The following is a 230,686-nucleotide window of genomic DNA, read 5'->3' on the forward strand; positions in this document are numbered from 1 at the left end:
CAGCGCCGCGGAGCGAACCTGGTCGGCGACCTCGGCGCAGGTGACGTCGGTCCAGGCGCCGTCAACCTGGCGGCGGAAGATGACGAAGCCGGGGTCTGATCGCTCGTGCTCGAAGACCATGGCCGCGATGTTGTCGTACTCGCCGACGGTGAAACGAGCGGGGACACTGTACTCACGCACTCTTGCTGACCTCGTTTTGGCTTGGCTGATGGTCCCGAGGGACGGCTGGTTGTCGTCCAGCCTAATCCGCGCATTCGTGCAGGAATGGCGGCAGTCCACCCGCGGTGGCCCGCCCTCGGCGCGGCCGTCCGAGATTGCTGTGTGAAGCTGGGATGGTGAACAGCATCCAGATCGCGGACGAGACGTTCATCGCCGCCGACGGTGCGCGGGTCGGAGCCGCGGTCGCCGATCCGGCGTGCTGGCGTCGCTGGTGGCCGGACCTGCGACTGCAGGTGGTCGAGGACCGGGCCGACAAAGGCATCCGGTGGGCGGTCACCGGCGCGTTGACCGGCACCATGGAGATCTGGCTGGAGCCGTCGCTGGACGGGGTTGTGCTGCATTACTTCCTGCATGCGGAGCCGACCGGCGTCGCGGCTTGGCAGCTGGCCAAGCTCAATCTGGCGAAAATGACACACCGCCGTCGGGTGGCGGGCAAAAAAATGGCCTTCGAGGTCAAGACGACACTGGAACGGTCACGTCCGGTCGGAGTTTCTCCGGTAGTTTAGCCGGGTCAGGTTTGCAGGGAGAGTACCGTTTCGGACCGGAGGCCCGGGGGTTATACCCACACGGTAGTTTCCCCGCCGGCGGCGTCGACCGCTCGCGGGAGAGAGGGCAGCACCAGGTGGCGGAAAAAACGTCGCAGACCATCTACATCGAGGCCGACCCGGACACCGTGATGGACGTCATCGCGGATATCGATTCCTACCCGCAGTGGATCTCGGAATACCGCGAGGCCGAGGTCCAGGAGACCGACGACGACGGCAACCCCAAGGTCGCGCGGGTGGTGCTGGACGCCGCCGTGCTCAAGGACACCCTGGTCATGGCCTACCAGTGGCCCAAGGACCGGAAATCGGTCAGTTGGACACTTGTCTCCAGTTCGCTGCTGCGGTCCCTGGAGGGCACATATCGGTTGGCGCCCAAGGGATCTGGTACCGAGGTGACCTACGAGCTGTCGGTCGACCTCGCCGTCCCCATGATCGGTTTGCTCAAACGCAAGGCCGAGCGCCGGTTGACTGACACCGCGTTGAAGGATCTGAAGAAACGAGTTGAGGGCTGAGTGAGTCCAGCCAATCGCCGGCGCCCACCCCGGCCCGGATCAGCCTCTTCGTTGGTAAGGGCGGGGTAGGGAAATCCACGCTGGCTTGTGCCACGGCGGTCAGCGCCGCGAGCGCGGGTCAGCGCGTGCTGGTGGTGTCCACCGACCAGGCGCACTCACTCGGCGACGTGCTCGGCGTCCCCGTCCCGGCCAGTCAGGACGAACTGATTCGGGTGCTCGCCGATGACGCCCAGGCCGGCGGTGGGTTCCTGGACGCGCTCGCCTTGGACACGTTGGCCCTGCTCGAGGAGCGGTGGCGCGACGTGGTCGACACGCTGGATCGGCGGTTTCCCGTCTCGGAGCTGGGTACCATTGCGCCCGAGGAGCTTTCGGCGCTGCCCGGTGTTCAGGAGGTGCTCGGGCTGCACGCCGTCGGGGAGTTGGCCTGCTCCGGTGCCTGGGATCGCGTCGTCGTCGACTGCGCCTCGACCGCCGATGCACTGCGCATGCTGACCTTGCCCGCCACCTTCGGGCTCTACGTCGAGCGCGCGTGGCCGCGGCATCGCCGGCTGTCCGTCGGCGCCGACGACACCCCGTCGGCGGCGGCGGTGGAACTGCTGGAGCGTGTCAGCGCAAGCGTCGAGGGGCTCAGCGCCCTGCTGACCGACGGCGAATTGGTCAGCGCGCATCTGGTGTTGACGCCCGAGCGGGTGGTCGCCGCCGAAGCGGCCCGGACGCTCGGTTCGCTGGCCCTGATGGGGGTGCGCGTCGAGGAGCTCATCGTCAACCAGGTCCTGACCGAGGACGAGTCGTACGAATACCGCAACCTGCCGGAGCACCCCGCGTTCTACTGGTATGCCGAACGCATTTCCGAACAGCGCGGTGTTCTCGAGGAGCTCGACGCCACCATCGGTGAGGTGGCGCTGGTGATGACCCCGCATTTATCCGGCGAGCCGATCGGCCCCAAGGCGCTGGGGGCTTTGCTCGAGAACGCGCGCCGGCGCGGCGGAACGCCGCCGCCGGGACCGCTGCGGCCGACGGTGGACCTGGAATCCGGCACGGGACTTGGTTCGATATACCGGATGCGGCTAGCGTTGCCGCAACTCGATCCGTCGGGGCTGACGTTAGGGCGCGTCGATGACGACCTGATCATCAGCGCGGGCGGATTGCGGCGCAGGGTTCGCTTGGCCTCGGTACTTCGGCGTTGCACGGTAATGGACGCGCAACTGCGGGGGACGGAGCTCACGGTGCGATTTCGACCAGATCCGGAGGTGTGGCCTAAGTGAGTCAGGGTCATTCGGAGATCGGTCCGGAGTTGCGCAGGCTCGCCCAGGCGATCCTGGACGGTGTCGACCCGGCGATGCGGGCGGCGGCCGCCCTGACGGCGGGCCGGGGAGTCGGAACCGGCAAGTGTCAGCAGGTGTGGTGCCCGGTGTGCGCGCTGGCCGCGTTGGCGACCGGTGACCAGCATCCGCTGATCACCGTCATCGCCGACCACAGCATCGCGCTGCTCGAGGTCGTGCGCGCCATGCTCGACGACATCAATGGCGCGGCGAAACCGCCGCCCGAGGGTCCTCCCGGCGACGGTGGCGCTGACTCCGAGCCTCCCGGGGTCACGACCAGGACCCGGTATCAGCCCATCCCCGTCACCATCGAGGAGTGACCGGGCTGCGCCGAAGGTGGTCCCTCGTCCACGCGATGGGTACAGTTGGCGCAGAACGCGGCGGGCTGGCGAGAGGGAGGGCCATGTGGTACTGGCTATTCAAGTACATACTCCTCGGCCCGTTGCTGGCCTTGCTCGGCCGGCCAAAAGTTGAAGGCCTGGAACACATTCCGAGTTCCGGCCCGGCGATCCTGGCCAGCAACCACCTGGCGGTGATGGACAGTTTCTATCTGCCGTTGGTGGTACGCCGCCGGATCACCTTCCTGGCGAAAGCCGAATACTTCACCGGAACCGGCTTGAAGGGCTGGTTCCAGCGCTGGTTTTTCACCGCGGTCGGCCAGGTGCCGATCGACCGCACCGACGCCGACAGCGCGCAGGCCGCGCTGAACACCGCGGAGCGGCTGCTGTCGGCGGGCAAGTTGTTGGGCATGTACCCGGAGGGCACCCGTTCGCCTGATGGCCGGCTCTACAAGGGCAAGACCGGCCTGGCGCGGCTGGCCCTGCACACCGGGGTGCCGGTGATCCCGGTGGCCATGATCGGGACCAACGTCGTGAACCCGCCCGGCTCGAAAATGTTGCGCTTCGGGCGGGTCACCGTCCGCTTCGGCGAGCCGATGGACTTCTCCCGTTTCGAGGGGCTGGCCGGCAACCGCTTCATCGAGCGCGCCGTGATCGACGAGGTGATCTACGAGCTGATGGGTCTCTCCGGCCAGGAGTACGTCGACATCTACGCCGCCAGCGTCAAGGAGAACCGCAACGGCTCATCCGGTCAGGGATCAAACGGCGAGGCCGCCCGGATCCCGGAATCCGCCGCGGGCTGAACCGCGTCGGCGATCAGCCGACGGCTGTCACCGGCGTCAATTGCTGCGGCGCCGCTTCCCGTGCGGGCGTGCGGGCGGTGACCGTCAGGCCGGCGACGACGAGGACCGCCAACGCCCACCAGACGTAGGACATCCCCGCCAGTTGGCGCCACCACACGGCCGCCGCCTCGTGATGCTTGGGCAACAGGTCGATCGTCGACCATCGCATCAGCGCCACCCCCGCGGCGCCCACCACGGCCAGCGCCACGTTGCGGCGCCGCCAGGCCAGCACGGCCAGCACCACGACCGTCGGCAGACCCCAGACCCAGTGATGTGACCAGGAGACCGGCGAGACCACCAGCCCGAACAGCGCGACGCACATGACCGCCAGCACCGGCTCGTCGGCCCGCAGCACCCTGCGCATCGCCCACACCGTCAGCACCAGCACCGCCAGCGAGGCCGCCACCCACAGCAGGAAGCGCTGTTGCTCGCCCAGCCCGATCCGGGCCAGCGCCCCGGCGATGTTCTGATCGGTGTTCAACGCCGCCTCGCCGATTCGGTCCGTGTGGGCCAGCGTGTGCGTCCAGTACTCCCATGAATCGCTCCACGCCAGAACGAAGCCGAGCGCCGTCGCCCCCGCGAACGACATCAGCGCGGTCACCGCGGCGCGGTTGTCCCGACGCAGCAGGAAGTACAGCAGGAACACCGCCGGCGTGAGTTTGAGCGCGATGCCCAGGCCCAGCAGCAGGCCCCGCGGCCACGGGGTGCGGCGCGGCACGCAGTCGGCGATCACCAGCGTCATCAGCACGACGTTGATCTGCCCGAAGGCGAAGTTCGACGTGATCGGTTCCAGCCACTTCGTCGCCGCCGCGGTGATGACGACGGCCAGCCACCAGCGGCGCAGCCACGCCGGGCCGGGCAGCGCCGTCGAGGCGGCCCACACGTCCAGGCGCGTCAGCACGATCAGCGTCGAAACAACCAGCAACACCAGCGTCAGCGCCGTGATCGCGACGCTGGCGGCCGGCATGTGCAGCCAGGCGAACGGGCAGAACACGATCGCGGCCAGCGGGGGGTAGGTGAAGGGCAGGTTGAGCCCGATCGGTGTGTGGAACAACACATCGCCGCGGTACAGCGAATGCCCGTGCATCCAGGCCTGGGCGCCCATCTGATACACGTCGATGTCGATGCGGTAGGGGATGTGCCCGAACAGCTGCCAGGCCACATAGCCCAGCCCGGCCGCCGCCAGCAGCCACAGGCCGCACCACACCAGGACGCGCCCGGGGTGACTGCCCGCGCCGGGCGCCAGCGATCTACTCATGTCGCACAACAGCGTAATGGGTGCGTGAGCGCGCCACGTGTCCCCGCGCGGCGCACGCCGGGTGGGCGCCCACAGGCGTACGTTTCAAGAGTGCTCCACTGGTTCGTCCTGCGGGTGACACACTGGTTCGCCAACGACATCCTGCGCGGTGGCCGGTTGCCCCTGCTGTGCTGCCTGGTGGCGTTCATCCTGACCTTCTTCGTGACGCGGACGTTCGTGCGGCTCATCCGGCACCGCGCCGACACCGGCCGGCCGACCCGATGGTGGCACCCGCGCAACGTCCATGTGGGCGGCGTCCACATCCATCACGTGACGTTCGGCGTGGTGTTGGTATTGCTCTCCGGGCTGACGTTGGTCACCCTGTCAATCGACGGCCATGAGCCCGAATTCACCCTATCCGCAATATTTTTCGGAATCGGCGCGGCCCTGGTGCTCGACGAGTACGCGTTGATCCTGCATCTGTCGGACGTCTACTGGTCGGAGGACGGGCGCACATCGGTGGACGCCGTCTTCGCCGCGGTCGGGGTGGCCGGCCTGTTGATCATGGGGCTGCACCCGCTGATGTTCTTCCTGCCGATCTGGGAGGGCACCGATTCGTGGCCGCTGCGCGCCGCGGTGGCCGGCGGCCTGGCGTTGACGCTGCCCTTGGCCGTCGTGGTGGTGCTCAAGGGCAAGGTGTGGACCGGGTTGCTCGGCATGTTCATCGTGGTCCTGTTGGTGATCGGGGCGATCCGGCTGTCGCGCCCCCACGCGCCCTGGGCCCGCTGGCGATACACCGCCCAGCCGGAGAAGATGCGCCGCGCGCTGCAACGGGAGCGGACGCTGCGCCGGCCCGTGGTGCGGGCCAAGCTGTACCTGCAATGCGCGATCGCCGGCACCCCCCGACTGCCCGACGAACGGGTCATCGACGCCCACCTCGACCACGAGGTGCACCCGGCGCCGCCGCCGACGGGGCCCATCCTGATCAGCAGATAGGCTGCGCCGGTGCGGTACTTCTACGACACCGAATTCATCGAGGACGGCCGCACCATCGAGTTGATCTCGATCGGGGTGGTCGCCGAGGACGGGCGCGAGTATTACGCCGTGTCCACCGAATTCGATCCCGAGCGCGCCGGTGTTTGGGTGCGCGCCAACGTGCTGCCCAAGCTGCCGCCCCCCGCGTCGCAGCTGTGGCGCTCGCGCAGGCAGATCCGCGCGGACCTCGAGGACTTCTTCGACGTCAACGGCGCCGACCCGATCGAACTGTGGGCGTGGATCGGCGCCTACGACCACGTCGCCCTGTGCCAGCTGTGGGGCACGATGCCCGAGTTGCCACGGGCGCTGCCCCGCTTCACCCGGGACCTGCGGCAATTGTGGGAGGACCGTGGGCGCCCGCCGATGCCGCCGCGGTCGCGCGATGCCCACGACGCCCTGGTCGACGCCCGCGACCAGCTGCGGCGATACCGGCTGATCACCGCGGCGGACGCGGACGGTGCCGACTCGGGTGGCGGAGCGCCGGCCTGAGCCCGCCCGACCGGCGTTCGCCCTGATCAGTCAGCCTCGCGGCCCGGTTACCATGGACCGATGAACTGGACCGTCGACATCCCGATCGACCAGCTGCCGTCGCTGCCCCCGCTGCCGCACGACCTGCGGGCGCGGCTGGACGCCGCACTGGCCAAGCCGGCCGCCCAGCAACCCAGCTGGCCGACCGATCAGGCGACGGCCATGCGCACCGTCCTCGAGAGCGTGCCACCGGTGACGGTGCCCTCGGAGATCCTGCGGCTGCAGGAGCAGCTGGCCCAGGTCGCCAGGGGCGAGGCGTTCCTGCTGCAGGGCGGCGACTGCGCGGAGACCTTCACCGACAACACCGAACCCCACATCCGGGGCAACATCCGGGCGCTGCTGCAGATGGCAGTGGTGCTGACCTACGGCGCCAGCATGCCGGTGGTCAAGGTGGCCCGCATCGCGGGCCAGTACGCCAAGCCGCGATCGGCGGACATCGACGCGCTGGGGCTGCGGTCCTACCGCGGCGACATGATCAACGGCTTCGCCCCGGATGCGGCCGCGCGTGAGCACGACCCGTCGCGACTGGTGCGCGCCTACGCCAACGCCAGCGCGGCGATGAACCTGGTGCGGGCGCTGACGTCCTCGGGGCTGGCGTCGCTGCACCTGGTGCACGACTGGAACCGCGAATTCGTCCGGACCTCGCCGGCGGGCGCCCGGTATGAGGCGCTGGCCAACGAGATCGACCGGGGCCTGAAGTTCATGAGCGCCTGCGGGGTGGCCGACCGCAACCTGCAGACCGCCGAAATCTATGCCAGTCACGAGGCTTTGGTGCTCGACTACGAGCGGGCCATGCTGCGGCTCTCGGAGAGCGACGACGGCGAGCCGCAGCTGTTCGACCTGTCGGCGCACACCGTCTGGATCGGCGAGCGCACGCGCCAGCTCGACGGCGCGCACATCGCGTTCGCGGAGGTGATCGCCAACCCGATCGGCGTGAAGATCGGCCCCACCATGACCCCGGAGCTGGCCGTCGAATACGTGGAACGGCTCGACCCCAACAACAAGCCGGGCCGGTTGACGTTGGTGAGCCGGATGGGCAACAACAAGGTGCGCGATCTGCTGCCCCCGATCGTCGAGAAGGTTCAGGCCACCGGGCATCAGGTGATCTGGCAGTGCGACCCCATGCACGGCAACACCCACGAGTCGTCCAACGGCTACAAGACCCGGCACTTCGACCGCGTCGTCGACGAGGTGCAGGGCTTCTTCGAGGTGCACCGCGCGCTGGGCACCCACCCCGGTGGCATCCACGTCGAGATCACCGGCGAGGACGTCACCGAGTGCCTTGGTGGGGCGCAAGACATTTCGGACCTGGATCTGGCGGGGCGCTACGAGACGGCCTGCGACCCGCGGCTCAACACCCAGCAGTCGCTGGAGTTGGCGTTCCTGGTCGCCGAAATGCTGCGCGACTAGCCGCCCAGCAGTCCGTTCAGGTTGCTCCCGATCGTCCACGCCGCGGTGGCGACCGCCCCGGTGAGCGCCGTTACCAGGGCCACCCAGATCAGCACCATGCGCCGGCCGCGCTGGCGGGCGAACGCGAATTCGCTGATCGGAATGCCCGCGAATTCCCCTGTGACACGCGCATATTCGTAGTCGTCGGGCTCGTCGTCGGAGTGCGGCGCGCGCGGCGGCTCGGACCAGTCCTCGGGGCCGCGGGTCAGCTGCCGGGTGGGGTGGCGGACCGGAGCCGCCGCGGGCGGTGGCGCGGCGACCGGGCGTTGGCTCACGCGGCTGTGGTGCAGCGCCGCCGACCGGTGCTGCGCGGAGTTGCGCGGCGCGGGGACTCGAAAGCCCGGCAGCGCAAGCTCTTCGGCGATCGCCGCCAGCTCGGCGCCCATCTCGATCCCGTCGGCGTACCGATCGGCGGGGTTGCGCGCCGTCGCGCGCCGGACGAACTCGTCGAACTGCGGGGGCACGCCGTCGATCGCGGCGCTGGGTGGTGGCACATCGGTGTCCAGCCGCTGGTAGGCGATCGACAGCGGCGAGTCACCGGTGAACGGGGTGCGCCCCGTGAGCAGCTCGTAGGTGAGGATCCCGGCGGCGTACACGTCGCTGCGCGGGCTGGCGTCGCCGTCGCGCACCTGCTCGGGTGACAGGTACGCCGCGGTTCCCAAAATGACGCTCGTGGAAGTGATTCCGGCGGCCGCCACGGCGCGGACCAAGCCGAAATCCGCGATCTTGACCTCACCGTCGTCGGAGATCAGCACGTTCTCGGGCTTGACGTCGCGGTGTACCAGCCCGGACCGGTGCGCCGCGGCGAGCCCGCTCAGCACCGGGCGCAGCACCGCGGCCACGGCGTACGGCGGCATCGGCCCGCGCTCGGCCAGCAGCTCGCGCAGCGTGCCGCCTTCGATCAGCTCCATCACCAAGAACGGGTGCCGGGAGTCCAGGCCCTGGTCGTAGACCGCGACGAGGCCGGGGTCCTTCAGCCGAGCGACTGAGCGGGCCTCGCGCTGAAAGCGGGTCAGGAACTGTTCATCGCCCGCGTAGCGGGCATCCATCACCTTCACCGCCACCGGACGGTCGAGCCGCGTGTCGAGGCCGCGGTACACCGTCGACGTTCCGCCGCTGGCGATCTTGGACTGCACCAGGTAGCGGCCGTCCAGCAACGCGTTGTCCAAGGGGTCTGCCGCGCCGGCTTCGCCCGGGCGACGGTGTGGGCCGGGACGGCCCGACGACCCGGGCGATTCAGCTGCGGCCACGGGGCCATCGTAGGTGCGGCCAGGTGATTGGACGCCGAACGTGGGTTCAATCCGCGTGGCAAGGCCTACACTTGCGCCGTGAGCAGTGTTCCTGCCGGCGACGATGTTCTGGATCCCGACGAGCCCATCTACGACCTGCCGCGGGTCGCCGAATTGCTCCGGATATCGGTCAGCAAGGTTCAGCAGCAACTCCGTGAAGGCCACCTGGTCGCGGTGAAGCGGGACGGCGGCGTGGTGGTGCCCCAGGTGTTCTTCACCAAGTCCGGTGAGGTGGTCAAGAGCCTGCCGGGACTGTTGACGATCCTGCACGACGGCGGCTATCACGACACCGAGATCGTGCGGTGGTTGTTCACCCCGGATCCGTCGCTGACGATCACCCGCGACGGCAGCCGGGATGCCATCAGCAATGCTCGCCCCGTCGACGCCCTGCACGCGCATCAGGCGCGGGAGGTCGTGCGGCGGGCGCAGGCCATGGCCTACTGAGATGGCCTACTGAGCGGGCCTAAGAGCGGGCGCTAAGCCTTTTCCAGGGCCTCATCCGCCGTCTCGCCGCGCCGGTCGGGCGCGCGGTCGAGGCTGTACCAGGCGATCAGCGCGCAGACCGTAGCCAACGAGAAGTGCAGCCACGAGTACATCCCGTGCGAGCCATCGGGTTTGAAGATCACCATCACCCACGTCGAGAGGCCGGCGATGATCGCGATCGCGCGCCGCGATTGCGCCAGCGGCGCGACCACCGCCAGCGGCCAGGAGTAGTACCACGGCAGGGCCGCGGGCACGAAGAGCACCACGACCAGCATGGAGAGCGCGATGCCGGCCAGCGCGCCGCGGTCGTCGCGCCGGAAGCGCCACCAGAGCAGCGGCAGCGACACCGCGATGACCGCGATTCCGACGAGGCGGGTGATGCGCAGCATGGGGTAGAAGTGCACCGCGACGAACCCGCTGAACACGGCGTGGATGATGTTGGCGGCGGCGGTCGGCACCGTCAGCCAGTTGATGATCTTCACCGACCCGGCCAGTGCGGTGAGCCACCCCAGGCCCACCCCGGCCACGGCCGACAGGATGCCGAACACGACGGTGAAGATCAGCAGCGACATCGCCGTGGCCGCCGCGAACGCCCGGGCCGGCCGGTATCCGCGGTGGTCGCGCAGGTGCCGGCTCCACACCCACACCATGAACGGCAACGCGATTCCGGCGGTGGCCTTGACCGCGATGGCCACCGTGATCAGCGTCGTGCCCAGCACATGCCGGCCGGAGAAACTCAGCGCGATGCCGGCGGCCATCAGGCCCACCATCAGCATCTCGTTGTGCACCCCGCCCATCAGATGAATGAGCACGAGCGGGTTGAGGACGCAGATCCACAGGGCCGTCGATCCGTCGGTGCCCAGGTGGCCGGCCAGTCGCGGGGTGGCCCAGATCAGCAGGGCCAGGCCCGGCAGCATGCACAGCCGCAGCAGCGCCGTTCCGGCCACCACGTTATTGCCGACGGCCATGGTGACCAGCTTCGCCACCAAGATGAACGCCGGGCCGTAGGGCGCGGTGGTGATCGTCCAGATAGGACTTACGTTGTCCAGCAAGCTGTTCGGGTTGGCGACCGGTCCGACCGCGTAGGGGTCCAGGCCGTCGCGCAGCAGCGCGCCCTGGGCCAGGTACGAATAGGTGTCCCGGCTGAAGACGGGTACCGACAGCAGCAACGGCGCCAACCAGAAGCCGGTGGTCGCTTTCATCATGAACTCGGTGACTTCGCCGGCCAGCACGCGGCGGCCCAGGCCCAGCCACGCGATCAGCATGAGTGCCACGCCCACCCACAGCAGCACCGACGACAACACCAGGCCATGGCCAAAACGCAGCCAGGACATGTGGATCGACTCCAGCAGCGGGTCGTGTTGGCGGGTGCTGCCCGCGCCGAGGCCGCCCACGGCGATCAGCACAGAACCGAGCATGCCCAGTTTGGCCGGCCCGGACTCCGCGGCGCCGGCGAACGCGCGCAGCTGCGAAAACCGCCCGGCGCCAGCCGGTTTGGTTTCCGGCGAGTCGGACGGCGGGGTGTGCGTCGGTGTCGTCATCGGCTCAGGCGGACCGGTCGGTGGCCATTCTGGCCAGCTCGGAGAGCCCCGCTTTGGCCGCGGCGTTGACCGGCGCGGCCGCCAGCGCCGCCAAGGCCCGTTGGGTCAGCTCGGCGATGCGGCGCTCCGCCGCTGCCAGGGCGCCCACCGACTCGATGACCCCGCGCAGCCGGTCCACCTCCTCGTCGGTCAGCTGCGCCCCGATCGAGTCGCGTAACAGCTTGGCCGCCAATGGATCCGAGTCATCGGCCAGCTTCAGCGCCTCGGCCAGCAGCACGGTGCGCTTGCCTGAGCGCAGGTCGTCACCCGACGGCTTGCCGGTCACCGCCGGGTCCCCGAACACACCCAGCACGTCGTCACGGAGCTGGAAGGCCACGCCGACGTCCGTCCCGAACCGGCCGAACACATCCTGGACGTCGGGCCGGTCGGCGCCGGCGGCCGCCCCCAGCTGCAGCGGGCGCGACACGGTGTAACAGGCGGTCTTGTAGGTGTCGACGTTCATCGCCGAGGCGATCGACTCGGCGGCGCTGGCTTCGGCGACGATGTCCAGGTATTGGCCGCCCAACACTTCGGTGCGGATGTCGGCCCACACCCGCTGAACGCGCCGCGCGGCGTCGGGCGGCAGGTCCGCGCGGAACACGATGTCGTCGGCCCAGGACAGCGCGAGATCGCCGAGCAGGATCGCGGCCGAGCGTCCGAACTGCTCCGGCGAACCCCGCCAGCGCCGGCCGCGGTGCAGCTCGGCGAACTGGACGTGGGCGGTCGGGCGGCCACGGCGGGTGGAGGAGTCGTCGATGACGTCGTCGTGCACCAGCGCGCAGGCGTGCAGCAACTCCAGCGCGGAAAACAGCAGCAGCACTTCGGAATCCGGTTCGCCGCTCGCCACGGCGCGCCAGCCCCAATAGGCGAACGCGGGTCGCAGCCGCTTGCCGCCGTTGAGCACGAAGCTTTCCAGGGCGGCGACCAGCACCTCGTAGTCGCCGCCGATGTAGGCGGTGTCCGCGCGCCGGTCGTGCAGATACCGCCGAAGGCGATCGGTGATCGCGCCGGTCAACTCGACGGTTGCCGCTGCTTCGACGCTCAGCGCCGCGCCCCTTTCTGATCGACGTGCGTGGTGTGGCAGGCCCGACCAGTGTATTCGGCGCGGCACCGGGGACCTTCCCAACCTGGCACCGCGGTGGTTGCTTCGACGGGCTCACTATTCCCCCGCGTGTGGGCGGGACCCCCACGCCTATGCTGGCGGGGGTGTCGGGGCCGCCCGCCGTGCGGCCGGGAGACGCCGCAAGCATTCGTCGGATGGAGAGAAGCCGCGTGACCCTCAACACCATTGCGCTCGAGCTGGTGCCGCCCAACGCCGATGAAGGCCGGGAGCGGGCGCTCGAGGACGCGCGAAAGGTGGTGCAGTACTCGGCGGAAACCGGTCTGGCCGGCCGGCTGGGGCACGTGATGATCCCCGGCATCATCGCCGAGGACGACGACCGTCCCATCGTCATGAAACCCAAACTGGACGTGCTGGACTTCTGGTCGATCGTCAAGCCCGAGCTGCCGGGAATCCACGGCCTGTGCACCCAGGTCACCGCGTTCTCCGACGAGCCGACGCTGCGTCGGCGGCTGACCGATCTGCGCGGGGCCGGGATGGAGGGTGTGGTCTTCGTCGGGGTTCCGCGCACGATGAACGACGGCGAAGGCTCCGGCGTCGCGCCCACCGATGCCCTGTCGATCTACCGCGACCTGGTGCCCAACCGCGGCGTCATCCTGATTCCCACGCGGGAAGGGGAGCACGGCCGGTTCAACTTCAAGTGCGACCAGGGCGCCACCTACGGAATGACCCAGCTGTTGTACTCGGACGCGATCGTGGGCTTTTTGCGCGAGTTCGCCGAAAACACCGATCACCGGCCGGAGATCCTGCTGTCGTTCGGCTTCGTCCCCAAGATGGAAAGCCGGGTCGGCCTGATCAACTGGCTGATCCAGGATCCCGGCAACGCCGCGGTGGCCGACGAGCAGGAGTTCGTCAAGCGGTTGGCCGCCAGCGAACCGCCCCAGAAGCGCCGGCTCATGACCGACCTCTACAAACGCGTGATCGACGGGGCGGCCGAGCTCGGGTTCCCGCTGAGCATCCACCTCGAGGCCACCTACGGGGTGTCGGCGCCCGCCTTCCAGACGTTCGCCGAGATGCTGGCGTACTGGTCGCCCGCCCGGCAGGGCTAGCTCGGCGGCTGGTCGCGGGGCGCGGTGAACCGCGGGGAACGGTCGCGGTTCATCCAGGCCAGCAGGGCGACGACGCCGGCCGCGGCGAACGACGCGATGCCCAGCCACACGCCCGCACCGGTGAAGGACCGCGTGTTCGGGTCGGTGTAGCGGGCCTGGGCGGTCATGGTGCTCACGACGCCCGGCTTGAGCTTCCAGGACACCACCGTCGACTCGACCCGGTCGCCGTTGGTGGACGTCACCACACCGGGGAAGGCGACGGTCAGCTCGACGTCGGCCTCGGAGTCGGTCAGCGAGGTCAGGTCCGCGCGGCCCTCGAGGATGACCAGGTTGCCGTTGCGCCGCAGGGACAGATTCACGCCCTGCGCGTCGGAGTTCATGTTGGCCAGCTGCGGCAACTCGGCGAACGTCAGGTCCGAGAACACCGCCTGCGATCCCACGTAGCCGTCGCTGTCGTAGTTCGACACCGCGACCTTCTGGCTGAACGGCAGGTTGTTGCTGTCGAGCTGCGGGCCGGTGTCCTTGGGCGTCTTGGGTTTAGCGGCGGCGACGATCTCTCCAGAGACCAGGTCGTCGGGGGAGATGGTGAGCGACGCCCTGACTCGCAGGCACCCGGTGGCCAGCGGCACCAGCATGAGCAGCATCGCGATGGCCACCAGGCGGCGACGCCGAGGGGTGAATCCGCGGGTTCGGGGCGGGGAGAGGCTGGCGCGCACCAGGTCATCGTGCCAGATGCGACGTGCCACCAGATCGGGTCCGCCCTGGCGCGCCCGCGATTCGGCGATCAGAGCGGTAGCTTGCGGCCCAGGATCGCGAATGCGCGTGGGTCACCGGCGAAGTGGTAGCGGCGGATGACGTCGGTGAAGCCCAGCCGCCGGTACAACCGCCAGGCCCGGTTTGGTTCGCCGCCGGTCTCCGGCGTGGACAGCAGGACGTTCTCTTCGGCGCGATCGGCGAGCAGCCGCCGGGCCAGCGCCTCGCCGAGGCCGCGGCCCTGCGCGCGCGGGTGGATGTGCAGCTCGGTCAACTCGAAGTAACTGTTCATCAGGCCGGCGATCTCCTGCGCCGGGCGGCCGCCCCGCTGCAGGCCGAGGACCACCTGCTGCTGCCACCACTGGCCGGGTGCCCCCGGGTACCCGTAGGCGATGCCGAGCAGCGGGGCGTTGCTCAGTTGGGCCGCCGACGGCATCGACCCGTCCGCGCCTTCGGCGTCCACGACGCCCACTCCCTGCCACCCCGGCCGGCGGATGTGCTCGAGCCACATGGCGGCGCGCTGGTTCTCGGTGCCGCGCGGGTACCGCATCGCGTCGACGTACACCTTCAGGGCTTCGCCGAGCCGGCGCTCCATGTCGGTGGGCGGCAGATCGATGAGGAATATCGCCACTCGCGGTTTCCTCCTCATCCTGTGCTCGCGTGCTTGCATTCGTATTGCCGCTCGGCCCGCGCCGCCATCGCCATTATCGGACCCGGGAGAGGTTGTCCGGCGAGCGGTCGCGGCAACGAACCGGCCAACCACTCCCGCCAAAGGAAGCCGGTTGTAGCGCACGGCCGTTCCGGCTCCGACGGGTGCCCGGCCGGGGCCAGGATAGAATCGCGACCGAACCAGTGGTATGGCGCAGATTGACCTCGTATCATTTCAATTAGTTGCCCCCACAACGGGCATCCGCGTGCTATCGATAGTTACGCGTCAACTGTCGGCAAGGAGGGACGAATGCCACTCTCCGATCATGAGCAGCGGATGCTCGATCAGATCGAGAGCGCTCTCTACGCCGAAGATCCCAAGTTCGTGTCCAGCGTCCGCGGCGGAGGGTTGCGCGCACCCACCGCGCGCCGCCGCCTGCAGGGCGCGGCGCTGTTCGTCATCGGCCTCGCAATGCTGGTTTCCGGAGTGGCGTTCAAGGCCACCATGATCGGAAATTTCCCGATTCTCAGCGTCTTCGGGTTCATCGTGATGTTCGGCGGCGTGGTGTTCGCCATCACCGGTCCGCGGTTGTCAGGCCGCCCCGACCACCCCGGCTCGGCGCCGGGCTCGCTGCGCCAGCGCCGCAACAAGGGCGGTGGAGGTTCGTTCACCAGCCGGATGGAAGACCGGTTCCGCCGCCGCTTCGACGACTAGCGCATCGCCGACGAATCTGGGGAAGCCATTCGGCTCCCCCTTTTTCTTGCCTTTCTTGCCCGCAGTAGCGGGCGCGACGTCATCGTCACGGATTCAACCCGGCTCGGCCGAGGATGGCCGGGCCGGCGTAGGCGAACTCGGGGCCGTTTTGACGCCGAATCGAGCCGCAATCGTGCTTCGGCGGGGAAGTTAAGCCCCACGGCGCCCCACTCTGTCCCCCCACTTCGCCCCACATCCCGCGTATTGACGTTCTGAGCTGCGCTTTCCTGCCGTCCGCTGCGATGGCCACCGAGACTCGGGGAACTACCGTCCAACGGTGTATGCGTCCAAAGGTGGCGGATAACCCGGGAAAGTCCGCCACGACACCCTCGGAATGGGGCGAAGTGGGGGATTGTGGGGTATGGTGACTGCAGTGTTTGGGTGACCCCGAGCGGGAGGTGAGCTGGTGTTTCTCGGCACCTACACGCCCAAACTCGACGACAAGGGGCGACTCACGTTGCCCGCCAAGTTTCGCGACGCGCTGGCAGGGGGGTTGATGGTCACCAAGAGCCAAGACCACAGCCTCGCCGTCTACCCGCGGGGCGAATTCGAGCAACTCGCGCGCCGGGCGAGCAAGGCCTCGCGGAGCAACCCCGACGCCCGGGCGTTCCTGCGCAACCTCGCCGCCGGCACCGACGAGCAGCATCCCGACGCGCAGGGGCGCATCACACTGTCGGCCGACCACCGTCGCTACGCGAACCTCTCCAAGGACTGCGTGGTGATCGGGGCGGTCGACTACCTCGAAATCTGGGATGCGCAAGCCTGGCAGGACTACCAGCAGACCCACGAAGAGAACTTCTCCGCGGCCAGCGATGAAGCACTCGGCGACATCATCTGAGGCGCACGCCCGTGCAACGTGGCCTCTGCCCGAACCGGCCCTGGCGTACTTCCCCAACGCCAGGTTCGCGCCTTCGGACAGGGACCTCGATGCAGGGGCGTCTCGCCCGACCCGGGGAGGCGTTGCGGTGGCTGACGATTCGGGCGACTTCGGGCACGTGCCCGTCCTGCTGCATCGCTGCGTCGAACTCCTGACCCCCGCGCTGACCCGTCACCACGCCGACGGTTCGGGTGCGGTCCTGCTCGACGCCACCCTGGGTGCGGGCGGGCACGCCGAGCGCTTCCTGGACGACCTGCCGGGGCTGCGGCTGATCGGGCTCGACCGCGACCCCAGCGCGCTGGACATCGCCCGCGACCGGTTGGCGCGATTCGCCGACCGCGTGACGCTGGTGCACAGCCGCTACGACGGCCTCGCCACGGCGTTGGCCGAATCCGGTTACGACACAGTCGGATCGGTCGACGGGATGCTGTTCGACCTCGGCGTGTCCTCCATGCAGCTCGACCGCGCCGAGCGGGGATTCGCCTACGCACAGGACGCGCCGCTGGACATGCGGATGGATCCGCAGTCGCCGTTGACGGCGGCCGACATCCTCAACACCTACGACGAAGCCGCGCTCTCGGACATCCTGCACCGCTACGGCGAGGAGCGGTTCGCGCGCCGCATCGCCGCGCAGATCGTGCGCCAGCGCGCCCGCGCACCCTTCGCGTCGACCGCGGAGTTGGTGGCCCTGCTCTACCAGGCGATTCCGGCACCGGCCCGCAGGACCGGGGGCCATCCGGCCAAGCGCACCTTCCAGGCCCTGCGGATCGCGGTCAACGACGAGCTGGGCTCGTTGCGCGGCGCGATCCCGGCCGGCCTGGACGCGCTCGCCGTCGGCGGACGCATCGTGGTGCTGGCCTACCAATCCCTGGAGGACCGCATCGTCAAGCGGTTGTTCGCCGACGCGGTCGCCTCCCGCACACCGGTGGATCTACCGGTCGAGCTTCCCGGCCACGAGCCGCGATTCCGGTCGCTCACCCACGGCGCCGAGCGCGCGGACGCCGCCGAAATCGAACGCAATCCGCGCAGCGCCGCGGTGCGACTCCGCGCCGTACAACGGGTCCAGCAGGCAACCGGAAAGGGCGACGCATGAAAGCAAAGCGGGAAACGCCGAATCGCCGTGGCGGGCGCGACGGCTCCGCCCGGCGCGGCAGGCGTTCGGCCGCCGAGCCCGACTCGGCGCGCACCCGGCCTGGGCGGAGCGCGGCGCCGGCCCGGGAGAGCCGCGCGCCCAAATCCGGGCCCCACACCAGCCCGATAGCCAGACCGGTCGAGCGCCCGGCGCGGGCCAAGAGCACGAGTCAGGCCAAGGCCCGGGCCAAGGCCCGGAAAGCCAAGGCGCCAAAGGTTGTTCGTCCTCGTCTGAGCGAGCGCCTGGCGGCGCGGCTGGCCTCGATCGACCTGCGGCCGCGCACCCTGGCGGCCAAGGTGCCGTTTGTGGTGTTGGTCATCGGCGCGCTGGGCGTCGGGCTGGGTCTCACGCTGTGGTTGTCCACGGACTCCGCGGAGCGGTCCTACAAATTGAGCCACGCCCGCGAGAAGACCCGGCTGCTGCAACAGCAGAAGGAGGCGCTGGAACGCGATGTACGCGAGGCGGAGTCCGCGCCGGCGCTGGCGGAGGCGGCCCGCAAACAGGGCATGATCCCGACGCGGGACACCGCGCATCTGGTCCAGGACCCCTCCGGGAACTGGGTGGTCGTCGGCACGCCCAAGCCGGCTGACGGGGTGCCGCCACCGCCGTTGAACAGCAAGCTCCCCGACCAGGGCCCGCCGGCCCCGCCGGCGCCACCCGCGCCGCCCGCCGAGGTCCCGGTCCGGCTGCAGCCCGATCCCGCGGCGCCCGTCCCGGCGCGGTCTGGGCCGGAGGCGTTGCTGCGTGCACCGGACGGATCGTCGACGCTGGGCGGCCAGCACCTGGCGCAGACCGGGCCGCCACTGCCCGGCATGCCGGGTTCACCGGGGGCGCCGGTAGCCGGGCAGAGCCCCGGTGCGCTGCCCGTGCCGGGCGGGCCGGTCCCGGGGTTGCCGGCGCCGGCGGTGATCGCTCCCGCTCCCGGTCCCCTGGAAGTGGCGGTGCCGTTGGGCGGCTTGCCGGTTCCGCCGCCCGGGCAGGTGCCCGCACCGCTGCCCGCTGAGGTGCCGGTGCCGGTGCAACGGGCCCCCGCGGTGCCCCAGCCGGTGGCCCCCGTCGTGCCCGCCGCCCCGGTGCTCGGGCCGCAGCCCGCGGCGCCGGGCCCCGTTGCGACGCCGGGTGCGCCCCGGTGAGCCGCGGCGACGCCAGGGGCAACCGCCGGGCGCAGCCGACCCGTGGCCCCCGTAAAGCGCAGGAAGCCAAGGGTGTTCGCCAGCCGAAGCTCCGCGGGAAGCAACAGACCCAGGACGTCCGGGAACCGAAGCGATTCCGGAAAGCCAAGGAAGCCACGAAGGGCCGCGCGGCCGACGGCCCGGACGCCGTAGCGACCGGGCACTCGGCGCGCGAGCGGCGCACCCGGAAGCTCGTGCAGGCGGGCAACCGCGGCGCGTCGTTCGTGTTCCGGCATCGGGCCGGGAACGCGGCCATCGGGCTCCTGATCGTGGTGGCGGCGGTCCAGCTGTTCGTCCTGCAGGTGACCAACGCGCCGACGCTGCGCGCCCAGGCGGCGGGCCAACTCAAGGTCACCGACGTCGAGAAGGCCGTGCGTGGCAGCATCGTCGACCGCAATAAGGATCAGCTGGCGTTCACCACCGAGTCACGCGCCTTGACGTTCCAGCCCAAGAGGATTCGCAAGCAGCTCGACGAGGCCAAGAACAAGAACTCGGCGGCCCCCGATCCGCAGCAGCGGCTGCGCGACATCGCCAAGGAGGTCGCCACCCGGCTGGGCAACAAGCCGGACTCCGCGACGGTGTTGAAGAAGCTGCAAAGCGACGAGAACTTCGTCTATCTGGCACGCGCCGTCGACCCCGCCGTCGCCAGCGCGATCTCCGAGAAGTACCCCGAAGTCGGTTCGGAGCGCCAGGATCTGCGGCAGTACCCCGGCGGGTCGTTGGCGGCCAACATCGTCGGCGGCATCGACTGGGACGGTCACGGGCTGCTCGGGTTGGAGGAGTCGCTGGACTCGGTGCTGTCGGGAACCGACGGCTCGGTCACCTACGACCGCGGGTCCGACGGCGTCGTCATCCCCGGCAGCTATCGCAATCGGCACCGGGCGGTCAACGGCTCGATGGTCCAGCTGACCCTCGACGACGACATCCAGTTCTACGTGCAGCAGCAGGTTCAGCAGGCCAAGGATCTGTCCGGCGCACATGATGTTTCGGCCGTCGTGCTGGACTCGAAGACGGGCGAGGTGCTGGCCATGGCCAACGACAACACCTTTGACCCGTCCCAGGACATCGGGCGCCAGGGCGACAAGCAGCTGGGCAACCTGGCGGTGTCCTCGCCGTTCGAGCCGGGTTCGGTGAACAAGGTCATCACCGCGTCCTCGGTCATCGAGTACGGCCTGTCCAACCCCGACGAGGTGCTGCAGGTGCCCGGCTCGATCAACATGGGCGGCGTCAACGTGCACGACGCGTGGGAGCACGGCGTGATGCCCTACACCACCACCGGCGTCTTCGGAAAGTCCTCCAACGTCGGGACTTTGATGCTCGCCCAGCGCGTCGGGCCGGAACGCTTCTACGACATGGTCCGCAAATTCGGGCTCGGGCAGCGCACCAACGTGGGCCTGCCCGGTGAGAGCGCCGGGCTGGTGCCGCCGATCGACCAATGGTCGGGCAGCACCTTCTCCAACCTGCCGATCGGGCAGGGCCTTTCGATGACGCTGCTGCAGATGGCGGGCATGTATCAGACGATCGCCAACGACGGGGTGCGCATCCCGCCGCGGATCGTCAAGGCCACCATCGCGCCCGACGGCACCCGCACCGAGGAGGCGCGTCCCGAGGGCGTGCGGGTGGTGTCGGCGCAGACGGCCCAGACCGTGCGCAATATGCTGCGCGCCGTCGTGCAGCGCGACCCGATGGGCTACCAGCAGGGCACCGGGCCCGCCGCGGCGGTGACCGGCTACCAGATGGCCGGCAAGACGGGCACCGCACAGCAGATCAACCCGGCCTGCGGCTGCTACTTCGACAACGTCTACTGGATCACCTTCGCCGGCATGGCCACCGTCGACAACCCGCGCTACGTCATCGGCATCATGATGAACAACCCCGATCGCAACGCCGACGGTACGCCGGGCCACTCGGCGGCCCCGCTGTTCCACAACATCGCCGGCTGGCTCATGCAGCGCGAGAACGTGCCGCTTTCGCCAGACCCCGGTCCGCCGCTGATCCTGCAGGCCACCTGAAACTCGGCTCACGCGGCCACGATTCGCGAGCGTGCTAGCGTGGGGCCCGATAGCGTCTAGGGTTCCGGCGCGCGAGCGTGACTGGTCCGAGCGGCGCCACCGCATCTTTGGGACAGTTGCGGTCATCTGAACGGACAAAAGCCTGGAGGATCTCCGGCGGCGCGCGGCGCGTCGCCGAGAAGGTCCGCGCATGTTCGCTCTCATCGTGTTGTTTCTCGTTGCTTTGGCTGCTGGCGCTCTCGGCGGCCTGGTCGGCACCGGATCGTCATTGGTGCTGTTGCCGATCCTGGTGACGATGTACGGTCCACGAATTGCGGTGCCCGTCATGGGTATTGCGGCGGTGATGGCCAATGTGGGCCGGGTCGCGGCGTGGTGGCGACAGATTCGCTGGCGGCCGGTGCTCGCCTACGCGCTGCCGGGCACGCCCGCGGCGGTGGTCGGCGCGCACACGCTACTGACGATCTCGCCCGCGGTTGTCGACGGCGTGCTGGGCGTGTTCTTTCTCGCAATGGTGCCGGTGCGCCGGCTCGTAGCGGCACGGCAGTGGCGGGTGCGCCTGTGGCAGCTCACGATCGCGGGTGTCGTCGTCGGATTCCTCACCGGCCTGATCCTGTCGACCGGACCTCTCAGCGTTCCGGTGTTCACGGGTTATGGCCTCAGCGGCGGTGCCTTTCTCGGGTCCGAGGCGGCTAGCTCCCTGGTGCTCTACACGGGCAAGATGGCCACCTTCGGTGAGTTCGGCGCACTCACCGACACCGTGGTGATCCGTGGGCTCGCGATCGGGGCGGCCCTGATGATCGGGCCCTTTCTTGCGCGCGGCGTCGTGCGCCGCGTTCGTCCGCGCACCTATGCGCTGCTGATCGACGTGGTGTTGGCAGCCGCGGGTGCGGGAATGTTCGCGGCCGTGTGGACGCAGTAGGCCCGGTCGCCGCCAGGGCAGCAGCCTGGTCGGCGCGGGTAAACGTCACCGCCGGGCGCGTCTGGGTAGGGTGTCATGGCTGATCATGGGGATCATCTAGCAGGAGGTGTGAGCAGAGTGCCGGTACCCGCCGCGTTGCGCCCGACCGCCGATGCGGGGGTGCGGCTGCCTGCGCTGGCGGCGCAGGTGAGCGCGGTATCGGCCAACGGCGACGCGACAATTCCCGACCTGGCCGTCACGGGCGTGACGCTGCGTGCCCAGGATGTGCGGCCCGGCGACCTGTTCGCCGCGCTGACGGGGGCCTCGACGCACGGGGCCCGGTACGCGGCGGAGGCGATCGACCGCGGCGCCGTCGCGGTCCTCACCGACGCCGCCGGCGTCGCGGAGCTGGGTGCGTTGGCCTCGAGCGTCCCGACGCTGGTACATCCGGCGCCCCGCAGCGTCCTCGGCGCCCTGGCGGCCACGGTGTACGGCAACCCGTCGGAGCGCACGACGGTCATCGGGATCACCGGGACCTCGGGGAAGACAACCACGACGTATCTCGTCGAGTCCGGGCTGCGAGCCGCGGGCCGAAAGGCCGGACTGATTGGCACGATCGGCATCCGAATCGATGGCGCCGACGTGCCAAGCGCGCTGACCACGCCGGAGGCGCCCGCGCTGCAGGCGATGTTCGCCGCGATGGCCGAGCGCGGGGTGGACACCGTCGTCATGGAGGTCTCGAGCCACGCGCTGGCGCTGGGCCGGGTGGACGGCACCGGATTCGCGGTGGGCGGCTTCACCAACCTGTCCCGCGACCACCTCGACTTTCACCCCACCATGGCCGACTACTTCGAGGCCAAGGCGAAGCTGTTCGATCCCGCATCGCCCCTGCGGGCCCGGCGGGTGGTGGTCTGCGTCGACGACGACGCCGGGCGCGCCATGGCCGCGCGGGCCGGTGACGCCATCACGGTCAGCGCCGCCGGCGAGCCCGCGCACTGGCGCGCGATGGACGTGATGCCGCTGGGGGCCGGGGGACAGCAGTTCACCGCGATCGACGCCGCCGGGGTGCGCCATCGGGTCGGCTTCCGGCTGCCGGGCCACTACAACGTCGCCAATTGTCTTGTCGCCCTGGCGATCCTGGATGCGGTGGGGGTGTCGCCCGAGCAGGCGGCCCCGGGACTCTTGGAGACCCGGGTGCCGGGCCGCATGGAGGACATCGACTGCGGCCAGGATTTCCTCGCGCTGGTCGACTACGCCCACAAGCCGGGCGCGCTGCGGGCGGTGCTGACCACGCTGGCGCGACCGGGTCGCCGGCTGGCGGTGGTGTTCGGCGCAGGCGGCGAACGCGACCCGGGCAAGCGGGCGCCAATGGGGGCGACCGCGGCCGAGCTGGCCGACCTGGTTGTCGTCACCGACGACAACCCCCGTGGCGAGGACCCCGCGGCCATCCGCCGCGAGATCCTGGCCGGTGCGGCCGAAAGCGGCGGTGCGGCCGAGGTCGTCGAGATCGGCGACCGGCGCGCGGCCATCCGGTACGCCGCCGCCTGGGCCCAACCGGGCGACGTGGTGCTGGTCGCCGGCAAGGGGCATGAGACGGGGCAGCGCACGGGCGGGGAGACCCGGCCGTTCGACGACCGCGTCGAGCTGACCGAGGCATTGCGGGACCTGCGGCCCCCCGGGGCGCCGTCATGATCGACCTCACCGTCGCGCAGATCGCCGAGCTGGTGGGCGGCACCTTGGCCGACATCTCGCCGCGGGCCGCCGCCGAGCTCCGCGTCACCGGAACGGTCGAATTCGATTCGCGCGCAGTCGGTCCCGGCGGGCTGTTCCTCGCGCTGCCGGGGGCCCACGCCGACGGGCACGACTATGCGAAGTCGGCGGCGGCGTCCGGCGCGGTGGCCGTGCTGGCCGCCCGTCCGGTGGGGGTGCCGGCCATCGTGGTACCACCGCAGCCGCGGGCGGGCCGGGCCGGCGGCCTGGCCGGGGTGCTCGAACACGACACCGACGGCTCCGGTGCGGCGGTGCTGGCCGCGCTGGCCAAGCTGGCCAAGGCGGTGGCCGTCGAGCTGGTGGCCGGCGGCCTGACCATCGTCGGCATCACGGGTTCGTCGGGCAAGACGTCGACCAAGGACCTCGTCAAGGCCGTGCTCGAGCCGCTGGGCGCGGTGATCGCCCCGCCCGGGTCGTTCAACAACGAGCTGGGCCATCCCTGGACGGTGTTGCGCGCGACGCGGGACACCGACTACCTGGTTCTCGAGATGTCGGCCCGCCACCCCGGCAACATCGCCGCGCTGGCCGAAATCGCCCCGCCCGCGATCGGGGTGGTGCTCAACGTGGGCACCGCCCACTTGGGCGAGTTCGGCTCGCGGGAAACCATCGCGCGCACCAAATCCGAACTGCCGCAAGCTGTTCCGTCGTCCGGTGTGGTCATCCTGAACGCCGACGACCCGGTCGTGGCGGCGATGGCCCGCGTCACCGCGGCGAGGGTGGTGCGGGTCAGCCGTTCCAGCCGCACCGATTCGGGCCCCAGCGACGTCTGGGCGGACGGAGTGTCGCTGGACGAACTGGCCAGGCCGCGCTTTACCCTGCACGCGATGGACGGCGCGGTCGAGGTCGAGCTCGGCGTGTTCGGCGACCATCAGGTCACCAACGCGCTGTGTGCCGCCGCGGTCGCGCTGCAGTGCGGCGCCACGGTCGGCCAGGTCGCCGCGGCACTGGCGCAATCGGGGCCGGTGTCGCGGCACCGGATGCACGTGACCACCCGGGCGGACGGGGTCACGGTGATCGATGACGCCTACAACGCCAATCCCGACTCGATGCGGGCCGGCCTGCAGGCGCTCGCCTGGATCGCTCACGGCCCCAGCAAAAAGCGCAGGAGCTGGGCGGTGCTGGGCGAAATGGCCGAGCTCGGCGACGACGCGGTCGCCGAACACGATCGCATCGGCCGGCTGGCGGTGCGCTTAGATGTGTCTCGACTGGTCGTCGTGGGAAGTGGGAGGTCGATGAGCGCCATGCACCACGGAGCCGTCATGGAGGGCTCGTGGGGAGCTTCCGGCGATAGGGGGGCCGTCAACGTGGCCGACGCCGACGCCGCCCTGGCGCTCTTGCGGGCCGAGTTGCAGCCCGGCGACGTGGTCCTGGTCAAGGCCTCCAACGCGGCGGGGCTGGGAGCGCTGGCCGACGCGCTGGCCCGTGACGATCGCGAAGCCGGGCGAAGCGGGTCGTCACGAATTACCGACGGGGGGACGGGCTCGTGAGGCAGATCCTGATCGCCGTCGCGGTCGCGCTAGCGGTGTCAATCCTCTTGACGCCGGCGCTGATTCGGTTGTTCACCAGGCAGGGCTTCGGCCATCACACCCGCGAGGACGGGCCGCCCAGCCATCACGCCAAGCGGGGCACGCCGTCGATGGGCGGCGTGGCGATCCTCGCCGGGATCTGGGCGGGTTATCTCGGGACGCACCTGGCCGGCCTGGCGTTCGACGGCGAGGGCGTCTCTGCGTCGGGCCTGCTGGTACTGGGCCTGGCGACCGTGCTGGGCGGCGTCGGATTCCTCGACGACCTGATCAAGGTCCGCCGGTCGCGCAACCTCGGGTTGAACAAGACCGCCAAGACCATCGGCCAGGTGGCCGCCGCCGTGCTATTCGGCGTGCTCGTTTTGCAGTTCCGCAACGGCAGCGGATTGACCCCGGCCAGCTCCGACCTGTCTTATGTGCGCGAGATCGCTACGGTCACTTTGACTCCCGCGCTGTTCGTGTTGTTCTGCGTGGTTGTGGTCAGCGCCTGGTCCAACGCGGTCAATTTCACCGACGGCCTGGACGGCCTGGCCGCCGGATGCATGGCGATGGTCACCGCCGCGTACGTGTTGATCACCTTCTGGCAGTACCGCAACGCGTGCGTGACGGCTCCGGGCCTGGGCTGCTACAACGTGCGCGACCCGCTGGACCTGGCGCTCGTCGCGGCCGCCACCGCGGGCGCGTGCATCGGCTTTTTGTGGTGGAACGCCGCGCCCGCAAAGATTTTCATGGGCGACACCGGGTCGCTGGCGCTCGGTGGCATCATCGCGGGCCTGTCGGTCACCAGCCGCACCGAGATCCTCGCCGTCGTGCTGGGGTCGCTCTTCGTCGCCGAGGTCACCTCGGTGGTGCTGCAGATTCTGGCGTTTCGCACCACCGGCCGCCGGGTGTTCCGGATGGCGCCGTTTCACCACCATTTCGAGTTGGCGGGCTGGGCCGAAACGACGGTGATCATTCGCTTCTGGCTACTCACGGCGATCACGTGTGGTCTGGGCGTGGCCCTCTTCTACGGTGAATGGCTGGGCGCGATCGGTGCCTGACGTGCCCGGGCTCGAGCCTCTGGCGCCGGGCGCACCCGTGCTGGTGGCCGGCGGCGGCGTCACCGGCAAGGCGGTGCTGGCGGCGCTGACCCGGTTCGGCGCGGTGCCGACCCTGTGCGACGACGACGCGGCCACGTTGCGCCGTTACGCCGAGACCGGCGTGGCGACGCTGACGGCATCGGCGGCGATGCAGCGCGTCGCGCAGTACGCGCTGGTCGTCACCAGCCCGGGATTCGCCCCGGACACGCCGTTGCTGGTCGCCGCCTCGGCGGCGGGCGTGCCGGTCTGGGGCGACGTGGAATTGGCCTGGCGCCTCGACGCCGCAGGCCAGTACGGGCCACCGCGCCGCTGGCTGGCGGTGACCGGCACGAACGGCAAGACCACCACGACCTCCATGCTGCACGCCATGCTGACCGCCGCCGGGCGGCGCAGCATCCTGTGCGGCAATATCGGCGACCCGGTCCTCGATGTGCTCGAGCAGCCGGCCGAGTTGCTGGCCGTCGAGCTGTCCAGCTTCCAGCTGCACTGGGCGCCCTCGGTGCGCCCGGAGGCGGGCGTGGTGCTCAACATCGCCGAAGACCATCTGGATTGGCACTCCACCATGGCCGACTACACGGCGGCCAAGGCGCGGGTGCTGGGCGGCCGGGTGGCGGTGGTGGGGCTCGACGATGCCCGGGCGGCCGCGTTGCTGGACACCGCCGCGGCGCCGGTACGCGTCGGCTTCCGGCTCGACGAGCCGGCGGCGGGCGAGCTCGGGGTGCGCGACGGCCGATTGATCGACCGCGCCTTCGCCGACGGCCTCGTGCTCCTGCCGGTCGACGCGATCCCGGTGCCGGGGCCCGTCGGCGTCCTCGACGCCTTGGCCGCGGCGGCGCTGGCCCGCAGCGTCGATGTACCCGCCGAGGCGATCGCGGAGGCGATCGCGACCTTCCGCGTGGGCCGGCACCGGGCGGAGGTGGTCGCGGTCGCCGACGGCATCACCTACGTCGACGACTCCAAGGCGACCAACCCGCATGCCGCCGAGGCGTCCGTGCTGGCCTACCCCCGCGTGGTGTGGGTGGCCGGCGGTTTGCTCAAGGGCGCATCGGTGGACGCCGAGGTCGCCCGGATGGCGTCCCGCCTGGTCGGGGCGGTACTCATCGGCCGTGATCGCCAAGAGGTTGCAGAGGCGTTATCGCGACACGCGCCGGATGTCCCCGTCGTCCAGGTTGTGACAGGCGAGGATGCTGATATGAATGCGACGGCTGTGGTTATTGGTGCAGATGTGACAGAAGTGAAACATTCCCGTGGCGATCTCGGTACTTCCGTCATGACCGCGGCGGTGGCCGCGGCCCGCGACCTGGCCCGGCCCGGAGACACGGTGCTGCTGGCACCGGCGGGCGCCTCGTTCGACCAGTTCACCGGGTACGCCGACCGCGGTGACGCCTTCGCTGCCGCCGTTCGCGCGGCGACCCGGTAGGCGGGCATGGGTAACCCGCTGGCCCGGCTCAGACGCCGGGGCAAGGACATTGCAGAGGCCGGCGCCACGGAGACGACCGCCACGGAGACGACCGCCACGGAGACCACCGACGCGGCGGAGCAGCCGGACGCCGATGCCGACGCGGCGACCGGTCCCGTCAGCGCCGCGGGCAGCTCGGAGGCCCGGCCGCCCACGAAGCCGCAGGCGGGAGGCGACGGGCGTAACCGGTTCGGCGCCTGGCTGAGCCGGCCCATGACCTCGTTCCACCTGATCATCGCCGTGGCGGGGCTGCTCACGACGCTCGGTCTGATCATGGTGCTATCGGCCTCGGGCGTGCGGTCCTACGACGCCGACGGGTCGGCCTGGGTGATCTTCGGCAAGCAGGTGTTGTGGACGGTGATCGGCCTGATCGCCTGCTACGCCTCGCTGCGGATGTCGGTGCGGTTCATCCGCCGCGTCGCCTTCACCGGCTACGTCGTCACGGTCATCCTGCTGGTGCTCGTGCTGGTGCCCGGCATCGGCAACCTGGCCAACGGCTCCCGGAAGTGGTTCGTCATCGCCGGCTTCTCCATGCAGCCCTCCGAGCTGGCGAAAATCGCCTTCGCCATCTGGGGCGCGCATCTGCTGGCCGCTCGGCGCCTCGAGCGTGCCTCGCTGCGCGAAATGCTGATCCCGCTGGTGCCGGCCGCGGTCATCGCGCTGGCGCTGATCGTCGCCCAGCCCGACCTGGGGCAGACGGTGTCGCTGGGCATCATCCTGCTCGCGCTGTTGTGGTATGCGGGGTTGCCGCTGCGCGTCTTCGCCACCTCGTTGCTGGCCGTCCTCATGGCCGGTGCCGTCCTGGCCATGTCCGCGGGTTACCGATCCGACCGGGTGAAATCGTGGATGAACCCCGAGAACGATCCCATGGACACCGGCTACCAGGCCCGCCAGGCGAAGTTCGCCCTGGCCCACGGGGGCATTTTCGGCGACGGCCTGGGCCAGGGCGTCGCCAAGTGGAACTACCTGCCCAACGCCCACAACGACTTCATCTTCGCGATCATCGGCGAGGAGCTGGGGTTCGTCGGCGCGTTCGGGCTGCTGGTGCTCTTTGGGTTGTTCGCCTACACCGGGATGCGCATCGCCCGCCGGTCGGCCGACCCCTTCCTGCGGCTACTGACCGCCACCACGACGATGTGGGTGCTGGGTCAGGCCTTCATCAACATCGGTTACGTGATCGGGATCCTGCCGGTCACCGGCATCCAATTGCCGCTGATTTCCGCGGGTGGAACGTCTACGGCCGCAACGCTTTTCATGATCGGCATCATGGCCAACGCGGCCCGCCACGAACCGGGGGCGGTGGCCGCGCTGCGCGCCGGCCGCGACGACAAGGTGAACCGGTTCCTGCGGCTGCCGCTGCCGCAGCCCTACGTCCCGACGCGGCTCGAGTCGTTCCGCGACCGCAAGCGCGGCGGCAAGCAACCGGGCAACGGGACACCGCCGCGCAACGGAGCGCGCAAGCCCGCCCGCAAGGCCCAAGAACCGCTGCGGCCGGCGTTCTCCCGCACAGCCGCACGGCCGGCCCGCAGGGCGGTGCATCATGGATCTGGCCAGCGCTCCGCCACTCGCGGCGCCGGTCAGCGCCAGGCACGGCGCGCACGCGCACTGGAAGGTCAGCGTTACGGGTGAACGACACGGTCAGCAAGCCGACCGGCGGGCGGGGGACAAGTCCCCAGCCCGCCGGTGCCGCGTTGTCGGCTTTTAAGCCCCTGTCGGTCGTGCTGGCCGGCGGGGGCACCGCCGGCCACGTCGAGCCCGCGATGGCGGTGGCCGACGCGCTCAGCGCCCTCGATCCGCAGGTGCGCATCACCGCGCTGGGCACCCAGCGCGGGCTGGAGACGAGGCTGGTGCCCCAGCGCGGCTACCACCTCGAGCTGATTACGCCGGTGCCGCTGCCGCGCAAGCCCAGCGGCGATCTGGCGCGGCTGCCCCCGCGGGTGTGGCGCGCGGTTCGGGAGGCCCGCGCGGTGCTCGACGCGGTGGACGCCGACGTCATCATCGGTTTCGGCGGGTACGTGGCGCTGCCGGCCTACCTCGCCGCCCGCGGGATCCCCCGCGGCCTCAGCCGTCGGCGCCGCGTCCCGGTGCTGATCCACGAGGCCAACGCCAGCGCCGGCCTGGCCAACCGGGTCGGCGCGCGTCGAGCCGACCGGGTGCTCTCCGCCGTACCCGATTGCGGCTTGCCGGGCGCGGAGGTGGTCGGGGTGCCGGTGCGGGCGGCGATCACGTCGCTGGACCGCGCGGCGTTGCGCGCCGAGGCGCGCAGGCACTTCGGCTTCGCCGACGACGCCCGGGTGTTGCTGGTGTTCGGCGGTTCGCAGGGGGCCGTGTCGCTGAACCGGGCCGTGTCCGGGGCCGCCGCCGACCTGGCGGCCGCCGGTGTCTCGGTGCTGCACGCGCACGGGCCGAAGAACACCCTCGAGCTGCGGGAGAGCCAACCCGGCGATCCGCCCTACGTGGCGGTGCCCTACCTCGACCGGATGGACCTGGCCTACGCCGCCGCCGACCTGGCGATCTGCCGGTCCGGCGCCATGACCGTCGCCGAGGTCTCGGCGGTCGGGCTGCCGGCGATCTACGTGCCCCTGCCGATCGGCAACGGCGAGCAGCGGCTCAACGCGCTGCCGGTGGTCAACGGCGGGGGCGGCATGGTGGTCGCCGACGCCGCCCTGACGCCGGAGCTGGTGGCCCGCGAGGTGTCCGCCCTGCTCAACGACCCGCCCCGGTTGGCGGCGATGACGGCGGCCGCCGCGCGGGTGGGGCACCCCGATGCGGCGCGCCAGGTGGCACAGGCCGCGCTGGACATCGCCAGGAAGGCAGCGGCGGGAGGGCGACGGTGAACGCCGAACAGCTGCCCCCCGAATTGCAGCGGGTGCACATGGTGGGCATCGGCGGGGCCGGGATGTCGGGCATCGCGCGCATCCTGCTGGACCGCGGCGCGCTGGTCTCGGGCTCCGACGCCAAGGAATCGCGCGGCGTGCACGCGTTGCGGGCCCGGGGCGCCTCGATCCGCATCGGCCACGACGCGTCGTCGCTCGACCTGTTGCCGGGCGGCCCGACAGCGGTCATCACCACCCACGCCGCCATCCCTAAGACCAACCCCGAACTCGTCGAGGCGCGGCGGCGCGGCATCCCGGTGATCCTGCGCCCGGTGGTGCTGGCCAAGTTGATGGACGGACGCACCACGCTGATGGTCACAGGCACGCACGGCAAGACGACGACGACGTCGATGTTGATCGTGGCGCTGCAGCACTGCGGGCGCGACCCGTCGTTCGCGGTCGGCGGCGAGATGGGGGAGGCCGGCACCAACGCGCACCACGGCAGCGGGGACTGCTTCGTGGCCGAGGCCGACGAAAGCGACGGCTCGCTGCTGGAATACACGCCGAACGTCGCCGTGGTCACCAACATCGAGACCGACCACCTGGACTTCTACGGCAGCGCCGACGCCTATGTCCGGGTGTTCGACGCCTTCGTGGAGCGGCTGGCACCCGGCGGGGCATTGGTGGTGTGCACCGACGACCCGGGCGCGGCCGCGCTGGCGGACCGGACCGCCGAGCTGGGAATCCGGGTGCTGCGCTATGGATCCGACCCGGGCGAGGACCGGGCCGCCACCCTGCTGTCGTGGGAGCAGCAGGGCACCGAGGCGGTAGCGCACATCCGGCTGGCGGGCGAAGAGTATCCGCGCGTGATGCGGCTGTCGGTGCCCGGGCGGCACATGGCGCTCAACGCACTGGGCGCCCTGCTCGCCGCGCTCGAGATCGGCGCCCCGGCGGACGCGGTGCTCGACGGGCTGGCCGGGTTCGAGGGGGTGCGCCGGCGGTTCGAACTGGTCGGCAACTCCGGGTCGGTGCGGGTTTTCGACGACTACGCTCACCACCCCACCGAGATCGGCGCGACGCTGGCCGCGGTCCGTACGGTCCTCGAGCAGAGCGGCGGCGGACGCAGCCTCGTGGTGTTCCAGCCTCACTTATATTCGCGCACAAAGGAATTCGCGGCGGAATTCGGTCACGCGCTGGACGCCGCCGACGAGGTGTTCGTCCTCGACGTGTACGGCGCGCGCGAGCAACCCCTCGCCGGCGTCAGCGGGGCCAGCGTCGCCGAGCACGTCAGCGTGCCGGTGCGCTACCTGCCGAACTTCTCCGCGGTCGCCGAGCAGGTGGCCGCGGCGGCCGGCCCCGGCGACGTCATCGTCACGATGGGCGCCGGCGACGTGACCCTGCTGGGGCCGGAGATCGTCACGGAGCTGCGGATCCGGGACAACCGCAGCGCGCCCGGCCGGCCGGGGGTGCCGCGATGACCCAGCCGGACGACCCCGTGGGTGTCGCCGGCGAACCGGCCTCCGATTCGGCGGACGGCGCGCTCACCGAACCCATTTTCGCCGCCGGCCCCGACGTGCGGACGCCGACGGAGAGCGAGGACTTCGAGGGCCCGCGCCGGCGGGCGCGCCGCGAACGCGCCGAACGGCGCGCCGCCCAGGCGCGCGCCACCGCCATCGAGCAGGCCCGCCGGGAGGCCAAACGCCGGGCCACCGGCCGCGCGGCCGACGCGCCCAAACCCGTCGCCCGGGGCGTGGTCCGCGGCCTGAAGATGCTGCTGGTGACGGTGCTGTTGGTCGCCCTGGGGATCGGGCTCGCGTTGATCCTCTACTTCACGCCCGCGATGTCGGCCCGCAACATCGTCGTCGTCGGCACCGGGGTGGTGACCCGGGAAGAGGTGCTGGATGCCGCCCGAGTGCGGCCGGGCACGCCGCTGCTGCAGATCAACACCAGCCAGGTGGCCGACCGGGTGGCGGCCATCCGGCGGGTGGCCAGCGCGCGAGTGCAGCGCCAGTACCCGTCCGCCCTGCGCATCACCATCGTCGAGCGAATCCCGGTGGCAGTAAAGGACTTTCCCGACGGCCCGCACCTGTTCGACCGCGACGGCGTCGACTTCGCGACAGGTCCGCCGCCCCCGGCGCTGCCGTATCTCGACGTCGCCAACCCGGGGCCCAACGACCCGGCGACCAAGGCCGCGCTGCAGGTGTTGACCGCGCTGCGGCCCGAGGTCGCGGGTCAGGTCGGCCGGGTCGCGGCCCCTTCGGTGGCCTCGATCACGCTCACGCTGGGCGATGGCCGTGTCGTCATCTGGGGGACGACCGATCGCACCGACGAGAAGGCCGAGAAGCTGGCGGCGCTGCTGACCCAGCCCGGGCGGACATACGACGTCTCGAGCCCGGATCTGCCGACGGTGAAGTAGCGCGGCGTGTGACGGCCGTAACAGAAAAAATTTGCGAGCCGCGCGTCGGCGCGCCTGCGGGGTTAGGGCGCGCCATGCCCATACCGTTCTGGTTGCGCGGAACTACTTGACATAACTCTAACTCTATGGTTGAGGTTGAGGGTTTGCCAGGGAAGCCGTCAGTGACCGGAGAAACCGAATCCCCACCAGGGAGGAAGACGAGATGATGACCCCCCCGCATAACTACCTGGCCGTCATCAAGGTTGTGGGTATCGGTGGTGGCGGCGTCAACGCCGTCAACCGGATGATCGAACAGGGCCTCAAAGGCGTGGAGTTCATCGCGATCAACACCGATGCGCAGGCGCTGTTGATGAGTGATGCCGACGTCAAGCTCGACGTGGGCCGCGACTCCACCCGCGGTCTGGGTGCCGGCGCGGACCCGGAGGTCGGCCGCAAGGCCGCCGAGGACGCCAAGGACGAGATCGAGGAGCTGCTGCGCGGCGCGGACATGGTGTTCGTGACCGCCGGCGAGGGCGGCGGCACCGGCACCGGTGGCGCCCCCGTCGTCGCCAGCATCGCCCGCAAGCTGGGTGCGCTGACCGTCGGCGTGGTCACCCGGCCGTTCTCCTTCGAGGGCAAGCGGCGCGGTTCGCAGGCCGAAGGCGGCATCAACACGCTGCGGGAAAGCTGCGACACCCTGATCGTCATCCCCAACGACCGGTTGCTGCAGATGGGCGACGCCGCGGTGTCCCTGATGGACGCGTTCCGCAGCGCCGACGAGGTGCTGCTCAACGGCGTACAGGGCATCACCGACCTGATCACCACGCCCGGCCTGATCAACGTTGATTTCGCCGACGTCAAGGGCATCATGTCCGGGGCGGGCACCGCCCTGATGGGCATCGGCTCGGCCCGCGGGGAGGGCCGCTCGCTTAAGGCCGCCGAGATCGCCATCAATTCGCCGCTGCTGGAGCAATCGATGGAGGGCGCACAGGGCGTGCTGATGTCGATCGCCGGCGGCAGCGACCTGGGCCTGTTCGAGATCAACGAGGCGGCCTCGCTGGTGCAGGACGCCGCCCACCAGGACGCCAACATCATCTTCGGTACCGTCATCGACGACTCGCTGGGCGACGAGGTGCGCGTCACCGTCATCGCCGCGGGCTTCAGCGCGGCCGGTCCCGGCCGCAGACCCGTCACCGGGGACAACGCCGCCGAAAAGGGCGGCGCGCACCGCATCGAATCGGCGAAGGCGGGCAAACTCACCTCGACACTGTTCGAACCGGTCGACGCGGTCAGCGTGCCGGTTCACACCAACGGCGCCACGCTGAATATCGGTGGCGACGACGACGACGTCGACGTGCCGCCGTTCATGCGCCGCTGAGGGTCTCGAGTTGCTTGCCAGTGCGCGACAAACCGGCCACGAAAACTAGGGACCGGATGGCGCTGCCCGCTGGCGGCCCGTCGGCTCCGGATACTGAAGAAGTGACTGTGCGCATCCGGCGGGTGACCACCACCCGCGCCGGCGGTGTCTCGGGTCCACCGTTCGACACCTTCAACCTGGGCGACCACGTCGGTGACGATCCGGCGGCCGTGGCAACCAACCGAAGGCGGCTGGCCGCCGCCATCGGGCTCAAGCCCGAGCGCGTCGTGTGGATGAACCAGGTCCACGGTGACCGGGTGGAGGTGGTCGACGGGCCCCGCGGCGGCCCGGTCGAGCACACCGACGCACTGGTGACCGGCACCGCCCGGCTGGCGCTGGCGGTGGTGACCGCCGACTGTGTGCCGGTGTTGCTCGCCGACGCGCGGGCGGGAGTGGCCGCGGCCGTGCACGCCGGCCGCGTGGGCGCCCAGCGCGGGGTGGTGGCCCGCACCGTCGAGGCGATGGTGGGGCTGGGCGCGCGCCCCGGGGACATCTCGGCCCTGCTGGGCCCGGCCGTCAGTGGCCGCAACTACGAGGTGCCCGCGCCCATGGCCGACGAGGTGGAGGCCGCGCTGCCCGGCAGCCGCACCACCACCGCGGCGGGCACCCCGGGCCTCGATCTTCGGGCCGGAATCGCCTGCCAGCTGACGGATTTGGGTGTCACGGCGATCGACATCGATCCGCGGTGCACGGTCGACGACCCGACGTTGTTCAGTCACCGCCGGGACGCGCCCACCGGGCGGCTGGCCTCGCTGGTATGGATGGAATGACCGCGATGATGCTGGACATGCCGGCGGGGGGTGACCGCGGAACGGAATTGACCCACGCATTAGCGGCGGTGCGTTCGCGCCTTGCGGCGGCCGCCGAAGCGGCGGGCCGCAATGTCGGTGAAATCGAACTTCTGCCGATTACCAAATTCTTCCCAGCAACCGATGTGGTGACTTTGTCGCGATTGGGTTGCCGGGCCGTTGGCGAATCGCGGGACCAGGAAGCGTCGGCAAAAGTGAGCGAAGTCACCAAACTTTTATCGCGGGCGGATGTCCCGGGCGTGCGCTGGCACATGGTGGGCCACATCCAGCGGAACAAGGCCCGCTCCGTCGCCCGCTGGGCGCACACCGCCCACTCGGTGGACAGCTCGCAGCTGGTCAGCGCCCTCGATCGGGGCGTCTCGGCCGCCCTCGCGGAGGGCCGCCGCGCTCACCCGATGCGCATTTACGTCCAGATCAGCCTCGACGGTGACGAGTCGCGCGGCGGCGTCGACATCTCGTCGCCCGGTGCGGTCGACCGGGTGTGCGCGCAGGCCGAGGAGTCGAAACACCTCGAACTGGCCGGACTGATGGCCATCCCGCCGCTGGGCTCGGATCCCGACGCGGCCTTCGGGCGTCTGCGAACGGAGCATCTGCGCGTCCTGGAGTCCCATCCCAACGCGGTCGGCCTGTCCGCGGGCATGTCCGACGATTTCGAAATCGCCGTCAAACACGGTTCGACATGTGTGCGTGTCGGTACCGCGCTATTGGGCCCGCGGCCGCTACCGTCACCGTATTAAGTCACTGTAGTCACATCTTCATCACTGACACCAAGCATCAGGGCTAGAAGGGGTCAACGCAATGAGCACACTGCACAAAGTCAAGGCCTATTTCGGTATGGCCCCGATGGACGACTACGACGACGAGTACTACGACGACCACGCGCCCTCCCGCGGGTTTCCGCGCCCCCGTTTCGACGACGGATACGGCCGCTACGAGGGTCGCGACTTCGACGACCCGCGCGAGCCCGCCGACTACCCGCCGCCGGGCGGCTACCGCGGCGGTTACGCGGAGGAGTCGCGCTACGGGGCCGTCCACCCCCGCGAGTTCGACCGGCCCGAGATGGGCAGGCCACGCTTCGGGTCCTGGCTGCGCAACTCGACCCGCGGCGCGCTGGCGATGGACCCGCGCCGGATGGCGATGATGTTCGAGGAGGGCCACCCGCTCTCCAAGATCACGACGCTGCGGCCCAAGGACTACAGCGAGGCACGCACCATCGGCGAGCGGTTCCGCGACGGCACCCCGGTCATCATGGACCTGGTGTCGATGGACAACGCCGACGCCAAGCGGCTCGTCGACTTTGCGGCCGGCTTGGCCTTCGCGTTGCGCGGTTCCTTCGACAAGGTGGCCACCAAGGTGTTCCTGCTGTCGCCCGCCGACGTCGACGTGTCCCCGGAGGAGCGCCGCCGGATCGCCGAAACCGGCTTTTACGCTTACCAATAAACCCGGCTCGGTGGCGGCGGTCGGCCACCGCCTTCGCTGGCCGGGCCCGGCTGAGATGTGGCCGAGGGCCCGGAGTCGGTACGCTGGCAGGCGCCGCGCACGCCTGCGGCGCATGACATCTCATCGGTAAGGTCGGGGCTCTTCAGTTGGTGCTGTTCTTTCAGATCCTTGGGTTTGCGCTGTTCATCTTCTGGCTGCTGCTCATCGCCCGGGTCGTCGTCGAGTTCATCCGCTCGTTCAGCCGTGACTGGCATCCGACCGGCATCACCGTGGTGATCCTCGAGATCATCATGTCGATCACCGATCCGCCGGTGAAGTTGCTGCGCCGGCTAATCCCTCAGCTCACCATCGGGGCGGTCCGCTTCGACCTGTCGATCATGGTGCTCCTGCTGGTCGCGTTCATCGGCATGCAGCTCGCCTTCGGCGCCGCCGCCTAGCCTCGCTTCCGGCGCCTCGCTTCGGGCGCCTTGCTTCCGGCCCGGAGACGGTTCGGCCACGTTTTAGCCTCGGTTTGGTGGCTGCGATTTAAAAATTCTAAGGTTTCGTATTTTATTGCCCCTGAGCGTTTGAATTGGTTCTTATTTATTGGCCGAAACGGCAACGGTCGCGCCTCGTGTGACAGGATGGACGGCAGTTGCACGACGGCTACCACTGCGTTCTACACTTTCCAGAACGTTAGACAGGAACTTGAGGGGACGAAACAATGCCGCTTACACCAGCCGACGTCCACAATGTGGCGTTCAGTAAGCCACCGATCGGCAAGCGGGGGTACAACGAAGACGAGGTCGACGCCTTCCTCGATCTGGTGGAAGCCGAGCTGACGCGGCTGATCGAAGAGAACAGCGATCTGCGTCAGCGCATCGAGGAACTCGACCAGGAACTGGCCTCCGGCGGTGGCGCGAGCGCCGCCCCGGCCGCCGCGGCTGCCCCCACTCAGGCGATCCCCGTCCCCGAGCCGGAGCCCAAGGCGGCGCCCGTCGCCGCGCCCGCCGCGTCGCCGTCGAGCAACGAGGAGCAGGCCATGAAGGCCGCTCGGGTGCTCAGCCTGGCCCAGGACACCGCCGACCGGCTGACCAGCACGGCCAAGGCGGAGTCGGACAAGATGCTGGCCGACGCCCGCGCCAACGCGGACCAAATCCTCACCGAGGCCCGGCAGACCGCCGAGACCACGGTGACAGAGGCGCGGCAGCGCGCCGACGCGATGCTCGCGGACGCCCAAAGCCGTTCCGAGACCCAGCTGCGCCAGGCCCAGGAGAAGGCCGACGCCCTGCAGGCCGACGCCGAACGCAAGCACTCCGAGATCATGGGAACGATCAACCAGCAGCGCACCGTCCTGGAAGGCCGCCTCGAGCAGCTGCGCACCTTCGAACGCGAATACCGGACCCGGCTCAAGACCTACCTGGAATCGCAGCTGGAGGAGCTCGGCCAGCGTGGATCGGCCGCGCCCGTGGACTCCAGCGCCGACGCCGGCGGGTTCGACCAATTCAACCGGGGTAACAACTAGCCTCACAGGCGTGCCGGACACTCGCCCAGTCGCGCGGTTGGCACGCTAGACCTGCACACGAACTGGCTGTCCCGCTCGCTGCTTGGAGGATGACCGATGCTGATCATTGCGCTGGTACTGGCCCTGGTCGGGCTCGTCGCGTTGGTGTTCGCCGTCGTCACCAGCAACGAGTTGGTGGCCTGGGTGTGCATCGGCGCCAGCGTGCTCGGCGTGGTCCTGCTGATCATCGACGCGCTGCAGGAGCGGCAGCGCCGCGACGCGGGCACCGCGGACGAGCACGAGGAGCAGGCCGAGGAAGAGGCCGTCGACTACCCCGAGGAGGCGCCCGACGAGGGCGCCTACGAAACCCCGGCGGAAGCCGGCACGCCGCCATCGGCGGAGGCGACCGAACAGTCGACGGTGTCGGCCGAGGGTCGCGGCGACGAGGCGGCCAAGTAACACTCAGCCGGTGGGCGTGGCGAGCGTCTCGCGCACCTCGTCGTCGCTCACCTGATGAAAATCGGCGTACACCTGGCCGACCGCTTCGAACCCGGGCGGCATTGTCACGCAGACCACCTCGTCCGCCGCGAGGCTTAGCTCACCGCACGTCGACCGCGGACCCACCGGCACCGCGACGACGACCGACTTCGGGCCCGCGGCCCGCACCGCCCGCACGGCGGCCAGCATGCTGGCCCCGGTCGCGATGCCGTCGTCGACCAGGATCACCACCTTGCCGCGGGGATCGGCCATCGCGCGAGAGCCCCGGTACGCCCGCTCGCGGCGGGCGAGTTCGGTTGTCTCGCTTTGGATTACCTCGCGGACCTGCTCGTCGCTGATCTGCAGGCTGGATACCACGTCGTCGTTCATCACGACGCCACCGCCGCTGGCCAACGCGCCCATTGCGAGCTCCGACCAGTGGGGCACACCGAGCTTGCGGACCAGGAATACATCCAGCGGGGCGTGTAGCGCCGCGGCGATCTCCCACGCCACCGGCACCCCGCCGCGGGCCAGCCCGAAAACCAGAACGTCGTCCCTGTCGCGGTAGGACGTCAGCTGCTCGGCCAGCGCGCGACCGGCCTCGCGACGGTCGCGGAAGGTGCGCGTCGCAGAGTGCCGGAGAAATCCGTCGGGTGCCATCGGTCGCGTTCCAGCCTACGGGCTCGGCCCGGGCCGCGGGTCAGCGAACCCGGGTTTCTCCCGGGAAGTTCTGGCCTCCCGCCTCCGAGACCGACGCGGTGACCAGGTGCTCGAACGTACCGGTGACGTCCAGGATGCGGTCGAGGAATTGCGGTCGGTGGTCGAGGTGCAACCGCACGCCCGCCCGAGCGCATCGGCGGTGGACCAGCAGCAGGCCGGACAGGCCGGCGGAATCACAGAAGGCGAGTTCGGCCAGGTCGAGATGCAGGTGCGGGGCGGGCTGCTGGCCAAGGAGCTGGACGGCGGCGTCGACCATCGCGTCCACGGTCTCGTAGACCAGGTCACCGGAGAGTCGCACGCAGGCCGACCGCCCGGACGTGGTGGTGTTTAGGAACAGGTTCATGCGGTCGCTCCCGGGGCGGCGATGGTGGTGAGGGCATCGTTTGCTGCGGTCAGCAGGCGCCGGCTGCGGGGGAACTCGTTGAGCTGGATCGTCAGCAAATCCAGAGCCGGGTGTAGCGACGCCGTTGGAACGCCGCGCGCGGTGAGGATGTCGGCGGTCCATTTGATGAAGTCAGTGAACAACGCGTCGTCGTCGGTGTAGAGGCTCACGGTGAGGAACTCGACGATGTGGGCGATGTCCTCGACGGTGCGCTGGTGCTGCAGCGGTGAGTAGGCGCGCATGGCGGGAAAGCGGTCCTCCAGGTCGGCGACGGTGGACTTGACCAGCTGCGCCGCGGTCCGGCTCACCATCGTGTATTCCTGGTCGACCAGATGCGGCAGGTCGTCGACGGGCTGGCGGTTGGACGCCCTCCGAACGGGGCGGAACCCGCGGCCCAGCCGCTCGTCGGCGGTGCGCGCGTCCGGCGCCCACGCGTCGGCGCCGAGCTGGCGGGCGAAGCGGCCGTCGCGGCCGAACGCGGCGCCGCCGGCCAGCACGGGGAAACCAGCGGACTGGCACGCGACGATCGCGGCGTGCGCGTTGGGCAACCGGGTGGGGATCGAGCAGGAGAGCGCCACGACGTCCGGGCCGTACCGGTGCAGGTGGGCAACCAGGTGCGGGGTGGGCACTTGCGCGCCCAGGAAGTCGACCTGCCAGCCGCGCAAGCGCAGCACCTCCGCCAGCAGCCGGGCGGGCAACGCGTGCCACTCGCCGTCCACGCAGGCCAAGGTGACGTGACCGCCGTGACTGCTGACTTTGCCGGCGGCGTGATGGGCGAGCGCGGCGATGACGCGATCATTGATCGCGGTGGCGGCGTGCTCCTGCGTGACGCTGATCCGGTTGGCGGCCCATTCCGTGCCGACCTTGTGCTGGACGGGGGCGATCACGTCCAGCAGCACGTCCTCGGGCGTCATGCCCGCTTCCATCGCTGCGAACACGGTGGCGGCGGCCGCGTACTCGTCACGGTCGGTCAGGGCGCCCCAAAGCCGTTCGCGGACAAGCAGATCGCCGGTGGCACCGGTTGTGCGGGTCATCTCGGTGTCGTAGGACGTCATGCCACGTACCTGCCCCGGGTGTGGCCGTCGACGGCGCTGAGGTGGGTGCGCTGCGGGGCGGTGATGGCGACGACGGCGATGTCGTCGTGCACGCGCTGCCCCACCCACTCCGAGGCCAGCATCAGGACGCGTTCGACGACCGCCTCGGCCGGCATGCCGGCGCATCCGGTCAGCGCGGCCGCCAGGCGCTGCTCGCCGAAGAAGTCGTCGCCCAGCGGGCCGCCGCGTGCCTCGGTGATGCCGTCGGTGTACAGCACGCATGTCTCGCCCGGCGCCAGTGAGGTCTCGAACGACTGCACCGTGATGTGCTCCAGGGCGCCGACCAGCGTGCCCTTGGTGTTGGCCTCTTCCACCTGCCCGTTGTCGCGCACGATCAGCGGAGGGGGATGCCCGGCGCAGGTCAGCCGCAGCACCACCTGACCGTCGCGGTACGCGACCGAAGCCAGCACCAACGTGGCGAATCGCGTGTGGTCTGAGGACAACATGGCGCGGTTGAGCAGCGTGAGCACACCCTCGTGGTCCTGCGCCAGCGGCGTCAGGGCCTGCAGCGTGTTGCGGATCTTGCCGGTCATCACGGCGGCCTCCAGGCCCTTCCCGCAGACGTCGCCCAGCACCACCAGCGTCTCGTCCTCGGGACGCTGCGCGGGATGGAAGTCGTAGAAGTCGCCGCCGACCACCTCGTAATCCTTGGAAGCGCGGTAGCCCCCGGCGAATTCGATGCCGTGCAGCCCGTGCAGCGGCGGGGGCAGCAGGTCGCGCATCAGGGTGCGGGTGATGGCGGCCTGCTCGGCGTAGAGCCGGGCCGCCGACAGTGCCGCCCCGGCCCGGGCGGCGAACAAGCCGGCGAAGATTTCCTCGTCCGCGCTGTACACCGGCCGACCGGAGCGACGCAGCAGCACCAACGCGCCCGCCGAAACGCCGTGGCCCGGCAGCGTCAGGATCATCACGGAGCCGATCGGACCTGAGAAGTGTTGCGGGACAAGCCAATCCGGTACCGACACGGGGTCGATCCAGCCCGAGGAGACCGGCGGGAACCCATGCAGCGCCTCGCTCAACCCCGCCACGACGGCGGGGTCGGCGTCGACACTGCACTGCTCCACCGCCCCGGCCGCGGCGCTGTAGAAGACCGGAAGTCGACGGCCGCGGCCCGCGGGAGCCACCAGGACCGCCGCGTCCGCGAGGTGTTGGGCGGCCATCTGCACGGTCGCTTCCCTGCAGCGGTCCACGTTCAGCGAGGCCGTCAATACCGACGACGCCTCGAGCAGGATCGCCGCGCGCTCCTGTTCGCGCGCCAGCGCTTCTTGCGCCTCCCGCAACAGCTGACCGGTGTCCTCGACCAGCGACCATGCCACCTCGCCGCTGGGCAGCACCGCCGCGTGCGCGGCGAACTTGCGGCCGCCCACATTTCCCGACGCCTCGTTTCCCGACGCCGTATTTCCCGACGCATCCGAGGCGTCCCGGCCGAGCGAGTCGGGATGCAGTTGGACGAGGCGATGGTGCGCCCGCGAAAGCCATTCGACCGTTTCGTCGATTCGCCCACCTTGGACCGCGCCGGGCAAGAGCGAGGCGGCGGAGCCGCTCAGGGCCTGCACGGTTCCCGCCCGGTCGACGACCAGGGTCGGGCAGGACACAGCCGCCCACAAGGCATCGAGGTCGATCTCGACACCTACGTGGGCGTCATCATGCATGCGGTTGACCTGTCAACGCGGGGAATCGGATTTGGCTAGAGCTACATCCGACTCTACGTGTCCGGGATTGCCGGACGGATTCGCTCGTGCGGGCGGTGCGTCGAAGTTGCCGGGCAGGAGCCATTTCTCGACCCCGATTGCGGGACTGGGGCAGGCCCCGATTCGAAGACCTGCGCCTCGCGTGTCCGAGGGGGGACTTGAACCCCCACGCCCATTAGTAGGGCACTAGCACCTCAAGCTAGCGCGTCTGCCATTCCGCCACTCGGACAAGACCAACGAGAGTTGGCAGCTAAGGCTAACGGATTGTCGCACGCGCACCCAAGCCAGCCGGGCCGGTCAGCATGAGCCGAGCGGGCCCCCACAATGGTAGGAAAGGTGGTTGTGACCGACCACACCGAGTTTCCGACCAACCCGAGCGACGACGTCGTCGAGGTCGTCAGCAGGTTGATCCGGTTCGATACCACCAACACCGGCGAACCGGAGACGACGCGCGGCGAGGCCGAGTGCGCGCAGTGGGTCGCCGAACAGCTCGCGCAGGCCGGCTACTCGCCCCAATACGTGGAGTCCGGCGCGCCCGGCCGCGGGAATGTGATCGCCCGACTCGCGGGTGCGGACAGTTCGCGCGGTGCGTTGCTGATCCACGGGCATCTCGACGTGGTGCCCGCCGAGCCGGCCGAGTGGAGCGTGCACCCGTTCTCCGGCGCGGTCAAGGACGGCTTCGTCTGGGGCCGCGGCGCGGTCGACATGAAGGACATGGTCGGCATGATGATCGTGGTGGCCCGGCGGCTGAAGCAGGCCGGGATCGTGCCGCCACGCGATCTGGTGTTCGCGTTCCTGGCCGACGAGGAACACGGTGGCAGCTACGGGGCTCAGTGGCTGGTCGACAATCAGCCCGACCTGTTCGCGGGCGTGACCGAGGCGATCGGCGAAGTGGGTGGGTTCTCGCTGACGGTGCCGCTCCGCGACGGTGGCGAACGTCGGCTCTATCTGATCGAGACGGCCGAGAAGGGCCTGTCGTGGATGCGCCTGACCGCCCGCGGTCCGGCCGGGCACGGATCCATGGTGCATGACCAGAACGCCGTCACCGCCGTCGCCGCGGCGGTCGCCCGGCTGGGCCGGCACCAATTTCCGGTCGTGCTCACGGACGCCGTCGCGCAGTTCCTGGCCGCCGTCGAAGAGGAGAGCGGCCTGGCTTTCGACGTCGAGTCGGGCGACCTGGCCGGGGTGGTCGACAAACTCGGCCCCATGGCCCGCATGCTCAAAGCGGTGCTGCAGGACACCGCCAACCCGACGATGCTCAAGGCCGGGTACAAGGCCAACGTCGTCCCGGCGGTGGCGGAAGCGGTGATCGACTGCCGGATCCTTCCCGGCCGCAAGGCCGCGTTCGAGGCCGAGGTCGACGAGCTGCTGGGCCCAGACGTGACGCGCGAGTGGATCAAAGACTTCTCGTCGTACGAGACCAGTTTCGACGGTGACCTGGTGGACGCCATGAACGCCGCCGTGCTGGCGCTGGACCCCGATGCCAGGACGGTGCCGTACATGCTTTCCGGCGGCACCGACGCGAAAGCCTTCGCGCGCTTGGGTATTCGCTGTTTCGGTTTCAGTCCGCTGCGGTTGCCGCCGGACCTCGACTTCACCGCGTTGTTCCATGGTGTCGACGAGCGGGTACCCGTGGATGCGCTGAGGTTCGGCACCGAGGTGCTGACTCACTTCCTGACACACTGCTGATCGACACTCAAAACGAAAGGATTCTCCATGAGCAACGCGCCCGACCCGTACGCCGCGCTGCCGAAGCTGCCGACGTTCACCCTGACGTCGGAGTCTGTGACTGACGGCCAGCCGCTGGCGCAGCCGCAAGTCAGCGGAATCATGGGCGCGGGCGGAGAAGACGTCAGCCCGCAGCTGAGTTGGTCCGGATTTCCGGGGGAGACCCGCAGCTTCGCGGTCACCGTCTACGACCCCGATGCGCCGACTGCCTCCGGGTTCTGGCATTGGGCGGTGGCGAACCTGCCTGCGGACGTCACCGAACTGCCCGCGGGCGCGGGCGACGGCAGCGACCTGCCCGGGGACGCGCTGACGCTGGTCAACGACGCCGGAATGCGCCGCTACATCGGCGCCGCGCCGCCGCCGGGGCACGGGCCACACCGCTACTACATCGCAGTGCACGCCGTGGACGTCGACAAGCTGGACCTCGGCGAGGACGCCAGCCCCGCCTACCTCGGCTTCAACCTGTTCCAGCACGCGATCGCGCGCGCCGTCATCCACGGCATTTACGAACAGAAGTAGGGCGGGCGCCAGGTCGGAAATCACTTAGGCCACTTCCGTCCCTGGGGTTTCAAGCGCGGGGATTTTGTCGGAGGCCAGGAATATCATTCGAACATGAGTTCGAGTGCTTGGCAGTTGATTCAATCCGACATCGACGCGTTGAGCGCTGTCGTCTCGCGCTTCCAGCGGCATTCATATGAGGCGTTGACGCCCTCGAGGCTGGTTGAAGTCCTGGAAGAGCGCGCGTTCCTCCTTGGCCAGCTGGATGCACTCACGTACGAGTTATCTAGCCCGTTCGGACTGCCGAATGGACGGCGCACATGGCTTTGACGGATCGTGAGCAGATTCAGGCCGACGTTGACGCGTTGTGTGCCGTGGCTACTCGGTTTCAGGGTCATACGTATGAGGCGCTGACCAACCCGGAACGCTTGGGGATCTTGGAGAAACTCGAAGGCGTAACACGCAAACTCCAGACGCCAAGTCACCAGCTCATCAATCAGCTTGCGGAGCAGGCTGATTCGGCGGAGCTGGGTGGCAAGCTGAGCTGGGCGCTGGCCGACCGGTTGCACATCACGCGGGGAGAGGCCAGCCGGCGCGTCGCTGAGGCCGCGGAGCTGGGCCCGCGCCGGGCGCTTTCCGGTGAGCCGTTGGAGCCGGTGTTGCCCGCCACCGCGGCGGCCCAGCGCGACGGGGCAATCGGCTCCGACCACGTGGCGGTGATCCGGCGACTTTTCCACCAGCTGCCGGAATCGGTCGACGTCGAAACGCGTGAGCACGCCGAGAAACACCTGGCTTCGGAGGCCGCTCACTATCGTCCCGACCAACTCGCCAAGCTCGCCCGCCACCTGATGGACTGCCTCAACCCCTATGGCAACTACACCGACGCGGACCGGGCGCGGGCTCGCGGCCTGGTGCTGGGCGCTCAGCAGGCCGACGGCATGTCGAAGCTGAGCGGGTGGTTGACGCCCGAGGCGCGCGCGACCTGGGAGGCGGTGCTGGCCAAATTGGCGGCCCCCGGGATGTGCAACCCCGACGACGAGGCGCCGGTCGTGGACGGCGGCCCGACGGAGGAGGCGGTGCAGCGGGACACCCGCACGGCCGCACAGCGCAGCCACGACGGCCTCAACGCCGCCCTGCGCGCGATGCTCGCCAGCGGCGAGCTCGGCCGGCACAACGGGTTGCCGGCGTCCATTGTCGTGACGACCACGCTGACCGAGCTGGAAGCGGCCGCCGGCAAGGGCTTGACCGGCGGGGGCACCATCTTGCCGATGTCCGACGTCATCCGCCTGGCCCGGCACGCCCATCACTATCTGGCCGTCTTCGACAAGGGGGAAGCGGTGGCGCTGTATCACGGCAAGCGCCTGGCCTCACCCGGCCAGCGAATTGTCCTGTACGCCAAGGATCGCGGCTGTTCCCATCCCGGTTGTGATGTGCAGGGCTACTACTGCGAAGTCCACCACGTCGAAGACTGGGCCAGCACCTACCGCACCGATATCAACCAGCTCACCCTGGCCTGCGGACCCCACCACCGGCTCCTCGAGAAGGGCTGGACCACCCGAAGACGCGCCAACGGCGACACCGAATGGATCCCGCCGCCACACCACGATCGCGGCCAGCCCCGCGTCAACAACTTCCATCATCCGGAGAAGATCTTGGCCGAAGACGACGACCAAGAAGGGGCGGCTTAACCCGCGGCGCCGCCGGCCTTGGGCGCCGCAGAGCCGACGGCAGCGCTGAGCGAGGCGAACCCGCCGTCGCGCAGCCGGCGCGCGATGCCGTCATGAATGCGCTTGGGCCACAAGCCTCCTCCGTAGATGAAGCCGGTGTAGCCCTGCAACAGCGACGCGCCCGCGGTAATCCGCTCCCACGCGTCGTCGGCCGTCTCGATGCCGCCGACGCTGATCAGCGCCAGGCGGTCGCCGACCCGCCCGTAGAGCCGGCTCAGCACTTCGACGGCCCGGGCCGCCACCGGTGGCCCGGAAATGCCGCCGGGCCCCAACGCGTCGACCCCCGGCGTCTGCAGGCCGTCGCGGGACACGGTGGTGTTGGTGGCGACGATGCCCGCCAGGCCCAAGTCCACGGCCAGGTCGGCGACGTCGTCCAGATCGGCGTCGGACAGGTCCGGGGCGATCTTGACCAGCACCGGCTTCGACGTTTCGGCGAGGACGGCCGACAGGATGGGCCGCAACGCCTCGACGGCCTGCAGGTCACGCAGGCCGGGGGTGTTCGGCGAGCTTACGTTCACCACCAGATACGACGCCAGCGGCCCGACCAGACGCGCGCTGGCCCGGTAATCGTCGACGGCGTCGGCGGCCGGGGTGGTTTTCGTCTTACCGATGTTGACCCCGATCGGGACGTCGGGTTGGTGCCGCGCGAGCTGGACCGCCAGCGCCCCGGCGCCCAGGTTGTTGAATCCCATCCGGTTCAGCAGCGCGCGGTCGGCGGGCAGCCTGAACATGCGCGGGAGCGGGTTGCCGGGCTGCGGGTTCGCGGTGACGGTTCCAACCTCGGCGAAGCCGAAGCCGAGCGCGCCCCAGGTCAGCAGTCCCTTGCCGTCTTTGTCGAAGCCGGCGGCCAGCCCCAGCGGCGCCGGAAAACGCACCCCGAACACCGTGCTCGCCAGCGCCGGATCTTTCGGGCCGAGCAGCCGCCGCAGCAGCTGCCGCGCCGGGGCCAGGGCGGTGGCGCCGCGCAGCACCGCGAAAACCAGCGTGTGGATGCGCTCGGGCGGGACCAGGAACAACAGCCGCCGCACCAGGCCGTAGAAAGCGCCGTCGCCGGTTTGCGGCCCCGTCACAGTTCCGGCTGGTCCGGGCGCCGGGTGTCCAGACGAGATTTCTTGCGCCGCAACAACACTCGCCTGCTACCGTCGGTGTAGAGCCGCACCCGGGTCAGCTCCCACCCGCGATATTCGGCCTCAATGGACAGCCGGGTGGAGGCGCTGAGTCGGGTGACCTCCGGCGGCAGGCGCAGCGGCACCCACTCGTATTCGTCGGACAGCTCGGTGTCCCAGCCCGCGGGCAGCCGACTGCTGCGCTGCGCGGTCAACGTGTGCCCGCTGCGTGCTCGATCACCTGCACCCCGGCACCGGACCCCGACACCACGTACAAGGTGTTCGACGCTTCGTCGAACGCCAGTGAGTTCGGTTGCTGCACGGTTGGGTAACGCACCTTCTCGACGGGAATTCCGGTGGACAGATCGTAACCAACCACAATATTAGAAGCGGTCTGCGTCACCCAGCTCAACGCGCGGGAACCGGCCAGGCCGTACGGCGCCTCAGGCACCGGATAGGCCTGCCGCAAGATCAGCGGATCCACGCCGTACACCAGCAGCTGGCCGCCACGGGTGTCCGCGACCAGGACCCGACCCAGCGGATCCGCGGTCATGGTGGTCGCGCCTTCACCGGCACGCAGCGCCTGCTGGGCCTTGCCGTCGGCGCCGATCGTCGTCACCGAGGTCTGTCCCCGGTCCAGGACCGCCGTCGTATTCCCTTGCGTGGCAAGCGCATCGACCCGTACGAAGATCTTGCTGCGGGTGCCGACAGGGGCGGCGGCAACGGCGCCGGGCGTCGGCGAGCCGGGTGTCGGAGAAGCGAGGATGTAGACGGTCCCGTCGGCACTCCCCAGCACCAGCTTGCCGTCGGCGCGCAGGGCGACCGCGGTGAAATCGGCCTGTTGGGCGTCGGCGACGTCCACCCGGGTCGCGCGGCCGGTCGCCAGGTCGACCACGAAATAGCCGCCGCGGGCGGCCAGGAAGAGCGTTCCGTGGCCGTCATCGGTCAACGCGGTCGACGGTCCCGGCAGGGCGATGACGCGCGGCGCGGCGGTCGAATCGCCGAAGACGGTGACGGTCCCCGCTCCCGCCGGGGCGCCGGGCGCCAGCACCGCCAGCTGGTGCGTGCCGCCGTCGAAGGTCGCCGCGATGGCGGCGGCGGCCAGCGGGCGCACCTCGCCGGCCGGGCGCTGGAACGCCGGCGGAGACACGGCCGGTTCGGCCGCTGCGATGGTGGGCGGCGCGGATTTGAATGTATTGGACGAACAACCCGCGATCGCCGCCAGCAAAAGCGCGACGGCAAGCAGGCGGCGCTGAGCTGCCAATTGATGACGCATGTGCCGTGACAGCAATTATTTTCCCTCGCGTAACGACGGTGGACTTCCGAGTCTAAGGAACGCTTTCGCATCCAATATGGCCATGTCGTGCACATCAAGTCCGGTGGGCGAGGTATCGTCGCCTCATGGCCGTCATCGTTGACCGGCAGATCGCGGAGAAAGAGTTTGCTGTCGAAGATATGTCGACAGGAATCTTCGCCAGCGGGTATGGACAAGTCGGTGATGGACGTAGTTTTTCGTTCCACATCGAGCACCGCTCGCTCGTCGTCGAAATTTACCGACCGCGCCTCGCCGGGCCAGTTCCGCAGGCCGAAGAGGTGGTCGCCACGGCGGTCCGCAGCCTGGTCGATATCGACCTCACCGACGAACGCAGCCTGGTCGCCGCCGTGCGCGACTCGGTGGCGCATGCGGTGCCGGTATCGCACTAGTCGATAGCGCCTTCCCACCGGGTACCGTCGTGGTCGTGGTTGCCCCAGCTCGTCGGATGTTGGACACCGCTGCATGACGGTCATCCTGCTGCGGCACGGTCGATCCAGCTCGAACACCGCGGGGATCCTGGCCGGCCGCTCCGAGGGCGTCGACCTCGACGACAAGGGCCGCGACCAGGCCGCCGGGCTGATCGACCGGATCGGTGACCTGCCCATCCGGGCCCTGATCAGTTCGCCGCTGCTGCGCTGCCGGCGCACGCTCGAGCCGCTCGCCGAAGCGCTGTGCCTCGAGCCGTTGATCGACGACCGGCTGGCCGAGGTCGATTACGGGGACTGGACCGGCCGCAAGATCGCCGAACTGGCCGGCGAGCCGCTGTGGCGGGTCGTGCAGGCTCACCCGAGCGCGGCGGTGTTCCCGGGCGGAGAGGGGCTGGCACAGGTGCAGGCGCGGGCCGTGTCCGCCGTCCGCGAACACGATCGGCGGCTAGCCCAGGAGCACGGGGGAGAGAACGGCGGCGACGCCCTGTGGGTGGCCTGCACTCACGGTGATGTCATCAAGGCGGTCGTCGCCGACGCCTACGGCATGCACCTTGACGCGTTCCAGCGGGTCACCGCCGACCCGGCGTCGGTGAATGTGATCCGGTACACCGAATTGCGCCCGTTTGTGTTGCACGTCAACCACACCGGTGCGAAATTGGCTGCGGCGCTGCGGGCCGGACCCCCGCCCAAGGAACAGGCACAGGACAAGGCGCAAGATAAGGCCCACGACAAGGCGCACGACAAGACCGACGGCGAGTCCCCGGCGGCGCTGCCGGCCAGCGACGCGGTGGTCGGTGGCTCATCCGATTAATTCCGCTTAAAACAAGCGCGGCGGGGCAATCGAATCGCACGGCGAAGCCAACAGCCGGTATTTTGGAGGTGCCATGGCCCGCGCAATCCACGTCTTCCGCACACCCGACCGCTTCGTGGCCGGGACCGTTGGTCAGCCCGGAAACCGAACCTTCTACATCCAGGCGGTACACGATTCCCGGGTGGTGTCGGTGGTTTTGGAGAAGCAGCAGGTTGCGGTCCTGGCCGAGCGCATCGGCGCGCTGCTGCTCGAGGTGAACCGCCGATTCGGGACACCGGTCCCTCCGGAGCCGGCGGAGGTGGAGGACCTGAACCCGTTGATCACTCCCGTGGATGCCGAGTTCCGGGTTGGGACCATGGGCCTGGGCTGGGATTCCGAAGCCCAGACCGTGGTGGTCGAGTTGCTGGCCGTCACCGACGCCGAGTTCGACGCGTCGGTGGTGCTCGACGACACAGAGGAAGGGCCCGACGCGGTGCGGGTGTTCTTGACGCCGGAGTCGGCGCGGCAGTTCGCCACCCGCTCCAACCGCGTCATCTCAGCGGGACGGCCACCATGCCCGCTGTGCGACGAACCGTTGGATCCCGAAGGCCATATCTGCGCGCGCGCCAACGGCTATAGGCGCAGCGCGCTGCTCGGGCCTGACGATGAACTTGAGGCCTGACGACCGTGAGGTGTTGCGCCACGGTGAGCTGACGGTCCTCGGACGCATCCGCTCGGCCAGCAACGCCACCTTTCTGTGCGAGTCCACGCTCGACGAAACGACGGTCCACTGCGTCTACAAACCGATCTCCGGTGAGGCCCCGCTGTGGGATTTTCCCGACGGGACGCTGGCGGGCCGCGAACTGGCCGCCTACCTGGTGTCGACACAGCTGGGGTGGAACATCGTGCCGTACACGGTGATTCGTCACGGCCCGGCCGGGCCGGGCATGCTGCAGCTGTGGGTGGACCAGCCCGGCGACTCCGCCGACTCCGAGCCCAGGCCCGGACCGGACCTGGTCGACCTGTTTCCCGCCAACAAGCCGGAACCGGGTTACCTGCCGGTGCTGCGGGCCTACGACTACGCCGGTGACGAGGTCGTCCTGATGCACGCCGACGACATCCGGCTGCGGCGCATGGCTGTCTTCGACGTGCTGATCAACAACGCCGACCGCAAGGGCGGCCACGTGCTGCGCGACGTCGAGGGCCACGTCTACGGCGTCGACCACGGCGTGTCCCTGCATGTCGAGAACAAGCTGCGCACGGTGCTGTGGGGCTGGGCCCACAAGCCGGTCGACAAGAAGATGCTGGAGGCGGTCGCCGGGCTCACCGAGGCCCTGGGCGGCTCGCTGTGCGACGAACTTGCCGAACACATCACGCGTGCGGAGATCGCGGCGTTGCGCAGGCGCGCGCACGCGCTGCTCGACGACCCGGTGATGCCCGGACCCAACCGGCACCGCCCCATTCCGTGGCCGGCCTTCTAGGACCGGCGTTCTGAGCCGCGCATGGCCGTCGGCGATACTGAACCGGTGAGCCAGGGCCCGGATGAGTTGACCGATGCCGCTCTGGCCGCCGAACTCGCCGCGGACGCCGGCGAACTGCTGCTGAAGGTGCGCGACGAGATCGGCTTCCGACATCCGTGGGCGTTGGGCGACGCCGGCGACAGCCTGGCCAACGAGCTGATCCTGCGGCGGCTGCGCACCGAGCGGCCCGACGACGCGGTGCTCAGCGAGGAGGCCTACGACGATCTCGTCCGGCTCAAGCACGACCGGGTCTGGATCATCGACCCGCTGGACGGCACCCGTGAATTCTCCACGCCGGGCCGCGACGATTGGGCGGTGCACATCGCGCTGTGGCAGCGCCCCACGAACGGGCGGCGGGAGATCACCGACGCCGCGGTGTCGTTGCCGGCCCGCGGGAACACGGTCTACCGCACCGACACCGTCACCGCCGAGGCCGCGCGCGTCGGCATACCGCACACGTTTCGCATCGCGGTCAGCGCCACCCGCCCGCCCTTCGTGTTGCACCGGATGCGCCAGTCGTTGGCCATCCAGCCGGTGGCGATCGGCTCGGCGGGCGCCAAGGCGATGGCCATCATCGACGGTGACGTCGACGCCTACCTGCATGCCGGCGGCCAATGGGAATGGGATAACGCGGCGCCCGCCGGGGTGGTGATGGCCGCCGGCATGCACGCGTCGCGGCTGGACGGCTCGCCGATGCGCTACAACCAGCTCGATCCCTACCTGCCCGACTTCGTGATGTGTCGCGCGGAGGTGGCGCCGATCCTGCTCGCCGCCATCCGCGACGCGTGGCGCTAACTTCCCGCGTTTAGACTCGTTGGCATGCAGTCGTGGGAGTCTCCACCGGTTCCGGTATTGCCGGGACGTGGGCCCGAGCTCCGGCTGTTCGACACCTCCGACCGGCAAGTGCGCCCGGTGGCGCCCGGATCGACGGCGACGATGTATGTCTGCGGCATCACCCCGTATGACTCCACCCATCTGGGTCACGCGGCCACCTATCTGAGCTTCGACCTGGTCTACCGGCAGTGGCTGGATCTGGGCCACGCCGTGCACTACGTGCAGAACGTCACCGACGTCGACGATCCGCTGTTCGAACGCGCCCAGCGCGACGGTGTGGACTGGCGCGAGCTGGGCGATCGTGAGGTCACGCGCTTTCGCGAGGACATGGCGGCGCTGCGGGTCCTGCCGCCGCGCGACTACGTCGCGGCCACGCAGGCGATCCCCGAGGTGGTCGAGCTCGTCGAGAAGATGCTGGCGTCGGGCGCGGCGTACGTCGTCGACGGCGACTACCCGGACGTCTACTACCGCGCGGACGCCACGCCGCAGTTCGGCTACGAGTCCGGCTACGACCGCGAAACCATGCTGCGGCTGTTCGGGGAGCGCGGCGGCGACCCGGACCGGCCCGGCAAGACCGACGAGCTGGACGCGCTGCTCTGGCGGGCCGCCCGGCCGGGGGAGCCGAGTTGGCCGTCGCCGTTCGGCGCCGGCCGGCCCGGCTGGCATGTCGAATGCGCGGCGATCGCGCTCAGCCGAATCGGCAGTGGCCTGGACATCCAGGGCGGCGGCAGCGACCTGATCTTCCCGCATCACGAGTTCACCGCCGCACACGCCGAATGCGTAAGGGGCGAGCGGAGATTCGCCCGCCACTACGTGCACGCCGGCATGATCGGCTGGGACGGGCACAAGATGTCCAAGAGCCGGGGCAACCTGGTGCTGGTGTCGACCTTGCGCGCGCAAGGCATCGAGCCGGCGGCCATCCGGCTGGGCCTGCTGTCCGGCCATTACCGCGCGGATCGATTCTGGAGCCAGCAGGTGCTCGACGAGGCCACGGCCCGCCTGGAGCGCTGGCGCGCCGCGACGCGGCTGCCCGCCGGGCCCGACGCCGCCGACGTGATCGCGCGGGTGCGCCAATACCTGGCCGACGACCTGAACAGCCCCAAAGCCCTTGCCGCGCTTGATGGTTGGGCAACCGATGCGCTCGAATACGGCGGTCATGACGCCGAGGCCCCGCGCCTGGTGGCGACCGCGGTCGATGCGCTGCTCGGCGTTGAGTTGTGAAAGCGGTACGTTGTCGGCCATGACGTCGTTGCAGGACAAGGTTGTTTTGATCACGGGCGGGGCCCGCGGAATCGGGGCCGAGGTCGCCCGCAGGCTGGGCGACAAGGGCGCCAAACTCGTGCTCACCGACCTCAACGACGCCGAGCTGACCGCGCTGGCGGCCGAAATCGGCCGCGAGCGCGTGCTGACCGCGGTCGCCGACGTGCGCGACCTGCCGGCCATGCAGGCCGTCGCCGCCCGGGCCGTCGAGCGCTTCGGCGGCATCGACGTCGTGGTCGCCAACGCCGGCATCGCCAGCTACGGGTCGGTGCTGCAGGTCGATCCCGAGGCGTTCAAGCGGGTCATGGACATCAACGTGCTCGGCGTGTTCAACACCGTGCGCGCCACGCTGCCCACGGTGATCGAGCGCCGCGGCTACGTGCTCATCGTCTCGTCGCTGGCGGCCTACGCCGCGTGTCCGGGCCTGGCCCCCTACAACGCGTCGAAGGCCGCCGTCGAGATCTTCGCCAACGCGCTGCGGCTCGAGGTCGCCCACCGCGGTGTCAGCGTCGGTTCGTCACACATGTCGTGGATCGACACCGCCCTGGTCCGCGACACCGAGGCCGACCTGCCCGCTTTCGGCAAGCTGCTATCCAGCTTCCCGTGGCCGTTGAACAAGACCACCACCGTCGACAAATGCGCGGACGCCTTCGTCAAAGGCATCGAGGCTCGCCGGAATCGGATCTACTGCCCGCGCTGGGTGGCCTTGTTCCGCTGGATCAAGCCGGTGCTGTCCACCCCAGCCGGTGAGCTGCCCCTGCACAAGCCCACCGCGGAGCTGCTGCCCCAGCTGGACGCCCAGGTCGTCGCGCTCGGGCGCTCGACCAGCGCCTACAACCAGGGATTGGGCAAGTCCTCGCCGGCGGCGGATTAGTCAGTCGGGGCGAGTGGCCGGTTCGGCGGTCGCGGCCGATCCGGCCTGGGCCGCCCGCTGCGACGCGACGGCCGCCACCCGACCGCGGACCAGGAACCATCCGGCGCTCAGCGCCGGCGGAACGACCACCACCGTCCCAATGGTCCAGGCGCCGGTCTCCTTGTCGCAGGCCATCATCACCAAGACGGCGGCCAAGAACGCCAGGGTGAGATAGCCCGAATACGGCGCCCATGGCATGCGAAACCGCGGCCGCTGGACAACTCCGGCCCTGGCCAGCCGATGGAAGCGCAACTGACACAGCACGATCGTGGACCAGCACGCGATGATGCCCGGCGCCACCATGTTGAGCACGATCTCGAACGCTTCGCCGGGATTGAAGGCGTTCAGGACGATGCCGAACAGGCAGATCGCGCCGGCCATCGTGATACCGACGTAAGGCACCCCGTTCTTGGACATCCGGGCCGCGAACCGGGGCCCGCTGCCGCTGGACGCCATCGAGTGCATGATGCGGCCGGTCGAATAGAGCCCCGCGTTAAGGCTCGACAGCGCCGCGGTGAGCACCACCGCGTTCATCACGTCGCCGGCGCCGTGGAAACCGATCTTGGAAAAGAAAGTGACGAACGGGCTTTCGGTGGCCTGGTACGAGGTGTAAGGCAGCAGCAACGCGAGCAGCGCGATGGACCCGACGTAGAAGACGGCGATCCGCGCGATCACCGAGTTGATCGCGCGGGGCATGACCTTTTCCGGTTCGGGGGTTTCACCGGCGGCTGTGCCGACCAATTCGATGGCCGCATAAGCGAACACCACACCCGAGGTGGTCAGCAGCGCCGCTGTCACGCCGGCGGGAAAGAGGCCGCCGTGGTCGGCCCACAGATTGAGTCCGGTGCTGTGGCCGTCGATCCGGTAGCGCCCTGCGAGAAAGACGATCCCGACGACCAGGAAGGCGACCAGCGCGAAAACCTTCACCAGCGCCGCCCAAAATTCCAGCTCCCCAAACCATTCCACCGAGATCAGGTTCATCGACAACACGGCGACGAGCGCGATCAGCGCCAGCACCCACTGCGGGATCGATCCGAACGCCGTCCACCGCCGCAGATAGGTGGCGATGGCGGTGGTGTCGACGATGGCCGTCATCGACCAGCCCAGGAAATACATCCAGCCGATGGCGAATGCGGCCTTCTCGCCGAAGAACTCGCGCGCGTAAGACACGAACGAGCCCGACGACGGACGGTGCAGGACCAACTCGCCCAGCGCCCGCAGGATGAGAAAGACGAAGACACCGCACAGGGCGTAGACCAGGAACATGCCGGGGCCCGCCTTGGCCAGCCGCCCGCCCGCACCCAAAAACAGCCCGGAGCCGATCGCACCCCCGATGCCGATCATCTGCACCTGCCTGGCCTTGAGTCCCTTGCGGTACCCGGCGTCCTCGCCCGAGTCGCCCGGGCCGGCCGCCGCCGGGATCAGGCTGCCGTCACCAGGCAACGCCGCCATGCAGCTATCCAATCGTGGTCGTCCGCCGACCCAGGGCCGCGGATGTTGCGTGGATCAGAGGGCAAGGAGCTCTACCGGCCGAAGCCGGGCCGCCGTCGACGCAGGTAGCGCTCGAACTCCGCGGCCAGCGCGTCGCCGTCGATCTTGCCCAGGGCCTCGTTCATGTCGACCTCGGCGTCGCCGCGCTGTTCGAGCGACTGCACGTACTCGGCCAGGTCCTCGTCCTCGGCGGCCATCTCGGTGATGGCCTGCTCCCACTCCTCGGCGTCGGTCGGCAGGTCGGCCAGCGGCACCTCGATGTCGAGCACGTCCTCGACGCGTCGCAGCAACGCCACGGTCGCCTTCGGGTTGGGTGGCTGCGAGACGTAGTGCGGCACCGCCGCCCAGAACGTCACGGCGGGGATCCCGGCGGCGACGCAGGCGTCCTGGAACACCCCGGCGATGCCGGTGGGCCCCTCGTAGCGGCTCTCTTCCAGGCCAAAGCGTTTGGCCGATTCGGGGGAGTAGGCAGCGCCGGAGACCGGGACCGGCCGGGTATGCGGAGTATCGGCCAGCAGGGCGCCCAGGATGACGACGGTGTCCACGTTGAGCTTGTCGGCGATGGCGACCAGTTCGGCGCAGAAAGTGCGCCAGCGCATGTTGGGCTCGACGCCGTGCATCAGCACGACGTCGCGGTCGCTGCCCGGCGGCCGACAGTGCGAAATCCGCATGGCCGGCCAGACCAGCTCCCGGGTAACCCCGTCGACCTGCCGAATGACGGGCCGATTCACCTGGTAGTCGTAGTACGCCTCGTCGTCGATCTCGAGGATGGGGTCGGCTTCCCAGATGGCCTCGAGGTGCTCGAGGGCGTCACTGGCCGCGTCGCCGGCGTCGTTCCAGCCCTCGAATGCCGCCACGACGATGGTGTCGTGCAGTTCGGGCAATGTCGCTTTCCCAAACGGTGGGCCATCGGATGGGGTCACAGAATCAGCGTACGGCCTTTGCGGCCGATCTTCGGCCTTGCCTGGCAAGGACCTGTCAACCATCGGAGGTATTCCATAGGGCGACTATCCTTATGGGGTGCGTGCCGACCTGACCCTCGACGAGATCAACAGCAGGCGTCGACGCGGTCGGAGCGAAATACGCTCGGCTTCGCACTGGTTAATTTTGGTAACTATTGCGTCGCAGGCAGGATCCACGAGCTGTCGGCGATGAGTTAGGCGTCCAGACGTCGATAGGGGGACGACGTAGACTCTTGACCGTCGAGAGGCGTTGCAACGGGTATTGGGGGACCGGGTCCCCGCCGGTATCCGCCACGCTCGGCAGAGTCAAGGACGCCTTCCGCTATGGAAGGAATGCACGTGAACGTCGTTGAGTCAGAGACCTTCGTGCCTGACATTCGTCCCGACTGCACCGAAGAACTTACGGCCGCTCTCCGTGAGCGGATCGTGGTGATCGACGGCGCGATGGGCACGGCGATCCAGCGCGACCGGCCGGACGAGGCCGGCTACCGAGGCGACCGCTTCACCGAGTGGCCGACCGCTCTGCAGGGCAACAACGACCTGCTCAACCTGACGCAGCCGCAGATCATCGAGGGGATCCATCGCGAGTACCTCGAGGCCGGTGCCGACATCCTGGAAACCAACACGTTCAACGCCAACGCGATCTCGCTATCCGACTACGGCATGGCAGACCTGGCCTACGAGCTGAACTACGCCGGCGCAGCCCTGGCCCGCAAGGCCGCCGATGAGTACAGCACCCCGGAGAAGCCCCGCTACGTCGCCGGCGCGATCGGTCCGACCACGCGCACCGCGTCGATCTCGCCGGACGTCAACGACCCCGGAGCCCGCAACGTCTCCTACGACCAGCTGGTCGCCGCCTACCTGGAAGCTGCCAACGGCCTGGTCGACGGCGGTGCCGACCTCCTCATCGTCGAAACGATCTTCGACTCACTGAACGCCAAGGCGGCGGTCTTCGCCGTCGAAACGCTGTTCGAGGAGCGCGGACGCCGCTGGCCGGTGATCATCTCGGGCACCATCACCGACGCGTCCGGGCGGACGCTGTCGGGTCAGGTCACCGAGGCGTTCTGGAACTCGATCCGGCACGCCAAGCCGCTCGCCGTCGGCCTCAACTGCGCCCTTGGCGCGCCGGAGATGCGGCCCTACATCGCCGAGATGTCGCGGATCGCGGATACCTTCGTCTCCTGTTACCCGAACGCCGGCCTGCCCAACGCCTTCGGCGAGTACGACGAAACCCCGGAGCGTCAGGCCGGGTACATCGCCGACTTCGCCGACGCCGGCCTGGTCAACCTGGTCGGCGGTTGCTGCGGAACCGCGCCGCCGCACATCGCCGAGATCGCCAAGGTCGTCGAGGGCAAGCCGCCGCGCGAGGTGCCGGAGATCCCGGTGGCCACCCGGCTGTCCGGCCTGGAACCGCTCAACATCACCGACGACTCGCTGTTCGTGAACATCGGTGAGCGCACCAACATCACCGGATCGGCCCGGTTCCGCAACCTGATCAAGGCCGAGGATTACGACACCGCGCTCTCGGTCGCCCTGCAGCAGGTCGAGGTCGGTGCGCAGGTCATCGACATCAACATGGACGAGGGCATGATTGACGGCGTCGCCGCGATGGACCGGTTCACCAAGCTGATCGCGGCCGAGCCGGACATCAGCCGCGTCCCGGTGATGATCGACTCCTCCAAGTGGGAGGTCATCGAGGCGGGCCTGAAGAACGTGCAAGGCAAGCCGATCGTCAACTCGATCTCCATGAAGGAGGGCGAGGAGAAGTTCATCCGCGAGGCACGGCTGTGCCGCAAGTACGGCGCCGCCGTCGTCGTGATGGCCTTCGACGAGCAGGGGCAGGCCGACAACCTGGAGCGGCGCAAAGAGATCTGCGGGCGCGCCTATCGGATCCTGACCGAAGAGGTCGGTTTCCCGCCCGAGGACATCATCTTCGACCCGAACTGCTTCGCGCTGGCGACCGGTATCGAGGAGCACGCGACCTACGGCATCGACTTCATCGAGGCCTGCGCCTGGATCAAGGAAAACCTTCCGGGAGTGCACATCTCCGGCGGCATCTCGAATGTGTCGTTCTCGTTCCGGGGCAACAACCCCGTCCGCGAGGCGATCCACTCGGTGTTCCTGTTCCACGCCATCAAGGCCGGGCTGGACATGGGCATCGTCAACGCCGGTGCGCTAGTGCCCTACGACTCGATCGACCCCGAACTGCGCGAGCGCATCGAGGACGTCGTGCTGAACCGCCGCGACGATGCGGCCGAACGACTCCTGGAGATCGCCGAGCGGTTCAACAAGTCGGAGGATAGGGCCGGCGACTCTGCCGTCCAAGAGTGGCGCAACCTTCCTGTGCGCGAGCGGATCACGCACGCGTTGGTCAAGGGCATCGACGCCCACGTCGACGACGACACCGAGGAATTGCGGGCCGAAATCGCCGCCGCGGGTGGCCGCCCGATCGAGGTGATCGAGGGCCCGCTGATGGATGGCATGAACGTCGTCGGCGACCTCTTCGGCTCGGGCAAGATGTTCCTGCCCCAAGTCGTGAAGTCGGCCCGCGTGATGAAGAAGGCCGTCGCCTACCTGCTGCCGTTCATCGAGGCGGAGAAGGAGCAGAACGGCACTGCCGCAGCGAAGGACACCAACGGCACGATCGTGATGGCGACCGTGAAGGGCGACGTGCACGACATCGGCAAGAACATCGTCGGAGTTGTCCTGCAGTGCAACAACTTCGAAGTGATCGACCTCGGCGTGATGGTGCCCGCCCAGAAGATCCTGGACGCGGCCAAGGAGCACGACGCCGACATCATCGGGCTGTCCGGGCTGATCACCCCGTCGCTGGACGAGATGTCCAACTTCGCCGTCGAGATGGAACGGGAGGGGCTGCAGATCCCGCTGCTGATCGGCGGTGCGACCACGTCGCGCGCCCACACGGCCGTGAAGATATCGCCCCGTCGCAGCGGTCCGGTGGTCTGGGTCAAGGACGCGTCCCGTTCGGTGCCGGTCGCGGCGGCCCTGCTCGACGACAAGCAGCGTCCGGCCCTGCTGGAGGCCACCGAGAAGGACTACGCGTCGCTGCGGGAACGGCACGCGCAAAAGAACGAGCGGCCGATGCTGACCCTGGAGAAGGCCCGCGCGAACCGGACGCCGATCGAGTGGGACGGCTACACGCCGCCGGTGCCCGCGATAGGTGCGGCAATACGGGAATTTCAGGATTACGACCTCGCCGAGCTGCGGGAGTACATCGACTGGCAGCCGTTCTTCAACGCCTGGGAGATGAAGGGCAGATTCCCCGACATCCTCAACAACCCGGCCTCGGGCGAGGCCGCCCGCAAGCTCTACGACGACGCCCAGCAGATGCTGGACACCCTGATCAAGGAGAAGTGGCTGACCGCCAACGGGGTGATCGGGTTCTTCCCGGCGAACGCGGTCGGCCCGGGTTTCGAAGACATCGAGGTCTACACCGACGACACCCGCACCGAGGTGCTGACCACGCTGCACAATCTGCGCCAGCAGGGCGAGCACCGCGACGGCATCCCCAATCGGAGCCTCGGCGACTTTATCGCGCCCAAGGACACCGGGCTGGCCGACTACATCGGCGCCTTCGCGGTCACCGCGGGGCTGGGCAGCCAGGAGAAGATCGCGGAGTTCAAGGCGGCACTCGATGACTACAGCGCAATCCTGCTGGAGTCGGTCGCCGACCGGCTGGCGGAGGCGTTCGCCGAACGGATGCACCAACGGGTCCGCAAGGAGTTCTGGGGATTCCAGCCCGACGAGCAGCTGGACAACGAGGCGCTCATCGAGGAGAAGTACCGGGGAATTCGCCCGGCGCCCGGTTATCCGGCCTGCCCGGAGCACACCGAGAAGGTGACGCTCTGGAAGTTGATGGACGTCAAGGAGCGGACCGGCATCGAGCTCACCGAGTCGATGGCGATGTGGCCCGGCGCGGCCGTCAGCGGCTGGTATTTCTCGCACCCGCAGTCGCAGTACTTCGTGGTCGGCCGGTTGGGTCAGGACCAGGTCGCCGATTACGCGAAGCGCAAGGGCTGGACTCTCGCCGAAGCGGAGCGCTGGCTCGCCCCCAACCTCGGCTACAACCCGGAGGACTGAGCCACAGGCTCAAAGGGACGTTCAGGGGAAGGGATGTTGATGCTGGAGCGAGAGTTGAACCGCATTGCCGACATCGCCGTGGAAGCCGTTAATGTCACGGTCTTGCACGTCCGGCGCATCGTCGGAGCCCTATGCACCGCCCTCGACCGCACAAGACACGAAGTCGGCGACTTAGCTTGGGACTACGGTGATCTGGCGACAAGCGTCCGTTTCTCGGCCCGCCGTAATCGCGCGTCCGCCGGGGACGACGGTCGGGTGACGCTCAGCGAGCACGCTGACAATGTGATATCGATGGAGCTGCGCCGCCGAAAGGCCAACTGAGGCAACGCCAGAGGCGCTGTCGCTAGCTGTCGCTAGATGCGCAGCACGGAACTCAACGCCGACAGCGGAATATGAGCCTGCACAGTCCCGCCGTCCATATACCACTGCATCAGGCCCGGCGCGAAGTTGAGGGGCTCGTCGTGTCCCACCGGGTAGTCGGGCATGTACAAGATCAACTCGTCGGGTGTCACCGCCCACGCCTTGTATGCCCCGGAGTAGACCTTGTCCGGCGTCCAGCGGTCGATCACGAACGGGTACGTGCCCGGGTCATGGGGCGGCGGCGCCTGATCGAGCGCGGTCTCGATAAACGGTTGGGCCAGTGGCGGAATCGCGGTCAGCGGGTTCGACGTCGTCAGGTCCGCCAGCTGCACCCGCCGGCCGCTGGCCATGTCGAAGGTGAATGTCCGGTAGGCGTTGTTGAACTTCGGCCCGTCGGCGTGGTAGTCCTCGTGGAACACGGCGCTGAGCAAGTTTTGATGTCGGAACACTTCGAAGTTCTCCTCGCCGTAGCTGTCGGCGGCCATCTGGGAGTTGGCGGTCTTCCAATTGTTGACCAGGGTGTGCAGGTAGTCGCGGATGACCGGGCCCGTTGTCGGGTTGTCGACCAGGTCGTCGGGCAAGGCGACCTTGATGTCCCGCACGGCCTTGCGTTCCGACGTCACCGACGTGTGGCAGTACTGGCCGTCCCAGTCACCGCCCAGCTCGCCGCAGAACGACGGCGCGGACGCGTGGGTGGTGGCGGTGGTGGGAACCGTTGTCGCCACCGCGAATACGACCGCGGCCCAGAATCTCTTGCGCATAAGCTGCCTCCGCCCGGCTCAGAGCAGTTGGACCTCGCTGGCCCGCCAGCGACCGTCGACCTTATCCATGGTCATCTTGATCCGGCTGCGGTCGATGCGCGGGTCGGGCGCGGCCGTGTTGGTGACGGTCTGGTCGATAAAGACCAGCACGACAACCTTGTTCGTCGACTCGGACTGAATCGCCGAATCCACCACCACGCCGTGGGCGGTCGCCTTGTTGTCGATCAGCAGTTGCCGAAGCTTCACGCTGGACTGGGTGTACATGTCCTTGAACTCGCCCGTAGCGCCATCGAGGACCTGCCTGAAGTTGTCGTCGACCTTGTTCGAATCGATGCTCGTCAGCACCTGTGCGTAGGCGATGGCGGCCTGTTGGGCCTGAGCGCCGGCGAGCTTGATCTGGTGCTCCTGCCACTGCCGCCAGCCGAGGAATCCCGATACGGCAAGTGAGGCGACGAGTAGCGCCGGCAGCGCGCTGCGACGCAGGTAGTGCTTCCAGCGCCGCCCGCCGCGCCCGGGGTCGCGACGCTTGCCTTTGAGCAGCACGCCGTCTTCTTCGTCGGCCCGTTCGTCGTCGGCCCGTTCGTCGTCGACGGGCACATCCTCCGCGTCTTCGGTTGCGGCCGGGGGAATTTCGTCGTCCGGCTCCGCCTCGGCGCGCGCCTCGGCCTTCGGGTTCTTCTTGGTGGTCACGATCACGATCAGCTCCTCGAGATGTGGGTTGATGGCCTAGTGGGGCGGTTCGATCGGCAGGCCTGGGCCGCCGTAGGGAGTGGGAATGGTGTAGCGACCACGCGGGGTCGGATCGGTTCGACGGCCCAGGTCTGCACCCGGCGGGGGACCGGCGGTGTCGTCGCCGCCCGGCCGCGGCGCGTTCTTGGCGCCCCGGATCGAGACCGCGGGGTCGTCGTCGCGGCAGTAGGTGTACATGAATGGCTCGTAGTAGTCGGCGGCGGAGGAGGCGTGCGACGGCGTCCCGTAGTCGCACACATAGCGCGGATAGAGGTCGGCCGTCGCCCAGACGCCGTGATCGTGAAATGCGCTCGTCACCGCGTCCAGCACGGACCCACGGTAGTCGGGGAACAGCGCGTTGAGCGCCGGAACGCGTAGATAGAGCAACTGCGACATGGTCGCCATGCTGCCCAGCAGCTGCACCATCGTGTCGGAATTGTCGGCGAACAGGTTGTCGACCGCCGAAAGCGTGCGCGGGGTTTGCCCGGTCAGGCGGCGATAGCCGGCCTGCATCCTGGCCACGCCGGTCAGGGTTCGGTCGAGTTCCGTTGCGGCAGAGCCCAGTCCTGCGTTCTTGTCGCTTGCCAGGGTGAGCACCACCCGGCTCGTCTTGATGATGCTGGTGGTTTGGGGCAGCACCGAATCGAGCGTGGAAAGCAGAAACGTACCGCCGTCGACGATGGCGGTCAGCTTCGCCGGGCCCTCCTTGCTCAGGCTCAGTTCCTTCTTGATCAACTCGACCTTGTGGGGGTCGACCTGGGCCAGCAGTCCGTCGGCGTCACCGAGCAGCTGCGCCAGGCTGACCGGAACAGTGGTGCGGTCGGAGGTGATCAGGCTGCCGTCGTGCAAGTACGGCCCGGCGTCGGAGGCGGCCTCGAAGTTGATGTATTGCTCGCCGGCCGGCGACAGTGCCGAGACGTGCACCACGCTGTTCGCCGGTATCCGTACGTTGGACGTGATGCTGGCGATGGCGTTCACGCCGTTGTCGGTGATCCGCAGCGACTCGACCCGGCCGACGCGCACTCCGCGCAGCGCGACATCTTGATTCGGCAGCAAGCCGCCGGATTCCGCCAGCTGTACGGTGACGCGGTAGGTCGAGGCGAAGGGTTTCACCCGCAGCGCGCCGATAAGCAGGTAGGCGGTGGCGATGACCAGAATGAGCGCCAATCCGGCCACCGACAGCCAGACCTGTTGTCGGTGACCAGTGCGCACGGCCCGCACGATGACGTTCGCGACGTTGTCGACGGCGCGGGTCATGGTTGCGGTCCAGGCGGTGGCGGTTTCGGTGGTGATGGTGGTAGTGGTGGTGGTGGTGGTGGTCCCGCCGGGGGTCCGGGAGCGACGTCGATTTGACCGGGGATGTTCGGGTCCGGAATGACTGGAACCTGCGGCGAATTCGGCCCGCGGCCGACCACGCGTTCCTGCAGACGCCACAGGGTGTACTTGAGGGTGCCGACGAGCAGGTTCACGTTGTAGTGGTGCGGGCCGTGCAGTCCGATGTCACCGGGGAATCCGATATCGGGAAGCGATCCGAGCATGATCTTGTCCACGCTCACGTGCACCGAAATTGAGTTCCCGGCGGTCGATTTGACCAACGGGGGAATCAGCCGGTTGAGCGCCAGCCAGCTGGTATCCGGGCTCACGGCAACGTCATTGGCCGCGCCGGCGACCGTGTTCAGGTCGCGGATGATGCTGCGGCCGCTGGTGTCGGTCCCGCCGATCGACGGGAACCGGGCCAGCAGTCGGGACGTGTCGCCCACCTGGATGGCCACGTCGGAGAGCTGGGCGGTGTTGTCGGCAAGCGCCGAAGTGGCGGGACCGGCGGCCGCCATCAGGTCGCTGATGGTTTGGTTCTTGGCGTCGAGTTCGTCGGCCAGGTGCGACAATTGGGTCAACGCGGTCGAGATCTGACCGGACCGCGAGTCCAGCGTCCCGAGCAGCTCGTTGGATTTGCGGATCATGTTCCCGAACGCCTGGCCCTGGTCGCCGGTCGCCTTGCCGAAACCGTTGATGATGTTGGTGAAATTGCGCACCGCCCCGCCGTTCACCAGGATCGCCGCCGAGCTCAACACCGACTCGACTGTCGCGGCGGCCGCGGTCGAGTCCAGGCCGATGGTGTCGCCGTCTTTCAACAGGGGCGCGTCCGGATCACCGGCGGCCGGCGGCTTCAGGGCGACGAACACGTCGCCCAGCGGTGTCGCGGTCCGCAACTCGGCGGTGCTGCCCCGGGGCAGTTGCACGCCATCCCTGATGCGCAGCCGGGTGACCGCGGTGTAGTTGCGCGCGACCATCGACTCGAGCTGTCCCACGTCGGCACCGGCAAGTTTCACCTTGGCATTCATCGGCAGGTTGAGCGCGTTGGAGAACACGGCGTTCAGCGAGTAACCTCCCGAACCCAGGCCCGGGGCCGGAAGCGGCAGGCTGGCAAGGCCGTTCGTGGCGCATCCGGCGGTCACCATCGCGGCGGCCACCGCCGCCAGCACGCCCCGCGGGCCCGCGGTGATCATTTCTGCCCCATCGCGGCCATGCCGTCCAGCACGTAGGTTAACCCGAAATCAGGGCCGAAATCTTGGATCGTCCCGGTGCTGCAGCCCAATTGTCGAAGGCCCATCAGGTTGCAGATCTCTTTGGTGTACTGGCTGTCGAAGAGCAACCGATCCGTCAGGAATCGTGCGCGGACGCTGCCGTTGGCCCGGTCGATCATGTTGTAGGCGTTGTCGGCCACCAGCGGAGCCAGATCCAGCAGTTCGGCCAGGTCGCGCCGCTGGTCGGTCACCGTCTGCAGCGTGGCGTTGCCATTGGAGGCGGTCTGCTTGATGTTGTCGCGGTTGGCGTCGAGCAGGTCGCCCGCCCGTTGGATCAGTTCGTCGAGTTTGCGTCCCGTGGTGCCGCTGCCGAGGTCTTCGTCGGCCATGATCTGGCTGACTTCGTGGATGGTGGAGGCGAATTCGCGCAACTTGGTGTCGTTGGCGGCCACGGCGTCGAACAGGGAGCTGATGTTCTTGACGATCGTGGTGATCTGCTCGCGGGTCGCCGCGCCGCCGTCGCTGGAGAGGCGCAGTGCCTTGGACAGTTCACCGAGCGCCGCTTTGATCCGTTCCCCGTTGCCGTTGACGACCTGGGTTCCGCCGTTCAGTACGTCGGCGACCGGCCCGCCGCCGCGGCCGTCGCCCTCGAGCGACTTGGTCACCTTGTCCAAAACGTTTAAGACGCTGCTGAATTCGACGGGCGTCTTGGTCCGGGGTAGTCCGATGGTGTCGTGGTCTTCCAGGGTCGGTCCGCCGTGATACGGGGGTGTGAGCTCGATCTGCCGGTCGGTGAGGATGGAGGTTGACACCGTGACGGCCTGCGCGGTGGCGGGAACTTTGACGTGGCGGTCGACGGTGAATTCGACTTCGACGTAACCGCCCCTGGCGGTGATCTTGGTGATCTTGCCGACCGGCATGCCCAGAACCGCCACCTCGTTGCCCTCGTAAAGTCCTGAGGCGCTGTCGAATTGCGCGGTCACGGTGATCGTGTCGTCCTCGGGGCCGAGGCACCACCAGCCGATGCCGGCGACTGCGGCGATCACCGTGAGGGCGGCGACGATGGCCACCGATTTCGACGCGAGCCCCTTCACTTGCAGTCCTTGAAGTACTGGATCATGCCGAACTGCTTGGCGCGGCCGCTGATTGCGCACATCCACGAGTCGATCAGCGGGACGTTGGGGGCATTGAAGTTGATCGCGTTCCCGTCACCCGTGAGGTTGGCCGCCTCGCGGAAGAAGATCGGGCTGGTTTGCAGCATGCTGTGCAGCAGGTCGTCGTGCGCGGACATCAGGTTGGTGAAGTCCCGCATGTCCTTGATCAGCGCGTCCAGCGCCGGCCGGTCGGTGACCACGACCTGGCTCATGGTGTCGACGAGGCTCGACAGGGATTGCATCATCTCGTGGAAGACGGCTCGCCGCGCGACGAACTGGCCCAGCAGGTCTTGGCCCTGGTTGACCAGGGTGCCGATGTCGGCCTGCTGGCGCCGAAGGGTGTTGGTCACCTGCTCGGTGCTGCGCAGCAGCTGGCCCAATTGGTCGCGTCGCACCGCGATGATCGACGACAGCGTGTGGATGTTTGAGATCGCTTGCGGCACAACTGCCGGCATGCCGTCGAGCTGCTTGCCGAGCACCGCGAGCGATTGTGCGAACCGGTCGGAGTCGACCTGCTCGAACGTGGTGGTGGCGTCCTGCAGCGCGGCTTGCAGGTCGTAGGGCACCTCGGTGTGGGCCAGGTCGAAGGTGTTGTTGGGCAGGTGCGCCGGTCCGGCGGGTTCCAGCGAGAGGTACCGCGAACCCAGGATGGTGGTGACCTTGATCTGCGCGCGGGAATCCTTGCCCAGCGCGATGTTGTCCCGAACCTTCAGCCCCGCCTCGACGTGGTCGCCGACGAGTTTCATGCTGGTGACGTTGCCCACCGGAATGCCGGCGACGACGATCGGGTTGCCGGCCCGCAGCGAAGCGGCCTGCAGGAACTCGGCGGTGTAGTGCCGGTATCCGGCACCGAGCGCGTGCACGAGCAGCATGACTCCGATGACCACCGCGACCACCGCGACGGCGATGAACCCGAGCCAGGTCTTGTTGTAGCTTTCCAGCGGCCGCTTCCTCATCCGCTGCCATACGGACGGGTCAGCCATCGGCGGTGCTCCTGCATCTCGGGCTGTGCCACGCCTTGTTGCCCGGCGTCGCGGCATTGACGATGATCGGCACCACGTCGTTGAGGCCCGGGAAGAACCCCATGAAGTTCACGTCGCACACGTAGGCATTGCCGTAGGCGCCCTGGTTGCCGACCCGGGCCAGCCCCTTGAGTAGCAGCGGGATGTTGTCGCCGAAGAACGCCACCTGCGGTTCAACCTCCATGATGTGTTTGGTGGCACCGGGTTGGCGGTCGATGAATTCGCGCAATGCCGGGTACACGTCCGTCGCCGATGCCGACAGCCGGCCCGTCACCCGGGCCAACGAACCCACCGAGGCCACCAGGTCGGGGCGCCGGACGTCGAGCTCGCCTACGACGCTGCGGGTCTGAGTGATGACCCCGTCGAGGTTGTCGTTCTGCTGGGCGAGGTTGGCCATCACCTTGTTGAGATTGGTGATCACGCTGCCGAGGGCCTGGTCGCGTCCCGCGAATGTCTCGGTGAGCGTAGAGGTCTGGCCGACCAGCGTGGTCAGCGATGACGTGTCGCCTTGCAGCGAGGCGATGATGCCCTTGGTGAGGTTGTCCGCGTCGTGGGGGTTCAGCAGGCTGAACAACGGTTCGTAGCCGTTGAGCAGCGTGGTGACGTCGAAGGAGGGTTCGGTGCGTTCCAGCGGAATCGTGCTGCCGGGTGGGAGCGGCCGCGGGCTGCCTTCCTTGCCCAACGACAGCCCGAGGTAACGCTGCCCGACGATGTTCTGGTAGGTGACCGATGCGAGGGTGTTCCCGAACAACCGTTGCTCCTGCTGCACCACGAACGAGACCCTCGCGAGATTCCCGTCGAGCTCGATCTTTTCGACCCGGCCGACGCGCACCCCGGCCATCCGGACGTCGTCGCCTTCACGCAGCCCGTACACGTCGGTGAACACCGCCGAATACTTGGCGGTATTGCCGGCCACGTCGCGCCGCAGGCTCACATACACCAGCCACGTCAACGTCAACGAGACGACCATGAACAGGGTCAGTGCGATGAGCGGGCCGCGAAACCTCATTTGGCCTCCCCGGGTGGATGCGCCGGCGCATGGGCGATGGACACCGTGGTGCCCCGCGCGACCGGGCCCAACAGCAGCTCGGTGGCCGCGGTCGCAGGCGCGCCGGTGATCACGCCCAAGATGTTCCGTTCATACTGGCTCCCAACGGGTCCCACGTTCCCGCCGAACGAGGCCTGCGGGATCCAGGGCGCCTTGGGCGCCACCGGGGCGACCCACGGTTCGTGGGGCTGCGGCGTGGCGGGCGCCCCCGGCGACGGGTTGTCGGGGTTCGCGCTCCCCGGCACCGGCGGGGACGGCGTGATCCCTGCTGGCAGCGGGGGATTGGGATCGGACAGGTTGGGGTTCGGGTTGATCAGCGGCGGACCGACGGCGACGAGATTTCCGTCCGGGCCGATCACCGTGCCCGGGGGTGGGGCCAGATCCTTGGGCGGCTGATAGTTCTGCGGCAGCAGGACGTCGGGCAGATCGGGCCGCACCGGGATCAGCGGCGCGGTGAAACAGCTGGGTCCCTTCAGCTCACCGTAATGGGGGCAGTCAGCGCGGGTGTAGGTGGAACTGGGCGTGAACGTCAACATCGCGCGCATGTTGCCCAGGTTGGTCTCCGGGTTCCAGACCTGCTCCATGAACTGGTTGGCCAGGTTGTCCAGCTTGGCGACCGCGGGCACGAAGTTGTTGGACTTCTGCGCCAGCACGCCGAGCACGGGCGTGAAGTCGGTTGTGATGGCGATGAGTTGGTCGATGTGGTTGCCCAACGATTGGTGCGTGGTGCCGACCGTATCGTCGGCGCCCGACAGCAGCGTAGCCAGCTGGCCGCGAGTCTCGGCGAAGGTGCGCATCGGTTCGACGGCCCGGTGCAGTGCGTCGAGCAGATCGGGGGCGGTCTGCGCCAGCCCCCGGGTCGCATCCAGCAGCGCGGACACCGTCGAGGGGCCGGTGTCGGTGCTGACGATCGAATTGAGCTGATCCAGAAGGCGATTCAATTGCGCGCCGGCGTTCAGCAGGCTGACGCGGCGGTGGTCGGTGGCGGCGCCCAGTGCGGCCAGAATTCCCACCGACCGGTCGTCCCGGTCGCGGCCCGCCGCCGCGAGCAGGTCGCGCAACTTGGTCACGGTCGTCTGGAACAGCACGGTCGGAAGCCGCTTGTCCTCCGGAATGTGTGCGCCGCCGTGGATCGGCGCGCCGGGGCCGTTCCCCACCAACTGAACCGACGACACGGCGAAGACATTGCTGGGCACCACGCGGGCGGTCACGTTGGCCGGGATCGACCCGGCGAACTCTTCCTTGAGATCGATGTGGACATAGTTGGGATTGCCGTGTGCCGCGGGCACGACGCCGTTGACCATGCCGACCAGGACGCCGTGGTATTTGACGTCCGACCTCTGCGGCAGTCCGTCGCCCACGTTCACCAGATCGGCGACCACGCGGACGTAATCGTTCAGTCTGCCAGTGGATTTGACCAACATCGCGGTGGTGAACAGCGCGCTGACCACCACGACGGCGATGCCGATGCCGAACAGCTGCCGGTCGGAGGGGCCGCGCCCGTCCAGCTCAAAGGAGTTGGGCATTTTCCACCGACCTACCCGCCGAACCTTGCGCCGGAGTCGACGCCCCACAGCGCCATGGTGAGCAGCATGTTCACGATGATCACGACGGTGATGCTGGCCCGCATGCCGTGGCCCGCGGCGACCCCGACGCCTTCCGGTCCGCCGCCCGCGTAGTAGCCGTAGTAGCACTGGATCGTGGAGGCGATCCAGACGAAGATGACGGCCTTGATCAGGGAGTAGACGATGTCCTGCCCGGCCAGCATCAGCGTGAAGTAGTGCAGGTACGAACCGGTCGAGCCGCCGCTGCCCAAACCCACTACCACTTGCGTGCTCAGGTAGCCGATCGCCAGGCACGCGGCGTACAGCGGGACGATCGCGACCACCGAGGCGATCAGCCGGGTGGTGACCAAATACGGAATCGGCCGGATCGCAATCGATTCCATGGCATCGATCTCCTCGGCGATGCGCATGGACCCCAGCTGGGCGGTGAAGCGGCAGCCACCCTGCATGGCGAAGGCCAGCGACGCCATCAGGGGAGCCAGCTCGCGGGTGTTGACCAACGACGAGACGAAACCGGTTGCCGGCCCCAGGCCGAGCAGATCGAGGAAGTTGTAGCCCTCTATTCCGACCAGAGCCCCGACCGTCGTGCCGAGCACGACCGCAACGCCGGCGGTGCCGCCGCCCACCACGATCGACCCGTTGCCCCAGGTGATGTTGGACAGCAGCCGCAAGAACTCGCCCCTGTACTGGCGCAGGGCGAGGGGCACCGCGACGAGCGCCCGAACGAAGAAGACCAACAGGTGCCCGAGCCGAATGACCGGGACTTGACCCCGGCGGTAGAGGCGGACGAGGGGAACCGAAATCGGTGCGAAAGGTTGATAAGCGGACGCCGTCACGTCATAGCCCCGTCCTGGGCGACAACATGATGTAAAGCTGGCTGATGGCGACGTTGACGATCATCAGCAGCAGGATGGCCTCCACCACCGCCGCGTTCACCGAGTTCGCCACGCCCGTCGGTCCGCCCTTAGTGGACAAGCCTTTCTGGCTCGACACGATAGCCACGATGGCGCCGAATACGACCGCCTTCACCAGCGCCAGGATCATGTCGTCGGTCGTCGCGAACGAGGCGAACGTCGACACGAAGCTGCCCGGGGCACCGTTCTGGAAGTAGACGTTGAACATGTAGCTGGCGAAGAATCCGGCGAAGCACACGACGCCGGTGAGGGCCACACCGATCATCACCGCGGCGGCGAAGCGGGGGACGACCAGGCGGCGGATCACCGAGACGCCCATCACCTCCATCGCGTCGGTCTCTTCGCGCATCGTCCGCGAGCCCAGGTCGGCGGTGATGGCCGACCCGACGGCCGACGCCATCAGGACCGCGGCCACCAGGGATGCCCCCTGCCGGATGACGGCGAGCCCGCTGGCCGCGCCGGCGAGCGAGGTGGCACCGACCTGGCCGGCGAGCAAGGCGAACTGGATGGACAGTGTCACGCTGATTGGCAGCGACACCAGGATCGTCGGCAACACGGCGGTGCCGGCCATGAACGCGCCCTGGCGGACGAACTCCTGCCATTGGAATCGCCCTGTCGCCAGGTCGAAGAAGAAATATTGGGCGGTGCGCACGCCGAGGACGAATTGTTCGCCGACAGTGGTCAGTGACGCGACGGGGTGACGCTTGACGTATCCGATGGACCACTCCTGAATGGCCGTGACGCCGTCGTGTCCGTCCGTCATCGCGCGGCTATTTGTCGTATGTGTAGCAAACTTACGGCACCCGTCATTGCGAACCAGTACGTCCTGACCGCCGAGCAGAGGGAATCGAAGCCCGTGGAGCCTAACGTCACTAAAATAGTGTTATCAGGTTCCATAATTTTGCAGCTCATAGGCGTGTGCTGAGTCACACTAGCCTACTTGATAGGGACTTTCAATAGTGTAGAGTCACTCATCTGGATCGCCGCGGAGCGGCACCAGGGGGCTGAAATGTCGGATAGACGAAGGTGAAGGCATGCCCTCAGCAAACACCGGCTCGTTGCGAGACCGCCGCCGTGCCGAGCTAGTTTCGCAGATCCAGCAGACCGCCCAACGGCTTTTCGCCGAACGCGGCTTCGACGCGGTGACGACCGAGGAGATCGCCGCGGCGGCCGGCGTATCGATCAGCACCTATTTCCGGTACGCGCCCACCAAGGAGAGCCTGCTGGTCGGTCCCGTCCGGGAGGCCAGCGCCCAGGTCGTCGAGTCCTACAGCGCGCGACCACCCGACGAGTCACCGGTCGAGGCGTTGATCCGGCTGTTCGTCGCCCGCGCCCAAGAGGTCATCGAAGTCCAGACGCTGGACACCTGGCGCCAGGCCGTCGCCACCGCCCCGCGGCTGTTGAGTCAATCGGTGCTGGTCACCGAGACCGAACACCGTGAATTCGTCGAGCAAGTCGCGTCCCGCATGGGCGTCGACGCAGCGGCAGACGTTCGGCCCGCGCTGTTGGTGCACACCAGCTTGGCCACGGCCAAATTCGTCATCGATCGCTGGCTCACCCAGCCTGCCGACGGCCCGGAGTTTCACGTTCAGCTCGAAGAGGCGCTGCGGATGACGCTCGCGGGGTTCGACTGACACGCGGATCCGGAACGTCACCGGCGGAAACCGCCGTGACTTTGCTCGCCGCCGCGTGAAACAATCGCTGGCCGTGAAGACGTTTGAGGATCTGTTCGCCGAATTGGGTGAGCGCGCCCGTACCCGGCCGTCCGGCAGCGCGACGGTCGCCGCGCTGGACGGGGGCATCCACGGGTTGGGCAAGAAGATCCTCGAGGAGGCCGGCGAGGTGTGGCTGGCCGCCGAGCACGAACCCGACGAGGCGCTGGCCGAGGAGATCAGCCAGTTGCTCTACTGGACGCAGGTGTTGATGATCGCGCGTGGGCTGTCGCTCGACGACGTCTACCGGAAGCTGTGACGATGCTGCGGGTAGCGGTTCCCAACAAGGGCACGCTGAGCGAACCGGCCAGCGAAATTCTCGCGGAGGCGGGCTACCGCCGTCGCACCGATTCCAAAGACCTCACCGTCATCGACCCGGTCAACCAGGTCGAGTTCTTCTTCCTGCGGCCCAAAGACATTGCGATCTATGTGGGTTCGGGGCAGCTCGATTTCGGCATCACCGGACGCGATCTGGTCCGCGACTCGGACGCGCCGGTGCGCGAGAGGCTGGCATTGGGTTTCGGTTCGTCGAGCTTTCGCTATGCGGGCCCGGCCGGGCGGGAGTGGACGACGGCGGATCTGGCTGGGAAGCGGATCGCGACGGCCTACCCCAATCTCGTTCGAAAAGATCTGGCGCAGCGCGGCATTGAAGCGACCGTCATCCGACTCGACGGGGCGGTGGAGATTTCGGTGCAGCTCGGCGTGGCGGACGCCATCGCCGACGTGGTCGGGTCCGGGCGCACCCTGAGCCTGCACGACCTGGTGGCCTTCGGCGATCCGCTGTGCGATTCGGAGGCGGTGCTGATCGAGCGCGCCGGCCCGGAGCGCCCGAACGGGACACAGGCGGCGCACGACCAGCTGGTGGCGCGGATCCAGGGGGTGGTGTTCGGGCAGCAATATCTGATGCTCGACTATGACTGCCCGCGTTCCGTCCTGGACCGGGCCACGGCGATCACGCCGGGTTTGGAATCGCCGACCATCGCGCCACTCGCCGATCCGGACTGGGTCGCGATCCGCGCGCTGGTGCCGCGCCGCGGCGTGAACGAGATCATGGACGAGCTGGCCACCATCGGCGCCAAAGCAATTCTGGCTTCAGACATCCGGTTCTGCCGGTTCTGACCGGCCGCTCGGGCGTCACGCTGGCTTAGCTTCACGCTCGACGCCCGCGGTCGCGCTGGCGTGACGCTGGAGGCCGGTGGTGGCGCTGGCGTGACGCTGGAGGCGGGTGTCGCGACCGCGGCTGTGTTAGCGTCCGCTAGGGCCGCTTGCCCGTGTCATCCCCATGGGCCGTCATCCCTAACCGTTGCCGGGCTGTTCGATCCCCAGGAGGGTCTTCGTGACACACGCGCTCATTCTGCTGCTGGCTTTACTGATTGGTGTCGTCGCCGGGCTGCGTTCGCTGACGGCCCCCGCCGTCGTCGCCTGGGCGGCCTACCTTGGCTGGCTCGACCTGCATGGCACGTGGGCGTCGTGGCTGGCCAACATCATCACGGTCATCGTCTTCACCGCTCTCGCGATCGGTGAACTGGTCACCGACAAGCTGCCCAAGACGCCGGCCCGCACAACGCCGCCGGTCTTCGCCGCCCGGATCGTCATGGGTGGACTGGCGGGCGCGGCGCTCGGCGCCTGGCCGCACTGGACCTTCACCGCGCTCGGCGCCGGCGTCATCGGCGCGGTGCTCGGCACGCTCGGCGGTTATCAGGCGCGCAAGCGGCTGGCCGCCGTGGCCGGCAGGGACCTGCCCATCGCGCTGCTGGAGGACGCGGTCGCGATCGTGGGCGGGTTCGCCATCGCCGCGGCGACGGGCCACGTGTTGACGGAATACCTGCTGACGGCGGTTAAGTGACACAGCATTTCGACGCGATCGTCGTCGGGGCCGGGCAGGCCGGCCCACCGCTGGCGGGGCGGCTGACGGCGGCCGGCCAGCGGGTGGCGCTGGTGGAACGCAAACTGATCGGCGGCACCTGCGTGAACACCGGGTGCATCCCGACCAAGACCCTGGTGGCCAGCGCGTACGCCGCTCACCTCGCGCGCCGCGCCGCGGATTACGGGGTGGCGACCGGACCCGTCAGCGTGGACATGGCGAAAGTCAAGGCGCGCAAGGACGAAATCATGTTGGACGACCGTAAGGGCGTCGAGGACTGGTTGGCGGGGATGGACGGTTGCACCGTCTTTCGCGGGCACGCCCGGTTCGAGGATCCGCACACGGTGCGTGTCGACTACGAAGCTGGGCACGACGTCCTGCATGCCGACCGGATCTTTCTCAACGTCGGTGGTCGCGCGGTGGTGCCGGATATCCCGGGTCTATCCGACGTCGAGTTCCTGACCAATGTCTCGATCCTCGAACTCGACACGTTGCCAAGCCATCTCGTCATCCTCGGCGGCAGTTACATCGCGCTGGAGTTCGCCCAGATGTACCGGCGCTTCGGGGCCCGGGTGACCGTCGTCGAGCGGGGCTCGCGGTTGGCGTCCCGCGAGGACGAGGACGTCTCGGCCACCGTCCGCGACATCCTGGAGGACGAGGGCATCGACGTCGTCGTCGGTGCCGATAGCGTGCGAATCTCCAAGAAGGACAATGGCTTTGAATTAACCCCGAGCGCCGGCGCCGCCCCGATCGGCGGGAGCCACCTGCTGCTGGCCGTGGGCCGACGGCCCAACACCGACGACCTGGGCCTCGAGGCGGCCGGTGTGCGGACCGACGCCCACGGCTACATCGTCGTCGACGACCAGCTCAAAACCAACGTCGACCACATCTGGGCGATGGGAGACTGCAACGGCAAAGGCGCCTTCACCCACACCTCTTACAACGATTTCGAGATCGTCGCCGCCAACCTGCTCGACGACGACCCGCGTCGGGTCAGCGACCGCATCACCACCTACGCGCTCTACATCGACCCGCCGTTGGGGCGGGCCGGGATGACCGTCGACCAGGTTCGTGCGTCGGGACGCAAGGCGCTGATCGGCAAGCGTCCGATGTCGCGGGTCGGCCGGGCGGTGGAAAAGGGTGAGACGCAAGGCTTCATGAAGGTGGTGGTGGATGCCGACACCCAGGAGATCCTGGGGGCGGCCATCTTCGGCGTCGGCGGCGACGAGGCCGTTCACGAGATCCTGGACATCATGTCGGCCAAAGCGCCCTACACGACGCTAGCCCGCACCATGCACATCCACCCCACCGTCAGCGAGCTCATCCCCACAATGCTGCAGGAGATGACCCCGCTGCAGTAGTGGCGATCGCGAGCGCGGCGTTGGCCGGGCGTGGCGGGTCGCCACCGTGGGACTCGTGGCGATCGCGAGCGCGGCGTTGGCCGGGCGTGGCGGGTCGCCACCGTGGGACTCGTGGCGATCGCGAGCGCGGCGTGGCGGGTCGACCACCATCGGCTAATAAGCGTTAGTGCGACGCGGTGGCGGGGCGACGGGACCGCCGCCGCCTGGGACGCGTGGCCGATGCGCCGCGCGGGGCAGCGGGGGTGGCCGATGGCCGACGGACCTGCGCCGGAGCGGGCGCGACGGACTCGCGGGGCGCGGGCTCACCGGCCAAGGCGTGGATGACGGGGGACGCCGCGGTGACCTGCTGGGGAACGGCGCGGATGGCCGCCTTGCGCATCATCGATTCGGTGTCCCGGCGTTGCTCGGGCAGCGCGATGGTGACCACGTCACCGGAGGCGCCGGCTCGGGCCGTGCGGCCGGATCGATGCAGATAGGCCTTGTGCTCGGCGGGCGGGTCCACGTGGACCACGAGCTCGACGTTGTCCACGTGTACGCCGCGTGCGGCGATGTCGGTCGCGACGAGCACTCGCGCCTGGCCGGTCGCGAACGCCGCCAGGTTCCGGTCGCGCACGTTCTGGGAGAGGTTGCCGTGCAGCTCGACCGACGCGATGCCCGACTGCGTGAGCTGGCGGGCCAGCTTCCGGGCCTGATGCTTGGTCCGCATGAACAGGATCCGCCGGGACTCTCCCGCAGCCAACCGGTGCACGAGCTCCCGCTTGGCCTGCGGCCCGTCGACACAGAACAGGTGATGTGTCATCGCGGGAGTCACGGACACCGGTTCGGCGATCGATCGCGTCACCGGGTCGGTGAGGAATCGCTTCACCAGGGTGTCGACCGCGGCGTCGAGCGTGGCCGAGAACAGCATCCGCTGACCGGTCGCGGGCGTGGCCGCCAAGATGCGGGTGACCGTGGGCAAAAAGCCCAGATCGGAGAGGTGGTCGGCCTCGTCGATGATGGTTACCTGTACTGCGCTCAGCTTGACGATGCCCTGCTTCATCAGGTCGTCCAGCCGGCCCGGGCAGGCGACGACGATGTCGACGCCGGACTTCAGCGCCGCGGCTTGCCTGTGCTGCGGTACCCCGCCGAAGACGGTGGTCACGCGCAGGCCCCGAACCGCGGCCAACGGAGCGATGGTCGCGGCGATCTGTGTCGCGAGTTCGCGGGTGGGCGCCAGCACCAGCCCGGTGGGCTTGCCGGGCTGACGATTACCGGCGTCGAGCCGGCTCACCAGCGGGATCGAGAAGGCGAGCGTCTTGCCGCTGCCGGTCTTGCCGCGGCCCAACACATCACGGCCGGCAAGCGTGTCCGGCAGGGTCTCGATCTGGATCGGGAATGGCCGGTGAACGCCGCCCTTGGCGAGCGCGTCAACCAGCGGTGGGCTCACACCGAGGTGAGCAAAAGTTGTGTCTTCAAGCATGTTTCACTGTCCCTAACGCGTCGGTGGTAGCGAGATTGCCCTTCTGGCAACATCGATCGCCGCGACTCGAGGCTGTGCGGAGCGCACCTGGTCATCTCGGACTCGGCGCCCCGCGGGGATCTGAGAGGAAATAACGAATCGATCACGACGTGCTGGCAAGCCATTCGGCGCCAACGTTGACAACAGCCTACCGCACTCGTCGGTGAACTAGTGCGTCACGGCGGTCAGCGCAGCAATGACCCTTGTCACATCGGCGGACGGTCGGGCGGTCAAGCCGCCGGTTCGGTTGGTTGTGAAACGCCCTGTGCCAGAACGTGATCCGGCCATCCCGGGTAGGCCGGCGGGGTTCCGCCGAACAGGGGGCAATGTTGCTGGTGGGGACACCAGTCACACAACCGCGACTGGCTGGGGCGGAAATCGCCGGTTTTACCGGCGGATTGGATCGCACGCCAGATCGCCATCAGGGTTTTCTCGAAGCGCAGCAACTCGTCGTGGTCGGGCGAATAGTCCAACACCTGCCCGTCGGCAAGGTAGATGAGCCGCAGCCGGGTGGGTGGGACGCCGCGCGTGCGCAGCAGGGCCACCGCGTAGAACTTCATCTGGAACATCGCCTTGAACTCGGCCAAAGCCCGCGCCGCCGGCGGGGCCTTGCCGGTTTTGTAATCGACCACCCGCATCTCCCCGGTGGCGGCGATGTCGATCCGGTCGATGAATCCGCGCAGCAGGGTGCCGTCGGCGAGCTCGACCTCCACGCGCTCCTCGCAGCACTGTGGATCGAAGCGCGTCGGGTCCTCGAGGCAGTAGTAGCCCGAAAGCAGCGCCCGGGCCTCGGCGATCAGCTGGCCGCGCCGCTCGGGGTCGAAGCCGCTGGCAAGGTCGGGCGCCGCGGCGATCACCTGGTCCCAGGCCGGCTCGACCAATGACAGCGCGGTGTCCGGACCGCGCTGCGGGGCGGGCAGGCCGTAGAGCTGCTGCAGGGCGGCGTGCACCACCGAGCCGCGCAGCTGCGCGGCCGACGGCGCCTCGGGCAACCGGTCGATCGCCCGGAACCGGTACAGCAGCGGGCACTGCTTGAAGTCCGCCGCCCGCGAGGGGGACAGGGCCGGTTTCGAAGCCGGTCGGGCAGCCGGCCGCGCGAGTGTCTGCGGCTGGTTGGTCATGTCCGCAGCGTAGAACCGGGTGCCGACAACCCCGAGCACCGGCCGCGGCGAGTCGGCTGGCACGCTAGACGCCGTGTCCGCAACCGGCCCATTCACCGTCGGGGAACGCGTCCAACTCACCGACGCCAAAGGCCGGCACTACACGATGGCGCTCACGCCCGGCGCGGAGTTCCACACCCATCGCGGCTCGATCGCCCACGACGCGTTGATCGGGCTGGAACAGGGCAGTGTGGTCAAGTCCAGCAACGGCGCGCCCTTCTTGGTGCTCCGGCCGCTGCTCGTCGACTACATCATGTCGATGCCCCGCGGGCCGCAGGTCATCTATCCCAAGGACGCCGCGCAGATCGTGCACGAGGGCGACATCTTCCCGGGTGCGCGCGTGCTGGAGGCCGGGGCCGGGTCGGGGGCGCTGACCTGCTCGCTGCTGCGCGCGGTCGGGCCCGACGGGCGGGTGGTCTCCTACGAGCAGCGCGCCGACCATGCCGAGCATGCTCGCCGCAATGTCTCGGTGTTCTATGGGCGGCTCCCGGACAACTGGGAGCTGATCGTCAGCGATGTCGCCGAGTCCGATCGGCCCGACGGCTCGTTCGACCGGGCGGTGCTTGACATGCTCGCGCCGTGGGAGGTGCTCGACGCGGTCGCCCGTCTGCTGATCCCCGGCGGCGTCCTGATGGTCTACGTCGCCACCGTGACCCAGTTGTCGCGCGTCGTCGAGGCCCTGCGGGCCCAGCAGTGCTGGACGGAGCCCCGGTCCTGGGAGACGCTGCAACGCGGCTGGAACGTGGTCGGCCTGGCCGTTCGGCCGCAGCACTCCATGCGCGGGCACACCGCGTTCCTGGTCTTCACGCGGCGGCTCGCGCCCGGCGTCGTCGCGCCGGCGCCGCTGGGACGGAAACGCGAGGGCCGCGACGGCTAGTGGCGGGTCGCCAAGCACGACGGGGCGTCAATCGTCGCTGCGCTGCAGGCCCCGTCGCACCGACAACAGCTCGAACTCGGGGTGCGCGGCCACCAGCCGTTCGGCCGCATCCAGGACGTCGACCGCATGGCTGCGGTCGCCGGACACCGTGGCAACGCCGATGCCGGCGCGTCGATACAGGTCGTGCGAACCCGTCTCGGCCGCCGACACGCTGAACTTGCGTTGCAGCTCGGCGACGACGGGGCGGACCACCGAGCGCTTCTCTTTGAGCGATCGGACATCGCCGAGCAGCACGTCGAACTCGAGCCAGCCGATCCACATGCCGCGGGTCAACCGGGTGGAGTCGGAGTCGGGCCGGGCTCGGGGGGCGGCGCGGGAGCCGGGGCCGGGCCGGGTTGCGGTGCAGGGGCAGGCGCGGGAAGCGGTGCGGGGGCGGCGGGCGGTGTCTCCGCGGGTGACTTGCCCAGCGCCAAGAGCATCTCGCCGGTTCGCCGCGACAACTGCCAACCGCCTTGGAACGGCGTGAATTCCATGGGGAAGTGGAAGGTGGCGTTGGCTGGCTGCGCGGTATTGACGTCGATGTTCGCCACCACGTTGGCGGGGGTCTTGTCCGACCAAGCGATGTCGTGCGCGACGAAGGTCATGGGCAGGTAGCCGTTGTCGCGCAATGCGTTGGTGAATTTGTCCAAGGCGTCCGCGCTCTCGGGGGTGGCGCCTTCGACCAAACTCACCTTGTTGATGCCGGGTACGTTCGGGTCGGCGAGCCGGGTCAAGATGTCGGTAAGGGCTTCAGGCGTCGGCAGCGGGGTAGTTGGAGGTACGACAACCGTGCTCGACGTGGCAGGGGCCGCCGCGGGCGCGGAGGAGGCGATGCGGGTTTGCTGATGCGACGAACATCCCGAGATCCCGACCGCCGCCAAGACGGTGGCGGCGCTCAAGGCTGCGGACAGGTTTCGGCGCATCCAGTGGGTCAGGCCGGCGTGGGGGGTCGGACGCTTCCCGAAGCGGGCGCCCGCCGCGCGGTCGGGCCAACGGGTGCAACTGAACTCACACTCGCGGTCGCCACGCCGACGCCGGGCGTGCCGAGAAAGCCTGTGGCGAGGCTTTTTGCGGTCACGGCGGCCCTTTCGATCAGCGAGATTAGTGGCCGAGATTACCAGCGAGACGAAAATCTTAACTTTTCGTGGGTATTTGACTCCGTACATCATTGGTCAATCGCCGGTAGCTTTGAAGTATCCACCGCGCCAATTCGGTGTGGGAAAGGAGCGCAACATGGGTGGCTCAGAGCGTTCTGAATCATTCGGTACCCCCCGAGAGTCAGGCATGTCCAGCGGCGATGCTGCCGAATTGGAAGAATTACGCCGCGAGGCAGCGTTGCTGCGCGAGCAACTCGAGCATGCAGTCGGGGCGCAAGGCGGCGCCCGCTCTGCGCGCGATGTGCATCAGCTCGAAGCTCGGATCGACTCGCTTGCGGCCCGCAACTCGAAGTTGATGGAGACGCTCAAAGAGGCGCGCCAGCAACTACTCGCGCTGCGTGAGGAAGTCGACCGGCTCGGGCAGCCGCCGAGTGGCTACGGCGTGTTGCTGGGCGCGCATGACGACGAGACGGTCGACGTCTTCACCTCGGGTCGCAAGATGCGGCTGACGTGTTCACCCAACATCGACGTCGGGTCGCTGCGGAAGGGCCAGACGGTCCGCCTCAACGAGGCGCTGACGGTCGTCGAGGCCGGCACGTTCGAATCCGTCGGCGAGATCTCGACATTGCGGGAACTGCTGGCCGACGGACACCGGGCGTTGGTCGTCGGTCATGCCGACGAAGAACGCATCGTGTGGCTCGCCGAGCCGTTGGTGGCCGAGGACCTGCCGGAGGGTCATCCCGACGCGCTCAACGACGACACCAGGCCGCGCAAGCTGCGGCCGGGCGACTCGCTGCTGGTGGACACCAAGGCCGGTTACGCGTTCGAGCGCATCCCCAAGGCCGAGGTCGAAGACCTGGTGCTGGAAGAGGTGCCCGACGTCAGCTACTCCGACATCGGTGGTCTGACGCGCCAGATCGAGCAGATCCGCGACGCCGTGGAGTTGCCGTTCCTGCACAAGGAGCTGTACCGGGAGTACGCGTTGCGCCCGCCCAAGGGTGTGCTGCTGTACGGCCCGCCCGGCTGCGGAAAGACGCTGATCGCCAAGGCGGTGGCGAATTCGTTGGCCAAGAAGATGGCCGAGGTCCGGGGTGACGACGCCCGCGAGGCGAAGTCCTACTTCCTCAACATCAAGGGCCCCGAGCTGCTGAACAAGTTCGTCGGTGAGACCGAGCGGCACATCCGGCTCATCTTCCAGCGGGCCCGGGAGAAGGCGTCCGAGGGAACGCCGGTGATCGTGTTCTTCGACGAGATGGACTCGATCTTCCGCACCCGCGGCACCGGCGTCTCGTCAGACGTCGAGACCACCGTCGTCCCGCAGCTGCTGAGCGAGATCGACGGCGTCGAAGGCCTGGAGAACGTCATCGTGATCGGCGCCTCCAACCGTGAGGACATGATCGACCCCGCGATCCTGCGGCCCGGCCGCCTGGACGTGAAGATCAAGATCGAACGTCCGGATGCCGAAGCGGCGCAAGACATCTTCTCGAAGTACCTGGTCGATACGCTGCCGGTGCACGCCGACGACCTCGCGGAGTTCGGGGGCGACCGGTCGGCCTGCATCCACGCGATGATCGAAAAGGTCGTCGAGCGGATGTACGCCGAGATCGACGACAACCGGTTCCTGGAGGTCACCTACGCCAATGGTGACAAGGAAGTCATGTACTTCAAGGACTTCAACTCCGGGGCGATGATCCAGAACGTCGTCGACCGCGCGAAGAAGAACGCGATCAAGTCGGTGCTCGAGACCGGGCAGCCGGGTCTGCGCATCCAGCACCTGCTGGACTCGATCGTCGACGAGTTCGCCGAGAACGAGGACCTGCCCAACACCACCAACCCAGATGACTGGGCGCGGATTTCGGGCAAGAAGGGCGAGCGGATCGTCTACATCCGCACCCTGGTCACCGGCAAGAGCTCGAGCGCATCGCGGGCGATCGACACCGAATCCAACCTGGGCCAGTACCTGTAGGGGTTCTAAGCCGCGCCGCGCCTCAGGCCACGCACACGTCGTGGTTTGAGCGCGGCGCGGTTCCGCTTCGGGTCAGTCGGTCACCAGCGAATAGCTGTTGGTCAGGTTGTCCTGCAACACTTGGGCCGCGCGGGTCCTGGTATCGACGCGCAACTCGTCGGTGAGGACGCGCGGTTGATAGGTCCACCCCGCCGGGAGGTCGAGCCGCTCGGCGAGCCGCGGCAGATCCGCTTGCGACAGGTTGGGGTCGGCGACCTGGCTCAGCGTCTGCATCACCCAGTGCTGCCCCTGCGGGTCGATCAGTTCGTAGACCTGTTCGCCGGCGTTGAAGACGAAGACAGTGCGGCGATGGACCCTATTGGGGACGTACGGCGCGGGATTCATCGAAGAAAGCAGCACCGTGGCCTGCTGGATCATCTCGATCCCGCCGAAGGTCTTCGTGATGCGGGGTCCCTGGACTTCCTTTTCGATAGCGTTCATCAGCCAGTACCGCGGACCGTTGAGCAGGGCTGCGGCCACGCCGTTTTCGCTGGCGATGGCGTGCGGATCGAGCGCGGACCACAGGTCGGCGGGACAGTCGTTGAGCGGGAAGCTGTTGTAAACCGTCGCCTGCGGGCCGGCCTCGCCGGCGGTTACCAGCAGCACTTCGCCGTAGCGTTTTCCTGCCAGGTCGAGTGCGTGTTTGCCGAGGGCGCGGTCGGACTCAGGGGCGGGCACACGGTGAAGTGTTAGTCACCACCGTCGGTGCCGTCAACAGCACGGGCGGTCGGCGTGACGGCGCCGCGGTAGCGGTTGCGGGCGATCAACGTGGCGTGCAGGTCGTCAATCAGCGGGTCCAGGAAGGTGGACCGATACTCGGCGTCGCCGGCTGCTCGGGCGCTGATGTACATGAAGGTCAGCGCGCCCAGGAAAAGACTCATGTGCACCAGCGAATCCGGGACCGGCAGCGTGAACCCCAACACCGTGGCGGTGCTGTTGTAGGTGTGGGTCCATTCGTTCAGCAGTTCCGGGCTGAGCACGATCAACCCCAGAATCAGGTAAATGGTGGCGGTGACCACCGCCACGACCAGGATTTGTGCCAGCTGGGATGCGGCCAGCACGAACACCACGTTGAGGCGTTCGGTCTTCTTCAACGGCGCGCTGCCCGGGGTGTCCGGCATGGTCGCGAACGGCGTGCCGGCGAGGTGCTCGGTGTGTTCGGGCAGGGCCGCGGCCGACTTGAGCATCGGCCGCACCCGCTCCACCGTCGCGGAGATGACGAAGGCCGCCGCTATCGAGACCAGGAACGCCATCGCCAACCCCAGCCGGTTCCCGCTGATCGTCGCGGCCATCAGCCAGACGTAGGTGTTGAAGAAGACCAACGCGGTCAGCAGCACCACGGGCAACGCCCGGACCGCCAGCGCGCCGACCATGGTGAAGTGCGACAACATCATGCGCACCGCCCAGCCGACCACCGAACCCACCCCGAAGCCGGTGAGGATCAGCACGATGGCGATGACGGCGGCCTGCTGCGGCAGCTGAGCGGCGTCTCCGGTCGCCACCCCCACCGACGCCACCACCACGACCGACGCCGTCGCTATCGTCGCCCGCACCCGCCCGTTGCGTGATCGCGACACCAGCCAGCCCACGCCTGCCATCAGCGGAAGGCTGAGGCCGACGATGGCGAGCACGACCACCTCAGAAGTCGTTGGCGTGCCGGTGATTTCGACTTCATGGCCGCCGGTGATCAAATACACCGGCAGGATGCAGGCCTGCAGCGCGGCGTACGCCGCCAGCACCGGTGCCGCACGCGGCCAGAGCCGCCGCCACCGGGCGCGCCTCGTCAGTACGGACGGCAAACCCCGCGCCAGGAACCAGCTTTCAGCCGCGCCGTTCACCTGACCGCGGCGGTGCGGTGCACGGCGCAGAGTGAGGTCCATGGCGGCTCACCCTACGACGGCCGCCTCGCTTCCGCTGGTCGTTGAGCGGCTCGGACACCCACCGATTGCGTGCCCGCGCGCGGGCGCATCGTCGGCGGGTGAGCTCGATTGCCCGCCTCGCCCCCTCGCCGCTGCGCGGCTGGGGGCACCCCCACCGCGCCCCGCCGGGCGGGGCGCATCGTCGGCGGGCCTACGCTTAGGTCATGCAACGGATTATCGGGACGGAGGTCGAGTACGGCATTTCATCACCGTCGGACCCGACGGCCAACCCGATCCTCACCTCGACCCAGGCAGTGCTGGCCTATGCCGCCGCCGCCGGCATCCAGCGCGCGAAGCGCACCCGCTGGGACTACGAGGTGGAATCACCGTTACGGGACGCCCGCGGTTTTGATCTGAGCCGTTCGGCCGGCCCGCCGCCGGTGGTCGACGCCGACGAGGTTGGCGCGGCCAACATGATCCTGACCAACGGCGCGCGGCTCTACGTCGACCACGCCCACCCGGAGTACTCGGCGCCCGAATGCACCGACCCTCTGGACGCGGTGATCTGGGACAAGGCCGGCGAACGCGTCATGGAGGCCGCCGCCCGGCACGTCGCCAGCGTGCCCGGGGCCGCCAAACTGCAGCTCTACAAGAACAACGTCGACGGCAAGGGCGCCTCATACGGGTCACACGAGAACTACCTGATGTCGCGGCAGACGCCGTTTTCGTCGATCATTGCGGGGCTCACCCCTTTTCTGGTGTCCCGCCAGGTGGTGACCGGCTCCGGCCGCGTCGGAATCGGGCCCTCGGGTGACGAGCCCGGCTTCCAGCTGTCTCAGCGCTCGGATTACATCGAGGTCGAGGTCGGCCTCGAGACCACCCTCAAGCGCGGCATCATCAACACCCGCGACGAACCGCACGCCGACGCCGACCGGTACCGCCGACTGCACGTCATCATCGGCGACGCCAACCTCGCCGAGACGTCGACCTACCTGAAGCTGGGCACGACGGCGCTGGTGCTGGACTTGATCGAGGTCGGCCCGGAGCACGGGATCGACCTGAGCGATCTGGTGCTGGCCCGGCCGGTGCACGCGGTCCACGCGATCAGCCGCGATCCGTCGTTGCGAGTCGCCGTGGCGCTGGCCGACGGAAGGGAATTGACGGGCCTTGCGTTGCAACGGATTTACCTGGATCGGGTGGCGAAGCTCGTCGACAGCCGCGACCCCGATCCGCGCGCGGCCGACATCGTGGAGACTTGGGCGCAGGTGCTCGACCAGCTTGAGCGCGACCCCATGGAATGCGCCGAGGTGCTCGACTGGCCCGCCAAGCTGCGCCTGCTGGAGGGTTTCCGCCAGCGGGAGAACCTGAGCTGGTCGGCGCCGCGGCTGCACCTGGTCGACCTGCAGTATTCCGACGTCCGGCTGGACAAGGGCCTGTACAACCGGCTCGTCGCCCGCGGCTCGATGAAGAGGTTGGTCAGCGAGCACCAGGTGCTGGAGGCGGTGGACAACCCGCCGACCGACACGCGCGCGTACTTCCGCGGTGAGTGCCTGCGCAGGTTCGGCGCCGACATCGCCGCGGCCAGCTGGGACTCGGTGATTTTCGATCTCGGCGGTGATTCGCTGGTGCGCATTCCGACGCTGGAGCCGCTGCGGGGCAGCAAGGCGCACGTCGGGGCGCTGCTGGACTCGGTGGATAGCGCGGCCGAACTGGTTGAACAACTCACGAGCTGAGCCGGTTAAACCGGGGAACATCGGGGTTGACCGGTAGGGTAGAGATACCAGCGAGCAGTGTGGCTTATTTGGCAAGCAAGCCGCTGAACAAGTTCAGATGAAGCAGGAGGCCGGCGATGGCTCAAGAGCAGACCAAGCGTGGCGGTGGTGGTGGCGACGACGACGATCTCGGCGACAGCACGGCCGCGGGCCAGGAGCGTCGCGAGAAGCTAGCCGAGGACACCGACGATCTGCTCGACGAGATCGATGACGTGCTCGAAGAGAACGCCGAAGATTTCGTCCGGGCATACGTCCAAAAGGGCGGACAGTGACCTGGCCCTTCTCCGATCGCCTGTCCACTAACTCCGCATTCCCGGCAAACCCCGCCGTAGACCTGTCGTCGTTTGCTGACTTCCTGCGCCGCCAAGCGCCGGAGCTGCTGCCGGCGAGCCTCGGTGGCAGCCCCCGCTCTGAAGGGGTCGGGTCGCAGCTGCCGCACGGCACCACGATCGTCGCCCTGAAATATCCCGGTGGCGTCGTCATCGCCGGGGACCGCCGCTCCACCCAGGGCAACATGATCGCCGGGCGCGACGTGAAAAAGGTGTACGTGACCGACGACTACACGGCGACGGGCATCGCGGGCACCGCGGCCATCGCCGTCGAGTTCGCCCGCCTGTACGCCGTGGAACTCGAGCACTACGAGAAGCTCGAAGGCGTGCCGCTGACGTTTGCCGGCAAGGTGAACCGGCTGGCGATCATGGTGCGCGGAAACCTGGCCGCCGCGATGCAGGGGCTGGTAGCTCTGCCGCTGCTGGCGGGCTACGACATCGACGCGCCCGACCCTGAAGGCGCCGGCCGGATCGTCTCGTTCGACGCCGCCGGCGGCTGGAACTTGGAGGAAGAGGGCTATCAGTCGGTGGGGTCGGGCTCGATCTTCGCCAAGTCCTCGATCAAGAAGTTGTACTCGCGGGTCGTCGACGCCGATTCCGCGGTGCGGGTGGCCGTCGAGGCGCTCTACGACGCGGCCGATGACGACTCCGCTACCGGTGGGCCCGACTTGGTCCGCGGCATCTACCCGACCGCGGTCACGATCGGCGCCGAAGGGGCGGCCGAGGTGCCCGAGAGCCGGATCGCCGAGCTGGCGCGCGAGGTGATCGAAAGCCGCTCACGCGCAGACACTTTCGGCCCCGACGGCGGTGAGAAGTGAGCTTTCCGTATTTCATTTCGCCCGAGCAGGCGATGCGCGAGCGCAGCGAGCTCGCGCGCAAAGGCATCGCGCGTGGCAAGAGCGTGGTCGCGTTGGTCTACGCCGGCGGTGTGCTGTTCGTGGCGGAGAACCCGTCGCGGTCCCTGCAGAAGATCAGTGAGCTCTACGACCGCGTGGGGTTCGCGGCCGCGGGCAAGTTCAACGAATTCGACAACCTGCGCCGCGGTGGAATTCAGTTCGCCGACACCCGGGGCTACGCCTATGACCGCCGCGACGTCACCGGACGCCAGCTGGCCAACGTCTACGCGCAAACCCTGGGCACCATCTTCACCGAGCAGGCCAAGCCGTACGAGGTGGAGTTGTGCGTCGCCGAGGTCGCCCACTACGGCGAGACGAAACCACCTGAGCTGTATCGCATCACCTACGACGGGTCGATCGCCGACGAGCCGCATTTCGTGGTGATGGGCGGCACCACCGAGCCGATCGCTAACGCGCTCAAGGAGTCCTACGCCGAGAACGCCGACCTGCGCGACGCGACCAGGATCGCCGTCAAGGCGCTGCGGGCCGGCAGCGCCGACGGTTCCGGCGGGGACCAGCCCTCCCCGGACGTGGGCAGCCTGGAGGTCGCCATCCTGGACGTCAACCGGCCGCGACGGGCGTTCCGGCGGATCAACCGGGCCACGTTGGAAGGTCTGCTGCAGGAGGGCGATTCGAATCAGCCGGAAACCAACGGCGAAGCGCCGGAATCCAACGGCGACTCCGCGGGCTGACTGGGCCCAACCGGGCCGGCTGTTCGCTGCGGGCTGAACACTGGGGCCGCTGGTGTCCAAGCTGGCGACGTCGGCGTTACGGTCGCCGAGGGACGTGCTGGCGGGCCACGCGAAACTCGTCAGGACCCGTAGGCGCGGCTTCCGCAACGTGGCGGTCGGACAACCAGTACCCTCGATTACGTGCAGCGACGAATTATGGGCATCGAGACCGAGTTCGGTGTCACCTGCACCTTCCACGGTCATCGGCGGCTGTCCCCGGACGAGGTTGCCCGCTATCTCTTCCGGCGCGTCGTGTCGTGGGGGCGCAGCTCCAACGTCTTCCTTCGCAACGGCGCCCGCCTGTACCTCGACGTGGGCAGCCACCCCGAGTATGCGACGGCCGAGTGCGACAGCCTGGTCCAGCTGGTCACCCATGACCGGGCCGGCGAATGGGTGCTGGAAGACCTGCTGATCGACGCCGAGCAGCGGCTCGCCGACGAGGGCATTGGTGGCGACATCTACCTGTTCAAGAACAACACCGACTCGGCGGGCAACTCCTACGGGTGTCACGAGAACTACCTGATCGTGCGGGCCGGTGAATTCTCCCGGATCTCCGACGTGCTGCTGCCATTTTTGGTCACGCGCCAGCTGATCTGCGGAGCCGGCAAGGTGTTGCAGACGCCCAAGGCGGCGACGTTCTGCCTGTCCCAGCGCGCCGAGCACATCTGGGAGGGCGTCTCCTCGGCCACCACCCGCAGCCGGCCCATCATCAACACCCGCGACGAGCCGCACGCCGACGCCGAGAAGTACCGGCGGCTGCACGTGATCGTCGGCGACTCCAACATGTGCGAGACCACCACCATGCTCAAGGTGGGCACCGCCGCGCTGGTGCTGGAGATGATCGAGGCGGGCGTTCCCTTCCGCGACTTCTCGTTGGACAACCCGATCCGCGCCATCCGCGAGGTCAGCCACGACGTCACCGGCCGGCGGCCCGTGCGGCTGGCCGGCGGGCGTCAGGCCAGCGCCCTGGACATCCAGCGTGAGTACTACAGCCGCGCCGTCGAGCACCTGCAGACCCGCGAGCCCAACGCCCAGATCGAGCAGGTCGTCGACCTGTGGGGCCGCCAGCTCGACGCCGTCGAGAGCCAGGACTTCGCCAAGGTGGACACCGAGATCGACTGGGTGATCAAGCGCAAGCTGTTCCAGCGCTACCAGGACCGCTACAGCATGGAGCTGTCCGACCCCAAGATCGCCCAGCTGGACCTCGCCTACCACGACATCAAGCGTGGGCGCGGCGTGTTCGACCTGCTGCAGCGCAAAGGGCTGGCGGCGCGCGTCACCACCGACGAGGAAATCGCGGAGGCCGTCGACCACCCGCCGCAGACCACCCGGGCCCGGCTGCGCGGCGAATTCATCAGCGCCGCCCAGGCCGCCGGCCGCGACTTCACCGTCGACTGGGTGCACCTGAAGCTCAACGACCAGGCCCAGCGGACCGTGCTGTGCAAGGATCCCTTCCGGGCGGTCGACGAGCGGGTCAAGCGGCTGATCGCCAGCATGTAGCTCGACCGCTTGCGGTCACAGCGGTCACACCGGTAACGCGTCGGTACCGATGCTCGAGCCACAAATTTGATATCGCGGGCGCTATCACATTCGGCGAGCCGGTGATCCCCGCGAACCCGTGACTTATGTGCCGATTGTGAAAATTGCGACTCGCCAGCCGGTGCAGGCGCCCGATGGGCGCCGGTTATAACCTGGTGCGAATGGCGACCTCGAAAGTCGAGCGGCTGGTCAATCTCGTCATCGCCCTGCTGTCCACCCGCGGCTACATCAGCGCGGAGAAGATCAGGTCCAGCGTGGCCGGTTACGCGGACAGCCCGAGCGCCGAGGCCTTCTCGCGCATGTTCGAACGGGACAAGAACGAGCTGCGCGACCTCGGCATCCCGCTCGAGGTCGGCCGGGCGTCGGCGATGGATCCCACCGAGGGGTACCGGATCAACCGGGACGCCTACGCGCTGCCTGCGGTCGAGCTGACTCCCGACGAGGCGGCCGCGGTAGCCGTCGCGACCCAACTGTGGGAGTCGCCCGAATTGATCACCGCCACCCAGGGGGCGCTGCTCAAGCTGCGCGCCGCCGGCGTTGACGTCGACCCAGACGCGCCGGTGGCCATCGCCTCACCGGCCGGCGTCCCCGGGCTGCGCGGTTCGGAAGAGGTTCTCGGAATCCTGCTGTCGGCAATCGATGCCCGGCAGGCGGTGCAGTTCCCGCACCGGCCGTCGCGCGCCGAGCCGTACAGCGTGCGCACCGTGGAGCCGTGGGGCGTCGTCACCCAGAAGGGCCGCTGGTATTTGGTGGGGCACGATCGCGACCGCGACGCCACCCGCACCTTCCGGCTGTCGCGGATCGGCGCCGAGGTCCGGCCGATCGGGCCGCCCGGGGCGGTGATGGTGCCCGCGGGTGTGGACCTGCGCCAGATCGTGGCCAGGACGGTCGCCGAGACGCCGACCGGTGGGCAGGCGCGGGTCTGGGTCGCCGACGGACGGGCCACCGCGCTGCGGCGCGCCGGGAGGTCCACCGGCGCGCGACAATTGGGCGACCGAGACGGCGAGGTGATCGAACTGGACATCGGGTCCAGCGATCGGTTGGCGAGTGATATCGCCGGTTATGGGGCCGACGCGGTCGTGCTCGAACCGCAGCAGCTGCGCGAGGACGTGCTGGCGCGGCTGCGCTCTCACCTGGACGGGGGAGGGGTGGCATGACCGCCATATCCAGGCGCCTGATCCGGCTGCTCAACATGGTGCCGTATTTCCAGGCCAACCCGCGGGTCACCCGGGCCAAGGCCGCCGCCGACCTCGGGGTGTCCGCCAAGCAGCTGGAAGAAGACCTCAACCAGCTGTGGATGTGCGGGCTGCCCGGCTACTACCCGGGCGATTTGATCGACTTCCAGTTCGCCGGCGACACCATCGAGGTCACCTTCTCGGCGGGCATCGACCGGCCGCTCAAGCTCACCTCGCCGGAGGCCACCGGCCTGCTCGTGGCCCTGCGCGCGCTCGCCGACGTTCCCGGCGTGGTGGACCCGGAGGCGGCGCGCAGCGCGATCGCCAAGATCGAAGCCGCGGCCGGCTCCGTCGGGCAGGACGCCACCGGGTCGGCGGCGGCCGTCGACGAGCAGGCGCCCGCGGAAAGCCGCGCCGCGGCCGCGGTGCGCGCGGCGGTGCAGTCCAAACACGCGCTGGCCATCGACTATTACTCCGCGTCGCACGACACCCTGACCAGCCGGATCGTCGACCCCATCCGCGTGCTGCTGATCGGCGGCCACAGCTACCTGGAGGCCTGGTCGCGCGAGGCCGAAGGGGTGCGGCTGTTCCGCTTCGACCGGATCGTTGACGCCACCGAGTTGGACGATCCGGCGGCGCCGCCCGAGTTGGCGCTGCAGGCGCCACCGGACACATCCCTGTTCGACGGCGACCCGTCGCTGCCGTCGGCGAAGCTGCGGATCGCGCCGTCGGCGTCCTGGATGTTCGAGTACTACCCGATGCGCGACGTGCGTGAGCTGCCGGACGGATCCTGCGAGGCGGTGATGACCTACGCGTCCGAGGACTGGATGACCCGGCTGGTGCTGGGCTTCGGGTCGGCCGTGCGGGTGCTTGAACCGGAATCCCTGGCCGTACGTGTCCGGGATGCGGCGGCGGCGGCCCTCGAGTCCTACCGCGCGCTCACCCCCTGAGGCCACGGCGCGGTCGGTCCGGTGTATCGCCGCACTGCGGTAGCATCGGGTAGACGTCTGGAGGTAATCAAAGTGGGCAGTCTTAGTCCGTGGCACTGGGCGATCCTCGCTGTGGTGGTGATCCTGCTCTTCGGTGCCAAGAAGCTCCCCGATGCAGCACGTTCGTTGGGCAAGTCGATGCGCATCTTCAAGTCTGAGCTGCGCGAAATGCAGACCGAGAACAAAGCGGAGTCGTCGGCTTTGGAGACCAACGGCGCGACCAACAGCGCTCCCTCCGCGGCGAATCCCACCCCCGTGCAATCGCAGCGTGTAGACGCTCCGGCGGCCGAGCAGGGGCACTCCGAAGCACGCCCGGCGTAGCCGCCGTCATCGTCGCGGTGCCCGAGCGCTACTGAACGAGCGTCGTGAAAGTTTTCAAGGTTTCAGCGCGCACTGGCGGCGTGCTGAAGCGCCTCAATCCGCGTAACAGGCGCAGCCGAACCAACCCCGACGCGACGATGTCGCTCGTCGATCATCTAACCGAGCTGCGCACCCGATTGCTGCTCTCGCTGGCCGCCATCCTGATCACCACGATCTTCGGGTTCTTCTGGTATTCGCACTCGATCTTCGGGCTGGAAAGTCTCGGCGAATGGCTGCGCCACCCGTACTGTTCCCTGCCCCAGTCGGCGCGCGCCAGCATCAGCGCCGACGGTCAATGCCGGCTGCTGGCGACGGCGCCGTTCGACCAGTTCATGTTGCGGCTCAAGGTCGGGCTGACCGCCGGGGTGGTGCTGGCCTGCCCGGTGTGGTTCTACGAGCTGTGGGCGTTCATCACGCCGGGTCTGTACCAAAAGGAGCGTCGCTTCGCGGTCGGGTTCGTGATCCCCGCGGCGGTGCTGTTCGTCACGGGGGCGATCCTGGCCTACTTCGTGCTGTCGAAGGCGCTGGGCTTCTTGCTGACGGTCGGCAGCGACGTGCAGGTGACCGCGCTGTCCGGGGATCGGTACTTCGGTTTTCTGATCAACCTGTTGGTGGTGTTCGGCGTCAGCTTCGAATTCCCGTTGCTCATCGTCATGCTCAACATGACGGGCGTGCTGACCTACGAGCGGCTCAAGTCCTGGCGGCGCGGCCTGATCTTCGGGATGTTCGTGTTCGCCGCGGTTTTCACGCCCGGGTCCGACCCGTTCTCGATGACCGCGTTGGGCGTGGCGTTGTCGGTGCTCCTCGAGTTCGCCATCCAAATCGCCCGCCTGCACGACAGGCGCAAGGCCAAGCGGGAAGCGCAGGCCGCGATCCCAGACGACGAGGCCTCGGTGATTGAGGCGCCTGCACCGATACACGAGCCGGCGCGGGAGCCGTCGTTCACCGCGGGTCAGCATGACGATGTCACCTAAACCGTCGGTGCCGCAGGATGCGACGGAGCTCGTCGAGCTGACCCGATTCACCGCTGAATTGCCCTTCGCGCTCGACGGTTTCCAGCAGCACGCATGCGCGGCGCTGGAACGAGGCCATGGCGTGCTGGTCTGCGCGCCGACCGGCGCCGGCAAGACCGTGGTGGGCGAGTTCGCCGTCCACCTGGCCCTGGCCGCCGGCGGCAAGTGTTTCTACACCACGCCGCTCAAGGCGCTGAGCAACCAGAAGCACACCGATCTGACCGCGCGCTACGGCCGCGACCGGATCGGCCTGCTGACCGGTGACATGTCGGTGAACGCCGACGCCCCCGTGGTGGTGATGACCACCGAGGTGCTGCGCAACATGCTCTACGCTAATTCGACTGCGCTGCAGGGACTTTCCTACGTCGTGATGGACGAGGTGCATTTCTTAGCCGACCGGATGCGCGGCCCGGTGTGGGAGGAAGTGATCCTGCACCTGCCCGACGAGGTGCGGGTGGTCAGCCTGTCGGCCACGGTGAGCAACGCCGAGGAATTCGGCGGCTGGATCCAGACGGTGCGGGGCGATACCACCGTGGTGGTCGACGAGCACCGGCCGGTGCCGTTGTGGCAGCACGTCTTGGTGGGCAAGCGGCTCTTCGACCTGTTCGATTACCGCGGCTCGGAAGCCGGCCGCCAGCCCGTCGCCGGCCAGGAGTCGCGCGTCAGCCCGGACTTGGTGCGCCACATCGCGCATCGCCGGGAGGCGGACCGGATGTCCGACTGGCAGCCGCGCAGAGGGCGCAGCGGGCGCGGTGCGCCCGATCGGCCGCGGTTCTACCGACCGCCCGGGCGCGCGGATGTCATTGCGACGCTGGACGCCGAGGGGCTGCTGCCGGCGATCACGTTCGTGTTCTCCCGCGCCGGCTGCGACGCCGCCGTCCAGCAGTGCCTGCGCTCGCCGCTCCGGTTGACCACCGAGGAGGAACGGGCGCAGATCGCCGAGGTGATCGACCACCGCTGCGGCGATCTCGCCGACACCGACCTGGCGGTGCTCGGTTACTACGAGTGGCGGGAGGGGCTGCTGCGCGGCCTGGCCGCCCACCACGCCGGGATGTTGCCGGTGTTCCGGCACACCGTCGAGGAGTTGTTCACCGCCGGTCTGGTCAAGGCGGTGTTCGCCACCGAGACGCTGGCGTTGGGCATCAACATGCCCGCCCGCACGGTGGTGCTCGAGCGGCTGGTCAAGTTCAACGGCGAGCAGCACATGCCACTGACACCGGGGGAGTACACCCAGCTGACCGGCCGCGCCGGGCGGCGCGGCATCGACATCGAGGGCCACGCGGTGGTGCTGTGGAATCCCACCGACGAGAACACCGAGCCGGCGGCGGTGGCGGGTCTGGCCTCCACCCGCACCTTCCCGCTGCGTAGCTCGTTCGCCCCGTCGTACAACATGACGATCAACCTGGTGCAGCAGATGGGTCCCGAGCAGGCCCACCGGCTGCTGGAGCAGTCGTTCGCCCAATACCAGGCCGACCGCTCCGTGGTCGGCCTGGTCCGCGGAATCGAGCGCGGCAACGCGATGCTCGCCGAGATCGCCGCCGAGCTGGGCGGCCCGCAGGCCTCGATACTCGAGTACGCGCGGCTGCGCGCCCGCATCTCCGAGATGGAGCGCGCGCAATCCCGCGCGTCGCGGCTGCAACGCCGCCAGGCGGCCAGCGACGCGCTGGCCGCGCTGCGCCGCGGCGACATCATCAACATCACCCACGGCCGGCGCGGCGGGCTGGCCGTGGTGCTGGAATCCGCCCGCGACGGCGACGACCCCCGCCCGTTGGTGCTCACCGAAAACCGGTGGGCGGGGCGTATTTCCACCGCCGACTACTCGGGCGCGTCGGCGCCGGTGGGATCGATGCCGTTGCCCAAGCGGGTCGAGCACCGCCAGCCGCGGGTAAGGCGTGACCTCGCGTCCGCGCTGCGGTCGGCCGCGGCCGGGCTGGCCGTTCCGGCCAGGCGCCGCGGCGGCCGCGGGGACCACGACGGTGCCTACGGTGATTATCAGGACCCGGAGCTGGCGTCGTTGCGACAGGAGCTGCGTCGGCACCCGTCGCACAACAGCGCCGGGCTCGAGGCGAAGGTCCGGCAGGCCGAGCGCTACCTGCGCATCGAGCGGGACAATGCGCAACTGGAGAAAAAGGTTGCCGCGGCGACCAATTCGCTGGCGCGGACGTTCGACCGGATCGTCGGCCTGCTCACCGAGCGCGGCTTCGTCGAGGGTCCGGACACCGATCCCCACGTCACCGACGACGGCCGGCTGCTGGCCCGCATCTACAGCGAGAGCGACCTCTTGGTCGCCGAGTGCCTACGCACCGGCGCGTGGGCCGATCTGAAGCCGCCCGAGTTGGCGGCGGTGGTTTCGGCGGTCCTCTACGAGAGCCGGGGTGGTGAAGGCCCGCGGGCGGCGTTCGCCGCCGAGGCGCCCACCCAGCGGGTCCGACAGGCGCTGCAGCAAACGTCGCGGCTGTCGTATGCGTTGCGCGCCGACGAGCAGACCCACCGGATCGCGCCGAGCCGGGAGCCCGACGACGGCTTCGTCAACGTCATCTATCGCTGGGCCAAGACCGGAGACCTCGCCGCCGCCCTGGCGGCCGCCGACCCGGCCGGCACCGGCTCGCCGCTGCTGGCGGGGGACTTCGTGCGCTGGTGCCGCCAGGTGCTGGATCTGTTGGACCAGGTCCGCAACGCCGCCCCGGATCCTGAGTTGCGCGCTACTGCCAAGCGCGCGATCAATGACGTTCGGCGCGGCGTCGTCGCTGTTGACGCCGGGTAGGCTGTGCCGAAGCTACCGTAGATCCATCAATCACAACGCCGAGAGTGCGTGCCAAGAACTAAGGGGCTGAGGAGAGACGATGAGCGGACCGCAGGGACCGGAGCAGCAGTGGCAACCGCCCGGCCAAGGTAGCGATCAGTCCTCCGAGCCGACCCAGGTCGGTTCGCCGTGGCAGCAGCAGCCGGGCCAGGAAGCGACGTGGCAGGCTCCGGCTTACACGCCGCCCGCCGAGTACCCGCAGTACCAGCAGCCGGCCGAACAGGCGTATCCGCAGCAATACCCGCAGCAGCCCGGTTACGGGCAGCCGGGGTACGCGCAGCCCGGCCAGTACGGGCAGCCGGGGCAGTACGGGCAGCCTGGCCAGTACGGCCAGCCCGGCCAGTACGGTCAGCCGGGGCAGTACGGCCAGCCCGGCCAGTACGGTCAGCCGGGCCAGTACCCGCAGCAGTACCCGCCGTACGAGCAGCAGCCGGCCAAGAAGCGGTCGGTCGCCCTGATCGCCGGCGTGGGCGGGGTGATCGCCTTTTTGCTCATCGCCGTCGTGCTGGTGCTCGGCTTTTGGCAGCCCGGGTTCTTCGTCACCACCAAGCTGGACGTCAACAAGGCGCAGGCCGGTGTGCAGCAAGTCCTTTCCGACGAGACCAACGGCTACGGCGCCAAGAATGTCCAAAACGTGAAGTGCAACCACGGCCAGAACCCGACCGTCAAGAAGGGCGCCACGTTCGACTGCGACGTCAGCATCGACGGCGCCCCCAAGCACGTCACGGTGACCTTCCAGGACAACAAGGGCACCTACGAGGTGGGCCGGCCGCAGTAGCCGGTCACTGCGGCAGCGCGTCGAGCGCTTTCTGCAACCGCGCTATCGACGACCCGACGCCCAGTTCGGTCGCCAGTTTGGCCGTGCGGTGCGGGTCGTCGGCCGCCAGCGGCAGGGCGTCGGTCGGGGTCGACAGGCTGACCGGTGCGTCGGTGGCCACCCGCACCACTTGTTCCGCGGCGTCGATGTAGTCCGTCGCGCCCAGCAGTTTCGCGCGCAAACCCTTGGCCATCTTCGATTTCGGATCGTGGGCGGCCGCCAGGATCTGTTCCAGCGAGCCGTGCTGGGCCAGCAGGGTCGCGGCCGTCTTCTCCCCGACACCCGGAACGCCCGGCAGGCCGTCGGACGGATCGCCGCGCATCAGCGCGAACTCGGCGTAGGCCGGGCCCGCCCGATGCTTCGGCACGCCGTAGTGCTCGGCGACCTCCGCGGGCCCGAACAGGGTGGCTTTAGTCAGCCCGCGGCCCAGGTAGAGCACTCGGACCGGCACGGGATCGTCGGACACCACCTGCAGCAGGTCGCGGTCTCCGCTGACCACCACGACGGGGTCACGCCGTTCGCGCGCGGCCAGCGTGCCGAGCACATCGTCGGCCTCGAAACCTTCGGCGCCCGCCGTCGGGATGCCGAAAGCGTCCAGCAGCTCCATGATCATGTCGATCTGCGGCGTCAGGTCGTCGGGGACCTCCTCGACGTCGGGTTCGCCCTCGGGCTCGGCCTCCGCGACGCGATGCGCCTTATAGGACGGGACGAGGTCCACCCGGAACTGCGGTCGCCAATCCAGGTCCAGGCAGACCACCAGCCGGCTGGGGCGCTGCTGGCTGATCACGACCGCCATCGAGTCGATGAATCCGCGGACGGCGTTGACGGGCCTGCCGTCGGGGGAGGTGATCGACGAGGGCACCCCGAAATACGACCGGAACCACATGCTGGCCCCGTCCAACAGCAATAGCGGCGAAGCCGCGCGTGCCGGGTCGCCGCTGGTACCTGGGGCCGATCGCATCCCGGTATCGTCTCACGGCGCCGAACGTCGACTTGTTCTCGACGCAGCGCGGGAATCGCCGCAACGACTCGACGCTCGGCCCAGCGGTTAGCCTGGCTGCCATGGAATCTCATCGGTTCGACACCGGGGTGTATGCGCGGCGGTTGGCGGCGGCGGCCGCCGCGACCGCCGAAGCGGGGTTGTCCGGCCTGGTGATCACCCCCGGGTATGACCTGCGCTACCTCGTGGGGTCGCGCGCCCAGACGCTCGAGCGGTTCACGGCGCTGGTGTTGCCGGCATCCGGCGACCCGACGGTGGTGGTGCCGCGGCTGGAGCTGGCCTCGCTCAAGGGGTCGGCGATTGCGGGACTGGGACTGGCGGTGCGGGATTGGGTCGACGGGGACGACCCCTACCAATTGGTGAGCGCCGCGTTGGGCGGTCCCGCCGCGACCGCCGTCACCGACTCCATGCCGGCCCTGCACCTGCTGCCGCTGGCCGGTGTCCTCGGCGTCCTGCCGATCCTGGCCACCGGCGTGATGCGGGGGCTGCGGATGGTCAAGGAGGAATGCGAGATCGACGCGCTGCGCAAAGCCGGCGCCGCCATCGATCGCGTGCACGCCCGGGTGCCGGAGTTTCTGGTCCCCGGCCGCACCGAGGCCGACGTGGCCGCCGATATCGCGGAAGCGATTGTGGCCGAAGGGCATTCGGAGGTGGCATTCATCATTGTCGGCTCCGGCCCGCACAGCGCCGACCCGCACCACGGCTATTCGGACCGCGAGCTGCAGACAGGTGACATCGTCGTCGTCGACATCGGCGGCGCCTACGAGCCCGGATACCATTCCGACTCGACACGCACCTACAGCATTGGTGAGCCCAAACCCGAAGTGGCACAGCAATATTCGGTGCTGCAGCGGGCGCAACAGGCGGCCGTGGATGCGGTGCGCCCGGGTGTGACGGCCGAACAGGTCGACGCGGCGGCACGCGATGTGCTGGCCGCCGCCGGACTCGCGGAGGTTTTCGTGCACCGCACCGGCCACGGCATCGGGCTATCCGTACACGAGGAGCCCTACATCGTGGCGGGCAGCGACCTGCCGCTGGCCGCGGGCATGGCCTTCTCGATCGAGCCGGGAATCTATTTTCCGGGCCGCTGGGGCGCCCGCATCGAGGACATCGTCGTCGTGACGAAAGACGGCGCGCTGCCCGTCAACAACCGGCCCCACGAGCTCATCGTGGTGCCCGCGCCGTAGCAGCCGGGGCCCACCGGCGCGTACGTTGGGCCTTGATGTCACTCCTGGATTTGACCCTCCTTCCGATCCGCATCGCAGGCCACATCGTCGACACGCTGCTGCACCCCGCCGCGACTGCGCCCGCACCGCCAGCCGAACTCGTCGTGGTGGACGGCATGCCCGAAGGGGTGCCGCCGGCGGCGCTGCGCCCGGAGCCGCAGTTACCGGTGCCGTCGGGTTGGCCGTTCGGGGAGGACTTTCCACGCACCTGCGGCGCGGGCCGCCTGGCCGGCGGCGCCCTGTTCTGGACGGACTTCCTGTACGACGACCACGGCGCCACCGGCCTGCCGATCGGCGACCTGAAAGTGCAGGCGCCGCCGCGCGGCACCTACATCTATCCCGACGGCCCCGCCGCCCGCAACGGCGCCGACATCTTCCGCGTCGCGATCGGGCTCACCGCGACTCACACATGGTGGCGGATTGACTGGAACACCTTGTTGGACGCGTCGGTGCCGATTGCGCTGTTCGCCCTGGACACCGGTCCCGCCCGGACCGCGCCGGAGCAGTGGCCCGCCGGCGCCGGGGTGCGCTCGGCCGGGATCGATATGGCCCTGCTGGTTTCGGGCAACGGCGCCACGCTGATCGACTTGACCACCCAGTCGACGACGCCGGTGCAGCACAGCGTCGACATGGGTTCCCGATCGTTTCTCGCGCAGGTGCCGCGGACGGTGCTGGAGCCGCGCGGCAGCTGGACGGTCCGGCTGGCAGCGGGTTTGGCCAACGCGGCGGGTGACGGGTTCGCCGACGTGCCCGCCGAGCGTGGCGCGCTGCCGGGGCAACCCAACGTCTACAACGTCGCGTTCCGCACCACCGAGCAGGAGGCCCCGCACCTCAATTTCTGGTCGGACGCCGCCCAGGCCGACGCCTTGACTCATGGCGACGTGTCGAAGTTCGCCCTGACCGTGGACTGGGACCGGTTGGCGGCCGGCAAGACCGAGGAAGAGCCGGTGATAACCGGTCCGTCGACGCGGTGGTACGTGTCCTCGGTCGAGCTGGGCCAGGGAGTGACCTCCGATGACATCTTGAGCACCAAGCCGCAGTTCCTCGGTCGGGTGCAGCCGTATTCGGTATGCCTGCCGTCGACTTTCAAGCCGGGCCGGATGCTGCCGTTGACCCTGCTGCTGCATTCGCTGGCGCTCGGGCAGAGCCAGTTCGCCGCGATCGACCCCCGGCTGCTGCACCAGGTGTGCGAGGGGCGCGACTCGGTGGTGGTCACGCCGCTGGCCCGGGGCCCGTCGACGTGGTACTTCGACACCGGAGAACTCGATGTCTGGGAGGTGTGGGCTCGCGTCGCCGAACAACTGGGCACTGATCCCAATCGCACCGTGATCTCCGGTTACTCGATGGGTGGCTATGCCGCTTACAAGCTGGGATTGACCTATCCGCAAGTGTTTTCGCAGGCGGTCGTGCTCGCGGGGCCGCCCACCTGCGGGGTGCGTCTGCTGCCCGACATCGACATCCCGGCCGACCTCGACCCGGATTCACCCTGCGCACGCGAGGGCGATACCTGGAAGCTGCTGGTGAACGCCCGCTGGCTGCCCTATGTCATCGCACACGGGCTGGTCGACGAGCTAGTGCCGTTCGCGTCGGCCGCCGAGCAGGTCCTCGAACTCGACCGGCTGGGCTACCGGCATCGCTTCACGGTGTATCCGCTCGAGGATCACATCGCCTGGGTGCTGCAAGACAAGTTCGAAGACCCGATCGCCCACATGGAAACCGGCCTGCGGCAAGCTGATCCGGGCCACATCACGTTCGCGTGGCATCCGCAACTGGTGCGCGACGATCTCGGCATCGGGCCGCACCGGGTCTGGTGGCTGTCGGACCTGACCGCGGACCCCGCGGTGACGGCGCGGCGCGGCGCGATCGCCGAAGTCGACGCGCGTTCGTATGCGCGCCCGGACCCGACACACACCGTTCGGCATCATCGCGGGTTCGTCCTGAACTTCGACCCGACCCCGGGCGTCTACAGCGAGTTGGATTGGCGGGTAGGGCCGCCCGTGGGTCCGTTGCCGTATCTCACGCTGCGGCTCACCGGCGTCGCCGCGATCACGGTAGATGTCCAGCGCGCCGGACTTGCCGCGTTACCGGCGTCGACGATCACGGTGGCCACCGACGCCGCCGCGCAAATCGCGCTGAGCGGCCTGCCCGCCGGGGTCAGTGTCCAACTCGACGGTGAGCCGGCCGAACCGACCATGGCAGTGACGGTGGGACGGCACCGCATCACGCTGGCCGCGGGGGCTGTTAATGAATGAGTTGTGGCTGCTAAGCGGCCGCGGCTAGCTTGGCAAAAGCCAGCATTGGGTGAATAGCGTCTGCGTGCGGTCTCGACGAGAATTCGCGCGTGGCTCCGTTAACGGTCGACCCGGAGGCGTTGTACGCCGCGGGTAGCGCGGTGGCGGCCACCGGCGAGGGGTTGGCGGCAAACCTGACCGTGCTGACCGCCGGCTTTTCGGCGCACACCGGTGTTGACCGGGCCGGCGAGGTGTTCGGCTTGGCGTATCAAGAGAAGGCCGAATCGATACTGAAGGCGGCCGCTGCCGCCGTCAACGCTTGCCGGAAAAGCGGGGCCGTCATCCAGCAGGGCGCGTCGAATTACTCCATCGCCGACGCGGCTTCGACGCTGGGCGGCGGACGCGGAGCCTTGGAGCCACCGTGCCCGCCGGCCGAGCTTGCCGAACCGGCACCGCCCGGGACGTGGGGACCCGGCCAGCCGCCTCCGCCGCTGTGGTCGCTCGTGCAGTCGTTTCTCCTCGAGGCATGGCCCGATGGCGACGTAGCGGGTCTGCGTGCGGTCGCGTGTCGTTGGCGCGCCTTCGGTGCGGCGGCCAAAGGTGTGCGGGGAACTCTGAACGCATCGAAGACGCTGTTCGACAGCCAACACATTCCTGAGGGCGACCATATCGACAGGGCCTTGACCGAAATTGGTCACAGCACAGCGGCTATCGGTCAGCTTTGTGACGCACTGGCCCGTACCATCGACACGTTCGCCAGCGGCGTCGACCACGCTCAACGCGCGATACGGGATCTGCTGCATCGCATCGAGTCGCTGGGCGACCTCGGTCACGACGTCATGCTCATCATCGACGGTGACGCTTGGGATGAGATCAAGCAGATCGTCAAGGACATCAACGCGGTGCTGCAGCATCTCGGGCAGGAAGCCAGGGCCTGCGAGGAGGCGATCAGGTTCCTCATGCAAGCGGCCGATCGCGCGGTCGTCACATGCGAAAAGTACGCGCGCCGTGGCCTCGTCAAATTTCTCGGTCAGGACGTCGGTAACGCGGTCGCCACCGTAGCCGACACCTGGATCAACGCCCATGAGGGTGTCCTCAAAGGTGCCGTCGGCATGGGGCTGGGTCTCGTCGACCTGAGCCCGCACTGGATCGTCGCCGACCCACACGGTGCGGCCGCCACCTGGACCGGCTTGGTGAAAAACAGCTGGAAAGAAAGTCTCATCAATGCCGCGGTCAATCCCGAAGAATTCTCGCAAGCGCGGCTGCAGGAGCTGAAAGGCCTTGTGCATGCCGAGGATTGGAGTCGGGCTCGGCCGGGATTGGGCGCCGGTGAAGTTGCGTTCGACGCCGTCACACTGATCGCTCCGGGATTCGGTGAGGCAGGCGCGGCGGCCGATGGCGTGGGAGCCGCTGCGCGTGGCGCAGAGGAAGAGGCGGAAGCCGCGGGTGGGGCTGCTGGGCGCGCCGGCGGGGAAGGCGCGGCGGGAGCGCGCGGCGCGCTGACCGACATCACCAAGGCCGGCGGCGACGTGACCAAGAACCTCGAAGGTGCTACGGCTGATCTGCCGGAGATCAAAGCACCTGGCGCTCCCAGGGGTTTGCCCGCCGGCGAGCCGCTCGAGGCGGCGCCGCACGCGCCCGAGGGGGTGCCGGGCCCGGTCGAAGGGCGGGCCGGCGGGCTGGGGCCGAACCCCCCGGATGCTCCGCCGCCCGCGGCCGATGGTGGTCCGCACGATGCAGTCTCACAGCCTTCGACGGCTCCGAGGGCCCCAACGGATAGCGGTGGTTCTCATGATCCGCCTCTCGTGGCACCAGCGGAGACTCCGGCTGCTTCAGCTCCGCATGAAAGTGGGGTTGCACCTGAAGAGCCATCACAACCACCTCTTCCAGTGAGCGGTCCGCGCGATCCAGTGTCAGCGGAGCCCCCGCAGGATCTGGTCCCGCATCAGCCCGTCTCGGCGCCGGCAGAGGCAACCCATCAGCCAACCTCTGGGAGCGGTCCGCATGAGCCAGCGTCCATGCCGCCGGCCGCTGCAGATGCCGCCCAGCGCTTGCCGGTGGAGCGTCCGCCTGGGCCTACGTCGGCGCCGTCAGCGGGTCCACATGGGCCAACACCTGAATTTGGTCCGCGGGAGTTGCCTCGGTTACCGATGGAAGGTTCCCACGAACCCGTTTCTGCTCCCGCAACCGGGACACCTGTGGCTCCTGGCGCTGCGTTGGGTGACAGAACGCCGTCGACGCTTCCCCTACCGGCTGAAGATGCTCCCCCGCGTGGGCCGGAACCGATCGGCCGCCCTCCGACTGAACCCGTGCCCATCGTCACGAACTCACCGCAATCTGCCTTTGCTGTTAAGTCCGCGCCGCGGGCGCCTGCGTCAGCAGGTCGCGAGACCGACTTGCCAGGATCAGCGTCCGGTCCAAAAGGGCCAGGGGAAAGTGGTCCTACGGACGGTCGGTCAAGCGCCCCGCTCGATGCCAACGCTCAAACGACTGGCAAAGGGAGTTCGCCGGACGGCGATCGTTCCGAGCTGGGCGCCGAAGCCGATCCTGGGAACCCCGGTGGCCATTTGGGCCCACATGATCTTGGGGCACTCGCCGACTACACTGGGCCGGGCTACCAAGACCTGAATAACGCGTTAAGGAGCCGTTTAATGGACGCGTCTCAACAGGCTCGCGTGCAGGCACTAAAGAATGCGTTAGCTAAGCTGCCACCTTATCAGGGTCCAGTAATTCGAGGGACAAATTTGCCGCCGGAGGTGCTTGCTCGGTATCGGCCGGGCGAAGTTATTACAGAAGACGCTTTCCTGAGCACGTCGACGGATTTAGGAGTGGCGCGGTCGCCAACGTTCGCAGGGAATGTCGAGTTCCGAATCCTTTCCAAGACTGGACGAGAAGTCTCGTCATTCTCGGTGTTCCCGGCTGAACGGGAAGTTCTGTTTTCGGCCGGAACCAAATTCTTCATCGTCAGTAAGGTGATTGACCCCTTGACTGGCCGAACGGTCATTCGCATGGTAGAACGCTAGATCCGGACGTGTGAAACTAAAGCAACAAGGTAGGAGGTACGAAGTGAGCGAGAGGATTGCTGGCAAGACGTTCTCTACCCCCGAAGAGGCGGGCGTGACTCCGCCGACAGAAGAGGAGCTGGCAGAGGCAGAAAGAATCTTTGACGAATTCGAAGAGAAGATTAACGCTGTTGCTCCGGAAAATCGAGTGGCAGATGTGTCTCCCAAGTTCTGGGATGACATTTCAGGTACTGAATTTGACCCACGTCGGAAAAGCCACTAAAAGCACGATTCTGACGCTTGTGGCCGCGGATGGTCGAGTCCGACCGGCCGCGATTTCTGCCGAATACGCCTGGCCCTACGTCTCGCCCCGGTCCAGTAAGCCCGACGACCCGAGCACCCGCTCCACGTGCACCTCGATGACCACCCGCCGCGGGTTGGGTCGCGGGGTGCGGTAGCGCTGGGCGTAGCGCAGTTCGGCGTCACGCACGGCGTCGACGTCACTGTTGACCTTGGAGCGGCCCTCCAGCGAAAGCCACCGCGCACCGTCGACCTGACTGAGCACCGCCACCCCGCCGCGGTCGGCGTTTACCGCCTTCTGCGAGCCGCCGGTGGTGATGACCCGGGCGATGTGCGTCTTGGGGTCGAAGGTGAACCCGACCGCCACGACGTGCGGCGAATTGTCGGCTCGCAGCGTGGTCAGCATGGCCAGATGCCGTTCGGACAGAAACGCCAACGCATCGTCGGTGAGCCGGGTAGTGGTATTCGCCATCACCACCCACGCTAGCGCAGGACATAATCGCAGCCGTGGATGACACGGGCGCGGGACCAGTGCTAGTCCTGGGCGGGCGCAGCGAGATCGGCATAGAGCTGGCCCGCCTCCTGGCGCCCGGGGCGACGGTGGTGCTGGCGGCGCGCAGGGCCGACCAACTCGACCAGCAGGTGGCCGCACTCAAAGCCGCCGGGGCCGAATCGGTGCATACCCTGGAGTTCGACGCCGACGACCTGGAGTCCCACGGCCCACTGGTCGCCGCGGTCGTCGCCGACCACGGACCCATCGCCACGGCGGTGCTGGCCTTCGGAATCCTCGGCGACCAGGCCCGCGCCGAGACCGACGCCGCCCACGCGGTCGCCGTCGTGCACACCGACTACGTCGCCCAGGTCAGCATGCTCACCCACCTGGCGACCGCGATGCGCGAAGCCGGCAGCGGACAACTGGTGGTGTTCTCCTCGATCGCCGGCGCGCGCGTGCGCCGCGCGAATTACGTCTACGGCTCGGCCAAGGCCGGCCTGGACGGCTTCGCCAGCGGGCTGGCCGACGCCCTGCACGGCACCGGCGTGAAACTGCTGATCGCCCGACCGGGTTTCGTGATCGGACGCATGACGCAAGGCATGGATCCCGCGCCGCTGTCCAGCACGCCCGCGCAGGTGGCCAAAGCGACTGCGCAGGCGTTGGCCAAGGGCCGACGCACCGTGTGGATCCCGTGGGCGCTGGGACCGGCGGCTGCCGTGATGCGGCTGGTGCCGCAGCCCGTGTGGCGCAGGATGCCGCGATGATCCGCGCCGGTGATGATGCGGTGGAGGCTGGCGGGGGAGAACGGCGTTCATGATTATCGTGGTGGGCATCGGCGCCGACGGCGTGGCCGGGCTTGCTGAAGCGTCCCGCAACGAATTACAAAAGGCGACAATAATTTACGGCTCGAAGCGGCAACTCGACCTGCTCGACGACACCGTGCCCGCGCCCCGCCAGCAATGGCCCACGCCGATGTTGCCCGCACTGCAGACGTTGCTCAACGACCACGCCGATGACGTGCACGTGGTGGCCAGCGGCGACCCGCTCCTTCACGGCATCGGGGGCACGCTGATCCGACTCTACGGCCCCGATCGCGTCCGGGTGCTGCCGCACGTGTCCTCGGTGACGCTCGCGTGCGCTCGAATGGGCTGGAACCTTCACGACACGGAGGTGATCAGTCTCGTCACCGCGCCACCGCACACCGCGGTACGCCGCGGCGGCCAAGCCATTGTGCTGTCGAAGAACGCCGCCACACCGAAGGAACTCGCCGCACTCCTCGACGCGCACGGCCGCGGCGACTCGGAGTTCACCGTGTTGGAAAATCTCGGCGGCTCAACCGAACGCCGCCGGGACGGCAGCGCACGCAACTGGGCGGACAGCGCGCCGACGGATGTCGACGACCTCAACGTCATCGCCATCCGATACCTGCCTGACGAACGGTTGTCGTCGCCGCCCGACGAGGCGTTCGTCCACGACGGGCAGATCACCAAGCACGGGATCCGCGCGGTAACTCTCGCGGCGCTGGCGCCGCGCCCGGGCGAACGCCTCTGGGATGTCGGCGCGGGTTCGGGTAGCATCAGCGTCGGATGGTGTCTAAACGGAAAAGGCTGCACCGCAGTCGCTTTCGAGCGTGACGAACGACGCCGCCACAACATCGCATCCAACGCCGCGGCTTTCGGCGCCCCCATCGACATACGCGGCGACGCCCCCGACGCGTTCGGCGGGCTCCAACCGCCGTCGGCGATCTTCATCGGCGGCGGTCTCACCCAACCGGGCCTGCTCGACGCCTGTCTGGACGCGCTGCAGGCCGGTGGACGCCTCGTGGCAAATGCGGTTACCGCGGAATCCGAAGCCGCCCTGACGGAGTCGTATTCGCGCTTCGCCGGCCAACTGCGCCGGTTCCAGCACTATCACGGCGAGCCGCTCGGCGGCTTCACCGGCTGGCGGCCGCAGATGCCGGTCACCCAGTGGGCGATGACGAAATGACGGTCTATTTCATCGGCGCGGGTCCGGGCGCCGCCGACCTGATCACCGTCCGCGGCCAGCGGCTGCTCGAGACCTGCGCGGTGTGCCTGTACGCGGGGTCGATCATGCCCGACGACTTGCTGGCGCTATGCCCCCCCGGCGCAAAAGTCGTTGACACCGGACCGCTGACGCTGGAGCAGATCATCACCGAGCTGGCCGACGCCCACGCTGCCGGCCACGACGTGGCGCGGCTGCATTCGGGTGATCCGTCGCTCTACAGTGCGCTCGCCGAACAATGCCGCCGGCTCGACGCGCTTGGCATCGACTACGAAATCGTGCCCGGGGTGCCGGCTTTCGCCGCGGCGGCGGCCGCGCTCAAGCGTGAGCTCACCGTCCCCGGCGTCGCGCAGACGGTGACGCTGAGCCGGGTCGCCACGCTGTCGACCGCCATGCCGCCCGGTGAAGACCTCGCCAGCCTCGCTCGTTCCGGCGCGACGCTGGTTCTGCACCTGGCGGCGGCCCAGATCGACGCCATTGTTCCGCAACTCCTTGAGGGCGGCTATCGATCCGAAACACCCGCTGCGGTCGTCGCTTTCGCGAGTTGGCCGCAAGAGGTGCTGCTGCGGGGCACGCTCGGCGACCTCGCCGGCCAGATGCACCGGGCCGGCATCACCAAGACCGCGGTGATCGTCGTCGGCGACGTGCTGGCCGCCGAGGGTTTCACCGACAGCTACCTGTATTCGTCCGCGCGGGCGCGGGGGAGCAGGCACTGATGCGAGTGCTGCTCCTCGGCGGCACGGCCGAAGGTCGCGCGCTGGCGAAGGCGCTACACCCGGACATCGACATCGTCAGCTCACTGGCGGGGCGCGTGCCCGACCCCGCGCTACCGGTCGGTCCCGTCCGCATCGGCGGCTTCGGCGGCGTTGACGGGCTGCGGCGCTGGCTGGTCGACGAACGCATCGACGCGGTGATCGATGCGACCCACCCCTTCGCGGCGACCATGACATCGCACGCGGCCCAGGCCTGCGGCGAACTGCGGATGCCGCATCTCCTGCTGGCCCGCCCGGCCTGGGATCCCGGCTCCGCGATCGTCGTGGAATCCGACATGCGGGCGGCAGAAACCGTTGCGCAACAGGAGTTTTCGCGGGTGTTTCTCACCACCGGGCGCTCGGGGACCAAGGCCTTCGCGGACAGCGACGCGTGGTTTCTGATCCGCGCGGTCACCGAACCGGAGCCGGCCTCGCTGCCGCGCCGCCGCCAGCTCGTGCTGTCGCGCGGCCCGTATCGCTACGACGGCGAAGTCGCGCTGATGCGAGAACACCGGATCGACGTCCTGGTGACCAAGAACAGCGGAGGGGAGATGACGCGGGCGAAGCTGGATGCGGCTGCGGCGTTGGGCATCCCGGTGGTGATGGTCGCCCGGCCGCCGCTACCACCCGGGGTGACGGCGGTGGGCAGCCTCGAAGAGGCCGTCGAATGGGTGACCCGGCTCGACTAGCCCGTCAGGTCGTCACGCTCGACGTCTGCGGCCAGCAGCGCGTCACGGGCCCGCGCGACGCGGGATCGGATGGTGCCCACCGGGCAGCCGCACACCGCCGCGGCGTCGGCGTAGGGCAGGCCCAACAACTGGGTGAGCAACAAGGCTTCCCGCTGCTCGGGGGTGAGCCCCGCGATCATCGTCGTGACCTCGACCAAGTCTTCGAACCCGCGGGCGTGGCGATCGCCGCGCATCACGTGTTCGGGGTCGGCGCTCAGGGCGGCGCGGGGCCGCGACTGGACATGGCGGATGTGATCGGCCACCACGCGGCGCGCGATGGAAAGCAGCCAGGTGCGGGCACTCGAGCGCCCGGAGAACCGTCCGATGGCGCCGATCGCGCGCAGGAAAGTCTCCTGAGTCAGGTCGTCGGCGCTGCCGGCGTCCGACAGGTAGGTGACGAACCGCCACACGTCCTGCTGGGTGGCCTTGATGAATGCCTCGAGGGCCCGGTCATTTCCACGCGCGGCGGCCAATGCGAGCTCGGTAACGGCCTCGTCATCGCTGGACGCGATCATGGCGAACCACCTTTGTTTCGCGGGCTCAGTGAGTCTACGACGGCCTGTCGTAGCGGCTGCGGCGGGGTCGACGGCGGACCTGTTGATGGGCCATAGGTGGGCGCGGCGCCGCGCGGTGGGGTTTTCGGCTGGCCAAGCCGCGTCGTCCGCGGCATCGGAGGTGCCCATCCGATCCGACCTCACTCGTTGCCGCGCCACCAAGAACGCGAACGCCAGGCCCAACAGCAAGGGCATGTGGCTGGCGACACGTGTTGCCGTGACCTCGCCGGCGAACGCGTCGAGGATCACGTAACCGAGCAGCGCGACCGAATAGACGCCCGTGATCGCAGCCACTCCAATGGCGGTGACCGGCCAGACGCCGGCGGCCACCATCGCCAGGCCCAATGCCAGCAGCCAGGCGGTGGACTCGTGCATCAGATGCTCCCCGGACATCGCACCGTGCATGTGGCTGGACACCATGCCGAAATCGATGCCGCTGATCTGCGCGGCGGCGATTGCCACCTGGAATAGCCCGACCGCGATCAGGCCCCAGCGCCGGTAATGCGAACGCAGCCAACGCATCCTGCGCTGGTACCCGGAGGACTCCTCGCCGATGTTCGCCATGATTCGGGAGACCAGGTCGGGCCCGTCAACCGGCTCGACCGAGGCGAGCCGACGGGTCTGCGCGGCGGCGCCGATCAGCCAGGTGCGGCACCGCCGGCACGATTCGAGATGGGCATCCACCTGCTGCGCGAGCGCTTGGGGGCGCTCGCCGTCCAGTCGAGCCGAAAGCGCCTCACGCGCCGCGTCACACCGCATCCCTGCATCGTTGCGCATGCCCGGTCCGGGCGCAAAGAGCACTCGAAAGTCAAACGGCGGGAACTAATCCGTCCGGCGAACCGACCACTGGACGTCAACAGCCCGACATTCACCGAAGAGGTATTCGTGTTTCTGCCCGGAAACCCCCGACGATGACCGCCCCGATCTGGATCGCCTTCCCACCCGAGGTGCACTCGACCCTGCTGAGCGCCGGCCCCGGACCCGGGCCACTGCTCGCCGCCGCCGCGACGTGGTCATCGATGAGCAGCCAATACGCCGAGGCCGCCGAGGAACTCACCGGGCTCCTGGGCGCCGTCCAGGGTGGCGCATGGGAGGGGCCCAGCGCCGAGCAGTACGTCGCGGCGCACGCCCCGTATCTGGCCTGGCTGATGGAGGGCTCCGCCAAGAGCGCAACGTCCGCGGCGCTGCACGAGACGGCGGCCGGGGCTTACACCGCGGCGCTGGCCGCCATGCCGACGATGCCGGAACTCGCGGCCAACCACGCGACGCATGCGGCGCTGGTGGCGACGAACTTCTTCGGCATCAACACCATTCCGATCGCTGTGAACGAGGCGGACTATGCGCGCATGTGGGTGCAAGCCGCCACGACGATGACCACCTACCAGGTGACCGCCGAATCCGCGCTTGCCGCGGTGCCCACCACCACGCCCGCGCCCGCGATCGTCACCCCTGGCGCGGAGGCGAGCGTCGCGACGGTGCAAGCCGCCGACACCCAACAGCAGGCCGCACGGACCTATCCGTCCTGGCAGGACCAGCTGACCGCGTGGCTGCAGCAGTACACCAAGAACTTCGCGTGGCCGGTTTCCAAAGACCTCAACCCCGGTGGCTGGCCGTTTCCGCCGGTGCCGTTCGTCAACGGCCTCGCCTCGTTCTTCGGCCAGTTGGGCTTCTCGCCCGCGCTTTCCAGCGCCCTGGGCTGGGCGATTTTCCACACCCTGATGATCTTCTGGCCGTTCATGCAGGCCGCCATCCAGATGGCGGTGGTGCTGGCGCCGATGGTGGTGTCCGTCTTGGGCGCCGCCGCGGCCGGCGGAGCGGCGGCCGCCGTAACCGCGATCAGCGTCGCAGCCCCGCTGTCGGCCGCCGCGCCGCTGCCGGCGCCCGCGGCCGCTCCGGCACCGATGGTGACCGCGCCGGCGCCGGCGATCGGCACCGCGCCAGCCAGCGTGAGCAACGCCCCGACGATGTCCAGCGCCCCGGCGTCGACGGTGGCCAGCCCGGCCGGTGGCGGACCGGTCGGCGGCGGGCCGGGCGCCGGCTTCAGTCCCACGGCCACGGACGGCATCGGCGCGGGCATGTCCGACGCCCTGTATGCCGTGGGACTGTCCGGGCTGGCGGCCCGCGGCAGCGCCAACGGCCGGGCGCGCCGCAAGTCGGAGGAGCCGGCGCCCGACGACGTCGACGCACCCGCCGCGGCCGACGCGGCGGCCGCAGCGAAGAGGAAGGCGCGGGCCCGGCGGCGCCGCGCCGGAACGGCCACCGACCGCGCGTACCGCTACGAGTTCATGGACCTCGATCAGGATTCGAGCGCGGACGACGAAGATTTGGACGCCGTGCGCGCCTCCGATCAGGGCGGGGGGCCGCTCGGATTCGCCGGTGCGGCAGCGAGATCCGGTCTCGCGCAGCCCACCGGTTTGGCGACGCTGACCCGCGAAGGCTTCGGTGACGGCCCCACCGTGCCGATGATGCCCAGCAGCTGGGCCAGCGACGACTAACCGAGCGGGTAGCGTCGGGGTGTGAACACCCGGTCGCCGAAATCGCTTGCATGCCACTGCGTTTGGGAAGATCCGACGATCAGCAGGCACCGCATGTCGACCTCGGCTGGGTCGAGATCGGCCAGCCGCACCACCCGGACGTCCTCGTCGGGTCTGGAGACGTTCCGGCCGATCACCACCGGCGTCCCGGGTTCGCGGTGTTCCAGCAGCAGGTCGCGCATCGCGCCGACTTGCCACGTTCGGGTTTTGGACGCCGGGTTGTAGATCGCCAGCACCAGGTCGGCCGCGGCCGCCGCGGCCAGCCGCTCGGCGATGATGTCCCACGGCTTGAGCCGGTCGGACAGCGAGATCACCGCATAGTCGTGGCCCAGCGGAGCACCGACCCGACTGGCGACGGCCTGGGCGGCCGTCATCGCCGGAATCACCCGGATCGCCACCCCCGGCCATTCCTTGGCCTCTTCCAGCACCGCGGTGGCCATCGCGAACACGCCGGGGTCCCCCGAGGACACCACCGCGACGGCCCGCCCTTCTTCGGCCAGCGCGCAGGCCAGTCGGGCGCGCGCGGGTTCGTCGGTGTTGTCGCTGGGGTGCCGCCGTTGCCCGTCGCGCACCGGGACGCGGGCCAGGTAGCCGGCGTAGCCGATCAGGTCGGTAGCGCCGGCCAGCTCGCGCCGGCTCTGTGGGGTCATCCAGTCGCGGTCACCGGGCCCGAGGCCGACCACCGCGACGGTGCCCGTCGCCGGTGACTGCCGTCCGCGGCGCCCACCCGGCAGCATCGCCAGCGAGAAGTAGGGCACGCCGGCCTCGTCGACGTCCGCTGCGGGCAGGATCCGCTGCCCGGCGGTGCTGGCCCGCTCGACATAGTACGCGTCGTCGAGCTGCCCCGAAGCCGAAAGTGCTTCGCGCACAGCGTGGTAGGAGCGACCCAACTTCAGTACCACCGCGGCATCGGTGTCGGCCAGGCGGCGGGTGAGCTCGGCGACCGGCAGGGTGCCCGGCAGCACCGAGAGCACCTCGTCGCCGGCTACCAACGGGGTCGCGATGGCCGCCGAGGCGGCGCTCACCGACGTCACCCCCGGCACGATGACGGCGTCGAACCGCTGCGTCAGCCGGGTGTGCAAATGCATGTACGAGCTGTAGAACAGCGGGTCGCCCTCGGCGAGCAGCGCCACGTTGCGGCCCGCGTCAAGATGAGCGGCGATGCGCGCGCTCGCTTCCACGTAGAAGTCCTCGAGCGCGCCGGCGTAGCCGCCGGGATGGTCGGTCACCTCGGTGGTCACCGGATAGATCAGGTGCTCCTCGATCTGCCCGGGCCGCAGGTACGGTTCCGCGATACCCCGCGCGATGCTGCGGCCGTGCCGGGCGCTGTGGTAGGCCACCACGTCGGCCTCGCCGATCAGCCGGGCGGCCTTGACGGTGACCAGTTCCGGGTCGCCGGGCCCCAGCCCGACGCCCCAGAGCGTGCCCCGCTCGGTCATTCGCGGTCGCTCGCGATCGCATTCACGGCGGCGGCGGCCATGGCGCTGCCACCGCGGCGGCCCCGGACCACCAGATAGGACATCCCGCGCGGACGGTCGATGAGCTCCTGCTTGGACTGGGCCGACCCGACGAATCCGACCGGCCCGCCCAGGACCCCAGCCGGCGGCGGAACCCCTTCGTCGATCAGCTCAAGCAGCCGGAACAGGGCGGTGGGCGCGTTGCCGATGGCGAGCACGGCGCCGGGCAGCCGGTCTGCCCATAGCTCAACCCCCGCGGCCGATCGGGTGGTGTGCCGGCGCGCGGCCAGCTCCGCGGCGCGGGGATCTGCCACCAGCGACACCACGTCGTTGCCGGCCGGCAGCCGCGCGCCGGTGATCCCGGCGGCCACCATCGACGAGTCGCACAGCACCGGCGCACCGCCACGCAGGGCGGCCCCGACGCGCGTGGCGACGTCGTCGGTGTAGGCGACATGCTCGGCGACATCGACCTGCCCGCAGGTGTGGATCAACCGCACGACCACCCGCGCGATGTCGTCCGGGAAGCGGGTCAGATCGGCCTCGGCCCGAATGGCCGCGAACGACTGCCGATAGATCTCAGCTGCGTCGCGGATGTAGTCGAGCACCCGATTACCCTAAGGTGCTGGCGGCGACCCGCCGCGCCCGGCTTCGCCGCGCTTGCGGTCACCGCGAGGTCCGGGCGGCGACCCGCCGCGCCCGGCTTCGCCGCGCTTGCGGTCACCGCGAAGCTGGCGGTATCCGTCGCCAGTCGCCAGCAGCACCTCACCGGTCAGCGGGCTGCCGCACGCGCGGTCGCAGCCGACGAAGTGGCGATGCACTCCCGCATCCGCGCCCAGCGCCGCGGCCGCGTCGGCCCGGACATCGGCGAGCGAATGCGCGCATCCGGGGCTGCCAGTGCAGGCGCTGACGTTCAGCCAGGGGGAGTGCTCGTCGAAGACGAGGCCCAACGGGGCCAGCACCCGCAGCGCGACGTCGGCGACGCCCTCGTCGAGATCACATACCAGTACCGAGCGCCAGGGGGTGATCACCAGCGGCGCCTCGATCGCCGCCAGGTATTCGGCGACGCTCGCGGACAGCACTCCCAGGGGCGCCGCGGCACCGAGCGCCACCCTGCCGTCTTCCTGGTCGATCCAGCCCACGGGTGGCCTGGTGACCGCGGGAAGGAATTCGTCGGCGAGTTCGACGCCCGGCAGCAGGCTTTCGATATTGTCCAATTCCTTGACGCGCCAAGCGCTTCCGCGCGTCGTCGCAAATCGTGTGGCGATGACAACCAGCGTCTCGACCACCTCGCCGACGGCCAGCCGGACGCCGGTGTCACGGCCGGCGAGCAGCAGCGCCCAGCCGTCGGGCATCGCGTGCACGCCGACGTCGGCGCGCAGGCCCGAGACGTCGGCGCGCCCGTCGTCGAAGCCGAACCAGAACCGGCCGCCCAGCTCGACGAGGCGCGGCTCGGCACAAATCGCCGCGTCCAGCTCGGTAACCCACGGTCGCACGTCGACACTCCCGCCGGCCCGACCGGACAGGGGCGACGCGACGATGTTGCGTACCCGCTCGTGGGTCGCCGACGGCAACAGCCCGGCACCGGCGATCGCCTCGGCCGCCGCGGTGACATCGCTGATTCCGCGCAGCTGCACGTTGCCGCGCGCGGTGAGCTCCAGCGTCCCCGAGCCATGTTCGGTCGACACCCGCGCCAGCGCCGCCAGCTGGGCGGCGGTCAGCATGCCGCCGGGCAGCCGGACCCGCGCCAAGGCCCCATCGGCGGCCCGGTGCACCTGCAGCGCACCCGGGCATGCGTCGGCGTCGCGCATCCTGGCCACTGGTCCACGGTACGGCCACCGGCTCGCCGTGGTGGTCGAGGTTGTCGTCAGGCAGATGAAAACCCTTACCCGACCGGCTCGACCGGCCTTAGCGTCGACATAGTGAGCATCGCCACCACGCTCGCTGCTTCGTCGACCGACACGGGTAGCGCTCCGACACCCGGTCAGGCCGGCTTGTGGGCCCGCCGCAAATGGGAATTCGTGCGCATCGCGTCGCCGCTGGCGTTGCTCGCGCTGTGGCAGCTGGGCAGCGCTCTCGGCGTGATCCCGCAGGACGTTCTCCCGGCTCCTTCCCTGATTGTCGACGCGGGCCTGGAGCTGGTCCGCAATGGCCAGCTCGCCGCCGCGCTGCACATATCCGGCATCCGGGTTCTGGAGGGACTCGCGCTGGGCGGGGCGATCGGCGTCGCGGCGGGCGCGGCCGTCGGCCTGTCCCGCTGGCTGGAGTCGACGGTCGACCCCCCGATGCAGATGATCCGCGCCTTGCCGCACTTGGGCCTGATTCCGCTGTTCATCCTGTGGTTCGGAATCGGTGAACTGCCAAAGGTCTTGCTGGTCGCGCTGGGCGTGGTTTTCCCGCTGTATCTCAACACCTTCTCGGCGATCCGGCAGGTTGACCCGAAGTTGTTCGAAACGGCTGATGTACTGGGCTTTTCGTTCCGTCAGCGGTTGACCCGCATCATCGTGCCCAGCGCCGCACCACAGGTGCTCGTGGGTTTGCGGCAGTCGTTGGCGATCGCGTGGCTGACGCTGATCGTCGCCGAACAGATCAACGCGGACAAGGGGATCGGCTTCCTGATCAACAACGCTCGCGATTTTCTGCGGATCGACGTGATCATCTTCGGGCTGACGGTCTACGCGCTGCTTGGCATCGCCACCGACGCGGTCGTCCGCCTCATCGAACGCCGCGCATCGCGCTACCAGAACTGAAAGGGCAAGTTTGACACTCATCGCGGAACCCGGGGAGACGGCGCACGCGCGACCTCGGATCGCCGGCGAGCTGAGCCACGTCGACAAGTGGTACGGCAGCACGCACGTGCTCAAAGACGTTTCGCTGCGCGTGGCCGCCGGTGAGATCGTCGCGCTCCTCGGCCGGAGCGGCTCGGGCAAGTCGACCGTGCTGCGGGTGCTGGCCGGGCTCTCGCGCGACCACACCGGCGACCGGGTGGTGGCCGGCGCGCCGGCGCTGGCTTTCCAGGAGCCACGGCTGTTTCCCTGGCGCGACGTGCGGACCAACGTCGGCTACGGCCTCACCCGCGGCGGGCTACCGAAGGACCAGGTGCGGCGCCGCGCCGAGCGGGCGCTGGCCGACGTCGGGCTCGCCGACCGCGCCGACGCGTGGCCGCTGACATTGTCGGGCGGTCAGGCGCAACGGGTTTCACTCGCGCGCGCCCTCGTCGCCGAACCGCAGTTACTGCTGCTCGACGAGCCCTTCGGGGCGTTGGACGCGCTGACCCGACTGACCATGCACGCGCTGTTGCTCAATCTGTGGCGTCAACACGGGTTCGGTGTGCTGCTGATCACCCACGACGTCGACGAAGCGGTCGCGCTGGCCGATCGCGTGCTCGTGCTCGAGGAAGGCCGCGTCGTCCACACCGTGGCCATCGACGAGCCCCGCCGCGCTCCCGGGGATCCCGGTCGACACACCGAGCACCACCGCGCCGAGCTGCTGCACCGGCTGGGGGTGCGGCTTTGACCCGGTGGCGGGCCGTCGTCGCGCTGGCCGCGGCCGTGTGTCTCCTGCTGGCCGGATGTGTTGCGCGCAAGGCGAATTCGGGGCCATCGACGGCGCCGGCGGCCGTGCCGTTGTCGGAGCTGTCGGATCTCACGCTGCAGGTGGGCGACCAGAAGGGCGGTACGGAATCGCTGCTGCGCGCCGCAGGCCAGCTGGACAATCTGCCGTACCGGGTGGCGTTCTCGACCTTTACCTCCGGGCCGCCGCAGGTGGAGGCGGCCACGGCCGGCAAGATCGACTTCGCGATCACCGGAAACACGCCACCGATCTTCGGGGCGGCCAGCAACGCCAAGATCAAGGTGGTCTCCGCCTACGGTGGCGGCGGCGCGGGCAATCGCATTCTTGTCCATGCTGATTCACCCATCAAGACGGTGGCCGACTTGCGCGGCAAGGCCGTCGCGGTGGGCAAAGGCAGCTCGTCGCACGCGAACCTGCTGGCGCAGCTGGACAAGGCCGGTCTTAAGGCGTCGGACATCAAATTCGTTTACCTGCAACCCGCCGACGCGCTCTCGGCGTTCAGCCAACGGCAGGCCGACGCGTGGGCCATCTGGGATCCCTACACGGCACAGGCCGAGCAACAGATCCCGGTGCGCAGCATCGCCGAGGCGCAGGGCGTCACCAACGGCGACTGGCTCGGGGTCGCGTCAGATCAGGCGCTGGCCGACCCGAAGCGCAACACCGCGTTATCGGATCTGCTGGTGCGTTTCGAGAAGGCGGTGCAGTGGGCAAAGGGCCACCCGCAGCAATGGGCCCAAAACTATGCCGCCGCAGTCGGGTTGGATCCGCAGGTCGCGGCGGTGGCGCAGGGCCGCAGCCTGCGCCTGCCGACAGACCTCGGCGATGACGTGATCGCCTCGGAGCAGCGGCTGGCCGATCTGTTTGCGGCGGCCGGTCAGCTGCAATCGTCACCCAAGTTCGCCGACTGGGTCGACCGTCGATTCAATGAGGCGCTGCGGCCTAGCCTCACCAGCTGATTGAAGGAGATGCATGTCGGCGAAGTTCTTCTGGTTCCTGCCCACCACCGGCGACAGCCGGTCCATCGTCGGGGGTTCGCACGCGTCTTCGCACCACGTCGTCCCGGCAAGCCATCGCGAGCCCAGCCGGCGATACCTGGCAGAGGTGGCCCGTGCCGCCGACCGGCTCGGCTACGAAGGTGTGCTCACGCCCACCGGAACATGGTGTGAGGACGCGTGGTTGACCGCGGCGGCGCTGCTCGCCGAAACGGAGCGGTTGAAGTTCTTGGTGGCCTTCCGCCCCGGGCTGGTGCCCCCGACCCTTGCTGCGCAGCAGGCCGCGACCCTGCAACGGTTCTCGGACGGCCGCGTGCTGCTGAACGTCGTCAGCGGCAGCGACGATCGTGAGCAGCGCCGCTTCGGCGACTGGCTCGACCACGACGAGCGCTACGCCCGCACCGGTGAGTTCCTTCAGATCGTCAATTCGGTGTGGCGCCAGGACGCCGTCGACTTCGCCGGCAAGTACTTCCACGTCGAAGATGCGCGCGTGTCGGCACCCCCTGACCCGTTGCCGCAGATCTACTTCGGCGGCTCATCACCGCCCGCCCTGGCGATCGCCGCCGAGTTCGTCGATGTGTACCTCACCTGGGGGGAGCCACCGCAGGCCGCGGCGGAGAAGATCCAGAAGGTGCGAGCGTTGGCCCACGAGTATGGCCGCGACCTGCGGTTCGGCATCAGGTTGCACACGATCAGCCGCGACACCTCGGCCGCCGCGTGGGCCGTCGCCGAGGAACTGGTCAACGAGCTCAGCCCCGAACAGATCGCGAATGCGACTGAGCTACACGCGCGTTCGGAGTCGGAGGGTCAGCGGCGGATGACGGCGCTGCATGGCGGTCGCCTCGACCAGCTGGAGATCTACCCCAATCTGTGGGCCGGGGTAGGACTGGTGCGCGGCGGCGCGGGCACGGCGCTGGTAGGCAGCCACGAGGAGGTCGCCAATCTGATCGCCGAATACCACTCGCTGGGCTTCGATGAATTCATCCTGTCCGGCTACCCCCACCTGGAAGAGGCGTACTGGTTCGCCGAGGGCGTGCTGCCCGTCCTGCGGCGTAAAGGCGTGGCCTGATCGGCCGTTTGTGGCCGCGCCACTCGGGGCATCCTCGTGCCCGTGGAGACGGTGGAATACGCCCCGGGCCGATTGGCCGACGTCTACGGTGATCCGGCCCAGCCGGCGGTCCTGTTGTGGCACGGCATGCAGACCGATGCGCGTGCGGCCTTCGGCCCGCTCGCCGGCATGCTCGCCGAGCGTGGCGCGGCCGTGGTGGCGCCGGACTGGAACTCCCACGCCGACGACGGCGGCCGCGCGGATCTGTCGCGGTCGCTCGACTTCACCCGGGAACGCGCCGGCGACCCCGACGCCATTGTGCTGGTCGGGTGGTCCATGGGTGGGTGCGCCGCGGCGGGCCTGACCCTGCGCGGCGACGTTCCCTTGGCACACACCGTCTGCCTCGCCGGGGCATTCATGGTGCCCGACCCGGTGACCGGGCGGGTGCCGACCGAGGCGTTGACGGCCGAGCGCGCCGGCACACCCTTCACGTTGCTGCACGGCCTGGCCGACGATGTCGTCCCGGTGACCGCCAGCAGGGACTTCGCTGCCGCCCTGCACCGGGCCGGCTGGCCGGTGGAGTTGGTGGAGCTGGCGGCCGACCACGGGTCCATCGCGGGCGCCGACTACGACGCCGTCGCGGACCGCTACGAGCCGGGCAAGAGCGAGGAGGCGCTGCGGGTCGCCGGAGAGGTCGCCGCCCGGATCGCGGCGGCCCTACGGTACGAATGAGGGGTGGCTGAGCCGACCATCCTTTTGCTGTCGACGTCCGACACGGACCTGATCAGCGCCCGCGCCAGCGGGAAGAACTATCGGTGGGCCAACCCTTCGCGCCTGGATGAGAGCGAGCTGGCGGACTTGCTGACCGGCGCCTCGATCGTGGTGGTCCGCATCCTCGGGGGATACCGCGCCTGGCAGAGCGGCGTCGATACGGTGATCGCCAGCGGTGTGCCGACGGTGTTGGTCAGCGGTGAGCAGGCCGCCGACGCCGAGTTGACCGGGCTGTCCACGCTCGCCGCGGGCATCGCGGTGCAGGCGCACGTCTACCTGGCGTATGGCGGAGTCGAAAATCTCCGCCAGCTGCACGCCTTCCTGTCCGACACCGTGCTGATGACGGGATTCGGGTTCAGCCCGCCCGTCGTGACACCGACCTGGGGCGAGCTGGAGCGGCCGAACGCCGCCGCAACCGACGGCCCCACCATCGCCGTCCTCTACTACCGCGCCCAGCAGCTGGCCGGCAACACCGGCTACGTCGAGGCGCTCTGCCGCGCCATCGAGGACACCGGCGCGCGAGCGCTGCCGGTCTACTGTGCTTCGCTGCGGACCGCCGAACCCGAACTGCTGCACCGGCTTGGCGACGCCGACGCCATGGTGGTCACCGTCCTGGCCGCCGGGGGACTGAAGCCGGCCACGGCGTCCGCCGGGGGTGACGACGACAGCTGGAACGTCGAACACCTTGCGGCCCTGGATATTCCGATCCTGCAGGGATTGTGCCTGACCAGTTCCCGGGCTCAGTGGAGCGAAAACGACGACGGGCTCAGCCCGCTCGACGTGGCCACCCAGGTGGCGGTGCCCGAGTTCGACGGCCGCATCATCACGGTCCCGTTCTCCTTCAAAGAGATCGACGACGACGGGCTGATCTCCTATGTCGCCGACCCGGAACGGTGCGCGCGGGTCGCGGGCCTGGCGGTCCGGCACGCGCGGCTGCGCCACGTCGCCCCGCCCGACAAGCGGGTGGTCCTGGTGTTTTCGGCGTATCCGACCAAGCACGCCCGGATCGGGAACGCGGTGGGCCTGGACACGCCGGCCAGCGCGGTCGCGCTGCTGCGCGCGATGCGCGAGCGCGGCTACCGGGTGGGCGAGGTGCCCGGGCTGGACGCCGACGACGGTGACGCCCTGATTCACGCCTTGATCGAACGCGGCGGCCAGGACCCGGACTGGCTCACCGACGGGCAATTGGCCGGCAACCCGATCCGGCTGTCCGCCAGAGACTACCGCTCCTGGTTCGCCACGCTGCCCGCCGAACTGACCGACGCGGTCACGCAGCATTGGGGTCCGCCGCCCGGCGACCTCTTCGTGGATCGCACGAACGACCCAGACGGTGAAATCGTCATCGCCGCAATGCAAGCCGGCAACGTGGTGCTGATGGTGCAGCCGCCCCGCGGCTTCGGTGAGAACCCGGTGGCGATCTACCACGATCCCGACCTGCCGCCCAGCCACCACTACCTGGCCGCCTACCACTGGATGGACACCGGATTCGGTTCGCACGCGGTGGTGCACCTGGGCAAGCACGGCAACCTGGAATGGCTGCCCGGCAAGACGCTGGGCATGTCGGCCGCCTGCGGATCCGACGCGGCCCTCGGGAACCTGCCCCTGATCTACCCCTTCCTGGTCAACGACCCCGGCGAGGGCACGCAGGCCAAGCGGCGGGCGCACGCGGTGCTGGTCGACCACCTCATTCCGCCGATGGCGCGCGCGGAAACCTACGGCGACATCGCCCGGCTGGAGCAATTGCTCGACGAGCACGCCAACGTTGCCGCGCTGGATCCCGGCAAGCTGCCCGCCATCCGCCAACAGATCTGGACTCTGATCCGGGCCGCCAAGATGGACCACGATCTCGGGCTGACCGAGCGGCCCCCGGAGGACTCGTTCGACGACATGCTGCTGCACGTCGACGGTTGGCTCTGCGAGATCAAGGACGTGCAGATCCGCGACGGCCTGCACGTACTGGGCCAACAGCCCTCGGGCGAAACCCAACTCGACCTCGTGCTGGCGATCCTGCGCGCCCGTCAGCTGTTCGGGGGAGAGCAGGCCATCCCGGGTCTGCGGCAGGCGTTGGGTCTCGCGGAGGACGGGACCGATGAACGCGCCTCGGTCGATTCGGCCGAGGCCGCGGCGCGCGGACTCGTGGCTGCGCTGCAGGCCAGCGGCTGGGACCCCGATGCCGCCGAACGCATCACCGACAACCCCGAGGTGGCCGCGGTGCTGCGGTTCGCGGCCACCGAGGTGGTGCCGCGGCTGGCCGGCACCGCGGCCGAGATCGACCAGGTGCTCAACGCGTTGGACGGCCGGTTCGTCGCGGCCGGCCCGTCGGGCTCACCGCTGCGCGGCCTGGTCAACGTGCTGCCCACCGGCCGCAACTTCTACTCGGTCGACCCGAAAGCGGTGCCGTCCCGGCTGGCGTGGGATGCCGGTGTGGCGCTGGCGGATTCGCTGCTGGCCCGGTACCGGACCGACCACGGGCGATGGCCGCAATCGGTCGGGCTGTCGGTGTGGGGCACGTCGGCGATGCGCACCGCCGGCGACGACATCGCCGAAGTCCTTGCGCTGCTTGGCGTCCGGCCGGTCTGGGACGATGCGTCGCGGCGCGTCACCGGCCTGATCCCCATTCCGCTGGCCGAACTGGGCCGCCCCCGCATCGACGTGACCGTGCGGATTTCGGGCTTCTTCCGAGACGCCTTCCCGCACGTCGTGACCATGCTCGACGACGCGGTGCAATTGGTCGCCGAGCTCGACGAGCCCGCCGAGGACAACTACGTGCGCGCCCACGCCCAAGCAGACCTCGCTCAGCACGGTAACCAACGCCGTTCCACCACACGGATTTTCGGCTCCAAGCCGGGAACCTACGGCGCGGGGCTGCTCCAGCTGATCGACAGCCGCAACTGGCGCGATGACGGCGACCTGGCGCAGGTGTACACCGCGTGGGGCGGCTTCGCTTACGGCCGCGGCCTGGACGGCCGCGAGGCGGTCGACGACATGAACCGCCAGTACCGGCGCATCGCGGTGGCCGCCAAGAACACCGACACCCGCGAACACGACATCGCCGACTCCGACGACTATTTCCAGTACCACGGCGGCATGGTGGCCACGGTCCGGGCGCTGACCGGGCAGGCGCCCGCAGCCTATATCGGCGACAACACCAGGCCGGATGCGATCCGGACGCGGACGCTGTCCGAGGAGACCACGCGCGTGTTCCGCGCCCGCGTTGTCAATCCGCGCTGGATGGCGGCGATGCGCCGGCACGGCTACAAGGGCGCGTTCGAGATGGCGGCGACGGTGGACTACCTGTTCGGCTACGACGCGACCGCCGGGGTGATGGCCGACTGGATGTACGAGCAGCTCACCCACAGTTACGTGCTGGACCCCGAAAACCGGAAATTCATGGCGGAGTCCAATCCCTGGGCGCTGCACGGCATGGCCGAACGACTGCTGGAGGCCGCCGGCCGCGGCATGTGGGAACGGCCCCAACCGGACACCCTCGATGGCCTGCGCCAGGCGTTGTTGGAAACGGAGGGCGACCTGGAGGGCTGACTCCTGACGCGAGTGTGCGGCTGGCCGCACACTCGGCAGCGAACGTGCGGCTGGCCGCACACTCGGCAGCGAACGTGCGGCTGGCCGCACACTGGGCACGGGCGGGCTAGCGGGCGTAGGTTGACACCGTGACGCCCACCTTCGCCGATCTCGCCAAGGCGCAATACATCCTGCTGACCACGTTCACCAAGGACGGCAAGCCCAAGCCGACGCCGATCTGGGCCGCCGCCGACCAGGATCGGCTGCTGGTCATCACCGGGGCAAAGTCGTGGAAGGTCAAGCGGATCCGCAACACCCCGCGGGTCACGCTGGCCACCTGCACCATGCAGGGCAAGCCGACCAGCGAGGCCGTCGAAGGCACCGCCGCCATCCTCGACAAGTCGCAGACCGCCGCGGTGTACGACGCGATCGGGCGGCGTTACGGCGTGGTGGGCAAGGTCTTCAACTTCTTCAGCAAGCTGCGCGGCGGCATGGACAACAACGTCGGCCTCGAGCTCAAGGTGTCCCCGACGTAAAAGCCATGGGCACCGTTCTCGTCCCGATCCCGGACCGCGACTTCGACCCAACCGAGGTCGCCGTCAGCTGGCGCGTCCTGACCGACAACGGGCATCGGGTGGTGTTCGCTACCGAGAGTGGAGCGCCCGGCGCGGCGGACGACATCATGGTGAGCGGCCGCGGCCTGGACGTGTGGTCCGCCCTGCCGGTGCTGGGCGCGCTTCCGGTCGTCGGGCTGATGTTGCGCGCGAACAAAGACGGGCGCAGCGCCTATCGGGACATGTTGACGGCAAACGAGTTCCAGCACCCTGTCGCATGGGCCGAGGCCACCCTCGACGGCATCGACGCGCTGCTGCTGCCCGGCGGGCATCGGGCCCGCGGAATGCGCAGCTACATCGACAGCGACATCCTGCATCGGCTCGTGGTGGACGCCTTCAAACGCGGCGTGGTCGTCGCCGCCATCTGTCACGGCGTGCTGCTCGCGGCGCGCAGCGTCGACCCCGAAACGGGCCGATCGGTGCTCTACGGGCACCAGACCACGGCCCTGACGTGGGCGATGGAGCGCCTGGCGTGGCGGTTGACGCGTGTCACCCGGTTCTGGGACCGGAACTACTATCGCACCTACACCGAGCAACCCGGGCAGGCGCCGGGTTACATGTCGGTGGAGGCGGAAGTGACTCGCGCGCTTAAAGATCCGACGGATTTCCGCGACGTGGTGCGCGGTTCACCCGGCTGGCGGCGCAAATCCTCCGGCATGGCGCGCGACACGGCCACCGACCCGCGGCCCGCGTTCGTCGTCGACGACGGTGACTACGTGTCGGCGCGCTGGCCCGGAGATACCCACACGTTCGCGACGGTCTTGTCGCGGAAGCTCAACTGACGCAACTACGTCGTCGCGCCCGCCGTCAAATGTTCGCCGAAGAACGCGAAGACGCGGCGCCAGGCGTCCTCGGTGGCGTCCCGGTCGTAACCGAAACCGGTGATCCGTGCCAGTGATTGGGCGGGCAGCTCGTTGGCAAAGCTGTGCCCCACACCGGGGTAGACCTTCACGTCGGCGGCGATGTTCTTCTTGGCGATGGTCTCGCGCAGTTTCTCGGGCGCGCCCCGTCCCAGCGGGTCCTTCGCGCCGAAGCTGGCCACGATCGGGCACGCCCCGTCCAGCGTCCTCTCGAGGTTGCGGGGCAGGGGAGTGCCATAGAACGGGGCGGAGGCGCCGAAACCTTTTCCAGACATGACCAATGCGAACTGGCCGCCCATGCAGAACCCCGCGACGCCGACCTGGCCGGAACATTCCGGCAGGGCTTTCAGGTGATCGCGCGCCGCGAGGATGTCGGATAGGGCGCGGCCACGCTGCGTCTGCAGCTCCTTCATCACCCGGGTGACGCAGCGGATACGGCCACCGCGCGCGTACATGTTGGGGGTGATCGCCACATAGCCGGCCTGGGCGATGCGCTTGTTCGTCGACTCCTTGTCGCGGGTGTAGCCGATCAAGTCATGAATGACGACGACGCCCGGCCACGGGCCCTGACCCGGGGGAAGGTCCAGCAGCGCGTCGATCGGTCCGTCGGGCGTGTCGATCTCAATCGTGGTCATAGCGTCATCTAACTGCAATCGCCCCGGACACCACCATGGGAACTTCTACGCGGTCGACGGACGTTGCCCTGACATGCTGTCACGGCTGTTTCTCGGCTACGCCCTCGTCGAACTGGCGGCGACCATCGCCCTGGCTTCGGCGATCGGGTGGGGTTGGACGCTGCTGGCGCTGATGGGCACCCTCCTGCTGGGATGGGGCCTGCTGGTGCCGGTGATGGGCTCGCAGCTGCTGCGCCAGGTCGGCGACCTCCGCTCCGGTCTCGCCGAATCGCGCACCGCGGTGCGGGACGCGGCGCTGGTCTCGCTGGCCGCCCTGCTGGTCCTGGTACCCGGACTGGTGACCACCGCGCTCGGGCTGCTGCTGATGGTTCGACCCGTACGGTCGGTCGTCGGACCCGGTTTGGCCGCGATCGCGGTGCGCGGCGTGCGTCGGCGGATGCCGCTGCTTGCCGACAGCGCGCTGTTCGGCGTCGGCGCGCGCCAGGCCGGCGGCCCCGCGCCCGACGGCTACATCGACGGCGAGGTCGTCGACGTCCGTGATTACCGGCCGCCCGCCCTCGAGAACGAGCCGGTGCGCGGCGGATTTCCGGGCCGGCCCGCCTGGGACTGATCGCCCGCCCCGACGCCCACGTAGTTTTGCCCTGTGAGCCACACGCCCACCACGCTGCTGGTCAACGGCCGGGTGCACAGCCCGACCCATCCGGACGCCACCGCCATGGCGGTGCGCGGCGACGTCGTCGCATGGCTCGGTAGCGACGAGGTCGGCCGCAGCCTCTTTCTCGAAGCCGCAATCGAAGACCTGGACGGCGGCTTCGTGGCGCCGGGATTCGTGGACAGCCATATCCACCTGACCGCCACCGGCCTCACGCTCAGCGGCCTCGACCTGCGCACGGCCGGCTCACGATCGCAGTGCCTTCAGTTGCTCGCCGACTACGCGGCGGCCCAACCCGGCCGGCCCGTCTGGGGGCACGGGTGGGACGAGTCGTCGTGGCCGGAGAACAGCGCGCCGAGCACCGCCGATCTCGACGCCGTCATGGGAGACCTGCCCGCCTACCTGTCCAGGGTCGACGTTCACTCCGCGCTGGCCTCGACGGCCCTGCGCCGCCGGGTGGCGGACCTGCCGGCGGCGGCCGGCTTCGACCCCGACCGGCCGCTCACCGCCGACGCGCACCACCTGGTCCGCGCCGTCGCCCGTGACCTGCTCACGCCCGAGCAGCTGGCCGAAGCCCGCACCGCCGCCTTGCGGGCCGCCGCGGCGGCGGGCATCGTCGCGGTGCACGAATGCGCCGGACCCGAGATCGGCGGCCTCGACGACTGGCTGCAGCTGCGGTCGCTCGATCAGGGCGTCGAGGTGATCGGCTACTGGGGTGAGGCCGTGAGCACCCCGGCGCGGGCGCGGGCGCTCCTCGAGGAAACCGGGGCCCGCGGGCTGGCCGGCGATCTGTTCGTCGACGGCGCGCTCGGGTCGCGCACCGCCTGGCTGCACGAGCCGTACGCCGACGCGGCCGGCCGGTGCGGTACCTGCTACCTGGAACCCGATGCCGTCGAGGCGCACGTGCGCGCGTGCACCGAGGCTCAGGTGACCGCCGGCTTCCATGTCATCGGCGATGCGGCGGTGTCGGCGGTGGTGGCCGCCCTCGACCGGGTCGTCGCCGAGCTCGGCGCGGTGGCCGTCGCCCGGTGCGGGCACCGTCTGGAACACCTCGAAATGGTCACCGCCGAGCAGGCCGCCCAACTCGGCCAGTGGGGCGTCATCGCCAGCGTGCAGCCCAACTTCGACGCGCTGTGGGGCGGCGCCGACGGCATGTACGCGCGGCGCCTCGGCGCCGATCGGGGCAGTCGGCTCAATCCGTTTGCGCTGTTAGCATCCCAAGGCGTGCCCCTCGCGCTAGGTTCCGATGCGCCGGTCACGGGTCTCGACCCGTGGGCGAGCGTGCGCGCAGCGGTCAACCACCAGACCCCCGGCAGCGCGGTCTCCGCGCGGGCCGCGTTCGCCGCCGCAACCCGCGGCGGTTGGCGCGCCGCCGGCATCCACGACGGCAGGACGGGAACTCTGGTGCCCGGCGCGCCGGCCTCCTACGCCGTCTGGGACGCCGGGTCCCTGGACGTCCGCGCACCCAGCGACGCCGTCCAGCGCTGGTCGACCGACCCGCGGGCCCGCGTCCCGGCCCTACCGCGCGTGGGCCCGACCGACCCCCTGCCGCGGTGCCGGCGAACGGTACATCGGGGCGCTGTCATCCATGGGTAGGGAGTGGTTCGGGCGAAAAGACCTTCCCGGCCAACCCGACGAACCCGACCCGGCGCCCGACGACCTGGGGGCACACTCGGACACCGACCCGATCAGCGACGAAGCTGAATCCGATCACGACGAGGAGCCCTCCGACATCGCCCCGGAATCTGGAGGCGGTGACGGCTCCGGCGAACCCGGCGGCCCTCCTCTGACGCACCGTCTGGGTGGGGTGGCCCGCCGGGCGGTCGCGGGGCTCGGGGCGGGGGCGCTCGCGCGGCTGCCGGTCGTCCGGGCCGCCATGTTGCCGCGGCTGACGCGCTTGGCATGCGCCATCGCGGCCGGCGTACTGCTGTTCACCAGCTTCCCGTCGCTGAACTGGTGGTGGGCCGCGGTCGTCGCGGCCGCGCTGTTGGCCTGGGTGCTCCAGCACCCGTCGACGTCCGCGGCCGGTGGCCTGGGCTACGGGTTCCTGTTCGGGCTGGCGTTCTATCTGCCGCTGCTGCCCTGGGTCAGCACGCTCGTCGGCGCCGTGCCCTGGATGGTGCTGGCGATGACGTGTGCGCTGTTTCCCGCGCTTTTCGGCCTGTGCGCCGTGCTCGTGCGTGGACTGCCGGGCTGGCCGGTCTGGTTCGCGCTGGTGTGGGCGGCCCAGGAGTGGCTGAAATCGATCGTCCCGTTCGGCGGCTTCCCGTGGGGAGTGGTGGCGTTCGGGCAAGCGCAGGGCCCCTTCTTGCCGTTAGCGAAATTGGGGGGCCCCGCGCTGCTGTCGACGGCAATCGTCCTGATCGGGTTCAGCGCGACGGCCATCGAGCTGGAGATCGTCAAGTGGTGGCGCACCGGCCAGCGGGCGTGGCGCGGCGCCGGCGGGAACGAAGCGGCGAAGGCCGATGCGACACCGCCGGCGGTGGTGCTCCCGGGCGTCTGCATCTGCCTGGTGCTGTTGGCGTCCGTCGTCGTCTGGCCGCAGGTTCGGCACGCCGGCACCGGGTCCGGCGGCGAGCCCTCGGTCACCGTCGCCCTGGTGCAGGGCAACGTGCCGCGCCTCGGGCTCGACTTCAACGCGCAACGCCGGGCGGTACTCGACAACCACGTCCGTCAGACGCTGCGGCTGGCCGAGGACGTGCGCGCGGGACAGGCGCCACAACCTCAGTTCGTCATCTGGCCCGAGGATTCCTCTGACATCGACCCGCTGGCCAACGTCGACGCCGCGCTGGAAATCTCTCAGGCCGCCACCGCGATCGGCGCGCCGATCCTGATCGGCACGGTCGCGGAACTGCCCGGCAGCCCCCCGCAGAACCCCCAATACACCAACACGATGATCGTGTGGAATCCGTCCACCGGGCCGGCCGAGCGGCACGACAAAGAGATCGTGCAGCCGTTCGGCGAATACCTGCCGATGCCGTGGCTGTTCAAGCACCTCTCCGGCTACGCCAACCGCGCCGGGAACATGGTGCCCCGACCGGGCAGGGCCGTCGTGCACATCGCGGGGGTGCCGATCGGGGTGGCCACCTGCTGGGAAGTGATCTTCGACCGCGTCCCGCGCAAAGCGGTGCTCAATGGCGCCCAATTGCTGGCCGTGCCGAGCAACAACGCCACCTTCAACAAAACGATGAGCGAACAACAGCTCGGCTTCGCCAAGGTGCGGGCCGTCGAGCATGATCGCTACGTGCTGGTCGCCGGCACCACCGGGATCAGCGCCGTGATCGCCCCCGACGGCGCCGAGCTGGTGCGCACCGACTTCTTCCAGCCGGATTACTTGGACATTCAGGTGCGCCTGAAGACGAAACTGACGCCGGCGACGCGGTGGGGACCGATGCTGCAGTGGCTCCTGGTCGCGGCGGCCGCGGCGGCGATCCTGGCCGGGATACGGCACAATGGTTGGTTCGCGCGTCCGGTTCGTCGGAGGTCCGAGGCCCCGAACGAATCCTCAGACGCGGCTGCGCCCTCGGGCGAAACCCCGCAAGACGAGGACAGTGCGCCCGCCGAGGGCGGGGACCAGGCGCCGCCGGGAGACGGCGGTGACTACACTTCGCCCGACGAGGGCGGCCGACGAGCGTCGCGCAATTTCGGGCGACACAGAGGAGCTACATGACCACCGGCCAGCCGGCGCCCCGCGGCCCGGGGAATCGTCCCAGCGAGCGCGTCCTGGTGATCATCCCCACCTACAACGAGCGGGAGAACCTGCCGGTGATCCACCGGCGGCTGAAGGACGCGTGCCCCCACGTGCACCTGCTGATCGTCGACGACGGCAGCCCCGACGGCACCGGCGAGCTCGCCGAGGAGCTGGCGGCCGCCGACGCGGGCCGCACCCACGTGATGCACCGCACCGCCAAGGACGGCCTGGGCGCGGCGTATCTGGCCGGCTTCGGGTGGGGCCTGAGCCGCGACTACTCGGTGCTGGTGGAAATGGACGCCGACGGCAGCCACGCGCCCGAGCAGCTGTACCGGCTGCTGGACGCGGTCGACGCCGGTGCTGATCTGGCGATCGGGTCCCGCTACGTCGAGGGCGGGTCGGTGCGGAACTGGCCGTGGCGGCGCTGGGCGCTGTCTTGGACGGCGAACACGTACGCGCGGGTTGCGCTGGGGATCGGTGTCCATGACATCACCGCGGGCTACCGCGCCTACCGCCGGGAAGTCCTCGAGACGATCGGTCTCGAGGCGGTGGACTCCAAGGGCTACTGCTTCCAGATCGATCTGACCTGGCGCACCGTGTGCAACGGGTTCTCCATCGCGGAAGTGCCGATCACCTTCACCGAGCGTGAACTCGGCGTCTCCAAGATGAGTGGATCGAACATCCGCGAGGCCCTGGTCAAGGTCACCCGCTGGGGGATCGAGGGCCGCAAGAGCGGCGCCGGCAGCCAGCGCGCCAAAAACCGCAGCTAAACCGCCGCTCAGCCGCGGCGGCGTGTCCGGATGATCTCCAGCCGCTCCTTGAGGAGCTCTTCGAGTTCTTCGACGCTGCGCCGTTCCAGCAACATGTCCCAGTGCGTGCGCGGCGGCTTCACCTTCTTCGGCTCGGGCAGGTCTCCCTCGATCAGGGTGCCCTCCATGCCGTTGCGGCACAGCCAGGTGCCGGGGATCTCGGCGTCGTCGGCGAACGGAACCTCGAACTCCTCGCCGTTCTCGGTGCGGTACCGCGCGATCTGACGTGGCGCGAGGTCGTGGTTGCGGTCGGTCTCGTAGCTCACGGCTCCGAGGCGACTGCCCCTAAGGACGCGATCAGCCATGTTGCTACTCCTCTAGGTCCTCTGAGCTGTCGGGCTGCTGTCGTGCATTTCTGTCCGTCTGCCAAACGTTGCGGCGCTCTGCCTAGTTCCCGTTTTCGGTAGCCGGCGAACGCGACGCGACCTTCAATGATACCGGGATCGCCGCGGAATCCCGATTAAAGTCGGCAGGCGTGAGCCGTCGCACCCATCCGCAGCCCTGCCGCTGGTGCGGTCGAGACGTGTCCGATGCCGGGATGGGACGTCGCCGCCAGTACTGCAGGCAGTCGTGCCGGCAGCGGGCGTACGAACAACGCGCCTCACTGACGCGCGGCGCTGCGCTGGCTTTGCCCCCGGACGCGGTGGTCCTGTCCGCCGATGACGCGGCCGACCTGTCCGACCGGGTCTACCAGGTGCGGTGCGCGGCCGAAGACGTCGTCACCGCCCTCGACGAAGGAGCGCGGGCGAGCGAACTGCGTGAGCTGTGCGACGTGTTGATCCGGGCCGCCCGCGCGGCCGACGGCTGGCGGCGGGTGGGTGTCTGACCGTCCCTGACCACTACCGATGCACAGCCGGGTACAGTCGCGCCATGGACGGCGCGTCAGTTGTCTTCCCGGGGATGAGAGGCCCCGATACCCAAGGGCGCGACGACGCGTTCCGGACCCCCAGGACAAGGCGTTCCTCGCGCCGAAGCCGATCCTCCTGTAGCAGCCGGGAGCATCGGACGTTTTGAAATCCCGTCGGAGTTGGCGATACTCACCAGCGACATTCTTGGGCCGGAGAGCAGCACGACATCGCATCGTGCAGCAAATTCCGTGACTCGGCGAGAGTCGCATCGGGGCAGCTGACGGCCAAGTTAGGCGAGAGGTATTGATGGTGGATCAACTCCAGCATGCGACCGAAGCGCTCCGAAAAGCGCTGGTCCAGGTCGAACGCCTGAAACGCACCAACCGTGCGCTGCTGGAGCGGTCGAGCGAGCCGATCGCGATCGTCGGTATGTCGTGCCGCTTCCCGGGCGGAATCGAGACCCCCGAAGACCTGTGGCAGATGGTGGCCGACGGCCGCGACGTGATCACGGAGTTCCCCACCGACCGTGGATGGGACCTGGCGAGCCTCTTCGACCCCGATCCGGACGCGCGCCACAAGACCTACGCGCGGACTGGTGGCTTCGTGGACGGTGTCGCCGACTTCGACCCGGCCTTCTTCGGCATCGCCCCGAGCGAAGCGCTCGCGATGGACCCGCAACATCGGATGCTGCTGGAACTGTCGTGGGAGGCGCTGGAGCGCGGCGGCATCGACCCGAGCGGCCTGCGGGGCAGCGCGACCGGTGTGTTCGCGGGCCTCATCGTCCAGGGCTACGGCATGCTCGCCGAGGAGATCGAGGGCTACCGCCTCACCGGCATGACTTCCAGCGTCGCCTCCGGGCGAGTGTCCTACGTGCTGGGGCTGGAGGGCCCGGCGGTGTCGGTGGACACGGCGTGCTCGTCGTCGTTGGTGGCGCTGCACATGGCGGTGCAGTCGCTGCGCTCCGGTGAGTGCGATCTGGCGCTGGCGGGCGGCGCGACCGTCAACGCCACCCCGACGGTCTTCGTCGAATTCAGCCGGCATCGGGGACTGGCGCCGGACGGCCGGTGCAAGGCGTACGCCGGAGCGGCCGACGGCGTCGGTTGGTCGGAGGGCGGCGCGATGCTGGTCGTCGAGCGGCTCTCGGACGCGCGGCGGCTGGGCCATCCGGTGCTGGCGGTGGTCCGCGGCTCGGCGGTCAATCAGGACGGCGCGTCCAACGGGTTGACCGCGCCCAACGGCCCGTCGCAGCAGCGGGTGGTGCGCGCGGCGCTGGCCAACGCGGGTCTGTCGACGGCCGACGTCGACGTGGTGGAGGGCCACGGGACCGGCACCACGCTGGGCGACCCGATCGAGGCCCAGGCTTTGTTGGCGACGTACGGCCAGGACCGTTCCGAGCCCCTGTGGTTGGGCTCGATCAAGTCGAACATGGGTCACACCCAGGCAGCCGCGGGCGTGGCGGGCGTCATCAAGATGGTCCAGGCCATGCGCCACGAAACCCTGCCCGCGACACTGCATGTGGACGCGCCCAGCCCGCACGTCGATTGGTCGGCGGGGTCGGTGTCGTTGCTGACCGAGCCGCAGCCGTGGCCGGCGAGCCGCCCGCGCCGAGCAGGCGTCTCGTCGTTCGGTATCAGCGGCACCAACGCCCACGTGATCGTCGAGGCGGCGCCCGCGGCCGAACCGTCGGAGGACCGCCCGAAGCCCGTGACGGTGCCGTGGGTGTTTTCGGCAAAATCACTGTCTGCGTTGAGGTCTCAGGCCACCCGGCTTGCCGGGTACCTGCGCGGCCATGACGAGCTCGACGGCGCCGACGTGGCCTGGTCGCTGGCGGGCCGCGCCACCTTCGAGCACCGGGCCGTCGTCGTCGGCGGCGATCGGGACCGGCTGCTGGCCGGACTGGATGAGTTGGCCGCCTCCGATATTGACGACCCGACCGGTTTGGTCATCCGGGGCAGCGCGCCGCCCGCGGGCAAGAACGTCTTCGTCTTCCCCGGCCAGGGATCGCAATGGCTGGGCATGGGGATCGACTTGCTCGACGCCGCACCGGTATTCGCCCAGCAGATCGATGCGTGCGCGGAAGCTTTCGCGGAGTTCGTCGACTGGTCGTTGACTGACGTGCTGCGTGGCAATCCGGACGCCCCGGGTCTGGACCGGGTCGACGTGGTGCAGCCGGTGCTGTTCGCCCTGATGGTTTCGCTGGCCGAATTGTGGAAGTCGGTCGGTGTCAACCCCGATGCGGTGATCGGCCATTCGCAGGGCGAGATCGCCGCCGCGTACGTCGCCGGCGCGCTGTCGCTGCGCGACGCCGCTCGGGTGGTCACGTTGCGCAGCAAGCTATTGCGGTCGCTGGCCCACTCCGGAGGCATGCTGTCCATCGCCTGCAGCACCGAACGCGCGCGGGAGTTGTTGGCGCCGTACGGCAACCGCGTCAGTATCGCCGCCGTCAACGGCCCGTCGGCGGTGGTCGTTTCGGGTGAAGTGGCCGCGCTCGACGAACTCGCCGGCTTCTGCACCGACCTGGAGCTGCGCGCCCGCCGGATCGACGTGGACTACGCGTCGCACTCGGTCGAGGTCGAAGCCATTCGTGACGAGCTGGCCGAGGCCCTGGCCGGTATCGAGCCGCGTTCCTCGCGTGTCGCCTTCTTCTCCACGGTGACCGGAGGCCGTTTGGTCACGGGCGGTCTTGACGCGGCGTATTGGTACCGCAACATCCGGCAGACCGTGCAGTTCGACCAGGCGGTGCGCGCCGCGTGTGAGCACGGGTACCGCACGTTCATCGAATCGAGTCCGCATCCCGCGCTGATCGCCGGGATAGAGGGGACGGCCAGCGACTGCCTGAAAAGCTCTGCGGGCGACTCCGAGGCCATCGTGGTACCCACCCTGGGGCGCGACGACGGCGGCTTGGAGCGGTTCCTGACATCGGCCGCCGCCGCATTCGTGGCGGGAGTGAGCGTCGACTGGCGTGGTGTGTTGGCCGGGGCGCGTTTCGTGGAGCTGCCGACGTACGCCTTTGACCGGCGCCGGTTTTGGCTCTCCGGCGAGGGCGTGGGAGCAGACGCCGCCGGCCTGGGTTTGGGCACCAGCGAGCACGCGTTGCTCAGCGCGGTGGTCGAGCTGCCGGCATCGGATGGGGTGCTACTCACGGGCCGGCTGTCGCCCAACCTGCAGGGCTGGCTGGCCGACCACGCCGTCTCCGGTGCCGCGGTGTTCCCGGGTGCGGGGTTCATCGAGTTGGCGATCCGGGCCGGCGACGAAGTCGGCTGCTCGGTGGTCGACGAACTCACATTGCAGGCGCCACTCATGCTGCCCGCCGACGGTTCCGTTGCCGTGCAAGTGGTCGTCGGTCCCAGCGAAGAATCGGGCCGCCGCTCCGTGTCGGTGTTCTCCCGCGCCGACGCCGGTTCGGGCTGGGTGTGCCACGCGGAGGGAGTGCTGAGCTCGCGGTCGATTGAGCCCGGCGCCGATCTGTCGGTGTGGCCGCCTGCGGGCGCGGTCGCCGTGGACGTGGCCGACGGCTACGACCACCTGGCGGCGCACGGGTACGGGTACGGCCCGGCGTTTCGGGGTTTGACCGCGACGTGGGTGCGGGGCGACGAGGTGTTCGCCGAGGTGCGGCTGCCGGACGCGGCCGGTGGCGTCAGCGGGTTCGGGGTGCACCCTGCGCTGCTCGACGCGGCGATGCACGGCGTCATCATGGCGCACCAGGCGGCGGGCCGGCCCGTCGAACTGCTGCTGCCCTTTTCTTGGCAGGACGTGTCGTTGCATGCCGCGGGCGCGACCGCGGTCCGCGCACGGATCGCGCCGACCGACCCTGGCCAACAGGGGGGTGCGGGCCCGACCTCGGTCTCGATCGAGCTCGCCGACGGGCTGGGCTTGCCGGTGCTGTCGGTCGGGGCGATGGTCGCCCGGCCGGTGAGCGAGCGGCAACTGCGCGCGGCGGTGTCCAGCTCCGGCCCGGAGCGGATGTTCGAGGTCGCCTGGTCGCCGGCGTCCACGGCGACGGCCGCGGACCAGGCACCCCCCCACAAAATTCTGGAATCCGTTGCCAGCGGGCAGGATCCGGTCACCGCAACCTATGAGCGCACCCGCCAGGTGCTGCCGGCCGTGCAGGCATGGCTGACGGAGCATGACTCGGGCGTGCTCATCGTGGCCACCCGGGGCGCGGTCGGGTTGCCGGGGGAGGACATCAGCGATCTGGCCGGCGCGGCCGTATGGGGGTTGGTCCGCTCGGCGCAAACGGAGCATCCCGGCCGCATCGTCCTGGTGGATTCCGATGTGCCACTTGATGATCGGGCGGCCGCATCGGCGCTCGCCAGCGGCGAGCCGCAGGTGTTGCTGCGCGCCGGCCAGGTCTACACGCCGCGGGTGCGGCCCAGCCGCGCGGTCGACGATCTGTTGGTGCCTCCGGGCGAGGGGCCCTGGCGACTGGGCATCGGCAGCGCCGGCACCTTCGAAAACCTTCGGCTCGAGCCGGTTCCCAGCGCCGACGCGCCGCTGGGGCCGGGTCAGGTGCGGGTGGCGCTGCGTGCCATCGCGGCCAACTTCCGCGACATCATGATCACCCTGGGCATGTTCACCCATGACGCGTTGCTCGGCGGTGAGGGCGCGGGCGTGGTGGTCGAAGTCGGCCCCGGTGTCACCGAGTTCGCCGTCGGGGACTCCGTTTACGGGTTCTTCCCCGACGGCAGCGGCACGCTGGTCGCCGGCGACGTCCGCCTGCTGCAGCCGATGCCGACGGACTGGTCCTACGCCGAGGCCGCCGCGATCTCGGCGGTCTTCACCACCGCCTACATGGCGTTCGTGCACCTGGCGGAGGTCAAGCCGGGGCAGCGCGTGCTGGTGCACGCGGCGGCCGGCGGCGTCGGCATGGCGGCGGTCCAGCTCGGCCGGTACTTGGGTCTCGAAATCTTCGCGACGGCCAGTCGCGGTAAATGGGACACGTTGCGGGCCATGGGATTCGACGAGGATCACATCGCGGATTCCCGCAGCCTCGAGTTCGAGGACAAGTTCAAGAGCGTGACCGCCGGCCGCGGGATGGACGTGGTGCTGGATTCGCTGGCGGGCGACTTCGTGGACGCCTCCCTGCGCCTGGTGGCCCCCGGCGGCGTGTTCCTGGAGATGGGCAAGACCGACATCCGCGACCCGGGCGTGATCGCCCAGCAATACCCCGGCGTGCGCTACCGCGCCTTCGATCTCTTCGAGCCCGGCCGTCCCCGGATGCACCAGTGGATGATCGAGTTGGCCGGGCTCTTCGAAGCCGGTGTGCTGCGGCCGTTGCCGGTGACCACCTTCGATATTCGGCGCGGCCGTGCAGCGCTGCGGTACCTGAGCCAGGCCCGCCACATCGGCAAGGTCGTGATGACCATTCCGGGTGCGCTGGCGACGGGCACGGTGCTCATCACCGGTGGAACCGGGATGGCGGGTTCGACGCTGGCCCGCCACCTGGTGACGCACCACGGAGTGCGAAACATGGTGTTGCTCAGCCGCAGCGGTCCCGACGCTCCCGGATCAGCCGAGCTGATCGCGGAGTTGGCGGAGGCCGGCGCCCGGGTGCGCGCCGTCGCGTGCGACGCGGCCGACCGCGAGGCGTTGGCCTCGGTGATCGCCGACATTGCGGCGGAGCACCCGCTGAGCGGGGTGATCCATGCCGCGGGCGTGCTCGACGACGCGGTGGTCACGTCGCTGACTCCGCAGCGAGTGGACGCGGTGTTGCGTGCCAAAGTCGATGCCGCCTGGAACCTGCACGAGCTCACCCGCGACCTCGATCTCTCTGCGTTCGTGATGTTTTCGTCGATGGCCGGGTTGGTGGGGTCGTCGGGCCAGGCCAACTACGCCGCGGCCAACTCCTTCCTCGACGCGCTGGCCGCACACCGGCGGGCCCTGGGATTGCCCGCGATCTCGCTGGGCTGGGGGCTGTGGGACCAAGCCAGCGCGATGACCGGTGGGCTGGACGCCGCGGACCGCGCGCGGCTCGGTCGCGACGGGATCCAGGCCTTGTCGTCGCACGAGGCGATGGAATTGTTCGACACCGCACTGATTATCGACGAGCCGTTCCTGGCGCCCGCCCGCATCGACCTGAACGCGCTGCGCGCCCACGCCGCCGTCGTGCCGCCCATGTTCGCCGACCTGGTCAACGCGCCCACACGGCGCCAGGTCGACGACTCGCTGGCGGCCGCCAAGTCGAAATCGGCGCTGGCGCACCGGCTGCACGGCCTGCCCGAACCCGAACAGCACGCCGTGTTGCTGGACCTGGTCCGCTCGCACATCGCGACCGTGTTGGGCAACACCACGCCGGAGGCGATCGACCCCGACAAGGCGTTCCAGGACCTGGGCTTCGACTCGCTCACGGCGGTCGAAATGCGTAACCGGCTGAAAACCGCGACCGGACTTGCGCTTTCACCCACACTCATCTTCGACTACCCGACCCCGAACGGCCTGGCGGGCTACATCCGCGGCGAGCTTGCGGGAGCGCCGCAGGAAGTCGCGCCCGCCCCGGTCGTTCCCGCCGTCGGCGACGACCCGATCGTGATCGTCGGCATGGCCTGCCGGTATCCGGGCGGGATCAATTCCCCCGACGAGCTGTGGCAGATGCTCGTCGACCAGCGCGACGTGCTTTCGGGTTTCCCCACCGACCGCGGCTGGGACCTGGCCGGCATCTACCACCCGGACCCCGACGTCCCGGGAACCTGCTACACCCGCACCGGCGGCTTCGTGGAGGGTGTGGCGGACTTCGACCCCGCCTTCTTCGGTATCGCACCCAGCGAGGCGCTGGCGATGGACCCGCAGCAGCGGATGTTCCTCGAGCTGTCCTGGGAAGCCTTGGAGCGCGCCGGAATCGAGCCCGGCGCGTTGCGCGGCAGCGCGACCGGCGTCTTCGCCGGTGTGTACACGCAGGGTTATGGCATGGGCGCCGCCCCGGCAGCCGAGGGCTTCCGGCTGACCGGGCAGTCGTCGAGTGTGGCGTCGGGCCGGGTGTCGTATGCGCTGGGCCTGGAGGGCCCCGCCGTGTCCGTGGACACGGCGTGCTCGTCGTCGCTGGTGGCCCTGCACATGGCCGCGCAGTCGCTGCGCTCGGGCGAATGCGACCTGGCGCTGGCCGGCGGCGTCACCGTCAACGCCACACCCGACATCTTCGTCGAGTTCAGTCGCATGCGCGGGCTGTCCGCCGATGGCCGGTGCAAGGCGTACGCCGGGGCCGCCGACGGCACTGGATTCTCCGAAGGCGGCGGGATGCTCGTCGTCGAGCGGTTATCGGATGCGCAACGCCTCGGGCACCGGGTGCTGGCGGTGGTGCGCGGTTCGGCGATCAACCAGGACGGGGCATCCAACGGTCTCACCGCGCCCAACGGGCCGTCCCAGCAGCGGGTGGTGCGCGCCGCGCTGGCCAATGCGGGCCTGTCCGCGGCCGAGGTCGACGTGGTCGAAGGCCATGGCACGGGAACGACATTGGGCGATCCCATCGAGGCTCAGGCGTTGTTGGCCACGTACGGGCAGGGCCGCGACGAGCCGCTCCTGCTGGGATCGATCAAGTCGAACATGGGCCACACGCAGGCCGCCGCCGGGGTGGCCGGGGTGATCAAGATGGTGCTGGCGATGCGGCACGACCTGTTGCCTGCGACACTGCACGTCGACCAGCCCAGCCCGCACGTCGATTGGTCGGTGGGGTCAGTGTCGCTGCTGACCGAACCGCGGCCCTGGAAGGCGGATCATCCGCGCCGGGCCGGTGTGTCGTCGTTCGGGATCAGTGGCACCAACGCGCACGTGATCATCGAGGCCGCGCCCGCCGAGCCCCCGCGCGCCGTGGAACGCGCCAAGCCGCCGGTGTTGCCGTGGGCGGTGTCGGCGAAGTCGTTGCCCGCGTTGGGCTCCCAGGCTGCGCGGCTCGCCGAGCACCTGCGCGGGCGCAGCGAGCTCGACGCCGGCGACGTGGCGTGGTCGCTGGCCGGCCGGTCGAACTTCGAGCATCGGGCCGTGGTGGTCGGCGCTGACCGCGATCAGCTGCTGGCCGGCCTCGACGAGTTGGCCACCGGTCAAATTGGATCGGTGATCCAGGGCACCGCCATGCCCGGGGGCAAGACCGTCTTCGTCTTCCCCGGCCAGGGCGCACAGACGCTCGGCATGGGAATGGGCCTGCACGCCGCCTACCCGGTGTTCGCCGAAGCTTTCGACGCCGTGGTGGCCGAGCTGGACCGCCACCTGCTGCGCCCGCTGCGCGACGTCATGTGGGGACACGACGAGACCCTGTTGAACACCACCGAATTCGCCCAGCCGGCGTTGTTCGCGGTAGAAGTCGCCTTATTCCGGTTGCTCCAATCCTGGGGTGTCCGACCCGACTTCGTGCTGGGCCACTCGATCGGCGAGTTGTCCGCCGCGCACGTCGCCGGCGTCCTGTCGCTGGAGAACGCGGCGGTACTGGTTGCCGCCCGCGGCCGCTTCATGCAAGCCCTGCCGGAGGGTGGGGCGATGATCGCGGTGCAAGCCGGCGAATCCGAAGTACGGCCGCTGCTGGAGCCCAACGGCGTGGACATCGCCGCCGTCAACGGGCCAACCTCCGTGGTCATTTCGGGCGCCGAGGACGAGGTGGCCGCCATCGCGGCCCGACTCCGCGCCGATGGCCGCCGCGTCCACCAATTGGCGGTGTCTCACGCGTTCCACTCGCCGTTGATGGCTCCGATGCTCGACGAATTCGGCACGGTCGCAGCGGGTCTGGCCATCGGCAAACCCACGATCCCGATCGTGTCGAACGTGACAGGGCAACTGGCAGGCGATGACTTCGCTTCACCCGCCTACTGGAAGCGGCACATTCGCGAAACGGTGCGATTCGCCGACAGTGTGCGCTTCGCGCACTCGGCCGGCGGAAACCGATTCCTCGAAGTCGGCCCCGGCAGCGGGCTGACGGCATCGATCGAAGAATCGCTGCCGGACGTTCCGGTGATCGCCATGTCGGCGCTGCGCAAGGATCGCCCGGAACCGCTGACGCTGACCAACGCGGTCGCGCAGGGGTATGTCGCCGGGATGGACGTGGACTGGCGCGGCGCGATCGGCAGTGCGGGTTTCGAAGCCGATTGCGTCGAGCTGCCCACCTACGCGTTCGAGCGACGGAGGTTCTGGCTGTCCGGTGACGGCGCCGCCGTCGACGCCGCCGGCTTGGGTTTGGCGCCCGGCGAGCATGCGCTGCTCGGTGCGGTGGTGGAGCTGCCGGCCTCCGGCGGGGTGGTGCTGACGGGCCGGTTGTCGCCCGGTGCGCAGAGCTGGCTGGCCGACCACGCCGTCGGCGGCGTGGTGTTGTTCCCCGGTGCCGGATTCGTGGAGCTGGCCATCCGGGCCGGCGACGAAGTCGGTTGCGGCTTGGTCGACGAGCTGAATCTGGCCGCGCCGCTGGTGCTTCCGGCGTCGGGGTCCGTTGCGGTCCAGGTCGTGGTCGGCGGCGCCGACGACACGGGGGCCCGGGCGGTCTCGGTGTTTTCGCGCGCCGACTCCGGTGCGGGCTGGTCGCTGCATGCCGAGGGTGTCCTACGTGCGGGCGAGGTGCAGCCGGGCGCGGACCTGTCGGCGTGGCCGCCGATCGGCGCGACGCCGGTCGATGTCGCCGACGGCTATGAGCGGCTGGCCGAGCGCGGGTATGGCTACGGGCCCGCGTTCCGCGGTCTGACGTCGATGTGGCGTCGCGGCGACGAAGTCTTCGCCGAAGTGAACCTGCCCGCGGACGCGGGTGTCTCGGCGTCCGGGTTCGGGGTCCACCCGGTGATGCTGGATGCGGCACTGCACGCGGTGATCTTGACCTCCGGCGGTGACGAGCTTCCGGAAGGTTCGATGCTGGTGCCGTTCTCGTGGCAGCAGGTGTCCCTGCACGCCGCGGGCGCGACGGCGGTGCGGGCAAGGATCGTGCCGGTGAGCGATTCGGCTGTGTCGATCGAACTCGCGGACGGATTGGGCCTGCCGGTGCTCTCGGTGGCCTCGATGGTGGCCCGGCCGGTGACCGACCAGCAGCTGTTGGCCGCGGTGTCGAATTCGGGGCCCGACCGCCTCTTCGAGGTCATCTGGTCCGCTCAGCGTTCGACCTCGGTGCAGCCCGTCTCGGTATCCGCCTGGGGCGCATCAGAAGTGGACGACGCGGGCGCGCAGCAGTCGGCAGTGGTCTTCGAGTCGGCGCCCGTCGTCGACGACGTCGTTGCGGATGTCTACGCCGCCACCCGCGCGGTGCTGCCGGTCCTGCAGTCGTGGCTGGCCCGCGACGGGGCGGGCACGCTGGTCGTCGCGACCCGCGGCGCAATGGCGTTGCCGGGGGAGGACGTCACCGACCTGGCGGGCGCGGCGGTGTGGGGACTGGTGCGGTCGGCGCAGACCGAGCACCCGGGTCGCATCGTGCTCGTCGACACCGACGGTCCGCTGGACGACGAGTCCGTGGCCGCGCTCCTTGCGGTCGGTGAACCGCAGGTACTGCTGCGCGCCGGCGCGGTGTACACCGCCCGGGTCCATGGCAGCCGCGCCGTCGGCGGCCTGTTGGTGCCCCCGAGCGACGGACCGTGGCGGCTCGGCATGAGCAGTCACGGGACCTTCGAGAATCTGCGGTTGGAGCGCATCCCGGACGCCGACGCCCCGCTGGAGGCCGGTCAGGTTCGGGTTGCGCTGTCGGCCCTGGCCGCCAACTTCCGCGACGTGATGATCGCGCTGGGCCTGTACCCGGATCCGGACGCCGTGATGGGCATCGAGGCCTCGGGCGTGGTCATCGAAACGGGCCCGGCCACTGCGCGTTTCGCGGTCGGCGACCGCGTCATGGGCTTGTTCCCCGACGGCACCGGCACGGTCGCGAGAACGGACCAGCGCCTGCTCGCCAAGGTGCCGGTCGGATGGTCGCACACCGCGGCGGCCACCACCACCGTGGTGTTCGCCACCGCCTTCTACGCGTTGGTGGATCTGGCCGCCGCCAAGCGAGGTCAGCGGGTGTTGGTGCACGCCGCCGCCGGCGGCGTCGGAATGGCCGCCGTGCAGCTGGCCCGACACCTGGGTCTGGAGGTGTTCGCCACCGCCAGCCGAGGCAAGTGGGACACGCTGCGGGCCATGGGCTTTGACTCCGAACACATCTCGGACTCGCGCAGCCTGGAGTTCGAGGACAAGTTCCGGTCCGTCACCGGTGGGCGGGGCATGGACCTGGTGCTGGACTCGCTGTCCGGCGACTTCGTCGACGCCTCGCTGCGATTGGTTGCCCCCGGCGGTGCGTTCCTGGAAATGGGCAAGACCGACATGCGCGAGCCCGACGCGGTCGCCCGGGAGCACCCCGGCGTGCGCTACCGCGCCTTCGACCTCTTCGAGGCCGGGCCGGACCGCATCGCGCAGATACTCGACGAGCTGGCCGCGATGTTCGCCGACGACGTGCTGCGGCCGTTGCCGGTGACCAGGTTTGACGTGCGGCGCGCGCCCGCCGCGTTGCGGTATCTGAGCCAGGCCCGGCACGTCGGCAAGGTCGTCATGACCATGCCGGACGCCTGGGCTGCCGGCACGGTGTTGATCACCGGCGCCACCGGCATGGCGGGTTCGGCGCTGGCCCGCCATGTGGTGACGCGCCACGACGCGCGGAATCTGGTCTTGGTGAGCCGGCGTGGTCTGGACGCGCCGGGTGCCGCTGAATTGGTGACGGAGCTCAGCGGCGCGGGCGCTCAGGTGCAGGTGGTGGCCTGTGACGCCGCCGACCGCGAGGCGCTGGCGAAGGTGATCGCCGACATCCCGGTGCAGCGGCCGCTGTCGGGGGTGATCCACGCGGCCGGCGTGCTCGACGACGCGGTGATCTCGTCGCTGACTCCGGAGCGGGTGGCGTCGGTGTTGCGGGCCAAGGTCGATGCGGCCTGGAACCTGCACGAGCTGACCCGGGACCTGGATGTGTCTGCGTTCGTGATGTTTTCGTCGATGGCGGGCTTGGCGGGCGCCTCGGGTCAGGCCAACTACGCGGCGGCCAACTCGTTCCTGGACGGATTGGCCGTGCACCGGCGCACGCACGGCTTGCCGGCCATGTCGCTGGCATGGGGTCTGTGGGATCAGGCCAGCGCCATGACCGGCGCGCTCGGTGCGGCCGACCGTGCCCGGTTCGGCCGCGACGGAATCGTCGCGATGTCCTCCGACGAGGCACTGGAATTGATGGACACCGCGCTCATCGTCGACGAGCCGTTCCTGTTGCCCGCCCACATCGACCTCGCCGCGTTGCGGGTCAAGTTCGATAGCGGGACGCTGCCGCCGATGTTCGTCGATCTGATCAACGCGCCGACCCGGCGTCAGGTCGACGATTCGCTGGCCGCGGCGAAGTCGAAATCCGCTCTGCTGCAGCGCCTCGAAGGGCTTCCGGAGGACGAGCAGCAGGCGGTTCTGCTGGACTTGGTGCGGGCCAACATCGCCACGGTGCTCGGCAATTCCAGCCCGGAGTCGATCGACCCCGACCGCGCCTTCCAGGAACTGGGTTTCGACTCGCTGACCGCCGTCGAGATGCGCAACCGGCTGAAATCCGCTACCGGCCTGGCGTTGTCACCCACGCTGATCTTCGACTACCCGAACTCCGCCGCGCTGGCCGGTTACATGCACCGCGAACTCGTCGGCGCAGCCGAACAGCAGCCCCCCGCCGCCGCACCAGGGGAGGCGGAGATCCAGCGCGCCGTGGGATCGATTCCGGTCAAGCGCCTGCGGCAGGCCGGGGTGCTGGAACTGTTGCTCGCCTTGGCGAACGAAGCCGACGGCGGCCGAAGCGACGGGCAGTCGCCGGCCGCCGCGGCGAGCCCGGAGAAGAACATCGCGGACATGGATCTCGAGGATCTGGTCAACGCGGCGCTGATGGACGACGACGAGTAGTCATGGGCTCGCGCAAGGGCAATCAGTGAGAATCGCGGTCACCGGGGCCAGCGGTGTGCTCGGCCGGGGGCTCACCGCGCGCTTGCTCAGCCAGGGCCACGATGTCATCGGATTCGCCCGGCGCCGGCCCGAAAGCTGGCCGAGCGCGGCCGAATTCGTGGCGGCCGACATCCGGGACACCGCCGCGGTAAGCCGCGCCTTGGCCGGCGCGCACGTTGTCGCCCACTGCGCGTGGGCGGCGACGCCGGGAGACGACGACCGCCTCGCCCGGCAGGTCAACATCGACGGCACCCGCAATGTGCTGGCCGCAATGGCCGAGACCGGCGGCAGAAGGATCGTCTTCGCGTCGTCGGCACATGTTTACGGCGGCGGGGACGCACCGAGGACCGAGCACGACGCGAGAGCGCCGGTCAGCGCCGACGGTCGATACCAGGCAATGGTCGAGCAGATGCTCGAGGATTCTGGCCTGGAATGGGTCGCGATCCGCTCTGCGCTGATCATCGGCCGGAGTGTCGACAACTGGGTGCGCCGGCTGCTGGCGCTGCCCGTATTCCCAGACGGATCGGCCGACCGTCTCATGCAGGTCGTCCACTCCGACGACGCCCTTCGGCTATTCAACCGGGCGGTCCTGGATACCGAAATCGGCAGCGGCCCCGTCAATCTCGCCGCCCCGGGCGAGCTGACGTTCCGTCGGATCGCCGCGGCACTGGGACGTCCCGTCGTGCGCTTGGGCTTCGAACTGGCCGAGCTGCAACTGGTGCACGGCGCCGCCTTCATGGATACCGCGCGGTTGCGTGAGCAGTGGGGATTCCGGCCGGCCTGGAACTCCAGTGAATGTGCCGAAGATTTCGCGCTTGCGGTGCGCGGCCGCGTCACCGTGGGCAAGCGGGTGGTGTCGTTACCGTGGCGGATGGCCACCATCGGTGACCTTCCGTCCGTCGATGCGCCGACTGAGGACGGGGTGAAGCCGGATTTGGCCGGCCCGGCCGGCGACAACGGCGAATTCGATACCCCGATCGATCCACGCTTTCCGACTTTCCTGGCCACCAACCTGTCGGAAGCGCTGCCCGGCCCGTTCTCGCCCGCGTCGGCCTCGGCGACTGTGCGCGGGTTGCGCGCCGGCGGCGTGGCCATCGCCGAGCGACTGCGTCCCGGCGGCATCGTCCAGCGCGAAATCGCCACGCGGACCGTTGCCGTCTTCGCCCACCGGCTGTACGGGGCCATCACCTCGGCGCATTACATGGCCGAGACGGTGCCGTTTGCCAAGCCCACGACCATCGTCAGCAACAGTGGATTCTTCGGTCCCAGCATGGCGTCGTTGCCGATCTTCGGTGCGGAGCGTCCGCGCTCAGAAACCGGCCGGATCCGCAAGCAACTGAGGACCATTCGCAACATCGGGGTGTTCGGTGTCAACCTCATCGGCCTGTCCGCGGGCTCGTCGAAGGACACCCACGAGTTCGTCGCCGATGTCGATCGCCTCGAACGCCTGGCCGACGACGTCACCCGGCTGGACGATCGTCGGCTGCTTAGCCTCATCACGTTGGCGCGCGACGACGTGGTGCACGGCTGGGTGCTGGCGTCGGCGTCGTTCATGCTGTGTGCTGCATTCAACGTGCTGCTGCGCGGCTTGTGTGGGCGCGACACCGCCGCGCCGGCGGGACCGGAGTTGGTCAGTGCGCGTTCGGTCGAGGCCATGCAGCGGCTGGTGGTCGCCGCTCAGCGCGACCCGAAAGTGACAGCGCTGCTGGCCGAGCCGGGGGAGCGGTTGGGCAAGCTGGCCGTCGAGGCGCCCGAGTTTCACGCCGCCGTGTTGGCCGAGCTGGCGCTGATCGGGCATCGCGGGCCCGCCGAACTCGAGATGCTGTCGATCAGCTACTCCGATGATCCCGAGTTGCTCGTCCGGATGGTGACCAAAGCGATGAGCGCCGCCGGCGCGCCTCAGCCGCAGCGGCCACGTATTCCGCTGCACGCCAAGCCCGTGGCGCAGTTGGCCGCTCACCAGCTCCGCGACCGCGAAGTCCGTCGCGACAAGGTGGTGCGCGCCAACTGGGTGCTGCGCAAGCTGATGCGCGAGTACGGGCGGCGGTTGGTTGACGCCGGAGTCTTCGCCACCGCCGACGACGTGTTCTACCTGCTCGTCGACGAGCTCGACGCGCTGCCAACAGATGTCAGGGAGCTGGTGGCCCGGCGCCGTGCCGAACAGCGCCGGCTGGCCGCGGTGGTTCCGCCGACGGTGTTCAGCGGGAGCTGGCAACCGACCACGACAACGCCGGCGGCGCTCACCAGCGGGGAGACTCTGCGCGGTGTCGGCGTGTGCGGGGCCAAGGTGCGCGGGCGGGTGCGTATCGTGCGGCCGGAAACGATCGACGAGCTGCAGCCCGGCGAGGTGCTCGTCGCGGAGGTCACCGATGTCGGGTATACCGCGGCTTTCTGCTACGCCGCCGCGGTGGTGACCGAACTCGGCGGTCCGATGTCGCACGCGGCGGTGGTGGCCCGCGAGTTCGGATTCCCGTGTGTGGTGGACGTTGCGGGCGCGACCAAGACTTTGCCGCCCGGCGCGCTTGTCGAGGTCGACGGCACGACCGGGGAAATCCACGTGCTGGAAGTGGCCACTTAAGCGCGCCAACCCCAGTGCCGTAGTGGGCACCGCCCCCGAAAGTCCAGGTGGCCGCGGATCTTTGCGGGTGAATCGAAGCGCGTGTGGTCGCCTCCCGCAACCCCTACTCAGGCGGGGGTGAGGCGGATCGGCAAGCGGGTGGGTCCGCGTAGCGAGCTGTGGCTCGACCATTGCGTCGGACCCGCTGCAGTGATCCGTGCGACGCGGGTGACGAGTTGCCGCAGTACGGCTTGGGCTTCCATGCGGGCCAGCGGTGCGCCCAGGCACATGTGCGCGCCGTAGCCGAAGGCGACGTGCGTGCGCGGATCGCGGTCGGCGCGGTACTCATCGGGGTCCTCGAACGCGGTGGGGTCACGGTTGGCCGCGCCGAAGGACAGCAGCACACGTGAGCCGGTGGGGATGGTGACGTCGGCGATGCGGTAGTTGGCCCGGGTGTAGCGGTAGAGGTTCTGGATGGGCGTCGTGAAGCGGAGCTGTTCCTCCACGGCGAGGGGGATGAGGTCGGGGTTGGCGCGGATCAGGTCGTATTGGTCGGGCCGGCGGGCCAGGGTGTCGAACATTCCGCCCAGCAGGTTGGTCGTGGTCTCGTTGCCGGCGATCAGCAGGTGGACGGCGATCAGCAGAAGCTGACGGTCGGTGAGGCCGCCGTCGGTGTTGTGCTCGAGAAGGCGCCCGAGCACGGTGTTGGACCCCTTGAGTCCACCAGCTGCGAATTGGCTTGTGAAATAACGTTGTAACGACACCATCGCCGACATCGACTTGGCCGCGTCGACGACCCCGGACAGCGTGGACCTCAGTTCCATGACTCCCACGGCGCGTTCGGACCAACGACGAAAGTCGCCGACGTCGGTCTCGGGCACGCCCAGGATCTGGGCGATCAAGCGTATCGGCATCGGAATGGCCAAGCGCTGCACTACATCGCAGCCGGGGTCGTTCAACACGTCGGTGACGAGGTCGATGGCTAGCTTCTCAATCATCTCCTGCCAGGACTTCATGGCGCCCTTGCTGAATCCCGGCTGGACTTGCTTGCGTAGCCGGGCGTGTTCTTCGCCGTCGGTGACCACTGCCAGCGGGGCCGAGATCCTCAGTCGGGTCACCCCTTGGGTGCTGGTGACCTGGTCGGTGTCGCGCAACGCGGCCCGCACGTCGTCAAGCCGGCTGACGATGAAGGTCGCGCGCCTGGGGTTGTAGTGCACACGGCCGGTTCGGTGCAGGGCGCGGTACGCGTCATACGGGTCCGCGGCGGTGACCGGGTTCTGCGGGTCGTAGTCGCTGTTGATCGCGCCGGTCCAACCGTCGTAGCCGCGTCGGCGGGTCCGGATGGCGGCCGCGACGTTCATCCGCGCGAAGCTAGCGACTGGCCCGAGGTTTTTGGCTGCTCTCTGGGCGGTCTGTGTGATTGACACCGTGGTTCCTAACCGGCGCCCTGAACAGGGTGACTGTCGCCGCGGCGCGTGCGGAGTTGGGTGCGAAGGAGGCTGATCGTCAAGTAGCTGATGTAGCAAGCGGACAAGAGGGCCGTTGGTCTACGCGTGTCTGCGCGCAGCATGAGGACGCCGAGCGCCGTTTCGATCGCGCCGTTGACGTAGGTGAAAGTGCGAGCGTGGTTGGGGAAACCGAGGCGATTGAAGGGATCGAAGATCCGCGGAACGAGGAAGTGCGCAACGCCGATCAGGCCGGCCAGTAGGCCGAGCGCCCGACGTGTACGTGCGCCGCGGGCGTCGATGTCCGCCATGGCGATATCGTCCTTCTTTCCGGGGCTATGTGTTGCTGGCAGCTAGCGGAATCATGTTCTTGAGCGTGAACGCCGCCAGAACGCCGCCGTCGCAGGCGATGTCCACACCGGTGAGGTAGCCGGGTTTGGTCGAAGCGCAGAAAGCCAAGACTTCGGCGACTTCCTCGGGCTTTCCAAAGCGCTTCAGGGCAGCGATTTTCACCATCGCTCCCGATCCGGCTCGCTCCTCCAACCTGCCCATCTCGGTGTCGATGCTGCCCGGAGACACCGAGACGATGCGGGCACCGCGGCTGCCGAATCGGGCCGCCTGGGATGCGCTGTACCACATCACGAAGTTCTTGCTGATGGAGTACGCCAAACCGGGGCGAATTCCGGTGGGCACTCTTTTGCAGGCGGCGGTCATCCTGGCCATGAATCGGTCCTCGTTGCTTAGCGCGTCCTTGAACCGTCGCTTGGGGATGAACAACCGAGGGAACAGATGCGCGGCCATGGATGCGACGTTGACAATCGCGAACCCCTCAGACGCCAAGGGAAGAAAGGCCTCGTTGACGTGGACCGTGCCGAGCGCGTTGATCCGTAGAATGTATTCGGCATCGCCCATGCTCGGACTGACGCCGGCCGTGTGGATCACCGAGGTCACCGAGCCCGATGTCGCTGCGGCGGCGAACAGCTCGGTGACCGACGAGCGGTCGGTCACGTCGCAGTCGACCGCCACGCAGTCGATGCCGAGGGTCTGCAATTCGGCTGACGCCGCCTCCAGCCGCCTCGGGTTGACATCGCTGACGACGACCAGTCGGTCTTGCCCGACGATCTTGGCCGCGGCCAGTCCCATGCCGCCGGCGGCTCCGGTGATGACGCACACCTCGCGCATGTATCCACCTTCACGGCCGGACGCCGTACCCCGCGTCCGGTCACCATTAACGAGAAATAATTTCTCGTTAATGGTGACACATTTGGTCGCTGTTGCCTAGGCGGGACATCGAGCCATTGCTCTAGGTTTTGCATGTGAGCGAATCACGGCGGGGACGACCGCGGAGCGCGGCCGCGCACGAGGCGATCCTCAGCGCCACTCGGTCGCTCCTCGTGGAAGCGGGCTACGGCGGCGTCTCGATGGATAAGGTCGCCGCGATCGCCGGCGTGGGTACGCAAACGGTGTACCGACGGTGGCCGTCGAAAGGTCCCTTGGTCGCCGAGGCGGTCATGCGGGCCTACGACCAAACCGACTTCCCGCTTCCGAATACCGGAGACACGGTCGAAGACTTGAGAACGTGGATGCGCGCGTACGCCGAAATCGGTTCGTCTGCCGAGAATGTCGCCCTCATCCGCGCTCTCGCCGCCGCCGCTGCCGAAGACCTGAGCGACCGCGACACCCTGTATCAGCAACTCACCGGCCGTTTCCACGATGCGGTGTCGGATCGGTTGCGCGTCGGAATCTCGATGGGCCAGGTTCGCGGGGATGCCGACGTCGAAGCTGCCGCCGACGCACTGATTGGAGCCCCGCTCTACCGGATGCTCAGCGTGACGACGTCGGCGGAGGAAACGGCCGAACGCTACTACGGTCTGATAGACACGGTCATGTGCGGCATCTCGACGCCGAAGTAGGCCGGGCAGAAAGCGATTTTCCAGTGCCGGTACGGCGCGGCGCACCGTACCCGCTACAGCGATGGCGGTTGGCGCAGGTTCGACCGAGCGTTGATCTTCATGCGTCAAGCTCCCTGAGCGCGGTCGGTGCGGTCTCGTCGGGGCAATGACGGCGTCACGATGGTCCACCGAGATCGAGGCGAAGCTGAGTGGGTCCGCTCATGCCGAGAAGCGGCCGCCACGGCGGGGTTTCGACGCATCGCGGATGCGGCAGGCGGCGCGCGAGGATCTTGAGTGCTTCGGAAAGTTCGCGCCTGGCGAGGTTCGCGCCGAGGCAGTAGTGGGCGCCGCCGCCGAAAGTCAGGATGGGCGGCGGATCGTTACGGGTGATGTCGAAACGCGCGGGGCCGTCGTAGATGCACGGATCCCGATTGGCGGCGTAGGTGTTCACGATGATGAACGTGCCGGCTGGGAACATGTAGTCGCCGATCGTGACGTCGTCGGTGGCACTGCGAAGGGTGCTGCACATCGAGGGTGAGTGGCGCATGGTTTCCTCGACGGTTCTCATTCCGAGTTCGGGACGGTTCCGAAGTAGCGCCCACTGATCCGGATGTTCGCATAGGACTTGCATCGAGGCTGCTAATTGCGTACGCGTGGTGTCGGTTCCGGCTACCAGAATGCTGAATGCCAGCATCCGGACTTCGCCGGCATCGAGTCGGTCGCCTGGAAAAGCCGGGTCCTCGGCGCGGATGAGTTCGGAGAGTAGGTCCTCCGTCAGGGTGTTGCGCCGATCGGCGATCATCCCGTCGATGTAGTCGTCGAACGCGTCCCAGGCCTTGAGGACCTTGGGCTCTTCCTCGGCGAGATTGCAGTCGAAGCTGACAATTTTAAAGATGTCCTCGGCCCATTTCGAGAACAGCTGCCAGTCCTGCCGCGGCGCACCCAGCAAGGCGCAGATCACCGGGATCGGATAGGGCCGTGCGACCGCCTCGACGAACTCGCAACTCCCTTCCGCGACAACGGCATCAACGAGCTCGTTGATTACGGCGTGGATCGTTGCATCCATGCGAGCGGTTGCTCGCGGTGTGAAAGCCTTCGACACCAGGCCGCGTAGTCGGCGATGTTCGGCTCCTTCCATGCACAGGATGCTGCGCACGACCCGGTCCCAGAGCTCACCCGACGTCACGCCGTGTGCGGTGAGGTGGATGCCGGGGGGAATGCCGAACCGCGGGTCGCCGAGCACGGTGCGAGCAAGCTCATAGGAGATCACCTCGGGCCCAACCGGACCCAGAGCGATCGGGGCCAACTCTTGCGCCGCGCGAAACTGCGGGTAGATCTCCTGCGGTGTGTCGGTGACGTCATAGTCGAGCACCGGCAAACCGGCGTCAAAGACACTGGGCTTTATCGCGCCGACGGTCACGATGTCTCCTAGGGGTGCAGCTTGTCATTTGGTTAAATCGGTTGATAGGGCTTCAGAACGGCGCCCAGTTGAACCGCACCCGTGGGCCCGGCGGGGACCTCCCCAGGGTCGGGGATCATCGTCGCCGTGCGTTGGTCCGTGATGGTCGAGAGGTTGTCCCGCACCTTCTCGACCGTGAGATTGGTATCGGTGTATCCGGCGGTTTGGCCGAACACGCGTAGGCCGACGTTGCCGGCGGCCGCTTCGAGGTTGGCGCCAGACAGCGCGCAGCTCTCATGAGCGAGGTATGCGACAACGGGCGACACCAGGCTGGTGGGAAAGTGCTCTTGCATCAGCGAGGTGAAGGGCGACGCCTCATTGAAGTGGTGGATGGCGGTGGTGTTGGCGGCCGGTCCCAAGGCGTTGACCTTGATGCCGAATGCCTTGCCCTCGACCGCCAGTCCGCGCGTCAATCCGAAGATGCCGCTCTTGGCAGCACCGTAGATGGACAGGTGCTCGATTCCGAACATCGCCCCCGACGTGGTGTTCACAATCCGCCCGTATCCCGCCTCACGCATGTGCGGCCACGCCGCTCGGCACATCCATACCGTTCCCATCAAGTGGACGTCGACGATGCTGCGGATGTCGGCGCTGGAGATCTCATCGAAGTGCGCCATGAAGCAAACCCCGGCATTGTTCACCACGATGTCGACTCGGCCCCAGGTGTCTAGCGCCGTCGCTACGACACCGTGGGCGCCGTCTTCCTCGGCGACGCTGTGCCGATCGGCGACCGCCTCTCCGCCGGCCGCGCGGATCTCATCGACGACCTGCTCCGCGTTGGCCCGCGTGATTCCCCGCCCGTCCGGGCCCACGCCGAGGTCATTGACCACCACCTTGGCACCTCGCTCGGCGAGCAGGGTGGCGTGGGACCGGCCCAGGCTCGGGTGCTGGCCGCCCGCCCCGGTGACGACGGCGACGCGGCCATCGAACCGAAGTTCGCTCATGGCATCCCCTCTTCGTGACCGCTCAGGGCAGGTTGGTCGAGAGGAAGGTAAGGGGCAAGCCGAACACCGATAAGTCGATCTCCTCGAGGTAATTGCCCTCACCTTCGAAGCCTTGCCGGAACCGGGTGGTCGAACCGTAGCGCTTGGCGATGTCTTCTGCCGCTGACGCCCCGGGGACTTGCACCACCACCGTGAACACACCGTCGCCATGACTGGCCAGGAATTCCGCCACCGATACGGCAACCTCGCCGGTGGATCCGGGGTTGGGACTGATCAGCTCGATGCCGCGGTTCCAGTCCAACAGCACCCGGATCCCGAGCTCGTCGAGATTGATCTCGTCGAAGCTGAAGCCCAGTTCCGAAAAGAGCTGCCCCACAGCGTCATGTCGCTCACGTGTCACCGCGAAGACGACGTGATGCAACCGGGATGGGAAGTCGTTCATGGCTGAGCTCCGGTCGAGATCGGCGGACGAGGGGTGGCGCGGTAGGTCCGGTAGCTGGGTCATTGGCTGCCGAATTCTACGGGGAGGCTTGTCGGCCCACTCATGCCGAGCATCGGCTTCCATGGAGCCGGCCCGACGCGGCGTGCGTCGGGCATTCGGCGCGCCAGTATCTTGAGTCCTTCGGCCAGCTCGAGCCTGGCGAGGTTTGCGCCGAGGCAGTAGTGCACGCCGCCGCCGAAGGTCAATACCGCCGGCGCCCCTTTGCGCGTGATGTCGAGGCGGTCGGGATCGGAGTAGGTGGCGGGATCACGATTCGCGGCAAAGGAATTCACGAAAATATACGTGTCCTTCGGGAAGGTGTATCCACCTAACTCGACGTCCTCGTTCACGGTACGAACGGTATTGCACACAGCGGGCGAGTGGCGCATGCTCTCCTCGACCGCGGACATCGCCAGTTCTGGATGATCGCGCAATAACGCCCACTGGTCGGGGTGATCCAACAGCACCTGCATGGAGGCGGCCACCTGATTGCGGGTGGTATCTGTTCCCGCGAGCAACAAACCGGCCACGGTCATGCGCAGTTCGTCAGGGCTGAGACGGTCGCCTGCAAAAGCAGGGTCCTCGGCGCGAATGAGATTGGAAAGCAGATCGTCAGTCAAATGGTCTCGTCGTTCGGCTACCATCTCGTCGACATATGCGTCGAGCTCGGCCCAGCCGCGAAGGACGGAGGGCATCTCTTCAATAAGGTTGACCGAGAAGTTGACCATCTTGAAGATGGCTTCCGCCCACCTCTCGAAGTGTGTCCAGTCCGCGCGGGGCGCGCCGAGGAGAGCGCAGATGATGGGAATCGGATAGTGCCTGGCGACATCAGTGACGATGTCACAGCGGCGCGCCGGGGCAACGCCGTCGATCAGGTCGTTCATCACTTCGCCGATCGTTTCGTCCAGACGCGCGATTGCCCGCGGCGTGAACGCCCTCGATACCAGGCTGCGCAGCCGATGGTGTTCGGCGCCTTCCGCGCAGATGATGCTCCCGACGACCCTGTCCCAGAGCGGTCCCGAGGTCACCCCTTGTGCGCTCAGATGAAGACCGGGGGGGATCACGAATCGGGTGTCGCGCAGGATGTTTCGGGCGAGTTCATAGGAGAGCACTTCGGGGCCGAGTGGACCGATCGCGATGGGCGCCTGCCCCTGTGCGGCCCGAATCCGCTCGCAGACCGCGTGCGGTGGTTCGGTGACGTGATACTCGAGGGACGGAAGTCCCGCCTCGAAGACGCTGGGCGCGTGGGTGGTGGTGGTCACTTGCGTCCTCTCAGTTCCGCGCCAGCACTCCGCGCGGAAGAAGCAGGGGCAGGTCGTTGTAAGTGGCGATGCCGGGCGGCGCCGAGACGACAGCGGGTATTGCCGTGATCGCGGGCATGGCGGTGATGGTCAACCCGAGCATGACGTAGTCATCGATCGATTCGCCGTGAAAATCCGCTGGGGGCTCGAAACTCAATGTGCTCTTGATAGTCGGTCGGCCGTCCACGGTGATGGTGTAACCGAAGCTCGTCGACCAAGCCGGGACCAGAGATTGGCCTTTCGTCCATACACCGCGAACCTCGACCACTTCGCGCGCACCAGAAATTCCCTTCCACCGGACGTCGATGCCGGCGACGCAACCCTGCTTGATCGTCCAGTCACCGGGCAGCGGCAAATCTTTTGTGGCTACCGCATATTCGGCAACGCAGCGCACCTCGTCGAGCTGGACTCCGAGGGCGTCGGCCACCAGGAGCACCGCCTCGCGGAAAATGCCGGATCCTTTCTCGGTGATCGTGTGCAGGTCGGGCTGGTCGATCGGATAGCCGAAACCCATCGGGATCTCCGTTGCGGGCGAGTTGTAGATCGTGGTGTCGAAGGATTCGACGATGGAGATTCGGTCAACTCGATCCGAGATTCCGGCCGTGACAATCGCGAAGAGCTGGATGAATCCCGGGTTGATGCCGCTACCGAAAATCGTCGAGCCGCCGCGCGCACACGCGTCGCTGATCCGCTCACGGTCGCGGCCCAGTTGGTGCCCGGTGATGAACTCCGAAGTGGTGACGATGTTGATCCCGGCTTCGAGAATGCGGGTCACCTCGTCGACATTTGCGAACATCGGATTGTAGACAGCGCAATCGGGCTTCAAGTTCAGGAGTGCGTCGACGTCGTCGGTCGCACGTACGCCAAGTGGTTCGATGCCGCACAGCTCACCGACATCCCGGCCAACCTTGTCGGGAGACCACGCGTAGCAGCCGACGAGTTCCAATAACGAATTCGCGGCGATCGCGTGGACCGACTTCTTGCCGACGTTGCCGGTCGTCCACTGAACCACCCGAAAGGTCACGGGTGCGACGCCGCATGTTGTTGGGCCGCTTGGCGAGCCAGCCGTTCCTCGTGGATCCGGACCAGTTCACGGAACCCGAGCCGGTGGTACTTCGGGATAGGCTGGATGCCCCACACGTCCTGAGCGGTGGCCTTGCCTTCGGCGCCCTCCGGTGGACCGAACGGCGGGTATGGGTACTTGCACTCCAGGGTGTCGTTCGAGTACCGAATCTTCAAGAGTTCGCTGCAGATTTCGGTGAGACTCAGCGTTGGGTACCCGTAGTAGACCGCCATGAACGGCAGCGTGAAGGCGCCCTCGATCACCAGCGCCACCAAGCAAACCAGCACGGCGCGTTTGATCCATTTGTGCATTCGTGCGTAGTACGGCGTCGTTCCGGGCTCGAGATCGGTTGCCGGGTCTTTGTCTTCGGTGGTCGACGGTGCAGTCACTGCTTCGCTCCTTTAGTCGGCGAAGATTTCGCGGTTGACGGTGTGCAGGTAGGGGATGGCGAGGAAGGGGGTGATGTAGAAGATGTCGTAGAGCCACCAGCCGATGACGGGGAACACGACGCCGGCGTAGCGGACGTCGGCGAACATGGTCATGTTGAACACGTAGGCGGTCCAGATCACCACGCCCATCCAGCAGGTGACGACCATCCACTGATGACCCCAGCGCTTCATCTGTAGGAAGCCGATGGCGGCGGCCACCCGCATGGAGAAGACCGTCATGATCAAGCCTGCCACGTAGGCTTTTTCGCCCGGCCCCGCGGCGCCCCCGACCCAGAGCTCGTTGTAGTGCCAGAAGTAGCCGGCGTCGAACATGTTGCCCCAGCCCACCATCAGCACCCGGTTGATCAGGGTGTGGTTGGCGACCAGGTCCAGGGCCCAGCCCAGGCTGTTGAGCATGCCGTCGATCAGGGTCAGATAGCCGATCAGGGTTACGATCATCGGCCGTACCGACAGGCCGGAACGCAGGGCCTGGCGCTGCAGCCACACGCCCCGCATGAAGATGGGGAAGCCGATCAGGCCGGGCGCCCACATGCCCATCAACGCGGCGCCGACGATCATCCACTTGTCGGCGCGGCGCTGCGCCTCGCGCGACTCGTCGTGGTGTTCCTCCAGGCCCAGCGAATGCGCGTGCGCGGCGGACAGGGTCACAGGTCCCACCACCCTCGGGCGAACGACATGTAGAGCTGAACCCCGAACATGGCCAGCAGGTAGCCGTAGATGAAGATCTGGAAGATGATCAGCGCCCGTTTGCGCTTCTCCTCTTGTCGGTCCATGCCGTTGCTCCTCTCGTTAGGGCTAACTACTTGACGAGGACAGGCTGGCCGCCGCGACTTCACGAAGCCCGTCGGTGACCGCGCCGTCCGTGCTCAGCGGCGCGAGGATGCACGCGTCGGCCGCGTCCAATTCCGTCGCGCCCGCGGCGATCAACTGTGCGGCGGTGACCAGGACCCGAGTCGACGGCGGCTCGAAGTGGAACGCCTCGTCTGCCGTGCGGATCGCGACCGCGCAGCCGACCAGCCGCCGCGCGGTGGCCAACGGGATGCCTGATTCGGCGACGATCACCTCCGCCTCGCGGTCGGGCGGCAGGTAGCGCATCGCCAGCGTGACGAACCGTTGCCGGAACGAGGGTTTGAGCTCCTTGAGCGAGCTGCGGTACGCCGGGTTGTACGAGCACACCAGCATGAAGTCCTCGGGCGCCGTCACGACCTCACCCGCGCGGTCGAGGTACAGCGCGCGCCGGTGATCGGTGAGCGAATGCAGGATCGCCAGTGAGTCGTGGCGCGCTTCGACGACCTCGTCGAGGTAACAGATCGCGCCGGCCTTGACAGCACGGGTCAGCGGGCCGTCGGTCCAGACCACGTCGCCGCCGGTCACCATGAAGCGACCGACGAGGTCGGAGCTGGTGAGATCGTCGTGGCAGCTGATCGTGACCACGGGGCGCTGCAACAGCGAGCCCATGTGCTCGACGAACCGGGTCTTGCCGCACCCGGTCGGTCCCGTGAGCATGACCGGGATGCGCCGGTGGAAGGCCTGCTCGAACAGCTGGACTTCGTTGCCGTTGGCGAAATAGGTTTCGGTGGTCATGCGGCGACCAGTTCACGATGGACGTGGGCCAACACTCGTGGCAGCTCCTCTACGCGTCGGATGCGTTGTGATCGGCGGGGCCCGAAGACCTCCGGTAGCGGATCGACCCGGGTGGGTCCGACGCCGACGTAGTAAATCGACACGCCGGCCTCGTTGGCTTCCTCGACGGCGTGCGCGGCGTCGGCCCAGGCGTAACGGCCCTCGTAGCCCTCGTCGGAGATCAGTCCGTCACCGATGACGATCAGCAGGCGACGTTCCGACGGTTGAGCCAGTAGCCGGCTTGTCAAATGACGCAGCGGCGCACCGAGTCTGGTGTATCCGCGGGTGGACAGGCCCAGCCCGCTCGGCGGCACGAAGCGACGATCTTCGAAGTCCTTCAAACACCGCACCTCGACGCGATGACGCGTGTTGCCGGTGAACACGAAGACACCGTGTCGCTCGCGCGCCAGCGTCATGGCGCGCGAAAGCGCATCGGCACAAGCCAATTCCAGCTGGAAGACTCGACCGCCGTGCGCGCCCAACGACGAGCTGCCGTCGAGCAGTAAGGCGGTGGTCACATCGCGGCTGCTGGGCAGGAGGTCGCGAAACACCCTCGGTTCCTTGGCCTCGCCGGTAGACAGGTCGATGTAGTGGCTGACGTACTGGTCAACATCGAGATCCGATCCATCTTCGAGACGGTTGGTCATCGCCCGATGGGTGTGTTCTTCGAACCACTTGCGCACGTCGACGGCCACCGGAACCGGGCGGCGCGTGCCCGTGCCGTCGGCATGTTCGACCAGCTCTATCAAGGCGACGTGGTCGCGCATGAACCGCTGGGTCCACATGTTCCATTCGGGATAGGGGATCCCAGGCCGGTGTTGCGGGGTCACGTCGAGATCGTTGTCCTGCGGCCGGCTCGGCGGTGGCAGGTTGGGATTGCGCACGCCGCCGTCGCCGCCGACGGGAACCGAGTACGGTCGCGGAATACGTTTTTGCTTTGTCGTCCATGGCATCCGGCCAAAGCCGCGGCGCAACTTGTCGGTCAATCCGTGCGGCGCCGTGTACGCCAGCGGCAAGGCGCCGAGCAGCGGATGAATCGTCAGTTCTTGACCGGTGTTGGCCAACGCGATCGCCCGGTCGAGCATCTCCGCGGCGCTCATGTCGCCGGCTTCGATCCGTATGTCGGGGAGAAGCCGCCGGGCATCATGGAGCAGGCCGGGCCAGCGCGAGGCGATCCAGCCCAGCGCGACGCCGGCCTCGACCAGCGTGAGCGCTCGGAGTTCCCGGGCGGCGAGTTCGTTCAGGCGGTAGGAGGTGATGCGTTCTTTCGACGGTGCACATTGAAGGGCCACACCGCAGGTGAGGGTGCGGCGGGTCCACTCGGCCGGCGCTGGGTAGGGGAGGTGAACGAACGTCAGCGCCGCGTTCAGCCCGAAGCATCGCCGTTCACCCGTGACGAGTCGGACGCCTTCGCGGCGTTGCTCGCTCAGCGCGACTGCCGTGACGGCGCAACTGCGTTCCAGCGCCATCGCATGCGCATCGGAATACTCAGTCATCGGCCGAATCTCGCGTCGCCCACCTGTCCGATCCGCGGTTCAGAACGTGCCGATGTTGGAGAACAGCCAGTACCAGAACCAGATGATCAGTCCGGTGCCGCCCCACGCGGCGACGTAGCGAAGGATCTCCCATAGATAACCCACGATGTGACCTCCTCAGTGACGTAAGGACTTTCGGCGCGCGCATCTTCAGTCGGTGAAGAGCTCGCGGTTGACGGTGTGCAGGTAGGGGATGGCGAGGAACGGGGTGATGTAGAAGATGTCGTAGAGCCACCAGCCCACGACCGGTAGCACGACGCCGGCGAAGCGCACGTCGGCGAACATCGTCATGTTGAAGACATAGCCGATCCAGATCACCACGCCCATCCAACAGGTGACGACCATCCACTGATGGCCCCAGCGTTTCATCTGCAGGAAGCCGATGGCGGCAGCGATGCGCATCGTGAAGACGGTCAGAATGAGGCCGACCTCCCAGGCCTTTTCACCCGGACCGGCCGCCCCACCGACCCACAGCTCGTTGTAGTGCCAGAAATAGCCGGCGTCGAACATGTTGCCCCAGCCGTTGAGCAACACGCGGGCCAGCAGCGTGTGGTTGGCGACCAGGTCAAGTGCCCACCCGACGGTGTTGATCGCGGCGTCGATGATGACGAGATAGCCGAGCAACGTGACCAGCATCGGCCGGACGGACAGCCCGTCGCGCTGCGCCCCGCGCAGCAACTGGACACCCCGGAGGAACAACGGCAGCCCGAAAACGCCCAGGGCCGTGGTCCCGATCAGCAGGCTGCCGGAGATCAACCACTTGTCGGCCCGACGCTGCGCGAGCTGAGATCGTTTCATGTGCTCGTCGATGGTCAGTTCCGTGGCGATGCCGCGGTCATCGTGCAGCTTCGGCAGGCTCACGAACCCCTCCCGTCGTCGAGGCTGATTCGAGTATGCTTGTGCACTATAACACTGACTTGAGTCAGCGGGTACTTCACCACCGATAAGTCGCAAGTACCGCGGCGGCCATTAACACGATCCACGCATCGGTGAAGACGCGGAGCCACCGTGGGCCCGAGCGCACCTCCATGAAGTGCCGAATTATCAAGTACACCTTGCCGAACGCGATCGCCAGCACCACCAGAGCCACCGCCGTGGTCGCGTTGTGCCCGTACCCTTGTTCGGCGTGGCCCAATAGCCAAGTCACGATGGTGATCGCCGACAAGGCAATCCACACATAGGTGATTCTTCGGATGTTCGTCATTGGTTACCTCATCACGTAGAGCAGCGCAAAGATGATCACCCACAGGAGGTCTACCATGTGCCAGAACGTGGTGGCCTGCTCGACCACCTGCGCCTTCGGACTAGCCTTCGTGCGGGTGTAGACGATGACGACCGCCAGAATGCTCAGCCCCATGACGACGTGCAGCATGTGCACACCGGTCAAGACATAGTAGAACGACATGAATACGCTACTCGGAAACGTGTGGCCCCCTTGTATTTCCAGCCACCACTCAGTGAGTTTCAATACGATGAAGCCGACGCCGCACGCTCCGGCAGCGGTAAGTAACCGGGTGGTACGTCTACCGTCGCCGCCGCGCGCCGCCCAAACTGCCCGTGCGGCGAGCCACGAACTGAACAACAGCAGCAACGTATTGACCACGCCCAAGTCGAGGTAGAGATTCCGCTGCGCGGCGGTGAAAGCGGCGACGTCGCGAGCTCGGAAGATCGTGAAGGCGACGAAGTACAGACCGAAGATGATCATGTCGCCCAGCACGAAGAACCACATCGCCCCGTCACCGGGAAGATACGGAACTCGGCCAGTCTCCGCCGACTTCGAATCGGTTTTGGGTGACGTCAATTCGATTTGCTGCGCATCACTCATGGCACGGCTCCTGATGCACGCTCTCGATCGGTTGCCGTTGGATCGCCCGGTACAAGACGTAGAATTGGCACACCTGCCAGAAGACGTACACTGCGGTGTCAATGTAGAACGCCACCAAGCCGTTCCACGCGAAGGCGCCGGAGTGGAAATTGAACACCACCGCGGCCATGAACTCGGTGACGATCTGCCAGATCGTGGCGTAGGCGAACCACTTCGGGTAGACCTTGTTTCTGTCGAGCAGGATCGCCGCTCCCAGCACTGCCCACGCCGCGGCGAAGCAACCGAGGGATCCGATGTACGACAGAAATGCCATGTCGTATAGCAACATCAGTGTTTCCGGCGACCGTCCGGGCCGCAATACCGCCGTGAGAAACGCGAAGGCACCCCAGAGGAATCCCGGCGTAGCACCGACTGACAGGGTCGCGATGAACGCGTAAGAGAAGACGGGGTGCACCGACATGCGTCGGATCTGGTAGGCGATGAGCCCGTTCGCCGGCCCGACAAAGCCCGCGATCACCATCAGCGACCCAAACCCGATCTTGATGCCGAGCGACTGGTGATCGAAGAACGCGGCGACCTGCTCCGGGGTGAGGTCGGGCCGTCGCGGCGGCATCAACCGCGTCAACGGGACATAGATAACGCCTTGCAGCGCATAGAAGATCGGGATAGTCCACCACACCACCCAGAGGTCGATCTTCGGGCTGGCAAGCCACCCGCGCCGGCGCGAATCCGTGGCGATCGATGGGGCGAGCGGGGGAGCAGTGCGGGTCACGCGACATACCCCGCATCATCTTGCTGATCGGTGGAGGAATCGCGCGCTTGTTGCAGGACCGCGGCACGCAAGACGAAGAACATCACTGCGACGTACAGGGTCAATGCCGCCAACCGAAGCCAAAACGACACCGCACCGTTCCAGGCAAACGGACCGGTCGTCACCGTCGCGGCGGCCGCCGACGGTGCGATGCTGGCGGCGATCACCACGCTGAAAGGTGCTACCCAACGCGGCAGGATCGGCTGTTGCTTGGAGTCCAGGAAAACCGCGAACGCCAGGCAGAGGTTTTGCACAAAGATCATTCCGACGGGTGCGATGAAGATCATCCATGCCATGTCGTTGAGCAACTGGATCAATTCGGGACTGCGATCCGTCCGGAAAGCCGCCAGCAGCCACATGATATCGGCCATGGCGAATACCGTCGCGCCGCTGGTGGCCGCCGTCAGGTAGCAGTACCCGAGTACCTTGCTGGGCGTAGCCATCCGGTGCATTTGTACGACGATCACCGAGTAGAACGGCAGCAGCATGATGCCGAAGATGTTGAAGGTCACCATGCTGAAGCGGACTTCGGCCGCGTGGTTTCGATAGAACTCAGCGACATGTTGCGCCGACATCGTCGGTGACATCGGTGGAAAAAAGCCCGGGAACATCAGGAACGCAATCACTAGGAACAGGCCCATGACGGGCACGGTCCACAAACAAAGAAGCTGGGTCTTGACGATGAACCTGGCAGATACCCTCGGTTGATCGATCGTCACCATCTCCACTTCTCCTTCCGTGCGCGTGGTGCACCGATTGTCCGAAGCCACGAAAGGCCGGTCGGGGATTGGGCCGCACCAACTAGTTATCGGCCGCGAGCATTGCACCAGCATCGCGGCTAGCCCGCACCAGTGCTCCGCGGGACGACCCCAGCCCCACAGACACATCTAACGGCGATAATTGACTAAAGTCAATGACCGCGGGCTGGTACGGTACAGTCGATCCCAACATCGGCCGTAGTCACTGATCACGGGATGGAACAAGAATGGCGAGAACCGATTCCGAACCGCAACCGCTGTCGACAATCGTCTTCGACCCGTACTCGCCACAGTTCTTCAGTGACCCTTACCCCGTCTACCAGAGGCTGCGCGCCGAGGCGCCGGTCTACTACAGCGCAGCGCACGAGGTCTATGTACTGAGCCGCTACGAACATGTGGCTTCGGCGATCAAAGATTTCGAGACTTTCTCCTCGTCACGAGGGATCACGTTAGACCTCGTCAAGGCCGGCGCAGTCGTCCCCGGACATATTCTGCAGATGATGGATCCGCCGGAACATCGGCGCATGCGCGGTCTGATCAACAAGGTGTTCACCCCTCGCGCCATCGGCGCCCAGGAAGCCATGGTGCGTTCGACGATCAGCCGATACGTTGGTGCGCTCGATGCGGACGGGTTCGACGTCGTCACGGATTTCTCCGCATTGTTTCCAGTGGAAATAATCGCGACGATGCTCGGTGTGCCGCAAGAGGATCGGCAACAAATACGACATTGGCAAGACGCGATACTCGACCGTGCGGCCGGCCAGGGCGACATGAGTGACAGTGGCAGGCGTGCCATGCAAGACAACCAAAAGTATTACCGCGACCTGGTGGCCCGACGGCGCGCCGACCCACAGGAAGACATGATATCCGCGCTGATCGCCGTAGAAGTCGACCGTGGCGACGGCATCAGCACTCGCCTCGAGGACGACGAAATCGCGGGCTTTTGTATGCAACTGGGCGCTGCGGGTTCCGAGACGGTGACAAAGCTGATCGGCAGCGCGGTGGTGCTTTTTTCACAGCACCCCGATCAGTGGCGAGAGCTTGGCGACCACCGAAACAAGATCCCGGCGGCTGTCGAGGAGGTCCTGCGCTACGACGGTCCAGTGCAGTACAACTGCCGCTACAGCCTGGCGGAAACGTGTGTACATGGCGTTACCATCCCGGCCCGCGGTGCGGTGATGCTCCTCGTCGCATCGGCGAATCGCGACGAACGCGTATTTCCTGATGCCGATGTCTTCGACATCGACCGTGGCCGCGACCGGGTACCGTCTCTGGGATTTGGCTACGGCATCCACAGCTGCCTGGGCGCGGCATTGGCCCGGATGGAAAGTGCTGTTGCTCTCGAACACCTGCTGGATGTGCTACCTGAGTTCGCCGTCACCACCGACAAATTGCTGCGCGTTTCGATGACGAATGTCAACGGATACTCACACGTGCCCGTCAGGCGAGCGGCACGGACTACGTCATCAACGCACTAGGTGCGGCAGCATATGCGCGGGCGGGATGTCTTCCAGGGCAATCAAACCCGCAGGCGCGTCGCATACCCAGTTGATTGCGTTCAGCACGCGCGCCGCGGTTGACATGCATGCGGCGTCGGTGGAGTCGAGCAACGGATGAGAGACGTGCGTGTTGATTTCGATCCGAGGGTCGCCCTCGACCACCACGCGATGCACCCCGGTAAGCCCTTCCGGAGGGTAGACCCAATCGGGCCCTGCGGCGTTTGTCAACCGTGTGACGTGCTCAATGGTGATGACCGGTTCGCCGTCGATGACCCCCTCGACCGCGAACCGAACAGCCGCGCGTCCTCCCGGTTCGACCGTCATCATGGTGCATTCGATTTTTTCTGGGGTATACCAGCTTTCAGTCCGCTGACGCGTCTCATCCAGTTTCAGCCCCATCAAGTCGGCCAGCCGTCGTACTTGCCCTCCCCACATGAAATCGACGATGCCCGGTTGGAACAGCAGCGGCGGGTCGTCGTCCGGCCTTTTGTTGAAGCCCATTCCCTCCCCGGTGAACTCGGCATCGTCGTAGCTTCCGTAGTCGAATATCTCCTGGACGGTTATCGACCGCGCCAGGGTGGCCAGACTCAGCGCCGTGTGGGTCAGGGTATCGGCCGAGAAGCCCGGATCCACCCCATTGACGTAGAGCGACGAGTTGCCCTTCTCGCAGGCCTGGGCCAACGGGTCTCGTATCCAATCTTGCGCATGACTGGGTGCGACCAGCCAGACCAAGGAAGTGCTCACCACATTGGTCCCCGCAGCAAGAAATTTCGCCATCTGATCGATTACCTCGACTGGGCGGGTCTCTGCCTGCGCGGCGAAGACCACGCAGTCCGCGCCGAGGTCGACGAGCGCGTCGACGTCATCCGTGGCGATGACACCCGTCGCCTTGTCGATCCCACAGAGTTCGGCGGCGTCGCGGCCGACTTTGCCAGGGCTGGCGGCATGTACGCCGACCAACTCGAGGTCCGGCCTTTCGATTATCGTCTTCAGGGAATGCCGGCCGACATTGCCTGTCGAGAACTGAATCACCTTACGCACTGCCAAGCCTCCGTTTCACCACTCCTGGTTAGCAATCGTTTTCCCGTGCGCGGCTGAGAGATGGAGCCGCTAACCGGCGTCGATCAGACCGAGCTTGGAGAAGGTGTCGCGAACGCCGTCTTTCCAGTGCTGAGAGCACTTGCCGATCAGCTGCTCGCGGCGGGTGTTATCGGACCAGAAGCTGTCGAAACTGACGGGCGACTCTATGAAGCTGGCAGTGACGCCCGTAAGTCCGGCGACGTATTCGCCCATCTCCTGGTCGGTCACCGGATCGTCGCCTCCCCAGTTGACGACAGTCGCAGGGACAGTGGCAACTTCGAGCAGCGTGTGTGCTTGTTCGGCGATATCAACGCCGCCGATAGGTGATCCGATGTTGTGGTAGCCCACCGGCTTGAGCCAAGGTTGCCCACCCTTGAAGGTGTGGTATTGCATGACGGGCAGCCCGCCATGTCCCGTCCAGCTGTACCCGACATTCATCCGGGCGATGGTGGTCGGAAGATTCAGCATGCGGGCGGCGGCGCGAACACTGCCCTCCGACGTCAGCTTTGCGACCGGATAGACCTCGGCATAGCTGGCCAGACCACCGAGTGGGTCGGTCTCGGCGTAGGCGTGGTTGGGATGATCGGCATGCGGCTTGTAAACACATGTGCTCGACACATGAAGGAAAGCTTTTGCCTTGCGGCAGTGCTGCATCAGCAGTGCCGAGCCCTCGGCGTTGTTGGTAATGGCCTGGTCATAGTCGGGGCTGAGGTTCAACGCCGAATGAACCACATGGGTAAAGTCATCCGGTAGCGCCGAATTGTCGCCGGTGTCCATATCCCACACGCACGTCTTGATTCCAAGAGCCTCTAGTTCTGCTCGACGGTCGGGGTTGCTGAAGCGCGCCGCAACCCACACTTCGTTGTCTTTGGCGAAGTCCTCGGCAATCGGGCCCGCAATCTGGCCCGTACCACCCGTCACCAGGACCTTTCGGTCTTGAAGCATGCCCGGAACCCTCTCATTCGCCGACGATCGGTCGAAGATAGTTACTGACTGTACTCAGTGAAAGTACTGCTTCGTCAAGCGAAGGTCGAGCAAAATCTCCCGGAGTGTTCCGCCGGAGGTTTCGGACGGTGCCACGCAAGTCTCGAGGTTACTTGGCTGATGCAACAGCAAGGTCAGCTGTCCAGGCACGTCTCGCGCCCGGCGCAGAATGACGACCGATATCGCTCGACCGCCCGCCACTGGCGCAGTGCGTAGCGCCGACCCTGCTACTGACAGGAGTCAGGTAAAAGTCGTTGACACGATGCTGACGGGGTGCCTACGCTCAGCGAGCGGGTCAGCCGCTCGGGATTGGCGAACTGGCCACGCCCGTCAGCCCGATGTGCTGGTGGGACGAACGCCCGTTCGTCATTACTTGTCGGGCACGCAAGGGAGTAGCAATGACGCTCACCGAAGAGAAGGCCGAGACGCCAAAGTCGCCGGCGGAGCGGAAGTATCGTGTTATTCAATGGGGTGTCGGCAATGTCGGAACGGTAGCGCTGCGCCACTTCGCCCACAACCCGGCCTACGAGCTGGTCGGAGTGCTCTGCAATCGTCCCGAAAAGGTCGGCAAGGACGCTGGCGAGTTGTGCGGCAAGCCACCGACCGGAGTGCTTGCGACCGACGACAAGGCCGCCATCGAGGCTCTGGATGCCGATTGCGTGTTTTATGCGCCGCTATGGTCCGATCCGGACGAGGTGTGCCGCTTGCTGCGCGGCGGAAAGAACGTCGTCGCGTCGGGCGGCGCGTGGTGGTATCGGACCGAGCACAGTCAGGCGGATATCGACAAGATCCACGCCGCCTGCCTCGAAGGCGGCACATCATTTCACGCAGGTGGGGTCAACCCTGGTTTCGCGGGCGATCTCCTTGTCCTCACGCTCGCCCGGATCGTCAGCCAAATCGACACCATTCACATCTACGAGGTCGTGAACTTTGGCCGGGACACCTTGAAGTACTTGTTCGAGATGGGGATGGGCAGCGACCCAGCAGGCTTCGAGGACGGCCCCAACCTGCTGGGCCAAGCCTGGCCGTTGTTCGCCCAGTCGATGGCAATGATCGTCGAGAACATGGGCGAAACGGTCGAAAGGTACACGACCGAGGTGAAACTCGGGGTCGCCACGCGGGACATCCCCTTCGAGGGCGGGGAAAGCAGTGACATGCCGGGCTTCAAGGGAGTGATCAAGGCGGGCACCGTGGCGCGCCAGCATCACAAATGGACGGCGTGGGTCCATGGCCGCCCGCTCATCGTCTTTCACGAGATCTATACAATGGACACCTATGATGCCATTGAGCCACAGGAAGATTGGCCTCAGCACTATCACTACCGCATCGTCATCGAGGGCGATTCGTCCACGGAGCTGATCATGCAAGGAGCGCAGGACCCCGACGGTGGTTACGCATTGCCCGGCTACACCTGGACCGCCATGGGTCCGGCGAATGCCATCCCGGCCGTCTGCGACGCCGCGCCCGGCTTCATGTCCCACAACGAGCTTGGGCTCATGCCGCTGCGCGGCGTGATACGCCCCTGACGCGCTGGGTCAGGGCTTCAAACTCCGCAACGTCCGCGTGACGTAGTCTTCCAGCAGGCTGTGGCCGGTCGGCCAGTGATTCGTCGTGATCAACAGGGCATAGAGGCCCAGTAGGAAGAACACCGCACTGTTCATGGCATTGACATCGGGGTCGATGTCGCCGTGCTCCTGGGCTTGGGCGATTTCCTGGGCAACCAGGACGATAAGCGGGTGATCCGTGCCGTCTTCGGTCTGCGGACGGGTCTGGGAAAAGTGCAGTGCCAGAAAGTCATTGAAAAGCAGATCGCCGAGTCGACGTTCCAGGCCGACGACCAGGCGGACCGCCTCGTTCAGAGCGGAAGCCAGGTCGTGCTTCGACTTCAGGAATTGAGCGAATTGTTTGGCGATGCGGTCTTCTTCCCGGCGCTCCAGCTCCAGCAGCACATGCTCCTTGGTGGGGAAGTGGAAAAAGAAGGTGCCGTGTGCGACTCCGGCGGCGGCCACGATGGCACTCACATCGGCCTCGGCCATTCCGGCGCGGGCGAACTCCGCAATCGCGGCGCCCATCAAACGCTCCCTGGTCTGTAGGCGCTTGGCTTCGCGCGCTGACAGGCGGTCTGTCACAGGCATTTCGTTCCTCACGGTTGACCTGACTTGAGCCAGAACTTCGAGGCTGACCCAACCATTATGCCGTCTGTGAGCCAGAAAGGCTTGTACAACCTTGAGATTCTCGGATTGCATCCGCGAGGGCAGTCTTCAAAAGCGATGAAGTCATTGACTTTAGTCAATGATGTTCATAGATTGAACGGCGCACGCCACGGTGATCAAAGGAGCTTGGCATGGCACTGGAGCAATTCCGGCTCGATGGACAGGTCGCGATCGTCACGGGTGCCGGCAAGGGCGTCGGGGCGGGTATCGCGCGGGTCTTGGCGGAGGCAGGGGCTACGGTGGTCGGAACCGCGCGCACCGAGGCGGATATCGTTGGCACGATCAAGGGTATCGAGGCGGCGGGCGGCAAGGGGCTGGCGCTCGTCGCCGACGCGATGAGTCGTCCAGACGGAGAGCGGGTCGTCAGCACGGCCATGGAAAGCTTTGGGCGCATTGACATTCTGGTGAACAACGTCGGCGGTTCGACCTATGCGCGGTTCCTCGACATCACCGACGAGGACTTCCGGCACACCTTCGACTGGTGCGTGACCTCAGCATTCATCATGAGCCAGCTCGTAGCCCCCCATATGATCGACGCGGGACACGGCTCCATCATCAACATCTCGTCGGGCTCGGCGCGATTCGGCATCCGGGCGCTGACCGCCTACTGCGTGGCGAAGGGCGGCCTCGAAGCGCTCACCCGCGCCATGGCACAGGAACTCGCTCCCAAGATTCGGGTCAACGCGATCGCCTTGGGGTCGTTCGCCACTGATGGGCTGAAGGGCAGCTTGGACCTGATGCCCGGGTCGCTGGAGAAGATGCAAGAGGCCACACCGTTGCATCGGTTGGGCGACGTCGAGGATCTCGGGCGCCTTGCGGTGTACCTGTCAACGCGTGATTGTTACGCGACCAACGCGACCTTCCACGTCGACGGCGGTATCGATTCGAGCAATTCGCCGCTGCCAATACCCGATTACTGAACATGCGCGGCGCGCAAACGCGTCATGATGGTGCAGCTAACGGCCGCTGGGAGGACGAGATAGTCGTGCGCAGAGTCATACAATTCTCTACCGGCAACGTCGGCAAGCATTCGTTGCGGGCGATCATCGGCAGGCCGGATCTGGAACTCGTCGGCGTGCATGCGGCCAGCCCCGAGAAGATCGGGCGGGATGCCGCGCAGTTGTGCGGGCTGGACACGCCGACCGGCATCGTCGCCACCGACGACATCGACGCACTGGTGGCCCTCGGGGCCGACTGCGCGGTGTACACGTCGCAGGGCGAGACGCGGCCGATGGAAGCGATCGAACAGATGGCCAAGTTCCTCGCGGCCGGCACGAATGTCGTCGGCACGTCGATGGTCTGGCTGGTCACACCGCACCACGCCGACGACTGGCTGCGGGAGCCGCTGGAGCGCGCGTGCGCGGCCGGCAACTCCTCGCTCTACGTCAACGGCATCGACCCCGGGTTCTCCGGCGACACGCTGGTGCACGCGGCGGCCAGCCTGACCACCCGGATAGGGTCGATCACCGTGCAGGAGATCTTCGACTACGGAAACTTTGACGACGCCGAGTTCACCGGCGCGGCAATGGGATTCGGGACGACACCCGATGACGATTCGCCGATGATGTTCCTGCCCGGGGTGGTCGTGTCGATGTGGGGCGGTCAGATCCGCAGCCTGGCGGACAATCTGGACATCAAACTCGACGACGTGCGCCAGCGCGTCGAACCCTGGTACACACCGGAGCGTATCGAGTGCACCATGATGACGGTGGAACCCGGACGGATGGCCGCCGTGCGGTTTGCCACCGAGGGCGTCCGCGACGGCAATCCGGTCATCACCCTCGAGCACGTCACCAGGCTCACCCAGGCCGCCGCACCCGACTGGGAATTCCCACCCGACGGTCACACGGGTGTGCACCGCGTCGTCGTGCAAGGCGAGCCGCGGGTGGAAATCAACACCCACGTTTCGCATCCCCTGTTCGATTCCACTGACGCGGGCTGCATCTCGACGGCCGGCCGGGTCGTCAATGCGATCGATTGGGTATGCCGCGCCCCGCAAGGACTGATCGGCGTCGAGGACATTCCGCTCTCCGCGACGATGCGCGGCCTGATGTGGAGCGAGCAGTAAACGGGCGCGTCGCCGGTAAGCGCATTCTGGTTACCGGCGCCGCGCGCGGGTTGGGTCGCAGCCACGCGTTGCGCCTCGCCGAAGAGGGAGCGGACCTCATCCTGGTCGACATCTGCCAATCCCTGCCCCAGATCGAGTATCCCCTGGCCACCGAAGACGACCTGGCCGAAACGGGAAGGCTGGTAAAAGATTTCGGGGCGCGCTGCGTCAGCCGCATCGTCGACGTCCGCGACGAGGAAAAACTGCGGTCCGCGGTCGACGCGGGCGTCGTCGAGCTGGGCGGTCTCGACGGCGCGGTCGCCAACGCCGGCGTACTCACGGTGGCGTCCTGGGATGAGACGACCGCCGAGCAGTGGCGCACGGTCGTCGACATCAATCTCATCGGGGTGTGGAACACCTGCGCGGCCGCGATACCCCACTTGCTCGACCAGGGCGGCGGCAGCCTGGTCAACGTGAGCTCCGCCGGCGCCATCAAAGGCTTCCCGCTGCAGACGCCCTACACGGCGGCCAAATACGGCGTGGTCGGCGTGACACTGGCGCTGGCCAACGAATTGGCGGCACAGAACGTGCGCGTCAACGCTGTGCTGCCGACCGGTGTTCCGACAGGAATGATCCCGCCGTCGTTCGGCCCTCTCCTGGGCGAACGGCGGTCCGACCTGATTCCCATCTTCGTCAACGCGATGCCCACACCGGCCATCGAACCCGCGGAAGTCAGTCACGCGGTTTTGTTCCTGCTCTCCGACGAGTCACGTTATGTGACGGGGCTGCAGTTCAAGGTCGACGCCGGGGTGACCATCAACTGAGGCGCTACAGCGGCCAGCTGTTCGGGTCGACCTCGTAACGCAGCGCCGCCGCCGGTGGCAATGGCAGCCGCTCGTTGACCGCTATCGCGTCAATCATCAGCGCAACATAGCGCCGCCAGCCGTCGCTGCCGGCATCCATCGTGGACAGCACGCCGAAAAGCATCGCGATCAGGCGGGGTAGGTCGTCGGGGACGAGGTCGGAGCGGACCCGGCCGGCGCGCTGACCTTTTCGCGTCAGCTCGCCGAGCGCCTCGTTGAGCGAGGCTGAGATGTCCGAAGACAAGGAACCGGCACGGCGTGCGGCGGTCAGTAGGTTGTGCTCGCGCGCCCCCAGCGCGATCGCAGCTTCGACCAGCTGGGTGAGCCCGCGCAGCGGGTCGTCGGCGCGGCGGGCCCTGTCGATCGCCGGGGTGAGATCCTCGGCGATGCTTTGGTCGAGGGCGGCCGCAACCAGGTCGGCCTTCGTCGGAAACCTGCGGTACAGGGTTCGCTCACCGACGCCCGCGCGGCGGGCGACGGCCTCGACCGGCGCGTCCGGCCCGAGCTCGCCATAGACGTCTCGCGCCGCGCGCAGGATGCGCTCGACGTTGCGCGCCGCATCCGCCCGCAACGGCCGGTCCTCGACCGAGGCCATATTCGACAGCCTAACTGACGGTTGACTGCCAACTAGGGCGGCCTTACGCTCATGTAAGTGACAGGAATCTGTCACTTACTCGGAAATAGGGGCCATGTCAACAACTTCCGAAGTCGACGCCGATCTCCCCGTGCTGCCCATCGCGCGCCCCGCCCGCTGCCCGCTCGCACCCCCGCCCGAGTTCAAGGACTGGCGGGACCAACCCGGACTGCGGCGGGCGATGTTCCAGGGCAACCCGGTTTGGGTGGTCAGCCGCTACCAGGACATCAGGACGGCGCTCGTCGATCCGCGCCTGTCCGCGAAGACCATTCCGGATTCGATGATGCCCAAGGACCATGACAACAGGGTCCCGGTGATGTTCGCCCGCACCGACGATCCCGATCACCATCGAATCAGGCGCATGATGACCAGCAACTTCACTTTTCGGCGTTGCGAAGCGATGCGGCCGCACATCCAGGAATGGGTCGACCACTATCTCGGCCAGATGATCGACCACGGCGCACCCGCCGATCTGGTGCGCGAATTCGCCTTGCCGGTGCCGTCGATGGTGATCGCGCTCCTGCTGGGCGTGCCGCCCGAAGATCTCGAACTTTTCCAGCGCAACACCACCGCCGGGCTCGACCAGAGATCCACCGACGCGGAAAGGGGCGAGGCATTCGGGGCGATGTACGCCTACATCGAGGAGTTGGTGGAGCGCAAGGCGCGCGAGCCGGGCGACGACTTGATCAGCCGCCTGCTCACCGAATACGTCGCGACGGGCCAACTTGACCATGCCACCACTGCGATGAACAGCGTGATCATGATGCAGGCCGGGCACGAGACCACCGCCAACATGATCTCGTTGGGAACGGTTGCGCTGCTGGATCATCCCGACGTGTTCGAGCGGCTCGGCCAAACCGACGACGCCGCCGTCGTCGCGAACACCGTTGAAGAGCTGATGCGCTACCTGACCATCGTGCACAGCCAGGTCGATCGCGTGGCGACCGAAGATCTGATGATCGGTGGTCAGCTGATTCGCGCGGGGGAGTACGTCATGATGAGCCTGCTCGCCGGGAACTGGGACGCCGAGTTCGTCGACCGTCCCGAATCTTTCGATGTCGACCGAAACACCCGCGGGCACTTGGGCTTCGGCTATGGGGTGCATCAGTGCATCGGAGCCAACCTGGCCCGTGTCGAGATGCAGGTGGCGTTCGCCACGCTGGCGCGCCGCTTACCCGGGCTCAAACTTGCGGTATCGCCGGCGGAACTTAGGTTCAAAGACGCCAACATCTATGGCATGAAAGAACTTCCGGTGAGCTGGTGACGAACCGGCTCCGATTCGACGGACAGGTCGCCGTTATCACCGGTGCGGGCGGCGGCCTGGGCCGGCAGTACGCGTTGCTGCTCGCCTCGCGTGGCGCGCGCGTCGTGGTCAACGACGTCGGCGGCTCGGTGACGGGCGACAGTTCCGACGCCGCGGTGGCGGACTCGGTCGCCGACGAGATCCACCGGCTGGGTGGTGAGGCCGTCGCCGACACGCACAGCGTCGCGAGTCCCGAAGGCGCGGGGGCGATCATCGACACCGCCCTGGTCGCCTGGGGCCGCGTGGACATCCTGATCAACAACGCGGGCATCGTCGGCGACACGCCGTTCGAGGAGATGACCGCCGATCGGCTCGAACCCCTGATCGACGTGCACCTGAAGGGCGCGTTCTACGTCACCCGCCCCGCTTGGCGGGTGATGCGGGAGCGGCGGTATGGCCGGGTGCTCAACACCTGCTCGGCCGCCGGAATCCTTGGCGCCGAACGGATGAGCAACTACGGCGCGGCGAAGACCGGGCTGATCGGCTTGACCCGCGTGCTGGCCGCCGAGGGGGCCGATTACGGCATCAAGGTCAATGCCATCGCGCCGATCGCCTACACCCGGATGCTGACGCACTCACTCGACGGAGCAGGCCCGCAAGACGACCCGGCGGCGCGGGAGGTGCTCAATGACCTTGTGGGCCAATATCTTCAGAAGTTGGACCCGGCTCAGGTCGCGCCGGTGGCCGCCTTCCTCACGCACCGCGATTGCCCGGTATCCGGGGAGATCTACACGGCGGGCGCCGGACATGTCGCGCGCTTCTTCATCGGCAGGACAACGGGTTTCTACGATCCGGGGCTGTCGATCGAGGGTGTGCGCGACCATCTCGACGAGATCCGCGACGAAGCCGGCTACACGGTTCCGCGCGGGCCCGCAGACGAGATGGCCGAGCTGTTCGCCACCATCGCCTCGCAGGGGGTCAGCAGCTGAACGCCGTGCCGACGCCGTCCGGCGCCGGCGCCGGCTTGAGGCAGCCGAACGGCTCGACGCCCGCGGGACCCAGCCGTGCGGCGGATTGGTGGGCATAGTTGACGCAGTACACCGCGGTTGGGTCGGCCCGGCAGCGATCGTCGCCGAATGACAGCGAGTCACCGTTCGCCAGCTCCGCACCGTTGCCGTTGATGAATGGACCTGGATCGGCGCGCGACGCACCCACCTGCAGGTTCACCCCGTCGAAGGTCACCCAACCGCCCTGCCAATCGCCGTAGGAGGTCGTGGGTTCGGGCGGTGGGTTCGTCAGGCTCACCAGGCATAGCAGGGCGGGCCCCGTGTGCTTGGAATCGGTCGTGCATGATGCCTTGCCGGCGGCGGCGGTGAAGGCGATGTCGTTGCCGAGGGGCGTGGCCGCGCCGTCGCGAATCGCATTGCGATAGCGACCGGGGTCCGCGGGATGGCCGGCCTCGATCCACGCGATGACGTCGGAAATCGAGGCCCCGCCCGGCGGGGCGGCCGAGGGCGCCACAGGTTTGCTGCCGGACGGGGTGGAGGCGGCGCTTCCCGATGCCTGCGTTTGCTGGGACTGGCCGCCGACCGTGTGAGAGCAGCCGGCGATCAGCAACGACGCTGCAAGCAGCGCGACGATCCGCATGCAGTCAGGCTAAACCGCCATGCCCGCAAAATAAGGCGCTGCGCGCGCGTTACGCGCGTCATGTCGGCTAACGTCGGGTTATGCATCAGCGCACCGTCCGCGCACGCACGACGATCGGCACCGTGGAAGGTTTCACCCGCGACGGTGTCCACCGCTGGCGATCCGTCCCGTATGCCCGGCCGCCGGTGGGGGCGCTGCGCCTGCGGGCGCCCCGGCCGGCCCAACCGTGGTCGGGTGTGCGGCACTGCCATGGCTTCGCCAACTGCGCGCCCCAGCAGCGCCGATACACCATGCTCGGTGTCGGCCGCTATCAGCCGATGGGGGAGGACTGCCTGACCCTCAACGTCGTCACCCCCGAGGGCCAGGTCGAAGAGCCGCTGCCCGTCATGGTCTTCATCCATGGCGGTGGCTACATCCTGGGCAGCTCGGCCACGCCGCTCTACGACGGCGCCGCATTGGCTCGCCGCGGTTGCGTGTACGTATCGGTGAACTACCGGCTGGGCGCGTTGGGATGCCTTGACCTGTCTTCCCTTTCGACCCCCGACATCACCATCGACAGCAACTTGTTCCTGCGCGACCTGGTGATGGCGTTGCGCTGGGTGAAGGACAACATCTCCGCGTTCGGCGGCGACCCGGACAACGTCACCATCTTCGGGGAGAGCGCCGGAGCGCACATCACCGCCACCCTACTGGCGGTGCCCGCCGCCGAAGGGTTGTTCGCCCGGGCCATTTCGGAAAGCCCGGCCGCCGGCATGGTCCGATCGCGAGAGACCGCGGCGGAATTCGCGACCCGCTTCGCCGCGCTGCTGGGTGCGCGCCCGGAGAACGCCGCCGAGGTGCTGATGCAGGCATCTCCGGCGCAACTGGTGGACGCCCAGCACCGGCTGATCGATCAGGGCATGGAGGACAGGCTGGGTGCCTTTCCGATCGGCCCGGTCGCCGGCGACGACGTCGTGCCCATCGATCCGGTCGAGGCGATGCGGGGTGGGCACGCGCACCGGGTGCCGCTGATTGTGGGCACCAACGCGGAAGAGGGTCGCCTGTTCACCCGCTTCCTGAAGATGTTGCCGACCAATGAAGCCATGATCGAGGAGTTGCTGGCCGACGCGGAACCGGCTGCGCGCGAACGCATTACGTCCGCGTATCCGGATTACCCCGCGCCGTCGGCGTGCATCCAGCTCGGCGGCGACTTCGCCTTCGGTTCGGCGGCCTGGCAGATCGCCGAGGCGCACAGCACGCACGCGCCCACCTACCTCTACCGGTACGACTACGCCCCCCGCACCCTGCGCTGGTCGGGGCTGGGCGCCACCCATGCCACCGAGCTGCTGGCCGTCTTCGACGTGTATCGCACCCGATTCGGGGCCCTCTTGACCGCCGCCGCCGACCGGCGCGCCGCCCTGCGGGTCAGTAACCAGGTGCAACGGCGGTGGCGAGACTTCAGCCGCACGGGTTCCCCGGGTGACGACTGGCCCACCTACAACACCGCCGACCGCGCCGTCATGGTGTTCGACCGCAAGAGCCGCGTCGAGTTCGATCCTCATCCGCACCGCCGGATTGCCTGGGATGGCTTCTCTCTGTCGCGCTGACCTGGCACGCTGACCCTCATGCAGGCCGACACCGCGCAAGTCATCGAACGACCCGGGGACCTCACTGCCGCATGGCTGGAATCGGCGATCGGCGCCGGGCCCATCGCCGATTTCGCCGTGGAACGCATCGGCACCGGGCAGATGAGCGAGTGCTATCGCATCCGGCTCAGCTACGCCGACGCCCCGGCGGCACCCGGCAGGCCGGAGTCGGTGGTGCTCAAGGTGGCGGCCACCGACCCGGTGAGTCGGCAAACCGGGCTGGCGCTGGGCCTCTACGAGCGCGAGGTGCGTTTCTACGCCGACATAGCGCCGCGCCTGGGCGGTCCGATAGCGCCGTGCTTCCACGCCGCCGTCGATACCTCGACGGGTGCCTTCGATCTCTTGCTCGGCGATGCCGGGCCCGCAGTCGTCGGGGACGAAATCGCCGGCGCGACAGTCGAACAGGCCCACCTCGGCGTGGCCGAGCTCGGTCGGCTGCACGGACCGTTGCTCGGCGACACCGCGCTGGCCGAAGCGCCGTGGCTCAACCGTGAATCGCCGCTCAACCAGGCGATGATCGCCCCCCTCTACGCGGGCTTCGTCGACCGCTACGGCGAGCAGATCGCGCCGGAACACCGCACAGTGTGTGAACGCCTCGTCGCCTCCTTCGACGGATACCTGACCCAGGAAGGGGCGCCGGACCGCATCCAGGGCCTGATGCACGGCGATTACCGGCTGGACAACCTGCTGTTCGGCACCGCAGGCGCGGACCGCCCGTTGACGGTTGTTGACTGGCAGACGGTTTCGTGGGGCCCGGCGTTGACCGATCTCTCCTACTTCCTCGGCTGTGCCCTGCCGACGCGGGATCGCCGCGAGCACTACGCAGCGTTGCTGCGTGCCTACCACCAGGCGCTGGGGCCCGCGGCGCCCCTGACGCTCGCCGACGTCACCGAAGGGGTACGCAGGCAAAGCTTTTTCGGCGTGATGATGGCGATCGTCTCGTCGATGCTGGTGGAACGCACCGAGCGCGGCGACCGGATGTTCATGACCATGCTGCAACGGCACTGCGACCACGTGCGGGACACCGATGCTTTGGCGACCCTGCCGGCCGCCCAGACGCCCGAACCCCTGCGCCCCTCGGAGGAGGACGAACTCGCACACGCGGCGACCGCAGAACCGCTGTGGAGTGAGAGCTGGTATGCCGACTTTGCCGACGTCGCACAGGGATTGGGCGGCTGGTTCCGCCTCGGCCTGATCGCCAACGAGCGGAAGGCGTGGGTGCACGCGCTGCTGTGCGGCCCCGACATGGCGACCGTCGCCGTCGACGCGCAAGTACCACTGCCGGCGGACCCGTGGGAATTGCACACCGACGCCTTCGAACTCGGCCACTCCGCGACCACGCCGCTGCAGGCTTACCGCGTCGACCTGCGCGCGCGGGCCGAGGCTTATCCCGATCCGTCGGCGCTGTTGCGCGGGGAACCGGGTGCTCCCGTCGACGTGACGATGAGCCTGGTGTGGGCCACCGACGGCGTCCCGTACAAGTACCGCCTGACGACGCGGTACGAAATCCCCTGCACGGTCTCGGGCACAGTCACCGTCGGCGACGCCAGCTACCGCCTCGAATCGGTCCCCGGCCAGCGCGATCACTCCTGGGGCGTGCGCGACTGGTGGAGCATGGACTGGCTGTGGAGCGCCCTGCACCTCGACGACGGCACGCATCTGCACGGGGTGAACATCCGGATCCCCGGGGCGCCGGCCTTCAGCATCGGGTACGCCCAGGATGCCGACGGAACGGTCACCGATCTGGAAACCGTGGAATCGCGAGAGTCCTTCGGCGCCAATGGGTTACCCCACGACGTCACGCTGAGCCTCAATCCCGGCGGGATCGCCGCGGACGTCGAGGTCCACGGCCACGCGCCGGTGCTCCTGACCGCCGCGGACGGGCGCGTGAGCCAATTCCCACGGGCCTGGGTCACCGTCGAGACGGCCGACGGCCGACGGGGGGCCGGCTGGATGGAGTGGAACCGCAATCTCGGCGAACGGTCCGAATGAGCGGACCGGCGCCCGTCGTGGTGATGGGCGTCTCAGGATCGGGCAAGTCGACCGTGGGAGTGGCGCTCGCGCAACGCTTGGGGGTCCCGTTCGTGGACGCCGACGCCCTGCACCCGCCGGCCAACATCGCCAAGATGGCCGCGGGCGAACCGCTCGACGACGACGATCGCCGCCCATGGCTGGACAAGGTCGGCGAATGGCTGGCCGGCCACCGCGACGGCGGTGTGGTCAGCTGCTCGGCGTTGAAGCGCAAGTACCGCGACCAGTTGCGCACGCACTGCCCGGAGGTCGAATTCCTGCACCTCGCCGGCTCACCCGCACTCATCAGCGGTCGGCTGGCCGCCCGCACGGGTCACTTCATGCCGCCCGCGCTGCTGCGCTCGCAGTTCGACGCGCTGGAGCCGCTCGGCGCCGACGAGGCCGGCGCGACCGTCGACATCGGTCAGGGCGTCGACGCGATCATCGACGCCTTCCTCAACAAGGGCGGTTGACGGTCAGGACAGCTTGCGACGCCCGGCCTGGACCTGCTCACCGAGTCGGTCGCGGGCGGTGTCGGCCAGGTAGCCGCCCCGTGCGCGGGCCGTCTCGGCCAGGTAGGTCCCACGCGCCCGGGCGGTGTCGGCGAGGTCCTCGCCGCGATCCAACGCCGTGCTGGCCAGGTCTTCGCCGCGCTTACGCGCCTTCTTGGCCAGCTTCTCGCTGCGCTTACGCGCCTTCTTCGCCAGGGGCGCGGCCCAGTCGGCGGCTTCGTCGGCGAGCTCTTCGCCGCGCTTGCGCGCCTTCTTGGCCAGCGGCGCCGCGCGTTCGGCCGCCTCTTCGGCGAGCTCTTCGCCGCGCTTGCGGGCCTTCTTGGCCAGCGGCTTGCTGCGATCGGCGGCGGTGCTGGCGAATTCGCGGCCGCGTTCGAGCGCGGCCTCGGCGTACGGCGCCCCTCGTTCCGCGGCGGTGCTCGCCAATTCGCGGCCCCGCTCGGCACCGATTTGCAGGCCATGCACGATCTTCTCGCCCAATTCCGAGAAGTCCGTGTCGAAGCCGTCATCGGAGCCCGGCAGCGCCGACGACACGCGCTCGGAGAGCCGCTCGGCCGCGCGGCGGCCGCGCCATCCGAGTGACGGCTTGCCCGCGGTGTCGGCCGACGCGATCAGCAACCCGCCCACCAGGCTTAGGTCGGTGAGGAACTGCTGGCGCTTCTGCGCTTTGGCTTGGGGGTCGCTCTCGTTCCAGAACGAGTGCGCGCCGAGATTGGCCGGCAGCACCGTCAAGGCGAGCGCCGCCGATGCGACGCGCGGCAGCTTGCCGGTGGCCAGCAGCAGGCCCCCGCCGATCTGGACGGCGGCGTTGATTTGCGCGAACGTCTCGGGGTCGCTCGGGATGCTGCCGCTCACCGAATTCGGCAGTGCCTGCAAACCATCCACCGCCGGCGCGGCGGCCGCCGCCGCCGACTTCGGGTTGAGCAGCGAGTTGACTCCTTGGCCGATGAAGGCAACTGAAAGCAATGGGCGCGCGATTCTCCGGATCACCATGGCCGGGGGATTACCCGACTGATTGGCTGACAAACCGTCCGGTCCATATGCCCAGCTGAAGCGCCGTGCCGACCGGGCCCCGTAGGGTAAAAAGTGTGAGGGCGTTGATCATCGTCGACGTGCAAAACGACTTCTGCGAGGGCGGCTCGCTACCGGTGCCCGGCGGCGCCGCCCTGGCAGCCGCCATCAATGACTATCTGACCGGCGAGCCGGGCTATCAGCATGTCGTAGCAACCCAGGATTCCCACGTTCGGCCGGGTGACCACTTCTCCGACCGGCCGGATTACTCATCGACGTGGCCGCCGCACTGCATCGCCGGCAGCCCGGGCGCGGAGTTTCGGCCCGACCTCGACACCAGCCGGATCGAGGCGGTTTTCCGTAAGGGCGCCTACGGCGCGGCGTACAGCGGGTTCGAGGGCGTCGACCGGACCGGGACCCCGCTGCTGGACTGGTTGCGGCGGCGCGGGGTGGACGAGGTCGACGTGGTCGGCATCGCCACGGACCAGTGCGTGCGGGCGACGGCCGAGGACGCCGCGCGGGCGGGCCTGTCCACCAGGGTGCTGGTGGACCTGACCGCGGCCGTCGCCGCGGATTCGGCCGCGCAAGCGCTGGCGGAGCTGCGGTCCGCGGGCATCGAGCTGGTCGGGGGACCGTGATGGGCGTGGCAGCGGGCCGCGAACGCCTCCTCGCAGCCGTCGAACGCTCGCCGCGGGCGGCCGGCGCGCACGACCGCGCCGGCTGGGTGGGGGTGTTCACCGATGATGGCCGCGTCGAGGACCCGGTCGGCTCGCGGCCGCACGTCGGGCGCGAACAGATCGGCCGGTTTTATGACACCTTCATCGCTCCGCGCGACATCAAATTTCACCGCGATCTCGACATCGTTTTCGGCACCGCGGTTCTGCGCGACCTTGAGCTCGAGGTCGCCATGGGCGCCGGCGTAACGATGTACATCCCCGCGTTCTTGCGCTACGACCTGCGGGAGGCGAACGGCGACTTGCGCATTGCCGAATTGCGGGCGTACTGGGAGCTGTCGGCCATGATTCAGCAATTCGTTCGAGCCGGACCACGCGCGGTGTCGCCCGGCCTGCAACTGTCGCGAGCCTTATTGAGCAATCAGCGGCTGCGCGGCACGGTGGGCTTCATGACGGGATTCCGGCGGGTCGGCGCGCGGCAGCAGAAGTTGGCGCGGGCGTTCCTCGACGCCGCCGCGCGCGCGGATCGGGCGGCCGCCGCGCGGGCGTTAACCCCAGGCGCCACAATAACTCTCGGCGACCGCGACACGCTCGACCTCGCTGAGCTCGCCGAACGAGTCGGCGGCGCCAGTTCGACCAAGACGATCAGCGCGGGACCCAGCGTCACGATGTCGCTCACTTCCGGCCACGGGCGCGCAATCATGTTCGCGGACATGCGGGGGGACGCCATCGGCCGGATCCGCTACTTCCCCGCCTGACGCCGCCCGTCAACGCAACACCATGAACGCCAGCGATGCCGCCGACAGGCACAGGTATGCCCCGGGGAACGCGATGTTGTACAGCACGTGGGCCCGCAGGTGTGTCACGACCGCGCCGACGAAGAACAGCACCAGGCCGATCGCGGCCGCGATTCCCAAGGCGCGCAGGCCCAGCACTCCCACGACCAGTCCGGCCGCCCCGGCCAGCTTGGCCAACCCCAGCGCTGGCAGCCACGACCGCGGCACCCCGACTTCGGCCGAGTTCGCGAGGACAAACCTCGCGGGGACGAGGTCGGCCACGGCGATCCCGGCGGTGATCGCGGCGGTGAACAGGGTGATCACAACGGATGGGATGGTCATGGGAGCCAAACCCTTGCCGGGCAGCCGGTTTTGCGACGGCGAGCCGAACGGCCGCCGCGCGTTCCGCGGCGCACAATCGATAAGGTCATGGTGCTGGCCTCCTTCGCAACAGAGGGCTCGATGGACGCGGTCATTCTCTTGACGGTTCCTCTGCGGAAAAGGTGACCCATGAGCGCGCATGAAAATCTGGCCGAGCTCGCGCAGCGTTTCGACGCGGACCGGCGGCATCTGAGGTCGGTCGCGTTCGGACTGCTGGGCTCCGCGGCCGACGCCGAGGACGCGGTGCAGTCGGCGTGGCTCAGGGCCAGCCGTGCGGACTACGGCGCGGTCGACAACCTCACCGGATGGTTCACCACGATCACCGCTCGCGAAGCCTACGACCAGCTCCGCGCCCGCAAAAGGCGCGCCGAGCAGCCGCTCGCCACGACCGAGGAGTTGGACCAGATCACCGCGGCCGCCTCGGCTCCGGCGGACGAGGAGACGCTCCTGACCGAGTCGGTGAGCAACGCACTGCTCGTGGTGCTCGACCGGCTTTCGCCGGCGCAGCGCGCCGCGTTCGTGCTGCACGACGTGTTCGCGGTGCCGTTCGAGAGGATCGCCGACCTGCTGGACCGCTCGCCGGAAGCGGCGAAGAAGTTGGCGAGCCGGGCGCGCGGGCGGCTGCAGGCCGACCCGGGCGGCGAACCGGAGCCCGCGGCAAAGCACCTGGAGATCGTGGAAGCGTTTCTCGCCGCGTCCCGCGGCGGTGACATCGCGGGATTGCTTGAGCTGCTCGCCCCGGACGTGGTGCGCACCGTCGATCGCGCGCTGGTGCCCGACGACGTGCCGATCGAGCTGCGCGGGGCCCGGCAGGTCGCCGAGGAGACGCGCCGGTTTGCGCAACGGGCCCGCGCCGGCGTGGTCATGCTCGTCGAAGGGGCGCCGGGCATCGTGATCGCGCCGAAGGGGCATGCCGAGGTGCTGCTGCTGATCACCCTTGGAACCGATGACCGCATCCGCGCGATCGACATCATTGGGGATCCCGCCCGGATACGGGCGGCCACGCTGGCACTCCCGCGCGGTCCAATCCAGCAACACCACAGCCGCGTCGGGTACCAAGGACAACAGCCGCCGCCGGCTTGGTGGCCGGCAACTGGGCGAGAACGGAAGGACCATGCTCGATAAGCCGTTCGCGCGGCGCGGCCTGCTGCGTGGCGCCGGCGCGCTCACGGCGGCATCGATGGCGCCATGGGCCGCCGGCTGCGCTCCGGAAGAAGACGCGTTGACGTTCTTCTTCGCCGCCAATCCCGACGAACGCGATGCCCGGATTCGCATCGTCGACGAGTTCATGCGGCGCCACCCTGACATCAAGGTCCGCCCGGTGCTCTCCGCGCCGGGCGTGATGCAACAGCTGTCGACGTTCTGCGCGGGCGGCAAGTGCCCGGACGTGTTGATGGCGTGGGATCTGAGCTACGCCGAGTTGGCCGCCCGCGGCGTGCTGCTCGACCTGAACACGATGCTGTCCCGCGACCAGGCCTTCGCGGCCGAGTTGAAGTCCGATTGCATCGGGCCGCTGTACGACACCTTCACGTACAACGGGGGCCAGTACGCGCTTCCGGAGCAATGGTCCGGCAACTACCTGTTCTACAACAAGCGGCTGTTCGCCGAGGCGGGCGTTCCCGCGCCGCCCACCTCGTGGCAACGGCCGTGGAGTTTCGCCGAATTCCTGAACACCGCCACCGCGCTCACCAAGCGAAACGGAACGGGGCGAGCCACCCAATGGGGGTTCGTGAACATGTTCGTCTCGTACTACTCGGCCGGGCTGTTCGCCATGAACAATGGCGTGCCGTGGTCCACCCCGCTGAAGAACCCGACCCACTTCAATTTCGGTGAAGACGCCTTCACGGAGGCGGTGCAGTTCTACGCCGACCTGGCCAACAAGCATAAGGTCGCGCCCAACGCCTCTGAGGTGCAGTCGATGTCGACGCCGGACCTGTTCGCGACGAACAAGGCGGCGATGGCGATGGGCGGCCACTGGCGATACCAGACCTTCATCCGGGCCGAGGGCCTGGACTTCGATGTCACCGCGTTGCCGGTGGGGCCGCGACGGCAGGGACAGGCCGCGCACTCCAACATCGGCTCCACGGGACTGGCCATCTCCGCGAGCAGTCAACGCAAGGAACAGGCATGGGAATTCGTGAAATTCGCGGCCGGCCCCGTGGGGCAGGCGTTGATCGGTGAATCCAGCCTCTTCGTTCCGGTACTGCGATCCGCGCTCGACTCGCCGGGATTCGCCGCGGCACACCGCAACGTCGGAAACCTTGCCGTGCTGACGCAGGGCCCGGCCTGTTCCGAAGGGTTGCCGGTCACCCCGGCGTGGGAGAAGATCGTCGCGTTGATGGACCGCAGCTTCGGGCCGGTGCTGCGCGGATCGCGACCCGCGTCATCGCTGACCGGTCTGTCGCCCGCCATCGACGAGGTGTTGCGCACCCCATGACATCGGTCGACGTCAGCTCCGCCACCCGCCAACCCGCCAAGGGTGCGGGCCCTTGGCGACGGCGCGCCCGGGCCGGCCGCCTCTTTGTGGCGCCGAACCTGGCGGCCGTCGCGGTGTTCATGCTTTTCCCCCTGGGATTCTCGTTGTACATGAGCTTTCAGCGGTGGGACGTCTTCAGGCCCCCGAAGTTCGTGGGTCTGAAGAACTTTCAGGAGCTCTTCACCTCCGACCCGCTCTTCCTCATCGCCATTCGCAACACCGTCATCTTCACGCTCGGCACGGTCGTTCCGACGATCGTCGTCAGCCTCGTGGTGGCCGGGGTGCTGAACCGCAAGGTCAAGGGCATCGGGATTTTCCGTACCATCGTGTTTCTGCCGCTGGCCATCTCATCGGTGGTGATGGCGGTCGTCTGGCAGTTCGTCTTCAACACGGACAACGGGCTGCTCAACATCATGCTGGGCTGGGTCGGGATCGGTCCGGTGCCGTGGCTTGTCGAACCCCGGTGGGCCATGGCCTCACTGTGCATCGTCAGCGTGTGGCGCAGCGTGCCGTTCGCCACCGTCATCCTGCTCGCGGCGATGCAGGGAGTTCCTGAGACCGTCTACGAGGCGGCCAGAATCGACGGGGCGGGGGAGATACGGCAGTTCACGTCCATCACGGTGCCGCTGATCCGTGGGTCGATAACATTTGTCGGCGTCATCTCGATCATCCACGCGTTCCAGGCTTTTGACATGGTGTACGTCCTCAACGGCGCGAACGGCGGGCCCGAAACCGCCACGTATGTCCTGGGCATCATGCTGTTCCAGCACGCCTTCTCCTTCCTGGAGTTCGGGTATGCGTCCGCGCTGGCGTGGGTGATGTTCGCCATCTTGCTGGTGCTGACCGTGGTGCAACTTCGGATCACTCGGCAGCGGTCCTGGGAGACTTCTCGTGGTCTCAGCTGAGCGATTGTTCACGCGCAACGTCGTGCGGGGAGTGCTGGTCTATACCGCGCTGATCGCGATCGCCTGGTGCTGGTTGTTCCCGATCGCCTGGGCGGTGTCCGGCTCGTTGAAGAGGGAAGGCGAGATCACCGAGCCGAAGCTGCTGCCGGCGCACCCGCGGTGGTCGAACTACACTGAGGTGTTCACCCTGATGCCCTTCGCGCGGATGTTCTTCAACACCGTGCTGTACGCCGGGTGTGTGACCGCGGGTCAGGTCTTCTTCTGCTCGTTGGCCGGATACGCGTTCGCGCGATTGGACTTCCGCGGACGCGACACGCTGTTCGTGCTGTATCTGGGCACGCTGATGGTGCCGCTGACCGTGACTGTGATCCCGCAGTTCATCCTGATGCGGACGGTCGGGTGGGTCGACACACCCTGGTCCATGATCGTGCCGGGCCTGTTCGGCAGCGCTTTCGGTACCTACCTGATGCGTCAGTTCTTTCGGACGCTCCCGACCGACCTGGAGGAGGCGGCGATACTCGACGGTTGTTCGCCGTGGCAGATCTACTGGCGAATCCTATTGCCCCACGCCCGTCCCGCGGTCATGGTGCTCGCGGTGCTCACCTGGGTCAACGTCTGGAACGATTTCCTGTGGCCGCTGCTGATGCTGCAGCGCAACAGCCTGGCCACGCTGACCCTCGGCCTGGTACGACTGCGGGGCGAATACGTCGCGCGCTGGCCGATCATCATGGCGACGTCGATGCTGATCATGCTGCCGTTGGTGCTCATCTACGCCATCGCGCAGCGGTCCTTCGTCAGGGGCATCGCCGTCACTGGACTCAACGGATAAGGCATGGCCTCAGTAACTTTCGAGCAAGCGACGCGGCGCTACGCCGGGACGGATCGCCCGGCCTTGGACAGCCTCGATCTGGAAGTCGGTAACGGAGAATTCGTCGTCCTGGTCGGCCCGTCCGGATGCGGCAAGACGACTTCCCTGCGGATGGTGGCGGGGCTGGAAACGCTGGACTCCGGGCGCATCAGGATCGGTGACCGCGACGTCACCACCGTCGATCCCAAGGATCGTGACGTGGCGATGGTCTTCCAGAACTATGCGCTCTACCCGCACATGACCGTCGCGCAGAACATGGGCTTCGCCCTGAAGATCGCCAAGACACCGAAGGCCGAAATCCGCGACCGCGTCCTGGACGCGGCCAAACTGCTTGACCTGCAGCCGTATCTGGACCGCAAGCCCAAGGACCTGTCCGGAGGGCAGCGTCAACGGGTGGCGATGGGGCGGGCGATCGTGCGTCGGCCGCAGGTCTTCTTGATGGACGAGCCGCTGTCCAACCTCGACGCCAAGTTGCGCGTGCAGACCCGCAACCAGATCGCGGCGCTGCAGCGGCGGCTGGGCACCACCACCGTCTACGTCACCCACGACCAGGTCGAGGCGATGACCATGGGGGACCGCGTCGCGGTTCTGCGCGATGGCGTGCTGCAACAGTTCGCCGCCCCACGCGAGCTGTACCGCAACCCGGTCAACGTCTTCGTCGCCGGGTTCATCGGGTCGCCGGCGATGAACCTGTTCACCTTGCCGATCGTCGATTCCGCTGTGCCGCTGGGGGATTGGCACATCCCGATACCGCGCGAGCTCACCGATACGGCGAGTGAGGTGGTCGTGGGGGTGCGCCCGGAGCATTTCGAGCTGGGCGGTCAGGGCGTCGAGATGGAGGTCGACGTGGTCGAGGAGCTCGGAGCGGACGCCTACCTGTACGGCCGAATCACCGGCTCCGGCAAGGTCATCGATCAGCCTGTAGTGGCGCGTGCCGACGGGCGCCGGCCTCCGGAAAAGGGCAGCCGGGTGCGCCTGCACCCGGAACCGGGGCACCTACACTTCTTCGGGGTCGACGGTCGACGAATCTGCTGAGGGGACACGGCAATGGCCGACGTGAGCACATCCCGCGCCGATCTGGTTTGCGAAGGCGGGGGCGTCCGCGGCATCGGGCTGGTCGGCGCGGTCGACGCGCTGGCCCAGGCAGGTTACCGGTTCCCGCGCGTCGCGGGCAGCAGCGCGGGCTCGATCGTCGCGTCGCTGGTGGCCGCGCTGCAGGTCGCGGGCGAACCGCTGAGCCGACTTGTGGAAGTCATGCGGTCGATCGACTACCGGAAGTTTCTGGATACCAGCATGATCGGGCGCGTGCCGCTGATCGGCGGAGCGCTGTCGCTGCTGGTGTCGGACGGTGCCTACCGCGGGGCCTATTTGGAGCGGTTGCTGGAGGGGTTGCTTGCCGACTTGGGGGTGCGGACCTTCGGCGACTTGCGCACCGGTGAAGAGCCGGAGCAGTTCGCATGGGCCCTCGTCGTGACGGCCAGTGACCTGTCCCGCCGCAGGCTGGTGCGCATTCCGTGGGACCTCGATTCCTACGGCATCGACCCCGACGACTTCCCGGTGGCCCGTGCCGTGCACGCCTCGTCGGCGATTCCCTATGTTTTCCAACCCGTCCGGGTGGGCGGAGCTACCTGGGTCGACGGCGGGTTGCTGTCCGATTTCCCGGTGGAGCTGTTCGACCGCCCGGGGGCCGATCCGCGCTGGCCGACATTCGGGATCCGGCTGTCCGCGCGTCCGGGAATCCCGCCCACGCATCCGGTTCACGGTCCAGTCTCGTTGGGAATCGCCGCGATCGAGACGCTGGTGAGCAATCAGGACAACGCCTACATCGACGATCCGTGCACCGTTCGCCGTACCATCTTCGTTCCCGCCGACGAGGTCAGCCCGATCGACTTCGATATCACCGCCGAGCAACGCGACGCCCTGTACCAACGCGGGGTGCAGGCGGGTCAGCAATTTCTGCGGACTTGGAGCTACCCGAATTACCTGGCGGCGTGCGGCGGCCCGGCGAAAGGCGCGAATGCGCAGGGGCAAATCCCGCGGTGACGGCTATCCGCGCGCGCAGCGGATCTCGTGGAGGCGGTGCTCGACCCGCTCGACGTCAGTCGGCGACGGCAATTGGTTGGTGACCCGGGTGATTTCTACCCCGATATCAACGGGGTTGATCGGCCAGAATTGGCGCCTCATGAGTTTGGTTGCGATGGCGCGGATCTCGTCATCGGTAAGTCGTCGGCGAGCCAGGGCAGCCAAGGGCGAATATCCGGTCGTCGGCATGCCGGCGGGGTATCCGGCCCGCACGAAAGCCACGATGCTCGACACCCACAGGGCCAGGTCCATAATCCCACCTCGCTCACCGCCGCTTGAGAATTAGCGGCAGTTCTTACGACTAGCAACGTACCATCGGCAACGTCATCAGCTCTGTAACGCCACACAGTTAAAACGCACTTTTTACACGCCCACGGACGTCCGGAAGTGACGAGCGATCTTCGCCACGATGTGCCCACGCGGGCGCGCCGTAACGACGTTTGACCGCAAAGGCTTTCTACTATGGCCGCGTGGCTGATCGCTATGGAACCGATGTCCTTGCCGCGGGCCGGCGCAAGCCCCGCTCGACCGAGCACCCAGCCGAGCTCGGCCTGGTGGTCGAGGACGCGCAGACGGGGTACGTCGGTGCGGTGGTGCGAGTCGAGTACGGGCGGGTCGACCTGGAAGACCGCCGCGGGCACGTGCGCGGTTTCCCTTTGGGCCCCGGCTATTTGCTCGAGGGCCGTCCGGTGATCCTCACGGCGCCACGCCGTGCGGCGCACTCCGGCCCCACCCGAACGGCGTCGGGCTCAGTGGCCGTGCGGGGCGCCCGCGCCCGGGTCGCCCGCGCCAGCCGGATCTATGTCGAGGGCCGCCACGACGCCGAACTCATCGCGCAGGTGTGGGGAGAGGACCTGCGGATCGAAGGGGTTGTCGTCGAGCAGCTCGGCGGCGTCGACGATTTAGTGGAAATTGTGGCGGAATTCGCGCCCGGCCCGGGGTGCCGGCTCGGTGTCCTCGTCGATCACCTCGTCGCCGGTTCCAAGGAGGCGCGAATCGCCGACGCCGTGCGGCGGGGGCCGGGTGGCGGCCACACCCTGGTGGTCGGTCACCCCTACGTCGACATCTGGCAGGCAGTCAAGCCCGAGCGGCTCGGCCTGGCGCGCTGGCCGGACGTGCCGCGCCACATCGAGTGGAAACGTGGCGCGTGTCAAGCGCTCGGCTTGCCGCACGCGAACCAGGCGGACATCGCGAGCGCCTGGCGTCAAATCCGTTCCCGGGTGCGCGATTGGAACGACCTCGAACCGGCGTTGATCGGCCGGGTCGAGGAGCTGATCGACTTCGTGACGCAGCCGGTCCCGTGACCGGCCGGCGCCCGGCCGGGAGACGACGCTGTCGCGGATTACCGCTTGCCGCAGCGGCCTTGGTCGTCGCGGCGACCGCCTGTGGTTCGACCGGTCGCGAGCTGAGCCGCGGGAAACCCGGGGGCCCGAACGCAGTGAGGGTGACCCTGGCGAACCACGGTGGCAAAGACGCCTGCGCGCTGGACACCACGAACGTCGCCGCCGGCCCGGTGACGTTTACGCTCGCCAACAGAAACGCGCCGGGCATCAGTGAAGTCGAGCTACTCAAGGGCGAGCGGATCGTCGGCGAGAAGGAGGACCTCGCCCCCGGGCTGGACCCGGTGTCGTTCACTGTGACTCTCGACGGCGGCTCGTATCAGCTGTATTGCCCCGGCGCGAGCAACGAATACCAGACGGTGACGGTCGCGGGCCGGGCCGCGGTGGGGCCGACCGGCGGCGTCGCGGACTCCCTCAACCGGGGCACCAAGGACTACGCGGCGTACGTCGTCGCGCAGATCGGTCAGCTCGGCGACGGGGTCAAGGCACTCGACGCGGCCGTGCGGGCGGGCAACATCGACGCCGCGAAAGCCGCTTACGCCAAAGCGCGCTCCTTCTGGGAGCGTTCGGAGTCCGCCGTCGAGGGCTTCATCTTGCTGGGATTCGCCGTCGGCGACAACGCGGGCCGCCTCGACTACCTGATCGACATGCGCCAATCCACTCCCGTCGATGTGAAGGTCGGCTGGAAGGGGTTTCACGCCATCGAACGCGACCTGTGGCAGGGCGCAGCGATCACGTCCGGCACGAAGGCCCTCAGCTCCGAATTGGTCGGCAACGTTGGCAAGTTGACCGGCATCGCCGCCCTCTTGCAGTACAAGCCCGAGGATTTGGCCAACGGCGCCAGCGACCTCGTCGAAGAGATCCAGAACACCAAGATCACTGGCGAAGAGGAGGCCTTCAGCCACATCGATCTCGTCGACTTCTCCGCCAACGTGGAAGGCGCTCGGCAGGCCTACGCATCGCTGCGGCCGGGCCTGGAGAAAATCGACGGCAATCTCGTCGGCCAGATCGACCACCAATTCCGCGCGGTGCTGGCCACGTTGGATGGATACCGCGACCCGTCCGCGTTGGGTGGCTTCCGGACTTACACACCTGCGCTGCAAGCCACCGACGCGGCCAAGCTGACGGCGGTGATTCAACCCCTGCACCAGAGCCTGTCGGCGGTCGCCCCAAAAGTGGTGTCGGCGGGCTGACCGTGAGCGAGCGTACCGCCAAACCCGATGGAGGCGAGCCGGTTTCGCGTCGGAGCATGATCGCTGGCGCCGTGTTGGCCGGATTCACCGGCGCCGTCGGGGGCGGGATGGCCGGTCATGCGCTGGCCGCCGGACGCGAGGGCAGCGGCGCGGTCGGCGGCGATGACGACGTCGACTTGCGGCGTAGCTACCCCTTCTACGGCCAGCCGCATCAGGGTGGAATCGCCACACCGCCACAGCGTTACGCCGAGTTCATGTCCTTTTCGCTGGCCGCCGGAGCTCAGCGCAGGGAGTTGCAAACGCTGCTGGCGCGCTGGTCGGCCGCGGCCGCGATCTTGCAGCAGGGAAAGCCCGTCGGCACCGTGCAGCCCCGGGTCGATGTGCAGCCACCCGCCGATACCGGCGAGGCATTCGGCCTGAGTCCGGCCGGCCTGACCGTCACCATCGGCTTGGGGCCGCCCCTGTTCGGCGATCGGTTCGGGCTCGCCCCGCGGCGGCCTGCCGCGTTCACCGACCTGCCGCCGCTCAACGGGGACAACCTCGACCCCCGCCTGCGCGGCGGCGATCTGTCCGTCCAAGCGTGCGCCGACGACCCGCAGGTCTGCTACCACGCCGTACGCAACCTGGCCCGCCTGGGCCGCGACATCGTCTCGCCGTCCTGGGCGGTGCTGGGATTCGGACGGGCCTCCGCCGGCCCCGGCCAGCACACCCCGCGAAACCTGCTGGGATTCAAGGACGGAACGCGCAACGTCGCCACGGAGGCAGACTACGACCGATTCGTCTGGGTCCGGGACAGCGACCAGCCGTGGATGAACGGCGGAACGTATCAGGTGGTGCGCAAGATCCGGATGCTCCTCGAGACCTGGGACGTCGACCGCATCGGCAATCAGCAGAGGATCTTCGGCCGCACCAAAGAAGAGGGCGCACCCCTGAGCGGCGGGGGCGAGTTCGATGCTCCCGACTTCGCCGCCAAGGGCGCCGACGGCAACCCGCTCATCGATCCGATGTCTCACGTCGCCCTGGCCGCCCGCGAGAACAACGACGGCATCATGATTCGGCGCAGATCCTACAACTACACCGATGGCCTCGACCCCAACGGCCAACTCAACGCCGGGCTGCTGTTCGTCTCGTACCAAAAAGATCCGCAAGATTTTATTCGCCTGCAGAACCGGTTGGGCGCCCACGACCTCCTCAACGAATACGTCCGCCACATCGGCTCAGCAATCTTCGCGGTGCCGCCCGCGCCCGCCGAAGGCCACTACATCGGGCAAAGCCTTTTCGGTTAAGCAAATCTCGCCGAGCGCCGGCCGCCGTTCGGTGGGGCGCGTTTCGGCTGTGTGAGGAATCGTGTCGGTCAGGTAAATCAATGCCGTCCGCCGTCACGCATCGGGCGCCGCCGAGCACTAACTCCGTGAAGCCGCAAGATCAGCAGAAACGGAGGGATCACATGACCGACGCGCTAGTCATCGACGCCGAAGGCCTCGACAAGCTGTCGTGTAACGCCAGGGCCAACCCGGAGACGGGCAAGAAGACCCTGAAAGCCAAGACGGTCTGCGAGACCGGGTTCCGCAACATGACCTACGTGCGCGACCTGGCGCCGATGCTGGTGGGCGAGCCGCCCGCCTTGCTCGGTGACGACTCCGCCCCCAATCCCTCCGAGACCGCCCTGGCCGCGCTGGGATCGTGCGTCTCGGTCGGCTTGCTGGCGAATGCGACGCATCGCGGGGTGACCCTGACCAAGATCGAGGTCGAGATGGAAGGCGACATCGACATCTCCGCCGTGTGGGGTGTGGGGGACACCCCCGACGGAAAACGCCTCGGCTTCAGCGCAGTCCGCTGCAAGGTGACGCTGGCCGGAGACGCCGACGAGGCGACACTCAAGGAAATCCACGACAACGCCATCGCCTGGTCGCCCGTGGTGAACACGTTCCGCAACCCGGTCACCGTCGACTCGACGCTGTTCGCCGAATAAGCATGGGGAGGGGAAGGGTGCTGTGGCAACTTCATTGACGAAGACCGATCTCGCCGAGGTCGTCAGGCGGGCCCGCGCCGAGCGGGGGCTGAGCTGGGCGAAAATCGCCGCGGCCATCGGCAAGGACCCGGTATGGACCGTGGCGGCGCTGCTCGGGCAGCACCCGCTGACGGCCGGCGACGCGTCAACGGTCGCATCGCTCCTGGGCCTCGACGACGAGGCGGTCGCGGTCCTGCAACTGATGCCCTATCGGGGCGCCGATGCGAAAATTGCGGCAGACCCGACGATCTACCGATTCCATGAGGCGCTGGCCGTCTACGGCCCCGCGATCAAGGAACTCATCCACGAGGAATTCGGTGACGGCATCATGAGCGCGATCAACTTTCAGCTGAGCGTGCGGCGGCGCCCACACCCCGAAGGCGACAGAGTGGTCGTCACTTTCGACGGCAAGTTCCTCGACTACGCATGGCAGCACTCGGCTCAGGAGGTCTCATGACGGCGACGATGAATCCGGCGGCCGGCCAGTTGGATGTCGGACTGTTGGAGGACATCCGGGCTCACGCCGGGGCGCTGGACCGCGGCGAGCATCAGTCCCGCCGCAGCTTCGCCGCGCTGGGTGCGGCCGGCCTGCTCGGGGTGGGCGCACCAGCCAACGCCGACGGCAGGCTCCCCGAGATGGCCGAGGTGATCCGGCTGATCTCCGGGGAATGCATGAGCACCGGATTCTCGTTGTGGGCCCACCGGATGGCGGTGGAATACTTGCTCACGGCCGCAACGCCTTTCAGCGCCGGTGCCGCCGAGCCACTGCTCGCCGGCACCACGCTGGGGGTCACCGGAATGGCGTCGGCGTTCAAGGAGGCGGCGGGGTGCGGCCGCATCGAGCTGACGGCCACGCCGATCGACGGCGGCTACCGGGTGTCCGGTCCGATCAGGTGGGCGAGCAACCTTTACCCCGATTCGACCATGGTGACCGCAGTGCGCACCGACGCGGGTGAGCGACTGATCGTGGCCCTGCCGCTGAACACACCGGGCGTGGCCGTGGGGGATCACTTCGACCTGCTGGCCATGGGCAGCACCGCCTCGTCCTACCTCAACCTGACCGACGCCTACGTCCCCTCGGCCCAAGTGTTGTCGGGCGATTTCGGTGGTTTCCTGCAAGCGGTCCGCCCGACGTTCCTGGTCCTGCAGTCCGCCATGTGTCTCGGTCTGACGCGGACCGCGGTGGAACAGGCCAAAGACGGCCTCAGCGGCGTCAACTCGGTGTTCAGTGCCCAAGTCGAGGCCGTCGCCGAGAAACTGGCCACCGCGGAGGCCACACTGGCGGATCTGGCCGCTGCGGTGGGCGGGGATGAGTCGCCCACCAAGAGGGAGCTGTTGTCCCTGCGTCTTGCCGCAGCCGAACTGTCCAGCGCCAGTGCCGATCTCGAAATCCGCACCGCCGGCGGCAAGGGTTATGCGAGCAGGACGTCGGCGAGCCGCCGCTACCGGGAGGCGGCGTTCATCCCCGTCCAGTCCCCGTCCGAAGGGCAGTTGCGTTGGGAATTGGCCGCATGCGGCTGAGTGCGAGACGATGGTGACCCCGGTGGCGGTGCCGCCGGGGGGCACCGATTCCGGATTGGTGGTCGGCGGCATTCCGCTGGCCAATCTGGTGCGCGACTTTCACCGGCCGATGGTCAATTTCGCCCGCACCATGGTGGATTCGGCGACGGTGGCCGAAGAGGCCGTGCAAGAGGCGTGGGTGCAGGTACTCCAGTCCGCCGAGTCCTTCGAGGGCCGCTCGTCGGTGGGGACGTGGCTGTTCGGGATCGTCAAGAACACCGCCTCGCGGCACCGTCGCCGGGAATCCCGCATCCGCGACCACGAGGTGCTGTCCGCGCACGATGGCGACCCATTGGCGGGCCGCATGCATCCCGCCGGCCACCCCGACGCCGGACACTGGAGTCTTCCGCCCTCCCGGCGCTTCCTGCCGGAGGACCGTACCGTGGAAAACGAGCTCGTCGGCTACGTCCGTGCGGCACTGGACGCGCTGCCGGAGCGGCAACGGCAATTGGTCATCCTGCGCGATCTGGTCGGCACCTCGGCCGAAGAGGCGGCCGAACTTCTCGAGCTGACCGCCGAAGGACAGCGCGCGCTGCTCTACCGCGCCCGGGGAAATCTTCGCAACGAATTGGAAAAGCGGTACCGCCGATGACCGTCCACGACAACACAGTTCCCGCTATCGACTGCGTCGACTTCGTCCGACTCGTCGATGAACTCGTCGACTCAGACCCCCGACAGTGGGGCCCCATCGTCGCCAAGCACCTCGACGAGTGCCCCCCATGCCTGGTCTACCTGCAACAGATGCTCGATCTCAAGATTCTGCTCAGCCACGTCTTCGAGGGGGAGAGGCTCAGCGAGGAGCACATCTCGGGGGTCATCAACGCGATCAACGGTTTACGGAAAGGCGAACACCGATGACGATCAACGCGCAAGCGCCGCAACTCGATGGCCAGGCGCCGCCACTCGATGGACAGGCGCCGCAACCAAAGCTTGTCGCGGGCTTGCCCTCTGGCGCCACGGCGAAGGTCCCCGACGATCCGTTCGAGCCGCTCAGCGTCGGCGCCATGGTGGACCGGGTGGCCGCCATGGCGGTCGAAAAGGCGACGCACCCATGGGCGTTCCTGATGCGTTCCCTGGTCGGTGGCGTGATGGTCGCGTTCGGAGCGCTGCTGGCGCTGATGGTGAGCACCGGGGTCAAGACCCCGGGCATCGCGAGTTTGTTGATGGGTCTGGCGTTCGGCATGTCCTTCGTCCTGATCCTGGTGTCGGGCATGTCATTGATCACCGCCGACATGGCCGCGGGATTTCTCGCCGTCCTCAACCGCACCATGAGCGTCGGTAGCTATGTCTTTCTGGTTGTCGTGGGCCTCGTCGGCAACGTGCTGGGCGCCCTGCTGTTCGTCACCGTCTGCGGCGCCGCAGGAGGCCCGTATCTGGGCGCCTTCGCCGAGCGGGCGGCCACCGTGGGCACGCAGAAGGCGGGCCAGCCGTTCTGGACCGCACTGCTCCTCGCGGTGGTGTGCACCTGGTTCCTGCAGACCTCGATGTGCATGTTCTTCAAGGCGCGCAGCGACGTCGCCCGAATGACATTCGCGTTCTATGGGCCGTTCGCGTTCGTCATCGGCGGCACCCAGCACGTGATCGCCAACGTCGGCTTCCTCGGTCTTCCCTTGCTGATCAACCTGTTTCACCCGACCGCTCCCCGCGGAACGATCGGTTGGGGATTCGGCGACCACGGCCTGCTCACCAACCTCGGCGTCACCACCGTGGGCAATCTGATCGGGGGCACATTGTTTGTGGCGTTGCCGTTTTGGGTCATCGCGCAGTTGCAGCGCCACCGCATCTAGCCGGCGAGTGACCATAGCGTTACGGGCGCCTTAACGCGCGCCCGTAACAGCCCTCCGTCCCGTTGGTTAGGGACTTAAGCCTCACGACCGATGCCGCCGCGTGTTTATAGCGTCGTTCGTGATGGAGGGAGAACGAAATGTCAGCATCTGATCAACAGCGCGGCATCGTCGTCGCGGTCGACGGCTCGCAGGCGTCGAACGCCGCGGCAAGCTGGGCCGCGCACGAGGCGGCCATGCGGAACGTTCCACTGACCGTCGTCCACGCGGTCACGACCCCGACCGCCACCTGGCCGCCGGTGCCCTACCCCGACTCTTTAGCGGTGCGGCTGGAAGATGAGGGCAAGAAGGCGATCATGCACGCGATCAAACTCGCCGAGGAGGCGCTGCCGGCGGACCGCGACGTCGCCATCAACAGGGAACTGGTGTACTCCAGCCCCGCGCTGGCCCTGATCAGGATGTCGGACGAAGCGCAGCTGATCGTGGTGGGCACGGCCGGGCGGGGATTGCTGGCCCGCGGCGTGCTGGGCTCGGTCAGTGCGGCGGTGGTGCGGCACGCGAACTGTCCCGTCGCCGTCATCCATGGTGACGACCTGCCGGACAAGCGGGACGCTCCCGTTCTGGTGGGGATCGACGGCTCGCCGGCGTCCGAGCTCGCAACCGCCGTCGCTTTCGACGAGGCTTCCCGCCGCGGGGTCGACCTGATGGCACTGCACGCGTGGAGCGACATTGCGATCAGCGACCTCCCCGAAGCGGATTGGTCGTCACTGGAGGGAGAGGCGCAGCGCAGCCTCGCCGAGAACCTGGCGGGTTGGCAGGAGCGCTATCCCGATGTGGCGGTGCAGCGGTTGGTCGAGCGCGACGGGCCGGCCCGAGAGCTCACCGAGAAGTCGGAATTCGCCCAGCTTCTCGTCGTGGGCAGTCACGGCCGGGGCGGCTTGTCCGGCATCCTCTTGGGATCGGTCAGCAACGCGGTCTTGCACTCGGTGCGGATACCCGTCATCGTCGCCCGGCCGTCCGGATTGCGCTGACGCAGCGCCGCCTCGTCGGCCGCACTCGGGCGAGCGGCGCTGATCAACGCGAACCCCGTTCTCACACGGCTGGTCCAGGCGCTGATTGAGGGGGCGCAAGGTGTCCAGGGCGTCGAAGTCGTTCGCCGTCTCACCGTTTGCGGTTCCCCGCGGTGGCCACCGCGCCGACCGAGAATGCGACGTTGCGGCCCACGCCGCCGTCGTCCCCGGGGGCACCGGGCGTCGTCCACCGCACGTGCGCGGTCCCGGTGAGGTGCAAGCTGGCGCCGGTATCAAAATCCAGGAAGAGCAAAGCGGCTTCGTCGTCGACGGCCAGGTTGCCGTAGCTGTTGAACATGTTGTTGCCCGGAAAGTCCGGCCACCAGAGTCGGTCGGGGGAGTCAACTCTGACGAATCCGGGCGGGCCGCCCCGGTGTGACGCGTCACTACCCCGCGTGGGGTGGCTTGTGCCCAGGAAGAACGTGTCGGACCTGGCGATCATCGCCTGATCGGAGGGGTCCAGCGTCGCGCGTCTCGCGCGCACCGAAGCCGCAGCGGCGAGGGTGGCGGTGTCGATGGCATGGCGGTGAATGTACTTGGGGCAGTTGCCGTATGCCTGGTCGACGCGCACGGTCAAGCCCGCGTGGTCCGAGCCGACGAGCTCGCCGTTCACCCGTAGCCGGCGGCGGGTGAGGAAGTCGATGGCGATCAGGCCGATCTGTTGGCCTGCCGGGAGCCGGTGCAGCGGGTCACCGTCGCGGGGCGAGGCCGACGCGTGCAAGACATCATTCTGGCCGCGCAGGAACCCCGGCGGGCCGGTCAGCGGCGAGACCCACAGAACGCCGTCGTGGTCGCGTCCGGTCAGGGCGGCGAATCGCTGTGCTGCGAGAAAGGCCGCGGCGCCGCCGGACAGGCCCGACGGGTCGAGCATGCCCTCGAGGCGCTTGGCCTCGGCCTCGACACCCGCGCGGCGCTGTGTTGCGGTCTCTCCTTCGTGGAAGCCCGTCACGGTCATGTGTGGGGTAACAACGTGACCAGCGGAAAGCTTCCGGCAGTGTCCGCCGGTGTTTGCCCGAGCTGGTCTAGCCGCGCGGCGTCCTCCGCCGGGTGTGCGGCCAGCCGCACACTCGACCCGCTACGGCAGCGCCTCGCGCGGGATCCGCGGCAGGGGTGGTTTCCTAGGCGACCGACACGATGCGGGCTACCAGCTTGCCGCCGCGGATGACCTCGATCGTCTGCCCCGCCGCGACCTCATCGAAATAGCGCCCTGCGCGCTTACGTAGCTCGTCGAGCTTGATCCCGCCTTGGGTAGCCGCCGGAGCGGGGCTGCTCGTCGCGTCACCGGCGGACACGATCTCCGCCAACAACCTGCCACCCCGCACGACGTTCAGCGTTTCGCCGGCCGCCACCCGGTCGAAGCACCGGCCGGCGCGGGTGCGCAGTTCGTCGAGGCTCACCCAGCCACCCCCCTCCGCCGCAGCGAGCTTCACCGAACGCGCCGGGATCGGGGCGACCCGCCAGTCACCGACGGGCAGGATCCGCGCCACCAGCTTGCCCCGGCGGACGACGTCGATCGTCTCGCCGCCGGCAACCCGTTCGAGATACGTGCAGGCGTCGCTTCGAAGTTGGCCGAGGCCAATGGATTCCGGCATGTCGCTCCCATCTTTACCGGCCGGCCGGCGGCGCCAGCATGTCCTTCCAGCCCTCGTCTCCGGTCTTGCTCGAGTTCTCGACCGCGTACTTGACCCCGTCCGGCCCCACCAGTTCGCCGCTCTGCGGGAGGTAAACCGCCGGGGGAGGGCCGCCGGGCGTGTAGACGCACGGATTCGGTTGCTGCCCATTGCATTCGACGGTGCCCGATCCCGGCCGTTGCAGCGGGTCGCTGGTCGGTGGTGGCGTCCCCGCGACCCTGTCGGCGGGCGCCGGATTGAGGCCGTTGTTGACCGATGGCGCGGGCATCACCAGCCCCGGTTTGACGGGCTGGTCGCAGCGCGCCGCCGGCGCCGGGCAGGTCACGATCTGGTTGGGATCGCCGTACCACGGGTTGGTTCCCAACGGAACGTACGGTTTGGGGTCGCGGCACTCCCGGGGTGTCGCGGCGCGTTTACCCGGGACGTCGACGCATGGCAGGTTGCGCGCCCCGCGCACCGCGTTGGAGGGAGTGTCCTGCGGGATCTTGCAATAGGTTCCGGACGGCATCGGCGCGAGGCTGGTGTCCGCGGGAGACCGCCACTGTGGTGCCGGGAGAAACCCGGTCAGACACGGCGGAGGCTGGTTGATCGTCAGCGAGGTGCCCAGTGATGCGTACCCCGGGAAGGCCGACGTCACGGTCTGGCCCTCCGAGGCGCCCTGCGGGTAGGCGACCAGGAGTTGCTCGACGCCCTTGTGGTAGCGCTTGAGCATGTCCAGCACGATCTCGAGATTCGCCAGCGTCTGCGGCAGCGACTCGCGGATGTCGCCGAACACCTCGTTGACCTGATCGGCGGTCGGGGCGGCCTGGGTCAGGATGCTCTTCACGTGCTGGTCGTTTTCGGCGCTCTGGGCAGCCAGGATGTCCAAGTTGTGCGACCAGCGCTCGATCGAGTCGCCGGAGTTGACCTGGCTGTCGATGACCGGCCCGGAATTTTGGACGATGTCGTTGATATCGGAGAGGTTGGTCTTGAAGTCGCCGGCGATGGCCTGCGTCGCGTCGACCAGGCGTTGCAGCGCGGGGCCCAAACCGCCGACGGCTTGGGCTGTTTCGTCGAGCAGCGAGGCGATCTTGTCCTTCGGCAGCACGGCCAGCCCGCGGTTGGCCGCGTCCAGCGCCGGCCCGATCTCGGTGGGTATGGTCCCCTTCGTGATGGTCTGACCGGGCGAGAAGTATTGGCGCGGGTTACCGACCGAGACCAGGTCCAAATACTGCTCACCGACGGCCGACACCGAATGCACGTTCGCCGACGCATCGATCGGGATCCGGTAGCGGTCGCCGATGCTCATGGTCACCCGCGCGCCCGTCGCGGTCGGGTCGACCGCGGTGACCGTGCCGATGGTTTCACCGCGATAGGTCACGTTGGAGGTCTTGTACAGTCCGCCCGACGCGGGTAAGTCCGCCTTCAGCGTGTACTGCCCGATGCCAACCGCGCTGGGAATCTGCAAGTAGTACCAGCCCAGCGCGACCGCCGTGATCGCGGTCAGGATGGCGAACGCGACCAGCTGGCGTTTGATGAAGCGGGTCAGCATTGCCTGTCGGCCCTTTCGACCAGCGGGCCGCCCGGAACGTCATTGGGGTTCGGCGTGTACCGGACATCGGGGATCATCGTTTCGGGGTCGCGGCCCCACGATTGTTCGAGCGCGCGCAGCGCTCCGGAGAACCCGGTCCCGGTGAGGACCGCGTTGTCGACCGCGCTCATGGTCAGGTCGAGCGTCAGCGACAGATTGAAGTAGTCGCCGCGGAATGCCTTGGGCACGGCGTCGATGTCGAACGGCCGGACGAGGATCAGCTTGAGGGCGCGAATCAGGTAGGGCGCCGCCCGGCCGAGTTCCCGCAGCGGGCACTGCAGCGACTGCAGGTCTTGGTGGATGTCGCCCCGGGCGGCCGACAGGTATTGGTCGGCAACCCCGCCGAGCCGCCCCGTCGCGTCGACCGCGTTGATCAGAAGATTCTGTTTGTCGGCGAAATGCTTGAGCAGCGGCGGGAATTCGGTGAGGACACGATCCAGGACGTCAGAGCGGGGGCCCACGTACGCGAGCAACCGGTTGGTCGAATCGATGGCCCGGGTGATGTCGGCGCGCTGCTCGTCTAGCCGGGCGGTGAAGGTGTCCAACTTGCCGAGGAAGGCGCGGATCTGGTCTGCCCGGCCGTTGACGATGTTGTAGACCTCGTTCTGCAGCACTTCGAGGTTGGGGATGCCGCCCCCGTGTAGCACGATGGCAAGACTCGCCAGCGTCTGCTCGGTGGTGGGGTAGGTGGACGCATTCTTCAGCGGGATGGTGTCGCCGTCCCGCAGCGGCTCCGGGGAGGGGTTGGGTGGCGCCGCCAGCTCAACATGCTGGGAACCCAGCAGGCTGGTCTGACCGATCTTGGCGGTGGCGTTCCTGGGTAGCTTGACGTTCCTGCCCAGCTGCAGCGTCAGCGTCGCGACCCAGTTCTTGAGCTCGATCGCGCGGACCGTGCCGACGAAGACGTCGGCCACTCGCACCCGGCTGTTGTCGTTGAGGGCCAGCGTGTCCGGCATTTGGACGTAGACGGTGTAGGAGCCGGGTCCAGAGCCAGGACCGCCGGGCATCGGCACATTCGCGATCCCATGCCACTTCGCGCACGACGTCAGCACCGCCGCGGCGCTCAACACGACGAGCCCCTTCCAGGTCAGGTGCCGGACACGAATCACTAGGGCGCGCATCATGATCCCGCCCCCGTAGCGGCGGCCGGCGTCGGCGCGACCGGACCCGGCACCACTCCCGGCCCCGGCGGCGGTGGCGGGATCGGCACCTGCGGCGCCCGCAGGCCGATCGGTGGCACGACCGGGTTCTCGTCGTAGGCGTTCGGCGGCCCCGGCGGGGTTTGCAAGCCCGGGGGCGGGGGCGGGGCGTCGGGGCCGCCCATCAGTTCGGCCAGAGATTCCGGGGCCATCAGGCCCCCCGTGATCGGTCCCACCTGGGTGCCTTGCATGCCCGGGGCGGCGACCCAGCCGGGCTGGGTGTTGCGGTGCGAGAACGGGGTGTCGGGCACCCAGATCCCGGGCACCGTCGTGTCTTTGTACCCGTTGGGCGGTTGCAGCCGGGGTTCGGAGTAGGCGATCTCCTTGGGCAACGCCTCGGCGGTGCTGAACAGGTTCAGCCCGAACGGCAAGTAGTTGAACTTGATGGCATCGAGGATCGGCGCCAGGTATTGCGCGCACAGTTCGGCGGATTCCTGGTAGCCCAGCCGGCTGCCGGCCTGAATCATGCTGCACATGAACTGCATTGGGTTGGCGAAGTTGGGGATCGCCGGGATGGACATGACGGCGCCGTGTGACGGGTGGTAGATCTGGCTGAGGTTCGTCTCGAGCGTCGGTAGGACGTGCAGAGCGGTCTCCAAGCCGTTCAGCGGGTCGGGCTGGACCAGCGTGGTGGTCAGGTTGGCGAGGTTGTCGACGTCGTGGGCGAGCACCTCGCGGTTCTTGTCCAAGAACGGACGCAGCGTGGCGAGCAGGCTGTCGAACTGCTGGATCGCATTGGAGAGGTCGCGGTCGGACCCGGTCAGCTTGTCGGTGAATTGGGCCAGGTTCTTGTTCAGAGCGACGAATTGCTGGTCGTCTTTGTGCAGGGCGTTGACGAACTGCGCCAGGCTGCGCACCACCGCGAAGAAGTCGCCGCGGCCCTCGTTCAGCGCGGTGAGCGACCGCGACAGGCTGTTCAGTGTGGTGTTGATTTGCTTGCCCTTGCCGGACAATCCGTCCGCGAACGACTCGATGGCCTCACCGAACGGGCCCTTGGGTTGCTCGGGCGTCGGGCCGAGTTTGGAGATGATGTTGGCGACGCTTTCACGCAGTTCGTCCCACTCCGTCGGCATCTGCGTGCGCTCGATCGGAATCACCGCGTTGTTGCCCATCACCGGCCCTCCCTTGTAGGGGGGCTCCAGCTGAATGCTCCGCGACGCCACCAGGGTTGGGTTGACGACCACGGCGGACGCGTTGGCGGGCACCTTGTATTTGTTGTCGTAGTGAAACGTCACCTTCATCTTGTCGCCGGCCGGCTCGATCTTGTCGACCGAACCCACGCGCACGCCCATGATCTGGACCTTGTCTCCGGAATAGAGCGCATTCGCCGTTGGGAGGTAGGCGATTACGGTGTTGGTGGTCAATTTCTGGTAGAGCCGCCAGCCGGCGATTCCGGCGACAAGGGCCAGCAGCACCACCAGCGCCCCGACGACGGTCCGGGGCTGCGGTTTGCGGATCTGCAAGACGCTGCTCAATTCTGGTTACCTCCGGTGATGCCGCTGCCCCCCGTGCCGCCGGGGTTGATGAGCGGCGCCGGCAACTGCTGTCCGGGTCCCGGCGGCGCCGGCGGCCCGGGCGGGAGTCCGGGGGCGAACACCGACGGCGGTGGGGTGGGGCCCGCGGGTTGTAGGTTCTCGGTGCGCGCGCCCGGCGGTGCCTGGATGGGCAGTGGCACCGGTACGCCCGGGACGTCGGGAGGCGACTCGCCCGGCCGCGCGGCGATCGGGATGCCCGGCGTCGGCGGCAGGCCGTTCGGGTTCGGTGGTGACGTCGCGACGTCGATCGGCGCCGGGAAACTGCCGCCGAAGGCGCCGACGTCAACACCCGCGCAGGGCAACGGGTTCCACGGTCGCGGCAGCGCGTCAGCCGGTGGCGTGTACGAGCACGCCGTTCCCGGCGGCACCGCCGGCCCTGGGTGATCAGGGGTGCCTTCCAGCACCGGGGGAGCGGGCGGCGGTGCTCCGTTGGGGAACCGGGTGCCGTTGGGGTCGGGCCAGCGGAATTCGGGAAGCCCAGCGCTGCGCCAGAAGTCCTCCGGGTCGATACCGCGCTTCTTGAAGGCGGCGTCGACGAACGGTTGCAAAATCCAGTACGGCAGCAGATTGGACAGGACGATCTTGAAGTACGGCCCCGACGCGACCGATTCCCCTAACGACGCGGCGAATTGGCTGACATACGTGAGGGTTTGAGCCAGGTCGTCCTTTCGCGCCACCAGTACGTCGCTGATGGCGCGCAACTGCTCCAGCACCGGATTGAGGTTCGGATTGTCGTTGATGAATCCCTGCACTTGGGCCGAGAAGGCCGAAATATTCTGCAGGAGCGAGCCGATAGCGCGGCTACGTTCGTTGAACGCGACCAGTAGCGCCTTCGCGTTGACCAGTAGCCGGTTGATCTGTTCGCTGCGGTCCCCGAGCACGCTGGCCACTTGATGAGCCTGAGCGAGAAGGTGCTTGATCTGCTCGTCGCGTTTACCGATGGTGTCGGAGAACCTGGTTAACCCGTCGAGCGTGGCACTCAGATGCGGGTAGGTCTGATCGATGGTCTGCGACAGGATATTCAGCGATTGCTTGACCGTGTCGATGTCCCAGCCGGTGGCGGCCTTGGTGACATCGAAGGCGGCATCGTAGAGCTGATAGGGGGTGGTGCTTTGGCCCAGCGGCAGCACGGCACCCGGTCGCAATGTCTGCGTTCCCCGCGGCTCGATCTCGAGCACCTTCTTGCCGAGGATGGTGTCGGTCTTGATCGCGAGCCGGCTCTCGCTGCCAATCGTGTTGGCGCCGATGTTGAACTTGATCCGGACGTGGTCGCCGTCGATTTCGAACGCCTCCACCTTGCCGACGTTCACCCCGGAGATGCGCACCTTGTCGCCCTTGTTGAGTTGACCGGTGTCGGTGAATTGCCCGTAGTAGCTGGGGCTGGCGAACATCATTGGGATGCTGGTTAAGCTTTGGCCGACGGCGACGACGAGCACCAGCACGGTGATGCCCATCAGCCCGACCCTGTTGCGGTTGAACTCCGTCAGCGTTCTCATTGCGGCGTGCACCTACCGGTGGGCTGCTGCCAAATCCGGACCGTGCGGACCGGGCCGCCGGGCTGCAACCCGTTCCACCTGATGCTGAGGTCGCACAGGTAGAAGTTCACCCAGTCTCCGTAGAGGCCGATGCTGCGCCCGATCAGGTTAAGGGCGGTCGGCGTCTTGTGGATCAGATCCCCGAGTTGATCGCGTTGGTCGACGAGGGGCTGTTGCAGAGCCTGCAGGTAATTGATGGCCTTGTGCAGTAGAGCGCGGTTGTCCGCGAGCAGGTCGGCTACCGTTCCGGCGGCGTTGCTGATGTTCGCGATCCCGGCCGCCAACGGGTCCGCGTGATTCTGCAGGCCGGTGATCAGTCTTTCGAAGTTGTCGACGGTCTGGTCGAATTCCTTGCGGTGCCCGACCGTGGTGTCGAGCACAACATTCAGGTTCTTGATCACCTCGCCGATCGCTTGGTCGCGCTCGGCGATGTGCGCCGTCAGCTGGGCGGTCTGGTCCAGGATGTCGTTGATGGTGCCGCCCTGGCCCTGGAACACGGTGATGATGGCCGACGCGATGGTGTTGACCTTTTCCGGATCGAGCGCCCGAAACAGTGGCTTGAATCCACCGATCAGGGCGTCGAGATCGAGCGCGGGCGCCGTTCGAGACAGGGGGATGAATCCGCCCGGCGGCAGCAACTTGTCGCTGCCGTCGCCCTCGCCACGCTTGAGCTCCAGGTAGCGGTCGGCGAACAGATTGAGATAGCGGATCTGCGCGGTCGTCGACTGGTAGAGCGGTATCGAGCGGTCGACACTGAAGTCCACCATTACGCGCTGGCCGCCTTCGATCAGCCGCACCGCTTTGACCTTGCCGATCTCCACTCCGGCGGCGCGGACGAACTGGCCGTTTTTGAGCCCGGTGGCGTTCTTGAACTCCGCAGAATAGCTGTTGGTGCTGTTGAAGCGCAGCTGGGCGAACACCACGACGATCGACACGGTGATCAGCAACAGCAACAGCGAAACGATGCCGAGCTTGATGGCGGAGCCGGTGATTTTCATGGGTTGATCGTGTTGTCCCCGACTTGGCGGCCCCAGACGTACTCGATGGCGTACGGTGAGCCGGTTTCCAGATGGTTGTAGGGCGCGAGGCTGGCCCCGGTGTCGACCACCAGACTCGGCGCCGGCCACAGGTCATGGGTGATCGCCTGCCAGCAACCGGGCGCGCCGCCGGGCCCGCCGCGCGCGTTCACACGCGGCAGATTGTCCGGGTACACAAAGGGATTCGGCGCCCCGCCGACCAGCCCGGCCAGGGTCAGGAGGCCCATGGTGGCCGCGGTGCCGGCCAGCCCGGGAAGTGTCAACATGCCGCCCAACCCCGACGTCAGCTCGCTCATCGTTCTCAGCGCATAGCCGTTGCCGCCGCCGGTGGTCGCATAGGCCGCCGGTTCCTCGTCGTAGTAATTGCGGATGGTGCAGAAGATCTCGGGGCTGTAGGTGTCGAACAGCTGGGCGGTGGGCACCAGGTCGGCGGCGCCGCGCTGCAGGTAGGGCCCACCGCGGTTGAGAATGTCTTCGCCGGTGTTGCCCAACCCCGCCGCCGACAACAACGCGGAGTCCAGGTCGGCTTCCTGCCGGTGCAGGGTGCGAGCCGTAACCACGGAGTTGTTCAGCGCGTTGAGCAGGTCCGGTGCGGCGTTGGCGTAGACGTCGCCCAGCGCCGCGAGCTGTTGGATGTCATGCCGGATCTGCGGCATTTGCGGGTTGATGTCGTCGAGGATGGCGTTGGCGTTGACGATCGATTGCCCGAATTTGTCGCCCAGCCCGGTCAACGCCTGCGCGGCCGCAGCCAGTGTCAGGTTGACCTTGACCGGATCCAGCTTATCGGTGATCGAGGTGAGCGTCTCGAACAGCGTGTTGAACTCCGTTGTCACCGACCTCGCATCGATCACATGCTGTGGAGTTATGCGTTGCGGCGCAGGCTTTCTCGGCGAGGTCAGCGACACGTACTTGTTACCGAAGACGGTGGTGGCCTTGATATTGGCGTCCACATTGGCCGGGATCAGGTCGATCCACTTCGGATTCACGTTCAAGACGAACTGGGCGGCCGGTATGCCGTCACGCTCGATCTCCGAAATGCTGGCCACCCGGCCGATTTCCACGCCGTTGTAGGTGACCTTGGAACCCGGATCCATCACCAAGCCGGCCCTGGGCGCCAACATCGTCAACCGTGTCGTCGGCGTGAGCTGGCCCCGAAACTGCAACCATACGAATCCCAGCACCACCGCCGAGACGATCAAGAACACCGACGCCGTCGTCCGGTAGGGCGGAATGCGTTGCGGGTTCTCTTTCACGGGGGTCGTCATGGGCGGCTACACGGTGAGGTTGAAGTTCGGGGTCTTGCCGTAGACCGCCATCGCGGTCAGTACGACCACCACGACGATCGTGATCAATGACAGCCGCATCGACCGGCCGACCGCTTCGCCGACGCCAACCGGCCCGCCGGTGGCGGTGTAGCCGTAGTAACAGTGGGTGGTCATCACGACCACCGCGACCAGGATGACCTCCGCGAACGACCAGCCGACGTCGTTGAGGCGCAGGAACGTGTGGAAGTAGTGGTTGTACGTGCCGATGGACTGCCCGTACAGCAGGACGGTGGTGACCTGCTGGGACAGGAACGCCATCGTCATCGCCAAGCCGTAGAGCGGGACGATGACGATCAGTCCGGCCACCACCCGGGTGGATGCCAGGAAGGGGACCGACCGGATGCTCATGACCTCGAGCGCGTCGATTTCTTCGCTGATGCGCATCGCGCCCAATTCGGCCGTGGCGCCCGCGCCGACCGTGGCCGCGAGCGCCTGACCCGCGGCCACCGGCGCCACGAACCGCACATTCACCAGTGCGGCCAGGAAACCGGTGAACGCCTCGACACCGATGTTGCCCAGCGTCGCGTACCCCTGAATGGCGACCAGCGAGCCCGCGGACAGGGTGATGAAACCGACGATGGCGGCGGTGCCACCGACCACCGCCATCGCGCCCGTGCCCATTCCCATCTGGGCCACCATGCGGAGCAGCTCTTTGCGGTACCGGTGCACGGCGAATGGGATTTGTCCGACTGCGCTCAGTGCGAACCAGACCATCTGCCCGATCTCGACCAGTGGCCGGGACGGGGCATCCCCGTATCGGATGACGAAGGCGCTCGTCCGCGGGAAGCGGACGCGGAGGGCTGCAGCGGTGGACATGTCAGCGCCCCGTCCCGAACCGGACGCCGATGGTGGTCAGCGCCGCATTGACCGCGAACAGCGCGATGAAGCACAGCACCACCGTCTCGTTGACGGCTGTGCCCAGGCCCTTAGATCCGCCGCGGACGATCAGCCCGCGATAACAGCCGACCAGGCCGGCGATCAGTCCAAAGGTCGCGGCTTTGATGAACGCGATCAACACCTCGGGCAGCCCGGTGAGCGCCGTCAGCGTGGATAGGTAGGCACCGCTCGAGACGTTCTGCAGGTAGACGCTGAACAGGTAGCCGCCCCCGAGGCCGACGGCGACCACGAGGCCGTTGAGCAGCACCGCGACGAGGGTGGAGGCGACGACCCGGGGCACCACCAGGCGGTGGATCGGGTCGATGCCGAGCACCTCGAGCGCGTCGATTTCCTCGCGGATGGTGCGCGCGCCGAGGTCGGCGCAGATGGCGGTGCCGCCCGCGCCGGCGACCACCAGCACCGTCACGATCGGCCCGAGCTGAGTGACGGCGCCGATCGCGGCGCCGGCCCCGGACACGTCGGCGGCCCCGATCTCTGCCAGCAAGAGGTTGAGGGTGAAGATGAGCAGCACCGTTTCCGGGATGGACACGGCGATGGTGGGCAGCAGCGATACCCGCATGAGAAACCAGCCGTTCCAGATGAACTCGCGCCATTCGAACGGCTGCCTCAGCGCTTTCCCCGTCAGTACGCACATGCGGAAGAACCCCCCGGCCACTTCGGTCCCAGGCCGGATCCGTCTGCTCAATTTGCTGGCAGTCAGGTGTGAGGTGGTCATCCGGGCCCCCCGGGACGTGACCAGGCATCGAGGCGTCGCCGCTCCGATGCTTCCTGGAGTGGGCGAGGCGTGGTCGCGGTACTCCCTTCGCGGCGGTGACCGTGATCCTGGTTAGCGGGCCGGATCGTCGCGGCGCCGGTCAGCGCAAAGCGCTGCACAGCAACGTGTTTCGAACGAGACTGGGCGGGGGAGCGGTCCCGACTTGTCCGCCGCAAGTCGTGACGCGACGGCGGCGGCTCAAACTGGTAGCGTGCCGCGCCGGCTGATTCCCGACGCCAGTCGCACCGCCGACCGACACTCTGAGATCCCGCCCTTCGGCTGCATGCCGCCTTAGTTTGCGCCACGCACCACTATGGCATTAGACCGTACGGTCAGTCAATAACTGACGGAATGTCCGCGTCTTCGTGATGTCGGCGACCCGCTATGCCGGACGCCGATTTGACTGATTCCACGGATTACAAGGATTTTTGGCCGCGAATCGGTACGACTGGACGCAGGCCGCCAGGTACACCGGCTTGGAGCGTTCGCCAAGAAATCGACCGCGCGTACAGTATCGACCATTGTTATTCGCGCGTCGGACCAGCGATGATTTGCCGGCTCCGCCTGAGCCTTCTTAGGACCAATGACGGCCCGGTGCAAAGGTATTAGCGGCTATTCGGACGGACCCGTAACCGCGGCGAGGCATTCACGCACTACCGATACCACGTCGGCGGACGGACTTGCCCACTTGCCGAGCCCGAGTCGGTCGAGCAGCAACCCGCCGAGGAACACATCGACGAAGGCGGCCCCGACCTGTTCGGGAGTGCGGGAGTCGGCGGGGCCGAACCATACCCACATCCACTCGAGCGATCCCCACAGCTGCAGTGCCGCCAGTTCGACGTCGACGGTGCGGAAGACTCCGCGTTCGATACCGCTGCGGATCTCATCAATTGCCAAGCTTTGCAGTTGGTTCCGCAGCTTGCGCACGTGCTGCATCGCCGGGTCGTCGGACAACTGAACCACCTCGCGCTGGCTTGCCACCGTCGCTTCACGGGCGACCACCTGCAGCAGTGCGGAGGTGTAGATGATTGCGGCGATGCGTTCCTGTGGCGTATCGAGTCGGGACCATGCCATCTGCACCGCATCGAGTTGGCGGGCGAGGTGGTTTTCCTCGAGCTCCCGCAACATCTGCGCCTTGGTGCCGAAGTGATGAACGATGGTGCCCTTCGACATGCCGAGCTCGTCAGCGATGTCGCCCATATTCGTTCTGTCGTAGCCGCGTTCGGCGACATAGCGGACAAACGCGTCGAGGATCTCGCCACGCCTACCAGGTCGAGGCATCGTCCACCCTTCGGCTCAAACTAACCGTACGAACGGTCCATCATAAGCTTGGCGATGTCAAGATCCGTCCCGCCGCGCCGCCGGGGCGACAGGCGTTCTGCACGCGGGATCAGGCGGTGCCTGGCGCGTCAGAAGCCGCTTGCGCCGTAGCGGGGGGCGTCTACAACGCCCTGTGGCCATTCAACCGATCGGGCGCGGTGACGACATAGGTGTTCGCCTTGGCCGCGGGCTTGATCTCACCGGCGGTGTACACGGTCATGAGGTCTCTGCCATCGCTGTCGACGACGCACACATAGGTGTCCGTCTCGGCGTCGTAGTCGAAGCTGTCCCAGGCCAATAGGAACGCCAAGCAGTTGCCGTCGCGATCCGCCACGACGAGCTTGTGCACCCCCGACTTTCGTAGTAGCTCGGCGTCCTGCGCGCGCTGGTGGGGGACCTGGCTGGTGTGGAGCGTGGCGTGTGACATCTGTGTACTCCCTTAGCGAGGATGTCTCCCTGTAGCCTAGGCTCGACCGATTCGATACTGGGAAGCCTTGGCGGAAACATTCCTCTCCACTTCGGAGACCGACCAGGGCACTAGGGCCCATCTCACGGGGCCGTAAGTCGCTTGCTCGGGGGGACCGTATCCTGGGTTTTGGGCCGCACCGCCACCATCACGACCCCAGCGGCGAACAGGGCTGCGGTCGGCCACGAGAATCGCCCGTTCGGTGCGAAGCCGCCCTGCGCCAACAGATGCAGCCCAGCGGCGGCCAAGACGGCGCCCGTCAGCATGACCGCCTCGGCAAAGCGGTCCCCGAGCGGCAGCCCGAACGTGGGCAGCGGAACCGCGAAGACCCGACGCTGCCACCACAGCAGCAGCAGTTCGGCGGCGGTCACCACGCTGAGGATCGTGATCCATTCGAGCCGGACCAGCCACCACGCCACCGAACCCTCGTGCGGTTGCGGGATCAGCCCGGCCGGATAGGCGACGATCGCGACGATGACCACCGGAACCATGTGCCAAAGGTAGAGAGCCATCACGTTGGCGTTGGCGGTGGACAACACGCGATGCACCGATCGGTGGTGCAGGACCCGGTCCAGTGCCGGCGCTAATGCCATCGCAAGCCCCGCCTGCGTGCACCCGAAGGCCATCATCGCCACCGTCGGCGGCGTCGTGTTCTCGATCGCTTCGCCCGGAACACCGATCATGCTCACCGGATAGGACCCCACCCGGATCAGCAGCACCAGGGCGACGGCCGAACCGGCGGCGAGCAGCACCGGTCGCCGGCCGGCCAACAGGCCACCCTGCCAGGCGATCCCGAGCTGGTAGAGCAGGCCCCAGCACAGCAGATAATTCAGCGTGCCGACATACGGGACGTGGCCCGCGAGCGAGACGCTGTCGACCAGAATGACTCCCGCACCCAGCGCCACCGGGACCAAAAGACCCCAACGCCGATGCGCCGCAACGGCAATCGGCGTCAGTGAAACGACCAGCACGTAGACGGCGAGGAACCACAGGTGCATGGCCACCGCCCAGCCCGCGTATTCCAACACCGTGCCGGGTAGACGCCGACCCTCGAGCATCACCACGATCACCGAAACCAGCGCGACGTAGACCGCGGTCGGTCCCAGCACCCGGGCGAGCCGGTGCCGGATCCAGGCCTGGCGCGAGAAGCTTTCCGCGTCGCGGCGGTGAGCCCATGACACCGCCCCGGCATAGCCGGCCACGAAGAAGAACACCGGAACCGCCTGGAAAATCCAGGTCAGCCACTGGGTCCATGGCATGTCGAGCAGCGGGTTCTCGCGGCCGAATTGCCCGTCGTGGTAGGTCACAGAACCGGCCAGCCAATGGCCCAGCACGATGAGGACCACACCCGACGCACGGTAGTAGTCGACCGCCAGATTGCGCGCCGGTCGCGCGGTTCCTACGTCGTCCATCGGATCGCGGCGAGATCGATGCGGTGCACTCGCGCAACGGTACCCGCCAGGTCCGGTGAAGTCGTCGGGCGCACAATGACCCCATGAAACAAGCTCGCCTCGCCGACCTCGAGGTCGGCCGCCTTGGCCTGGGCGCGATGGGAATGTCCGTGGCGTACGCCGGAGCCGGCACCGATGACGCCGAGTCGATCCGTACCGTTCAGCGCGCCATCGACCTGGGCGTGACACTGATCGACACCGCTGAGGTCTACGGTCCGTATGTCAACGAGGAACTGCTCGCCCGTGCGCTGCAGGGTCGGCGGGATCAGGTTGTGTTGGCCACGAAGTTTGGCCTCATCTCCCACACGGGGCGCGGCGGCCTGGACAGCAGCCCCGCCAACATCCGCATCGCGGTGGACGGTTCGCTGCAAAGGCTCGGAACCGATCACATCGATCTCTACTATCAGCATCGTCTCGACCGGGAGACCCCCATTGAAGACACGGTCGGGGCATTGGCGGAACTGGTCGCGGCTGGAAAGATCCGGTACATCGGCCTTTCGGAGGTCGGTGTGAACACCATCCGGCGTGCGCACGCGGTGCATCGGATCACCGCCGTGCAATCCGAATACTCGTTGTGGACGCGCGATCAAGAAGACGAGATCCTGCCGCTGCTGCGCGAATTGGGTATCGGGTTCGTCGCCTACTCGCCGTTGGGGCGTGGCTTCCTCACTGGTGCGATCCGCTCCACCGAGAAATTGCCGGACAGCGACTACCGTAAGACCAACCCGCGCTTCTTCGACGAGAACTTCCAGCACAACTTGAACAGCGCGGACGAATTGCGCGGCATCAGCGCTGAAATCGGTGCTACCCCCGCACAGGTGGCCCTCGCTTGGCTGTTGGCGAAAGGTCCCGATATCGTGCCAATTCCGGGAACGAAGCGCGTGACGCGACTGGAAGAAAACGTCGGTGCAGACGCCGTCGAGCTGACCGCGGACCAGTTGTCCCGGCTCGACCGGCTCACCCCGGCGGTCGGGGGTCATCACGCCGAGGCCCAGATGAAGTGGATCGACCGTTAATGCGCTCCGCGAAGAAACTGGTGATCGGGGCGAGCGGTTTCCTGGGCTCGCATGTCACCCGGCAGCTGGTCGCCGCGGGTGCCGATGTGCGAGTCATGTTGCGGGCCACCAGCTCTACCAAGGGAATCGACGATCTCGATGTCGAGCGCTGTTACGGGGACGTTTTCGACGACCAGGCGCTGCGCGCGGCCATGGCCGGGTGTGACGTCGTCTACTACTGCGTCGTCGACGCCCGGATGTGGCTGCGGGACCCAGCGCAGCTGTTCCGCACGAACGTCGAAGGGCTGCACCACGTCCTCGATGCGGCGTTGGGCGCCGACCTCAAGAGGTTCGTCTACACCAGCACCGCAGGCACTTTGGCGATCAACGACAGTAGGCCGGTCACCGAGGACGATCCCCACAATTGGGATCAGGGCGGTCCGTACATCGAGGCGCGGGTGGCCGGGGAAGACCTGCTGCTGTCGTACGCGCGGGACAAGGGGTTGCCCGCGGTGGCGATGTGCATATCCACCACCTATGGCCCCGGCGACTTTGCGCCGACCCCGCACGGCTCCTTGCTTTCGCTCGTCGCCACCGGAAGGTTCCCGTTCTATTTCGGATACTCGGCCGAAGTGGTCGGCATCGAAGATGCCGCCAGAGCAATGCTTCTCGCTGCGGAACGCGGCCGCAACGGCGAGCGCTACATCGTCTCCGACCGCTACATGAGCGTCCGCGAGCTGCACGAGATCGCGGCCACGGCCGTCGGCAGGCGCCCGCCGCGCATCGGCATCCCGATGTCCGTGCTGCGCGCCGCTGCGCGGGTCAACGACGCGGCCGCGGCGTTCCTGGGCCGGGACCTGCCGTTCGCCTACGCCGGAATCCGCATGGCCGAGCTGATGTCTCCGCTCGACCACGGCAAGGCCGAACGCGAACTCCGGTGGACGCCCCAGCCCGTCGAGGACTCGATCCGCAAGGCGGCCATCTTCTTCGCGTCCCAGGGCTAGCTCGATGGTGGCGACCCGCCGCGCCCGGCTACGCCGCACTTGCGATCGCCACTAGTCAACGCTGGCGAGCGCCGCCGTCCCGTATTTCTTTTCGATCAGCGCCCACGGGTCGGCGTAGGGCCCGCGCCTCTCGAGGCGGCGTTGCACCATCAGGACGGCACGCAGCGCCGGGCGCAATATCGGGCTCAGCATTCGCACTACGGTCCGCATGCGGCCCTGCGTTTCGGCGATCCAGGCCAGGGTGTCGGACCAGTCGTGCTCCTGGAAGTTCAACAGCTCCTGCGCTTCGGAGGTGTCATACCAGCCGGTGAAGCTCCAGCCGCGGTCGTCGGCGGGGTCGCCGGGCAGGCTGGCGGACGGGCCTAAGCCACCCACACCGACGGCCTCCATGAGTCCGTCCTCCAGCTCGCGTTGGGTGAGCACATACGACTCGTTGCCGCCGATGAGAATCACCTTGCCCGCGATCGTCGACTCCCGGTCGACGCCGTTGGCGAAGGCGAGCGCGACGTCGCGCGCATCCACTGCGTGCATGCGGTTATCGCTGGGCAGCGACCGCATCAGCAGCAGCGAGTCGCTGTTGACCGTCGTGTGGGTATCCGGCGAGATCACCCCGCCCAGGCGGTACAGCGCGTACGGGAGGCCGCTGGCGCGGATCGCCGCCTCGGCAAGGATCTTGTCCTGACCGTATTGATCGATGGGGTTCACGGGGGTGTCCGGGGTGATCCGCTCCGGCTGGCGGTAGGGGTTGCGCGATCCGTATACCGCGGCGCTCGAGGCCATCAGGAAAAGCGGCGGGCGGCGCAGGACGGCGCAGGCGGCCAAGAGGTTTTCGGTGCCACCCACGTTCACCTTGCGGGCCAATGCGGGCTTGCGATACGACAGCGGGGATACGACCGCGGCGAGGTGCACGACCGCGTCGGGCTGATGGGTCCCGACGAGCTTGCGCACCGCTTCGGCGTCCAGCAGATCGGTGTAGGCCGGAACGAGCGTCCCCGGGTATCCGCCTGTCGCCAGCTCGCGTTCGACGGCGACGGTGTTGTCGTTGCGCAGGTCCATCGCGACGACGGTGCGTCCCCGCTCGAGCAGGATCTGCGTGCAACGCTTGCCGACTTGGCCGAACGCACCGGTGACCAAAACGATGGCTGCGGTCATCCCATCACCCTCTTCGCGGCACGGCCGATCGCCCGGCGGGTCCGGTCGGAGACATAGAGCGAGAACACGGGCGTGACGATATCCTCTCGCAGCCGAGTTAGCTTGGAGCTCTTGATAAACCACTGCCCGGCAACGTTCTCGTAGGTCTCGTGGTAGTGCCCGTAGCCCATCAACGTCACGCCCGCCCCGAATCTGACGACGTCTTGCAACGCCCACACGCCGCGGGCGGTGGTCGCCGACGTGAGCGTGATTTCGGGGGCGTGCACCTGGTGCGCGGTGGCCTGGGCCGGCCGCCCGAGGGCCTTGCGCGTGAATGTCACAAACTCGTCCGCACCCTCGATTACCTTGCCGCCCGCCTCGGCCGTGTCGCTGACGAAGTCATCGGTGAAGACCGTTCGCCACGCGGACCAGTCCTTATTGTCGAGGTATCGGCAATAGCGGGCCTTGAGCTGCTTGATCGATTCGATCTCAAGCAGTGTGGCCGCGACTGCGTCCTGCGCGGGCTGTGTCATAGCGGCTCGATTCCTTCGGTCTGCGCCCCGGCGTGACGTATCACTGGCGAAGTGTAAACCTGTCAGCCTTTGAAGTAGACGACCTGATGCGTGGTAGCCAACAGCGTGCCTTCCCGCGTCCACACCTGCGCGCTCTGGTCGAAGTAGCCACGAGCGAATCGGTTGGCGTGGGCGGTGCACAGCACAAAGTCGTTTCCCAGATCCTCGAGTTGGTGCTGGTCGGCGTGGAAATACGTCGTCAACGAGATCGTCCCGGACGGAACAAAGCCGCCGCGTCGCAGGAACACCCGCGGGTAGAAGATGTCGCACAGCGCGGCTAGCGCCGGGTAATCGGCGGGGCGTTGCGCGCCGTCGCGCACCCACAGGGTGGTGGTCGACGAGGGGCTGGGTTGCCCGTTCTTGCCGGGCATCGGGCCTTCGACGAAGCGCATGTCGTAGAGGCTGGTCCAGCGAACCAGGCCGGGATCGGTGGCCGGCAGCCGCTCGGGGTCCGGGGCGCTCGGTGGCTGGCTTTCGGTGTCGTCCCATCCGTCGCGGCGCAGGGCGAACAACGCGGTCGCCGTCGTCTTGACGTCTCCATCCTGGCTGAGCTCGGCAATCCAGTGCTGGTTGCTGCGGTTGGTGCGTGCCGGTCGCAGCGAGATGTCGAAGTCACCGTCGGCGATGGGGGCGGCGTAGTTGACCGTTAGCGCCAGCGGGTCGCCGATGCGATCGGGGTGCGCCTCGGCGGCGTGCAGCATCACCGCGGCGGTGATGCCACCAAAGGGCCCCACCATGTTGGCCCATTCCGGATGGGTCCGGCCGCGCCTGGTGTAGGCGTCGATGGTCTCGAGCCCGATGGCGTCGTCGAAGGGGTGCGTCATGAGTCGTTCGCAGACTACCGGCGGTGGGCGCGACGCCGTGCCGAGGGCGCGGGTCTCGACTGCCTCGGCTCCACTGCTGTACAGTCGCCCAGCACAAGCTTGACGCTCGAATGAGAGGCCATCCGGTGACTTCGGAGTCGGTCGCAGAATTCCGGAGCCGGGCCAAGGCCTGGCTGGCCGGAAACCTGCCGCGGCTTGATTCCAACGAAGCAATGGCCCTGCAGCGCGACGAGCTGCCCTCGTGGCGGCGCGCGCGTGAACTACAGAGGAAGCTGTACGACGGCGGGTTCGCCGGCATCTGCTTCCCGCGCGAGTACGGCGGCCTCGGGTTGGGCTACGAATACAAGAAGGCGTTCGACGCCGAGGCCCTGGCCTACGAGACGCCGCTCATGCTCAACGTCCCGTCGTTCGCCATCTGTTGCGCGACGATCCTCGACATGGGCAGCGAGGAACAGAAGCGCACGCACATCGCCGCCGCGCTCCGCGGCGACGAAGTGCTGGTGCAGTTGCTGTCGGAACCCAGCGGGGGATCCGATCTTGCGGGCGTCCTCACCCGCGCGGACCGCAAGGACGGACGATGGGTCATCAACGGCGCCAAGACGTGGAGCACGTGGGCGTTCGCCGCCGATTACGGCCTGTGCCTGGCCCGCACCGACTGGAACGCGCCCAAACACGAGGGGCTGACGATGTTCCTGGTGCCGCTTCGGCATCCCGGTGTCACGATCAACCGCATCAAGCAGGTCAACGGCTCGGTCGAGTTCTGCGAGGAGTTCTTCGACGACGTCGACGTCGGTGACGACGCCGTCGTCGGTGAGCCGGGCAAAGGATGGGACGTCGCGTCGCGCCAGCTCTACCATGAACGCCGCAGCATGGGCGACGGGTCGGAATACACCAGCGGGCCCGGAATCGCCGAGGCCGAGGATGTCTCTGTCGACCTGCTGTCGGTGGCCGAGAAGGCGAAACAGGCCGGGAGAGAAGGTGTTCGGGAGATGATCGGGCGGGCTCTGGTGCACCGGGCCGTGCACGGACAACTCAGCGAGCACGTCTTTCACGCCGTGGCCGACGGTTCGCTGCCCCCCGCCGCGGGATCGATCATCCGACTCGACATGGCCGAGGTGCACGACGTCGAAATCGACACCGCGCTGGCGGTTGCGGGACCGGTGGCCGCGGTCGACGACGAGACGGGTTTGCTCGACATCGGCACGCGCTACCTGGGCCGCCAGATCGCCAGCATCGGTGGCGGAACCACGGAGATGGCGCGCAACGTAATCGGCGAGCGCGTCCTGAACTTTCCGCGCGAGTACGCTGCCGACCGCGGCGTGCCGTTCAACCAGGTACGGCACGGAAAAGCCTGAAGGAGGCGGGAATTGAACGACCAGCTTCGAGATATCCGAGAGTTGGCGGGAGACTCCGAGGCCTACCGCGACGAACTATATCGGCGCTGGACCGGTCTGCTCAGCTACCGCTACATCGGCCGAAAGCACTCCTCGATGGACCTCGGTGAGGTCGACGACACCGTCACCATTCGCCGTGACATGCGTAACGAGGCCGGGGGAATCATGGTGGCGCCGTTAGCCATTTCGTCCCCGGAAGGATGCCAGACCGACATGGTCGCGGTGCCCAATCCGGTCATCGCGTCGGTGCAGATCATCGATCCGGGCTACGACGTCAAGCGCGTCGAGATCGTCGGCTCCGGCATCGTCCACCAGGGCCGCACGATGGGATACGGGCGGTGCAAGATCGTCGACGCCGACAACCCGGACCGGGTGATCGCCTTCAACGAGGGACAGGGAGCGATCATCGGCATTCCGCCGGAAGGCCTCGGCAGGATGGACGTTTCGGGCACGGAACTGGTGATCGAGGATTCGCCGGACCTGCCGCCGCTGTGGCAGGCCTTCGGGGCCAGCAGGCGGGATGACGGCCATTGGGTGCTGCCCGAGCTCAGCACCGAACTCGCTTCCCCGGACGCCGCGCTGCACATCGGTCCGCAGCACCTCGTCCTAGAAACGGCGGCTATCGATCTCGCCGCCGGCGTCGCCGGGACCCGAAAGCTCCAGGTGGTCAGCTGGCATGTCATGTTCATGTCGCGCGGCAAAGTGGGCCCCTTCCGGGTCGAGGGAGTCGCGCACCGCGGCGGGACCGGCCGTGTCGGTGTGCGCATGTTGCTGCACGACGAGGGAAATGGGGACAAGGCCGTCACTTCCGCCGCGGCGGTCTTGGACGTCGTGAGTCCCTGACCGAGGGGTGGTGGATGACTCGCTCGCCCGGTGCCGCCCATAGACGAACGCGAATATCGGGGTGGCCATGAGGGTCGTGACGACGGCTACCAACACCAGGATGCTGAAGAGCGTCGGGGTGATGATGCCGGCCTGGAGTCCGATATTGAGCAGAATGAGTTCGATCAGTCCGCGGGCGTTCATCAGTGAACCCAGTGCAACGGATTCACGAAAAGGGACTTTCCTCAGCCACGCGACCACGGTGCACGAAACGCCCTTGCCCAGAATCGACAGCAGGAGCATTCCCACCGTGACCGCCCACAGCTTCGGGGTGTTGACCAGGCCGATCTGGGTGTTCAGGCCCGAGTAGACAAAGAACAGCGGCAGCAACAACGTTGTCACCAAGGGCTCGAGCCTGGCAGTGAGCTGGTGAGCGAAAAACCCGGACGGCATTGCCGCGCCCACAACGAACGCGCCGAATATCGCGTAGACGCCGATGGCGTCGGTGAACCATGCGCACGTCATCAGCAACACCAAGACCGCGCTGAAGGTCGATGCGCTGACAGCGCTCCGGCGTTCGGATCTCGCGGCGAGGATGGCCAAGGCTTTACGGCCGAACATCAGGAACAACGCGGTGTACAAAACGCCCCCGACTATTGCCGTCGCGGCCGTCGTAGGAGTGCCTCGATGGATGGCGAGCACCACCGCGAGGATGCACCAGGAGAGCGCATCGTCGATCGCCCCGCAGATCAGGGCGAGCGCACCCAGCGAGGTTCCGGACAGGCGCTGTTCGAAAATAATGCGCGCGAGCATAGGAAACGCGGTGGTTGCGATCGACGCGCCCAAGAACATCATCGCCAAGCCGAGCGAGACGCCTTTTCCGAACAGCAATCCGCTGTTCAGCAGTGGCAGGGCGACAAGCGCTCCCAGCGCAAGCGGTGTGAGGATGCCCGCGGCCGACACGGCCGCCGCGGTTCCGGCGCGGTGTTTGATCAGGTTGACGTCGAAGCTGAGCCCAACGAGGAACATGTAAAGCACCAGGCCGATCTGCGCTGCCGTGTACAGCACCACGTTCGCCGGCCCCGGCGGAAACAAGTCGTGTTGCACACCGGGCGCGACCCGGCCCAGGAGTGAGGGGCCGAGAAGTACCCCGGCAATCATCTCGCCGACGACTTGCGGTTGTCCCATGCGTTGGGCGACCAGCCCGACGAGCCGGCATGTTCCGAGAATGACGGCCAACTCGAGGAAAAAATGTACGGCAGTTGCTGCAGGCATGAAGAGGTCCTGAGGTCAGGTTGTCGATGGTTTTTCGGAGCGTTGTCGCGTGGAAGTGCCCGATCGGCGGCACCGGTTGACTTCGGTGTTGGCCCCGGCGGGCGTCTCGTCCCCGGCCGTCAACTACCCCGGCTTCGTTTGCACCTTTCGTCGGAGGGCGCCTGTGCCGGCTTCGGCCCGGCATAAAGCTTGACCAGCGGTTGAGATCGTCTTTGCCGCAGCGCATCTGGCCTCGCGCCCGTCAGCGGCCCGACCCACCGGCGCCGTGTGCTTCCAGGCTTGCGAGAGTCCTCGTTTCGTGTAACGTACTTAACTATTAAGTAACTTAATCTCTCCGGGTTTGCAAGAGGTGGACGTATGGACGTGCGCGCGCAACTGTCGCAGTTGAGCCCCCAGGCGCGCGACTCCCTGGTGCGAAGGCTCAAGGCCCGATTGGATGTCGACCAGAGTCGCCCTGACCATGACGTCACCATCGTCGGAGGTGGTGCGGCCGGACTGACCCTGGCGCTGGAGATTCGCACCGCCAGGCCTCGAACCCGAATCGCCGTCATCTCGCCCCACTCGCATCCGGTGCCTGAGATCACCCACACCGTCGGCGAGTCGACGGTCGAGGTTTCCGCCCACTACCTCCGCGAACGCATTGGGTTGGCCAACCACCTGCAAACCTCGCAGATCCGCAAAATGGGCCTGCGAATGTTTTTCTCCCACGGTGCAAACACGGATATCACCGAGCGGTTGGAACTCGGCAGTTCCTCCTTCATCCCTCAGGTGACGTATCAAATCGACCGCGGCAGGCTGGAGAACGAGCTCTACCGACGTTGCCGATCGGCGGGCATCGAGATCCGCCGCGGCCGCGCGGCAACGGTCGAGTGCGGCGCCGGGGGACAGCCGCACAGCGTTTCCATCCAGAACGGGGACAGCATCACCCGAACGACGTCGCGTTGGGTGGTGGACTCATCCGGACGGAATCGTGCGTTGGCCCGCCAACTGGGTTTACGGCGCGGCAACGAACACAACTGCAATGCGGTGTGGTTGCGTGTCGCCGCTGAAATCGACATCGGCCGGTGGAGCGACGACCCGGCCTGGCAGGCCCGCATCGTCGAGGGCGATCGCGCACTCTCCACGAATCATCTGATGGGGGAGGGCTATTGGGTTTGGCTGATCCGGCTCGCTTCCGGATCCACGAGCGTCGGCATCGTCGCCGACCCGGCGTTTCACCGGTTCGACCGATTCAACACCCTCACCAAAGCTCGGTCGTGGCTCACCGAGTACGAGCCGCAGTGCGCGGCAGTCCTGGCAGAACACGAACACCTGATCAAGGACTTCCGGGTAATGAAGAACTACAGTCACGGCGCCACCAAGGTGTACGACGGCCGCGACCGGTGGTGTCTCACCGGAGATTCGGCGATCTTCCTGGATCCGTTGTACTCGTCGGGACTGGACCTCGTGGCAATCGGTAATGGTCTCATCACCGACATGATCGTCCGCGAACTCGACGGTGAAGATGTCGTCGCGCGGTCCGGAATCAGTGACTCGCTGTTCCGATCCCTGACCGACATGTGGCTTGCCGTGTACTGCGATCAGTACGTGCTCATGGGCTCACCGGCCGTGATGTCCGCCAAGGTGATTTGGGATATCGCCTTCTACTGGGGCTTTATCGGCTTGCTCTACCGGAATGGGCGATTCGTCACGGTCGCCGACGATCCGCAGGTCGTGCCTCACCTGGAAGGGTTGATCAAGCTCAGCAACCGCATGCAGAGGTTCTTCCGAGAATGGGCCGCAATCGAGGGGGAGCCTCCATCGGCGGGGTTCGTCGATTTGTACTCACCGTTGAACTTCATGGTCAGCTTGCACACCGCGATGATCGGAGAAAGTCCGGACTTCGCCGCACAGTTCGAGGCGAACACCAGGCTGTTACAGCAGCTGGCAGGCCAGCTCGCGGAGACGGTGGTTTCACACAAGTGCGACCGGTTCTCCGAAGACGGCGTCATGAAGCAGGTACAGGCGTGGCAACGCGACTCCCTTTTGCGGGAGCTGCGATCCGTCTACCGCCGCGAGCAGGAAATCAATCCGATCAGCCGAGAGTGGATTCTCGGCGCCGCACCCGTACTAGAACCACGTTGATCCGAAAACGATTCGCGCACGACCCGGTTCTCCCGGTTGAGATCAGTGAACTCGCCGGCAGCGGGCCAGCGCCTACGTGGGGACGGGCACGGGTCACCCGTCGGCGCGAACAACGGGCACGGACTTCCTATGCAACGCACTCCTCGACCCGGCGTGGACCGGTGCAACGTCTCGCGGCGAAAGGATGAACATGCGCGCCGCAACCGCGAGCCGCGACCCCTTGGCGATCGTCGGAATCGGGTGTCAGTTTCCAGGTGGTGCCGAGGACCCGGAGAGCTACTGGCGCTTGCTCTGCAGCGAAACCGACGCCACCGGGACCGTTCCCGAATCGCGTTGGAACGCCGCAAAATACTACGATCCGAACCCCGCCAAGGTCGGCAAGATGGTCACCCGTCGAGGCGGGTTCCTCAGCGAGATAGACCAATTCGACCCTCAATTCTTCGGGATCTCTCCCCGCGAGGCGCACCTGATCGATCCGCAGCAACGCCTGCTGTTGCGGGCCACATGGGAGGCGCTGGAAGACGGTGGAATATCCGCGGACAGCCTGGCAGGAACCGAAGTAGGCGTCTTCGTCGGCGGTTTCACCCTCGACTACCAACTTCTGCAGAATCAGGGTCGCGTCAGTCGGTACCGCTTCAAGGCCCATTCCGCCACCGGAATGATGATGACCATGCTGGCCAACCGGATCTCGTTCGCCTTCGATTTCCGGGGACCCAGCATGACGATCGACACGGCGTGCTCGAGCTCACTGGTCGCCGTTCACCTTGCGGCGCTCAGCATTTGGAACGGTGAATGCGATCTCGCGCTGGCCGGTGGGGTCAATGTCATGATCGGACCCAACACCGCCATCGCCGAATCGAAAAGCGGATTCCTCAGTCCGGACGGGCGCTGCAAGGCCTTCGACCGCTCCGCCGACGGCTACGCGCGCGGAGAAGGTGGCGCGGTGGTCGTCATCAAGCCGCTCGAACGGGCGCTGGCCGACGGTGATGAGATTTACGCTCAGATCCTCGGGTCCGCGGTCTCGCAGGATGGCCGCACCGACGGCATCACCGTGCCCCGCGCCGCGGCGCAGGAGGCGGCCATCATCACGGCGCTGCGCCGGGCGGGTATCCGTCCGGACGAGGTCGGCTATGTGGAGGCGCACGGCACTGGCACCCCCGTCGGCGATCCGGTCGAGGCTGGGGCGCTCGGCCACGTGCTGGCCGCGGACCGCTCACCGGCCGACCCACTGCTGATCGGCTCGGTCAAGACCAATATCGGCCATTTGGAGGCCGGCGCCGGGGTTGCCGGATTGATCAAGGCGGCGCTGGTGCTCAGACACGGGTACATCCCGGCGAGTCTGCACCTCAATGCGCCCATACCGCTTGCGAATTCGGGCATCGAGATACCGGCGACCGGTCGTCCGTTTCCCGGCAGCCGGCGACGCGTCGCGGGAGTGAACTCCTTCGGCTTCGGCGGCACCAACGCACACGTCGTGCTTGCCGAGCCGCCCATCCCCGCCCGGGCCGACCGGACACCGTCGCAGCATTTGCCGCTGGCCCTGCTGCCGATCTCGGCGAGGTCCCAAGAAGCGTTAGCCGCGACGGCGCATCGGCTCGCGAAGCACGTCGACGCCCGCCCCGACATCACCTTGCGCGACCTCGGTTACACGCTCAGCCGGCGTCGCACCCACCTGACGCATCGCCGCGCGATCGTCGCCGACGGTGTCGCCGACGCCGTGAGTCAACTCCAAGCCCTGGCGGAGGGACAAAGCCCGGTTGGCCGCACGCCTCCGGCCACGCCGAAGTTGGCGTTCGTCTGTACAGGCATGGGGCCCCAGTGGTGGAAGATGTGCCGAGGGCTGCTCGACGCCTATCCCGCCTTCGCCGACAGCATCGCCCGAAGCGATCGCGAGCTATCCCGTTATGCCGATTGGTCTTTGATCGACGAACTCCGCGCGGACGAATCGCGATCCCGCATGGCGGAAACTGACGTGGCCCAGCCCGCCAACTTCGCGATCCAGGTCGCGCTGGCCGAGCAGCTCAAAGAACTCGGCATCATCCCCGACGCCGTGGTGGGGCACAGCGCCGGCGAGGTGGCCGCCCACTATCTGGCGGGTGTTCTCACCTTCGAACAGGCGATCCGCGTCATCTTCCACCGAAGTCGCCTGCAACAGCGCACCCGAGGGTTGGGCCGCATGCTGGCCGTCGGTCTGGGTGCCGAATCGCTCACCGAGAACGCGGCGGTCGATGGCCTCGGGACCGGTGTATCCATCGCCGCGGTCAACAGCCCCTCGGCGGTCACCCTCGCAGGCGACGGTGACGCCCTGGACCGCATCGCCCGCCAACTCGACGAGATCAGAATCTTCAACCGGTTCCTCAACGTGCAGGTGCCGTATCACACGCACTACATGGACATGGTGCGAGAAGACCTCTGCAGCGCGTTGCAAGGGCTTTCTTCGGGTCCGGCGACCATCCCGCTGTATTCCACAGTGACGGGCGAGCGCCTGGACGGCTACGCCGCCGGCGACGCCTACTGGTGGCAGAATACCCGAGCCACAGTACTTTTCGAACCCGCGGTCAGCCGTATGCTCGTCGACGGATACACCCACTTCGTCGAACTCGGGCCGCATCCCGTCCTCGCGACGTCCATCGTCGAGATCGCCTCAGCCCATAAGGCCGACGTGGTGGTCTTGCCGACGCAGCGGCGCGACGCCGACGATGGCCGCTCGTTAATGAATTGCGTTGGCGCGCTGCATTGCGAGGGCCGCCCGGTGAGGTGGGAAGCGCTATACCCGAGGGAAGGGGCGCGGCCGCTGAAACTCCCCCTGTATCCATGGCAGTCCAAACGGTATTGGAACGAGACCCAGGAAGCCGCGGAGGACCTGCATTACAACCCGGTGCATCCCCTGCTCGGACAACCGGTGGGCGGCGCGGTGCGTCCCACCTGGGAAGTGGAGTTGAGCACCGCGATGTTGCCTTTCCTCGCGGATCACCGGGTTCAGGGCAGTGTCATGGTACCCGGAGCGGTATTCATCGAAATGGCCCTGGCGGCCGGTCAGGAAACCTACGGAACGGCGGATCACAGCGTTGAGAATCTGACGCTGAGACGGGCTCTCCTTCTCGACGACACTTGTGACCCCATACTCAGGACGACCCTCGACCAGGACACTGGCGCACTGGAATTCACCGCGTTCACTGCGACCGCGGGCGGGGAACTGAAGTGGACGCTGACGGCGACCGCTGAGCTCAACACACTTCCGAGATCGCCTGAGCGTTGCGACAGCCTCATCGGCGCGGGCGAGACCACGACGATCGGCGGCGAGGATTTCTACGCCCGTACCCAAGGCGTGGGCTTGACGTATGGCCAAGCGTTCCAGACCATCTCCGGGGCGACTGCCGGAGATGGTTGGGCGAGAGCGCGAATCGTCGTTCCGGCAGTGCTACGCGACGAAGTCGACCGATACCGATTCCATCCGGTCCTCGTCGACGGCGCCTTCCAGACACTTCTTGGTGCGCCGCTTTTCGGGCGTGAGGCCAGCGAAAGTCCCTATCTTCCCGTTCGAATCCGGCAAATCGCCGTATACGGCTCAGCGCAGGAAGACATGACCGTCCACGTACGGGTCGTGTCAGCCACCGCCGACGAGATCGAGAGCGACATAACCGTCACCGGCGCCGCCGGGCAGCCGCTCGCTGTCTTCAACGGCTTCACCGTGCAATCGCTCGCTGCGTCGTCTCACATGTCGCCTGAGCGTGTGGACAAGGGGCTCTACGAGCTCCAGTGGGTTGCGCGTACCGGTGTTCCATACGATGAGCGGGAGAACTCGATCACCGCCGAGAGCATGTCGTGGCTTGTCTTCGTCGATGCGGGTGGTGTCGGCTCAGCGCTCGCGGAGCAGCTGCGCCGCAAGGGCCAGCACGTCCGCGTGGTCGAACACCGACCCGTCGAAACGCTCGCCGCATCCGACGGCGGCTACGCGGTCGATCCCAGCCAACCGCGCCAGCTACATCAGTTGCTCGAAACCCACTGCGCCAACGAAGGCAACCTTGCCGGGATCATCGACTGTTGGCCGTTGGATATGCCCGCACATCCGGACGGCGAACCGGACGGCGATGACATCGATCTGGCCGAACCCGCCGCTCGCATGGGCGTTTTCACGGCGCTCCACGTCGTGAAATTCCTCGCGCAGCAAGACGCCGTCCAGCCGCGCCTCTACTTGATCACCGCAAACGCGCAACCGGCACCGGGGACCGAAGCGCTCGCGGTCGAACAAGCGGCCCTCTGGGGGCTCGGTCGCGTCGTGGGACACCAGGAATTGGTCAAGCAATGGGGCGGGCTGATCGATATCGACGCCGCCGACGATCGCTTCGAGGCTGCAGCGCGCATCTGCGACCACGTGCTCGACGACGACGCCGAGGATCAGATCGCCATCCGCGGCCACACCACGTTCGTCCCGCGCCTTCGCTCGAGCAGCAGCCTCTCGAAAGCCTTCCCGACCAAGCTCGCAACCGATGCCACCTACGTTGTCACGGGTGGAGCGGGAGCCCTCGGTCGCGTCGTCGCGACATACCTTGCCGAGCGGGGAGCGCGGCACATCGTCCTGCTAAGCCGAAGCGCCGTGCCGCCAAGGAGTCGCTGGCCGTCGCTGCCCCACGGCGACAAGCACCGGTCAACTGTCGACGCGATCCGGCAGATCGAGCGCCTCGGCGCCCGAGTGACGAGCGCCAGCGTCGACATCACCGACGCCAAACAGGTGCAGGCTTGGTTGAGTGAGCACATCCGCGACGACGGCCGGCCGGTGCGTGGAATCGTTCACGCCGCCGGATGTGTCCACGACCAACTCTTGGTCAACATGACCGAGGCGGACTTCGCCAAGGTGATGGCGCCCAAGGTCCTCGGTACTCGCGTGTTGCACAACGTTTTCAAGGGGCAGCAGCTGGACTTCTTTGTGATGTTCGGGTCCGCGGGGTCGGTCATCGCATCACCCGGTCAGGGCAACTACGCCGCCGCCAACGCGTTCCTCGACGCCTTCGCGCATCATCGACGGGCCGCGGGTCTGCCGGCGCTGACCATCGCTTGGGGTCCGTGGTCGGTTGGCATGGTCGAAGAGCTCAAGCTCGAAAAGATCTACGCACAGCGGGGGATCGAGCTGATCACGCCCGTCGCGGGTGCCCAGATCCTCGATCGGCTCATCAATCAGCCAGTTGCCAACGTCGTCGCCATCACCGCCGACTGGACGCGGGCCCGTCGCGTCGGCCTCGTCGGACAGTTACCGGCGATGTTCTCCGAACTGGGGGAGAGCGAACCGTCGCCCACCGAAACCGATGGTGAGACGTCCGTGTTGGATTCCCTTGCGGCATGCCCCGAAGCCGACAGGGTGGACATGGTCGCTCGCATGGTTCGACAAATCGGCGCCGCGGTCTTCGACCTCGCCCCGGCCGACATCGGACTCGACGACGCCCTCGACGACCTCGGCCTGGACTCCATGATGGCAATGGATTTCAGGGCCAGGATCCACGCACAGTTCGCCGTCGATCTTCCCGTTCTGGAACTGCTCAGGGGCGTGAGCGTCAACGAGCTGGCCGCTCGGGTACTTGGCCGGCTTCAACTGAGAGGCACCGACCCATCCGTCGTCACCGAACAGCCGCCGGAACGCACCGCAGCCTCCGAGATCGACCGCTTGGTGGAGCAGTTGTCCGAGGACGAACTGCGGGCACTTCTGGTCGATCTCGAAACGCCGGTCGGCGAGCGGGATTCGGGGGGATCGCGGGCGTGAGTTCTCCCGGGCGGGCACCGTCGGCGCGACCCGAGCGGCTGGCTGAGAAGGCGGAGCCAACCCCAGTGATGGCTCCGGAGCCGTCCCCCGCCGTGCACGTTCGAGGTCTGTCAAAGGCCTACGGGCAAATACCGGCGGTGCGCGAGGTGGATTTGGACGTCGGCCATGGCGAGATCTTCGCCATCCTCGGTCCCAACGGCGCGGGAAAGTCGACGACGATCGAAATCCTCGAGGGCCATCGACAACGGGACGCCGGCTACGTGCGGGTACTGGGCGAAGATCCGGGAACCGCCGGCCGCAGCTGGCGCGCCAAGATCGGCATCGTGCTGCAAGAAGTCAGCGACGCCGGAATGCTGACCGTGGCGGAAACCGTTGGGATGCTGACGAAATGCTATGGGCGGGCGCGAAATCCGGGGGAGACCCTTGAACTCGTCGGCCTGACCTCGGTAGCCGACTCCCGGGTGAGGACGCTGTCAGGTGGGCAGCGTCGTCGCCTGGACGTCGCCCTCGGCATCATCGGCATGCCCGAATTGCTCTTCCTGGATGAACCGACGACCGGTTTCGATCCCGACGCCCGGCGACGGTTCTGGGATCTCATCAGATTGTTGGCCAGCGATGGCACGACCATCGTATTGACGACCCACTACCTGGAAGAGGCCGCCGCACTGGCGGACCGGGTCGCAGTCTTGGCCGGCGGCAGGGTGGTGGCGGTCGACTCACCGGAAAAACTGACCGAGTACGTCAATTCCGCCGCTACGGTCCGTTGGGTGGAGGCGGGCCGTGTCCACGTGCAGGAGACGGATCGGCCGACCGACTTGATCAGGCAGCGGTCGAAGGACGGGGCAGAACTGGCCCAGCTGACGGTCTCGCGGCCGACGCTGGAAGACGCCTACCTGCAGTTGATCGGCGAGACGTGACGGGCGTCGACCAAGTGCGGGGTCCGGCACCGCAGCGCCACGGCGAGGCGGCGCTCCCGAGTCCACTTCGCATCGGGGTGTCGAGGATCGTGCCCGAGCTGAAAATGTTCTACCGCCGGCCAGAGCAGTTGGTGCTCACGTTTTCGATGCCTGCTGTAATCGGCATTCTGTTGGGTTCAATCTTCTCGACGAAGATGCCGCACAGCGACACCAGCACCGGCGCCGTTCTCGCGGCGAGCATCCTCGCGTACGGCATCCTGTCCACATCCTTTATCAACCTCGGCATCAGCGTTGCCGCCGACCGAGAGAGCGGCGCACTGCGACGGCTCCGGGGGACGTCTACGACCGCGTCGTCGTATTTCATCGGAAAGATCGCCCTGGTTGCCGTCGCCAGCCTGGCCGAGGCCGTCGTTCTGCTATCGGTGGGTGTGCTCGTCTTCAAACTTCAGCTACCGACCGATGCCTTCGGATGGTTCACACTGACCTGGGTGTTCATCATGGGCATCATCAGCTGTTCGTTATTGGGCATTTTCGTCAGCAATTTCGCAAGCAGCGCGGTTTCAGCGGCCGTGATCACCAACGGGCCGGGGGTTGCACTGCAGTTCGTGTCGGGCACCTACGTGCCGCTGGCCGCGTTGCCGGCGTGGATGTTGACCCTCGGCTCTGTTTTTCCGGTGAAGTGGATGGCCCAAGGGTTCCGATCGGTGCTCCTGCCGCCGAACATGGCCGCCTTCGAGCCGGCCGGCAGCTGGGAGCACTGGCCGACGTTTGTCGTGCTGACCGCGTGGAGCGTGGGCGGCCTGATCGCCTGCCTGATGGTTTTTCGATGGTCGGACAAAAAATAGGCCAATGGCCATACATTGCCTGCGGTACGTATGGTGCTTAGGGCCCACACGACAGGAGAATCACAGTGGCAGGACGGTTGGCCGGAAAGGTCGCGCTGATCAGCGGGGGCGCGCGGGGGATGGGGGCCTCGCACGTGCGAACGCTGGTGGGCGAGGGGGCCAAGGTGGTGTTCGGTGACATCCTCGACGACGAGGGCAAGGCGGTCGCGGCTGAAGTGGGGGACGCCGCCCGCTATATCCACCTCGACGTAACGAAACCCGAGGACTGGGACGCCGCGGTGGCCACCGCGCTGAGCGAGTTCGGCCACCTCGACGTGCTCGTCAACAACGCGGGCATCATCAACATCGGCACATTCGAGGATTACGCGCTCTCGGAGTGGCAGCGCATCCTCGACATCAACCTGACGGGCGTGTTCCTGGGCATCCGCGCCGTGGTGAAGCCGATGAAGGATGCCGGGCGGGGGTCGATCATCAACATCTCCTCGATCGAGGGACTCGCCGGCACGATCGCCTGCCACGGCTACACCGCGACCAAGTTCGCCGTCCGGGGGCTGACCAAGTCGGCCGCGTTGGAGTTGGGGCCCAGCGGGATCCGGGTCAACTCGATCCATCCCGGGCTGATCAAGACGCCGATGACCGAGTGGGTCCCCGAGGACATCTTTCAGACCGCGCTGGGCCGCATCGCCCAACCCGAGGAAGTCTCCAACCTTGTTGTCTATCTCGCCAGCGACGACTCGAGCTATTCGACGGGCTCGGAGTTCGTCGTCGACGGCGGCACCACCGCCGGCCTGGGCCACAAGGACTTCTCCGCAGTGGACACCGGCGGGCAGCCGGACTGGGTTACCTAACGGCAGCGAGGGATTGGGCAACGGCGAGGGGACCGGGCGCTGCCGGACGCGTTGCGGCCACCAGGACCACTTGCCAGCGCTGCCACTGAATTCAGGCCCGGCCGCGTCCCTGTCCTGGCGCGACGAGAGGTGCGCCGGGGAACGAGCTATGCGCCATCGTTGCCCTCGCGCAGGGACTGGACCATGCTCTGCAGGATCCGGAACGCATCGGACTGCTCGGCCTCGGTAAGGCCGGCCAGCATTCTGACCTCGACGGAGCGGACCGCCGCCGACGCTTTCTCGAGGCTCCGTCGGCCGCGGGGTGTGAGCCGGGCCGGAAGGACTTTTCCGACGGGTGCTGACGCGGGCCTGGTCACGTAGCCGTCTCGTTCCAGAGCCTGGAGCAGGACGTTCATCGACTGCCGTGTCACGAACGCGCCCCGCGCGAGCTCGGAGTTCGACAAGCCCGGTCGCTGAGCCAGCAGCTCGAGGCATGAGTAGTGCGTCACGCTCATCCCGAGCGGCCGCAGCACCTCCTCCATGGCTGCGCGAAGGGCGCTCGACGCCTCTTTCAACAGGTAGCCCAGTGATGTCTTCAGGTCGACGCCGACACCGTCTTGACTCATGTCAGTATTCTGACATATGGTGACCTATGTCAGAAAACTGACACATGACA

At 67.8% G+C, this 230,686-nt stretch carries 204 protein-coding genes, 1 tRNA gene and 4 pseudogenes (1 of these 209 running past the window's edge); 122 read left to right on the top strand and 87 right to left on the bottom strand.

Features of this window, described 5'->3' with window-relative positions:
- Positions 1-180 carry the 5' end (the start) of a long-chain fatty acid--CoA ligase gene (locus ACEL92_RS11470; protein ID WP_374025671.1) on the bottom strand. It extends 1,623 nt beyond the left edge of the window, so 180 of the gene's 1,803 nt are visible here — the first part of the coding sequence; it begins with the start codon at positions 178-180; the stop codon falls past the left edge of the window.
- 155 nt (positions 181-335) lie between these two features.
- Between ACEL92_RS11470 and ACEL92_RS11475 the strand changes: the two genes are divergently transcribed.
- The 5 genes from ACEL92_RS11475 (at position 336) to ACEL92_RS11495 (ending at position 3,739) form a co-directional block, all read left to right on the top strand.
- Entirely contained in the window at positions 336-725 is a 390-nt protein-coding gene (locus ACEL92_RS11475) for a polyketide cyclase / dehydrase and lipid transport (RefSeq protein ID WP_374025672.1), read from the top strand.
- A gap of 116 nt (positions 726-841) precedes the next feature.
- The gene (locus ACEL92_RS11480; protein ID WP_374025673.1) at positions 842-1,276 is read left to right on the top strand and encodes an SRPBCC family protein; all 435 of its coding nucleotides are present in this window, start codon (positions 842-844) and stop codon (positions 1,274-1,276) included.
- Positions 1,273-2,541 carry an ArsA family ATPase gene (locus ACEL92_RS11485; protein WP_374026178.1) on the top strand — a complete coding sequence of 423 codons (1,269 nt, stop codon included), beginning with the start codon at positions 1,273-1,275 and terminating at the stop codon, positions 2,539-2,541. The genes ACEL92_RS11480 and ACEL92_RS11485 overlap by 4 nt, the downstream gene beginning before the upstream one ends.
- Positions 2,538-2,918 (top strand): hypothetical protein, encoded by a 381-nt coding sequence (locus ACEL92_RS11490; RefSeq protein ID WP_374025674.1) that lies wholly within the window; start codon positions 2,538-2,540, stop codon positions 2,916-2,918. The genes ACEL92_RS11485 and ACEL92_RS11490 overlap by 4 nt, the downstream gene beginning before the upstream one ends.
- Before the next feature lie 83 nt (positions 2,919-3,001).
- Positions 3,002-3,739 carry a lysophospholipid acyltransferase family protein gene (locus ACEL92_RS11495; protein ID WP_374025675.1) on the top strand — a complete coding sequence of 246 codons (738 nt, stop codon included), beginning with the start codon at positions 3,002-3,004 and terminating at the stop codon, positions 3,737-3,739.
- 13 nt (positions 3,740-3,752) lie between these two features.
- On the opposite strand, the gene ACEL92_RS11500 is transcribed toward ACEL92_RS11495, so the two are convergent.
- The gene (locus ACEL92_RS11500) at positions 3,753-5,036 is read right to left on the bottom strand and encodes a glycosyltransferase 87 family protein (protein WP_374025676.1); all 1,284 of its coding nucleotides are present in this window, start codon (positions 5,034-5,036) and stop codon (positions 3,753-3,755) included.
- A gap of 108 nt (positions 5,037-5,144) precedes the next feature.
- On the opposite strand from ACEL92_RS11500, the gene ACEL92_RS11505 reads away from it, so the two are divergent.
- Genes ACEL92_RS11505 through ACEL92_RS11515 form a run of 3 tightly spaced genes read left to right on the top strand, consistent with a single transcriptional unit; the run spans position 5,145 to position 7,988 of the window.
- A complete protein-coding gene (locus ACEL92_RS11505) occupies positions 5,145-6,011 on the top strand; it encodes a hypothetical protein (RefSeq protein WP_374026179.1) in 867 nt (288 codons plus the stop codon).
- 9 nt (positions 6,012-6,020) lie between these two features.
- A complete protein-coding gene (locus ACEL92_RS11510; RefSeq protein ID WP_374025677.1) occupies positions 6,021-6,539 on the top strand; it encodes a polyadenylate-specific 3'-exoribonuclease AS in 519 nt (172 codons plus the stop codon).
- A gap of 60 nt (positions 6,540-6,599) precedes the next feature.
- Positions 6,600-7,988 carry a class II 3-deoxy-7-phosphoheptulonate synthase gene (locus ACEL92_RS11515; protein ID WP_374025678.1) on the top strand — a complete coding sequence of 463 codons (1,389 nt, stop codon included), beginning with the start codon at positions 6,600-6,602 and terminating at the stop codon, positions 7,986-7,988.
- Here the strand turns inward: ACEL92_RS11515 and ACEL92_RS11520 are convergent.
- Positions 7,985-9,277 (bottom strand): protein kinase, encoded by a 1,293-nt coding sequence (locus ACEL92_RS11520; protein ID WP_374025679.1) that lies wholly within the window; start codon positions 9,275-9,277, stop codon positions 7,985-7,987. The genes ACEL92_RS11515 and ACEL92_RS11520 overlap by 4 nt on opposite strands.
- 78 nt (positions 9,278-9,355) lie before the next feature.
- On the opposite strand from ACEL92_RS11520, the gene ACEL92_RS11525 reads away from it, so the two are divergent.
- Positions 9,356-9,760 (top strand): Rv2175c family DNA-binding protein, encoded by a 405-nt coding sequence (locus ACEL92_RS11525; RefSeq protein WP_374025680.1) that lies wholly within the window; start codon positions 9,356-9,358, stop codon positions 9,758-9,760.
- Positions 9,761-9,792: 32 nt separating this feature from the next.
- Here ACEL92_RS11525 and ACEL92_RS11530 read toward each other — a convergent pair whose 3' ends face one another.
- Both ACEL92_RS11530 and idsA2 read right to left on the bottom strand, forming a co-directional pair.
- On the bottom strand, positions 9,793-11,340 hold the full coding sequence (locus tag ACEL92_RS11530) for an alpha-(1->6)-mannopyranosyltransferase A (protein WP_374025681.1): 1,548 nt from the start codon (positions 11,338-11,340) through the stop codon (positions 9,793-9,795).
- 4 nt (positions 11,341-11,344) lie between these two features.
- Positions 11,345-12,394, bottom strand: coding sequence for a bifunctional (2E,6E)-farnesyl/geranyl diphosphate synthase (gene idsA2, locus ACEL92_RS11535; RefSeq protein WP_374025682.1), 1,050 nt, complete (start codon positions 12,392-12,394; stop codon positions 11,345-11,347).
- Positions 12,395-12,651: 257 nt separating this feature from the next.
- Here idsA2 and ACEL92_RS11540 point away from each other — a divergent pair, with 257 nt between their 5' ends.
- Positions 12,652-13,548, top strand: coding sequence for a mycobacterial-type methylenetetrahydrofolate reductase (locus tag ACEL92_RS11540; protein ID WP_374026180.1), 897 nt, complete (start codon positions 12,652-12,654; stop codon positions 13,546-13,548).
- Here ACEL92_RS11540 and ACEL92_RS11545 read toward each other — a convergent pair.
- Together ACEL92_RS11545 and ACEL92_RS11550 are read right to left on the bottom strand one after the other, a co-directional pair.
- The gene (locus ACEL92_RS11545; RefSeq protein ID WP_374026181.1) at positions 13,545-14,192 is read right to left on the bottom strand and encodes a DUF3153 domain-containing protein; all 648 of its coding nucleotides are present in this window, start codon (positions 14,190-14,192) and stop codon (positions 13,545-13,547) included. The two genes, ACEL92_RS11540 and ACEL92_RS11545, sit on opposite strands and share 4 nt — an antisense overlap.
- 140 nt (positions 14,193-14,332) lie before the next feature.
- The gene (locus ACEL92_RS11550; RefSeq protein ID WP_374025683.1) at positions 14,333-14,932 is read right to left on the bottom strand and encodes a GNAT family N-acetyltransferase; all 600 of its coding nucleotides are present in this window, start codon (positions 14,930-14,932) and stop codon (positions 14,333-14,335) included.
- 327 nt (positions 14,933-15,259) lie between these two features.
- Between ACEL92_RS11550 and ACEL92_RS11555 the strand changes: the two genes are divergently transcribed.
- The 21 genes from ACEL92_RS11555 to ACEL92_RS11655 all read left to right on the top strand — a co-directional run bounded on the left by ACEL92_RS11555 (position 15,260) and on the right by ACEL92_RS11655 (position 38,444).
- Positions 15,260-15,664, top strand: coding sequence for a DUF3040 domain-containing protein (locus ACEL92_RS11555; protein WP_374025684.1), 405 nt, complete (start codon positions 15,260-15,262; stop codon positions 15,662-15,664).
- Between the two features lie 445 nt (positions 15,665-16,109).
- A complete protein-coding gene (mraZ, locus tag ACEL92_RS11560) occupies positions 16,110-16,541 on the top strand; it encodes a division/cell wall cluster transcriptional repressor MraZ (RefSeq protein ID WP_007170790.1) in 432 nt (143 codons plus the stop codon).
- Entirely contained in the window at positions 16,516-17,673 is a 1,158-nt protein-coding gene (gene rsmH / locus ACEL92_RS11565; RefSeq protein WP_374025685.1) for a 16S rRNA (cytosine(1402)-N(4))-methyltransferase RsmH, read from the top strand. Before mraZ ends, rsmH begins: the two co-directional genes overlap by 26 nt.
- A complete protein-coding gene (locus tag ACEL92_RS11570; protein ID WP_374025686.1) occupies positions 17,670-18,845 on the top strand; it encodes a hypothetical protein in 1,176 nt (391 codons plus the stop codon). Before rsmH ends, ACEL92_RS11570 begins: the two co-directional genes overlap by 4 nt.
- Positions 18,842-20,896: a peptidoglycan D,D-transpeptidase FtsI family protein gene (locus ACEL92_RS11575; protein ID WP_374025687.1), complete on the top strand. Its 2,055-nt coding sequence runs from the start codon at positions 18,842-18,844 to the stop codon at positions 20,894-20,896. The genes ACEL92_RS11570 and ACEL92_RS11575 overlap by 4 nt, the downstream gene beginning before the upstream one ends.
- A 190-nt stretch (positions 20,897-21,086) precedes the next feature.
- Positions 21,087-21,815: a sulfite exporter TauE/SafE family protein gene (locus ACEL92_RS11580; protein WP_374025688.1), complete on the top strand. Its 729-nt coding sequence runs from the start codon at positions 21,087-21,089 to the stop codon at positions 21,813-21,815.
- 75 nt (positions 21,816-21,890) lie between these two features.
- Positions 21,891-23,486 (top strand): UDP-N-acetylmuramoyl-L-alanyl-D-glutamate--2,6-diaminopimelate ligase, encoded by a 1,596-nt coding sequence (locus tag ACEL92_RS11585; protein ID WP_374025689.1) that lies wholly within the window; start codon positions 21,891-21,893, stop codon positions 23,484-23,486.
- Positions 23,483-25,051, top strand: coding sequence for a UDP-N-acetylmuramoyl-tripeptide--D-alanyl-D-alanine ligase (gene murF, locus ACEL92_RS11590; protein WP_374025690.1), 1,569 nt, complete (start codon positions 23,483-23,485; stop codon positions 25,049-25,051). Before ACEL92_RS11585 ends, murF begins: the two co-directional genes overlap by 4 nt.
- Entirely contained in the window at positions 25,048-26,127 is a 1,080-nt protein-coding gene (mraY, locus tag ACEL92_RS11595; RefSeq protein WP_374025691.1) for a phospho-N-acetylmuramoyl-pentapeptide-transferase, read from the top strand. Before murF ends, mraY begins: the two co-directional genes overlap by 4 nt.
- Position 26,128: 1 nt before the next feature.
- Positions 26,129-27,586, top strand: coding sequence for a UDP-N-acetylmuramoyl-L-alanine--D-glutamate ligase (gene murD, locus ACEL92_RS11600; protein ID WP_374026182.1), 1,458 nt, complete (start codon positions 26,129-26,131; stop codon positions 27,584-27,586).
- Between the two features lie 6 nt (positions 27,587-27,592).
- On the top strand, positions 27,593-29,254 hold the full coding sequence (gene ftsW, locus ACEL92_RS11605; RefSeq protein WP_374025692.1) for a putative lipid II flippase FtsW: 1,662 nt from the start codon (positions 27,593-27,595) through the stop codon (positions 29,252-29,254).
- On the top strand, positions 29,251-30,462 hold the full coding sequence (gene murG, locus ACEL92_RS11610; protein WP_374025693.1) for an undecaprenyldiphospho-muramoylpentapeptide beta-N-acetylglucosaminyltransferase: 1,212 nt from the start codon (positions 29,251-29,253) through the stop codon (positions 30,460-30,462). Before ftsW ends, murG begins: the two co-directional genes overlap by 4 nt.
- Positions 30,459-31,919 carry a UDP-N-acetylmuramate--L-alanine ligase gene (murC, locus tag ACEL92_RS11615; RefSeq protein ID WP_374025694.1) on the top strand — a complete coding sequence of 487 codons (1,461 nt, stop codon included), beginning with the start codon at positions 30,459-30,461 and terminating at the stop codon, positions 31,917-31,919. The genes murG and murC overlap by 4 nt, the downstream gene beginning before the upstream one ends.
- Complete coding sequence (locus tag ACEL92_RS11620; protein ID WP_374025695.1) at positions 31,916-32,857, top strand: cell division protein FtsQ/DivIB; 942 nt, start codon at positions 31,916-31,918, stop codon at positions 32,855-32,857. The genes murC and ACEL92_RS11620 overlap by 4 nt, the downstream gene beginning before the upstream one ends.
- A gap of 205 nt (positions 32,858-33,062) precedes the next feature.
- A complete protein-coding gene (gene ftsZ, locus ACEL92_RS11625; protein WP_040623672.1) occupies positions 33,063-34,214 on the top strand; it encodes a cell division protein FtsZ in 1,152 nt (383 codons plus the stop codon).
- Between the two features lie 101 nt (positions 34,215-34,315).
- Positions 34,316-35,023, top strand: coding sequence for a peptidoglycan editing factor PgeF (pgeF, locus tag ACEL92_RS11630; protein WP_374025696.1), 708 nt, complete (start codon positions 34,316-34,318; stop codon positions 35,021-35,023).
- Positions 35,020-35,799 carry a YggS family pyridoxal phosphate-dependent enzyme gene (locus ACEL92_RS11635; protein WP_374025697.1) on the top strand — a complete coding sequence of 260 codons (780 nt, stop codon included), beginning with the start codon at positions 35,020-35,022 and terminating at the stop codon, positions 35,797-35,799. Before pgeF ends, ACEL92_RS11635 begins: the two co-directional genes overlap by 4 nt.
- A gap of 61 nt (positions 35,800-35,860) precedes the next feature.
- Positions 35,861-36,502 carry a cell division protein SepF gene (locus ACEL92_RS11640; RefSeq protein ID WP_374025698.1) on the top strand — a complete coding sequence of 214 codons (642 nt, stop codon included), beginning with the start codon at positions 35,861-35,863 and terminating at the stop codon, positions 36,500-36,502.
- Between the two features lie 146 nt (positions 36,503-36,648).
- Positions 36,649-36,939 carry a YggT family protein gene (locus tag ACEL92_RS11645; RefSeq protein WP_007170773.1) on the top strand — a complete coding sequence of 97 codons (291 nt, stop codon included), beginning with the start codon at positions 36,649-36,651 and terminating at the stop codon, positions 36,937-36,939.
- Between the two features lie 266 nt (positions 36,940-37,205).
- A complete protein-coding gene (locus ACEL92_RS11650) occupies positions 37,206-38,006 on the top strand; it encodes a DivIVA domain-containing protein (protein WP_374025699.1) in 801 nt (266 codons plus the stop codon).
- A gap of 96 nt (positions 38,007-38,102) precedes the next feature.
- Complete coding sequence (locus ACEL92_RS11655) at positions 38,103-38,444, top strand: hypothetical protein (protein WP_374025700.1); 342 nt, start codon at positions 38,103-38,105, stop codon at positions 38,442-38,444.
- 3 nt (positions 38,445-38,447) lie between these two features.
- Here ACEL92_RS11655 and ACEL92_RS11660 read toward each other — a convergent pair whose 3' ends face one another.
- From ACEL92_RS11660 to ACEL92_RS11680, 5 genes are all read right to left on the bottom strand, one after another.
- On the bottom strand, positions 38,448-39,122 hold the full coding sequence (locus ACEL92_RS11660; RefSeq protein ID WP_374025701.1) for a phosphoribosyltransferase: 675 nt from the start codon (positions 39,120-39,122) through the stop codon (positions 38,448-38,450).
- Positions 39,123-39,162: 40 nt separating this feature from the next.
- On the bottom strand, positions 39,163-39,525 hold the full coding sequence (locus tag ACEL92_RS11665) for an STAS domain-containing protein (protein ID WP_374025702.1): 363 nt from the start codon (positions 39,523-39,525) through the stop codon (positions 39,163-39,165).
- Positions 39,522-40,619: a B12-binding domain-containing protein gene (locus tag ACEL92_RS11670; RefSeq protein ID WP_374025703.1), complete on the bottom strand. Its 1,098-nt coding sequence runs from the start codon at positions 40,617-40,619 to the stop codon at positions 39,522-39,524. The genes ACEL92_RS11665 and ACEL92_RS11670 overlap by 4 nt, the downstream gene beginning before the upstream one ends.
- On the bottom strand, positions 40,616-42,307 hold the full coding sequence (locus ACEL92_RS11675; RefSeq protein ID WP_374025704.1) for a PP2C family protein-serine/threonine phosphatase: 1,692 nt from the start codon (positions 42,305-42,307) through the stop codon (positions 40,616-40,618). The genes ACEL92_RS11670 and ACEL92_RS11675 overlap by 4 nt, the downstream gene beginning before the upstream one ends.
- A 182-nt stretch (positions 42,308-42,489) precedes the next feature.
- A tRNA-Leu gene (locus ACEL92_RS11680) sits at positions 42,490-42,575 on the bottom strand.
- Between the two features lie 95 nt (positions 42,576-42,670).
- On the opposite strand from ACEL92_RS11680, the gene ACEL92_RS11685 reads away from it, so the two are divergent.
- The 3 genes from ACEL92_RS11685 (at position 42,671) to ACEL92_RS11695 (ending at position 46,260) form a co-directional block, all read left to right on the top strand.
- On the top strand, positions 42,671-44,035 hold the full coding sequence (locus ACEL92_RS11685; protein WP_374025705.1) for a M20/M25/M40 family metallo-hydrolase: 1,365 nt from the start codon (positions 42,671-42,673) through the stop codon (positions 44,033-44,035).
- Between the two features lie 27 nt (positions 44,036-44,062).
- Positions 44,063-44,593 (top strand): YbhB/YbcL family Raf kinase inhibitor-like protein, encoded by a 531-nt coding sequence (locus tag ACEL92_RS11690; RefSeq protein ID WP_374025706.1) that lies wholly within the window; start codon positions 44,063-44,065, stop codon positions 44,591-44,593.
- A gap of 299 nt (positions 44,594-44,892) precedes the next feature.
- Entirely contained in the window at positions 44,893-46,260 is a 1,368-nt protein-coding gene (locus ACEL92_RS11695; RefSeq protein ID WP_374025707.1) for an HNH endonuclease signature motif containing protein, read from the top strand.
- On the opposite strand, the gene ACEL92_RS11700 is transcribed toward ACEL92_RS11695, so the two are convergent.
- From ACEL92_RS11700 to ACEL92_RS11710, 3 genes are read right to left on the bottom strand one after another with little or no spacing between them, the layout of a single operon-like run.
- Positions 46,257-47,369 carry a quinone-dependent dihydroorotate dehydrogenase gene (locus ACEL92_RS11700; protein WP_374025708.1) on the bottom strand — a complete coding sequence of 371 codons (1,113 nt, stop codon included), beginning with the start codon at positions 47,367-47,369 and terminating at the stop codon, positions 46,257-46,259. The genes ACEL92_RS11695 and ACEL92_RS11700 overlap by 4 nt on opposite strands.
- Entirely contained in the window at positions 47,366-47,620 is a 255-nt protein-coding gene (locus ACEL92_RS11705; RefSeq protein WP_374025709.1) for a DUF5703 family protein, read from the bottom strand. Before ACEL92_RS11705 ends, ACEL92_RS11700 begins: the two co-directional genes overlap by 4 nt.
- A complete protein-coding gene (locus tag ACEL92_RS11710) occupies positions 47,617-48,681 on the bottom strand; it encodes a YncE family protein (protein WP_374025710.1) in 1,065 nt (354 codons plus the stop codon). Before ACEL92_RS11710 ends, ACEL92_RS11705 begins: the two co-directional genes overlap by 4 nt.
- A gap of 125 nt (positions 48,682-48,806) precedes the next feature.
- Here ACEL92_RS11710 and ACEL92_RS11715 point away from each other — a divergent pair, with 125 nt between their 5' ends.
- From ACEL92_RS11715 to ACEL92_RS11745, 7 genes are all read left to right on the top strand, one after another.
- Entirely contained in the window at positions 48,807-49,109 is a 303-nt protein-coding gene (locus ACEL92_RS11715) for a hypothetical protein (protein WP_067758640.1), read from the top strand.
- Positions 49,110-49,182: 73 nt separating this feature from the next.
- On the top strand, positions 49,183-49,959 hold the full coding sequence (locus ACEL92_RS11720; protein ID WP_374025711.1) for a histidine phosphatase family protein: 777 nt from the start codon (positions 49,183-49,185) through the stop codon (positions 49,957-49,959).
- A gap of 73 nt (positions 49,960-50,032) precedes the next feature.
- Positions 50,033-50,620, top strand: coding sequence for a DUF3090 domain-containing protein (locus ACEL92_RS11725; protein WP_046186213.1), 588 nt, complete (start codon positions 50,033-50,035; stop codon positions 50,618-50,620).
- Complete coding sequence (locus ACEL92_RS11730) at positions 50,604-51,419, top strand: SCO1664 family protein (protein WP_374025712.1); 816 nt, start codon at positions 50,604-50,606, stop codon at positions 51,417-51,419. Before ACEL92_RS11725 ends, ACEL92_RS11730 begins: the two co-directional genes overlap by 17 nt.
- Positions 51,420-51,440: 21 nt before the next feature.
- Complete coding sequence (locus tag ACEL92_RS11735; RefSeq protein ID WP_374025713.1) at positions 51,441-52,253, top strand: 3'(2'),5'-bisphosphate nucleotidase CysQ; 813 nt, start codon at positions 51,441-51,443, stop codon at positions 52,251-52,253.
- Between the two features lie 24 nt (positions 52,254-52,277).
- Positions 52,278-53,513, top strand: a complete 1,236-nt coding sequence (gene mshC, locus ACEL92_RS11740; RefSeq protein WP_374025714.1) for a cysteine--1-D-myo-inosityl 2-amino-2-deoxy-alpha-D-glucopyranoside ligase — start codon at positions 52,278-52,280, stop codon at positions 53,511-53,513.
- Positions 53,514-53,532: 19 nt separating this feature from the next.
- On the top strand, positions 53,533-54,426 hold the full coding sequence (locus tag ACEL92_RS11745; RefSeq protein WP_374025715.1) for an SDR family oxidoreductase: 894 nt from the start codon (positions 53,533-53,535) through the stop codon (positions 54,424-54,426).
- Here the strand turns inward: ACEL92_RS11745 and ACEL92_RS11750 are convergent, their stop codons facing one another.
- Both ACEL92_RS11750 and ACEL92_RS11755 read right to left on the bottom strand, forming a co-directional pair.
- A complete protein-coding gene (locus tag ACEL92_RS11750; RefSeq protein WP_374025716.1) occupies positions 54,427-55,917 on the bottom strand; it encodes an amino acid permease in 1,491 nt (496 codons plus the stop codon).
- Between the two features lie 71 nt (positions 55,918-55,988).
- Entirely contained in the window at positions 55,989-56,879 is an 891-nt protein-coding gene (locus ACEL92_RS11755; protein ID WP_374025717.1) for a PAC2 family protein, read from the bottom strand.
- A 378-nt stretch (positions 56,880-57,257) separates the two neighbouring features.
- On the opposite strand from ACEL92_RS11755, the gene metH reads away from it, so the two are divergent.
- Together metH and ACEL92_RS11765 are read left to right on the top strand one after the other, a co-directional pair.
- Positions 57,258-61,019 (top strand): methionine synthase, encoded by a 3,762-nt coding sequence (gene metH / locus ACEL92_RS11760; protein ID WP_374025718.1) that lies wholly within the window; start codon positions 57,258-57,260, stop codon positions 61,017-61,019.
- A 33-nt stretch (positions 61,020-61,052) separates the two neighbouring features.
- The gene (locus tag ACEL92_RS11765; protein ID WP_374025719.1) at positions 61,053-61,340 is read left to right on the top strand and encodes a hypothetical protein; all 288 of its coding nucleotides are present in this window, start codon (positions 61,053-61,055) and stop codon (positions 61,338-61,340) included.
- Between the two features lie 32 nt (positions 61,341-61,372).
- Here ACEL92_RS11765 and ACEL92_RS11770 read toward each other — a convergent pair whose 3' ends face one another.
- From ACEL92_RS11770 to ACEL92_RS11815, 10 genes are read right to left on the bottom strand one after another with little or no spacing between them, the layout of a single operon-like run.
- The gene (locus ACEL92_RS11770) at positions 61,373-62,140 is read right to left on the bottom strand and encodes a mannan-binding family protein (RefSeq protein ID WP_374025720.1); all 768 of its coding nucleotides are present in this window, start codon (positions 62,138-62,140) and stop codon (positions 61,373-61,375) included.
- Positions 62,141-62,158: 18 nt separating this feature from the next.
- The gene (locus ACEL92_RS11775) at positions 62,159-62,836 is read right to left on the bottom strand and encodes a DUF3329 domain-containing protein (protein WP_374025721.1); all 678 of its coding nucleotides are present in this window, start codon (positions 62,834-62,836) and stop codon (positions 62,159-62,161) included.
- 30 nt (positions 62,837-62,866) lie between these two features.
- On the bottom strand, positions 62,867-64,126 hold the full coding sequence (locus tag ACEL92_RS11780) for an MlaD family protein (protein WP_374025722.1): 1,260 nt from the start codon (positions 64,124-64,126) through the stop codon (positions 62,867-62,869).
- Positions 64,123-65,376: an MlaD family protein gene (locus ACEL92_RS11785; protein WP_374025723.1), complete on the bottom strand. Its 1,254-nt coding sequence runs from the start codon at positions 65,374-65,376 to the stop codon at positions 64,123-64,125. Before ACEL92_RS11785 ends, ACEL92_RS11780 begins: the two co-directional genes overlap by 4 nt.
- Positions 65,373-66,488, bottom strand: a complete 1,116-nt coding sequence (locus ACEL92_RS11790) for an MCE family protein (protein WP_374025724.1) — start codon at positions 66,486-66,488, stop codon at positions 65,373-65,375. Before ACEL92_RS11790 ends, ACEL92_RS11785 begins: the two co-directional genes overlap by 4 nt.
- The gene (locus ACEL92_RS11795; RefSeq protein WP_374025725.1) at positions 66,485-67,531 is read right to left on the bottom strand and encodes an MCE family protein; all 1,047 of its coding nucleotides are present in this window, start codon (positions 67,529-67,531) and stop codon (positions 66,485-66,487) included. The genes ACEL92_RS11790 and ACEL92_RS11795 overlap by 4 nt, the downstream gene beginning before the upstream one ends.
- The gene (locus ACEL92_RS11800) at positions 67,524-68,579 is read right to left on the bottom strand and encodes an MlaD family protein (protein ID WP_374025726.1); all 1,056 of its coding nucleotides are present in this window, start codon (positions 68,577-68,579) and stop codon (positions 67,524-67,526) included. The genes ACEL92_RS11795 and ACEL92_RS11800 overlap by 8 nt, the downstream gene beginning before the upstream one ends.
- Entirely contained in the window at positions 68,576-70,144 is a 1,569-nt protein-coding gene (locus ACEL92_RS11805; protein ID WP_374025727.1) for an MCE family protein, read from the bottom strand. The genes ACEL92_RS11800 and ACEL92_RS11805 overlap by 4 nt, the downstream gene beginning before the upstream one ends.
- A gap of 11 nt (positions 70,145-70,155) precedes the next feature.
- Entirely contained in the window at positions 70,156-71,019 is an 864-nt protein-coding gene (locus ACEL92_RS11810; RefSeq protein ID WP_374025728.1) for an ABC transporter permease, read from the bottom strand.
- A gap of 1 nt (position 71,020) precedes the next feature.
- A complete protein-coding gene (locus ACEL92_RS11815) occupies positions 71,021-71,860 on the bottom strand; it encodes an MlaE family ABC transporter permease (RefSeq protein WP_374025729.1) in 840 nt (279 codons plus the stop codon).
- Positions 71,861-72,131: 271 nt separating this feature from the next.
- Between ACEL92_RS11815 and ACEL92_RS11820 the strand changes: the two genes are divergently transcribed.
- The 5 genes from ACEL92_RS11820 to ACEL92_RS11840 all read left to right on the top strand — a co-directional run bounded on the left by ACEL92_RS11820 (position 72,132) and on the right by ACEL92_RS11840 (position 76,034).
- The gene (locus tag ACEL92_RS11820; RefSeq protein ID WP_374025730.1) at positions 72,132-72,731 is read left to right on the top strand and encodes a TetR family transcriptional regulator; all 600 of its coding nucleotides are present in this window, start codon (positions 72,132-72,134) and stop codon (positions 72,729-72,731) included.
- 55 nt (positions 72,732-72,786) lie between these two features.
- Entirely contained in the window at positions 72,787-73,068 is a 282-nt protein-coding gene (locus tag ACEL92_RS11825; RefSeq protein WP_374025731.1) for a phosphoribosyl-ATP diphosphatase, read from the top strand.
- Between the two features lie 2 nt (positions 73,069-73,070).
- Positions 73,071-73,928 carry an ATP phosphoribosyltransferase gene (gene hisG / locus ACEL92_RS11830; RefSeq protein ID WP_374025732.1) on the top strand — a complete coding sequence of 286 codons (858 nt, stop codon included), beginning with the start codon at positions 73,071-73,073 and terminating at the stop codon, positions 73,926-73,928.
- A gap of 217 nt (positions 73,929-74,145) precedes the next feature.
- A complete protein-coding gene (locus ACEL92_RS11835) occupies positions 74,146-74,655 on the top strand; it encodes a DUF4126 domain-containing protein (RefSeq protein WP_374025733.1) in 510 nt (169 codons plus the stop codon).
- Positions 74,652-76,034, top strand: a complete 1,383-nt coding sequence (locus tag ACEL92_RS11840; RefSeq protein WP_374025734.1) for an FAD-containing oxidoreductase — start codon at positions 74,652-74,654, stop codon at positions 76,032-76,034. The genes ACEL92_RS11835 and ACEL92_RS11840 overlap by 4 nt, the downstream gene beginning before the upstream one ends.
- A gap of 163 nt (positions 76,035-76,197) precedes the next feature.
- Here the strand turns inward: ACEL92_RS11840 and ACEL92_RS11845 are convergent, their stop codons facing one another.
- Positions 76,198-77,493, bottom strand: coding sequence for a DEAD/DEAH box helicase (locus tag ACEL92_RS11845; protein ID WP_374025735.1), 1,296 nt, complete (start codon positions 77,491-77,493; stop codon positions 76,198-76,200).
- Between the two features lie 269 nt (positions 77,494-77,762).
- Positions 77,763-78,653 (bottom strand): RecB family exonuclease, encoded by an 891-nt coding sequence (locus tag ACEL92_RS11850; protein WP_374025737.1) that lies wholly within the window; start codon positions 78,651-78,653, stop codon positions 77,763-77,765.
- 73 nt (positions 78,654-78,726) lie between these two features.
- On the opposite strand from ACEL92_RS11850, the gene trmI reads away from it, so the two are divergent.
- Positions 78,727-79,569, top strand: a complete 843-nt coding sequence (trmI, locus tag ACEL92_RS11855; protein ID WP_374025738.1) for a tRNA (adenine(58)-N(1))-methyltransferase TrmI — start codon at positions 78,727-78,729, stop codon at positions 79,567-79,569.
- 27 nt (positions 79,570-79,596) lie between these two features.
- Here the strand turns inward: trmI and ACEL92_RS11860 are convergent, their stop codons facing one another.
- The gene (locus ACEL92_RS11860; protein ID WP_374026183.1) at positions 79,597-79,890 is read right to left on the bottom strand and encodes a DUF503 domain-containing protein; all 294 of its coding nucleotides are present in this window, start codon (positions 79,888-79,890) and stop codon (positions 79,597-79,599) included.
- An 8-nt stretch (positions 79,891-79,898) separates the two neighbouring features.
- Positions 79,899-80,531: a hypothetical protein gene (locus tag ACEL92_RS11865; RefSeq protein WP_374025739.1), complete on the bottom strand. Its 633-nt coding sequence runs from the start codon at positions 80,529-80,531 to the stop codon at positions 79,899-79,901.
- A gap of 310 nt (positions 80,532-80,841) precedes the next feature.
- Here ACEL92_RS11865 and arc point away from each other — a divergent pair, with 310 nt between their 5' ends.
- Positions 80,842-82,671 (top strand): proteasome ATPase, encoded by a 1,830-nt coding sequence (gene arc / locus ACEL92_RS11870; RefSeq protein ID WP_374025740.1) that lies wholly within the window; start codon positions 80,842-80,844, stop codon positions 82,669-82,671.
- A gap of 72 nt (positions 82,672-82,743) precedes the next feature.
- On the opposite strand, the gene ACEL92_RS11875 is transcribed toward arc, so the two are convergent.
- On the bottom strand, positions 82,744-83,388 hold the full coding sequence (locus ACEL92_RS11875; RefSeq protein ID WP_374025741.1) for a hypothetical protein: 645 nt from the start codon (positions 83,386-83,388) through the stop codon (positions 82,744-82,746).
- Between the two features lie 11 nt (positions 83,389-83,399).
- A complete protein-coding gene (locus ACEL92_RS11880; RefSeq protein ID WP_374025742.1) occupies positions 83,400-84,590 on the bottom strand; it encodes a hypothetical protein in 1,191 nt (396 codons plus the stop codon).
- A 203-nt stretch (positions 84,591-84,793) separates the two neighbouring features.
- Between ACEL92_RS11880 and dop the strand changes: the two genes are divergently transcribed.
- From dop to ACEL92_RS11935, 11 genes are all read left to right on the top strand, one after another.
- Complete coding sequence (gene dop, locus ACEL92_RS11885) at positions 84,794-86,302, top strand: pup deamidase/depupylase (RefSeq protein WP_374025743.1); 1,509 nt, start codon at positions 84,794-84,796, stop codon at positions 86,300-86,302.
- Between the two features lie 116 nt (positions 86,303-86,418).
- The gene (locus tag ACEL92_RS11890; protein WP_374025744.1) at positions 86,419-86,613 is read left to right on the top strand and encodes a ubiquitin-like protein Pup; all 195 of its coding nucleotides are present in this window, start codon (positions 86,419-86,421) and stop codon (positions 86,611-86,613) included.
- Positions 86,610-87,488: a proteasome subunit beta gene (gene prcB / locus ACEL92_RS11895; RefSeq protein ID WP_374025745.1), complete on the top strand. Its 879-nt coding sequence runs from the start codon at positions 86,610-86,612 to the stop codon at positions 87,486-87,488. The genes ACEL92_RS11890 and prcB overlap by 4 nt, the downstream gene beginning before the upstream one ends.
- The gene (gene prcA, locus ACEL92_RS11900; protein WP_374025746.1) at positions 87,485-88,258 is read left to right on the top strand and encodes a proteasome subunit alpha; all 774 of its coding nucleotides are present in this window, start codon (positions 87,485-87,487) and stop codon (positions 88,256-88,258) included. Before prcB ends, prcA begins: the two co-directional genes overlap by 4 nt.
- Positions 88,259-88,438: 180 nt before the next feature.
- Positions 88,439-89,797, top strand: a complete 1,359-nt coding sequence (pafA, locus tag ACEL92_RS11905; RefSeq protein ID WP_374025747.1) for a Pup--protein ligase — start codon at positions 88,439-88,441, stop codon at positions 89,795-89,797.
- Between the two features lie 200 nt (positions 89,798-89,997).
- Positions 89,998-90,993 carry a helix-turn-helix transcriptional regulator gene (locus ACEL92_RS11910; protein WP_374025748.1) on the top strand — a complete coding sequence of 332 codons (996 nt, stop codon included), beginning with the start codon at positions 89,998-90,000 and terminating at the stop codon, positions 90,991-90,993.
- Positions 90,990-91,961: a helix-turn-helix transcriptional regulator gene (locus ACEL92_RS11915; protein WP_374025749.1), complete on the top strand. Its 972-nt coding sequence runs from the start codon at positions 90,990-90,992 to the stop codon at positions 91,959-91,961. The genes ACEL92_RS11910 and ACEL92_RS11915 overlap by 4 nt, the downstream gene beginning before the upstream one ends.
- Before the next feature lie 72 nt (positions 91,962-92,033).
- Entirely contained in the window at positions 92,034-92,321 is a 288-nt protein-coding gene (gene tatA / locus ACEL92_RS11920) for a Sec-independent protein translocase subunit TatA (RefSeq protein ID WP_374025750.1), read from the top strand.
- A gap of 44 nt (positions 92,322-92,365) precedes the next feature.
- On the top strand, positions 92,366-93,334 hold the full coding sequence (gene tatC / locus ACEL92_RS11925) for a twin-arginine translocase subunit TatC (protein WP_374025751.1): 969 nt from the start codon (positions 92,366-92,368) through the stop codon (positions 93,332-93,334).
- Positions 93,324-96,137 carry a DEAD/DEAH box helicase gene (locus ACEL92_RS11930; protein WP_374026184.1) on the top strand — a complete coding sequence of 938 codons (2,814 nt, stop codon included), beginning with the start codon at positions 93,324-93,326 and terminating at the stop codon, positions 96,135-96,137. The genes tatC and ACEL92_RS11930 overlap by 11 nt, the downstream gene beginning before the upstream one ends.
- A 79-nt stretch (positions 96,138-96,216) precedes the next feature.
- A complete protein-coding gene (locus tag ACEL92_RS11935) occupies positions 96,217-96,954 on the top strand; it encodes a DUF4333 domain-containing protein (protein ID WP_374025752.1) in 738 nt (245 codons plus the stop codon).
- Between the two features lie 4 nt (positions 96,955-96,958).
- Here the strand turns inward: ACEL92_RS11935 and ACEL92_RS11940 are convergent, their stop codons facing one another.
- A complete protein-coding gene (locus ACEL92_RS11940; protein ID WP_374025753.1) occupies positions 96,959-97,954 on the bottom strand; it encodes a 5'-3' exonuclease H3TH domain-containing protein in 996 nt (331 codons plus the stop codon).
- A gap of 101 nt (positions 97,955-98,055) precedes the next feature.
- On the opposite strand from ACEL92_RS11940, the gene ACEL92_RS11945 reads away from it, so the two are divergent.
- Both ACEL92_RS11945 and ACEL92_RS11950 read left to right on the top strand, forming a co-directional pair.
- Positions 98,056-99,180, top strand: a complete 1,125-nt coding sequence (locus ACEL92_RS11945; protein WP_374025754.1) for a M24 family metallopeptidase — start codon at positions 98,056-98,058, stop codon at positions 99,178-99,180.
- Between the two features lie 35 nt (positions 99,181-99,215).
- Complete coding sequence (locus ACEL92_RS11950) at positions 99,216-101,471, top strand: prolyl oligopeptidase family serine peptidase (protein WP_374025755.1); 2,256 nt, start codon at positions 99,216-99,218, stop codon at positions 101,469-101,471.
- A 98-nt stretch (positions 101,472-101,569) separates the two neighbouring features.
- Here the strand turns inward: ACEL92_RS11950 and ACEL92_RS11955 are convergent, their stop codons facing one another.
- Positions 101,570-103,084 (bottom strand): hypothetical protein, encoded by a 1,515-nt coding sequence (locus ACEL92_RS11955; RefSeq protein WP_374026437.1) that lies wholly within the window; start codon positions 103,082-103,084, stop codon positions 101,570-101,572.
- Between the two features lie 516 nt (positions 103,085-103,600).
- On the opposite strand from ACEL92_RS11955, the gene ACEL92_RS11960 reads away from it, so the two are divergent.
- Positions 103,601-104,473, top strand: a complete 873-nt coding sequence (locus ACEL92_RS11960; RefSeq protein ID WP_374026185.1) for an ADP-ribosyltransferase — start codon at positions 103,601-103,603, stop codon at positions 104,471-104,473.
- A 43-nt stretch (positions 104,474-104,516) separates the two neighbouring features.
- Positions 104,517-104,735 carry a hypothetical protein gene (locus ACEL92_RS11965; RefSeq protein WP_374025756.1) on the top strand — a complete coding sequence of 73 codons (219 nt, stop codon included), beginning with the start codon at positions 104,517-104,519 and terminating at the stop codon, positions 104,733-104,735.
- Between the two features lie 75 nt (positions 104,736-104,810).
- Here the strand turns inward: ACEL92_RS11965 and ACEL92_RS11970 are convergent, their stop codons facing one another.
- Positions 104,811-105,230 (bottom strand): F420-dependent biliverdin reductase, encoded by a 420-nt coding sequence (locus ACEL92_RS11970; protein WP_374025757.1) that lies wholly within the window; start codon positions 105,228-105,230, stop codon positions 104,811-104,813.
- Between the two features lie 29 nt (positions 105,231-105,259).
- Here ACEL92_RS11970 and ACEL92_RS11975 point away from each other — a divergent pair, with 29 nt between their 5' ends.
- The 4 genes from ACEL92_RS11975 to ACEL92_RS11990 are packed head-to-tail and all read left to right on the top strand — an operon-like array spanning position 105,260 to position 108,708.
- Entirely contained in the window at positions 105,260-106,009 is a 750-nt protein-coding gene (locus tag ACEL92_RS11975) for an SDR family NAD(P)-dependent oxidoreductase (protein ID WP_374025758.1), read from the top strand.
- Positions 106,010-106,058: 49 nt separating this feature from the next.
- Positions 106,059-107,231: a precorrin-6y C5,15-methyltransferase (decarboxylating) subunit CbiE gene (gene cbiE, locus ACEL92_RS11980; RefSeq protein WP_374025759.1), complete on the top strand. Its 1,173-nt coding sequence runs from the start codon at positions 106,059-106,061 to the stop codon at positions 107,229-107,231.
- The gene (gene cobM / locus ACEL92_RS11985; RefSeq protein ID WP_374025760.1) at positions 107,228-107,983 is read left to right on the top strand and encodes a precorrin-4 C(11)-methyltransferase; all 756 of its coding nucleotides are present in this window, start codon (positions 107,228-107,230) and stop codon (positions 107,981-107,983) included. The genes cbiE and cobM overlap by 4 nt, the downstream gene beginning before the upstream one ends.
- Positions 107,983-108,708, top strand: coding sequence for a cobalt-precorrin-6A reductase (locus ACEL92_RS11990; protein WP_374025761.1), 726 nt, complete (start codon positions 107,983-107,985; stop codon positions 108,706-108,708). Before cobM ends, ACEL92_RS11990 begins: the two co-directional genes overlap by 1 nt.
- On the opposite strand, the gene sigC is transcribed toward ACEL92_RS11990, so the two are convergent.
- Together sigC and ACEL92_RS12000 are read right to left on the bottom strand one after the other, a co-directional pair.
- Positions 108,705-109,262: an RNA polymerase sigma factor SigC gene (sigC, locus tag ACEL92_RS11995; RefSeq protein ID WP_374026186.1), complete on the bottom strand. Its 558-nt coding sequence runs from the start codon at positions 109,260-109,262 to the stop codon at positions 108,705-108,707. The two genes, ACEL92_RS11990 and sigC, sit on opposite strands and share 4 nt — an antisense overlap.
- A 138-nt stretch (positions 109,263-109,400) precedes the next feature.
- Positions 109,401-110,078 (bottom strand): annotated as a pseudogene (locus ACEL92_RS12000) (DUF2275 domain-containing protein); the annotation flags it as partial.
- 134 nt (positions 110,079-110,212) lie between these two features.
- Here ACEL92_RS12000 and ACEL92_RS12005 point away from each other — a divergent pair.
- Positions 110,213-111,796, top strand: coding sequence for a PPE family protein (locus ACEL92_RS12005; protein ID WP_374025762.1), 1,584 nt, complete (start codon positions 110,213-110,215; stop codon positions 111,794-111,796).
- Here the strand turns inward: ACEL92_RS12005 and ACEL92_RS12010 are convergent.
- The 3 genes and pseudogenes from ACEL92_RS12010 to cobG form a co-directional block, all read right to left on the bottom strand.
- Positions 111,793-113,274, bottom strand: a complete 1,482-nt coding sequence (locus ACEL92_RS12010; protein WP_374025763.1) for a precorrin-2 C(20)-methyltransferase — start codon at positions 113,272-113,274, stop codon at positions 111,793-111,795. The two genes, ACEL92_RS12005 and ACEL92_RS12010, sit on opposite strands and share 4 nt — an antisense overlap.
- Positions 113,271-113,897 carry a precorrin-8X methylmutase gene (locus tag ACEL92_RS12015; RefSeq protein ID WP_374025764.1) on the bottom strand — a complete coding sequence of 209 codons (627 nt, stop codon included), beginning with the start codon at positions 113,895-113,897 and terminating at the stop codon, positions 113,271-113,273. The genes ACEL92_RS12010 and ACEL92_RS12015 overlap by 4 nt, the downstream gene beginning before the upstream one ends.
- 117 nt (positions 113,898-114,014) lie before the next feature.
- Positions 114,015-115,109, bottom strand: a pseudogene (gene cobG / locus ACEL92_RS12020) (precorrin-3B synthase); the annotation flags it as partial.
- 102 nt (positions 115,110-115,211) lie between these two features.
- Between cobG and ACEL92_RS12025 the strand changes: the two are divergent.
- From ACEL92_RS12025 to ACEL92_RS12060, 8 genes are all read left to right on the top strand, one after another.
- Positions 115,212-116,039, top strand: a complete 828-nt coding sequence (locus tag ACEL92_RS12025) for an ABC transporter permease (protein ID WP_374026187.1) — start codon at positions 115,212-115,214, stop codon at positions 116,037-116,039.
- Between the two features lie 10 nt (positions 116,040-116,049).
- Positions 116,050-116,805 (top strand): ABC transporter ATP-binding protein, encoded by a 756-nt coding sequence (locus ACEL92_RS12030; protein WP_374025765.1) that lies wholly within the window; start codon positions 116,050-116,052, stop codon positions 116,803-116,805.
- Positions 116,802-117,818 (top strand): ABC transporter substrate-binding protein, encoded by a 1,017-nt coding sequence (locus tag ACEL92_RS12035; RefSeq protein WP_374025766.1) that lies wholly within the window; start codon positions 116,802-116,804, stop codon positions 117,816-117,818. The genes ACEL92_RS12030 and ACEL92_RS12035 overlap by 4 nt, the downstream gene beginning before the upstream one ends.
- A 13-nt stretch (positions 117,819-117,831) precedes the next feature.
- On the top strand, positions 117,832-118,923 hold the full coding sequence (locus ACEL92_RS12040) for an LLM class flavin-dependent oxidoreductase (protein ID WP_374025767.1): 1,092 nt from the start codon (positions 117,832-117,834) through the stop codon (positions 118,921-118,923).
- 42 nt (positions 118,924-118,965) lie between these two features.
- On the top strand, positions 118,966-119,634 hold the full coding sequence (locus ACEL92_RS12045; protein ID WP_374025768.1) for an alpha/beta hydrolase: 669 nt from the start codon (positions 118,966-118,968) through the stop codon (positions 119,632-119,634).
- A 3-nt stretch (positions 119,635-119,637) separates the two neighbouring features.
- A complete protein-coding gene (gene cobN, locus ACEL92_RS12050) occupies positions 119,638-123,213 on the top strand; it encodes a cobaltochelatase subunit CobN (protein WP_374025769.1) in 3,576 nt (1,191 codons plus the stop codon).
- Positions 123,214-123,341: 128 nt separating this feature from the next.
- Positions 123,342-123,728, top strand: coding sequence for a PPOX class F420-dependent oxidoreductase (locus ACEL92_RS12055; RefSeq protein WP_374025770.1), 387 nt, complete (start codon positions 123,342-123,344; stop codon positions 123,726-123,728).
- A 5-nt stretch (positions 123,729-123,733) separates the two neighbouring features.
- Positions 123,734-124,588 (top strand): type 1 glutamine amidotransferase domain-containing protein, encoded by an 855-nt coding sequence (locus tag ACEL92_RS12060; protein WP_374025771.1) that lies wholly within the window; start codon positions 123,734-123,736, stop codon positions 124,586-124,588.
- Positions 124,589-124,593: 5 nt separating this feature from the next.
- Here the strand turns inward: ACEL92_RS12060 and ACEL92_RS12065 are convergent, their stop codons facing one another.
- Positions 124,594-125,301: a dienelactone hydrolase family protein gene (locus ACEL92_RS12065; protein ID WP_374025772.1), complete on the bottom strand. Its 708-nt coding sequence runs from the start codon at positions 125,299-125,301 to the stop codon at positions 124,594-124,596.
- A 73-nt stretch (positions 125,302-125,374) separates the two neighbouring features.
- Here ACEL92_RS12065 and ACEL92_RS12070 point away from each other — a divergent pair, with 73 nt between their 5' ends.
- From ACEL92_RS12070 to lnt, 3 genes and pseudogenes are all read left to right on the top strand, one after another.
- On the top strand, positions 125,375-125,911 hold the full coding sequence (locus ACEL92_RS12070; RefSeq protein ID WP_374025773.1) for an FxsA family protein: 537 nt from the start codon (positions 125,375-125,377) through the stop codon (positions 125,909-125,911).
- A 105-nt stretch (positions 125,912-126,016) separates the two neighbouring features.
- Positions 126,017-127,549 (top strand): amidohydrolase, encoded by a 1,533-nt coding sequence (locus ACEL92_RS12075; RefSeq protein ID WP_374026188.1) that lies wholly within the window; start codon positions 126,017-126,019, stop codon positions 127,547-127,549.
- Positions 127,542-130,414: pseudogene (lnt, locus tag ACEL92_RS12080) on the top strand (apolipoprotein N-acyltransferase). The gene ACEL92_RS12075 and the pseudogene lnt overlap by 8 nt, the downstream one beginning before the upstream one ends.
- A gap of 8 nt (positions 130,415-130,422) precedes the next feature.
- On the opposite strand, the gene rbpA reads toward lnt, so the two are convergent.
- Entirely contained in the window at positions 130,423-130,758 is a 336-nt protein-coding gene (gene rbpA / locus ACEL92_RS12085; RefSeq protein WP_007170328.1) for an RNA polymerase-binding protein RbpA, read from the bottom strand.
- A gap of 170 nt (positions 130,759-130,928) precedes the next feature.
- Here rbpA and ACEL92_RS12090 point away from each other — a divergent pair, with 170 nt between their 5' ends.
- The 3 genes from ACEL92_RS12090 (at position 130,929) to ACEL92_RS12100 (ending at position 146,752) form a co-directional block, all read left to right on the top strand.
- Entirely contained in the window at positions 130,929-131,279 is a 351-nt protein-coding gene (locus ACEL92_RS12090) for a hypothetical protein (protein WP_073873233.1), read from the top strand.
- A gap of 328 nt (positions 131,280-131,607) precedes the next feature.
- The gene (locus ACEL92_RS12095; RefSeq protein ID WP_374025774.1) at positions 131,608-144,135 is read left to right on the top strand and encodes an SDR family NAD(P)-dependent oxidoreductase; all 12,528 of its coding nucleotides are present in this window, start codon (positions 131,608-131,610) and stop codon (positions 144,133-144,135) included.
- Positions 144,136-144,160: 25 nt separating this feature from the next.
- On the top strand, positions 144,161-146,752 hold the full coding sequence (locus tag ACEL92_RS12100) for a sugar epimerase family protein (protein WP_374025775.1): 2,592 nt from the start codon (positions 144,161-144,163) through the stop codon (positions 146,750-146,752).
- 107 nt (positions 146,753-146,859) lie between these two features.
- On the opposite strand, the gene ACEL92_RS12105 is transcribed toward ACEL92_RS12100, so the two are convergent.
- The 3 genes from ACEL92_RS12105 to ACEL92_RS12115 all read right to left on the bottom strand — a co-directional run bounded on the left by ACEL92_RS12105 (position 146,860) and on the right by ACEL92_RS12115 (position 149,358).
- Positions 146,860-148,092 (bottom strand): cytochrome P450, encoded by a 1,233-nt coding sequence (locus tag ACEL92_RS12105; RefSeq protein WP_374025776.1) that lies wholly within the window; start codon positions 148,090-148,092, stop codon positions 146,860-146,862.
- A 74-nt stretch (positions 148,093-148,166) separates the two neighbouring features.
- Positions 148,167-148,487 carry a DoxX-like family protein gene (locus tag ACEL92_RS12110; protein WP_374025777.1) on the bottom strand — a complete coding sequence of 107 codons (321 nt, stop codon included), beginning with the start codon at positions 148,485-148,487 and terminating at the stop codon, positions 148,167-148,169.
- 25 nt (positions 148,488-148,512) lie between these two features.
- Positions 148,513-149,358: an SDR family oxidoreductase gene (locus ACEL92_RS12115; RefSeq protein WP_374025778.1), complete on the bottom strand. Its 846-nt coding sequence runs from the start codon at positions 149,356-149,358 to the stop codon at positions 148,513-148,515.
- Between the two features lie 134 nt (positions 149,359-149,492).
- On the opposite strand from ACEL92_RS12115, the gene ACEL92_RS12120 reads away from it, so the two are divergent.
- On the top strand, positions 149,493-150,089 hold the full coding sequence (locus ACEL92_RS12120; protein WP_374025779.1) for a TetR/AcrR family transcriptional regulator: 597 nt from the start codon (positions 149,493-149,495) through the stop codon (positions 150,087-150,089).
- A gap of 154 nt (positions 150,090-150,243) precedes the next feature.
- On the opposite strand, the gene ACEL92_RS12125 is transcribed toward ACEL92_RS12120, so the two are convergent.
- The 15 genes from ACEL92_RS12125 to ACEL92_RS12195 all read right to left on the bottom strand — a co-directional run bounded on the left by ACEL92_RS12125 (position 150,244) and on the right by ACEL92_RS12195 (position 162,281).
- Complete coding sequence (locus ACEL92_RS12125; RefSeq protein WP_374025780.1) at positions 150,244-151,488, bottom strand: cytochrome P450; 1,245 nt, start codon at positions 151,486-151,488, stop codon at positions 150,244-150,246.
- Positions 151,489-151,520: 32 nt separating this feature from the next.
- Positions 151,521-152,471: an SDR family NAD(P)-dependent oxidoreductase gene (locus ACEL92_RS12130; RefSeq protein ID WP_374025781.1), complete on the bottom strand. Its 951-nt coding sequence runs from the start codon at positions 152,469-152,471 to the stop codon at positions 151,521-151,523.
- A 22-nt stretch (positions 152,472-152,493) separates the two neighbouring features.
- A complete protein-coding gene (locus ACEL92_RS12135; RefSeq protein ID WP_374025782.1) occupies positions 152,494-152,913 on the bottom strand; it encodes a hypothetical protein in 420 nt (139 codons plus the stop codon).
- A 59-nt stretch (positions 152,914-152,972) separates the two neighbouring features.
- Positions 152,973-154,214, bottom strand: a complete 1,242-nt coding sequence (locus ACEL92_RS12140) for a cytochrome P450 (protein WP_374025783.1) — start codon at positions 154,212-154,214, stop codon at positions 152,973-152,975.
- A gap of 10 nt (positions 154,215-154,224) precedes the next feature.
- A complete protein-coding gene (locus ACEL92_RS12145; RefSeq protein WP_374025784.1) occupies positions 154,225-155,277 on the bottom strand; it encodes a dihydrodipicolinate reductase in 1,053 nt (350 codons plus the stop codon).
- Positions 155,274-155,705, bottom strand: coding sequence for a hypothetical protein (locus ACEL92_RS12150; RefSeq protein WP_374025785.1), 432 nt, complete (start codon positions 155,703-155,705; stop codon positions 155,274-155,276). Before ACEL92_RS12150 ends, ACEL92_RS12145 begins: the two co-directional genes overlap by 4 nt.
- 12 nt (positions 155,706-155,717) lie before the next feature.
- Positions 155,718-156,413, bottom strand: coding sequence for a hypothetical protein (locus tag ACEL92_RS12155; protein ID WP_374025786.1), 696 nt, complete (start codon positions 156,411-156,413; stop codon positions 155,718-155,720).
- Entirely contained in the window at positions 156,410-156,538 is a 129-nt protein-coding gene (locus ACEL92_RS12160; protein WP_007770904.1) for a hypothetical protein, read from the bottom strand. Before ACEL92_RS12160 ends, ACEL92_RS12155 begins: the two co-directional genes overlap by 4 nt.
- Positions 156,539-156,560: 22 nt before the next feature.
- Entirely contained in the window at positions 156,561-157,349 is a 789-nt protein-coding gene (locus ACEL92_RS12165) for a CbbQ/NirQ/NorQ/GpvN family protein (RefSeq protein WP_374025788.1), read from the bottom strand.
- On the bottom strand, positions 157,346-158,884 hold the full coding sequence (locus tag ACEL92_RS12170; RefSeq protein ID WP_374025789.1) for a nitric oxide reductase activation protein NorD: 1,539 nt from the start codon (positions 158,882-158,884) through the stop codon (positions 157,346-157,348). The genes ACEL92_RS12165 and ACEL92_RS12170 overlap by 4 nt, the downstream gene beginning before the upstream one ends.
- Before the next feature lie 189 nt (positions 158,885-159,073).
- On the bottom strand, positions 159,074-159,721 hold the full coding sequence (locus ACEL92_RS12175; RefSeq protein ID WP_374026189.1) for a hypothetical protein: 648 nt from the start codon (positions 159,719-159,721) through the stop codon (positions 159,074-159,076).
- A gap of 136 nt (positions 159,722-159,857) precedes the next feature.
- Positions 159,858-160,127, bottom strand: a complete 270-nt coding sequence (locus tag ACEL92_RS12180; RefSeq protein WP_374025790.1) for a cytochrome C oxidase subunit IV family protein — start codon at positions 160,125-160,127, stop codon at positions 159,858-159,860.
- 3 nt (positions 160,128-160,130) lie between these two features.
- On the bottom strand, positions 160,131-160,748 hold the full coding sequence (locus ACEL92_RS12185; RefSeq protein ID WP_374025791.1) for a cytochrome c oxidase subunit 3: 618 nt from the start codon (positions 160,746-160,748) through the stop codon (positions 160,131-160,133).
- The gene (locus tag ACEL92_RS12190) at positions 160,741-161,520 is read right to left on the bottom strand and encodes a hypothetical protein (protein ID WP_374025792.1); all 780 of its coding nucleotides are present in this window, start codon (positions 161,518-161,520) and stop codon (positions 160,741-160,743) included. The genes ACEL92_RS12185 and ACEL92_RS12190 overlap by 8 nt, the downstream gene beginning before the upstream one ends.
- Entirely contained in the window at positions 161,517-162,281 is a 765-nt protein-coding gene (locus ACEL92_RS12195; protein WP_374025793.1) for a hypothetical protein, read from the bottom strand. The genes ACEL92_RS12190 and ACEL92_RS12195 overlap by 4 nt, the downstream gene beginning before the upstream one ends.
- Positions 162,282-162,544: 263 nt before the next feature.
- On the opposite strand from ACEL92_RS12195, the gene ACEL92_RS12200 reads away from it, so the two are divergent.
- Positions 162,545-163,795 carry a cytochrome P450 gene (locus ACEL92_RS12200; protein WP_374025794.1) on the top strand — a complete coding sequence of 417 codons (1,251 nt, stop codon included), beginning with the start codon at positions 162,545-162,547 and terminating at the stop codon, positions 163,793-163,795.
- Here the strand turns inward: ACEL92_RS12200 and ACEL92_RS12205 are convergent.
- On the bottom strand, positions 163,784-164,857 hold the full coding sequence (locus tag ACEL92_RS12205) for a dihydrodipicolinate reductase (RefSeq protein WP_374025795.1): 1,074 nt from the start codon (positions 164,855-164,857) through the stop codon (positions 163,784-163,786). The two genes, ACEL92_RS12200 and ACEL92_RS12205, sit on opposite strands and share 12 nt — an antisense overlap.
- Before the next feature lie 69 nt (positions 164,858-164,926).
- Positions 164,927-165,841: an NAD-dependent epimerase/dehydratase family protein gene (locus ACEL92_RS12210; protein ID WP_374025796.1), complete on the bottom strand. Its 915-nt coding sequence runs from the start codon at positions 165,839-165,841 to the stop codon at positions 164,927-164,929.
- Between the two features lie 437 nt (positions 165,842-166,278).
- Between ACEL92_RS12210 and ACEL92_RS12215 the strand changes: the two genes are divergently transcribed.
- Positions 166,279-167,406, top strand: coding sequence for a dihydrodipicolinate reductase (locus ACEL92_RS12215; RefSeq protein WP_374025797.1), 1,128 nt, complete (start codon positions 166,279-166,281; stop codon positions 167,404-167,406).
- A 9-nt stretch (positions 167,407-167,415) separates the two neighbouring features.
- Here ACEL92_RS12215 and ACEL92_RS12220 read toward each other — a convergent pair whose 3' ends face one another.
- The gene (locus ACEL92_RS12220) at positions 167,416-168,015 is read right to left on the bottom strand and encodes a TetR/AcrR family transcriptional regulator (protein WP_374025798.1); all 600 of its coding nucleotides are present in this window, start codon (positions 168,013-168,015) and stop codon (positions 167,416-167,418) included.
- A 209-nt stretch (positions 168,016-168,224) separates the two neighbouring features.
- Here ACEL92_RS12220 and ACEL92_RS12225 point away from each other — a divergent pair, with 209 nt between their 5' ends.
- From ACEL92_RS12225 to ACEL92_RS12235, 3 genes are all read left to right on the top strand, one after another.
- Positions 168,225-169,013, top strand: a complete 789-nt coding sequence (locus ACEL92_RS12225; RefSeq protein WP_374025799.1) for an SDR family NAD(P)-dependent oxidoreductase — start codon at positions 168,225-168,227, stop codon at positions 169,011-169,013.
- A gap of 65 nt (positions 169,014-169,078) precedes the next feature.
- Positions 169,079-170,161: a dihydrodipicolinate reductase gene (locus ACEL92_RS12230; RefSeq protein WP_374025800.1), complete on the top strand. Its 1,083-nt coding sequence runs from the start codon at positions 169,079-169,081 to the stop codon at positions 170,159-170,161.
- On the top strand, positions 170,146-170,964 hold the full coding sequence (locus ACEL92_RS12235) for a mycofactocin-coupled SDR family oxidoreductase (RefSeq protein ID WP_374025801.1): 819 nt from the start codon (positions 170,146-170,148) through the stop codon (positions 170,962-170,964). Before ACEL92_RS12230 ends, ACEL92_RS12235 begins: the two co-directional genes overlap by 16 nt.
- Positions 170,965-170,968: 4 nt before the next feature.
- Here ACEL92_RS12235 and ACEL92_RS12240 read toward each other — a convergent pair whose 3' ends face one another.
- Positions 170,969-171,598 carry a TetR/AcrR family transcriptional regulator gene (locus ACEL92_RS12240; RefSeq protein WP_374025802.1) on the bottom strand — a complete coding sequence of 210 codons (630 nt, stop codon included), beginning with the start codon at positions 171,596-171,598 and terminating at the stop codon, positions 170,969-170,971.
- A 94-nt stretch (positions 171,599-171,692) separates the two neighbouring features.
- On the opposite strand from ACEL92_RS12240, the gene ACEL92_RS12245 reads away from it, so the two are divergent.
- The gene (locus ACEL92_RS12245; protein WP_374025803.1) at positions 171,693-172,901 is read left to right on the top strand and encodes a cytochrome P450; all 1,209 of its coding nucleotides are present in this window, start codon (positions 171,693-171,695) and stop codon (positions 172,899-172,901) included.
- The gene (locus ACEL92_RS12250; protein ID WP_374025804.1) at positions 172,898-173,869 is read left to right on the top strand and encodes an SDR family NAD(P)-dependent oxidoreductase; all 972 of its coding nucleotides are present in this window, start codon (positions 172,898-172,900) and stop codon (positions 173,867-173,869) included. The genes ACEL92_RS12245 and ACEL92_RS12250 overlap by 4 nt, the downstream gene beginning before the upstream one ends.
- Here ACEL92_RS12250 and ACEL92_RS12255 read toward each other — a convergent pair.
- Positions 173,859-174,527: a hypothetical protein gene (locus tag ACEL92_RS12255; protein ID WP_374025805.1), complete on the bottom strand. Its 669-nt coding sequence runs from the start codon at positions 174,525-174,527 to the stop codon at positions 173,859-173,861. The two genes, ACEL92_RS12250 and ACEL92_RS12255, sit on opposite strands and share 11 nt — an antisense overlap.
- Before the next feature lie 80 nt (positions 174,528-174,607).
- Here ACEL92_RS12255 and ACEL92_RS12260 point away from each other — a divergent pair, with 80 nt between their 5' ends.
- Genes ACEL92_RS12260 through ACEL92_RS12270 form a run of 3 tightly spaced genes read left to right on the top strand, consistent with a single transcriptional unit; the run spans position 174,608 to position 178,635 of the window.
- On the top strand, positions 174,608-176,113 hold the full coding sequence (locus tag ACEL92_RS12260; RefSeq protein ID WP_374025806.1) for a carboxylesterase/lipase family protein: 1,506 nt from the start codon (positions 174,608-174,610) through the stop codon (positions 176,111-176,113).
- An 18-nt stretch (positions 176,114-176,131) separates the two neighbouring features.
- Positions 176,132-178,144, top strand: coding sequence for a phosphotransferase (locus ACEL92_RS12265; protein WP_374025807.1), 2,013 nt, complete (start codon positions 176,132-176,134; stop codon positions 178,142-178,144).
- Entirely contained in the window at positions 178,141-178,635 is a 495-nt protein-coding gene (locus tag ACEL92_RS12270; RefSeq protein ID WP_374025808.1) for a gluconokinase, read from the top strand. The genes ACEL92_RS12265 and ACEL92_RS12270 overlap by 4 nt, the downstream gene beginning before the upstream one ends.
- A gap of 3 nt (positions 178,636-178,638) precedes the next feature.
- Here the strand turns inward: ACEL92_RS12270 and ACEL92_RS12275 are convergent, their stop codons facing one another.
- A complete protein-coding gene (locus ACEL92_RS12275; protein ID WP_374025809.1) occupies positions 178,639-179,667 on the bottom strand; it encodes a DoxX family protein in 1,029 nt (342 codons plus the stop codon).
- A gap of 95 nt (positions 179,668-179,762) precedes the next feature.
- Between ACEL92_RS12275 and pncA the strand changes: the two genes are divergently transcribed.
- Positions 179,763-180,323 carry a pyrazinamidase PncA gene (gene pncA, locus ACEL92_RS12280; RefSeq protein WP_374025810.1) on the top strand — a complete coding sequence of 187 codons (561 nt, stop codon included), beginning with the start codon at positions 179,763-179,765 and terminating at the stop codon, positions 180,321-180,323.
- Positions 180,323-181,117 carry a nuclear transport factor 2 family protein gene (locus ACEL92_RS12285; protein ID WP_374025811.1) on the top strand — a complete coding sequence of 265 codons (795 nt, stop codon included), beginning with the start codon at positions 180,323-180,325 and terminating at the stop codon, positions 181,115-181,117. Before pncA ends, ACEL92_RS12285 begins: the two co-directional genes overlap by 1 nt.
- 9 nt (positions 181,118-181,126) lie before the next feature.
- Here the strand turns inward: ACEL92_RS12285 and ACEL92_RS12290 are convergent, their stop codons facing one another.
- Positions 181,127-181,477 (bottom strand): DoxX family protein, encoded by a 351-nt coding sequence (locus ACEL92_RS12290; protein WP_374025812.1) that lies wholly within the window; start codon positions 181,475-181,477, stop codon positions 181,127-181,129.
- Positions 181,478-181,645: 168 nt separating this feature from the next.
- Between ACEL92_RS12290 and ACEL92_RS12295 the strand changes: the two genes are divergently transcribed.
- From ACEL92_RS12295 to ACEL92_RS12320, 6 genes are read left to right on the top strand one after another with little or no spacing between them, the layout of a single operon-like run.
- Entirely contained in the window at positions 181,646-182,641 is a 996-nt protein-coding gene (locus ACEL92_RS12295; protein WP_374025813.1) for a sigma-70 family RNA polymerase sigma factor, read from the top strand.
- A complete protein-coding gene (locus ACEL92_RS12300) occupies positions 182,631-183,953 on the top strand; it encodes a sugar ABC transporter substrate-binding protein (RefSeq protein ID WP_374025814.1) in 1,323 nt (440 codons plus the stop codon). The genes ACEL92_RS12295 and ACEL92_RS12300 overlap by 11 nt, the downstream gene beginning before the upstream one ends.
- Positions 183,950-184,897, top strand: a complete 948-nt coding sequence (locus ACEL92_RS12305; RefSeq protein WP_374025815.1) for a carbohydrate ABC transporter permease — start codon at positions 183,950-183,952, stop codon at positions 184,895-184,897. The genes ACEL92_RS12300 and ACEL92_RS12305 overlap by 4 nt, the downstream gene beginning before the upstream one ends.
- On the top strand, positions 184,884-185,726 hold the full coding sequence (locus ACEL92_RS12310) for a carbohydrate ABC transporter permease (protein WP_374025816.1): 843 nt from the start codon (positions 184,884-184,886) through the stop codon (positions 185,724-185,726). Before ACEL92_RS12305 ends, ACEL92_RS12310 begins: the two co-directional genes overlap by 14 nt.
- 3 nt (positions 185,727-185,729) lie before the next feature.
- The gene (locus ACEL92_RS12315) at positions 185,730-186,800 is read left to right on the top strand and encodes an ABC transporter ATP-binding protein (RefSeq protein WP_374025817.1); all 1,071 of its coding nucleotides are present in this window, start codon (positions 185,730-185,732) and stop codon (positions 186,798-186,800) included.
- Positions 186,801-186,812: 12 nt separating this feature from the next.
- Positions 186,813-187,808 (top strand): patatin-like phospholipase family protein, encoded by a 996-nt coding sequence (locus ACEL92_RS12320; RefSeq protein ID WP_374025818.1) that lies wholly within the window; start codon positions 186,813-186,815, stop codon positions 187,806-187,808.
- Between the two features lie 3 nt (positions 187,809-187,811).
- Here ACEL92_RS12320 and ACEL92_RS12325 read toward each other — a convergent pair whose 3' ends face one another.
- Positions 187,812-188,099 (bottom strand): DUF3349 domain-containing protein, encoded by a 288-nt coding sequence (locus ACEL92_RS12325; RefSeq protein ID WP_374025819.1) that lies wholly within the window; start codon positions 188,097-188,099, stop codon positions 187,812-187,814.
- Positions 188,100-188,317: 218 nt separating this feature from the next.
- Between ACEL92_RS12325 and ACEL92_RS12330 the strand changes: the two genes are divergently transcribed.
- The 10 genes from ACEL92_RS12330 to ACEL92_RS12375 all read left to right on the top strand — a co-directional run bounded on the left by ACEL92_RS12330 (position 188,318) and on the right by ACEL92_RS12375 (position 196,766).
- The gene (locus tag ACEL92_RS12330) at positions 188,318-189,151 is read left to right on the top strand and encodes a DUF3097 domain-containing protein (protein ID WP_374025820.1); all 834 of its coding nucleotides are present in this window, start codon (positions 188,318-188,320) and stop codon (positions 189,149-189,151) included.
- Between the two features lie 101 nt (positions 189,152-189,252).
- A complete protein-coding gene (gene efeO / locus ACEL92_RS12335; RefSeq protein ID WP_374026190.1) occupies positions 189,253-190,380 on the top strand; it encodes an iron uptake system protein EfeO in 1,128 nt (375 codons plus the stop codon).
- Positions 190,377-191,666 (top strand): iron uptake transporter deferrochelatase/peroxidase subunit, encoded by a 1,290-nt coding sequence (gene efeB, locus ACEL92_RS12340; RefSeq protein ID WP_374026191.1) that lies wholly within the window; start codon positions 190,377-190,379, stop codon positions 191,664-191,666. The genes efeO and efeB overlap by 4 nt, the downstream gene beginning before the upstream one ends.
- A 161-nt stretch (positions 191,667-191,827) precedes the next feature.
- Positions 191,828-192,352 carry an OsmC family protein gene (locus ACEL92_RS12345; RefSeq protein WP_374025821.1) on the top strand — a complete coding sequence of 175 codons (525 nt, stop codon included), beginning with the start codon at positions 191,828-191,830 and terminating at the stop codon, positions 192,350-192,352.
- A 22-nt stretch (positions 192,353-192,374) separates the two neighbouring features.
- The gene (gene cynS, locus ACEL92_RS12350; RefSeq protein ID WP_374025822.1) at positions 192,375-192,848 is read left to right on the top strand and encodes a cyanase; all 474 of its coding nucleotides are present in this window, start codon (positions 192,375-192,377) and stop codon (positions 192,846-192,848) included.
- Positions 192,845-193,912: an acyl-CoA dehydrogenase gene (locus tag ACEL92_RS12355; RefSeq protein ID WP_374025823.1), complete on the top strand. Its 1,068-nt coding sequence runs from the start codon at positions 192,845-192,847 to the stop codon at positions 193,910-193,912. Before cynS ends, ACEL92_RS12355 begins: the two co-directional genes overlap by 4 nt.
- A gap of 10 nt (positions 193,913-193,922) precedes the next feature.
- On the top strand, positions 193,923-194,543 hold the full coding sequence (locus tag ACEL92_RS12360) for an RNA polymerase sigma factor (RefSeq protein ID WP_374025824.1): 621 nt from the start codon (positions 193,923-193,925) through the stop codon (positions 194,541-194,543).
- On the top strand, positions 194,540-194,809 hold the full coding sequence (locus ACEL92_RS12365) for a hypothetical protein (protein WP_374025825.1): 270 nt from the start codon (positions 194,540-194,542) through the stop codon (positions 194,807-194,809). Before ACEL92_RS12360 ends, ACEL92_RS12365 begins: the two co-directional genes overlap by 4 nt.
- The gene (locus ACEL92_RS12370) at positions 194,806-195,738 is read left to right on the top strand and encodes a formate/nitrite transporter family protein (RefSeq protein WP_374025826.1); all 933 of its coding nucleotides are present in this window, start codon (positions 194,806-194,808) and stop codon (positions 195,736-195,738) included. The genes ACEL92_RS12365 and ACEL92_RS12370 overlap by 4 nt, the downstream gene beginning before the upstream one ends.
- Before the next feature lie 137 nt (positions 195,739-195,875).
- Positions 195,876-196,766, top strand: a complete 891-nt coding sequence (locus tag ACEL92_RS12375; RefSeq protein WP_374025827.1) for a universal stress protein — start codon at positions 195,876-195,878, stop codon at positions 196,764-196,766.
- 130 nt (positions 196,767-196,896) lie between these two features.
- On the opposite strand, the gene ACEL92_RS12380 is transcribed toward ACEL92_RS12375, so the two are convergent.
- The 13 genes from ACEL92_RS12380 to ACEL92_RS12440 form a co-directional block, all read right to left on the bottom strand.
- Positions 196,897-197,760 (bottom strand): pyridoxamine 5'-phosphate oxidase family protein, encoded by an 864-nt coding sequence (locus ACEL92_RS12380; protein WP_374025828.1) that lies wholly within the window; start codon positions 197,758-197,760, stop codon positions 196,897-196,899.
- A gap of 163 nt (positions 197,761-197,923) precedes the next feature.
- Entirely contained in the window at positions 197,924-198,397 is a 474-nt protein-coding gene (locus ACEL92_RS12385; protein WP_374025829.1) for a type II toxin-antitoxin system Phd/YefM family antitoxin, read from the bottom strand.
- A 13-nt stretch (positions 198,398-198,410) separates the two neighbouring features.
- On the bottom strand, positions 198,411-199,967 hold the full coding sequence (locus tag ACEL92_RS12390) for an MCE family protein (RefSeq protein WP_374025830.1): 1,557 nt from the start codon (positions 199,965-199,967) through the stop codon (positions 198,411-198,413).
- The gene (locus ACEL92_RS12395) at positions 199,961-201,130 is read right to left on the bottom strand and encodes a virulence factor Mce family protein (RefSeq protein ID WP_374025831.1); all 1,170 of its coding nucleotides are present in this window, start codon (positions 201,128-201,130) and stop codon (positions 199,961-199,963) included. The genes ACEL92_RS12390 and ACEL92_RS12395 overlap by 7 nt, the downstream gene beginning before the upstream one ends.
- Positions 201,127-202,680 carry a virulence factor Mce family protein gene (locus tag ACEL92_RS12400; protein WP_374025832.1) on the bottom strand — a complete coding sequence of 518 codons (1,554 nt, stop codon included), beginning with the start codon at positions 202,678-202,680 and terminating at the stop codon, positions 201,127-201,129. Before ACEL92_RS12400 ends, ACEL92_RS12395 begins: the two co-directional genes overlap by 4 nt.
- The gene (locus ACEL92_RS12405; protein WP_374025833.1) at positions 202,677-204,236 is read right to left on the bottom strand and encodes an MCE family protein; all 1,560 of its coding nucleotides are present in this window, start codon (positions 204,234-204,236) and stop codon (positions 202,677-202,679) included. The genes ACEL92_RS12400 and ACEL92_RS12405 overlap by 4 nt, the downstream gene beginning before the upstream one ends.
- Positions 204,233-205,273 (bottom strand): virulence factor Mce family protein, encoded by a 1,041-nt coding sequence (locus tag ACEL92_RS12410; RefSeq protein ID WP_374025834.1) that lies wholly within the window; start codon positions 205,271-205,273, stop codon positions 204,233-204,235. Before ACEL92_RS12410 ends, ACEL92_RS12405 begins: the two co-directional genes overlap by 4 nt.
- The gene (locus ACEL92_RS12415; RefSeq protein WP_374025835.1) at positions 205,270-206,577 is read right to left on the bottom strand and encodes an MCE family protein; all 1,308 of its coding nucleotides are present in this window, start codon (positions 206,575-206,577) and stop codon (positions 205,270-205,272) included. Before ACEL92_RS12415 ends, ACEL92_RS12410 begins: the two co-directional genes overlap by 4 nt.
- A 6-nt stretch (positions 206,578-206,583) precedes the next feature.
- Positions 206,584-207,453 (bottom strand): ABC transporter permease, encoded by an 870-nt coding sequence (locus tag ACEL92_RS12420; protein ID WP_374025836.1) that lies wholly within the window; start codon positions 207,451-207,453, stop codon positions 206,584-206,586.
- Between the two features lies 1 nt (position 207,454).
- Positions 207,455-208,168 (bottom strand): MlaE family ABC transporter permease, encoded by a 714-nt coding sequence (locus tag ACEL92_RS12425; RefSeq protein ID WP_369830318.1) that lies wholly within the window; start codon positions 208,166-208,168, stop codon positions 207,455-207,457.
- A gap of 732 nt (positions 208,169-208,900) precedes the next feature.
- Positions 208,901-209,569 carry a TetR/AcrR family transcriptional regulator gene (locus ACEL92_RS12430; protein WP_374025837.1) on the bottom strand — a complete coding sequence of 223 codons (669 nt, stop codon included), beginning with the start codon at positions 209,567-209,569 and terminating at the stop codon, positions 208,901-208,903.
- A gap of 160 nt (positions 209,570-209,729) precedes the next feature.
- Positions 209,730-210,035, bottom strand: coding sequence for a hypothetical protein (locus ACEL92_RS12435; RefSeq protein ID WP_374025838.1), 306 nt, complete (start codon positions 210,033-210,035; stop codon positions 209,730-209,732).
- Between the two features lie 122 nt (positions 210,036-210,157).
- Positions 210,158-211,486: an acyltransferase gene (locus ACEL92_RS12440; protein WP_374025839.1), complete on the bottom strand. Its 1,329-nt coding sequence runs from the start codon at positions 211,484-211,486 to the stop codon at positions 210,158-210,160.
- An 83-nt stretch (positions 211,487-211,569) separates the two neighbouring features.
- On the opposite strand from ACEL92_RS12440, the gene ACEL92_RS12445 reads away from it, so the two are divergent.
- Entirely contained in the window at positions 211,570-212,541 is a 972-nt protein-coding gene (locus ACEL92_RS12445) for an aldo/keto reductase (protein ID WP_374025840.1), read from the top strand.
- Entirely contained in the window at positions 212,541-213,524 is a 984-nt protein-coding gene (locus tag ACEL92_RS12450; protein WP_374025841.1) for an NAD-dependent epimerase/dehydratase family protein, read from the top strand. The genes ACEL92_RS12445 and ACEL92_RS12450 overlap by 1 nt, the downstream gene beginning before the upstream one ends.
- Before the next feature lie 51 nt (positions 213,525-213,575).
- On the opposite strand, the gene ACEL92_RS12455 is transcribed toward ACEL92_RS12450, so the two are convergent.
- The 3 genes from ACEL92_RS12455 to ACEL92_RS12465 all read right to left on the bottom strand — a co-directional run bounded on the left by ACEL92_RS12455 (position 213,576) and on the right by ACEL92_RS12465 (position 216,051).
- A complete protein-coding gene (locus tag ACEL92_RS12455; protein ID WP_374025842.1) occupies positions 213,576-214,676 on the bottom strand; it encodes an NAD-dependent epimerase/dehydratase family protein in 1,101 nt (366 codons plus the stop codon).
- Positions 214,673-215,188, bottom strand: a complete 516-nt coding sequence (locus ACEL92_RS12460; RefSeq protein WP_374025843.1) for a nuclear transport factor 2 family protein — start codon at positions 215,186-215,188, stop codon at positions 214,673-214,675. Before ACEL92_RS12460 ends, ACEL92_RS12455 begins: the two co-directional genes overlap by 4 nt.
- 62 nt (positions 215,189-215,250) lie before the next feature.
- Positions 215,251-216,051 carry an acyl-CoA thioesterase gene (locus tag ACEL92_RS12465; protein ID WP_374025844.1) on the bottom strand — a complete coding sequence of 267 codons (801 nt, stop codon included), beginning with the start codon at positions 216,049-216,051 and terminating at the stop codon, positions 215,251-215,253.
- 125 nt (positions 216,052-216,176) lie between these two features.
- Here ACEL92_RS12465 and ACEL92_RS12470 point away from each other — a divergent pair, with 125 nt between their 5' ends.
- Together ACEL92_RS12470 and ACEL92_RS12475 are read left to right on the top strand one after the other, a co-directional pair.
- Positions 216,177-217,406 carry an acyl-CoA dehydrogenase family protein gene (locus ACEL92_RS12470; RefSeq protein WP_374025845.1) on the top strand — a complete coding sequence of 410 codons (1,230 nt, stop codon included), beginning with the start codon at positions 216,177-216,179 and terminating at the stop codon, positions 217,404-217,406.
- 12 nt (positions 217,407-217,418) lie between these two features.
- Positions 217,419-218,288, top strand: a complete 870-nt coding sequence (locus ACEL92_RS12475; protein WP_374025846.1) for a hypothetical protein — start codon at positions 217,419-217,421, stop codon at positions 218,286-218,288.
- Positions 218,289-218,348: 60 nt separating this feature from the next.
- On the opposite strand, the pseudogene ACEL92_RS12480 reads toward ACEL92_RS12475, so the two are convergent.
- Positions 218,349-219,542: pseudogene (locus tag ACEL92_RS12480) on the bottom strand (cation:proton antiporter); the annotation flags it as partial.
- Between the two features lie 357 nt (positions 219,543-219,899).
- Between ACEL92_RS12480 and ACEL92_RS12485 the strand changes: the two are divergent.
- The 5 genes from ACEL92_RS12485 (at position 219,900) to ACEL92_RS12505 (ending at position 230,031) form a co-directional block, all read left to right on the top strand.
- Complete coding sequence (locus ACEL92_RS12485; RefSeq protein ID WP_374025847.1) at positions 219,900-221,666, top strand: NAD(P)/FAD-dependent oxidoreductase; 1,767 nt, start codon at positions 219,900-219,902, stop codon at positions 221,664-221,666.
- Between the two features lie 190 nt (positions 221,667-221,856).
- Positions 221,857-227,421, top strand: coding sequence for a type I polyketide synthase (locus ACEL92_RS12490; protein ID WP_374025848.1), 5,565 nt, complete (start codon positions 221,857-221,859; stop codon positions 227,419-227,421).
- A gap of 68 nt (positions 227,422-227,489) precedes the next feature.
- A complete protein-coding gene (locus tag ACEL92_RS12495; RefSeq protein ID WP_374026192.1) occupies positions 227,490-228,338 on the top strand; it encodes an ABC transporter ATP-binding protein in 849 nt (282 codons plus the stop codon).
- 89 nt (positions 228,339-228,427) lie between these two features.
- Complete coding sequence (locus tag ACEL92_RS12500) at positions 228,428-229,183, top strand: ABC transporter permease (protein WP_374025849.1); 756 nt, start codon at positions 228,428-228,430, stop codon at positions 229,181-229,183.
- 65 nt (positions 229,184-229,248) lie between these two features.
- On the top strand, positions 229,249-230,031 hold the full coding sequence (locus ACEL92_RS12505) for an SDR family oxidoreductase (protein ID WP_374025850.1): 783 nt from the start codon (positions 229,249-229,251) through the stop codon (positions 230,029-230,031).
- Positions 230,032-230,177: 146 nt separating this feature from the next.
- On the opposite strand, the gene ACEL92_RS12510 is transcribed toward ACEL92_RS12505, so the two are convergent.
- Complete coding sequence (locus ACEL92_RS12510) at positions 230,178-230,636, bottom strand: MarR family winged helix-turn-helix transcriptional regulator (protein ID WP_374025851.1); 459 nt, start codon at positions 230,634-230,636, stop codon at positions 230,178-230,180.
- Positions 230,637-230,686: the final 50 nt, after the last annotated feature.

This window comes from Mycobacterium hainanense (assembly GCF_041890355.1).
GTDB classification, from domain to species: Bacteria; Actinomycetota; Actinomycetes; order Mycobacteriales; family Mycobacteriaceae; genus Mycobacterium; species Mycobacterium hainanense.

Coding starts and splice junctions, on each gene's coding strand:
- ACEL92_RS12065 (WP_374025772.1), bottom strand. CDS start 125,301: ATGACCACGATTGAGATCGACACGCCCGACGGACCGATCGACGCGCTG.
- ACEL92_RS11675 (WP_374025704.1), bottom strand. CDS start 42,307: ATGCATGATGACGCCCACGTAGGTGTCGAGATCGACCTCGATGCCTTG.
- ACEL92_RS11660 (WP_374025701.1), bottom strand. CDS start 39,122: ATGGCACCCGACGGATTTCTCCGGCACTCTGCGACGCGCACCTTCCGC.
- ACEL92_RS12255 (WP_374025805.1), bottom strand. CDS start 174,527: ATGCGGATCGTCGCGCTGCTTGCAGCGTCGTTGCTGATCGCCGGCTGC.
- ACEL92_RS12265 (WP_374025807.1), top strand. CDS start 176,132: ATGCAGGCCGACACCGCGCAAGTCATCGAACGACCCGGGGACCTCACT.
- ACEL92_RS12275 (WP_374025809.1), bottom strand. CDS start 179,667: ATGGTGATCCGGAGAATCGCGCGCCCATTGCTTTCAGTTGCCTTCATC.
- ACEL92_RS11555 (WP_374025684.1), top strand. CDS start 15,260: ATGCCACTCTCCGATCATGAGCAGCGGATGCTCGATCAGATCGAGAGC.
- ACEL92_RS12095 (WP_374025774.1), top strand. CDS start 131,608: ATGGTGGATCAACTCCAGCATGCGACCGAAGCGCTCCGAAAAGCGCTG.
- ftsZ (WP_040623672.1), top strand. CDS start 33,063: ATGACCCCCCCGCATAACTACCTGGCCGTCATCAAGGTTGTGGGTATC.
- ACEL92_RS12345 (WP_374025821.1), top strand. CDS start 191,828: ATGACCGACGCGCTAGTCATCGACGCCGAAGGCCTCGACAAGCTGTCG.
- ACEL92_RS11795 (WP_374025725.1), bottom strand. CDS start 67,531: ATGGCTGACCCGTCCGTATGGCAGCGGATGAGGAAGCGGCCGCTGGAA.
- ACEL92_RS12115 (WP_374025778.1), bottom strand. CDS start 149,358: ATGCGCGAGGTGTGCGTCATCACCGGAGCCGCCGGCGGCATGGGACTG.
- ACEL92_RS11915 (WP_374025749.1), top strand. CDS start 90,990: ATGACCGCCATATCCAGGCGCCTGATCCGGCTGCTCAACATGGTGCCG.
- ACEL92_RS11930 (WP_374026184.1), top strand. CDS start 93,324: ATGTCACCTAAACCGTCGGTGCCGCAGGATGCGACGGAGCTCGTCGAG.
- ACEL92_RS11715 (WP_067758640.1), top strand. CDS start 48,807: ATGGCCGTCATCGTTGACCGGCAGATCGCGGAGAAAGAGTTTGCTGTC.
- ACEL92_RS11745 (WP_374025715.1), top strand. CDS start 53,533: ATGACGTCGTTGCAGGACAAGGTTGTTTTGATCACGGGCGGGGCCCGC.
- ACEL92_RS12485 (WP_374025847.1), top strand. CDS start 219,900: ATGGACGTGCGCGCGCAACTGTCGCAGTTGAGCCCCCAGGCGCGCGAC.
- ACEL92_RS12130 (WP_374025781.1), bottom strand. CDS start 152,471: ATGAGCGAACTTCGGTTCGATGGCCGCGTCGCCGTCGTCACCGGGGCG.
- ACEL92_RS11950 (WP_374025755.1), top strand. CDS start 99,216: ATGTCACTCCTGGATTTGACCCTCCTTCCGATCCGCATCGCAGGCCAC.
- ACEL92_RS12210 (WP_374025796.1), bottom strand. CDS start 165,841: ATGCTTCAAGACCGAAAGGTCCTGGTGACGGGTGGTACGGGCCAGATT.
- ACEL92_RS11735 (WP_374025713.1), top strand. CDS start 51,441: ATGGCCGTCGGCGATACTGAACCGGTGAGCCAGGGCCCGGATGAGTTG.
- ACEL92_RS11935 (WP_374025752.1), top strand. CDS start 96,217: ATGAGCGGACCGCAGGGACCGGAGCAGCAGTGGCAACCGCCCGGCCAA.
- ACEL92_RS11580 (WP_374025688.1), top strand. CDS start 21,087: ATGTTCGCTCTCATCGTGTTGTTTCTCGTTGCTTTGGCTGCTGGCGCT.
- ACEL92_RS11725 (WP_046186213.1), top strand. CDS start 50,033: ATGGCCCGCGCAATCCACGTCTTCCGCACACCCGACCGCTTCGTGGCC.
- ACEL92_RS11765 (WP_374025719.1), top strand. CDS start 61,053: ATGTTGATGCTGGAGCGAGAGTTGAACCGCATTGCCGACATCGCCGTG.
- ACEL92_RS12060 (WP_374025771.1), top strand. CDS start 123,734: ATGGGCACCGTTCTCGTCCCGATCCCGGACCGCGACTTCGACCCAACC.
- ftsW (WP_374025692.1), top strand. CDS start 27,593: ATGGGTAACCCGCTGGCCCGGCTCAGACGCCGGGGCAAGGACATTGCA.
- cbiE (WP_374025759.1), top strand. CDS start 106,059: ATGATTATCGTGGTGGGCATCGGCGCCGACGGCGTGGCCGGGCTTGCT.
- ACEL92_RS11640 (WP_374025698.1), top strand. CDS start 35,861: ATGAGCACACTGCACAAAGTCAAGGCCTATTTCGGTATGGCCCCGATG.
- ACEL92_RS12325 (WP_374025819.1), bottom strand. CDS start 188,099: ATGGACCTGGCCCTGTGGGTGTCGAGCATCGTGGCTTTCGTGCGGGCC.
- ACEL92_RS12380 (WP_374025828.1), bottom strand. CDS start 197,760: ATGACCGTGACGGGCTTCCACGAAGGAGAGACCGCAACACAGCGCCGC.
- ACEL92_RS12445 (WP_374025840.1), top strand. CDS start 211,570: ATGAAACAAGCTCGCCTCGCCGACCTCGAGGTCGGCCGCCTTGGCCTG.
- ACEL92_RS12175 (WP_374026189.1), bottom strand. CDS start 159,721: ATGAAACGATCTCAGCTCGCGCAGCGTCGGGCCGACAAGTGGTTGATC.
- ACEL92_RS11720 (WP_374025711.1), top strand. CDS start 49,183: ATGACGGTCATCCTGCTGCGGCACGGTCGATCCAGCTCGAACACCGCG.
- ACEL92_RS12460 (WP_374025843.1), bottom strand. CDS start 215,188: ATGACACAGCCCGCGCAGGACGCAGTCGCGGCCACACTGCTTGAGATC.
- ACEL92_RS12495 (WP_374026192.1), top strand. CDS start 227,490: ATGGCTCCGGAGCCGTCCCCCGCCGTGCACGTTCGAGGTCTGTCAAAG.
- rbpA (WP_007170328.1), bottom strand. CDS start 130,758: ATGGCTGATCGCGTCCTTAGGGGCAGTCGCCTCGGAGCCGTGAGCTAC.
- ACEL92_RS12385 (WP_374025829.1), bottom strand. CDS start 198,397: ATGCCGGAATCCATTGGCCTCGGCCAACTTCGAAGCGACGCCTGCACG.
- ACEL92_RS12270 (WP_374025808.1), top strand. CDS start 178,141: ATGAGCGGACCGGCGCCCGTCGTGGTGATGGGCGTCTCAGGATCGGGC.
- ACEL92_RS12215 (WP_374025797.1), top strand. CDS start 166,279: ATGACGCTCACCGAAGAGAAGGCCGAGACGCCAAAGTCGCCGGCGGAG.
- ACEL92_RS12415 (WP_374025835.1), bottom strand. CDS start 206,577: ATGACGACCCCCGTGAAAGAGAACCCGCAACGCATTCCGCCCTACCGG.
- hisG (WP_374025732.1), top strand. CDS start 73,071: ATGCTGCGGGTAGCGGTTCCCAACAAGGGCACGCTGAGCGAACCGGCC.
- ACEL92_RS11665 (WP_374025702.1), bottom strand. CDS start 39,525: ATGAACCTGTTCCTAAACACCACCACGTCCGGGCGGTCGGCCTGCGTG.
- ACEL92_RS11880 (WP_374025742.1), bottom strand. CDS start 84,590: ATGGACCTCACTCTGCGCCGTGCACCGCACCGCCGCGGTCAGGTGAAC.
- ACEL92_RS11940 (WP_374025753.1), bottom strand. CDS start 97,954: ATGCGATCGGCCCCAGGTACCAGCGGCGACCCGGCACGCGCGGCTTCG.
- ACEL92_RS12320 (WP_374025818.1), top strand. CDS start 186,813: ATGGCCGACGTGAGCACATCCCGCGCCGATCTGGTTTGCGAAGGCGGG.
- ACEL92_RS12200 (WP_374025794.1), top strand. CDS start 162,545: ATGGCGAGAACCGATTCCGAACCGCAACCGCTGTCGACAATCGTCTTC.
- ACEL92_RS12365 (WP_374025825.1), top strand. CDS start 194,540: ATGACCGTCCACGACAACACAGTTCCCGCTATCGACTGCGTCGACTTC.
- sigC (WP_374026186.1), bottom strand. CDS start 109,262: ATGATCGCGTCCAGCGATGACGAGGCCGTTACCGAGCTCGCATTGGCC.
- ACEL92_RS12290 (WP_374025812.1), bottom strand. CDS start 181,477: ATGACCATCCCATCCGTTGTGATCACCCTGTTCACCGCCGCGATCACC.
- ACEL92_RS11515 (WP_374025678.1), top strand. CDS start 6,600: ATGAACTGGACCGTCGACATCCCGATCGACCAGCTGCCGTCGCTGCCC.
- ACEL92_RS11820 (WP_374025730.1), top strand. CDS start 72,132: ATGCCCTCAGCAAACACCGGCTCGTTGCGAGACCGCCGCCGTGCCGAG.
- ACEL92_RS12180 (WP_374025790.1), bottom strand. CDS start 160,127: ATGACGAACATCCGAAGAATCACCTATGTGTGGATTGCCTTGTCGGCG.
- ACEL92_RS11800 (WP_374025726.1), bottom strand. CDS start 68,579: ATGAGGTTTCGCGGCCCGCTCATCGCACTGACCCTGTTCATGGTCGTC.
- ACEL92_RS12195 (WP_374025793.1), bottom strand. CDS start 162,281: ATGGTGACGATCGATCAACCGAGGGTATCTGCCAGGTTCATCGTCAAG.
- arc (WP_374025740.1), top strand. CDS start 80,842: ATGGGTGGCTCAGAGCGTTCTGAATCATTCGGTACCCCCCGAGAGTCA.
- ACEL92_RS11945 (WP_374025754.1), top strand. CDS start 98,056: ATGGAATCTCATCGGTTCGACACCGGGGTGTATGCGCGGCGGTTGGCG.
- murF (WP_374025690.1), top strand. CDS start 23,483: ATGATCGACCTCACCGTCGCGCAGATCGCCGAGCTGGTGGGCGGCACC.
- ACEL92_RS11990 (WP_374025761.1), top strand. CDS start 107,983: ATGCGAGTGCTGCTCCTCGGCGGCACGGCCGAAGGTCGCGCGCTGGCG.
- ACEL92_RS12450 (WP_374025841.1), top strand. CDS start 212,541: ATGCGCTCCGCGAAGAAACTGGTGATCGGGGCGAGCGGTTTCCTGGGC.
- ACEL92_RS11670 (WP_374025703.1), bottom strand. CDS start 40,619: ATGACGTCCTACGACACCGAGATGACCCGCACAACCGGTGCCACCGGC.
- ACEL92_RS12375 (WP_374025827.1), top strand. CDS start 195,876: ATGTCAGCATCTGATCAACAGCGCGGCATCGTCGTCGCGGTCGACGGC.
- ACEL92_RS11960 (WP_374026185.1), top strand. CDS start 103,601: ATGGAAGGTTCCCACGAACCCGTTTCTGCTCCCGCAACCGGGACACCT.
- ACEL92_RS12245 (WP_374025803.1), top strand. CDS start 171,693: ATGTCAACAACTTCCGAAGTCGACGCCGATCTCCCCGTGCTGCCCATC.
- ACEL92_RS12165 (WP_374025788.1), bottom strand. CDS start 157,349: ATGACCACCGAAACCTATTTCGCCAACGGCAACGAAGTCCAGCTGTTC.
- ACEL92_RS11500 (WP_374025676.1), bottom strand. CDS start 5,036: ATGAGTAGATCGCTGGCGCCCGGCGCGGGCAGTCACCCCGGGCGCGTC.
- ACEL92_RS12105 (WP_374025776.1), bottom strand. CDS start 148,092: ATGAACGTCGCGGCCGCCATCCGGACCCGCCGACGCGGCTACGACGGT.
- ACEL92_RS12285 (WP_374025811.1), top strand. CDS start 180,323: ATGGGCGTGGCAGCGGGCCGCGAACGCCTCCTCGCAGCCGTCGAACGC.
- ACEL92_RS12405 (WP_374025833.1), bottom strand. CDS start 204,236: ATGAGAACGCTGACGGAGTTCAACCGCAACAGGGTCGGGCTGATGGGC.
- ACEL92_RS12010 (WP_374025763.1), bottom strand. CDS start 113,274: ATGACCGAGCGGGGCACGCTCTGGGGCGTCGGGCTGGGGCCCGGCGAC.
- ACEL92_RS12005 (WP_374025762.1), top strand. CDS start 110,213: ATGACCGCCCCGATCTGGATCGCCTTCCCACCCGAGGTGCACTCGACC.
- dop (WP_374025743.1), top strand. CDS start 84,794: ATGCAACGGATTATCGGGACGGAGGTCGAGTACGGCATTTCATCACCG.
- ACEL92_RS11710 (WP_374025710.1), bottom strand. CDS start 48,681: ATGCGTCATCAATTGGCAGCTCAGCGCCGCCTGCTTGCCGTCGCGCTT.
- ACEL92_RS12040 (WP_374025767.1), top strand. CDS start 117,832: ATGTCGGCGAAGTTCTTCTGGTTCCTGCCCACCACCGGCGACAGCCGG.
- ACEL92_RS11865 (WP_374025739.1), bottom strand. CDS start 80,531: ATGCGCCGAAACCTGTCCGCAGCCTTGAGCGCCGCCACCGTCTTGGCG.
- ACEL92_RS11845 (WP_374025735.1), bottom strand. CDS start 77,493: ATGCTTGAAGACACAACTTTTGCTCACCTCGGTGTGAGCCCACCGCTG.
- ACEL92_RS11530 (WP_374025681.1), bottom strand. CDS start 11,340: ATGACGACACCGACGCACACCCCGCCGTCCGACTCGCCGGAAACCAAA.
- ACEL92_RS12110 (WP_374025777.1), bottom strand. CDS start 148,487: ATGGCGGACATCGACGCCCGCGGCGCACGTACACGTCGGGCGCTCGGC.
- ACEL92_RS12410 (WP_374025834.1), bottom strand. CDS start 205,273: ATGAAAATCACCGGCTCCGCCATCAAGCTCGGCATCGTTTCGCTGTTG.
- ACEL92_RS11495 (WP_374025675.1), top strand. CDS start 3,002: ATGTGGTACTGGCTATTCAAGTACATACTCCTCGGCCCGTTGCTGGCC.
- ACEL92_RS12465 (WP_374025844.1), bottom strand. CDS start 216,051: ATGACGCACCCCTTCGACGACGCCATCGGGCTCGAGACCATCGACGCC.
- rsmH (WP_374025685.1), top strand. CDS start 16,516: ATGAAGCACTCGGCGACATCATCTGAGGCGCACGCCCGTGCAACGTGG.
- ACEL92_RS11780 (WP_374025722.1), bottom strand. CDS start 64,126: ATGACCCGCGCCGTCGACAACGTCGCGAACGTCATCGTGCGGGCCGTG.
- ACEL92_RS12370 (WP_374025826.1), top strand. CDS start 194,806: ATGACGATCAACGCGCAAGCGCCGCAACTCGATGGCCAGGCGCCGCCA.
- ACEL92_RS12390 (WP_374025830.1), bottom strand. CDS start 199,967: ATGCTGACCCGCTTCATCAAACGCCAGCTGGTCGCGTTCGCCATCCTG.
- ACEL92_RS12510 (WP_374025851.1), bottom strand. CDS start 230,636: ATGAGTCAAGACGGTGTCGGCGTCGACCTGAAGACATCACTGGGCTAC.
- ACEL92_RS12300 (WP_374025814.1), top strand. CDS start 182,631: ATGCTCGATAAGCCGTTCGCGCGGCGCGGCCTGCTGCGTGGCGCCGGC.
- ACEL92_RS12220 (WP_374025798.1), bottom strand. CDS start 168,015: ATGCCTGTGACAGACCGCCTGTCAGCGCGCGAAGCCAAGCGCCTACAG.
- ACEL92_RS11750 (WP_374025716.1), bottom strand. CDS start 55,917: ATGGCGGCGTTGCCTGGTGACGGCAGCCTGATCCCGGCGGCGGCCGGC.
- ACEL92_RS11730 (WP_374025712.1), top strand. CDS start 50,604: ATGAACTTGAGGCCTGACGACCGTGAGGTGTTGCGCCACGGTGAGCTG.
- ACEL92_RS12260 (WP_374025806.1), top strand. CDS start 174,608: ATGCATCAGCGCACCGTCCGCGCACGCACGACGATCGGCACCGTGGAA.
- ACEL92_RS11695 (WP_374025707.1), top strand. CDS start 44,893: ATGGCTTTGACGGATCGTGAGCAGATTCAGGCCGACGTTGACGCGTTG.
- ACEL92_RS12440 (WP_374025839.1), bottom strand. CDS start 211,486: ATGGACGACGTAGGAACCGCGCGACCGGCGCGCAATCTGGCGGTCGAC.
- mshC (WP_374025714.1), top strand. CDS start 52,278: ATGCAGTCGTGGGAGTCTCCACCGGTTCCGGTATTGCCGGGACGTGGG.
- ACEL92_RS11690 (WP_374025706.1), top strand. CDS start 44,063: ATGAGCAACGCGCCCGACCCGTACGCCGCGCTGCCGAAGCTGCCGACG.
- ACEL92_RS11685 (WP_374025705.1), top strand. CDS start 42,671: ATGGTAGGAAAGGTGGTTGTGACCGACCACACCGAGTTTCCGACCAAC.
- cobM (WP_374025760.1), top strand. CDS start 107,228: ATGACGGTCTATTTCATCGGCGCGGGTCCGGGCGCCGCCGACCTGATC.
- ACEL92_RS12425 (WP_369830318.1), bottom strand. CDS start 208,168: ATGTGCGTACTGACGGGGAAAGCGCTGAGGCAGCCGTTCGAATGGCGC.
- ACEL92_RS12360 (WP_374025824.1), top strand. CDS start 193,923: ATGGTGACCCCGGTGGCGGTGCCGCCGGGGGGCACCGATTCCGGATTG.
- ACEL92_RS12240 (WP_374025802.1), bottom strand. CDS start 171,598: ATGGCCTCGGTCGAGGACCGGCCGTTGCGGGCGGATGCGGCGCGCAAC.
- ACEL92_RS12070 (WP_374025773.1), top strand. CDS start 125,375: ATGCTGTCACGGCTGTTTCTCGGCTACGCCCTCGTCGAACTGGCGGCG.
- ACEL92_RS11655 (WP_374025700.1), top strand. CDS start 38,103: ATGCTGATCATTGCGCTGGTACTGGCCCTGGTCGGGCTCGTCGCGTTG.
- ACEL92_RS11890 (WP_374025744.1), top strand. CDS start 86,419: ATGGCTCAAGAGCAGACCAAGCGTGGCGGTGGTGGTGGCGACGACGAC.
- ACEL92_RS11815 (WP_374025729.1), bottom strand. CDS start 71,860: ATGACGGACGGACACGACGGCGTCACGGCCATTCAGGAGTGGTCCATC.
- ACEL92_RS12160 (WP_007770904.1), bottom strand. CDS start 156,538: ATGGACCGACAAGAGGAGAAGCGCAAACGGGCGCTGATCATCTTCCAG.
- ACEL92_RS11850 (WP_374025737.1), bottom strand. CDS start 78,653: ATGACCAACCAGCCGCAGACACTCGCGCGGCCGGCTGCCCGACCGGCT.
- ACEL92_RS11620 (WP_374025695.1), top strand. CDS start 31,916: ATGACCCAGCCGGACGACCCCGTGGGTGTCGCCGGCGAACCGGCCTCC.
- ACEL92_RS12490 (WP_374025848.1), top strand. CDS start 221,857: ATGCGCGCCGCAACCGCGAGCCGCGACCCCTTGGCGATCGTCGGAATC.
- ACEL92_RS12075 (WP_374026188.1), top strand. CDS start 126,017: ATGGCGGTGCGCGGCGACGTCGTCGCATGGCTCGGTAGCGACGAGGTC.
- ACEL92_RS11635 (WP_374025697.1), top strand. CDS start 35,020: ATGACCGCGATGATGCTGGACATGCCGGCGGGGGGTGACCGCGGAACG.
- ACEL92_RS12225 (WP_374025799.1), top strand. CDS start 168,225: ATGGCACTGGAGCAATTCCGGCTCGATGGACAGGTCGCGATCGTCACG.
- ACEL92_RS12355 (WP_374025823.1), top strand. CDS start 192,845: ATGACGGCGACGATGAATCCGGCGGCCGGCCAGTTGGATGTCGGACTG.
- ACEL92_RS11785 (WP_374025723.1), bottom strand. CDS start 65,376: ATGATCACCGCGGGCCCGCGGGGCGTGCTGGCGGCGGTGGCCGCCGCG.
- ACEL92_RS11910 (WP_374025748.1), top strand. CDS start 89,998: ATGGCGACCTCGAAAGTCGAGCGGCTGGTCAATCTCGTCATCGCCCTG.
- ACEL92_RS12315 (WP_374025817.1), top strand. CDS start 185,730: ATGGCCTCAGTAACTTTCGAGCAAGCGACGCGGCGCTACGCCGGGACG.
- ACEL92_RS12435 (WP_374025838.1), bottom strand. CDS start 210,035: ATGTCACACGCCACGCTCCACACCAGCCAGGTCCCCCACCAGCGCGCG.
- ACEL92_RS12430 (WP_374025837.1), bottom strand. CDS start 209,569: ATGCCTCGACCTGGTAGGCGTGGCGAGATCCTCGACGCGTTTGTCCGC.
- ACEL92_RS11805 (WP_374025727.1), bottom strand. CDS start 70,144: ATGCCCAACTCCTTTGAGCTGGACGGGCGCGGCCCCTCCGACCGGCAG.
- ACEL92_RS11860 (WP_374026183.1), bottom strand. CDS start 79,890: ATGTGGATCGGCTGGCTCGAGTTCGACGTGCTGCTCGGCGATGTCCGA.
- ACEL92_RS12295 (WP_374025813.1), top strand. CDS start 181,646: ATGAGCGCGCATGAAAATCTGGCCGAGCTCGCGCAGCGTTTCGACGCG.
- ACEL92_RS12455 (WP_374025842.1), bottom strand. CDS start 214,676: ATGACCGCAGCCATCGTTTTGGTCACCGGTGCGTTCGGCCAAGTCGGC.
- ACEL92_RS11545 (WP_374026181.1), bottom strand. CDS start 14,192: ATGCTGCTCATGCTGGTGCCGCTGGCCACCGGGTGCCTGCGAGTCAGG.
- ACEL92_RS12135 (WP_374025782.1), bottom strand. CDS start 152,913: ATGAACGACTTCCCATCCCGGTTGCATCACGTCGTCTTCGCGGTGACA.
- ACEL92_RS12420 (WP_374025836.1), bottom strand. CDS start 207,453: ATGTCCACCGCTGCAGCCCTCCGCGTCCGCTTCCCGCGGACGAGCGCC.
- ACEL92_RS12185 (WP_374025791.1), bottom strand. CDS start 160,748: ATGAGTGATGCGCAGCAAATCGAATTGACGTCACCCAAAACCGATTCG.
- ACEL92_RS12305 (WP_374025815.1), top strand. CDS start 183,950: ATGACATCGGTCGACGTCAGCTCCGCCACCCGCCAACCCGCCAAGGGT.
- ACEL92_RS11585 (WP_374025689.1), top strand. CDS start 21,891: ATGGCTGATCATGGGGATCATCTAGCAGGAGGTGTGAGCAGAGTGCCG.
- ACEL92_RS11650 (WP_374025699.1), top strand. CDS start 37,206: ATGCCGCTTACACCAGCCGACGTCCACAATGTGGCGTTCAGTAAGCCA.
- ACEL92_RS11570 (WP_374025686.1), top strand. CDS start 17,670: ATGAAAGCAAAGCGGGAAACGCCGAATCGCCGTGGCGGGCGCGACGGC.
- ACEL92_RS11770 (WP_374025720.1), bottom strand. CDS start 62,140: ATGCGCAAGAGATTCTGGGCCGCGGTCGTATTCGCGGTGGCGACAACG.
- ACEL92_RS12395 (WP_374025831.1), bottom strand. CDS start 201,130: ATGATGCGCGCCCTAGTGATTCGTGTCCGGCACCTGACCTGGAAGGGG.
- ACEL92_RS12170 (WP_374025789.1), bottom strand. CDS start 158,884: ATGACTGAGTATTCCGATGCGCATGCGATGGCGCTGGAACGCAGTTGC.